At 69.1% G+C, this 225,227-nt stretch carries 217 protein-coding genes (2 of these 217 cut by a window edge); 117 read left to right on the plus strand and 100 right to left on the minus strand.

Annotation, left to right across the window (positions count from 1 at the left end; genetic code table 11):
- Positions 1 to 147, plus strand: the 3' end of a protein-coding gene (locus tag ACU6XJ_RS14925; protein ID WP_476311275.1) for a sensor histidine kinase. Its footprint begins 1,344 nt before the window's first position; 147 of the gene's 1,491 nt are visible here — the last part of the coding sequence; the start codon falls outside the window, past its left edge; its stop codon occupies positions 145 to 147.
- 330 nt (positions 148 to 477) lie between these two features.
- Here the strand turns inward: ACU6XJ_RS14925 and ACU6XJ_RS14930 are convergent, their stop codons facing one another.
- Both ACU6XJ_RS14930 and ACU6XJ_RS14935 read right to left on the minus strand, forming a co-directional pair.
- Positions 478 to 732 (minus strand): WhiB family transcriptional regulator, encoded by a 255-nt coding sequence (locus tag ACU6XJ_RS14930; RefSeq protein ID WP_476311278.1) that lies wholly within the window; start codon positions 730 to 732, stop codon positions 478 to 480.
- A gap of 228 nt (positions 733 to 960) precedes the next feature.
- Complete coding sequence (locus tag ACU6XJ_RS14935) at positions 961 to 1,881, minus strand: diacylglycerol/lipid kinase family protein (protein WP_476311281.1); 921 nt, start codon at positions 1,879 to 1,881, stop codon at positions 961 to 963.
- Positions 1,882 to 1,988: 107 nt separating this feature from the next.
- Here ACU6XJ_RS14935 and ACU6XJ_RS14940 point away from each other — a divergent pair, with 107 nt between their 5' ends.
- Complete coding sequence (locus tag ACU6XJ_RS14940) at positions 1,989 to 2,387, plus strand: hypothetical protein (RefSeq protein ID WP_476311284.1); 399 nt, start codon at positions 1,989 to 1,991, stop codon at positions 2,385 to 2,387.
- Between the two features lie 67 nt (positions 2,388 to 2,454).
- Here the strand turns inward: ACU6XJ_RS14940 and ACU6XJ_RS14945 are convergent, their stop codons facing one another.
- The 3 genes from ACU6XJ_RS14945 to sodN all read right to left on the minus strand — a co-directional run bounded on the left by ACU6XJ_RS14945 (position 2,455) and on the right by sodN (position 4,041).
- A complete protein-coding gene (locus ACU6XJ_RS14945; RefSeq protein WP_476311287.1) occupies positions 2,455 to 2,934 on the minus strand; it encodes an N-acetyltransferase family protein in 480 nt (159 codons plus the stop codon).
- Positions 2,935 to 2,954: 20 nt separating this feature from the next.
- Positions 2,955 to 3,557: a histidine phosphatase family protein gene (locus ACU6XJ_RS14950; RefSeq protein WP_476311290.1), complete on the minus strand. Its 603-nt coding sequence runs from the start codon at positions 3,555 to 3,557 to the stop codon at positions 2,955 to 2,957.
- A gap of 73 nt (positions 3,558 to 3,630) precedes the next feature.
- Positions 3,631 to 4,041 carry a superoxide dismutase, Ni gene (gene sodN, locus ACU6XJ_RS14955; RefSeq protein ID WP_476311292.1) on the minus strand — a complete coding sequence of 137 codons (411 nt, stop codon included), beginning with the start codon at positions 4,039 to 4,041 and terminating at the stop codon, positions 3,631 to 3,633.
- 146 nt (positions 4,042 to 4,187) lie between these two features.
- Between sodN and ACU6XJ_RS14960 the strand changes: the two genes are divergently transcribed.
- Positions 4,188 to 4,499 (plus strand): S24/S26 family peptidase, encoded by a 312-nt coding sequence (locus tag ACU6XJ_RS14960; protein WP_476311295.1) that lies wholly within the window; start codon positions 4,188 to 4,190, stop codon positions 4,497 to 4,499.
- On the opposite strand, the gene ACU6XJ_RS14965 is transcribed toward ACU6XJ_RS14960, so the two are convergent.
- Positions 4,496 to 5,104, minus strand: coding sequence for a dTDP-4-dehydrorhamnose 3,5-epimerase family protein (locus ACU6XJ_RS14965; RefSeq protein ID WP_476311298.1), 609 nt, complete (start codon positions 5,102 to 5,104; stop codon positions 4,496 to 4,498). The genes ACU6XJ_RS14960 and ACU6XJ_RS14965 overlap by 4 nt on opposite strands.
- A gap of 342 nt (positions 5,105 to 5,446) precedes the next feature.
- Between ACU6XJ_RS14965 and ACU6XJ_RS14970 the strand changes: the two genes are divergently transcribed.
- From ACU6XJ_RS14970 to ACU6XJ_RS15000, 7 genes are all read left to right on the plus strand, one after another.
- A complete protein-coding gene (locus tag ACU6XJ_RS14970) occupies positions 5,447 to 6,637 on the plus strand; it encodes an NAD(P)-dependent malic enzyme (protein ID WP_476311301.1) in 1,191 nt (396 codons plus the stop codon).
- A 720-nt stretch (positions 6,638 to 7,357) separates the two neighbouring features.
- On the plus strand, positions 7,358 to 10,519 hold the full coding sequence (locus tag ACU6XJ_RS14975; protein WP_476314023.1) for an EAL domain-containing protein: 3,162 nt from the start codon (positions 7,358 to 7,360) through the stop codon (positions 10,517 to 10,519).
- 90 nt (positions 10,520 to 10,609) lie between these two features.
- Complete coding sequence (locus tag ACU6XJ_RS14980) at positions 10,610 to 11,698, plus strand: ABC transporter ATP-binding protein (RefSeq protein ID WP_476314025.1); 1,089 nt, start codon at positions 10,610 to 10,612, stop codon at positions 11,696 to 11,698.
- On the plus strand, positions 11,695 to 12,354 hold the full coding sequence (locus ACU6XJ_RS14985) for an ABC transporter permease (RefSeq protein WP_476311304.1): 660 nt from the start codon (positions 11,695 to 11,697) through the stop codon (positions 12,352 to 12,354). The genes ACU6XJ_RS14980 and ACU6XJ_RS14985 overlap by 4 nt, the downstream gene beginning before the upstream one ends.
- A complete protein-coding gene (locus ACU6XJ_RS14990) occupies positions 12,351 to 13,070 on the plus strand; it encodes an ABC transporter permease (RefSeq protein WP_476311307.1) in 720 nt (239 codons plus the stop codon). Before ACU6XJ_RS14985 ends, ACU6XJ_RS14990 begins: the two co-directional genes overlap by 4 nt.
- Before the next feature lie 12 nt (positions 13,071 to 13,082).
- Complete coding sequence (locus ACU6XJ_RS14995; RefSeq protein ID WP_476311310.1) at positions 13,083 to 13,988, plus strand: ABC transporter substrate-binding protein; 906 nt, start codon at positions 13,083 to 13,085, stop codon at positions 13,986 to 13,988.
- Between the two features lie 36 nt (positions 13,989 to 14,024).
- Complete coding sequence (locus ACU6XJ_RS15000) at positions 14,025 to 14,849, plus strand: glycine betaine ABC transporter substrate-binding protein (protein ID WP_476311312.1); 825 nt, start codon at positions 14,025 to 14,027, stop codon at positions 14,847 to 14,849.
- A gap of 59 nt (positions 14,850 to 14,908) precedes the next feature.
- Here the strand turns inward: ACU6XJ_RS15000 and ACU6XJ_RS15005 are convergent, their stop codons facing one another.
- Positions 14,909 to 15,703, minus strand: coding sequence for an IclR family transcriptional regulator (locus tag ACU6XJ_RS15005; RefSeq protein ID WP_476311315.1), 795 nt, complete (start codon positions 15,701 to 15,703; stop codon positions 14,909 to 14,911).
- Between the two features lie 43 nt (positions 15,704 to 15,746).
- Positions 15,747 to 16,889, minus strand: a complete 1,143-nt coding sequence (locus ACU6XJ_RS15010) for an NHL repeat-containing protein (RefSeq protein ID WP_476311318.1) — start codon at positions 16,887 to 16,889, stop codon at positions 15,747 to 15,749.
- A gap of 216 nt (positions 16,890 to 17,105) precedes the next feature.
- Here ACU6XJ_RS15010 and hutH point away from each other — a divergent pair, with 216 nt between their 5' ends.
- Genes hutH through hutI form a run of 5 tightly spaced genes read left to right on the plus strand, consistent with a single transcriptional unit; the run spans position 17,106 to position 24,053 of the window.
- The gene (gene hutH / locus ACU6XJ_RS15015) at positions 17,106 to 18,653 is read left to right on the plus strand and encodes a histidine ammonia-lyase (RefSeq protein WP_476314027.1); all 1,548 of its coding nucleotides are present in this window, start codon (positions 17,106 to 17,108) and stop codon (positions 18,651 to 18,653) included.
- Complete coding sequence (hutU, locus tag ACU6XJ_RS15020; protein WP_476311321.1) at positions 18,650 to 20,332, plus strand: urocanate hydratase; 1,683 nt, start codon at positions 18,650 to 18,652, stop codon at positions 20,330 to 20,332. Before hutH ends, hutU begins: the two co-directional genes overlap by 4 nt.
- Positions 20,329 to 21,531, plus strand: coding sequence for an allantoate amidohydrolase (locus ACU6XJ_RS15025; protein WP_476311324.1), 1,203 nt, complete (start codon positions 20,329 to 20,331; stop codon positions 21,529 to 21,531). Before hutU ends, ACU6XJ_RS15025 begins: the two co-directional genes overlap by 4 nt.
- Before the next feature lies 1 nt (position 21,532).
- Positions 21,533 to 22,852 carry a formimidoylglutamate deiminase gene (locus tag ACU6XJ_RS15030; RefSeq protein WP_476314029.1) on the plus strand — a complete coding sequence of 440 codons (1,320 nt, stop codon included), beginning with the start codon at positions 21,533 to 21,535 and terminating at the stop codon, positions 22,850 to 22,852.
- A 43-nt stretch (positions 22,853 to 22,895) separates the two neighbouring features.
- On the plus strand, positions 22,896 to 24,053 hold the full coding sequence (gene hutI / locus ACU6XJ_RS15035; RefSeq protein WP_476311325.1) for an imidazolonepropionase: 1,158 nt from the start codon (positions 22,896 to 22,898) through the stop codon (positions 24,051 to 24,053).
- On the opposite strand, the gene ACU6XJ_RS15040 is transcribed toward hutI, so the two are convergent.
- Complete coding sequence (locus ACU6XJ_RS15040) at positions 24,038 to 24,799, minus strand: nucleotidyl transferase AbiEii/AbiGii toxin family protein (RefSeq protein WP_476311327.1); 762 nt, start codon at positions 24,797 to 24,799, stop codon at positions 24,038 to 24,040. The two genes, hutI and ACU6XJ_RS15040, sit on opposite strands and share 16 nt — an antisense overlap.
- Positions 24,799 to 25,410, minus strand: coding sequence for a hypothetical protein (locus ACU6XJ_RS15045; RefSeq protein ID WP_476311330.1), 612 nt, complete (start codon positions 25,408 to 25,410; stop codon positions 24,799 to 24,801). Before ACU6XJ_RS15045 ends, ACU6XJ_RS15040 begins: the two co-directional genes overlap by 1 nt.
- 113 nt (positions 25,411 to 25,523) lie before the next feature.
- On the opposite strand from ACU6XJ_RS15045, the gene ACU6XJ_RS15050 reads away from it, so the two are divergent.
- From ACU6XJ_RS15050 to ACU6XJ_RS15085, 8 genes are all read left to right on the plus strand, one after another.
- Entirely contained in the window at positions 25,524 to 26,336 is an 813-nt protein-coding gene (locus ACU6XJ_RS15050; protein ID WP_476311332.1) for a M24 family metallopeptidase, read from the plus strand.
- Entirely contained in the window at positions 26,333 to 28,081 is a 1,749-nt protein-coding gene (locus ACU6XJ_RS15055) for an SDR family oxidoreductase (RefSeq protein WP_476311334.1), read from the plus strand. Before ACU6XJ_RS15050 ends, ACU6XJ_RS15055 begins: the two co-directional genes overlap by 4 nt.
- Positions 28,082 to 28,094: 13 nt before the next feature.
- On the plus strand, positions 28,095 to 28,976 hold the full coding sequence (locus ACU6XJ_RS15060) for a metal-dependent hydrolase (RefSeq protein WP_476311337.1): 882 nt from the start codon (positions 28,095 to 28,097) through the stop codon (positions 28,974 to 28,976).
- A complete protein-coding gene (locus ACU6XJ_RS15065) occupies positions 28,973 to 29,992 on the plus strand; it encodes a PDR/VanB family oxidoreductase (RefSeq protein WP_476311340.1) in 1,020 nt (339 codons plus the stop codon). The genes ACU6XJ_RS15060 and ACU6XJ_RS15065 overlap by 4 nt, the downstream gene beginning before the upstream one ends.
- Positions 29,993 to 30,006: 14 nt before the next feature.
- Entirely contained in the window at positions 30,007 to 30,672 is a 666-nt protein-coding gene (locus tag ACU6XJ_RS15070; RefSeq protein WP_476311343.1) for a TetR/AcrR family transcriptional regulator, read from the plus strand.
- A 92-nt stretch (positions 30,673 to 30,764) separates the two neighbouring features.
- Positions 30,765 to 31,658: a hypothetical protein gene (locus ACU6XJ_RS15075; RefSeq protein WP_476311346.1), complete on the plus strand. Its 894-nt coding sequence runs from the start codon at positions 30,765 to 30,767 to the stop codon at positions 31,656 to 31,658.
- A gap of 131 nt (positions 31,659 to 31,789) precedes the next feature.
- Positions 31,790 to 32,641 carry a hypothetical protein gene (locus ACU6XJ_RS15080; protein ID WP_476311349.1) on the plus strand — a complete coding sequence of 284 codons (852 nt, stop codon included), beginning with the start codon at positions 31,790 to 31,792 and terminating at the stop codon, positions 32,639 to 32,641.
- A 98-nt stretch (positions 32,642 to 32,739) separates the two neighbouring features.
- A complete protein-coding gene (locus tag ACU6XJ_RS15085) occupies positions 32,740 to 33,462 on the plus strand; it encodes a hypothetical protein (RefSeq protein ID WP_476311351.1) in 723 nt (240 codons plus the stop codon).
- Positions 33,463 to 33,509: 47 nt separating this feature from the next.
- Here ACU6XJ_RS15085 and ACU6XJ_RS15090 read toward each other — a convergent pair whose 3' ends face one another.
- The 3 genes from ACU6XJ_RS15090 to ACU6XJ_RS15100 form a co-directional block, all read right to left on the minus strand.
- Complete coding sequence (locus ACU6XJ_RS15090) at positions 33,510 to 33,689, minus strand: DUF6104 family protein (protein ID WP_476311352.1); 180 nt, start codon at positions 33,687 to 33,689, stop codon at positions 33,510 to 33,512.
- A 125-nt stretch (positions 33,690 to 33,814) separates the two neighbouring features.
- Positions 33,815 to 37,516 (minus strand): multifunctional oxoglutarate decarboxylase/oxoglutarate dehydrogenase thiamine pyrophosphate-binding subunit/dihydrolipoyllysine-residue succinyltransferase subunit, encoded by a 3,702-nt coding sequence (locus ACU6XJ_RS15095; RefSeq protein WP_476311354.1) that lies wholly within the window; start codon positions 37,514 to 37,516, stop codon positions 33,815 to 33,817.
- Positions 37,517 to 37,639: 123 nt separating this feature from the next.
- Entirely contained in the window at positions 37,640 to 41,455 is a 3,816-nt protein-coding gene (locus ACU6XJ_RS15100; RefSeq protein WP_476314031.1) for an ABC transporter ATP-binding protein, read from the minus strand.
- 289 nt (positions 41,456 to 41,744) lie between these two features.
- On the opposite strand from ACU6XJ_RS15100, the gene ACU6XJ_RS15105 reads away from it, so the two are divergent.
- The gene (locus tag ACU6XJ_RS15105; RefSeq protein ID WP_476311357.1) at positions 41,745 to 42,350 is read left to right on the plus strand and encodes a hypothetical protein; all 606 of its coding nucleotides are present in this window, start codon (positions 41,745 to 41,747) and stop codon (positions 42,348 to 42,350) included.
- A 4-nt stretch (positions 42,351 to 42,354) separates the two neighbouring features.
- Here ACU6XJ_RS15105 and ACU6XJ_RS15110 read toward each other — a convergent pair whose 3' ends face one another.
- Positions 42,355 to 43,197, minus strand: a complete 843-nt coding sequence (locus tag ACU6XJ_RS15110) for an esterase/lipase family protein (protein WP_476311360.1) — start codon at positions 43,195 to 43,197, stop codon at positions 42,355 to 42,357.
- A gap of 133 nt (positions 43,198 to 43,330) precedes the next feature.
- Here ACU6XJ_RS15110 and ACU6XJ_RS15115 point away from each other — a divergent pair, with 133 nt between their 5' ends.
- A complete protein-coding gene (locus ACU6XJ_RS15115) occupies positions 43,331 to 43,999 on the plus strand; it encodes a TetR/AcrR family transcriptional regulator (protein WP_476311363.1) in 669 nt (222 codons plus the stop codon).
- 39 nt (positions 44,000 to 44,038) lie between these two features.
- On the opposite strand, the gene ACU6XJ_RS15120 is transcribed toward ACU6XJ_RS15115, so the two are convergent.
- The 6 genes from ACU6XJ_RS15120 to ACU6XJ_RS15145 form a co-directional block, all read right to left on the minus strand.
- Complete coding sequence (locus ACU6XJ_RS15120) at positions 44,039 to 44,806, minus strand: MgtC/SapB family protein (protein ID WP_476311366.1); 768 nt, start codon at positions 44,804 to 44,806, stop codon at positions 44,039 to 44,041.
- Positions 44,807 to 44,998: 192 nt separating this feature from the next.
- Positions 44,999 to 45,868, minus strand: coding sequence for an ABC transporter permease (locus ACU6XJ_RS15125; protein WP_476311369.1), 870 nt, complete (start codon positions 45,866 to 45,868; stop codon positions 44,999 to 45,001).
- Positions 45,868 to 46,881: an ABC transporter ATP-binding protein gene (locus tag ACU6XJ_RS15130; protein WP_476311372.1), complete on the minus strand. Its 1,014-nt coding sequence runs from the start codon at positions 46,879 to 46,881 to the stop codon at positions 45,868 to 45,870. The genes ACU6XJ_RS15125 and ACU6XJ_RS15130 overlap by 1 nt, the downstream gene beginning before the upstream one ends.
- A 79-nt stretch (positions 46,882 to 46,960) precedes the next feature.
- The gene (locus tag ACU6XJ_RS15135; RefSeq protein ID WP_476311375.1) at positions 46,961 to 47,500 is read right to left on the minus strand and encodes a hypothetical protein; all 540 of its coding nucleotides are present in this window, start codon (positions 47,498 to 47,500) and stop codon (positions 46,961 to 46,963) included.
- 22 nt (positions 47,501 to 47,522) lie between these two features.
- Positions 47,523 to 47,657 (minus strand): hypothetical protein, encoded by a 135-nt coding sequence (locus ACU6XJ_RS15140; RefSeq protein ID WP_476311377.1) that lies wholly within the window; start codon positions 47,655 to 47,657, stop codon positions 47,523 to 47,525.
- A 387-nt stretch (positions 47,658 to 48,044) separates the two neighbouring features.
- Positions 48,045 to 48,599, minus strand: coding sequence for a hypothetical protein (locus ACU6XJ_RS15145; protein ID WP_476311380.1), 555 nt, complete (start codon positions 48,597 to 48,599; stop codon positions 48,045 to 48,047).
- Positions 48,600 to 48,775: 176 nt separating this feature from the next.
- On the opposite strand from ACU6XJ_RS15145, the gene ACU6XJ_RS15150 reads away from it, so the two are divergent.
- Complete coding sequence (locus ACU6XJ_RS15150) at positions 48,776 to 49,894, plus strand: nucleotide disphospho-sugar-binding domain-containing protein (RefSeq protein WP_476311383.1); 1,119 nt, start codon at positions 48,776 to 48,778, stop codon at positions 49,892 to 49,894.
- A 59-nt stretch (positions 49,895 to 49,953) separates the two neighbouring features.
- On the opposite strand, the gene ald is transcribed toward ACU6XJ_RS15150, so the two are convergent.
- Together ald and ACU6XJ_RS15160 are read right to left on the minus strand one after the other, a co-directional pair.
- Positions 49,954 to 51,069: an alanine dehydrogenase gene (gene ald, locus ACU6XJ_RS15155; protein WP_476311386.1), complete on the minus strand. Its 1,116-nt coding sequence runs from the start codon at positions 51,067 to 51,069 to the stop codon at positions 49,954 to 49,956.
- Positions 51,070 to 51,235: 166 nt separating this feature from the next.
- Entirely contained in the window at positions 51,236 to 52,816 is a 1,581-nt protein-coding gene (locus ACU6XJ_RS15160) for a PucR family transcriptional regulator (RefSeq protein WP_476314032.1), read from the minus strand.
- A gap of 226 nt (positions 52,817 to 53,042) precedes the next feature.
- Between ACU6XJ_RS15160 and ACU6XJ_RS15165 the strand changes: the two genes are divergently transcribed.
- From ACU6XJ_RS15165 to ACU6XJ_RS15175, 3 genes are all read left to right on the plus strand, one after another.
- Complete coding sequence (locus tag ACU6XJ_RS15165; protein ID WP_476311389.1) at positions 53,043 to 54,206, plus strand: DUF418 domain-containing protein; 1,164 nt, start codon at positions 53,043 to 53,045, stop codon at positions 54,204 to 54,206.
- Positions 54,207 to 54,307: 101 nt separating this feature from the next.
- Positions 54,308 to 55,681 (plus strand): L-serine ammonia-lyase, encoded by a 1,374-nt coding sequence (locus ACU6XJ_RS15170; protein ID WP_476311391.1) that lies wholly within the window; start codon positions 54,308 to 54,310, stop codon positions 55,679 to 55,681.
- A 27-nt stretch (positions 55,682 to 55,708) separates the two neighbouring features.
- Positions 55,709 to 56,938, plus strand: a complete 1,230-nt coding sequence (locus ACU6XJ_RS15175; protein WP_476311393.1) for a glycosyltransferase — start codon at positions 55,709 to 55,711, stop codon at positions 56,936 to 56,938.
- 197 nt (positions 56,939 to 57,135) lie between these two features.
- Here the strand turns inward: ACU6XJ_RS15175 and ACU6XJ_RS15180 are convergent, their stop codons facing one another.
- Together ACU6XJ_RS15180 and ACU6XJ_RS15185 are read right to left on the minus strand one after the other, a co-directional pair.
- Complete coding sequence (locus tag ACU6XJ_RS15180) at positions 57,136 to 57,558, minus strand: SSI family serine proteinase inhibitor (RefSeq protein ID WP_476311395.1); 423 nt, start codon at positions 57,556 to 57,558, stop codon at positions 57,136 to 57,138.
- A 227-nt stretch (positions 57,559 to 57,785) separates the two neighbouring features.
- A complete protein-coding gene (locus ACU6XJ_RS15185; protein WP_476311398.1) occupies positions 57,786 to 58,691 on the minus strand; it encodes an SGNH/GDSL hydrolase family protein in 906 nt (301 codons plus the stop codon).
- A gap of 149 nt (positions 58,692 to 58,840) precedes the next feature.
- Between ACU6XJ_RS15185 and ACU6XJ_RS15190 the strand changes: the two genes are divergently transcribed.
- Positions 58,841 to 59,509, plus strand: a complete 669-nt coding sequence (locus ACU6XJ_RS15190) for a peroxiredoxin-like family protein (protein ID WP_476311400.1) — start codon at positions 58,841 to 58,843, stop codon at positions 59,507 to 59,509.
- Here ACU6XJ_RS15190 and ACU6XJ_RS15195 read toward each other — a convergent pair.
- On the minus strand, positions 59,499 to 60,230 hold the full coding sequence (locus tag ACU6XJ_RS15195; protein ID WP_476311402.1) for a MerR family transcriptional regulator: 732 nt from the start codon (positions 60,228 to 60,230) through the stop codon (positions 59,499 to 59,501). The two genes, ACU6XJ_RS15190 and ACU6XJ_RS15195, sit on opposite strands and share 11 nt — an antisense overlap.
- A gap of 52 nt (positions 60,231 to 60,282) precedes the next feature.
- Here ACU6XJ_RS15195 and ACU6XJ_RS15200 point away from each other — a divergent pair, with 52 nt between their 5' ends.
- Together ACU6XJ_RS15200 and ACU6XJ_RS15205 are read left to right on the plus strand one after the other, a co-directional pair.
- Positions 60,283 to 61,428, plus strand: coding sequence for an acyl-CoA dehydrogenase family protein (locus ACU6XJ_RS15200; RefSeq protein ID WP_476311404.1), 1,146 nt, complete (start codon positions 60,283 to 60,285; stop codon positions 61,426 to 61,428).
- A 179-nt stretch (positions 61,429 to 61,607) separates the two neighbouring features.
- On the plus strand, positions 61,608 to 62,519 hold the full coding sequence (locus ACU6XJ_RS15205) for an oxygenase MpaB family protein (RefSeq protein WP_476311406.1): 912 nt from the start codon (positions 61,608 to 61,610) through the stop codon (positions 62,517 to 62,519).
- A 70-nt stretch (positions 62,520 to 62,589) separates the two neighbouring features.
- On the opposite strand, the gene ACU6XJ_RS15210 is transcribed toward ACU6XJ_RS15205, so the two are convergent.
- The 7 genes from ACU6XJ_RS15210 to ACU6XJ_RS15240 are packed head-to-tail and all read right to left on the minus strand — an operon-like array spanning position 62,590 to position 68,666.
- On the minus strand, positions 62,590 to 63,339 hold the full coding sequence (locus ACU6XJ_RS15210; protein WP_476311409.1) for an SDR family oxidoreductase: 750 nt from the start codon (positions 63,337 to 63,339) through the stop codon (positions 62,590 to 62,592).
- Entirely contained in the window at positions 63,287 to 64,267 is a 981-nt protein-coding gene (locus ACU6XJ_RS15215; RefSeq protein WP_476311412.1) for a bifunctional heptose 7-phosphate kinase/heptose 1-phosphate adenyltransferase, read from the minus strand. Before ACU6XJ_RS15215 ends, ACU6XJ_RS15210 begins: the two co-directional genes overlap by 53 nt.
- Positions 64,264 to 64,908: a D-sedoheptulose-7-phosphate isomerase gene (locus ACU6XJ_RS15220; protein WP_476311415.1), complete on the minus strand. Its 645-nt coding sequence runs from the start codon at positions 64,906 to 64,908 to the stop codon at positions 64,264 to 64,266. The genes ACU6XJ_RS15215 and ACU6XJ_RS15220 overlap by 4 nt, the downstream gene beginning before the upstream one ends.
- Positions 64,908 to 66,131 carry a glycosyltransferase gene (locus ACU6XJ_RS15225; RefSeq protein ID WP_476311417.1) on the minus strand — a complete coding sequence of 408 codons (1,224 nt, stop codon included), beginning with the start codon at positions 66,129 to 66,131 and terminating at the stop codon, positions 64,908 to 64,910. The genes ACU6XJ_RS15220 and ACU6XJ_RS15225 overlap by 1 nt, the downstream gene beginning before the upstream one ends.
- Positions 66,128 to 67,141 (minus strand): glycosyltransferase, encoded by a 1,014-nt coding sequence (locus ACU6XJ_RS15230; protein ID WP_476314034.1) that lies wholly within the window; start codon positions 67,139 to 67,141, stop codon positions 66,128 to 66,130. The genes ACU6XJ_RS15225 and ACU6XJ_RS15230 overlap by 4 nt, the downstream gene beginning before the upstream one ends.
- Before the next feature lie 2 nt (positions 67,142 to 67,143).
- Entirely contained in the window at positions 67,144 to 68,160 is a 1,017-nt protein-coding gene (locus ACU6XJ_RS15235) for a glycosyltransferase family 9 protein (protein ID WP_476311420.1), read from the minus strand.
- Entirely contained in the window at positions 68,157 to 68,666 is a 510-nt protein-coding gene (locus tag ACU6XJ_RS15240; protein WP_476311423.1) for a D-glycero-alpha-D-manno-heptose-1,7-bisphosphate 7-phosphatase, read from the minus strand. The genes ACU6XJ_RS15235 and ACU6XJ_RS15240 overlap by 4 nt, the downstream gene beginning before the upstream one ends.
- 259 nt (positions 68,667 to 68,925) lie before the next feature.
- Here ACU6XJ_RS15240 and ACU6XJ_RS15245 point away from each other — a divergent pair, with 259 nt between their 5' ends.
- The 4 genes from ACU6XJ_RS15245 to ACU6XJ_RS15260 all read left to right on the plus strand — a co-directional run bounded on the left by ACU6XJ_RS15245 (position 68,926) and on the right by ACU6XJ_RS15260 (position 71,869).
- Positions 68,926 to 69,564 carry an SRPBCC family protein gene (locus tag ACU6XJ_RS15245; RefSeq protein WP_476311425.1) on the plus strand — a complete coding sequence of 213 codons (639 nt, stop codon included), beginning with the start codon at positions 68,926 to 68,928 and terminating at the stop codon, positions 69,562 to 69,564.
- Between the two features lie 169 nt (positions 69,565 to 69,733).
- On the plus strand, positions 69,734 to 70,159 hold the full coding sequence (locus ACU6XJ_RS15250) for an ATP-binding protein (RefSeq protein ID WP_476311427.1): 426 nt from the start codon (positions 69,734 to 69,736) through the stop codon (positions 70,157 to 70,159).
- Positions 70,156 to 70,947, plus strand: a complete 792-nt coding sequence (locus tag ACU6XJ_RS15255) for a SigB/SigF/SigG family RNA polymerase sigma factor (RefSeq protein WP_476311430.1) — start codon at positions 70,156 to 70,158, stop codon at positions 70,945 to 70,947. The genes ACU6XJ_RS15250 and ACU6XJ_RS15255 overlap by 4 nt, the downstream gene beginning before the upstream one ends.
- Positions 70,931 to 71,869, plus strand: coding sequence for a glycosyltransferase family 9 protein (locus tag ACU6XJ_RS15260; protein ID WP_476311432.1), 939 nt, complete (start codon positions 70,931 to 70,933; stop codon positions 71,867 to 71,869). Before ACU6XJ_RS15255 ends, ACU6XJ_RS15260 begins: the two co-directional genes overlap by 17 nt.
- Here ACU6XJ_RS15260 and ACU6XJ_RS15265 read toward each other — a convergent pair.
- Together ACU6XJ_RS15265 and ACU6XJ_RS15270 are read right to left on the minus strand one after the other, a co-directional pair.
- A complete protein-coding gene (locus ACU6XJ_RS15265) occupies positions 71,823 to 72,932 on the minus strand; it encodes an SDR family oxidoreductase (RefSeq protein WP_476311435.1) in 1,110 nt (369 codons plus the stop codon). The two genes, ACU6XJ_RS15260 and ACU6XJ_RS15265, sit on opposite strands and share 47 nt — an antisense overlap.
- A gap of 36 nt (positions 72,933 to 72,968) precedes the next feature.
- Entirely contained in the window at positions 72,969 to 73,652 is a 684-nt protein-coding gene (locus ACU6XJ_RS15270) for a ceramidase domain-containing protein (protein WP_476311437.1), read from the minus strand.
- Between the two features lie 232 nt (positions 73,653 to 73,884).
- Here ACU6XJ_RS15270 and ACU6XJ_RS15275 point away from each other — a divergent pair, with 232 nt between their 5' ends.
- The 3 genes from ACU6XJ_RS15275 (at position 73,885) to ACU6XJ_RS15285 (ending at position 78,379) form a co-directional block, all read left to right on the plus strand.
- Entirely contained in the window at positions 73,885 to 74,133 is a 249-nt protein-coding gene (locus tag ACU6XJ_RS15275; RefSeq protein WP_476311440.1) for a hypothetical protein, read from the plus strand.
- A 415-nt stretch (positions 74,134 to 74,548) separates the two neighbouring features.
- A complete protein-coding gene (locus ACU6XJ_RS15280) occupies positions 74,549 to 77,686 on the plus strand; it encodes a hypothetical protein (RefSeq protein ID WP_476311442.1) in 3,138 nt (1,045 codons plus the stop codon).
- Between the two features lie 405 nt (positions 77,687 to 78,091).
- Positions 78,092 to 78,379: a hypothetical protein gene (locus ACU6XJ_RS15285; protein ID WP_476311445.1), complete on the plus strand. Its 288-nt coding sequence runs from the start codon at positions 78,092 to 78,094 to the stop codon at positions 78,377 to 78,379.
- A gap of 68 nt (positions 78,380 to 78,447) precedes the next feature.
- Here the strand turns inward: ACU6XJ_RS15285 and ACU6XJ_RS15290 are convergent, their stop codons facing one another.
- Positions 78,448 to 79,362 carry a sulfite exporter TauE/SafE family protein gene (locus ACU6XJ_RS15290; protein ID WP_476311447.1) on the minus strand — a complete coding sequence of 305 codons (915 nt, stop codon included), beginning with the start codon at positions 79,360 to 79,362 and terminating at the stop codon, positions 78,448 to 78,450.
- A gap of 361 nt (positions 79,363 to 79,723) precedes the next feature.
- Between ACU6XJ_RS15290 and ACU6XJ_RS15295 the strand changes: the two genes are divergently transcribed.
- Genes ACU6XJ_RS15295 through ACU6XJ_RS15310 form a run of 4 tightly spaced genes read left to right on the plus strand, consistent with a single transcriptional unit; the run spans position 79,724 to position 81,799 of the window.
- Positions 79,724 to 80,635, plus strand: a complete 912-nt coding sequence (locus tag ACU6XJ_RS15295; protein ID WP_476311450.1) for a helix-turn-helix domain-containing protein — start codon at positions 79,724 to 79,726, stop codon at positions 80,633 to 80,635.
- Positions 80,580 to 80,774: a DUF397 domain-containing protein gene (locus tag ACU6XJ_RS15300; protein ID WP_476311453.1), complete on the plus strand. Its 195-nt coding sequence runs from the start codon at positions 80,580 to 80,582 to the stop codon at positions 80,772 to 80,774. Before ACU6XJ_RS15295 ends, ACU6XJ_RS15300 begins: the two co-directional genes overlap by 56 nt.
- A gap of 18 nt (positions 80,775 to 80,792) precedes the next feature.
- Positions 80,793 to 81,425 carry a hypothetical protein gene (locus tag ACU6XJ_RS15305; RefSeq protein ID WP_476311455.1) on the plus strand — a complete coding sequence of 211 codons (633 nt, stop codon included), beginning with the start codon at positions 80,793 to 80,795 and terminating at the stop codon, positions 81,423 to 81,425.
- Between the two features lie 2 nt (positions 81,426 to 81,427).
- Positions 81,428 to 81,799 (plus strand): hypothetical protein, encoded by a 372-nt coding sequence (locus ACU6XJ_RS15310; RefSeq protein ID WP_476311457.1) that lies wholly within the window; start codon positions 81,428 to 81,430, stop codon positions 81,797 to 81,799.
- 213 nt (positions 81,800 to 82,012) lie between these two features.
- Here ACU6XJ_RS15310 and ACU6XJ_RS15315 read toward each other — a convergent pair whose 3' ends face one another.
- From ACU6XJ_RS15315 to ACU6XJ_RS15330, 4 genes are all read right to left on the minus strand, one after another.
- Complete coding sequence (locus tag ACU6XJ_RS15315; protein ID WP_476311459.1) at positions 82,013 to 84,241, minus strand: 3-hydroxyacyl-CoA dehydrogenase NAD-binding domain-containing protein; 2,229 nt, start codon at positions 84,239 to 84,241, stop codon at positions 82,013 to 82,015.
- A 5-nt stretch (positions 84,242 to 84,246) separates the two neighbouring features.
- On the minus strand, positions 84,247 to 85,470 hold the full coding sequence (locus tag ACU6XJ_RS15320; RefSeq protein ID WP_476311461.1) for an acetyl-CoA C-acetyltransferase: 1,224 nt from the start codon (positions 85,468 to 85,470) through the stop codon (positions 84,247 to 84,249).
- 152 nt (positions 85,471 to 85,622) lie between these two features.
- Complete coding sequence (locus ACU6XJ_RS15325) at positions 85,623 to 86,024, minus strand: ChaB family protein (protein ID WP_476311464.1); 402 nt, start codon at positions 86,022 to 86,024, stop codon at positions 85,623 to 85,625.
- Positions 85,990 to 87,084, minus strand: coding sequence for a glycosyltransferase family 9 protein (locus tag ACU6XJ_RS15330; RefSeq protein ID WP_476311467.1), 1,095 nt, complete (start codon positions 87,082 to 87,084; stop codon positions 85,990 to 85,992). The genes ACU6XJ_RS15325 and ACU6XJ_RS15330 overlap by 35 nt, the downstream gene beginning before the upstream one ends.
- A gap of 114 nt (positions 87,085 to 87,198) precedes the next feature.
- Here ACU6XJ_RS15330 and ACU6XJ_RS15335 point away from each other — a divergent pair, with 114 nt between their 5' ends.
- On the plus strand, positions 87,199 to 88,611 hold the full coding sequence (locus ACU6XJ_RS15335; protein WP_476311469.1) for an aldehyde dehydrogenase family protein: 1,413 nt from the start codon (positions 87,199 to 87,201) through the stop codon (positions 88,609 to 88,611).
- Here the strand turns inward: ACU6XJ_RS15335 and ACU6XJ_RS15340 are convergent, their stop codons facing one another.
- Positions 88,612 to 89,028, minus strand: coding sequence for an STAS domain-containing protein (locus tag ACU6XJ_RS15340; protein WP_476314036.1), 417 nt, complete (start codon positions 89,026 to 89,028; stop codon positions 88,612 to 88,614).
- A 226-nt stretch (positions 89,029 to 89,254) separates the two neighbouring features.
- Here ACU6XJ_RS15340 and rfaE2 point away from each other — a divergent pair, with 226 nt between their 5' ends.
- The 7 genes from rfaE2 to ACU6XJ_RS15375 all read left to right on the plus strand — a co-directional run bounded on the left by rfaE2 (position 89,255) and on the right by ACU6XJ_RS15375 (position 98,817).
- Positions 89,255 to 90,763 carry a D-glycero-beta-D-manno-heptose 1-phosphate adenylyltransferase gene (gene rfaE2, locus ACU6XJ_RS15345; RefSeq protein ID WP_476311472.1) on the plus strand — a complete coding sequence of 503 codons (1,509 nt, stop codon included), beginning with the start codon at positions 89,255 to 89,257 and terminating at the stop codon, positions 90,761 to 90,763.
- A 28-nt stretch (positions 90,764 to 90,791) separates the two neighbouring features.
- Positions 90,792 to 91,349 carry a glycosyltransferase family 2 protein gene (locus tag ACU6XJ_RS15350; RefSeq protein WP_476311473.1) on the plus strand — a complete coding sequence of 186 codons (558 nt, stop codon included), beginning with the start codon at positions 90,792 to 90,794 and terminating at the stop codon, positions 91,347 to 91,349.
- A gap of 19 nt (positions 91,350 to 91,368) precedes the next feature.
- Positions 91,369 to 92,337, plus strand: coding sequence for a TIGR03557 family F420-dependent LLM class oxidoreductase (locus tag ACU6XJ_RS15355; protein ID WP_476311475.1), 969 nt, complete (start codon positions 91,369 to 91,371; stop codon positions 92,335 to 92,337).
- Positions 92,338 to 92,661: 324 nt separating this feature from the next.
- The gene (locus tag ACU6XJ_RS15360) at positions 92,662 to 95,421 is read left to right on the plus strand and encodes a helix-turn-helix transcriptional regulator (RefSeq protein WP_476311478.1); all 2,760 of its coding nucleotides are present in this window, start codon (positions 92,662 to 92,664) and stop codon (positions 95,419 to 95,421) included.
- 479 nt (positions 95,422 to 95,900) lie between these two features.
- Complete coding sequence (locus ACU6XJ_RS15365; protein ID WP_476311480.1) at positions 95,901 to 96,512, plus strand: precorrin-8X methylmutase; 612 nt, start codon at positions 95,901 to 95,903, stop codon at positions 96,510 to 96,512.
- Complete coding sequence (cbiE, locus tag ACU6XJ_RS15370) at positions 96,509 to 97,696, plus strand: precorrin-6y C5,15-methyltransferase (decarboxylating) subunit CbiE (protein WP_476311483.1); 1,188 nt, start codon at positions 96,509 to 96,511, stop codon at positions 97,694 to 97,696. The genes ACU6XJ_RS15365 and cbiE overlap by 4 nt, the downstream gene beginning before the upstream one ends.
- Positions 97,693 to 98,817 (plus strand): cobalt-precorrin-5B (C(1))-methyltransferase, encoded by a 1,125-nt coding sequence (locus tag ACU6XJ_RS15375; protein WP_476311485.1) that lies wholly within the window; start codon positions 97,693 to 97,695, stop codon positions 98,815 to 98,817. Before cbiE ends, ACU6XJ_RS15375 begins: the two co-directional genes overlap by 4 nt.
- Here ACU6XJ_RS15375 and ACU6XJ_RS15380 read toward each other — a convergent pair whose 3' ends face one another.
- From ACU6XJ_RS15380 to ACU6XJ_RS15410, 7 genes are read right to left on the minus strand one after another with little or no spacing between them, the layout of a single operon-like run.
- Positions 98,818 to 99,816 carry a hypothetical protein gene (locus ACU6XJ_RS15380; protein ID WP_476311487.1) on the minus strand — a complete coding sequence of 333 codons (999 nt, stop codon included), beginning with the start codon at positions 99,814 to 99,816 and terminating at the stop codon, positions 98,818 to 98,820.
- A gap of 11 nt (positions 99,817 to 99,827) precedes the next feature.
- Complete coding sequence (locus tag ACU6XJ_RS15385; RefSeq protein ID WP_476311490.1) at positions 99,828 to 101,543, minus strand: CbiX/SirB N-terminal domain-containing protein; 1,716 nt, start codon at positions 101,541 to 101,543, stop codon at positions 99,828 to 99,830.
- Complete coding sequence (gene cbiQ, locus ACU6XJ_RS15390) at positions 101,540 to 102,307, minus strand: cobalt ECF transporter T component CbiQ (RefSeq protein WP_476311492.1); 768 nt, start codon at positions 102,305 to 102,307, stop codon at positions 101,540 to 101,542. The genes ACU6XJ_RS15385 and cbiQ overlap by 4 nt, the downstream gene beginning before the upstream one ends.
- Before the next feature lie 12 nt (positions 102,308 to 102,319).
- Positions 102,320 to 103,054 (minus strand): energy-coupling factor ABC transporter permease, encoded by a 735-nt coding sequence (locus ACU6XJ_RS15395; protein ID WP_476311494.1) that lies wholly within the window; start codon positions 103,052 to 103,054, stop codon positions 102,320 to 102,322.
- On the minus strand, positions 103,041 to 103,775 hold the full coding sequence (gene cobA / locus ACU6XJ_RS15400) for a uroporphyrinogen-III C-methyltransferase (protein ID WP_476311497.1): 735 nt from the start codon (positions 103,773 to 103,775) through the stop codon (positions 103,041 to 103,043). The genes ACU6XJ_RS15395 and cobA overlap by 14 nt, the downstream gene beginning before the upstream one ends.
- A complete protein-coding gene (gene cobJ / locus ACU6XJ_RS15405; RefSeq protein ID WP_476311500.1) occupies positions 103,772 to 104,509 on the minus strand; it encodes a precorrin-3B C(17)-methyltransferase in 738 nt (245 codons plus the stop codon). The genes cobA and cobJ overlap by 4 nt, the downstream gene beginning before the upstream one ends.
- A complete protein-coding gene (locus ACU6XJ_RS15410) occupies positions 104,506 to 105,330 on the minus strand; it encodes a cobalt-precorrin-4/precorrin-4 C(11)-methyltransferase (protein ID WP_476311503.1) in 825 nt (274 codons plus the stop codon). The genes cobJ and ACU6XJ_RS15410 overlap by 4 nt, the downstream gene beginning before the upstream one ends.
- A 422-nt stretch (positions 105,331 to 105,752) precedes the next feature.
- Between ACU6XJ_RS15410 and ACU6XJ_RS15415 the strand changes: the two genes are divergently transcribed.
- The 9 genes from ACU6XJ_RS15415 (at position 105,753) to ACU6XJ_RS15455 (ending at position 112,413) form a co-directional block, all read left to right on the plus strand.
- Positions 105,753 to 106,754 carry a trypsin-like serine protease gene (locus ACU6XJ_RS15415; RefSeq protein ID WP_476311506.1) on the plus strand — a complete coding sequence of 334 codons (1,002 nt, stop codon included), beginning with the start codon at positions 105,753 to 105,755 and terminating at the stop codon, positions 106,752 to 106,754.
- 295 nt (positions 106,755 to 107,049) lie between these two features.
- Entirely contained in the window at positions 107,050 to 107,793 is a 744-nt protein-coding gene (locus ACU6XJ_RS15420) for a S1 family peptidase (protein ID WP_476311509.1), read from the plus strand.
- A 579-nt stretch (positions 107,794 to 108,372) separates the two neighbouring features.
- Positions 108,373 to 109,098 (plus strand): S1 family peptidase, encoded by a 726-nt coding sequence (locus ACU6XJ_RS15425; protein WP_476311510.1) that lies wholly within the window; start codon positions 108,373 to 108,375, stop codon positions 109,096 to 109,098.
- Positions 109,099 to 109,244: 146 nt separating this feature from the next.
- A complete protein-coding gene (locus ACU6XJ_RS15430; protein WP_476311513.1) occupies positions 109,245 to 110,024 on the plus strand; it encodes a S1 family peptidase in 780 nt (259 codons plus the stop codon).
- 26 nt (positions 110,025 to 110,050) lie between these two features.
- A complete protein-coding gene (locus tag ACU6XJ_RS15435; protein ID WP_476311516.1) occupies positions 110,051 to 110,305 on the plus strand; it encodes a hypothetical protein in 255 nt (84 codons plus the stop codon).
- Between the two features lie 78 nt (positions 110,306 to 110,383).
- The gene (locus ACU6XJ_RS15440) at positions 110,384 to 110,794 is read left to right on the plus strand and encodes a hypothetical protein (RefSeq protein ID WP_476311518.1); all 411 of its coding nucleotides are present in this window, start codon (positions 110,384 to 110,386) and stop codon (positions 110,792 to 110,794) included.
- 20 nt (positions 110,795 to 110,814) lie between these two features.
- Complete coding sequence (locus ACU6XJ_RS15445; protein ID WP_476311521.1) at positions 110,815 to 111,399, plus strand: nucleotidyltransferase family protein; 585 nt, start codon at positions 110,815 to 110,817, stop codon at positions 111,397 to 111,399.
- A gap of 1 nt (position 111,400) precedes the next feature.
- Entirely contained in the window at positions 111,401 to 111,652 is a 252-nt protein-coding gene (locus ACU6XJ_RS15450) for a BON domain-containing protein (protein WP_476311523.1), read from the plus strand.
- Complete coding sequence (locus tag ACU6XJ_RS15455) at positions 111,649 to 112,413, plus strand: metallophosphoesterase family protein (protein WP_476311526.1); 765 nt, start codon at positions 111,649 to 111,651, stop codon at positions 112,411 to 112,413. The genes ACU6XJ_RS15450 and ACU6XJ_RS15455 overlap by 4 nt, the downstream gene beginning before the upstream one ends.
- 165 nt (positions 112,414 to 112,578) lie before the next feature.
- On the opposite strand, the gene ACU6XJ_RS15460 is transcribed toward ACU6XJ_RS15455, so the two are convergent.
- The 4 genes from ACU6XJ_RS15460 to ACU6XJ_RS15475 are packed head-to-tail and all read right to left on the minus strand — an operon-like array spanning position 112,579 to position 116,707.
- The gene (locus ACU6XJ_RS15460; protein ID WP_476311528.1) at positions 112,579 to 113,247 is read right to left on the minus strand and encodes a TenA family protein; all 669 of its coding nucleotides are present in this window, start codon (positions 113,245 to 113,247) and stop codon (positions 112,579 to 112,581) included.
- Positions 113,248 to 113,267: 20 nt separating this feature from the next.
- A complete protein-coding gene (gene asnB, locus ACU6XJ_RS15465; protein WP_476311531.1) occupies positions 113,268 to 115,109 on the minus strand; it encodes an asparagine synthase (glutamine-hydrolyzing) in 1,842 nt (613 codons plus the stop codon).
- 9 nt (positions 115,110 to 115,118) lie between these two features.
- On the minus strand, positions 115,119 to 116,375 hold the full coding sequence (locus ACU6XJ_RS15470; RefSeq protein ID WP_476311534.1) for a beta-ketoacyl-[acyl-carrier-protein] synthase family protein: 1,257 nt from the start codon (positions 116,373 to 116,375) through the stop codon (positions 115,119 to 115,121).
- On the minus strand, positions 116,372 to 116,707 hold the full coding sequence (locus tag ACU6XJ_RS15475; protein ID WP_476311537.1) for a TcmI family type II polyketide cyclase: 336 nt from the start codon (positions 116,705 to 116,707) through the stop codon (positions 116,372 to 116,374). Before ACU6XJ_RS15475 ends, ACU6XJ_RS15470 begins: the two co-directional genes overlap by 4 nt.
- A 511-nt stretch (positions 116,708 to 117,218) precedes the next feature.
- On the opposite strand from ACU6XJ_RS15475, the gene ACU6XJ_RS15480 reads away from it, so the two are divergent.
- Both ACU6XJ_RS15480 and ACU6XJ_RS15485 read left to right on the plus strand, forming a co-directional pair.
- On the plus strand, positions 117,219 to 119,057 hold the full coding sequence (locus ACU6XJ_RS15480; protein WP_476311540.1) for an AfsR/SARP family transcriptional regulator: 1,839 nt from the start codon (positions 117,219 to 117,221) through the stop codon (positions 119,055 to 119,057).
- A gap of 76 nt (positions 119,058 to 119,133) precedes the next feature.
- Positions 119,134 to 119,556, plus strand: coding sequence for a hypothetical protein (locus ACU6XJ_RS15485; RefSeq protein WP_476311542.1), 423 nt, complete (start codon positions 119,134 to 119,136; stop codon positions 119,554 to 119,556).
- 47 nt (positions 119,557 to 119,603) lie between these two features.
- Here the strand turns inward: ACU6XJ_RS15485 and ACU6XJ_RS15490 are convergent, their stop codons facing one another.
- On the minus strand, positions 119,604 to 121,517 hold the full coding sequence (locus ACU6XJ_RS15490) for an AfsR/SARP family transcriptional regulator (protein ID WP_476311544.1): 1,914 nt from the start codon (positions 121,515 to 121,517) through the stop codon (positions 119,604 to 119,606).
- Positions 121,518 to 122,236: 719 nt separating this feature from the next.
- Here ACU6XJ_RS15490 and ACU6XJ_RS15495 point away from each other — a divergent pair.
- Positions 122,237 to 122,503 carry a hypothetical protein gene (locus tag ACU6XJ_RS15495; protein WP_476311546.1) on the plus strand — a complete coding sequence of 89 codons (267 nt, stop codon included), beginning with the start codon at positions 122,237 to 122,239 and terminating at the stop codon, positions 122,501 to 122,503.
- 62 nt (positions 122,504 to 122,565) lie between these two features.
- Here ACU6XJ_RS15495 and ACU6XJ_RS15500 read toward each other — a convergent pair whose 3' ends face one another.
- Complete coding sequence (locus tag ACU6XJ_RS15500) at positions 122,566 to 122,907, minus strand: PepSY domain-containing protein (RefSeq protein WP_476311549.1); 342 nt, start codon at positions 122,905 to 122,907, stop codon at positions 122,566 to 122,568.
- 93 nt (positions 122,908 to 123,000) lie between these two features.
- Between ACU6XJ_RS15500 and ACU6XJ_RS15505 the strand changes: the two genes are divergently transcribed.
- The 4 genes from ACU6XJ_RS15505 to ACU6XJ_RS15520 all read left to right on the plus strand — a co-directional run bounded on the left by ACU6XJ_RS15505 (position 123,001) and on the right by ACU6XJ_RS15520 (position 126,347).
- The gene (locus ACU6XJ_RS15505) at positions 123,001 to 123,564 is read left to right on the plus strand and encodes a hypothetical protein (protein ID WP_476311552.1); all 564 of its coding nucleotides are present in this window, start codon (positions 123,001 to 123,003) and stop codon (positions 123,562 to 123,564) included.
- Positions 123,503 to 123,739, plus strand: a complete 237-nt coding sequence (locus ACU6XJ_RS15510) for a hypothetical protein (protein WP_476311555.1) — start codon at positions 123,503 to 123,505, stop codon at positions 123,737 to 123,739. Before ACU6XJ_RS15505 ends, ACU6XJ_RS15510 begins: the two co-directional genes overlap by 62 nt.
- A 156-nt stretch (positions 123,740 to 123,895) precedes the next feature.
- Positions 123,896 to 125,089 carry an ATP-grasp domain-containing protein gene (locus ACU6XJ_RS15515; protein ID WP_476311557.1) on the plus strand — a complete coding sequence of 398 codons (1,194 nt, stop codon included), beginning with the start codon at positions 123,896 to 123,898 and terminating at the stop codon, positions 125,087 to 125,089.
- A 4-nt stretch (positions 125,090 to 125,093) separates the two neighbouring features.
- A complete protein-coding gene (locus ACU6XJ_RS15520; RefSeq protein WP_476311559.1) occupies positions 125,094 to 126,347 on the plus strand; it encodes a cytochrome P450 in 1,254 nt (417 codons plus the stop codon).
- 56 nt (positions 126,348 to 126,403) lie between these two features.
- Here ACU6XJ_RS15520 and ACU6XJ_RS15525 read toward each other — a convergent pair whose 3' ends face one another.
- Positions 126,404 to 126,646 carry a hypothetical protein gene (locus tag ACU6XJ_RS15525; protein WP_476311561.1) on the minus strand — a complete coding sequence of 81 codons (243 nt, stop codon included), beginning with the start codon at positions 126,644 to 126,646 and terminating at the stop codon, positions 126,404 to 126,406.
- 112 nt (positions 126,647 to 126,758) lie between these two features.
- Between ACU6XJ_RS15525 and ACU6XJ_RS15530 the strand changes: the two genes are divergently transcribed.
- The 4 genes from ACU6XJ_RS15530 to ACU6XJ_RS15545 all read left to right on the plus strand — a co-directional run bounded on the left by ACU6XJ_RS15530 (position 126,759) and on the right by ACU6XJ_RS15545 (position 129,431).
- Positions 126,759 to 127,304, plus strand: coding sequence for a YbaK/EbsC family protein (locus tag ACU6XJ_RS15530; RefSeq protein ID WP_476311564.1), 546 nt, complete (start codon positions 126,759 to 126,761; stop codon positions 127,302 to 127,304).
- A 378-nt stretch (positions 127,305 to 127,682) separates the two neighbouring features.
- Complete coding sequence (locus tag ACU6XJ_RS15535; RefSeq protein WP_476311567.1) at positions 127,683 to 128,321, plus strand: TetR/AcrR family transcriptional regulator; 639 nt, start codon at positions 127,683 to 127,685, stop codon at positions 128,319 to 128,321.
- 53 nt (positions 128,322 to 128,374) lie between these two features.
- Positions 128,375 to 129,019, plus strand: coding sequence for a biliverdin-producing heme oxygenase (locus tag ACU6XJ_RS15540; protein ID WP_476311570.1), 645 nt, complete (start codon positions 128,375 to 128,377; stop codon positions 129,017 to 129,019).
- A 25-nt stretch (positions 129,020 to 129,044) separates the two neighbouring features.
- Positions 129,045 to 129,431, plus strand: a complete 387-nt coding sequence (locus ACU6XJ_RS15545) for a ribonuclease E inhibitor RraB (RefSeq protein WP_476311572.1) — start codon at positions 129,045 to 129,047, stop codon at positions 129,429 to 129,431.
- 25 nt (positions 129,432 to 129,456) lie between these two features.
- On the opposite strand, the gene ACU6XJ_RS15550 is transcribed toward ACU6XJ_RS15545, so the two are convergent.
- Positions 129,457 to 129,717 carry a Prokaryotic metallothionein gene (locus ACU6XJ_RS15550; protein ID WP_476311575.1) on the minus strand — a complete coding sequence of 87 codons (261 nt, stop codon included), beginning with the start codon at positions 129,715 to 129,717 and terminating at the stop codon, positions 129,457 to 129,459.
- A gap of 131 nt (positions 129,718 to 129,848) precedes the next feature.
- On the opposite strand from ACU6XJ_RS15550, the gene ACU6XJ_RS15555 reads away from it, so the two are divergent.
- Entirely contained in the window at positions 129,849 to 130,907 is a 1,059-nt protein-coding gene (locus tag ACU6XJ_RS15555) for an AI-2E family transporter (RefSeq protein ID WP_476311577.1), read from the plus strand.
- Here ACU6XJ_RS15555 and ACU6XJ_RS15560 read toward each other — a convergent pair.
- Positions 130,877 to 132,364: a peptide MFS transporter gene (locus ACU6XJ_RS15560; RefSeq protein ID WP_476311580.1), complete on the minus strand. Its 1,488-nt coding sequence runs from the start codon at positions 132,362 to 132,364 to the stop codon at positions 130,877 to 130,879. The two genes, ACU6XJ_RS15555 and ACU6XJ_RS15560, sit on opposite strands and share 31 nt — an antisense overlap.
- Before the next feature lie 206 nt (positions 132,365 to 132,570).
- Here ACU6XJ_RS15560 and ACU6XJ_RS15565 point away from each other — a divergent pair, with 206 nt between their 5' ends.
- Complete coding sequence (locus tag ACU6XJ_RS15565; RefSeq protein ID WP_476311582.1) at positions 132,571 to 134,085, plus strand: PDR/VanB family oxidoreductase; 1,515 nt, start codon at positions 132,571 to 132,573, stop codon at positions 134,083 to 134,085.
- Between the two features lie 87 nt (positions 134,086 to 134,172).
- Here the strand turns inward: ACU6XJ_RS15565 and ACU6XJ_RS15570 are convergent, their stop codons facing one another.
- From ACU6XJ_RS15570 to ACU6XJ_RS15590, 5 genes are all read right to left on the minus strand, one after another.
- Positions 134,173 to 134,664, minus strand: coding sequence for a hypothetical protein (locus ACU6XJ_RS15570; protein ID WP_476311585.1), 492 nt, complete (start codon positions 134,662 to 134,664; stop codon positions 134,173 to 134,175).
- A gap of 120 nt (positions 134,665 to 134,784) precedes the next feature.
- Positions 134,785 to 135,231, minus strand: coding sequence for a hypothetical protein (locus ACU6XJ_RS15575; RefSeq protein WP_476311587.1), 447 nt, complete (start codon positions 135,229 to 135,231; stop codon positions 134,785 to 134,787).
- 22 nt (positions 135,232 to 135,253) lie between these two features.
- Positions 135,254 to 135,706 (minus strand): anthrone oxygenase family protein, encoded by a 453-nt coding sequence (locus ACU6XJ_RS15580; RefSeq protein WP_476311590.1) that lies wholly within the window; start codon positions 135,704 to 135,706, stop codon positions 135,254 to 135,256.
- A 3-nt stretch (positions 135,707 to 135,709) separates the two neighbouring features.
- The gene (locus tag ACU6XJ_RS15585; protein WP_476311593.1) at positions 135,710 to 136,408 is read right to left on the minus strand and encodes an SDR family NAD(P)-dependent oxidoreductase; all 699 of its coding nucleotides are present in this window, start codon (positions 136,406 to 136,408) and stop codon (positions 135,710 to 135,712) included.
- A complete protein-coding gene (locus ACU6XJ_RS15590; RefSeq protein WP_476311596.1) occupies positions 136,405 to 137,244 on the minus strand; it encodes an LLM class flavin-dependent oxidoreductase in 840 nt (279 codons plus the stop codon). The genes ACU6XJ_RS15585 and ACU6XJ_RS15590 overlap by 4 nt, the downstream gene beginning before the upstream one ends.
- A gap of 177 nt (positions 137,245 to 137,421) precedes the next feature.
- On the opposite strand from ACU6XJ_RS15590, the gene ACU6XJ_RS15595 reads away from it, so the two are divergent.
- The gene (locus ACU6XJ_RS15595; RefSeq protein ID WP_476311599.1) at positions 137,422 to 138,606 is read left to right on the plus strand and encodes a nucleotide disphospho-sugar-binding domain-containing protein; all 1,185 of its coding nucleotides are present in this window, start codon (positions 137,422 to 137,424) and stop codon (positions 138,604 to 138,606) included.
- A 181-nt stretch (positions 138,607 to 138,787) separates the two neighbouring features.
- A complete protein-coding gene (locus ACU6XJ_RS15600) occupies positions 138,788 to 139,822 on the plus strand; it encodes a methyltransferase (protein WP_476311601.1) in 1,035 nt (344 codons plus the stop codon).
- Between the two features lie 35 nt (positions 139,823 to 139,857).
- On the opposite strand, the gene pqqB is transcribed toward ACU6XJ_RS15600, so the two are convergent.
- The 5 genes from pqqB to pqqA all read right to left on the minus strand — a co-directional run bounded on the left by pqqB (position 139,858) and on the right by pqqA (position 143,063).
- On the minus strand, positions 139,858 to 140,754 hold the full coding sequence (pqqB, locus tag ACU6XJ_RS15605; protein ID WP_476311603.1) for a pyrroloquinoline quinone biosynthesis protein PqqB: 897 nt from the start codon (positions 140,752 to 140,754) through the stop codon (positions 139,858 to 139,860).
- Positions 140,751 to 141,845 (minus strand): pyrroloquinoline quinone biosynthesis protein PqqE, encoded by a 1,095-nt coding sequence (pqqE, locus tag ACU6XJ_RS15610; protein WP_476311606.1) that lies wholly within the window; start codon positions 141,843 to 141,845, stop codon positions 140,751 to 140,753. Before pqqE ends, pqqB begins: the two co-directional genes overlap by 4 nt.
- Positions 141,842 to 142,144 (minus strand): pyrroloquinoline quinone biosynthesis peptide chaperone PqqD, encoded by a 303-nt coding sequence (gene pqqD, locus ACU6XJ_RS15615; protein ID WP_476311609.1) that lies wholly within the window; start codon positions 142,142 to 142,144, stop codon positions 141,842 to 141,844. The genes pqqE and pqqD overlap by 4 nt, the downstream gene beginning before the upstream one ends.
- Positions 142,141 to 142,839 (minus strand): pyrroloquinoline-quinone synthase PqqC, encoded by a 699-nt coding sequence (gene pqqC, locus ACU6XJ_RS15620; RefSeq protein WP_476311611.1) that lies wholly within the window; start codon positions 142,837 to 142,839, stop codon positions 142,141 to 142,143. The genes pqqD and pqqC overlap by 4 nt, the downstream gene beginning before the upstream one ends.
- Before the next feature lie 89 nt (positions 142,840 to 142,928).
- On the minus strand, positions 142,929 to 143,063 hold the full coding sequence (gene pqqA / locus ACU6XJ_RS15625) for a pyrroloquinoline quinone precursor peptide PqqA (protein WP_476311614.1): 135 nt from the start codon (positions 143,061 to 143,063) through the stop codon (positions 142,929 to 142,931).
- Between the two features lie 234 nt (positions 143,064 to 143,297).
- On the opposite strand from pqqA, the gene ACU6XJ_RS15630 reads away from it, so the two are divergent.
- A complete protein-coding gene (locus tag ACU6XJ_RS15630; RefSeq protein WP_476311617.1) occupies positions 143,298 to 144,377 on the plus strand; it encodes a PQQ-dependent sugar dehydrogenase in 1,080 nt (359 codons plus the stop codon).
- A 309-nt stretch (positions 144,378 to 144,686) separates the two neighbouring features.
- The gene (locus ACU6XJ_RS15635; protein ID WP_476311620.1) at positions 144,687 to 144,947 is read left to right on the plus strand and encodes a hypothetical protein; all 261 of its coding nucleotides are present in this window, start codon (positions 144,687 to 144,689) and stop codon (positions 144,945 to 144,947) included.
- A gap of 37 nt (positions 144,948 to 144,984) precedes the next feature.
- Here ACU6XJ_RS15635 and ACU6XJ_RS15640 read toward each other — a convergent pair whose 3' ends face one another.
- The 3 genes from ACU6XJ_RS15640 to ACU6XJ_RS15650 are packed head-to-tail and all read right to left on the minus strand — an operon-like array spanning position 144,985 to position 147,025.
- Entirely contained in the window at positions 144,985 to 145,848 is an 864-nt protein-coding gene (locus tag ACU6XJ_RS15640; RefSeq protein WP_476311623.1) for an NAD(P)-dependent oxidoreductase, read from the minus strand.
- Between the two features lie 5 nt (positions 145,849 to 145,853).
- Positions 145,854 to 146,249 (minus strand): SchA/CurD-like domain-containing protein, encoded by a 396-nt coding sequence (locus tag ACU6XJ_RS15645; protein WP_476311626.1) that lies wholly within the window; start codon positions 146,247 to 146,249, stop codon positions 145,854 to 145,856.
- 35 nt (positions 146,250 to 146,284) lie between these two features.
- The gene (locus ACU6XJ_RS15650; protein ID WP_476311629.1) at positions 146,285 to 147,025 is read right to left on the minus strand and encodes an SDR family NAD(P)-dependent oxidoreductase; all 741 of its coding nucleotides are present in this window, start codon (positions 147,023 to 147,025) and stop codon (positions 146,285 to 146,287) included.
- Between the two features lie 165 nt (positions 147,026 to 147,190).
- Here ACU6XJ_RS15650 and ACU6XJ_RS15655 point away from each other — a divergent pair, with 165 nt between their 5' ends.
- The 15 genes from ACU6XJ_RS15655 (at position 147,191) to ACU6XJ_RS15725 (ending at position 159,593) form a co-directional block, all read left to right on the plus strand.
- The gene (locus ACU6XJ_RS15655) at positions 147,191 to 148,609 is read left to right on the plus strand and encodes an MFS transporter (RefSeq protein WP_476311632.1); all 1,419 of its coding nucleotides are present in this window, start codon (positions 147,191 to 147,193) and stop codon (positions 148,607 to 148,609) included.
- Positions 148,610 to 148,662: 53 nt separating this feature from the next.
- Positions 148,663 to 150,300, plus strand: coding sequence for an FAD-dependent monooxygenase (locus ACU6XJ_RS15660; RefSeq protein WP_476311634.1), 1,638 nt, complete (start codon positions 148,663 to 148,665; stop codon positions 150,298 to 150,300).
- A 108-nt stretch (positions 150,301 to 150,408) separates the two neighbouring features.
- Positions 150,409 to 151,203, plus strand: coding sequence for a hypothetical protein (locus ACU6XJ_RS15665; RefSeq protein WP_476311636.1), 795 nt, complete (start codon positions 150,409 to 150,411; stop codon positions 151,201 to 151,203).
- A 76-nt stretch (positions 151,204 to 151,279) separates the two neighbouring features.
- A complete protein-coding gene (locus ACU6XJ_RS15670) occupies positions 151,280 to 151,615 on the plus strand; it encodes a TcmI family type II polyketide cyclase (RefSeq protein WP_476311637.1) in 336 nt (111 codons plus the stop codon).
- Positions 151,612 to 152,076: a cupin domain-containing protein gene (locus ACU6XJ_RS15675; protein ID WP_476311639.1), complete on the plus strand. Its 465-nt coding sequence runs from the start codon at positions 151,612 to 151,614 to the stop codon at positions 152,074 to 152,076. Before ACU6XJ_RS15670 ends, ACU6XJ_RS15675 begins: the two co-directional genes overlap by 4 nt.
- On the plus strand, positions 152,073 to 153,296 hold the full coding sequence (locus ACU6XJ_RS15680) for a ketosynthase chain-length factor (RefSeq protein WP_476311641.1): 1,224 nt from the start codon (positions 152,073 to 152,075) through the stop codon (positions 153,294 to 153,296). The genes ACU6XJ_RS15675 and ACU6XJ_RS15680 overlap by 4 nt, the downstream gene beginning before the upstream one ends.
- Positions 153,297 to 153,305: 9 nt before the next feature.
- Positions 153,306 to 153,578, plus strand: a complete 273-nt coding sequence (locus tag ACU6XJ_RS15685) for an acyl carrier protein (protein ID WP_476311643.1) — start codon at positions 153,306 to 153,308, stop codon at positions 153,576 to 153,578.
- Between the two features lies 1 nt (position 153,579).
- A complete protein-coding gene (locus ACU6XJ_RS15690) occupies positions 153,580 to 154,038 on the plus strand; it encodes an SRPBCC family protein (protein ID WP_476311645.1) in 459 nt (152 codons plus the stop codon).
- A 20-nt stretch (positions 154,039 to 154,058) separates the two neighbouring features.
- The gene (locus tag ACU6XJ_RS15695) at positions 154,059 to 154,529 is read left to right on the plus strand and encodes an anthrone oxygenase family protein (protein ID WP_476311648.1); all 471 of its coding nucleotides are present in this window, start codon (positions 154,059 to 154,061) and stop codon (positions 154,527 to 154,529) included.
- A 10-nt stretch (positions 154,530 to 154,539) separates the two neighbouring features.
- Positions 154,540 to 155,292 (plus strand): SDR family NAD(P)-dependent oxidoreductase, encoded by a 753-nt coding sequence (locus ACU6XJ_RS15700; protein ID WP_476311651.1) that lies wholly within the window; start codon positions 154,540 to 154,542, stop codon positions 155,290 to 155,292.
- Positions 155,292 to 155,630 carry an antibiotic biosynthesis monooxygenase family protein gene (locus ACU6XJ_RS15705; RefSeq protein ID WP_476311653.1) on the plus strand — a complete coding sequence of 113 codons (339 nt, stop codon included), beginning with the start codon at positions 155,292 to 155,294 and terminating at the stop codon, positions 155,628 to 155,630. The genes ACU6XJ_RS15700 and ACU6XJ_RS15705 overlap by 1 nt, the downstream gene beginning before the upstream one ends.
- Positions 155,627 to 155,932 (plus strand): antibiotic biosynthesis monooxygenase family protein, encoded by a 306-nt coding sequence (locus tag ACU6XJ_RS15710; RefSeq protein WP_476311655.1) that lies wholly within the window; start codon positions 155,627 to 155,629, stop codon positions 155,930 to 155,932. The genes ACU6XJ_RS15705 and ACU6XJ_RS15710 overlap by 4 nt, the downstream gene beginning before the upstream one ends.
- Positions 155,933 to 156,004: 72 nt before the next feature.
- On the plus strand, positions 156,005 to 157,702 hold the full coding sequence (gene accA / locus ACU6XJ_RS15715; RefSeq protein ID WP_476311658.1) for an acetyl-CoA carboxylase carboxyl transferase subunit alpha: 1,698 nt from the start codon (positions 156,005 to 156,007) through the stop codon (positions 157,700 to 157,702).
- Positions 157,699 to 158,214, plus strand: a complete 516-nt coding sequence (gene accB / locus ACU6XJ_RS15720; protein ID WP_476311660.1) for an acetyl-CoA carboxylase biotin carboxyl carrier protein — start codon at positions 157,699 to 157,701, stop codon at positions 158,212 to 158,214. The genes accA and accB overlap by 4 nt, the downstream gene beginning before the upstream one ends.
- Positions 158,214 to 159,593 (plus strand): acetyl-CoA carboxylase biotin carboxylase subunit, encoded by a 1,380-nt coding sequence (locus tag ACU6XJ_RS15725; RefSeq protein ID WP_476314038.1) that lies wholly within the window; start codon positions 158,214 to 158,216, stop codon positions 159,591 to 159,593. Before accB ends, ACU6XJ_RS15725 begins: the two co-directional genes overlap by 1 nt.
- Here ACU6XJ_RS15725 and ACU6XJ_RS15730 read toward each other — a convergent pair.
- Positions 159,590 to 160,594: an o-succinylbenzoate synthase gene (locus ACU6XJ_RS15730; protein WP_476314040.1), complete on the minus strand. Its 1,005-nt coding sequence runs from the start codon at positions 160,592 to 160,594 to the stop codon at positions 159,590 to 159,592. The genes ACU6XJ_RS15725 and ACU6XJ_RS15730 overlap by 4 nt on opposite strands.
- 509 nt (positions 160,595 to 161,103) lie before the next feature.
- Between ACU6XJ_RS15730 and ACU6XJ_RS15735 the strand changes: the two genes are divergently transcribed.
- Positions 161,104 to 162,717, plus strand: a complete 1,614-nt coding sequence (locus ACU6XJ_RS15735; protein WP_476311662.1) for an HNH endonuclease — start codon at positions 161,104 to 161,106, stop codon at positions 162,715 to 162,717.
- A 1,197-nt stretch (positions 162,718 to 163,914) separates the two neighbouring features.
- Positions 163,915 to 164,676 carry an EI24 domain-containing protein gene (locus ACU6XJ_RS15740; protein WP_476311665.1) on the plus strand — a complete coding sequence of 254 codons (762 nt, stop codon included), beginning with the start codon at positions 163,915 to 163,917 and terminating at the stop codon, positions 164,674 to 164,676.
- 7 nt (positions 164,677 to 164,683) lie between these two features.
- Here the strand turns inward: ACU6XJ_RS15740 and ACU6XJ_RS15745 are convergent, their stop codons facing one another.
- Complete coding sequence (locus ACU6XJ_RS15745) at positions 164,684 to 165,850, minus strand: macrolide family glycosyltransferase (RefSeq protein ID WP_476311668.1); 1,167 nt, start codon at positions 165,848 to 165,850, stop codon at positions 164,684 to 164,686.
- 279 nt (positions 165,851 to 166,129) lie between these two features.
- On the opposite strand from ACU6XJ_RS15745, the gene ACU6XJ_RS15750 reads away from it, so the two are divergent.
- From ACU6XJ_RS15750 to ACU6XJ_RS15765, 4 genes are read left to right on the plus strand one after another with little or no spacing between them, the layout of a single operon-like run.
- Positions 166,130 to 167,158, plus strand: a complete 1,029-nt coding sequence (locus tag ACU6XJ_RS15750) for an urease accessory protein UreH domain-containing protein (RefSeq protein WP_476311671.1) — start codon at positions 166,130 to 166,132, stop codon at positions 167,156 to 167,158.
- 19 nt (positions 167,159 to 167,177) lie between these two features.
- A complete protein-coding gene (locus ACU6XJ_RS15755) occupies positions 167,178 to 167,972 on the plus strand; it encodes an ABC transporter ATP-binding protein (protein ID WP_476311673.1) in 795 nt (264 codons plus the stop codon).
- Between the two features lie 7 nt (positions 167,973 to 167,979).
- Positions 167,980 to 168,540, plus strand: coding sequence for a GNAT family N-acetyltransferase (locus ACU6XJ_RS15760; protein WP_476311676.1), 561 nt, complete (start codon positions 167,980 to 167,982; stop codon positions 168,538 to 168,540).
- Positions 168,541 to 168,599: 59 nt separating this feature from the next.
- Entirely contained in the window at positions 168,600 to 169,412 is an 813-nt protein-coding gene (locus ACU6XJ_RS15765; RefSeq protein ID WP_476311678.1) for a siderophore-interacting protein, read from the plus strand.
- A gap of 22 nt (positions 169,413 to 169,434) precedes the next feature.
- Here the strand turns inward: ACU6XJ_RS15765 and ACU6XJ_RS15770 are convergent, their stop codons facing one another.
- Positions 169,435 to 170,382 (minus strand): methionyl-tRNA formyltransferase, encoded by a 948-nt coding sequence (locus tag ACU6XJ_RS15770; protein ID WP_476314042.1) that lies wholly within the window; start codon positions 170,380 to 170,382, stop codon positions 169,435 to 169,437.
- A gap of 152 nt (positions 170,383 to 170,534) precedes the next feature.
- Between ACU6XJ_RS15770 and ACU6XJ_RS15775 the strand changes: the two genes are divergently transcribed.
- The 4 genes from ACU6XJ_RS15775 (at position 170,535) to ACU6XJ_RS15790 (ending at position 175,074) form a co-directional block, all read left to right on the plus strand.
- Complete coding sequence (locus tag ACU6XJ_RS15775; protein WP_476311681.1) at positions 170,535 to 171,857, plus strand: lysine N(6)-hydroxylase/L-ornithine N(5)-oxygenase family protein; 1,323 nt, start codon at positions 170,535 to 170,537, stop codon at positions 171,855 to 171,857.
- A gap of 57 nt (positions 171,858 to 171,914) precedes the next feature.
- Complete coding sequence (locus ACU6XJ_RS15780; protein WP_476311683.1) at positions 171,915 to 173,408, plus strand: amidohydrolase; 1,494 nt, start codon at positions 171,915 to 171,917, stop codon at positions 173,406 to 173,408.
- Positions 173,408 to 174,298 (plus strand): sigma-70 family RNA polymerase sigma factor, encoded by an 891-nt coding sequence (locus ACU6XJ_RS15785; RefSeq protein ID WP_476311686.1) that lies wholly within the window; start codon positions 173,408 to 173,410, stop codon positions 174,296 to 174,298. The genes ACU6XJ_RS15780 and ACU6XJ_RS15785 overlap by 1 nt, the downstream gene beginning before the upstream one ends.
- 80 nt (positions 174,299 to 174,378) lie before the next feature.
- Positions 174,379 to 175,074: an SDR family NAD(P)-dependent oxidoreductase gene (locus ACU6XJ_RS15790; protein ID WP_476311688.1), complete on the plus strand. Its 696-nt coding sequence runs from the start codon at positions 174,379 to 174,381 to the stop codon at positions 175,072 to 175,074.
- Here ACU6XJ_RS15790 and ACU6XJ_RS15795 read toward each other — a convergent pair.
- On the minus strand, positions 175,071 to 175,844 hold the full coding sequence (locus ACU6XJ_RS15795) for an ABC transporter ATP-binding protein (protein ID WP_476314044.1): 774 nt from the start codon (positions 175,842 to 175,844) through the stop codon (positions 175,071 to 175,073). The genes ACU6XJ_RS15790 and ACU6XJ_RS15795 overlap by 4 nt on opposite strands.
- Before the next feature lie 122 nt (positions 175,845 to 175,966).
- On the opposite strand from ACU6XJ_RS15795, the gene ACU6XJ_RS15800 reads away from it, so the two are divergent.
- On the plus strand, positions 175,967 to 176,806 hold the full coding sequence (locus ACU6XJ_RS15800) for an undecaprenyl-diphosphate phosphatase (protein WP_476311691.1): 840 nt from the start codon (positions 175,967 to 175,969) through the stop codon (positions 176,804 to 176,806).
- Between the two features lie 239 nt (positions 176,807 to 177,045).
- Here ACU6XJ_RS15800 and ACU6XJ_RS15805 read toward each other — a convergent pair whose 3' ends face one another.
- From ACU6XJ_RS15805 to ACU6XJ_RS15825, 5 genes are all read right to left on the minus strand, one after another.
- A complete protein-coding gene (locus ACU6XJ_RS15805; protein WP_476311694.1) occupies positions 177,046 to 177,369 on the minus strand; it encodes a glutaredoxin family protein in 324 nt (107 codons plus the stop codon).
- Between the two features lie 4 nt (positions 177,370 to 177,373).
- Positions 177,374 to 178,528 (minus strand): S8 family peptidase, encoded by a 1,155-nt coding sequence (locus tag ACU6XJ_RS15810; protein ID WP_476311697.1) that lies wholly within the window; start codon positions 178,526 to 178,528, stop codon positions 177,374 to 177,376.
- 172 nt (positions 178,529 to 178,700) lie between these two features.
- Positions 178,701 to 179,420, minus strand: a complete 720-nt coding sequence (locus tag ACU6XJ_RS15815; protein WP_476311698.1) for an STAS domain-containing protein — start codon at positions 179,418 to 179,420, stop codon at positions 178,701 to 178,703.
- Positions 179,421 to 179,548: 128 nt separating this feature from the next.
- Entirely contained in the window at positions 179,549 to 180,001 is a 453-nt protein-coding gene (locus ACU6XJ_RS15820) for an STAS domain-containing protein (protein WP_476311701.1), read from the minus strand.
- 158 nt (positions 180,002 to 180,159) lie between these two features.
- Entirely contained in the window at positions 180,160 to 181,566 is a 1,407-nt protein-coding gene (locus ACU6XJ_RS15825; protein ID WP_476311704.1) for an LVIVD repeat-containing protein, read from the minus strand.
- A 186-nt stretch (positions 181,567 to 181,752) separates the two neighbouring features.
- On the opposite strand from ACU6XJ_RS15825, the gene ACU6XJ_RS15830 reads away from it, so the two are divergent.
- From ACU6XJ_RS15830 to ACU6XJ_RS15855, 6 genes are all read left to right on the plus strand, one after another.
- The gene (locus ACU6XJ_RS15830; protein ID WP_476311707.1) at positions 181,753 to 182,334 is read left to right on the plus strand and encodes a DUF305 domain-containing protein; all 582 of its coding nucleotides are present in this window, start codon (positions 181,753 to 181,755) and stop codon (positions 182,332 to 182,334) included.
- Positions 182,335 to 182,409: 75 nt separating this feature from the next.
- On the plus strand, positions 182,410 to 183,477 hold the full coding sequence (locus ACU6XJ_RS15835) for a chemotaxis protein CheB (RefSeq protein ID WP_476311710.1): 1,068 nt from the start codon (positions 182,410 to 182,412) through the stop codon (positions 183,475 to 183,477).
- Positions 183,474 to 184,202 carry an STAS domain-containing protein gene (locus ACU6XJ_RS15840; protein WP_476311712.1) on the plus strand — a complete coding sequence of 243 codons (729 nt, stop codon included), beginning with the start codon at positions 183,474 to 183,476 and terminating at the stop codon, positions 184,200 to 184,202. Before ACU6XJ_RS15835 ends, ACU6XJ_RS15840 begins: the two co-directional genes overlap by 4 nt.
- 55 nt (positions 184,203 to 184,257) lie before the next feature.
- Complete coding sequence (locus tag ACU6XJ_RS15845; protein ID WP_476311715.1) at positions 184,258 to 186,096, plus strand: CheR family methyltransferase; 1,839 nt, start codon at positions 184,258 to 184,260, stop codon at positions 186,094 to 186,096.
- Positions 186,097 to 186,270: 174 nt separating this feature from the next.
- On the plus strand, positions 186,271 to 187,560 hold the full coding sequence (locus tag ACU6XJ_RS15850) for an acyl-CoA dehydrogenase family protein (RefSeq protein ID WP_476314046.1): 1,290 nt from the start codon (positions 186,271 to 186,273) through the stop codon (positions 187,558 to 187,560).
- A gap of 26 nt (positions 187,561 to 187,586) precedes the next feature.
- Positions 187,587 to 188,798 carry an acyl-CoA dehydrogenase family protein gene (locus ACU6XJ_RS15855; protein WP_476311718.1) on the plus strand — a complete coding sequence of 404 codons (1,212 nt, stop codon included), beginning with the start codon at positions 187,587 to 187,589 and terminating at the stop codon, positions 188,796 to 188,798.
- A gap of 48 nt (positions 188,799 to 188,846) precedes the next feature.
- Here the strand turns inward: ACU6XJ_RS15855 and ACU6XJ_RS15860 are convergent, their stop codons facing one another.
- Positions 188,847 to 189,038, minus strand: a complete 192-nt coding sequence (locus ACU6XJ_RS15860; RefSeq protein WP_476311720.1) for a hypothetical protein — start codon at positions 189,036 to 189,038, stop codon at positions 188,847 to 188,849.
- 123 nt (positions 189,039 to 189,161) lie between these two features.
- Between ACU6XJ_RS15860 and ACU6XJ_RS15865 the strand changes: the two genes are divergently transcribed.
- The gene (locus tag ACU6XJ_RS15865) at positions 189,162 to 189,920 is read left to right on the plus strand and encodes a hypothetical protein (RefSeq protein ID WP_476311722.1); all 759 of its coding nucleotides are present in this window, start codon (positions 189,162 to 189,164) and stop codon (positions 189,918 to 189,920) included.
- Between the two features lie 49 nt (positions 189,921 to 189,969).
- On the opposite strand, the gene ACU6XJ_RS15870 is transcribed toward ACU6XJ_RS15865, so the two are convergent.
- Positions 189,970 to 191,652, minus strand: coding sequence for a S8 family serine peptidase (locus ACU6XJ_RS15870; RefSeq protein WP_476314048.1), 1,683 nt, complete (start codon positions 191,650 to 191,652; stop codon positions 189,970 to 189,972).
- Between the two features lie 191 nt (positions 191,653 to 191,843).
- Between ACU6XJ_RS15870 and ACU6XJ_RS15875 the strand changes: the two genes are divergently transcribed.
- Both ACU6XJ_RS15875 and ACU6XJ_RS15880 read left to right on the plus strand, forming a co-directional pair.
- Positions 191,844 to 192,764 (plus strand): aminoglycoside phosphotransferase family protein, encoded by a 921-nt coding sequence (locus ACU6XJ_RS15875; protein WP_476311725.1) that lies wholly within the window; start codon positions 191,844 to 191,846, stop codon positions 192,762 to 192,764.
- A 94-nt stretch (positions 192,765 to 192,858) separates the two neighbouring features.
- On the plus strand, positions 192,859 to 193,167 hold the full coding sequence (locus ACU6XJ_RS15880) for a TFIIB-type zinc ribbon-containing protein (protein ID WP_476311728.1): 309 nt from the start codon (positions 192,859 to 192,861) through the stop codon (positions 193,165 to 193,167).
- A 354-nt stretch (positions 193,168 to 193,521) separates the two neighbouring features.
- On the opposite strand, the gene ACU6XJ_RS15885 is transcribed toward ACU6XJ_RS15880, so the two are convergent.
- The 8 genes from ACU6XJ_RS15885 to ACU6XJ_RS15920 all read right to left on the minus strand — a co-directional run bounded on the left by ACU6XJ_RS15885 (position 193,522) and on the right by ACU6XJ_RS15920 (position 204,410).
- Positions 193,522 to 194,142 (minus strand): hypothetical protein, encoded by a 621-nt coding sequence (locus ACU6XJ_RS15885; RefSeq protein ID WP_476311730.1) that lies wholly within the window; start codon positions 194,140 to 194,142, stop codon positions 193,522 to 193,524.
- 73 nt (positions 194,143 to 194,215) lie between these two features.
- Positions 194,216 to 195,670, minus strand: coding sequence for an acyl-CoA synthetase (locus ACU6XJ_RS15890; protein ID WP_476314050.1), 1,455 nt, complete (start codon positions 195,668 to 195,670; stop codon positions 194,216 to 194,218).
- A gap of 60 nt (positions 195,671 to 195,730) precedes the next feature.
- Positions 195,731 to 196,348 (minus strand): TetR/AcrR family transcriptional regulator, encoded by a 618-nt coding sequence (locus tag ACU6XJ_RS15895; RefSeq protein WP_476311733.1) that lies wholly within the window; start codon positions 196,346 to 196,348, stop codon positions 195,731 to 195,733.
- A complete protein-coding gene (locus ACU6XJ_RS15900; protein WP_476311736.1) occupies positions 196,345 to 197,958 on the minus strand; it encodes an AMP-binding protein in 1,614 nt (537 codons plus the stop codon). Before ACU6XJ_RS15900 ends, ACU6XJ_RS15895 begins: the two co-directional genes overlap by 4 nt.
- 74 nt (positions 197,959 to 198,032) lie before the next feature.
- Positions 198,033 to 199,109: an alpha/beta fold hydrolase gene (locus tag ACU6XJ_RS15905; RefSeq protein ID WP_476311738.1), complete on the minus strand. Its 1,077-nt coding sequence runs from the start codon at positions 199,107 to 199,109 to the stop codon at positions 198,033 to 198,035.
- 96 nt (positions 199,110 to 199,205) lie between these two features.
- Positions 199,206 to 200,111: a glutaminase gene (locus tag ACU6XJ_RS15910; RefSeq protein WP_476311741.1), complete on the minus strand. Its 906-nt coding sequence runs from the start codon at positions 200,109 to 200,111 to the stop codon at positions 199,206 to 199,208.
- Between the two features lie 151 nt (positions 200,112 to 200,262).
- On the minus strand, positions 200,263 to 201,678 hold the full coding sequence (locus tag ACU6XJ_RS15915; RefSeq protein WP_476311743.1) for a trypsin-like serine protease: 1,416 nt from the start codon (positions 201,676 to 201,678) through the stop codon (positions 200,263 to 200,265).
- Positions 201,679 to 201,773: 95 nt separating this feature from the next.
- Positions 201,774 to 204,410: a LuxR C-terminal-related transcriptional regulator gene (locus ACU6XJ_RS15920; RefSeq protein ID WP_476311746.1), complete on the minus strand. Its 2,637-nt coding sequence runs from the start codon at positions 204,408 to 204,410 to the stop codon at positions 201,774 to 201,776.
- A 131-nt stretch (positions 204,411 to 204,541) separates the two neighbouring features.
- Between ACU6XJ_RS15920 and ACU6XJ_RS15925 the strand changes: the two genes are divergently transcribed.
- Positions 204,542 to 205,681, plus strand: a complete 1,140-nt coding sequence (locus ACU6XJ_RS15925; protein ID WP_476311749.1) for a serine hydrolase domain-containing protein — start codon at positions 204,542 to 204,544, stop codon at positions 205,679 to 205,681.
- Between the two features lie 141 nt (positions 205,682 to 205,822).
- On the opposite strand, the gene ACU6XJ_RS15930 is transcribed toward ACU6XJ_RS15925, so the two are convergent.
- Positions 205,823 to 207,436 (minus strand): glycosyl hydrolase family 18 protein, encoded by a 1,614-nt coding sequence (locus ACU6XJ_RS15930; RefSeq protein WP_476311752.1) that lies wholly within the window; start codon positions 207,434 to 207,436, stop codon positions 205,823 to 205,825.
- A 252-nt stretch (positions 207,437 to 207,688) separates the two neighbouring features.
- On the minus strand, positions 207,689 to 209,314 hold the full coding sequence (locus ACU6XJ_RS15935; RefSeq protein WP_476311754.1) for an alpha/beta fold hydrolase: 1,626 nt from the start codon (positions 209,312 to 209,314) through the stop codon (positions 207,689 to 207,691).
- 159 nt (positions 209,315 to 209,473) lie between these two features.
- Between ACU6XJ_RS15935 and ACU6XJ_RS15940 the strand changes: the two genes are divergently transcribed.
- Positions 209,474 to 210,676 carry a cytochrome P450 gene (locus ACU6XJ_RS15940; protein ID WP_476311757.1) on the plus strand — a complete coding sequence of 401 codons (1,203 nt, stop codon included), beginning with the start codon at positions 209,474 to 209,476 and terminating at the stop codon, positions 210,674 to 210,676.
- On the opposite strand, the gene ACU6XJ_RS15945 is transcribed toward ACU6XJ_RS15940, so the two are convergent.
- Complete coding sequence (locus ACU6XJ_RS15945) at positions 210,666 to 211,826, minus strand: PucR-like N-terminal domain-containing protein (RefSeq protein WP_476311760.1); 1,161 nt, start codon at positions 211,824 to 211,826, stop codon at positions 210,666 to 210,668. The genes ACU6XJ_RS15940 and ACU6XJ_RS15945 overlap by 11 nt on opposite strands.
- Positions 211,827 to 212,239: 413 nt before the next feature.
- Between ACU6XJ_RS15945 and ACU6XJ_RS15950 the strand changes: the two genes are divergently transcribed.
- Positions 212,240 to 212,749 (plus strand): DinB family protein, encoded by a 510-nt coding sequence (locus ACU6XJ_RS15950; RefSeq protein ID WP_476311762.1) that lies wholly within the window; start codon positions 212,240 to 212,242, stop codon positions 212,747 to 212,749.
- Here the strand turns inward: ACU6XJ_RS15950 and ACU6XJ_RS15955 are convergent.
- From ACU6XJ_RS15955 to ACU6XJ_RS15965, 3 genes are all read right to left on the minus strand, one after another.
- Positions 212,746 to 214,287, minus strand: a complete 1,542-nt coding sequence (locus tag ACU6XJ_RS15955; protein ID WP_476311764.1) for a substrate-binding domain-containing protein — start codon at positions 214,285 to 214,287, stop codon at positions 212,746 to 212,748. The genes ACU6XJ_RS15950 and ACU6XJ_RS15955 overlap by 4 nt on opposite strands.
- Positions 214,288 to 214,450: 163 nt before the next feature.
- Positions 214,451 to 215,227 (minus strand): PP2C family protein-serine/threonine phosphatase, encoded by a 777-nt coding sequence (locus tag ACU6XJ_RS15960; protein ID WP_476311767.1) that lies wholly within the window; start codon positions 215,225 to 215,227, stop codon positions 214,451 to 214,453.
- Positions 215,228 to 215,504: 277 nt separating this feature from the next.
- Positions 215,505 to 215,684, minus strand: a complete 180-nt coding sequence (locus ACU6XJ_RS15965; protein ID WP_476311771.1) for a hypothetical protein — start codon at positions 215,682 to 215,684, stop codon at positions 215,505 to 215,507.
- A gap of 39 nt (positions 215,685 to 215,723) precedes the next feature.
- Between ACU6XJ_RS15965 and ACU6XJ_RS15970 the strand changes: the two genes are divergently transcribed.
- Positions 215,724 to 217,703 (plus strand): tetratricopeptide repeat protein, encoded by a 1,980-nt coding sequence (locus ACU6XJ_RS15970; RefSeq protein ID WP_476311774.1) that lies wholly within the window; start codon positions 215,724 to 215,726, stop codon positions 217,701 to 217,703.
- Here ACU6XJ_RS15970 and ACU6XJ_RS15975 read toward each other — a convergent pair whose 3' ends face one another.
- Both ACU6XJ_RS15975 and ACU6XJ_RS15980 read right to left on the minus strand, forming a co-directional pair.
- Positions 217,704 to 218,033, minus strand: a complete 330-nt coding sequence (locus ACU6XJ_RS15975) for a hypothetical protein (RefSeq protein ID WP_476311776.1) — start codon at positions 218,031 to 218,033, stop codon at positions 217,704 to 217,706.
- On the minus strand, positions 218,030 to 219,163 hold the full coding sequence (locus ACU6XJ_RS15980; RefSeq protein ID WP_476311778.1) for a hypothetical protein: 1,134 nt from the start codon (positions 219,161 to 219,163) through the stop codon (positions 218,030 to 218,032). Before ACU6XJ_RS15980 ends, ACU6XJ_RS15975 begins: the two co-directional genes overlap by 4 nt.
- A gap of 359 nt (positions 219,164 to 219,522) precedes the next feature.
- On the opposite strand from ACU6XJ_RS15980, the gene ACU6XJ_RS15985 reads away from it, so the two are divergent.
- On the plus strand, positions 219,523 to 222,567 hold the full coding sequence (locus tag ACU6XJ_RS15985) for an AfsR/SARP family transcriptional regulator (protein WP_476311780.1): 3,045 nt from the start codon (positions 219,523 to 219,525) through the stop codon (positions 222,565 to 222,567).
- A 291-nt stretch (positions 222,568 to 222,858) separates the two neighbouring features.
- Here ACU6XJ_RS15985 and ACU6XJ_RS15990 read toward each other — a convergent pair whose 3' ends face one another.
- The 4 genes from ACU6XJ_RS15990 to ACU6XJ_RS16005 form a co-directional block, all read right to left on the minus strand.
- On the minus strand, positions 222,859 to 223,848 hold the full coding sequence (locus ACU6XJ_RS15990; protein ID WP_476311783.1) for an SAM-dependent methyltransferase: 990 nt from the start codon (positions 223,846 to 223,848) through the stop codon (positions 222,859 to 222,861).
- 32 nt (positions 223,849 to 223,880) lie between these two features.
- On the minus strand, positions 223,881 to 224,651 hold the full coding sequence (locus ACU6XJ_RS15995) for a thioesterase II family protein (protein ID WP_476311786.1): 771 nt from the start codon (positions 224,649 to 224,651) through the stop codon (positions 223,881 to 223,883).
- An 82-nt stretch (positions 224,652 to 224,733) separates the two neighbouring features.
- Entirely contained in the window at positions 224,734 to 225,051 is a 318-nt protein-coding gene (locus ACU6XJ_RS16000; protein ID WP_476311789.1) for a hypothetical protein, read from the minus strand.
- Between the two features lie 49 nt (positions 225,052 to 225,100).
- Positions 225,101 to 225,227, minus strand: the end of a protein-coding gene (locus tag ACU6XJ_RS16005) for a DNA polymerase IV (protein WP_476311792.1). It continues 899 nt past the right edge of the window; only the last 127 of its 1,026 coding nucleotides appear in the window; its start codon lies beyond the right edge, outside the window — the gene reads right to left on this strand; its stop codon occupies positions 225,101 to 225,103.

The following is a 225,227-nucleotide window of genomic DNA, read 5'->3' on the forward strand; positions in this document are numbered from 1 at the left end:
TTCTCCCTGGAGCGCACCGACCGGCTGGGCCTGCAAATCGTGCGGACCCTGGTCGACTCGGAGCTTCGCGGCTCGCTGAGCCTGCGCCGCCGCGAGGACGGCGAGGGCACCGAGGCCGTCCTGCGCGTGCCCCTGCTCCGCCGCTGACCAACTCTCGTGAGTGCTTTGTTGGGTCTCGCGAAACAAAGCACTCACGAGCAGTTGTGTGTCCTTGCGGGGAATGTGGCGGGCTGCCTTTGATGAATGTGGCAGCCGCCGGAAATGCTGATCTTCGAACGGCGAACGGGGCTTCGGCGTAACTGATCGATAACGGCCGTTCGGCTACCCTCCGGTGTCACTCGGCTGGACACACCCGTTCGGCGGTATGCAAATCCCCGCCTGATCAGCAAGGGATAGCGGGCAGGGCTGGAAAAGTTGAAGGGGCCCGGCCACCGTTTTCGGTGCCGGGCCCCTTCGGGTCTCGCGGAAAGCGCCGTGTCAGGCGCCGCTCCGGGCCCGCGTGCGCGCGTTGCGACGCTTGAGCGCACGACGCTCGTCCTCGCTCATGCCACCCCATACGCCAGCATCCTGACCGGTATCAAGAGCCCAGGTCAGACAGTCGGAGATGACGGGGCAGCGACGGCAGACGGTCTTCGCCTCGGCGATCTGCAGGAGCGCCGGACCGCTGTTCCCTACGGGGAAGAACAGCTCGGGGTCCTCGTCTCGGCAGGCCGCGCGGTGGCGCCAGTCCATTTCTCTGCTCCTCGCTAGGCACGTGGTTTCGGGGCACGCGCCAAGTAGTAGTTCGGGCTGCTGGGTGCTTGTGAATGCTTTCACGAACGACGACAAAGTCAAGGGTTCATCGCCAACCCGGTGAGAGAACTCACCCGAATGATCGATAGAAATTTTGTAACAGATTCGCTGCGTTACTGCACGCTGAACGACGGGCAGCAGAGCCGCTGCCGGACGGTCACGGTCGGGTCACACCGCTACGCGAAGTGCTCGGGGAACCGACCGGAACTCCACCTCGGAGCGTTCTCCCAGGTAGTCGCCGTCCACCTGGACGCGCATCGGCCGCTCACTGCGAACCCGGATCCACTCGACGTCGTCCCGGCGCAGAACATTCCGCCCGCTGGGGTTGGCCTTGCGCCTGGTCCGCAGGATCTGAGCGAGCTGGGCCACCACGGTCGCCAGCGCGACGCTGCGGAACGCGGTCACCCCGAGCCCGTTGTCGAAGCTGCTGCCCGGGTTCATGTGCAGCGGACGGGGACCGAGGTAGGTCCAGGGGTCGGTGTTGGACACGCACGCCAGATGCAGGCCGGGCACGGGCGGCTCGCCGGGCAGCTCGACGGTCAGCCGTGGATGCGAGTGCTCCAGCCGGAAGTACGACCACAGCGCCATCCGCAGATACAGCGCGGGCGTCGCCTGCTTGCCGCGGCGACGGTCCACCCTGGCAACCACATCGGCGTCCCAGCCGATACCGGCGTTGAAGGTGAACCAGCGCCCGTCGGCGGTGCCCAGTCCCACGGTGCGGCTGCGCCCGTTCTCGATTGCCTGCAACAGTCGGTGAGTGGCCTCGACGGGGTCCAGCGGCAGCCCCAGCGCCCTGGCGAAGACGTTGGCCGAACCGCCGGGCACCACGCCCAGCATCGGCGTCGAGGTGCGCCCTTCGCAGTTGAGCATGCCGTTGACGACCTCGTTGGCGGTGCCGTCCCCGCCGTGTGCCACCACCAGGTCGACCCCGTCCAGCGCGGCTTGCGCCGCGGCGTCCGCGGCGTGCCCGCGGTACTCGGTCTCGACGACGTCGAGCTTGACGTTGCTGGCGAGCGCGTGAGCCAAGACGTCCCGACCCGCGACGGTGGTCGACGTCGCCTGCGGATTCACCACCAGGAGGGCGCGCACGCCTGGCAGCGTAAGCCGGCTATGCCTTTTCGACGCCATCCCGGCCATCGCCATAGGCGCTCCGCGTGGTGCACCTCACCTCCGCAGCGGTCGCTAAGCTCCCCGCCGTGTCCACGGTTGCCCCGCGCCCGGTCCGTTTCGCAGGTCTGCTCGTCGCCCTCCAGGGGCTGGCGGGCCTGATCTTCGTCGGCGCCCTGCTCTACCGCGCGCTCACCGGCGCCCAGCGCCCCTCCGACGTGCTCGGCGAGGCCGCGTACTACACGCTGATCGGCGCGGGCGTGCTGGCGGTCGGCATCGGCCTGCTCCGCGGCAGGCGGTGGGCCCGCACCCCCGCCGTCGTGGTGCAGCTACTGCTGCTCGGGGTCGCCTGGTACGCCTTCGGCCCGTCCTCCCGCCCCGAGTACGGCTTTCCGCTGGCGCTGCTCAGCGTGGGCGTGGTCGTGCTGCTGTTCGTGCCGCGGAGCCGGGAGTGGGCCTGGGACCCGGACAGCGCCGAGCCGTCCTGACTCAGGGCGAGTCAGCGACCTGTAGACCGTCCACTCCCGTCCGCAGGCTTGGTCGAGCCGTCCTGGCTCAGGCCCCGAGTTCGGCCAGTTCCTCATCCGCCAGGCGGTAGACCGTCCACTCGTCCATCGGCTTGGCGCCCAGCGACTTGTAGAAATTGATCGACGGCGTGTTCCAGTTCAGCACCCACCACTCGAACCGCCCGTAGTCCTTCTCGACCGCCTCCTGCGCCAACGCCTTCAGCAGCGCCTGGCCGAGGCCCGTGCCGCGGTGCTGCGGGCTGACGTAGAGGTCCTCCAGCCAGATGCCGTGCCTCCCACGCCAGGTGGAGAAGTTCAGGAACCACAACGCGAATCCGGCGATCCGGCCGTCCAGCTCCGCGACATGGCCGAACAACTTGGGGTTCTCCCCGAATAACGCGGCGCGGAGCTGTTCGGAGGTCAGCTCGCACTCGTCCGCCGCCCGCTCGTACTCGGCAAGTTCGTGCACCAGCCGCACCACGTCGTCCACATCGGACTCGACAATGCGCCGGACCGCGTTGTCCCGCACCTGGCCTCCCAGCTCCTTGGTCAGAGCACAGGGTAAGACGGCAGGTTCGCGTGCCTGATGCTCGGTGCCTCCCGCTCGAAGCCGAGGGCGCTCAGGCTGCCCGCGTTCAGTTCGAAATGGACACCCGAGGTCGCGGGGAGCCCGATCCAACGGGCCATCAGCACCCGGCTGAAGTGCCCGTGTCCGACCAGCACCACATCGCCTTCGGCAAGCAGTGCGGTGGCCTCGGCGAGCAGCGTGTCGGCCCTGGCCGTGACCTGTTCGGCGGTCTCGCCGCCGGGGGTGGGGTGCGTCCACACCGTCCAGCCGGGCACCGTCTCGCGGATCTGCGGGGTGGTGATGCCCTCGTAGCTGCCGTAGTCCCACTCGGACAGCTCGGGGCGGATGGCGGTGATGTCCAGACCGGCCAGTTCGGCGGTGCGCCACGCCCGTTCGCGCGGGCTGGTCCACACCGCGGCGAACGGCTCGTCGCCCCGCACCCTGGCCAGCAGCGTCCGCACGGCCTTGGCCTGCTGTTCGCCGTCCGGGGTGAGCGGGATGTCGCTGTGGCTGGTGTGCCTGCCGGTGGCCGACCACGCGGTCTCGCCGTGCCGCAGCAGGTACACGGCGCGCTGGGAGCTCACGCGCTCAGCCTACGTGCTGCGAGGCGGGCGGGCCCGACATCCGTCGGACCCGCCCGCCATCGACTCACAGCCCTCAGGCGGCCTGCTTGGTCTCCCAGAAGATCTTGTCGATCTGGGCGATCAGGTCGAGCAGCTCCTGACCCGACTTCGGGTCGCTGGAGCCCTTCACACCGGCCGCGCCCGCGGCCTTGGTGGCCTTGTTGAACAGCTCGTGCAGCTCGGGGTACTTCTCGAAGTGCGGCGGCTTGAAGTAGTCGGTCCACAGCACCCACAGGTGGTGCTTCACGAGGTCCGCGCGCTGCTCCTTGATCTCGATGGCGCGCTGGCGGAACTCGGGGTCCTCATTGGTCTGGTACTTCTCTTGAATGGCCTTGACCGACTCGGCCTCGATCCTGGCCTGTGCGGGGTCGTACACACCGCACGGGAGGTCGCAGTGCGCGGTGGCCTCCAGGCGGGTGCCGAGGATGCGCGACAACAGTCGCATCGTTCCTCCCAGTAGTTCCCTGACAGTGAATGCTCCGACGCACGCGACCCTACTCGTCGGGCTCCGGCCTGCCAGTTGGAGGTGATCCACTGCGCAGCGGGAATATTTTGGGCACGTACGGCAATCACGCCCGGGGAGGTGTGCGGGTGGACTGGCCACTACGCAGGGTTCGGGTCCGTGGTCCATCCATGTCCCCCACCCTGTCTGACGGCGACCTCGTCCTGGCGGTCTTCGGCCGCGAACCCCGCGCGGGTGAGGTCGTGCTCGTCCGCTGGCCCGCTCGGGACGCCCAACTCTCCATCAAGCGCGCGATCGCCGCCGCGGAAGGCGGCTGGCTGGTCCGCGGCGACAACCCCTTCGCCCCCGCCGACGCCTACCAGCACACCCCGGCCAGGGTGGTCGCGGTCGTCCCCCTGCGCCTCTGGCCCCGCCCGGGCCGTGTCCGGTCCCGGACTTAGGCCTGGAGTTTGTCGTACCAGGCGAGGCAGTCGTCGTAGTGCGGGAGCAGGCCTGCCCGCTCGGCCTCGGCGAGGGTGGGGGCGATGCGGTCCTTGTCGGAGATGATCGGCTCGACGCCCGCGAGGTGCTCCGCCCAGGGCAGGCCCAGCGCCTCGTCCAGCGGGCTGATGCCGTGCTCGCCGGTGGGGTTGTAGCCCTCGCTGCACAGGTAGGCCATGGCCGTGTCGTCCTCGAGCGCCAGGAAGGCGTGGCCGAGGCCCTCGGCCAGGAACGCCGCCCGGTACTCCACCGCGTCCAGCCGGACGGCGTCCCAGTGGCCGAAGGTGGGCGATCCCACCCGGATGTCCACGATCACGTCCAGCAGTGCGCCGCGGGGGCAGTACACGTACTTGGCCTGCCCCGGCGGGACGTCGGCGAAGTGCACACCGCGGATGGTGCCGCGGCGGGACACGCTGTGGTTGGCCTGCCCCAGCCGAAGGGGGCGGCCCACCGCCTCACGGAAGGCCGTCTCCTGGAACGGCGCGACAAACAGGCCGCGGTCGTCGGGGAAAACACGCGGCAGAAATTCGAGGGCACCGGGGATGGAGAGTTCGCGGACCTGCACGGCGTCAGGGTAATTCCCGGCCCTATCGCGCCCACCATGCGGGCCGGTTGGCCGAATGGGATTTCGCGGCTGTCGTGACAGGGGCTTTGAGCAGGTGTTGAGCGTGGGTAGATAGGTTCACGATCGACTTCTGCGATTGTGATCCCTGCCGCAGACAGACTGCGATCGGGCTGACACACTGGGCGGACCGCAGCGTCCGCTCGGTGCGACGCCCGACAACGAGGTGAACGCACCAGCGGGCCGCAGACGCCCTGCCGCTGTCGGCTGACCAGCCGGACGCGGGCGCCTCGCCCGGGCCGGTGCCTGAGCACCGGCAAGTACTCCGAGACGAGGAGGGACGCCGTGACGATCGTGAACGACAGCGCGGACGTTCGAAGTAGCGAACTCACCGATGATGAGATCTTCAGCGGGCACGAGGGTGGCAAGCTCGGCATCCACGTAACCGCCCCGCTGAACGACCAGCGCGCGCTGTCGATCGCGTACACGCCGGGTGTAGCGCGGGTCAGCCGCGCCATCGCGGGCGATGCGGCTCTTGCTGAGCGGTACACCTGGACCAGCAGGCTGGTGGCCGTGGTCAGCGACGGCACCGCCGTCCTCGGCCTCGGCGACATCGGCCCCCGCGCCTCGCTGCCCGTGATGGAGGGCAAGGCCGCGCTGTTCAAGACCTTCGCCGAGTTGGACTCGATCCCGCTGGTGCTGGACACCACCGATGTCGACGAGATCGTCGAGACGCTGGTCCGGCTGCGGCCCTCGTTCGGCGCGGTGAACCTGGAGGACATCTCCGCCCCGCGTTGCTTCGAGCTCGAGGCCAAGGTGATCGAGGCGCTGGACTGCCCGGTCATGCACGACGACCAGCACGGCACGGCCATCGTGGTGCTCGCCGCGCTGCGCGGTGCCTGCGAGGTGCTGCGCAGGGACACCGCCGAGCTCAAGGTCGTGATCAGCGGGGCCGGTGCGGCAGGTGTGGCCTGCGCCAAGATCCTGCTGGCGGCGGGCATCGAGGACATCACCGTTCTCGACTCGCGCGGCATCATCCACGCGGGCCGGGACAACCTGAACCCGATCAAGCAGGAGTTGGCCGCCGCGACCAACCCGCGCGGCCTCACCGGCGGACCGGCCGACGCGCTCAAGGGCGCCGACGTGTTCATCGGCGTCTCCGCGGGCACCGTGCCCGAGGAACTGGTGGCCTCGATGGCCGAGGGCGGCATCGTGTTCGCGCTGTCCAACCCGGACCCGGAGATCCACCCGGAGACCGCCGCCCGGCACGCGGCGATCGTGGCCACCGGCCGCAGCGACTTCCCGAATCAGATCAACAACGTGCTTGCGTTCCCCGGGGTGTTCCGCGGGGCGCTGGACGCGGGAGCCCGTCGGATCACCGAGAACATGAAGCTGGCCGCCGCCGAGGCGATCCTCGACGTGGCCCGTGACCAGCTCGCCGTCGACCGCATCGTGCCCAGCCCGCTGGACCCGAGGGTCGCCCCCGCGGTCAGCGCCGCGGTGGCCGCCGCGGCCCGCAGGGACGGCGTCGCCTGATTTTCTCCTGAAGAGACCGCTCCGCCGATCACCGGGTGGAGCGGTCTCTTTACGTGTCCACCCCGTGAGTAAGGTGCCACCCCTTCAGGTTCCCGCCGTGTGGGTTAACCCGTTCGGTGGAATCTGCCAGACTAATGCCACTGGGTGAAACGAAACATTTGGCTGCTCAACGGCGTTGTCATGTGAGGAAAGTATTTCTCCGTTTCGCGGGCACTTGGGTCATAGACCACAAAGCCGGTACCGTCACTCAATCGGTCGAGCAGCGGGTCGGGACGGCGTCCAGGCTGTTTCTGCCGCTGAGCTAGGGCAGAAAGCTCACGTCTCCCTGCTGCCCGAGCCGAGTCAGGCGGGGAGGATGGAACCGTGACCGAGCACTCCGATCGAGCCGGGCGCACGCCCGAGGTGCTCGACGATGTGCTGAGCGTGCTGCGGGCACGCGAGAAGGCGGCCGCGGTCCACTCGGCAGGAAAAGGCGATCGGGTGCGGGTGGCACGCAGGAAGACCGACGATCCGCTCACGGGATCGAGAACCGAGGACCCACTGGCGGGGTCGAGCATCGACACCGAAGACCCGCTCGCGGGGTCGAGCATCGACACCGAAGACCCGCTCGCGGGGTCGAGCATCGACACCGAAGACCCGCTCGCGGGGTCGAGCATCGGCACCGAAGACCCGCCCGCGAGGCCAAGCATCACTTCCGAAGACCCCATCGCGGGGTCGAGCATGAACACCGAGAACCCGCTCGCGGTGGCCGAGGTGAGTCCGCCGCCGTCCGCCGTGTCCCTGCCCGACGCGCCCGCCGTGCGCTGCACGGCCGATGACCTGATCGTCGAGGTCAACGACGAACTTCTCGCGCTGACGGGCGTGGCAGCAGCCGCCGACCTCATCGACCGCCCGCTCTCGGACCTGGTGACCGAATCAGACGGTCACACCCGGTTGCTGCGGGTGGGCGCCGACCCCACGCCGGTGCGGCTGGCGGGCTGGCCGGTGCCCGGTGGCGATCAGCGCATCGTGTTGTTCATCGACGTCTCGGACCTGGTCGCGGCCTCGGAGGCACTCCTGCACGAGCGCAGGCGCCGCGAAGAGGTCGAGGAGGTCGCGCTGCTCGGGCCGTTCGAGTGGGACGGCACCAACGGGGCCACCTACTGGACGCCCATGCACTTCCGGATCCTCGGCTACGAGCCAGGCAGCGTCGAGCCCGGCGTCGACGCGGCGCTCAAGGTCTTCCACCCGGAGGACCGCGAGGGCGTGGCCAGGCTGTGGCGGGATTCGATCAAGGACCCGGACGCCAACACGATCGAATTGCGCACCAGGGTCGTGCACCCCGACGGTCAGGTGCACTGGATCACCGGCAAGGCCAACGTGATCCGCGACGAGACCGGCTGGGTCACCAGGATCACCGGCTACGCCCGCGACATCACCGAGCAGCACCGGGTGGAGACCGCGCTGGCCGAGGAGAAGGCCAGGCTGGCCGAGGCCCAGCGGCTGGCCAAGATCGGCAGCTGGAGCTACGACGCGGTGGAGCACCGCATTCACCGCAGTGAAGCCATGGAGAGCCTCTACGCGGAGTACGGGATCGCCCCCGGCGACGACCTGCTCGCGGGCGTGCACCCCGACGACCGAGCCGAGCTCAAGGAACTCCAGCGGAAGATCGCGAAGGCCAAGGACGGCGAGACGTTCGAGTTCGAGGCCCGCGGTGAGCGCAGCGGCCGGATCTTCGTCTGCCGGGCGCAGGCGTCCCGCGATGCCAAGGGCAGGCTGGTGCGGGTCCAGGGCACGGTGCAGGACGTGACCGAGCAGCGCACGCTGGAGAACCAGCTTCGCGAGGAGCGGCGCAGGCTGGAGGACGCGCAGCGGGTCGCCAAGCTGGGCACCTGGGAGTGGGATCCGCACACCGGCCGTTCGGTCTGGTCGGAGATGCTGTGCGATATCTACGGCATGTCCTCGGAGATGCCCACCACCTACGGCACCTACCTGGAGCTGGTGCATCCCGACGACCGGGTGTGGGTGGACGAGGTCTGGCAGCAGTTCGCCATCGACAAGGTGCCGGTGGACTGCGAGCACCGGGTGATCCGCCCGGACGGCACCCAGCGCGTCGTGCGCTGCCACGGCGAGGTCATCTGCAACGAGCAGGGCCGCAAGATCCTGGTCGGCAGCGCCCAGGACGTCACCGAGCAGCGCGCCGCCGAACGCCGCATGGAGCGGTCGTCGCAGCGCTTCTCCGACCTGGTCAACGTCACGCCGGTGGGCATCGGCATCTTCGACCACGCCGAGCGGCTGGTCGAGGCCAACGACGCGCTGTGCGAGCTGCTGGGCTTTGACGTGGAGCAGCTTCGCGGCATGACGTCGGAGGAGCTGACGCACCCGGACAACGCCACCGAGAGCATGCGCGCCGCGGGCCACATCATGGCCGCGGGCGACAAGAGCTATAAGATCCCGCAGCGCATCCTGCGCCGGGCGGACGGCGAGCCGATCTACTGCGAGCTGCACATCGCGATCTCGGTGCAGGACGACGGCAGGCGCTTCTGGCTGGTGGTGTTCCAGGACATCACCGAGCGGCGCCGGGCCGCGGAGGCGCTGCGGCACCAGGTCACCCACGACGACCTGACGGGCCTGCCCAACCGCGCCGCGGTCAAGGAGATGCTGCTCGAGCTGCTCAACGGCCCGGACGCGCACAAGGTCGCGGTGCTGTTCTGCGATATCGACAACTTCAAACGCGTCAACGACTCCCTCGGCCACGACGCGGGCGACGAGCTGCTGGTCGCGCTGGCGCGGCGGTTGGAGGGCGGTCTGCCCTCGGGCTGCACCGCGGCGCGGCTGTCCGGCGACGAGTACGTGATCATCTGCGCCGATATCGAGGCGGCGGGCGGCGTGGACGCGTTGGCCACCAAGGTCTCCACCCTGCTGCGCACCGCGGTGCCCGTGCACGGCCAGCTGGTGCGGGTGTCCGCCTCGATCGGCGCCGCCGTACCCAACGGCAGCCAGGCCGCGGGCGAGGACCTGCTGCGCTTCGCCGACGCCGCGATGTTCGAGGCCAAGCGCCGCGGCGCGGGCCGGGTGGCGCTGGCCAGCGCCGCTCTGATGGCCTCCGCCGACCGGCAGGTGCACCTGGAGGGCCAGCTCCGGGACGCGCTGGCCCGCGACGGCCTCACCCTGCACTTCCAGCCCGTGGTGGCCTCCGACGGCACGGTGACCACCGCCGAGGCGCTGGTCCGCTGGCCGCATCCGGACCGCGGCCTGCTCGCGCCGGATGTGTTCCTGCCGGTGGCCGAACAGGGCGACCTGCTGCGTGAACTGGACCGCTGGGTGCTGCGCACCGCGCTGCGTGAGGCCGCGATGTGGCCGGTCCCGAACGGCCGACCGGTGGCCGTCGCGGTCAACCTCGCAGGCCTGGTGCCTGGCGACCCGGACTTCGTGGACGCGGTGACCGCCGCGGTGGCCGAGAGTGGCATCGCCTGGGACCGCGTGGTGCTGGAACTGGTGGAGACCAGCCTGGTCGACCTGCCATCGCGGACCCGCCACGCCATGGGTCAGCTGGTGGACCGCGGCGTGCGGTTCGCGGTGGACGACTTCGGCACCGGCTACTCCTCGCTGGCCCGGCTGAAGGACCTGCCAGCCCAGATCGTCAAGGTGGACCGCCGTTTCGTCTCCGGTGTCGGCAACGACCCGTCCGACTTCGCGGTGGCCCGCGCCGTGGTCGACATGGCCAGGGCCATGGGCCGCAGCTGCGTCGCCGAGGGCGTGGAGACCGCCACCCAGTTCCACGTCCTGCGCGGTGTCGGCGTTGACGCCTATCAGGGCTGGCTGTTCTCCCGCGCACTGCCGCTGCGCGACTTCCGGGCGCTGCTCGAACGCGGCCCGCTGGGCGTACCGCGGGCGGGTTGAGCGGCACCCCATCGGAACAACAGCAAAAACGGGCAATTGTCGGGTCGGTTGGCTAGGGTCTTGGTCAACGACGACTGGCAGGGGGCGCCGTTGATCGAGTTCCGGTCGGTGACCAAGCGCTTCGACGACGGCACGGTGGCCGTCGACGACCTGAGCCTCACGGTGGAGGCGGGCACCATCACGGTGTTCGTCGGCCCCTCCGGCTGCGGCAAGACGACCTCGCTGCGAATGATCAACCGCATGATCGACCCCTCCGAGGGTTCGATCCTGCTGGACGGCCGGGATGTCACCGCGCAGCCACCCGCCGCGCTGCGCCGCGGGATCGGGTACGTAATCCAGCAGGCGGGGCTCTTCCCGCACCGGACCGTGCTCGAGAACGTGGCCACCGTGCCGCTGCTGCTGGGCTGGGGCAAGCGCAAGGCCCACACCAGGGCCGGTGAGCTGCTCGAACTGGTGGGGCTGCCGCCGGGGCTCGGCGACCGGTACCCGGCGCAGCTGTCCGGCGGGCAGCAGCAGCGCGTCGGCGTCGCCCGCGCGCTGGCCGCCGACCCGCCGGTACTGCTGATGGATGAGCCGTTCAGCGCCGTGGACCCCGTTGTGCGGGACAGCCTTCAGGACGAGTTGCTCCGGCTTCAGTCCGAACTGGACAAGACGATCGTGTTCGTCACGCACGACATCGACGAGGCCGTGCGCATCGGCGAGAAGGTCGCGGTGTTCCGTACCGGCGGCCGACTCGCCCAGTACGCGGCTCCCGCCGAACTGCTGGCCAGTCCCGCGGACGACTTCGTGGCGGGCTTCGTCGGCAAGGACCGCGGCTACCGCGCACTGTCCTTCGTGGAGGCCGACGGCCTGCCGATCGGACAGGTGTCGACGGTGCGGCTGGACACCGGGGACGTGGACGGCCCGGACGATGGCTGGGTGCTGGTGCTTGACGAGGAGCGGCGGCCCGGCGGCTGGCTGCCACCGGGGTCCATTGCGGACGGTGAAGTGACGGTGGAGAGGCTGGTCGCGGGCGGCTCGCTCTACCAGCGGGGCACCGCGCTGCGGGGCGCCATGGACGCCGCGTTGTCCTCGCCGTCCGAGCAGGGCGTGGTGGTCGACGAGGACGGGCGCTACGCGGGCGTGGTCACCGCCGAGGACGTGCTCCGCCGCATCGGCGCGGTCAAGGCCGCCACATGAACTGGGTCGCCGACCACCTCGACCAGGTGCTCCGGCTGACCGGGATCCACCTGGTCCTGGCGCTGGTCCCGGTTGTGCTGGGACTGCTGATCTCGGTGCCGCTCGGCTGGCTGGCCAGCCGACTGCGCACACTCGGCATGCTCATCGTCACCCTGGCGGGGGTGCTGTACACGATTCCCTCGCTCGCGTTGTTCGTCGTGGTGCCGCTGGTGATCGGCACCAAGATCATCGACCCGCTGAACGTGATCGTGCCGCTGACGATCTACACCGTCGCGCTGCTGGTCCGCTCGGTCAACGACGCCCTGCGCGCCGTTCCGGAACAGCTTCTCGCGGTGGCCACCGCCATGGGCTACCGCCCGCTGCGCCGGTTCGCCGCGGTGGAACTGCCGCTGGCGGTGCCGGTGCTCATCGCCGGACTGCGGGTTGCCGCGGTATCCAACACCAGCCTCGCCAGCGTCGGCGCGCTGATCGGCATCGAGGGGCTGGGCAGCCTGCTCACCGAGGGCTTCCAGCGCTCCAACTTCGCCGAGATCGTCACCGGCGTGGTGTTGATCGTGCTGCTCGCGCTGGCCGTCGACGGGCTGCTGCTGCTCATCGGCAGGCTGCTCACCCCGTGGAGCCGCGCGGGTCGCCAACCGTCGGGAGCCGCCGCATGAGCGTCGTCGACCAGGTGATCGCGTGGTTCGCCGACCCGGTGCACTGGACGGGGCCCGCGGGCGTGCCGGTGCGGCTGGTCGAGCACCTCACCTACACCGGCCTCGCCGTCGGGCTGGCGGCGCTGATCGCGATCCCGCTGGGCGCCTTCATCGGCCACACCGGCCGCGGCGGCTTCCTCGCGGTGGGCCTGGCCAACGGGCTGCGGGCGCTGCCCGAACTCGGCCTGCTGATCATCCTGGTGCTGCTGATGGGCATCGGGCTGCTGCCCGTGACGCTGGCGCTGGTGGTGTTGGCCATCCCGCCGCTGCTGGCGGGCACCTACGCCGGTATCCGCAACGTGGACCGCACCGTGGTGGACGCCGCCCGCGGCATGGGCATGCCGGAGCGCAAGATCCTCGGCAGGGTGGAGTTCCCGATCGCGCTGCCGCTGATCCTCGGCGGGCTGCGCTCGGCCACGCTCCAGGTCATCGCCACCGCCACCATCGCGGCCTACGTCTCGCTCGGCGGGCTCGGCCGGTTCGTCATCGACGGACTCGCGGTCCGGGACTACCCGCAGACCGCGGCGGGCGCGCTGCTGATCGCCGGGTTGGCCGTCCTGGTCGAGTTGGTGCTGGTCGGCATCCAGTGGCTGCTCGTCTCACCCGGCCTGCGCCCGGGCGCACGCCGCAGGCGCGTCCGCGCCACCGCTGCCGAGCCGGAAGCTCACACCACCTGAGGGAGAAGTGACATGAAGCGCATCCTGGCCGCGCTCACCGGGGCCATGCTCCTGCTGTCCGGCTGCGGCGGGTCCTCCGATCCGCTCTCCGACGGCGACAAGGCGCCCGCGCCGGGCGACACCATCGTGGTCGGCTCGGACAACTTCTCGGAGAGCCAGCTACTCGCCGAGATCTACGCCCAGGCGCTGGCCGCCAAGGGCGTCAAGGTCGACAAGAAGATGAACCTGGGCAGCCGCGAGGCCCGGTTCCCCGGCCTGCGGGACGGCTCGATCGACCTGGTGCCCGAGTACACCGGCGTGCTGCTGCGCTATCTCAACAAGGACGCCACCGAGAAGGGCGAAGAAGAGGTCTACGAGGCGCTGGAGAAGGCGCTGCCCGAGGGCCTCACCGTGCTGGACAAGTCGCCTGCCCAGGACAAGGACGCCGTGGTGGTGACCAAGGAGACGGTGCAGAAGTACAACCTGAAGTCCATCGCCGACCTCGCCGAGCACTGCGGTGAGCTGACCTTCGGCGGCGCGCCGGAGTTCCAGCAGCGCCCGGACGGCATCCCCGGCCTGAAGAACGTCTACGGCTGCACCTTCAAGGACTACAAGGCGTTGCAGCCCGGCGCGATCACGGTGACCGCGCTCAAGGACGGCACGGTGCAGGCCGCGGACATCTTCACCACCGACGCCGCGATCGGCGCCAACGGCTTCGTCGTGCTCGAGGACCCGAAGGACAACTTCGCGGCGCAGAACGTGGTGCCGCTGGCCAACGCCAAGAAGGTCACCGACCAGGTCCGGACGGTGCTCAACGGCATCTCCGCCAAGCTCACCACGGACATTCTGCTCGAACTGAACGCCAAGCTGAACGCACCGTCCAAGCCGGACACCGCGGCGGTGGCCAAGGACTGGTTGGCGTCCCAGGGGTTGCTGTGATTCGGTAAAGGCTCACCGTCGCGGAAAGGGCCGCAGTTGAGCCGTCGCATCGCCGTGCTGGCAGCCGTCGTGCTGGTGCTCATCGGCGCCTGCGCCCGGCCCGGCGGGAAGCAGGGCGCTGAGCCCGGCGGCCCGGTGATCGTCGGCTCCGCGGACACCGTCCAGGACCACCTGCTGGCCGAGATCTACGCCGGGGCGCTGCGCAGCACCGGCGTGCTCGTCCACCTGCGACCCCGGCTCGGCGACGACGGGGCGGTGCTGCGCGCCTTGCAGGAGGGCTCGGCCACGGTGGCGCCCGCGCACGGCTCGGCCCTACCCCAGCCGCTGCCCGGCGGAGTGTCCACCAGGGACGCCGCCCCCGCCGAGGACGGCGAGGTGCTGGTGGTGACCGAGGAGACCGCCAAGCGCCTCAAGCTGGATTCGCTGAACGACCTGGGCACCGCCTGCAAGACGCTGATCCTCGGCGCCTCCGAGGACTGGCGCAAACGCTGGGCATCCGGCCTGGAGAAGACCTACAAGTGCGCGTTCAGGGAAAGCCGCGATATCGGCGACCTCGGCTTCGCCCAGGCGCTGACCTCCGGCCAGGCCCAGGTCGCGGTGGGCAGCGGCATCGCCGCCTCGGTCACCCCGGGCTTGACCGTCCTCTCCGACCCCCGAGACCTGCTGCCCACCTCGAAGATCCTGCCCCTGGTGAAGAACGACCTCCTCAGCCAGGAGGCCACCACCGCCCTGGACCGCGCCTCCAAAGGCCTGACCACCAAGGCCCTCGGCGACCTCCTCCGCCGCATTGAGGTCGACAAGGAGAACATCGGCGCCGTCGCCCGCGATTACCTCAAACAGCAGGGCCTCCTCCCGGCCTGACCCGCCATAATTAGTGTCCAAATTCGCGGATAACGCCGTCATGATTCGGATTCAGGACACTAATTCCGGGAATCGGGCTGGTGGCCGCCGAGGCGGGTGGTGAGTTCGCGGGCGGTGCGGTGGATGTCGGTCGCCAGGTCGGGCCAGGTCTGGGCGCATTCGGCTTCCGCGCAGAGGTGGCGGAACGTGACGCTGATGGAGGCCACCGGTCGGCCGCCGTGGTCGAACACCGGCACGGCCACGGAGGCGAAGTCCGCAGTGACGTGGCCGTCCTCCACCGCCCAGCCTCGGCGGCGCTCGCTTGCGACCAGCCTGCGCAGCGCGGGCAGATCGGCGGGGCCGCGGTCGGTGCGGCGCACGAAGCTGTTGCGGTCCGGGAACAGCGCCCGGACCTGCGCCGCGGGCAGGTGCGCGAGCATCGCCCGGCCGGAGGCGGTGAGTTGCGCGGGCAGCCGCACCCCGACGTCGGTGACCAGCGTCTGCGGCGCCTTGGGCTGCTCCTTGACGACGTAGAGCAACTCGGCGCCGTGCAGCACACCCAGGTGCGCGGTGTGGCCGACCCGGTCCACCAGCCTGCGCAGCAGCGGCCTGGCCAGCCGTTCCAGCGGGTCCTGCCGGAGGTAGGCGGTGCCAAGCTCGAAGGCGGCCACCGCCAGCCCGTACCGCCGCTCCTCGGGCAGGTGCGTGACGAAACCGGCGGCGGTGAGCTCCGCGAGCAGGTGGTAGGTGGTGGACCGCGGCAGCGCCAACTCGCGGGCGAGTGTCGCCGCGGACACCGGCCCCGCCTTGCTCGCCAGCAGCCGCAGCAGCGCCAACCCGCGGCGCAGCGCGGGCACGTCCGAGCTGCTTCCCACGTCAACCTCCCAGCTCAACGTACGGGCGGGGAGGTCGGATCGGCTACGGCTCGCCGGGCTCGCCGCCCACCGGCTGGTCCCAGGCACACCCCGGCGTGGTGATCAGCTGCGCGACGGACGAGCTGGTGAGCTCCGTGGCGAGCACACCAGCGGGCAGCGGCAGCAGCCGGTGCGCCTTGCACAGTTGGGTCGGCAGGGCGGCGACCTCCTCACTCCGAATTGTCGTGTACGAGCGGTCGAACGTGACATGGATGATCGAGTCCAGCACGTTCGGCGAGATGATCGACGAGCTGAGCAGCCAGACGTCGGTCAGCGAGGACTGGTCGAAGGCGATGTGCAGCACGCCGGCGTCGCGGCCTTGTGGGGTGGTGAGCGTGAACCACCTGACCTCGCCGTTCGCGTCGATGCGGCCGAAGGTGCCGGTGCCATTGTCCTTGGTGCCCAGCAACGCCACCCACAGCCCGGTCGGCCCCGCTACGAGCCCCACCGGCGTGCGTCCCGCGCTCGCCGCGACGTCGATCTGCTCGGTCTTGCGGGCCTGGTGGTCGATGCGCATGATCTTGCTCGACTGGTCCTGGCTGACATAGAACTCGCCAGTCGCCGGGTGCCGGGCCACAAAGATCGGGTTCGCCTCGGCGGGGTAGAGGTGGAACCGGCTTGGTGTGGTGTGGTCGATGGCGAGCACCTGGTCGCTGCCCTTCAGACTCACCCACAGCAGGTCGCCGTACTCGCCGACGTAGTGCGGCCCCTTGCCACCGCCGGGCACGTCGATCGTGCGCAGCACCTTCGGCGGGGTGTTCAGCTCCGCCCCGGGATCGACCAACGCCAGCTTGTTGGCGCCCTCGAAGGTCACCCAGATCCGACCGGGGTAGCGCTGAGAGTTGGCCAGCCCGTGCAGCATCGAACCGGGCGGGCCGATCCGGAACGCCCGGCTGTCGGTGATACCTGCGTTCAGCCGCAGTTTGACCAGCGTGCTGGTGTCCATTTGCGACACCACGGCGATCGGTTTGCCGGGGAGTCGGATGATCTCGTGGGTCTGTTGTGCTTGCGCCAGTTCGAATTCGGTGACGTTGCGGGTGCATCGCACCGCTTGAGCTCGCGGGGCCGCCGCTGCCACCGAAGCACTGGACAACGCGGCGACCGCCGGTGCCGTGGCCGCGCCGAGCAACAGAGTGCGCCTGTCCATGATTCCTCCCCGTAGTCCCTGCCCAACATTGCGTGACGATCTTGGTCTGGCCAGGGGTCGGGAGCGGTGCCCCCTGATGGGGTGAACGCCAAGGTCGGCGGCGGCTTCCGGGGACCACCAGACTGGCGGTAAGCGATTGCCCGCTTGTCTGGTATGGCAGACAACATCGGGGCGATCGGGCTACTACGGGATGCGTCCGAGGGCTGGGATGTGGACATGGCTCAACCGGTTTCGCTGAATCTCCAGCCGCTCACCCGCGAGCAGGTGGTCGCGGTCGCCCGCGGCGGCTCGGCCGTCGAGATCGGCCCCGCGGCGTTGGGCGCGGTGGCGAAGGCACGGGCGCATATCGAGACGCTGGCGGTGGGTGAGAAGCCCACCTACGGAGTGTCCACCGGCTTCGGTGCGCTGGCGGTCCGCCACATCCCGGTGGAGCAGCGCAAGGAACTGCAACGCTCGATCATCCGCTCGCACGCCGCGGGCACCGGCCCCGAGGTCGAGCCGGAGGTGGTGCGCGCGCTGATGCTGCTGCGGCTGCGCACGCTGGCGGGCGGCAACACCGGGGTCCGCGCCGAGACGGTCCGCACGCTTGCCGCGATGCTCAACGCCGGTCTGCTGCCGGTGGTGCACGAGTACGGCTCGCTGGGCTGTTCCGGCGACCTCGCCCCGCTGTCCGCGGTGGCGCTGGCGCTGATGGGCGAGGGCATGGTCCGCGACTCCCTCGGCGAACTGCGGCCCGCCGCCTACGCCATGGCCAAGGCGGGCATCGAGCCGGTCGTGCTGGCCGAGAAGGAGGGGCTGGCGCTGATCAACGGCACCGACGGCATGCTGGGCATGCTGGTGCTCGCCGCCGCCGACCTGCGTGACCTGGTCGACCTCGCCGACCTCACCGCCGCCATGAGCGTGGAGGGGCTGCTCGGCACCGACCGGGCCTTCGCCGCGGACCTCCAGGCGCTGCGCCCGCACCCCGGCCAGGCGGAGTCGGCCGCCAGGATGACCGCGCTGCTGGCGGACTCGGAGATCGTGGCCAGCCACCGCGGTCCTCAGTGCAGCCGCGTCCAGGACGCCTACTCGCTGCGCTGCTCCCCGCAGGTGCACGGCGCGGTCCGGGACACCCTGGCGCATGCCGAGACGGTCGCCGACCGCGAACTGGCCTCGATGATCGACAACCCCGTGGTACTCGCCGACGGCCGGGTGGAGTCCAACGGCAACTTCCACGGCGCACCGGTCGGCTACGTGCTGGACTTCCTGGCCATCGCCGCCGCCGACCTGGCGGGCATCGCGGAGCGGCGGACCGACCGGATGCTCGACACCGCCCGCTCGCACGGGCTGCCCGCGTTCCTCGCGGCCGACCCCGGCGTTGACTCCGGCCACATGATCGCCCAGTACACGCAGGCGGCGCTGGTCTCCGAGCTGAAGCGGCTGGCGGTGCCCGCATCGGTGGACTCGATCCCAAGCTCGGCGATGCAGGAGGACCACGTCTCCATGGGCTGGTCCGCGGCGCGCAAGCTGCGCCGCTCGGTGGACGCGCTGCGCAGCGTGCTGGCCATCGAGTTGCTGACCGCCGCCCGCGCGCTCGACTTCCGCGCCCCGCTGCGCCCCGCCCCCGCCACCGGGGCCGCCGTCGCCGCGCTCCGCGAACACGTGGCCGGTCCGGGTCCGGACCGCCACTTGGCGCCGGAGATCGCCGCGGCCGAAGACATGATCCGATCCGGCGCCTTGCTGCGCGCCGTGCGACCACATCTGAACCTGGGAGGGAATCTGTGAGCAGTGCGCAGGCGCGGCCGGTACGGGCGGCGCGGGGAACGACGCTGACGGCGCGCAGCTGGGCCACCGAGGCCCCGCTGCGGATGCTGCACAACAACCTCGACCCTGAGGTGGCCGAGCGGCCGGACGACCTGGTGGTCTACGGCGGCACCGGCAAGGCGGTGCGGGACTGGGGCAGCTTCGACGCGATCACCCGCGAGCTCACCGACCTGCGCGAGGACGAGACGCTGCTGGTCCAATCCGGCAAACCGGTTGGCGTTCTGCGCACACATGAGTGGGCGCCGCGGGTGCTCATCGCCAACTCCAACCTGGTCGGCGACTGGGCGAACTGGCCGGAGTTCCGGCGTCTGGAACAGCTCGGGCTGACCATGTACGGCCAGATGACCGCGGGCTCCTGGATCTACATCGGCACCCAGGGCATCCTCCAGGGCACCTACGAGACCTTCGCAGCGGTCGCCGCGAAGCGCTTCGGCGGCACCCTGGCGGGCACCCTCACCCTCACCGCGGGCCTCGGCGGGATGGGCGGCGCGCAGCCGCTGGCGGTCACCATGAACGGCGGCGTCGCGCTCGTCGTGGAATGCGACCCGGCCCGCGCCCAGCGCAGGCTGGAGACCCGTTACCTGGACGAACTGGCCGAGGGCATCGACGACGCGATCGCCAGGGTGACCGCGGCGAAGCGGGAGCGCAAGGCGCTGTCGGTGGGGCTGATCGGCAACGCCGCCGAGGTGCTGCCCGAACTGCTGCGCCGCGGCGTCGAGGTCGACATCGTCACCGACCAGACCTCCGCCCACGACCCGCTGGCCTACCTCCCCAAGGGCATCGAACTGGACGACTGGCACGACTACGCGGCCAAGAAGCCCGACGAGTTCACCGACCGCTCCCGGGATTCGATGGCCGAGCACGTTGACGCCATGATCGGCTTCCTGGACGCCGGTGCCGAGGTGTTCGACTACGGGAACTCGCTGCGTGGCGAGGCCAAGCTGGGCGGCTGCGAACGGGCCTTCGACTTCCCCGGCTTCGTGCCCGCCTACATCCGGCCGCTGTTCTGCGAGGGCAAGGGCCCGTTCCGGTGGGCCGCCCTTTCGGGTGATCCTGCCGACATCGCGGCCACCGACCGGGCGATTCTCGAGCTGTTCCCGGAGAACGACTCGCTGGCCCGGTGGATCCGGATGGCGGGCGACCGGATCGCCTACCAAGGCCTGCCGTCCCGGATCTGCTGGCTCGGCTATGGCGAACGGCACCTGGCGGGTTTGCGCTTCAACGAGATGGTCGCCTCCGGTGAGCTGTCCGCGCCGGTCGTGATCGGCCGGGACCACCTGGACTGCGGCTCGGTGGCCTCGCCCTACCGCGAGACCGAGGCGATGGCCGACGGCTCTGACGCCATCGCGGACTGGCCGCTGCTGAACGCGCTGGTGAACACGGCCTCCGGCGCGACGTGGGTGTCCATTCACCACGGTGGCGGGGTCGGCATCGGACGGTCCATCCACGCCGGACAGGTCACCGTGGCCGACGGCACGGAACTGGCCGCGGCGAAGGTCGAGCGGGTGTTGACCAATGATCCGGCGATGGGTGTGCTTCGTCACGTCGATGCGGGGTACGAACGCGCATCGGAAATCGCCGCCGAGCGCAACGTTCGCATTCCGACCAGCGAAAACAACCGCGCGGAGAGGGCGAGATGACGTCCGTTTCGACGCTGATTACCGACATCGCGGATATTGGCGTTGACAAAAAACGTGGCGGTTACTCTCGGCATGCATTCGACGAGGCCGAACTGAGTTTGCGCACGTGGTTCACCGAACAGGCGCAACGGCGAGGCCTTTCAGTGGACACGGATCGCAACGGAAACATCTGGGCCTGGTGGGGTGAACCCGGTCCAAACGCCGTGGTTACGGGCAGTCATTTGGATTCCGTACCTGGTGGGGGCCCTTTTGACGGTCCCCTGGGAGTGATAAGCGCACTCACCGCTTTGGATGAGTTGCGAGCCAAGGGGTTCCGGACTCGCCGGCCGCTCGCATTAGTGGTATTCGTAGAAGAGGAGGGTGGCCGGTTCGGCGTGCCCTGCCTGGGATCCCGGTTGATGACGGGGTCCATGGCACCAGACGCAGTACGGCGGCTGCAGGGACCAGACGGGGTCAGCTTCGCGCAAGCGATGCGGGTTCTCCGTTTGGAGCCGGCGTACTTGGGCCGGGACGAGGAGGCGCTGCGAAGGATCGGCTGCTTCGTCGAGTTGCACGTGGAGCAGGGCCACGTTCTCGACATGGTAGGCAGTTCGGTTGGCTTCGCCTCCTCGATCCTGGCGCACGGGCGCTGGCGCTTCTCCTTCACCGGACAGGGCAACCACGCGGGTAGCACCGAGATGTCGGAGCGCCGCGATCCGATGCTGCCCGCCTCTCAGCTTGTGCTCGCCGCCCGCACCGCCGCGCGTCGCATCGACGGCGCCAGGGCCACCGTCGGCCGCATCCAGCCCACCCCTGGCGGCACGAACGTCATCGCCTCCAGCGTGGATGTCTGGCTGGACGCCAGGGCCGCCACCGACGCGGTGACCCGCTCGGTGGTCGCCGAGATCACCGCCGCCGCGCGGGAGGCGGCCGAGGCCGAGGGCTGCGGCCTCACCGTCGGCGAGGAGTCCTACGGCGACACCGTCCACTTCGACTCCGCGCTGCGCGACGAACTGGCCGCCATCCTGCCGGGCGCGCCCGCCATCCCCACCGGGGCGGGCCACGACGCGGGCATCCTCGCCGCGCACGTGCCGACCGCGATGCTGTTCGTGCGCAACCCCACCGGCATCAGCCACGCTCCCGAGGAGTACGCCGAGCCCGCCGACTGCGAGGCGGGCTCCAGCGCGCTGGCCCGCGTCCTTGAGCACCTGGCGGGCTGAGATGGCCTTCTGGTGCGAACAGGCCTGGCTGGACGGCGCCGTGCGACCAGGGGTGCTGGTGACAGTGGACGCGGCGGGCCGCATAGCCTCGACAACCGCAGGGGCCACCCCGCCCGCGGGCGCGCGCACCCTCCCCGGTGTGGTGCTGCCGGGCTTCGCCAACGCCCATTCGCATGCCTTCCACCGCGCGCTGCGCGGTCGTACCCACAGCGACGGCGGGACGTTCTGGACCTGGCGGCAGGCCATGTACCGGCTGGCCGAACGGCTCGACCCGTATGGCTACCACCGCCTGGCGCGGGCGGTCTACGCCGAGATGGCGGTCGCGGGCATCTCCTGCGTCGGCGAGTTCCACTACCTGCACCACGGCCCCGGCGGCGTGCCCTATGCCGACCCCAACGCGATGGGCGAGGCCCTCATCCAGGCCGCCGCGGACGCGGGCATCCGGATCACCCTGCTGGACACCCTGTACCTGCACGGTGGCCTGGACGGCACCGGCTACCGCCCGCTGGAGGGCCCGCAATCCCGCTTCGGTGACGGCACCGCGCAGGCGTGGGCGCGGCGGGTGGAGTCACTGCGCGGCAGGCCGCACGCGGTGATCGGGGCCGCGGTGCATTCGGTGCGTGCCGTCGACCCCGCTGCCATCGCCGTCCTGGCCGAGGCGAACGCGGGCAGGCCCACGCACGTGCACCTGTCCGAGCAGCCCGCGGAGAACGAGGCCTGCCAGGCCTTCCACGGACTCACCCCAACCGGCCTGCTGGCACAGGCGGGCGTGGTCGGAGCGGATCTGACGGCCGTGCACGCCACCCACCTGACCGCGGCGGACATCGGCATCCTCGGGTCGGCGGGCAGCGGGATCTGCATGTGCCCCACCACCGAGGCCGACCTCGCCGACGGGATCGGTCCGGCCAGGGAACTGGCCGACGGGGGCTGCCGGATCTCGCTGGGCAGCGATCAGCACGCGGTGGTGGACCCACTGGCCGAGGCGCGAGCACTGGAGCACGGCGAGCGCCTGCGCACCGGCCTTCGTGGCCGCTTCTCGCCCGCCGAGCTGATCACAGCGTCTACAGCGGACGGCCACGCCTGCCTGGGCTGGACGGCGGGCCGCATCGCCGTCGGCATGCCGTGCGACCTGGTATCCGTCCGCTTGGACACCGTCCGCACCGCCGGTGTGCTGCCCGAACAGGTGGCCCTCGCCGCAACGGCGTCCGATGTGGACACCGTCGTGGTGGACGGCAGGGTGGTCGCCGAGGGCGGCGAGCACTCCACCCTCGGCAACGTCGCCGCTCTGCTGGCCGAGGCTATTCAGGAGCTGACCACATGAGCGGCGAGGAACTGCTGACCAACAGTCTTCGGGAGCTGAACGCATGAGCCTGCTGATCACCGGTATCGGCGAGCTGACCACCAACGACGACGAACTGGGCAGGCTTTCCGACGCCGCCATCGTGCTCGACGGCGAGCGCGTGGCCTGGGTTGGCCCGGCAGGCCGGGCGCCCGCCGCGGACGAGCGGGTTGACGTGGAGGGCCGCGCGGTGCTGCCGGGCTGGGTGGACAGCCACACCCACCTGGTGTTCGGCGGCGACCGCACCGCCGAGTTCGAGGCCCGCATGGCAGGCGCGCCGTATGCCGCAGGCGGTATCGCTGTCACCGTCGAGGCCACCCGGGCCGCGGCCGACGACCAGCTTCGGGACAACCTGGGCCGCCACCTCGGCGAGGCGCTCGCCCAGGGCACCACCTGCGTTGAGACCAAAACCGGCTACGGCCTGACCACCGCCGACGAACGGCGGGCGGCGGTGCTGGCGGCCGAGCAAGCCGACGAGGTGACCTTCCTCGGCGCCCACCTCGTCCCGCCGGGTGCCGACGCGGACGACTACGTCCGTCTGGTCACCGGCGAGATGCTCGACGCCGTCGCCCCCTACGTGCGCTGGGCCGACGTGTTCTGCGAGCGCGGCGCCTTCGACGAGGACCAGTCCCGCGCCGTCCTCCAGGCCGCCGCCGCCAAGGGCCTCGGCCTTCGCGTGCACGGCAACCAGCTTGGCCCCGGCCCCGGCGTGCGGCTGGCCGTGGAACTCGGCGCCGCCAGCGTCGACCACTGCACCCACCTGGAACCCTCCGATGTGGACGCACTGGCGAACTCCGACACCGTCGCCACGCTGCTGCCCGCCTGTGACCTGTCCACCCGCCAGCCGCTGCCGCCCGCCCGCGAACTCCTCGACGCGGGTGCGACCGTCGCGCTGGCCTCCAATTGCAATCCCGGCTCCTCCTACACCACCTCCATGGCGTTCTGCGTGGCCACGGCCGTGCTGCAGATGCGGCTGAGCGTCGAGGAGGCCGTTCGCGCCGCGACCTGGGGTGGCGCCCGAGCCCTACGCCGCGACACCGGCGACGGCGCGGTCGGTGTGCTCCGGCCCGGTGCGCGGGCCGACGTCCACGTGCTGAACGCCCCGTCGGTCACCCACCTCGCCTACCGGCCCGGCGTCCCCCTCACCCGCGCCGTCTGGCACCTGGGTCAACGTGCGTGCTGAGCTGCCGCCCACGCCTGGGACACGACGTTCAAGGCTTCCTGCGCCGTCACCGTCAGCCGCGTCTGTGCGGCCAACTCGCTGCGCCACCGCTGCTCCGAGGGAGCATCGCGGCACAGCAGCTGGGCTGTCGGCGGTTTGCTCGAAAACCCGTGTCGGATGAACAACTCCACGGCTTTGTGGTCTATCGCGTTGGAGTTCGCCATCGACCACAGATCGAAGAGGTCTCTTGGCGCTCGCCGTCCAAGCCAGGCATCTGTTTTCCAGGCGGCGAATGCCGGCAAGGTGGGCACCAGGAGTTGCGCCCGATCGACATCCGAGTAGCGCTGGACGAGATCGGTGGGTTCCGCCGGCCAGTCCGCATAACCTTGGGAGCTCAGCAGCTGTATCCGTACGGTCGTTCCGCTCTCGTCGGTGATGATGGCGGTCTCGTTGTCGCGAACCTGTGTTAATGCCGGTGCCCAGCGGAGACGGGGATACTCCCTTCGCACCCCACGGATCAGCTGCGTCTCCAACAATGAGGCAACGTGACTGCGTTTGCCGATGGCCATCAGGTCGATATCCTCCGACAACCGCCCGTCGGGAAGGTAGCTGCGCGACAACGCCGTCCCGCCGAAGAACATGACCTGCTTCGATGCGTGCTTGCTCAGTGCTGCCAATAGATGAGAGATGAGATGGTCTCGTCGCACCTGCGCGACACCCACGCCGAACTGGGCAGCCACCTCGGATTCTTCGTCAGGACTGAGCATCACCGCTCCTGAAGAACACGGTGCAGAGTGGCTTGTTTGCGTTGTGCCGAAGCCAGCTCATGCAAGAGCGCGTCATCCGCCCTGGGAAGAAGGGCATGGATGGCATGCTGTGCTTCCTCGGGCACGCCGCCTAGATCAGGTCGGGCCGCCAAATCCAGGATCGTCTGTTCGATCGTGGTGACATAGCCCTGCCCGAGTTCATGGTCATGCCGTTCCACATCGAGGCGGCCGATATCGCGTCGGACAAAGTGGACGACCGCTTCGCGGTCCACCAGCCGAATAGTGCGCCTGTGTCGGCGAGCGGCTACGGCGGCAACCGCCAGAGCGCGGGGAATCGCTCCATGGACGCGCGCGGCGCTGATGCCCATCAACGCGACTGATCGCGCTCCTTCATCGGCTGCCGCGATCGCGAGCGCTGCCCATTCCAGTTCGGGTTGCCAGTGCCTGCCCACATGCTGCTCGGGGATGGCGGTGTAGTACCCGGTGGCGAGCCGCCGGAGAGCCCCCCCGGCGACGAGCCGGGCGAATTCGGGGCGAGGATGGGGGTAGATGTCTTCGGCATCTTGGGGACGGAACACCCGCATCGGTCTCTTGAGCAGCGTCGGGGGCACTCTGGGGGGAATGTGGGGCATGAGTGGCACCTCCGTAGGTTCTAAGCCTACACCTGTGCCAGTCATGCACTAGTTGACAGAGTGTCTACTATGACATTGTGTCTCATAAGGTGGTGACCGACGCCACAGAGTTGGCGATGTTCCGGGAGTTGCAGCAGCTTGCCTACGAGGGGGCGCAGGCGGTGGCCGCGACGCTGGAAGCCGGTGTGACGGAGAAGGAAGCGGCGCGGCGGCTGCGGGAGTGGCTGACCGCTCGTGGAGTCCAGGACTGGTTCCACACGCCGTTCGCCTGGTTCGGGGACCGGACCGCGTTCCGCGGGTTCCGCACCCCGCTGCAGTTCTTCCCGAGCGACCGCGCGCTGACCGAGGGGATGCCCTACATCCTGGACTGCGCGCCGGTCCGCGAGGGCTACGTCGCCGATATCGGCTACGCGGGCTGCCTCGGCGAGAACCGCATCTTCGACAAGCTCATGACCGATCTCCGGGAGTACCGCGAGCTCATCCTGGAGCGGGTGCGCGCGGGCCGCACGCTGATGGAGATCTACCACGACGTTGACGCGTTGATCACCCGGCACGGCTACCACAACCGGCACCGGGTCTACCCGGGCCGGGTGATCGCACACCAGGTCGGCAAGGTGACCTCCCGGCTGCCCAAGTTCATCGTGGGGGGCTTCGGCATCCGCTCGCTACAGACCCTGTTCGGCGACCTGCTGGTCGAGCGCATGCACCACCGCTCCCCGCTGTGGGCCAACGGGAAGATCTCCAACCACCCCGCCACCCCGGGGATGTGGGCGGTGGAGCCGCATATCGGTTTCGAGGACGTCGGCGTGAAGTTCGAGGAGATCCTGGTGGTCACCGAGGACACCGCGTTCTGGCTTGACGACGATCTGCCGCATGTGCGGCGCTGGCAGAAGGGCCCGGCATGACGGCACAGGACGCACGCGGCCGCAGGCTGCGGATGGACGACGGAGTGGAACTCGCGGTCGTGGAATGGGGTGACCCGACCGCGCCGACGATCGTCTGCGTGCACGGCTACCCCGACAACAAGAGCATGTGGGACGGCGTCGTGGCGCGGCTGCGCGGGCGTTTCCACGTGGTGACCTACGACGTGCGCGGCGCGGGCGAGTCCAGCAGGCCCCAGCAGCGTTCGGCCTACCTGCTGGACCGGCTGGCCGCCGACCTCAAGGCCGTGATGGACGCGGTCAGCCCGGAACGGCCGGTGCACCTGCTGGCCCACGACTGGGGTTCCATCCAGACCTGGCACGCGGTCACCGAACCGGCCTACCGCGACCGGATCGCCTCCTACACCTCGATCTCCGGGCCGTCACTGGACTACGCGGGCGCCTGGCTGCGGGACAAGCTGCGCGCAGGCTCACTGGGCAAGTTCCTGGCACAGGCCACCTCCAGCCTCTACATCGGCTTCTTCCACCTGCCCTGGCTGCCCGAGACGGGCTGGCGCACCGGCGCCCTGCAACGGGTGTTCCGGCTGCTCGCGGCAGGCGCCGAGAGCGGGGAACTGGTCGATCCGCATCCGGTGGACGCGGTGCCCGGCCTTGAGCTGTACCGGGCGAACATGCTGCCCAGACTGCTGCGCCCGCAACCGCGCGCCACCGACGTCCCCGTCCAGGTGCTCGCCCCGACCAGGGATCGCTTCGTCGGTGTCGCCATGCAGACCGAAATCGGAAAATGGGCCTCCGACCTGCGGGTCCGCCGGATCGCGGCGGGCCACTGGCTGCCGCGCAGCCGCCCCGACATCGTGGCCGACGCGGTCACCGAGCACATCGACCTGTTGGCAGGAGCTCCGGAATCGCGGCGAATGCGCCGCGCCAGGGTCACCGCGACGCCGCAACCCCCGTTCGCGCACCAACTCGCGGTGATCACCGGCGGCGGCAGCGGGATCGGTCGCGCCACGGCGCTGGAGTTCGCCAGGCAGGGCGCCGACGTGGTGGTCGCCGATATCGACGAGGCCGCCGCGGGTCGGACCGCGGAACTGGCCGAACTGCTGGGCGTCCACGCGAGCGCGCACGTTGTGAACGTGGCCGACGAGAAGGCCATGGCCGAGTTCGCCGACACCGTGTGCGAGCGGTTCGGGGTGCCGGACGTGGTGGTCAACAACGCGGGCATCGGCATGGCGGGCCCGCTGCTGTCGACGTCCACCGCGGACTGGGAGCGGGTCATCGACGTCAACCTGTGGGGCGTGATCCACGGCTCGCGGTTCTTCGCCGAGCGGATGGTCGCCCAGGCCGACGGCGGGCACATCGTCAACATCGCCTCCGCCGCCGCCTACCTGTACTCCAAGACGCTGCCCGCCTACGCCACCACCAAGTCGGCGGTGCTCACGCTGACCCAGTGCCTGCGGGCCGAACTGGCCGAGCACGGCATCGGCGTGACCGCCATCTGCCCCGGCATCGTCAACACCAACATCACCAGGACGACCACCTTCGTCGGACTGGATGACGCCGAGGCCGCGCGCAGGCAGACCGCCACCGCGAAGCTCTACGGGCGGCGCAACTACACCCCGGAACGCACCGCCAAAGCCATCCTCAAGGCCGTGCGCGGCAACAAGCCCGTCGCCCCGGTCACCCCGGAGGCGCACGCCGGGCTGCTGCTGTCCCGGCTCACCCCCGGCCTGCTGCGCACCGCGGCCCGCTACGACCTCACCCCGTCCTGAAAGGCCAACCGCCGTGAGCGACAACCGGATCGAGGAGCCGGACAACCTGGTGCTCGAGGCACGCGATGTGTCCTTCGACTGGTCGAACCTGCCGCTGCACTGGATTCCCGGCGACCCGCAGACCACGCACACCCTCAACATGCTGCATCTGCTGCTGCCAGAGGGAGAGCGCTGGTTCGTCAAGGTGTTCCACGAGGCGCTGCCGCTGATCAAGGACGACAAGCTGCGCGCCGATGTGCTGGGCTTCGCGGGCCAGGAGGCCATGCACGCCGAGTCCCACCAAGGCGCCCAGGACCACCTGCGCGTCCAGGGTCTCGACCCGACGCCCTACGTCGAGCAGGTGGAGTGGCTGTTCCAGCGGGTGCTCGGAGACCGCGACCTGCCTGCCGAACAACGGCAGGAGTGGCTGATCGAGCGGCTGGCCGTGGTGGCGGCCGTCGAGCACATCACCGCCGTGTTGGGCCAGTGGGTGCTGGACGCCAAGGCACTGGACGCGGCCGGGGCCGACCCGACCATGCTGGACCTGATGCGCTGGCATGGCGCCGAGGAGGTCGAGCACCGCGCCGTGGCATTCGACGTGTACCAGCACGTCGACGGGCGGTACTGGCGGCGGGTGCGGGCGATGTTCGTCGTGGCGCCGATGTTGCTGCTGTGGTGGTCCCGCGGCGTGCGGTTCCTGATGGCCGCCGACCCGATCCTCGGCGGCATCGTCACATCGCGGTGGCGGAACGTGTTCCGGGCGGGCCGGATGGGACGGCTGCCCAAGCTCGTCCCGCTGCTGCGGGTGCTGCTGAAGTACTTCAAGCCTTCCTACCACCCCAGCCAGGACGGCTCCACCGAGCAGGCCGTCGCCTACCTGGCGGGCTCTCCCGCGGCCAGGACGGCGCAGCGGTGACCCAGGACGTTCCCCGCTCGCTGTTCGGCGGCGCCCGCGAGGACCGGTTCCTGCGGGTGCTGCGGGCCGTGTCGGGCGGCTACGAGTTCCTGGCCAAGCGCAGCGGCCGCACCCGGCCGCCGGTGAGCGCCGTGGATCGCGACATCCCGGTGCGGCTGGTGGCCGTCACCCCGGAGGCGGAGGACGTGGTGAGTCTGCGGCTGGCCTCCCGCGACGGCCGCCCGCTGCCGCGCTGGCAGCCCGGCCACCACCTCGACCTGCTGCTGCCCTCCGGCAGGGTGCGCCAGTACTCGCTGTGCGGCGACCCTGCGGAGTCCGGCTACCGGATCGCGGTGCGGCGCATCCCCGGCGGTGACGGCTCCGCCGAGGTGCACGCGCTGAACCGAGGGACCGATCTCGTCATCCGCGGTCCGCGCAACGCGTTCCCCTTCGTGCGGGCGCCGCGCTACCTGTTCCTGGCGGGCGGCATCGGCATCACGCCGATCCTGCCCATGGTCAAGGCCGCCGTCAGGGCGGGTCTGGACTGGCAGTTGGTCTACGCCGGACGCTCCCGGACGACGATGCCCTTCCTCGGCGAACTCGCGGCGCTGGACGCGAGCCGGGTGTTCATCCGCCCGGACGACGAGTTCGGCGGACCGCCCGACGCGGCGAAGCTGACCTTGGACGCCCGTCCCGGCACCTCGGTGTACTGCTGCGGTCCGGCGCCCATGATCGCCGGGGTGCGGCGGGAAGTGGACAGCCGCAGCCCGTTCTACTCCGAACGCTTCAGCCCGCCGCCTATTGTGGACGGCGAGCCCTTCGAGGTCGTGCTCGCCCGCAGCGGCACAACCCTGCGGGTGCCCGCCGACCGCTCCGCGCTGGAGGTCATCCGGGCGGAGTTGCCGGACATCGGTTACTCCTGCAGGCAGGGATTCTGCGGAACCTGCCGGGTGCGGACGGTTGGCGATCACGCCAACCCGGAGGGCATGCTGATCTGCGTGACCAGGCCCGAGGGCCGGGTCGTGCTGGACCTGTGACCGGGCGAGGGGACATGACGGAGATCTCCGACCTCGCCGTCCCCGAGGCTGCACGCAAGCCGCGGCGGATGGCGCCGGGGAAGCGGCGGGAGGACCTCATCGCCAACGCCCTGGAGCTGTTCAGCACCCGCCAGCCCGAGCTGGTGACCGTCGACGACGTGGTGGCGGCCGCCGATGTGTCCAGGGCGCTGTTCTACCGGCACTTCGGCAGCATCCGTGAGCTGCACGTCGCCGCGCTGCGCACCGCCGTGGACGAGCTGATCCCGCGGCTGCGCAGGCCCGTCGAGGGCAGTCTGCTCGAGCAGCTTCGGTACGCGGTGGGCGTGTTCCTGGACTTCGCGGAGGAACACGCCAAGGGCTACATCGCGCTGCTGCGCAACGGTTCGGTGGTGGCGACCTCGGAGACCGACTCGCTCATCGACGAGGTGCGCGAGGTCGCCATGGAGGAGATCCTCCGGCGGGCCGGTGTCACCGAGCTGACCCCGTACATCCGGCTCACCCTGCGCTGCTGGATCGCGGTGGTCGAGGGCACCCTGCTGATCTGGTTGCAGGAGCGCAACCTGCCGCGGGAGGAGCTGGTCGGCTGGCTGATCGACCAACTGCTCGGCATGGGCGCGGCGACCACCACGCGGGATCCCGCGGCCGCCGCGCTGTACGAGAAGATCACCGCTGAACTGTGATCAAGCCGATTCCGGGACTGCCCCATTCGGCTGACGGCGGCACTGGATAATCCCTCCCAGACGTCACATCATCGGCAGAACAGGTGGGGGAAATGACACAGCCGGGGCCGCCGGATCAACCATGGCCGAACCAGGGTCAAGGCCAGCCTTATCCGGGGCAGCCCGGCTACCCGCAGCAGGGCTACCCGCAGGGACAGCCCGGCTTCCCGCCGCCGCCCGGAACCGGCCCGCAACCGGGGTATCCCGGTCAGCAGCCCGGCTTTCCCGGCGCGCAGCCGGGCTACGGGCAACCGCCCGGATACCCAGGACAGCCCGGCTACCCGGGCTACCCCGGCGGACAGCCGCCCAAGAAGGGCAACAAGGCGGTGCTGTTCACCCTGCTGGGCTGCGGTGGCCTCGTGCTGCTGCTCATCATCGCCGGGGTGGTCTACGCCTTCAACAGCGCGGGCGAGAAGAAGGACTCCTCCACCGCGGCGCCCGTCACCAGCACCTCCGCGCCCAAGAAGTCCGGTGACTTCAAGGAGGGCGGCTGCGTGGCGCCCGACCCGAAGCGGCCGCCGGACGGCTACGAGCCCAAGGACTGCTCGGACAGCGCCGCCACCGTGAAGATCCTCAAGATGACCGACGCCCAGATCATGACCGAGCCGGAATGCCCGGCGGGCACCGACATCATCATCACCGTGACCCGCACCTTCGGCGGGTCCAGCTCCTCGGCGGGCCTGCCCGACGCCACCGTCTGCGGGCGCAACATCTCCGGCGACCACCCCGGCGACCTCGGCATGGGCGGTGGCCAGCTACTGGCGGGCGACTGCGTCACCACCGCGGGCGGCAAGATCAACGAGGCACCCTGCGCCACACCGGGGACGGTGAAGGTCACCGGCCTCACCAAGGACAAGGCGTCCTGCCCGCCGGGCACCACCGAGCCGATCGAGCTGATGCTCAGCATCGGCCGCCGCTACACGGTGATCTGCACGGCGCCGCAATAAATACGTGCATTGAATCGGCCCGTCGAAATTGTGATTGATTCGGCGGGCCGATTTCTTTCATTTCGCACCCTCGCCGAACCCGCAGGCCCAATAATTCCCTGGCCAGCCAACACGATCCGGTAGGTGCAGAGATGACGCAGTCGGGACCACCCAACCAGCCATGGCCGAATCAGGGTGGGCCGCAGGGGGTTCCGCCGCACCCGCAGCAGCCCGGCTTTCCGCCGCCTCCCGGGTTTCCGCCTCCCGGCCAACAGCAGCAGGTTCCGCCCGGCTTCCCGCCTCCCGCAGGTCCGCCCGGCTACCCGCCGGGTTTCCCGCCGCCACCGGGCGGATTCGGGCCGCCGCCCAAGAAGTCCAAGGGCGCGTTGATCGGCATCCTGGCAGGGGTCGTCGGGTTGGCCCTGGTCATCGGCCTGCTCGCGATCACGGGTTCGGGCGGGGACAAGAAGAGCGACCCCACGGCAGGCGGCCCCACCACAGGGGCGAGTTCGGCCGCGAACGTGACCGTGCGGGACTTCGAGGTCGGCGGATGCGTCGCCGCCGACCCTTCGAGCGGTCCGGACAGCTACCAGGCCGTGGAATGCTCCGAGTCGCGGGCCATCGCGAAGGTCACCAGGATCTCGGCGCTGCCGCCCACGATGGACAGCGACGACACGGACTGCCCGCAGGACTCCGACCTGATCCTGTTCTACGAGGAGGTCCGGACCCGCTTCGGCACCACTACCTCGAGCAAGCCCACCGCGACGATGTGCGCCCGCAACCTGTCCGGCGAGCACCCCGGCGATCTGGGCAAGGGCGGCGGCATGACCCTGGTCGGCGACTGCTTTGTCGAGGGTCAGGGCGAGGTGGCCTGCGGCACGCCGGGCGCTGGCAAGATCGTCGCGTTGCCGATGACAGGGGAGGAGTGCGGGCCGGAGACGACCACGTTCACCCTCCAGAAGCCCGCACGCCGATTCGGGGCCATCTGCGTCGCACCGGCCTGATCGAACGCGAACCGGCGGTGCGAGCCTCCTTTCGGAGCACCGCCGGTCTGCCGGATAATCCCCCGGACGCGTGAACGCCGCGACGAGGTAGGTGGGATTTGACGCAGCCTGGACCGCCGGATCAACACTGGTCGACCCCGGGCGGCCCGCCGGAAGCCCCACCGCCGCCCGTGTTGTCCGGGTTGGCCTACGCCCCGCAGGCCCCGCCGCCGAAGCGGCCCAACCAGACGCTGATCGGCATGATCGCGGGCGTGCTCGGGCTGCTGGTGATCATCGGCCTGCTCGGCTGGGCCATCCTCGGCGGCGACCGGAACCCCTCCACCGAGACCCGGGACTGGGCGGCGGGGGAATGCGCCCAGCGCGACACCAAGCGCACCGAGCCGGGCCAGTGGTACGAGCCGGTGCCGTGCAGCGACACCGACGCGCTGGCCAAGGTGGTCAAGCTGACCGATCCGCCGCCGTCGGGACAGGACGTCGGCCACGACATCGACTGCCCCGAGAACACCGACGTCGTGGTGGTGGTGAGCAAGACCTTCGGCCGCGACAGCACAGCGGCGGGACTGCCGTCGTCGGCCGCCTGCATGGTCAACCTCGGCGCCGACCACCCAGGCGACCCCGGGATGGGCGGCGGCCTGCTGCGTGCCGGTGACTGCCTGGCGCTGACCGCCACCAGCTACCGCGAGGAGAAGTGCGCCACCCCCGGCACCCGCAAGGTGCTGGCGCTGGCCAAGACCAAGTCCGATTGCGCGGCAGGCACCGAGCCGGTGCAGCTTTCCGCGCCCAACAAGCGCTATGGGGCGCTCTGCCTGGCCCCGACCTGACCCACTCGCCTGCCTGATCGGGTTCCGAACAACCCACTCGCGAGGGGCTATTCGTCCTCGTCGGAGTCGTCGCGGGCGAGGTAGGTGGCGAAGCGCTCGATGGCGACCTCGAAGTCGGGGTTGTCGTCGACGAAGGCACGCATCTTGTCGGCCAGCCAGGCCAGCTTCACGTCCTCGTCGCCGCGTCGCTCCTCAAGCTCCTCGATGCCCCGATCGGTGAAGTACATCCAGCGGACTCCTAGCAGCTCAACCTCAGTGGCCGGAGCAGCCTAACCACCCGCCGCCCGCCCGAGACGACGAAGGTGGCCTTCCCGACAGGGGAGGCCACCTTCGGTTCGCCATCGGGCGTCGGCTAGCCGATCGCCTTGGAGATGATCTCCTTCTGCTCCACGTCGTGCACGGCCTTCAGACCGGAGGACGGCGCGGCCATCGGGCGGCGGGAGATGCGGCGCAGGCCGCTGAGCCGGTCGGGGAGAAGCTCGGGCAGCGCGAGGCCGAAGAACGGCCAGGCGCCCTGGTTGGCGGGCTCCTCCTGCACCCAGAACACCTCATCGGCGTTCGGGTACTTCTCCAGCGCGGCCTTCAGCTTCTTGGTCGGCACCGGGTACAGCTGCTCGACGCGCACGATCGCCACGTCCTTGCGGCCCGCTTCCTCGCGAGCCGCGTGCAGTTCGTAGGAGATCTTGCCGCTGCACAGCAGCACCCGCTTGACCGCGGCGGCGTCCTTCACCGTCGGGTCGTCCAGCACCGACCAGAACTTGCTGCCCGCGGTGAAGTCCGACACGGGGCTGGTCGCCGCCCGCAGCCGCAGCAGCTGCTTGGGGGTGAACACCACCAGCGGCCGGTTCACGCCGTCCAGCGCGTGACGGCGCAGCAGGTGGAAGTAGTTCGCCGGGGTGGATGGCACCGCGACGGTCATCGAGCCCTCGGCGCACAGTTGCAGGAACCGCTCGATGCGGCCCGAGGTGTGGTCGGGGCCCTGACCCTCGTGGCCGTGCGGCAGCAGCATCACCACGTCGCTGCGCTGGCCCCACTTGGCCTCGCCGGAGGAGATGAACTCGTCGATCACCGGCTGCGCGCCGTTGACGAAGTCACCGAACTGCGCCTCCCACAGCACCAGCGAACCGGGGCTGGCCACCGAGTAGCCGTACTCGAAGCCGAGCGCGGCGAACTCCGACAGTGCCGAGTCGTAGACCATGAAGCGGCCCTGCTCCTCGGACAGGTTCTGCAGCGGCGTGTACTCCTGGCCGGTCTTGCGGTCGATCAGCACCGCGTGCCGCTGCACGAACGTGCCGCGGCGGGAGTCCTGTCCGGCCAGCCGGACCAGCCTGCCCTCCTTGCACAGCGAGCCGAAGGCCAGCAGCTCGGCGAAGGCCCAGTCGATACCGCCGTCGCGGGCCATCTTGGCGCGGCGCTCCAGCACCGGCTTGACCCTGGGGTGCGGCTGGAAGCCCTCGGGCAGGTTGACGTGCGCGTCGGCGATCAGCTCCAGCGTCTCGTTGCTGATCGCGGTGTCCAGTTGCAGCGGGATCTGCTGCTCGGACTCCACCGAAGGGCTGGGCGCCGCGGTGTGCTTCTCCAGCTCGCGCACCTCGTTGAAGACGTGCTCCAGCTGGCTGGCGTAGTCGCGCAGCGCGTTCTCGGCCTCTTCGACGGACATGTCGCCGCGGCCGATCAGCGATTCGGTGTAGGTCTTGCGGACCGAGCGCTTGGTGTCGATGACCTCGTACATCGCGGGCTGGGTCATCGAGGGGTCGTCGCCCTCGTTGTGACCGCGCCTGCGGTAGCAGATCATGTCGATCACGACGTCCTTGCCGAACTTGCGGCGGTAGTCCATCGCCAGCTTGGCCACCCAGAAGCAGGCCTCGGGGTCGTCGCCGTTGACGTGGAAGACCGGCGCGCCGATCATCTTCGCCACGTCGGTGCAGTACTCGCTGGAGCGGCTGTGCTGCGGCGCGGTGGTGAAGCCCACCTGGTTGTTGATCACCACGTGCACGGTGCCGCCGGTGCGGTAGCCGCGCAGCAGCGCCAGGTTCAGCGTCTCGGCGACCACACCCTGGCCCGCGAAGGCCGCGTCGCCGTGCAGCAGCACCGGGACGACGGTGAAGCCCTCCTGGCCCTTGTTCAGGATGTCCTGCTTGGCCCGCACGATGCCTTCCAGCACCGGGTCGACGGCCTCCAGGTGGGAGGGGTTCGCGGTCAGCGAGACCCGCACCTCGCCGTCGCCGAACATGCGGAAGTACTTGCCCTCCGCGCCGAGGTGGTACTTCACGTCGCCGGAGCCGTGCGCCTGGCCGGGGTCCAGGTTGCCCTCGAACTCGCGGAAGATCTGCGAGATCGGCTTGCCGACCACGTTGGCCAGCACGTTCAGCCTGCCGCGGTGCGGCATGCCGATGACGACCTCGTCCAACTCCTGCTCGGCGGCCTTGTCCAGCACCGCGTCCAGCAGCGGGATGACGGTCTCGCCGCCCTCCAGCGAGAACCGCTTCTGCCCGACGTACTTGGTCTGCAGGAACGTCTCGAAGGCCTCGGCGGCGTTGAGCTTGGACAGGATGTACTTCTGCTCGCTCGGGTCGGGGTTGGTGTGCGGCACCTCGACCCGCTCCTGCAGCCACGCGCGCTCGTCGGGCTCCAGGATGTGCATGTACTCCACGCCGACGGTGCGGCAGTAGGAGTCCCGCAGCACGCCGAGCACATCGCGCAGCTTCATCCGCTCCTTGCCCGCGAAGCCGCCGACGGCGAACTCGCGGTCCAGGTCCCACAGCGTCAGGCCGTGGCTGAGGACGTCAAGGTCGGGGTGCTTGCGCTGGCGGTAGTTCAGCGGGTCGGTGTCGGCCATCAGGTGGCCGCGGGTGCGGAAGGCGTCGATGAGCTCCAGCACGCGGGCGGTCTTGTCGACGGCGCCCTCTGGGATGTCCTGTACCCAGCGGATCGGCTCGTACGGGATCCGCAGCGAGGTGAAGATGTCGTCGTAGAAGCCGTCCTCGCCCAGCAGCAACTGGTGGATGCGCTTGAGGAACTCGCCAGACTCGGCGCCCTGGATGATGCGGTGGTCGTAGGTCGAGGTGAGCGTGATGATCTTCGAGACGCCCATCTCGACCAGCGCCTTCTCGCTGGTGCCCTGGAACGGCGCCGGATACTCCATGGCGCCGACGCCGACGATGCAGCCCTGACCCGCCTGCAGCCGCGGCACCGAGTGGTTGGTGCCGATCGTGCCGGGGTTGGTCAGCGAGATCGTGGTGCCCGCGAAGTCGTCCGCGGTCAGCGCGTTGTTGCGCGCCTTGCGGATGACCTCCTCGTAGGCCTGCCAGAACTGGGAGAACGACATGTTCTCGCAGCCCTTGATCGAGGCCACCACCAGCGAGCGCTGGCCGTCCTTGCCCTTCATGTCGATGGCGAGGCCGAAGTTCACGTGCTCCGGGGTCGCGACCCCGGGCTTGCCGTTGACCTCGGCGAAGTGCCGGTTCATGTTGGGGTAGGCGTGCAGCGCCTTGATCACGGCGTAGCCGATGATGTGCGTGAAGCTGATCTTGCCACCGCGGGTTCGCTTCAACCTGTTGTTGATCACGATCCGGTTGTCGGCGAGCAGCTTGGCGGGCACGGCCCGCACGCTCGTCGCGGTCGGCACGGTCAGTGACTGCTGCATGTTCTTGGCGATCGCCGCGGCGGCACCCCGCAGTGGCTTGCTCTCCGCGTCGGCCTGCGCCGGCTTCACCGGGGCGACGCTGGGAGAGGAAGCCGGGCTCGGCTTGCCCGTGGGTGCCGTCAGCGTCGGCTTCGCCGGGCTGCGCACATCGGCGGCGGCCGTCTTGGGCGCCGCGCCGTTGACCTCGGTGGTGGTGGTGCTGGTGTTCGCGGCGGTGCTGGTTCCGCCACCGGTGCCTGCTGCCGCGGTGCCGCCGTTGGGGGTAGCGCGGGTGCTCGGCTTGTAGTCGGCGAAGAAGTCATGCCACGCCGAATCCACGGACGAGGGGTCGTTGAGGAACTGCTCGTACATTTCCTCGACTAGCCACTCATTAGGGCCGAACTGTGACGCAGGACTACTGCTGGACACGGCTCGTGCTCGCCTCGATCCATCTGCTAGGAGTTCTCATACCGCTTACTAAGGCTAGCCCTCCAGGCAGCGCACTCGTTACACAGTGGGTGGACCGCAAGGAGTAATGCGTCACAGCAACCGTCAGGGTTCGCCTGCGGAGGGCGCCGTGCCCGCGACATATGCCGGTTGGACCGTCTGGGTCAGCCCGCTTTCGGCTTCCATCGACCCCGCCCGCCACAGCTTCGCATAGAACCCGTCGGAGGCAACCAACTCTCGGTGGGTGCCTTGTTCGACGATGCGCCCGCCGTCCAGCACGATGATCCGGTCGGCCCTGGCCGCGGTGCCGAGCCGGTGCGCAACGACGATCGTGGTCCTGGCCCTGGCCAGCCGATCACTGGCCGCCAGCACGTCGGCCTCGGTGGCCGGGTCGAGCGCCGCGGTGGCCTCGTCGAGCAGCAGCAGATCAGGGGAGACCAACTCCGCGCGGGCCAGCGCGACCAGTTGTCGCTGACCCGCGGACAGGCCCTGCCCGCGTTCGCCGACGGGCTGCCGGAAGCCCTTCGGCAGCTTGGCGATCATGCTCAGCGCGCCGACCGACCGAGCGGCCCGCTCGATGTCGGCGGGGCTGGCGTCCTGGTCGCCGTAGGCGATGTTGTAGGCCACGTCCCCGGTGAACAGGTGCGCCTCCTGCGGGACGACGCCGAGCCTGCGCCGGTAGGCCGACAACGTGTAGTCGCGGATGTCCACCCCGTCCACCAGCACGGCGCCGCCGGTCGCGTCGTAGAACCGCGCGAGCAGTTTGACCAGCGTGGACTTGCCCGCGCCGGTCGCGCCGACCAGTGCGACGGTCTCGCCCGGCGCGATCCTCAGCGTCACGCCGGTCAGCGCGGGACGCCTCGTGCCCGCGTAGCTGAACTCCACCTCGCGCAGTTCGATCTCGCCCCGCAGCCGTGACGGAACATCCACCGGAGTGTCCGCTGGGCGAACGGAGGACGGAGTGCGCAGCAGCGAGCCGATGCGGTGCAGGCCCACCTTGGCCTGCTGGTAGCCGTCGAACACCGAGGACAGCTGCTGGATCGGCGAGAAGAACAGCCCGAGGTAGAGCAGGAACGCCAGCAGCACACCGGGGGTGAGTTCACCGGCGACCAGTCGGTGCGCGCCGACGGTCAGCACCGCGGCCGAGGCCAGCCCGGACAGCAGCAGCGTGAACGGGAAGTAGGTGGCGACGTAGCGCTGCGCCCGCAGCCGCGAGTTGCGGTAGGCGCTGCTGCGCTCGGAGAAGGCCCGCGCGGAATGCTCCTCGCGGCCAAGCGACTGCGACACCCGCAGACCGCTGACGTTCTCCTGGAGATCGGCGTTGACCGCGCTGACCCGCTCCCGCGCCTCCGCGTAGGCCTGGCTGGACAGCTTGGAGAACTTCCAGGTGGCCAGCACCAGGATCGGCAGCACCGCCATCGCCACCAGCGACAGCGTGAGGTCGGTGAGCAGCAGCGCCACCGCGATGCCCACCACGGTCAGCACACTGACCACCGCGGTGACCATGCCGGTTTGCAGGAACGTCGACAGCGCGTCCACGTCGGTGGTCATCCGGGTCATGATCCGACCGGCCATCTCGCGCTCGTAGTAGTCCAGGCCCAGCCGTTGCAGGTGCGCGTAGCTGCGCATCCGCAGCAGGTACAGCACGGTCTCTCCGGCGCGGGAGGTGATCACGGTGTGTGTGGTCAGTGCGAGGAAGCAGACCGCCACCACGACCGCGCCGATCACCACGGCCGTGCCGAGCGAACCCGTGTCGCCGGTCAGCACGCCCTGGTCGACGCCGTGCCGGATCAGGGTGGGCACCAGCAGCGAACCCACCGCCTCCACTGCCACCAGCACCGCGGCCCCGCCGAGCAGCCACCGCACCGGCCGCAGCAGCCTGGCCAGCCGGAAGTCCGGATCGGGCGCGGTCGGGTCCAGTGCACCCACATCGGGCTTCTCGGTGGCGGGCGGCAGCTTCCGCACACCCTCCAGCAGCTCCTCCGTCGGCGGCATATCGCCGATCATGGAGCCGACCGGGCCGCCACCGCGCCCCCGTCCGGTGGGCCCCTGGGGCCTGGTCCGCTGGTATGCGCCGCCCTCGGCCATGGGCGAGGCGTCCTCTTCGGCGGGCCACAGCTCGGGTGTGGTGCCGGTGCGCGCGGTCTGCAAGGCGCGCGGTGCGGACTCCTCCGAGGGTTCCTCGATGGCCTCGCCCGGACCGGCCAGCAGCGCCCGGAACAGCGAACAGCGCTCGCGCAGTTCGGCCTCGGTGCCGACGTCGACCACCCCGCCGCCGTCCAGCACCGCGATCCGGTCGGCGAGGCTCAGCGTGGAGCGGCGGTGCGCGATGAGGATCGTGGTGCGCTCCGCGGTGACCTGCCGCAGGGTGGCGTGGATGGCCGCCTCGGTCGCGGTGTCCACCGCCGAGGTCGCGTCGTCCATCACCAGCACCCGCGGGTTGGACAGCAGCGCCCTGGCCAGCGCCACCCGCTGCCGCTGCCCGCCCGACAGCGTCAGACCCCGCTCGCCGACCACCGTGTCGTAGCCATCGGGCAGCGCGGCGATGAACTCGTGCGCCTCCGCGGCCCGCGCGGCGGCCTCGATCTCGGCTTCGTTCGCGTCCGGCCGCCCGTAGGCGATGTTGGATCTGATGCTGTCGGAGAATAGGAACGCCTCCTCGAACACCACGCCGACGGCCTTGCGCAGGGCCGCGATCCGGAGTTCGCGGATATCGGTGCCGCCGATGCGGATGGCGCCGGAGTGCACGTCGTAGAAACGCGGCAGCAATAGCGAGACGGTGGACTTGCCCGAGCCCGCGGTGCCGACCAGTGCGAGCGTCTCGCCCGGCGCCACCGACAGGCTCACCCCGTCCAGCACCGGCTCGCTGCGGGTGTAGCCGAAGCTCACCGAGTCCAGCTCCACCGCCAGCGGCGAATCGGGCAGGTCGACGGCTCGCGGGGTCTCCTTGACCTCGGGCTGGGAGTCGATCAGCTCGTACACCCGCTCCACGCCCGCCCGCGCCAGCTGACCGGTGATCATCAGGCTGCCCAGGATGCGCGAAGGGCCGACCAGCCCGGCGATGTAGGTGGCGAAGGCGAGGAAGGTGCCGAGGGTGAGTTCGCCCCGCAGCGCCAGCAGGCCGCCAACGGCCAGCACGGCGACTTGCCCGGCGGCGGGCAGCGACGTCATGGTGGCGGTGGGCCGGGCGGCCAGCCTTGCGGTGCGCATGCGTTCGGCGAACAGTCGCCGCGCCGCCTGGCTCAGCCTCCCGACCTCGCGCTCCTCTTGGCCGAAGCCCTTCACCACGCGCACTCCGGTGACGGTCTCCTCGACCTGCTGGGCGATGTCGGCGGCCCGCTGCTGGGCCGACCAGGTGGCCGGGAAGAGCCGCCGTTTGCCGATCACGGAGACCGTCCAGACCGCGGGCAGCACCACCAGCGCCACCAGGGTGAGCAGCGGGGAGAGCCAGAGCATCGCCGCGACGGCGGCGAGGGCGAACACCGCGGTGCCGATCGCGAAGGGCACCATCGACAGCAGGCTCTGCACCAACTGGAGGTCGGTGATGGCGCGGGAGACGATCTGCCCGGTGCGCATCGTGTCCTGCTTGCCGCCGTCCAGCCGCTGCACCGAGCCGAAGACGGCATTGCGCAGGTCGTGCTGGACGTCCAGGGACAGCCGCCCGCCGAGATAGCGGCGCAGGAACGCCGTGCCGAAGGCCAGCAGCTCCAGCGCGATCAACGCCCCGACCAGCCAGGGCAGCCGCTCGGTGCTGCCCGCGACCGCGTCATCGACCGTTCTGGCCACCAGCAGCGGGCCGACGGCCTGGACTCCGACACCCAGCACGGAGGCGGCCACCGAGGTGACGGTGACGCCGGGATGTTTCCAACAAGCCCCCGCGAGGCGCCTTATCCAGCCGATATCGGGTCTGTCAGCAGGGATGGCGGTACTTCTGTCATCTGTTCTGCTGTCCGGCACCTCTCCAGACTAGGACGAGGTGCCGACACTCGTCGGATGTCTGGCTAATCACTGCTTTGGAGACCGAACACCAATACACGGATATTTCCGGTGTATACGATCATGAGTGAAATCCGATTCGCGTTTAACGCGTTACGGAGTGCCTTGCCATGTCCGTCTGCCCGATAAGGCAGACTATCGGCGGCGGTGTTTTCACATCGTTAGGTGTTGATGTAGTCACGTTGCTTTGCGGGGAGAACGGGGAGGACCGAAAATGCCCTATCTGCCACGGCATTCCACCGGCAATCGGCATCTTCCGTCCTCCGCGCTGGCCGACGACGAGCTCACCAGAGCCGGTCGGTTAGCCATGCTCACCGCCCGCCTCACCGCCTTCGGCGCCGGTGCGCTGGCGCTGTACTTCGTGGTGACCGGCGGGAACCTGGCGGGCGTCCACCCCGTCGACCAGGCCGCGGGCGCCATGGACCGCCCCACGACCGACACCCCCGGGTCGGCGCTGCCGCCGCCGAACACCGTGATCCCGGTGCCGTCGACCACCACGCCGAAGCCGGACGCGGGAGCCACGCCCTCCCACGTCCAGACCGCGGACCAGACCGGCAGGCGCAGGCCCACCGGTCCGGACCCCAAGCGCACCGGGCTGCCCGTCCCCGATGTCTCGGTGCCGAGCGTCGGCGATGCCTTCTCAACCACGGAGACCTGGCTGTTCAGCAGCACCTGGCAGTCCAGCGAGTCCACCGAGACCACCTCTCGGCAGCAGCAGACGGTCACCTCCCAGCAGACCGTGACCCAGCGCGAGGAATCGCACCTCACGATCTACTGCGAGCCGGGCTGCCCGTGCCGGATCGTGCGCGAGCAGCCCTGACCGCCTAACGCGTCAGCGCCTTCGTGGTCAGCTGGAAGACGCTCAAGTCGTAGGCCATGCCGATGTGTCCCGGCATCGCCGCGGGGTAGACGTCCTGGAGCATGATGTTCTGCACGTTGTCACCGCGCAGCCAGCTTGTTTCGTGCGGTACCACGAGGGTGTCGTACTTGCTCACGATCACCGTGTAGCGAACATCGCCGGGCGTCTCGTCCGGACCCGAGTTCAGCTCCTTGATGAATTCCGAGCCGGTGATCAGCTGCGGACACACCTTGCAGACCAGCGGCAGCACGGTCTTGTTGATCCCGGTCAACTCGCCGAGCTTGACCAGGTTCGCGAAGTCCGTGCCGTGGTTGGGCGGCGCCCAGGCCACGAAGTTGGCGACCTTCTCGGTGCCGCCGAGGTTCTTCAGGTAGTAGCGGGGCATGATCCCGCCCTCGGAATGGCCGACCAGGTCGACCTTCTCCGCGCCGGTCTTGGCGAGCACCTTGTCCACGAACCGGCGTAGCTGGTCGGCGGACTCCGGCAGCACGCGGTGCCCGCCGGACAGGCTGCTGAACGTCGTGCCGTACGTGATCGCGTAGACGCAGTAGCCCTGGGCGACAAGGTACGGCGAGAAGGAACTCCAGTGCCCGGCTGCCGGGGCGAAGAACCCGTGCAGCAGCACGACCGGCCGAGGGTGCTGCTTGCTCGGCTTGCAGTTCCAGTTGTTGGAGCCCGTGGGGGCCGGTGATTCGACTGCGGGTGGGACTTCGCTCTCGGCGGCGGGGGACGCCGTCGCCATCGGTGTCAGGGCCGCGGCCAGAGCGAGCGCGGCGAGCGCGGAGAGGGCGCGGACAGGACTGCGCACCTTGGGGCCTCCAAGTTACTCGTGAGTAAAGGATCGAGGTGTGAGGCACGCTACTCCCAACCTGGAAGATTTTCCAAGAAACTCGTCCAGTTTTTACGCGGGGGCCATCCGGAGTGCGCCTACAGTGATCGGCATGTCGCCGTCCGACCCGCAGTCGCCGAACCCGCAGCCGCCGTCCGGGCGCCGCTCCCGTCCGAGGCGGGATGCCCTGCTCAAGGCGGCTGTGGAGGTGGTCGGCGAGCGGGGTGTCGCGGGTACGACGCACCGCGCGGTAACCGAGCGGGCGGGCGTTCCGCTGGCCACCGTCAGCTACTACTTCTCCTCCATCGACGAGCTTGTCTCGGAGGCGTTGACCGCGTTCGTGGACCGCCGGGTACAGGAGATGGCCATAGCGGGACGCGGTGCCGAGGGCTCGGTATCACCGGCCGATGTCGGTTCCTGGTTCGCCGACCGGGTGCTCGAACTGCCGCTGGAGCACCGCCTGGCCTTTTACGAGGTGCTGATCAACGGTGCCCGTACCGCTGAGCTGGCGGAACCGGCCAAACACGCTCTGCACGCCTACCAGAAGGCCGCCGAGGCGGGTGTCTCCGCCGCGGGCGCTGCCGTGCAGCCCCATCAGGCCCGCGCCTTCGTCGCGCTGGGCCTCGGCTACGGCCTGCTCAAGCTGGTCGATCCGCAGGAGGACGACCACGACCAGCTCTTCGCCGCCATCCGCGACACCTTCATCGGCCAGCTTTTCGCCTCAGCCAACCCCGACGAGGTGACCTGGATGATGAACGCCAAGCCGCCGCCCGAGGACTGACGGGTGGGTGCGGCTCGTGGGGTGCCGCACCCGCCCCGGTCAGCGGCGGCGGAAGGAGAAGCGGCGGCGCTCCGCCGGGTAGTCCTCGTCGTCTTCGTTGTCGCGCCTGCCGCAGACGTCCCAGCGGACGGTGGTCAGGCCCGGCTCCAGGCTCAGCCTGCTCACCACCGCCTCCAGTTGGCGGTCGTCGCGGTTGTCGGTGACCAGGTCCGCGATCACCTCGACCTGGCCGTCGGCGGTGCGGCGGCTGGCCAGGCCGAGCAGCCGGAAGCCGGTGGCGGTCAGCGACTGCACGAGCAGCGCGCGGATGTGCGATTCGGTGTCGTCGCTGGTGATCGCGCGGAAGGTGTACTCGGTGCGGGACTCCTCGCCCGCGGTGGGCGCCCGGTCGATGAACCTGCCCAGGCTGCGCAGCCCGATGTTGGCCAGCAGGATCACCGCGGTGCCCGCCAGCGCGGGCCGGAACAGACCCGCGCCCGCCAGCGCGCCGACGGCGGCGGAGCACCACAGGGTGGCCGCCGTGTTCAGCCCGCGCACATTGAGGCCGTCGCGCAGGATCACGCCCGCGCCGAGGAAGCCGATGCCCGAGACGATCTGGGCGGCGACCCTGGTCGGGTCGGCCGATCCCGCGTCGGGCACGGCGCTGAAGCCGTGCGCGGACAGCAGCACGAACAGCGTGCTGCCGATCGCGACCAGTGCGTTGGTGCGCAGGCCCGCCATCCGGGCGCGGTACTGGCGCTCGAGGCCGATCACCGCGCCGAAGCTCGCGCCCGCGGCCAGGCGCAGCAGCATGTCCAGAGTGTTCATCGCGGATTCCCTTTCGGCTTGCGGCCGTCCGGGAACGCGAAGATCAGCGAAAGCCGGAGGGCCGGGTGATGGATGGTCGACTGTGGCTGTCGGAACTCACGCCGGTTCACCTCCTGCGGGTCGTGGTTCGCCTGGCGAGGGTAAGCGCTCGCCAGGCGTCGTGGCCAGGGTGTGTGAGGGCCCTCGCTTGGATCAGAGCACGTCGCGACGCTTGTTCGCCCACCAGCCCAGCGCGGTGAACAGGGCCGTGTAACCCAGGAACACCAGCGCGGAGACCCACCAGGTGGACACCGTGGACAGCCGGTTGAACACCGAGGTCACGCCGCCCGCCAGGAAGACGATCAGGTCGCGGTCCACCCCGCTGACCGCGTTGCCCCCGGTCACCTCGTCGATGAACAGCTGGGTGGCCAGATCGCTGAGGATGCCGCCGCCCGCGGCGTTGGGCAGGTAGGCCTGGAGATCTTGGATGCCGGAGAAGGACAGGATCGGGTTGAGGAACAGCGTCTCCACCAGCAGCACGTACACCACCAGCGTCAGCACCGCGCCGATCTGGTTGCTGATCAACGCGCCGAAGCCGACGCCGAGCAGCGTCCACAGCACCATCGAGGCGATGCCCGCCAGGCACATCGCCAGCCAGCTGCCCGCCCCGGGGAAGCCGTCGACACCGGAGCCGAGCAGCCCGCCGAGGTTGGCGAACACCACCGTGACCACGCCGTACAGCGCGCCCATTCCCGCATAGGCCACCAGCTTCGCGATCAGCACGGCGGTGCGGGACTCGGCGGTCAGATAGCTGGTGGTGATCGTCTTGTGGCGGAACTCGCCGGACACGGCGAGCGCGCCGAACACCGCGGCGAACACCGTCGCCAGGTTCATGCTGCGGGCGAAGCCGAGCAGTACCGAGGGCACCGCGCCGCCGTAGTTCTCCTGCAACTCCTCGAAGGCGCCGACGAAGGAGAAGAACCAGGTGGACAGCAGCACCAGCACCACCGGTGCGATCAGCAGGCCCCACCACAGGTTGGTGGAGAAGATCTTGCGGTACTCGGCCCTGAGCAGCCTGCCCATCAGGCCCGCTCCTCTCCGGACTCGGCGGGCCGCGCCCACTCCGAAGGCACGGGCCTGCCCAGCGGATAGCCCAGGTTGCGAGGCAGCAGCGGGTCCGGCGCCTTGGGGGAGGTGGTGAGCTGGAAGAACAACTGCTCCAGGTCGACCTGCTCGGTCTGCATGCCGAAGATCAGCACCCCGGCGTGGTGCGCGATCTCGGCGATGCGCAGGCTCTCCGCGTCGGTGATCGCCAGCCTGCCGTCCCGGGTGGACTCGATGGCGGTGATGCCTGCCGCCCGCAACGCCTCCACGAGCCGGTGCTGTTCGGCGGTCTCCACCAGCACTCTGGCCTGCCTGCCCGCGCGCAACTCGTCCAGTTCCCCGCAGTAGACGCAGTGTCCTTCGCTGACCACGACCAACTGGTCGACGGTCTGCTCGATCTCGGCGAGCAGGTGGCTGGACATCAGCACGGTGCGCCCGGTCTTGGCGAAGGCCCGCAGGAAGCCGCGCAGCCAGGAGATGCCCTCCGGGTCGAGGCCGTTGGCGGGTTCGTCCAGCACCAGCACCCGGGGGTCGCCCAGCAGGGCGGTGGCCAGCGCCAGCCGCTGCCGCATGCCCATCGAGAACCCGCCCGCCGCCCGGCGCGCCACCGCCGACAAGCCGACCAGTTCCAGCACCTGGTCGACCCGCGAGTCGGGCACGCCCATCGCGGCGGCGTAGCAGCGCAGGTGGTCGCGGGCGGTGCGGCTGCTGTGGAAGCTCTGCGCCTCCAGCACCGCGCCCACCACGGTCGCCGGGTTCGCCAGCCGGTCGTAGGGTTGTCCGCTGATCGTCGCGGTGCCCAGCGTGGGGCGCACCAGTCCCAGGATCATCCGCAGGGTGGTGGTCTTGCCCGCGCCGTTGGGTCCGAGGAAGCCGGTCACCGAGCCGGGCTCGACCGTGAAGTTCAGTCCGCGCACCGCCGTGACCGGCCCGAACTGCTTGCTCAGATCCCGGACAACGATGCGGCCGGTGCCGTCGTCGCTGCGGAGCACGCATCCTCCTGCCCATGGGGCAAAGCCTTGCCGTGCCGCCATCCTGCCGTATGGCCCTGACCGGAGGTGCGAGTAGCTCTCAGAGTTCGAAGATTCGCCGCTCGACCACGGCGGCGCGGTGGATGCGGGCGCTGTCGGTCTCCAGCCCGCCCATCGGCGGCACCGGGGGCCGTTCCTCATCCTGCGTACCCGCAGCCAGCGCCCGGTGTTCCGGCGAGGCGGACAGTTGGTCCGGTTCGGCATCGCGCCGGGTGCGGCGCAGCCGGGCCAGTGGGCTGGGCGGCTTGGTCTGGTTCTCGCCCAACAGGTGCCGGTGGGCGAGCAGCCAGATCTGGCACGGCCACCGCTTGTGTTTCCACAGCCCGGGGCAGGCCCGGCAGCGGCCGTCGCCATCGGGCTGGTGCACGGTCAACAACAGCCGCCAACCCTGGGCCAGCCGCTGCATCTCGGTGCGGGCCAACGGCAGCAATTCGCCAGGGTCCTCGGCTTCGCAGAGTTCGTCGAGTTCGGCCAGCCTGGCCATCACCGCCTGGCGGAGGATCGAGTTCCCGGCCTCGGGGCCCGTCCAGGCCCCTGCTCCGGTGCCGGGTCTCTTCCTGTTGCGGCGTGGCCACGCCATCGTGTTCCTCCTCGCGTACAGGTCAGGTCGGCCGGGGTCTGTCGGCCACCTCGCCGACCGCCTGCGCGAGTGTGGTGCGCAGTCGGTCCAGCTGTCCGGGCGACAGCACGGCTGCCTGCCCGGGTGGTGAGACGACGATCACCTGGTCGTCTTCCACCAAAACAGTGACTGAGCGATCCCGCCCGAAGGGGTCCGCGCAGTCCACCCACCACCGCGGCTCAGGCATCGCACCGGCCAAGATCATTTGGCGTGGTCGGAAGCCATTGCCGGGCTGGGATGTCGGCCGTTGGCATGGTTAGCGGTTCCACCGTGGCTTCATCGGCTCAGTGCGCGAAAACACACAGGGGAAGGTCTGAAATTCACTCGTTTGTCTGCCGCTCCGGCCACCCGTTAGGCCGATTCTGGCCAGATGTGACCCAGAAGTTGCCCCCCGGTGCCGACAACCCGGGGACCTATGGCTTAGTATTCATCTCGGCGGCTCGCTCCCGGTGACCCCCAGGCCGGTTGAGCGGGCCGCCCCTTTTCTTCCTCAACTTCTTGCCCGTCAGGGCGCTCCCCGCAGTTCTCCGCGTGCGGTGCCCGACAGCGCGGTCACCCCCTGCTCGCTCAGGCAGTCCATCGGGTTGACCGCGGGCGCGCCGGTCAGATGCGGCACCACCAGCGAGGAGCCCGCGAAGCGTCCGCTCGTCACCGAACCCGCCGCCTTGAACGTCAGCGGCCGTACCGAGGCCTGCACGCTGCCCCGGACGACGCTGGTGTCGGTGCTGCCGTCCGCCAGTTGCCACCGAACATCCACCACGCCGCTTCCGGTCGCACCGCGGCACGACCCGAACGCACCGGCACCCTCCTGTAGCGCGAACGTGCCGCCCGTGACCTTCGGCCCGCCGCCAGGCGTGTTGTCGGTGCAGGCGCCGAAGGTGCCGTTCTCGATCGTCACCGTGAACGCCCGGTCGGTGACGGTCACCCCGGGTGAGAACCGGGCGGTGACGCTGCCCTCGCAGGTCAGCAGGACGGCGGGGTCCCCGGCGGCGGGCTGGATCGAAACGGCTGCGGCGAGCGTCGCGACCAGCACCGCGAGTCGGCGAAATCCGGTGTTCACATCGGCTCCTTCACTGAGGGAAAAGGCATTCCTCATCGGGTATAACCGACATTCCGCGCGGTGTCTTTCGCTCGACCGGGCCCGTACGAGGTGATAACCCTGCGCTTAATCAAGGTTGACTAGCAGGGGTAGCGTTGCCGGGGAATGCATCCATTTCTCCTGGGGGTACAACACAAATGCGTGTCCTGTTCACCACCTCACCCGGCATCGGCCACCTCTTCCCGGTGATCTCGCTCGCCTGGGCGATGCGCGCCGCAGGCCACGAGGTGCTCGTCGCCGCGGGCGGCGATGCGGTCGGCGCCGCGGCGAAGGCCGGGCTGCCGGTCGTCGACGCCTCGCCCGACACCGACTACAGCCAGGTCTTCGGCAGGCACGGCGACAAGCTGGACCCCGAGGTGCTCAAGTCCGGTTCGGTCGACGCGCTGGACATCGTGCTGAACATGTTCGCTGACGTCTCCGAGCAGACGGTGGACCGCACTGTGGAGCTTGCCGAGCGGTGGCGGCCCGACCTTGTCGTCTACACCTCGCTGCATGGCACCGGACCGCTGGTGGCCGCCAAGCTGGGCGTGCCCGCGGTGGACCACGGCTTCGGCATCGGCCGCACCGGCGATGCCACGCCCGGCCTGCGCAAGTACATGGACGCCGCCTACCGCAGGCACGGCGTCACCGACCTGCCCGCGCGGCGGCAGTACCTGAGCGTCTCCCCGCCCAGCATCACCGAGCCGAAGCCCGGTGACTGGTCGATGCGCTACGTGCCCTACAACAGCGGTGCCGAGCTTCCGGACTGGCTGTTCGAGCCGGTCACCCGCCCCCGGGTCTGCCTCACCCTCGGCACCGTCGTGCCGATGTTCGCGGGCCTTGACCCGCTGGCCAGGCTGCTGTCGGAGGTGTCGACGCTGGACGCGGAGTTCGTATTGGCCATCGGAAAGGACGAGCGGGACAAGCTCGGCGACCTGCCGGACAACGTGCGGGCATCGGTCTGGCTGCCGCTGAGCGCCGTGCTGCCCACCTGTTCCGCTCTCGTGCAGCACGGCGGCGCGGGCAGCACCTACGCCGGCCTGGTCGCCGGCGTTCCGCAGTTGCTCACGCCGCAGGGCGCCGACCACTTCAACAACGCCGAGGCGGTGCTGCGCCGCGGCCTCGGCCACGTGAGCGCCGAGGTCACCGCGGAGGCCGTCGCCGCGCTGCTCGCCGACGGCAGCACCGTCAAGGCCGCCGCCGAGGTCCGCGACGAGATCGCGGCGATGCCCGCCCCCACCGAGATGGTCGCGAAGCTGGAGGCGTTCGCCGCCTGAAACCGCGAGTGGCAGCCGAGGTTCGGGCCTCGGCTGCCACTCACGGCGTGTCTGATCGCTCAGCCGATGACATCGGCCAAGTCGGTGAAGGGCAGGTTGTGCGCCTGCGCGACGGGGGCGTTGGTGAGCATGCCCTCGTGCACGTTCAGGCCGGGCGCCAGCGCGGCGTCCTCGCGCAGCGCCTGCTGCCAGCCCTTGCCCGCCAGCGCCACCGCGTAGGGCAGCGTGACGTTGGTCAGCGCGTAGGTGGAGGTGTGCGGCACCGCGCCGGGCATGTTGGCCACGCAGTAGAACACCGAGTTGTGCACCGGGTAGGTCGGGTCCGCGTGCGTGGTGGGGCGGGAGTCCTCGAAGCAACCGCCCTGGTCGATGGAGATGTCCACCAGCACCGAGCCGGGCTTCATCTCGGCGACGAGTGCGTTGCTGACCAGCTTGGGAGCCTTGGCGCCCGCCACCAGCACGGCGCCGATCACCAGGTCGGCCTGCCGGACGGCCTGCTCCAGCGAGTAGCGGTTGGAGGTCAGGGTGCGGATGCGGCCGTCGTAGAGGCGGTCGATCTCCCGCAGCCGGTTGACGTTGGTGTCCAGGATCTGCACGTCGGCGCCGAGACCGAGCGCGATCACCGCGGCGTTGAGGCCCGCGACGCCGCCGCCGATGACCACCACGCGGGCGGGCAGCACACCGGGCACGCCGCCCGGCAGCACGCCCCGGCCACCGGAGGGCCGCATCAGGCTGAACGCGCCGACCTGCGGGGCCAGCCTGCCCGCGACCTCGGACATGGGCGCCAGCAGCGGCAGCGAGCGGTCGGGCAACTGCACCGTCTCGTAGGCGATGGCGGTGGTGCCGGAGTCGAGCAGCGCCTTGGTCAGCGGCTCGTCGGCGGCCAAGTGCAGGTAGGTGAACAGCGTCTGGCCCTTGCGCAGCCGCGGGTACTCCTCGGCGATGGGCTCCTTGACCTTGAGCACCAGATCGCCCTCGGCCCACACGTCATCCGCGCCCGCCAGCACCTTCGCGCCCGCGGCGAGGTAGTCCTCGTCGGGGATGGAAGACCCGATTCCCGCACCAGCCTCCACGAACACGTCGTGACCCCGGCTGGCCAATTCGTGAACCCCGGCAGGGGTGAGTGCGACCCGGTACTCGTGGTTCTTGATCTCGCGAGGGACTGCGATCTTCACCGTGGTCTTCCTTCCTGTGCCGACCCCGTTGTCGGTGTCCGCCACAATCCGGCGGACGAGTGATTGCCTACAACTGTGTGGCAGCCAACCCCCACTGTCATCATCCCCCCGGCACAACCCAACCGCCCTATGCTTGTTCCCATAGCACCAACACCGGGCTGGGAGTTCAGCGCCAGCGGAGGCCGATGAGCTGGGCTAACAGCGCCAAGCGCGTGTCGGGGTCGTCCATGTTGGCCTCGGTGAGCTCGCCAAGGCGCCTCACGCGGTAGCGGAACGTGTTGGGGTGGATGCCCAGGGCCCTGCTGGCGGCCCTGGGGTCGCCGGGGTGGCGGAGCCACTCGTAGAGGGTGTCGACGTAGGCGGTGCCCTCGGCTTGGTCGTGGGCGGCGAGCAGGCCGATGGGGCCGAGTTCGGTGATGCCTGCGCGGGCGGTGGCCGCGGCGGCGCGGTGCAGTGCCAGCGCGGGCCAGACCGATTCGTAGCTGACCACGCGGTCGGTGATCAGCCCGGAGCGGAGCAGGCCGATGGTCTCGTCGGCCTGATCGCGGGAGCCCGCCAAGTCAGTGAGCGCGACGGCGGAGCCCGCGGCCACCAGCGGTCCTGGGAAGCCCTGTTCGGCCGAGGTCATGGCGAGGGCGTCGCGCAGCGCGGGCCAGCTTGCCGCGCCGCCGCGGTCGGGGACCACCGCGTAGAGCACCCCGTCGAGGTCGGCGACGGCGGGCCTGCGGCCGATGCCCTTGGTGAGCTGCTCCCACAGCGCCAGCCGGGCGCCCTCGGCGCCGACCGAGTCCTCGATGGCGGTGTCGATGGCCACCACCCGGTAGCTGCCCTGTTCCAGGCCAAGCTCGGCCGCGGCGGCGCGGGAGCCCTCCTGCCCGGTGAGCAGCACCGTGAGCAGTTCGGCCGAGCGGCGACGCTCGGCGTCGGCCCGTGCCCGCCAGCGCAGCAGGTGCAGCGCCACCACCGGGCCGGTGTCGGCGAAGGCGGCCGCGCGTTCCGGCGGGACCGGCCCCGCCACCACCGCCCACATCGAGCCGAGCAGTTCGCCGCCCATCCGGATCGGCACGATCAGCCGCGGCAGCGTGCCGTCGGCCTGGGCGGGCACGAAGATCGTCGACCCGCCGCGGGACAGCTCGCGGAACACCCCTCGGGAGCGGAAGCGCGCCAGCACGTCGCCTGGCACCCGGCGTCCCATGATCGTGGAGATGCGGGCGGGGTCGGTGCGGTCCTGCCGGGACGAGTAGGCGATCACCCTGGAATGCGCGTCCTCGATGGTCACCGGCGCGTCCACCACCGCCGCGATCGCGTCGGCCAGCCGGAACAGGTCGCTCATCCCCGCGGCGGGCACCGATTCGCCCGCGGGAACGGTGTTGGGCTCGTCGGCGGCCGCGGCGTCGAGCACCGCCCGCAGCAGCCACACCAACTGCGCCCACGCCGTGCCGGACTGCACCTCGACCAGCGCCACCCCCGCTCGCCGGGCGGACTCCAGGACCGGGGTCTCCGCGGCCTGCGGCGGTTTCAGCAGCACCGCGGCGGCCCCGCAGGCGCCGCAGTGCCGGACGAGTTCGGTGGCGGCCTCCACCGAGTCGACGGCGACGCCGAGGACGAGGTCACCGGCCGCGGCGGGGGTCCGCCGTCCCGGTTCCGCGATCACCACGTCCGTCACCTGGGTGGCCGGGCCCGATACCAGGACGGCACGCAGCAGCGCTGGACCCACCCTGTCCACCACCGCGTGCACGCTGACCACAGCCACCCTCCACCCTGTTTCGCCCCCGCCCTGCCGGAAAGCCCCGCCACTCCTTGTCGTCGCCGGGTCACTGCCCGAGTTCACAGTCCACGGTAAGCGGTATCGTCCGCAGGCCGTCGCACGTTGCGCCCGTGCGTGATAAAGTACGGCTGTGCTAAATAAACGGGGGAGCACGGTGGCTGCGCCGGTCACACCAACACCGGCTGCGCCTTCCGGGCGTATCGCATTGCTGGACGTTCTGCGCGGGGTCGCGATCCTGGGCACCTTGGGCACCAACATCTGGATCTTCGCCAACCCGGCGGGGATCATCGGCCTGCTCAACGGGGACTTCGACGGCGGCAGGGGCGACGGCCAGCTGACCAAGGTGCTGTTGTTCTTCGCCAACGGCAAATCGCTGTCGATGCTGACGATCCTGTTCGGCGTCGGCGTGGAGATCCAGCGCCGCTCGGCCCTACGTCGGGGGCGGGCCTGGCCGGGCTGGTACCTCTGGCGGGCCGCGCTGCTGCTGCTCGACGGCTTCCTGCACTACATGCTGGTCGTCGAGTTCGACGTGCTGATGGGGTACGCGGTCACCTCGATGGTGGTGGCCTACCTGGTGCTCACCAGCGAGAAGGCCCAGCGTCGCTGGATGATCTGGCTCGGCTCGGCGCATCTGGCGTTCGTCTCGCTGATCAGCCTGGCCGCGCTGGTGGCCCCTGGCGGCGAGACCGGGCTGTCCTTCAATGACGAGGGCCTCTACACCAGCGGAAGCTGGCTGGACCAGGTCCAGTCCCGCTGGGACAACATGCTGCTGTTCCGCGCCGAGTCGATCTTCATCATTCCGCTGGGCATCGCGATGTTCCTGTTGGGCGCCAAGCTGTTTCGCGCGGGCGTCTTTGGCACCGACGCCGAGGCCCGCCGCAAGCGCACCAAGCTGGCCTGGTGGGGACTGGGCATCGGGCTACCGCTGAACGTGCTCACCACGGCGGTGGGCGGCTCCCTCGCCCTGGCCGACCGCTATATCGCGCCGCCGATCGTGGCCATCGGGCTGATCGGGCTGATCGGCAACCTGGTCGGCCGCCGCAGCGAGGGCAGGCCGGGCTGGCTGGGCACCCAGCTTTCCTACGTCGGCCGGATGGCGTTGACCTGCTACATCCTGCAGAACATCGTCGGCAGCGTGCTGGGCTACGGCTGGGGCTTCGGGCTCAACACCAGGCTCGACCCCTACGGCGTGTGGGGCACGGTCGGCATGTACCTGTTCATCGCCGCCCTGATGGTCGTGGTTTCCCGGCTGTGGCTCTCGCGCTTCACGCAGGGCCCGGTGGAGGCCGTCTGGAAGTGGGCCTACGAGGCCCCGCAGGGCCTGTTCCGCAGGCCTGATCAACCTGCCGTTACTACGAAAAGCGACTAACTGACTGCTCCGAGTGGTGCACAGCGTGAGTTACCGTAATCGGTAGCGAGCCCCGGCGTATTTTCCGTCGGGGCACACCACCACAAGGACGTGGAGCACCAGTGGCCATCAGCGTCTTCGACCTGCTCGGGGTCGGAATCGGACCGTCCAGTTCACACACCGTCGGCCCGATGCGGGCGGCGGCCACCTTCGTGAACGGCCTCAAGGCGGACGGGGTGCTCACGCATACCGCCAAGGTGAAGGCGGAGCTGTTCGGTTCGCTCGGCGCCACCGGGCACGGCCACGGCAGCGACCGCGCGGTGCTGCTCGGCCTGGAGGGCGAGGACCCGGAGACCGTCGACACCCAGTCGGTGGACGCGCGGGTGGCGGCGATCAAGGCCGCCAAGCGGCTCTCGCTGATCGGCTCGCACCCCATCGCCTTCGACCCGGACACCCACCTCGTGTTGCACCGCCGCAAGTCGCTTCCGTTCCACCCCAACGGGATGACCTTCGCCGCCTTCGACGCGAGCGGCGCCGTGCTGAGGTCCAGGACCTACTACTCGGTCGGCGGCGGCTTCGTGGTGGACGAGACCGCTGCGGGCGCCGACCGGATCAAGCCCGACGACACCAAGCTGCGCTACCCGTTCCGCAGCGGCGACGAACTGCTCGCGTTGACCCGCGAGACCGGGCTGTCCATCAGCGACATCATGCTCGCCAACGAGCAGTCCTGGCGCAGCGAGCAGGAGATCCGGGACGGGCTGCTGCACGTCTGGCAGGTCATGCAGGACTGCGTCCGCCGCGGCTGCGAGCGGGAGGGCGTGCTGCCGGGGGGCCTGAAGGTGCAGCGCCGCGCCGCCGAACTGCACCGCTCACTGATGAGCGAGCACTACGCCACCGACCCGCTGCGGGTGATGGACTGGGTGAGCCTGTTCGCGCTGGCCGTCAACGAGGAGAACGCCGCGGGCGGGCGGGTCGTCACCGCCCCCACCAACGGCGCGGCGGGCATCGTGCCCGCCGTCCTGCACTACTACGCGCGTTTCGTGCCCGGCTCAGGCGACGATGGCGTGGTGCGGTTCCTGCTGGCCGCGGGCGCGGTCGGGGTGCTGTTCAAGGAGAACGCCTCGATCTCCGGCGCCGAGGTCGGCTGCCAGGGCGAGGTCGGCTCGGCCTGTTCGATGGCAGCCGCGGGATTGGCCGAGGTGCTCGGCGGCAACCCCGCACAGGTGGAGAACGCCGCCGAGATCGCCATGGAGCACAACCTCGGCCTGACCTGCGACCCCATCGGCGGCCTGGTGCAGATCCCGTGCATCGAGCGCAACGCGGTGGCCTCGATCAAGGCGATCACCGCCGCCAGGATGGCGATGCGGGGCGACGGCAGTCACTTCGTGTCGTTGGACAAGGTCATCAAGACCATGCGCGAGACCGGGCGCGATATGAAGATCAAGTACAAGGAGACGGCACGCGGCGGTCTCGCCGTCAACGTCATCGAGTGCTGACCGCCATGCGGTGACTGGGGGACTGGGGTGCGGATACTGATCACCGCGGCGGGATCGCGGGGCGATGTCGCGCCATACACCGGGCTGGGTGCGCGGCTGGCGGGCGCGGGTCATGAGGTGACCATCGCCGCACACCCGCCGTTCGCTGACCTGGTGCACGCGGCGGGCCTGGGGTTCCGGCCGGTGGCGGGCGACCCGAAGGTGCTGATCCCGCCGGTGCGCGGCGGCCGCACCCCCAAGGCGCTGTCCGCCAGGGCCGCGCGGGTGGGCGACTACCTGTGCACGGCGGCCCGCGGTCTGCTGGACGCCGCCGAGTCCGGCACGGACCTGGTGCTGCAGAACGGAACCGTGCCCTTCGGCCACCACATCGCGGAGGGCCTCGGCGTGCCCAGCATCGGCGTCAACCTCCAACCGCTGGACGGCACCGGCGAGTTCCCGCCGATCATGCTGAACTCGCCCGGTTCGCTCGGCCGCTGGGGCAACCGGGCCCTCTACCGGGTCGCGGCGCACGCCATGACCCCGCTGAACCGGGCTGTCGACGAGTTGCGCAGCGAACTCGGCCTGCCCGGCATCGACCCCGGCGCGTTGATCCGCAGGCAGGAGGAGCGGCGCTGGCCGGTCTACCACGGCTTCAGCCCGGCCGTCCTGCCAAGGCCCGCCGACTGGCGCCCCGGCCTTGAGGTGAGCGGCTACTGGTGGCCGCGCTCCGACGAGACCTGGCAGCCGCCCGCCGACCTGGTGGACTTCCTGGCCGCGGGCCCGCCGCCGGTGTTCGTCGGCTTCGGCAGCATGGTGCTCGACGACACCGCCGCGCTGGCCGAACTGGTCGTGACCGCGTTGCGGACCGCCGGGCTGCGGGGCGTCCTGCAAAGCGGCTGGACCGACCTGAACGCGACCGGTGAGGACATGCTGACCATCGGCGACGCGCCCCACGAGTGGCTGTTCCCGCGGATGGCCGCGGTGGTCCACCACTGCGGCGCGGGCACCACCGCCGCGTCCGTCCGTGCCGGTGTGCCGGTAGTGGGAGTCCCGCTGTTCGCCGACCAGCCTCTGTGGGCCCGACGCCTGCACGCCGTGGGCATGGCCGCGGTCCCGATCCCGTTCCGCAAGCTCACCGCAGCCCGCCTGGCGACCGCTATCGAGCACGTAACCAACGACGAGTCCGTCAAGCTGCGGGCGAAGACCCTCGCCGACCAAGTAGCCGCCGAAGACGGCGCCGCCGTAGTAGTGCGCGCAGTATCCGCGCTGACGCCCTGAACCGGGCAATCTCGGATTTAGTGTCCTAATACCGATCTGTGACGCTGTTTTCCCGGATTGAGGACACTAAATCGGGGGGTTGAGGTCCGCCTGCGCAGCGGCGCGAACGCTGGGGTCAGGGCGGTCGCAGTCGGGGAACCTGCGGAAACCGGCCGTGCGCAGGCGGGGTGGCCCTCACATGGTGCTACCGGGTGGGATCAGAACTTGTAGACGTTCGCCGTATCAGCGCGCATGGCGCAGGCGTTGGAGTAGGTGGCGCTGTGGTTGATGTTGCGGCCGTGCCACACGCCGCTGGCGGTGACGGTGACCGGGCGGAGTTCGAGGGTGCAGAAGGTGGTGCCCTTGTCCTCGGCCAGCTTGTTGAAGTCGCCGCCCGCCCTGGCGATGTCCGCGCAGGCATCATCGGTCTGCGGGTGCGTGCTGCCGAGGTCCTGACAGGTCAGCGTGGCGATGCGGGCCGTCTCGTCGATGGGCTGAATCGTCAGGGTCAACAGCGAGTTGACCGGCTCCAGAGGCTGGGGCGTCGGGATTGCCGCCGCCGCTGCCGTCGCCGGAACCACGGCCGCACCGATAAGCGCGGCGCCCGCGGTTAAGCGGGACGCGAGTGATCGAGTTCGCATGGGAGCTTCCTATATCCGTTCTATTACAGAAGGGCCACGCTCGGTTTATCGGCTCGAGACACTCCTGCGGGAGGGCGGCAAACAAAGACCACTCGTAAGTGGATCACCCATGTGGGTGTTGATCACGCTCCGCTGTTGACAATGTTGATCTTAACTGTCAAAGGCGGCGAACCCGGCGATCAAGGGGCAATCGCCGGGCCCGCCGCCCCACCGCCCGAGCGGTGGTTCTACAGCTTGGCGAGCACGAAGCGTTTCATCGCCTCCATGCCGTTGATGTTGGGGTGGATCGGGAACGCGGCGCGGGTGGGGATCACGCCTTCCATCCACTTGTCCGCCTGGGAGGCGCAGGCGTCATGGCCCAGGCTCGGACCGTAGGTGTCCACGTGGACCGCGCCCGCGTCCGCCGCCACCTTCTTGACCATGCCGTTGAGCGCCTGGTGCACCTTGTTCAGGTACACCACGTCACCCGCGGCGATCGGCACGATCGGGTAGCAGCCCTGGGTCGGCGGCAGGATGCGCAGGTAGTCCAGGAAGACGATCTTCGCCTTGGGTGAGCGCTTCTTGATGCCGTCCACCACCGCGCGCACCTTGGGCTCGGTCAGCGCGACGTTCTCCAGGTTCTTGTCCCTGCCGCTCGCGGTGAACTGCTTCTCGCACGGGTTGCCCATCGGGTTGGTGCTGCTGAGCAGCGCGCAGGTCACCGCGATCTGCGCGAAGCCGATGTCATTGCCGCCGATGGTCAGTGTGACCAGATCGGTGTCGGCCTTCAGCGCGTTGAACTGCGGCGGGTTGCGCTGGATCGGGATGCCCGGGATGGGCACGCTCTGCGGCTGCGTCATGTGCTCGGTCTGCGCGGCCCCGCAGCTCACGTCGGTGAACTTCGCGGGCTTGAGCGCCTGGTTGAGCAGGTGCGGGTAGTTGCGCAGCGACCGCGCACAGCCCAGCAGCGAGAAGTCCGGCGGCGGGATGAACGGGCCGGAGGTGAACGAGTCGCCCAGCGCGACGTAGTGCTTGAAGGCAGGCGCCGCGGCCGCGGGTGCGGCGGTGAAGCCGAGCCCGAGGACGGCGCACAGGGCGAGCAGGGTCGCGGGCAGCGGCGGGCGGCGACGCGCCCGTTGGGCGGTGAACGGCATGAACACCTCATCCGTCGAAAGCAGGCATTCGCGCAACGAGCGCTCTAGTGTTATACAGCTCACACGCGCGCCCCTGATAGCTCCGCACGCGTGTCGGCTTTGCGACTCACCCACTTGACACTTGCCGGTGATCTCAACACGATCGCGGCGTGAACGAGCCGGGGGAGTTCTTGTCACTGTCGGAGCAGTACGCCGAGGTGGCGCGGCAGTACGCGGGCACCCGCCCGGCCGCGGCGGTGGCCGCCATGAACGAGGCCTTCGCCGCGATCGCGGCCAGGGGAGAAGTGCCCGGCCTCACACTGGGCGAGCAGGCGCCGGACTTCGCACTGCCCGATGCGGCTGGTCACCTGGTCCGGCTCGCCGACCGGCTGACCGGTCCGGTGGTGCTGATCTTCTACCGGGGCTCCTGGTGCCCCTACTGCAACCTCCAACTGCGCGCTTACCAGGCGCTGCTGCCCGCCTTCACCGAGGCGGGCGCCCGGCTGATCGCGATCTCGCCCCAGCTACCCGACGACACCGCCGAGACCGCCGACCGGCACGGCCTCGGCTTCGACGTGCTCAGCGACGCCGAGCAGCGGGTGATCGCGGCCTACCGCGTCCGCTACCGGGTGCCCGCGGCGGTCGTGCCGCTGCTGTTCGACGCCACCCAGGCCGCCCTGGCCCGTCAGCAGCCCGACGGCGACTGGAGCCTGCCGGTGTCGGCCACCTTCGTGTTGTCCCAGGACGGCGTGGTCGTCGCACGTCACGTCGAGATGAACCACCGCACGCGGATGGAGCCCGCCGAGGCCCTGCGCATCGTGCGCGTGTTCAGCGACTGACCTCACGGTCGACGCGGCTGCGGATCACCTCGTTGACCGCCTGCTGGAAGCCGGTGACCAGTACCTGGATGGTGAGCGGGCGAAGCTGGGCGAGCAGGTCGCGGACGCGGTCCCGCTCGTCGGGCTGGTGGCCGTGCCGGTGGTAGGGGCGCAGCACGTGCTCCAGGAACAGCTCCTGCAGATCCGCGGCGATATCGCGGGTGTGCCGGGTGACGATGTCGCGGGCCTTGGCCATCATGTCCAGCGGCAGGTCCAGGTCCAGCAGCTGGAGATACATCGACAGCGTGGTCGGGGCGTGCAGCAGGATGCGGTCGCCGTCCTGTCGGCTGAACGCGCCCAGGGCGGCAAGCTGCTCCAGCTTCTCCGGGGTCAGCTTCCGACCGGCCCGCCGCTCCAGCTCCGCCAGGTCGATCTCCTCGCTGGAATCGCTGGTCCACGGCGTGAGCAGCGCCCCGCGCAGCAGCAGGTCCTCCGAGGTGGTGCCCGCCGGGATGTCGGCCATGTGCTTCTCGATGGCGGCCAGCGTGAAACCCAGCGCCTGAAGCTGGCGGATCAGCTCCAGCCTGGAGATGTGTTCGGCCCCGTAGAGGCCGACCCGGCCGCGCAGGCGCGGGGAGGGCAGCAGGCCCCGTCCGGTGTAGAAGCGCACCGTGCGCACCGTGACCCCGGCGCGAGCCGCCAGTTCGTCGACGGTGAGCTCCTCTTCCGCGGCGTCGAGCATGGGAGAACATTACTCCTTGACCGATGTAACACCAAAAGTGTCAAATAAATTCATGGAGCGCGACATCTACGGCCCGGACCACGAGGCGTACCGGGAACTGGCCAGGACCTTCATCGCGAAGGAGATCACCCCGCACCACAAGCAGTGGGAGCAGGACGGGATCGTCAGCCGCGAGGTCTGGCTCGCCGCGGGCCGGGCGGGGCTGCTGGGCACCGCCGTGGACGAGGCCTACGGCGGCGGCGGTCAGCCCGACTTCCGGTTCAACGCCGTGTTCGGCGAGGAGATCTCCGCCGCGGCCGCCTCCGGGCCCGGCTTCTCGGTGCACAGCGACATCGTCATCCCCTACATCGCGGGGCTGGCCACCGAGGAGCAGAAGCAGCGCTGGCTGCCGGGCATGTGCTCCGGCGAGACCATCGGCGCCATCGCCATGACCGAGCCCGGCGCTGGCAGCGACCTCCAGGGCATCACCACCACCGCGGTCCGTGACGGCGACGACTACATCCTCAACGGACAGAAGACCTTCATCAGCAACGGCATCCTCTCCGACCTGGTCATCGTGGTGGCCAAGACGAACCCCGCCGTGCCCGGCCACGAGGGCATCAGCCTGTTGGTGGTGGAGCGCGGCATGCCCGGCTTCGAGCGCGGCCGAAACCTGGACAAGGTCGGTCTCAAGGCGCAGGACACCGCGGAGTTGTACTTCAGCGATGTGCGGGTGCCCGCGGCGAACCTGCTCGGTGAGGAGGGCAAGGGCTTCATCTACCTGGTGCAGAACCTGCCCCAGGAGCGGCTGATCATCGCGGTGATCGCCGTGGCTGCCGCCGAGGCGGTGCTGAAGGCCACCACCGACTACTGCCGCGAGCGCACCGCGTTCAACCGGCCGATCGGCAAGTTCCAGCATGTCCGGTTCACCCTCGCCGAACTGGCAACCGAGGTGCAGGTGGCACGGGTCTTCGTGGACAAGTGCATCGAGCAGCACTCCGCGGGCAAGCTCACCGTCCCCGAGGCGGCCATGGCCAAGTGGTGGACCACCGAGCTTCAGTGGAAGGTCGTCGACCGCTGCGTGCAGTTGCACGGGGGCTACGGCTACATGAGCGAATACCCCGTCGCACAGGCCTTCATCGACTCCCGCGTGCAGACGATCTACGGCGGTACAACGGAGATCATGAAAGAGATCATCGGCCGTTCCATGGGATTTTGACAGGTCAACTTTTCGACCATCAACCCTGTTGGGCGAGGGTGTTCGGCCTCGCGGGCACAAGGAGGACGTTGCCACTTCCTGCCATCTATGACCACACTGAGTAGCGGAACGCCTATGTGGCGTTAACGCACGTGCTTCCCGCACGGATGGAGACTCAGCGGCGCATCAGGGGGTTGGGAATGGTCGACGTGGGTGCGCGTCCAGATGTTGAGAAAACAACGACCGAAAGTAGATCATGTCCGGAAACAAATTCTGATCTTGGATTATTCGGCCCGTCGTCGGTGACTTGGCAGCTGCATGCGGACCCCGGTATGTGGATTGCGGGAATATGCAGCCTGTACATGCAGGCATTGCACCCGCTCGCGGTGGCGGGAGTAGTGCAGAACTCTACATTCCGCGAGGACCCGATGGGCAGGCTTCTGCGAACGGCGAACTTTGTCGGGCTTGCCACCTATGGCTCGATCACCGAGGTCGAGTTCATGGCCCGACAGGTTCGCGCCGTGCACCGGGCGCTGCGCGGCCGCGACCCCGGCACCGGCAGGAGTTTCCGCATCGACGACCCGGAACTGCTGTTGTACGTGCACTGTGCGGAGGTCTATTCCTTCGCAACCGTGGTCCGCAGGGCCGGGTACCCGATCAACGAACGGCAGATGGACCTGTACTTCCATGAGCAGCGCAGATCCGCCGCGCTCGTCGGGCTCGACCCCGACGAGGTGCCCGGCTCGCTGCGGGAGATGGAGCAATATTTCGCCGATATCCGCCCCCGCCTCCGAAAGACTCCCGAGTCGGAGATCGTGTACAAATTCCTCCGACTCCCCCCGGTGCCATTCCTGCTGGCACGGTTCAGCTATCTCCCGATAGGACAGTTGGCCTACTCGGTGCTGCCGAATTGGGCAATCAAAATGCACGGACACTGTGCCATGCCCAGACCGGCGGCTGATCTCGCACTGCGCATGCTCCGGTCCGCGGGATTGCTCGTCCCGTTGCGTGCGATCGACGCATTGATTGGCGAGTCCTCGCACCCTATGCGTGCAATTGCCCGACTCGGCAGATGGGCCACCCCGTCGGTCAGAAGGCTGCCGCGCGTTTAGGGAATGGGTGAATGGGATGCCGCCGCCCCTGCACGACGGCATCCCATTCACCCGTGGCTTTCACGTGCATTCACGGCCACGACGGTTCCTCCGCGGGACACATCACAAGCTCCCGAACCTCGCAGCCGGGGGGTTGACGGAGAGCGAACACCGCCGCCTCCGCCACGTTCTCCGGCGGGTTCAGCGCGGACATGTCCGGCGGCCGGTACTGCTCGGTGCGGCCGTCGAAGAAGGAGGTCTGCATCCCGCCCGGCACCAGCATCGTCACCCCGACCTCGCCCGCGCACTCGGTGGCCAGTGCCCGGGAGAAGCCCACCACCCCGAACTTGGACGCGCAGTAGGCGGTCGCGTCGCCGACGGCCCGCAGACCGAGTGTGGACGCGATCGTCACCACCCGACCGCGGCTGCGCCGCAGGTACGGCAGCGCCGCCCGGATCACCGCCGCGGTCCCCAGCAGGTTGACCGCGATGACCCGCTCCCAGTCCTCCGCGGGCACGTCCTCCAGCCGTCCGCAGGAGTCGATGCCCGCGGCGCACACCACCGCGTCGAGTCCACCGAGCCGCTGTGCCGCGTCTCGCACGGCCCGCTCGGTGGCGCGGCCGTCGGTCAGATCGGCGGCGATCACCTCGGCGGCGGACTCCCGCAGGTTCGGAGCGGGCTCGGCGACATCCAGCAGCACCGGCCGCCCGCCGTGCGAGACGACCGCCCTCGCCACCGCCGCACCCAGACCCGAGGCGGCCCCGGTGACCAGCACGGTGCCCAGCGAGTCAGCCTGCCGGGCTGTGTGCGGGCTCGTACCAGGCTGCGCATACGTGGTCATACCCCGTTCCCTTTCCGTTGCTCTCGGCTTGATCGTCCGTCGGGTCGGCGGACACCGTGCCCACGCCGCCCGCGGCCAGGAACTCGGCGGCCTCCCGCACGGCGATGTCCACCGACTGCTCGATGTTCTTGCCCGCGCACAGCCCCAGCGCCACCGACGAGGCGAACCGGTCGCCCGCCCCGCACGGGTCGGTCAGCCGGATGACCGGTGCGGGCATCCGGGTGCTCACGCCGTCGGAGAACACCACCGCGCCGTCGGCGCCCAGCGTCACCGCGGCGGCCCTGGCCTCCCACGCAACGGTGACCCGCCGTGCGACCTCCGCCGCGGACTCCGCCCCGTCGATGGTCATGCCGGTGGCCTGCTCCGCCTCGGCGGCGTTCGGGGTGACCACCGTGGTGCCCGGCACCGGCCGCGGCCCGCGGGGATGCGGGTCCCACACCACCGGCACCCTGGTCGCCGCCTCGGTGAGCATCGCGCGCAGCCGGGGGTCGGCGACGACGCCGCGGCCGTAGTCGGACACCAGCACGGTGCCCGCGGCGCCGACCGCGGCCAAGGCCTGCGGCGGCAACTCGACAGGTCCGGCACCGCCGCCGCTGTCGATCCGCGCCAGCGATTGGCCGCGGCAGCGCAGCCGCGTCTTCACCGAGGTGGCCGGTCCTTCGCCGATGATCAGGCGCAGCCCGGGGATGGCGGTGAGCAGGGCCTGCAACTGCCTGCCCGCGGGGTCGTCGGAGATCGCGCTGACCAACACGACCGGTCCCCCGGCGCGTGCGGCGAGGCAGGCGGCCAGGCCTGCGCCGCCGGGGCGCAGCGTGGACCGCTCCAGATCCAGCACCGGCACCGGCGCGTCCGGGCACACTCGGCTGACCGTGCCGATCAGGTCCACGTCCAGCAGCACGTCGCCGACGACCACCAGCGGTGCGGTCATGACGCTTCCCGCTGCGGCGGCGCCACCCCGGCGCCCGACTCGGTGCCCAGCGCGCATTCGAAGGCACCGCACAGCATGTGCACCGCGACCAGGTGGGTTTCCTGCACGGTGGCGGTGGACCCCGGCACGCAGATCGCCTCGTCCACCACGCGGCTCAACGGGTTCGGCCGGTCCCCGGTCAGCGCCCACGAGGTGGCCCCGGCGCGGCGGGCGGCCTCCGCGGCCAGGATCAGGTTGCGGCTGCGCCCGCTGGTCGACAGCAGCACCACGATGTCCTGCGGCCGGGCATGGGCCATCACCTGGCGGGCGAACACCTCGTCGAAGCCGTAGTCGTTGCCGATGGCCGTCAGGCTGGAGGTGTCGGCGTGCAGCGCGATCGCGGCGAACGGCGGCCGGTCGTGCACATAGCGGCCGACCAGTTCGGCGGTCAGGTGCTGCGCCTCGGCCGCGCTGCCGCCGTTGCCCGCGGCCAGCATCCGGCCGCCGCTCAGCAGTCGTCGCGCCAACTCCTGCCCCCACCGGTTCAGCGTGAGGGCGTCCCGGCGCAGGCTGGCCAGCGCGACGGTCAGCGCGTCGACGTGGGCACGGCCCGCGTAGCCGACGGCGACCCCATCGGTGATGTGCTCGGACTGCTGTGTCATCACTGACCCCCCACCGCGAACTCGTGTTGGCGTGCGGGCATCGGGGCACCCGCGCGTTCGTAGACGCGGAGCGTGTCTTCGGCGACGCGCTCCCAGCTGTACCTGGCGAGTACCCGGTCTCGCCCCGCCGCACCGTAGGCCTGGCGCCGGGCCTGGTCGGAGCGCAGCAGTTGCAGCGCGCGGCCGAGGGCCTCCGGATCGCGCGGCGGGACCAGCAGCCCGGTCACGCCGTCCACGACGGTGTCGGTCAGTCCGCCCACGGCCGAGGCCACCACGGGCACCCCGCTGGCCATCGCCTCCAGCGGCACGATGCCGAACGGCTCGTACCATGGCGTGCAGACCAGGACGTCGGTGTCGCGCAGCAGGTTCGGCATCTGCCGCCGCTCCATCTGCCCGAGCAGCCGCACCCGGTCCGCGACGCCCTCGCGGTGCGCGTGGTCGAACAGCCGCATGGCCTCCTTGTCGGTGGTGAGCGCGTGCGGCGGCGGTCCGCCGACGATGATCAGCTCGGCCTCCTGCACCATGCGCAGCGCGCTGATCACCGTGTCGAAGCCCTTGCGGGGCACCAGCCTGCCGACCGAGGCCAGTCGGAACCGGGTGCTCGGCGTGATCCTGTCCTCGGCGGGGGTGAACTGGTCGGGACGGACCCCACAGGGCACCACGGAGATCCGCGACCGCGGCACGCCCATCCGCACGAGCTCGAAAACCTCGTCGGAGCAGGTCGCCACGATGCGGTCCGCGCTGCGGCCGATCATCCGCTCCAGCCTGATCCGCTCCGCCGGGCTGGTGTCGTCGTCCCGCTGGTGGCGGCGCTTGACCGTGCCGAGCGCGTGGAACGTCTGCACCATCGGCACCTTCCGCCCGCGCACGGCCAACGCCGCGGCCAGGCCGGACATCCAGAAGTGCGCGTGCACAACGTCGGGCTGCTCGCGGGAGAACTCACCGGCGAGGAACTCGGCGAAGCGACCCATGTAGGGCAGCAGTTCGTCCTTGGGCAGCCTGCCCGGTGGCCCCGCGGGCACGTGCACCACGGTTCGTCTTGGGCCGATCGCGACCCTGTCTTGCACTGTCCTGCTGTCCCTCCTGGTGTAGATCAGCACCTCGTGGCCCTGCGCGGCCAGCGCCGCGGACAGCTCGTCGACGTGCAGGTTCTGACCGCCCGCGTCCACAGTGCCCAATGAGGCGAGTGGGCTGGCGTGCTCGGAAACCATGGCGATCTTCATATGAGCCTCCCGTTGGGGTCGTCGGCACCCGCGCCCCTGCTCGCGGGCGCCAGTGCCGCTCCGGTCTCACCGGAGAGCACCTTGTCCAGCAACAGGTCCCAGTCGTTCAGGAATGGCGTGAGGCCGTAACGGGCCAGCGCAGCCTCGCGAGCGCGCTTCCCCATGGCGACGGCCAGTTCGGGTTGTGCGATGAGCTCGGCCGCGCCCGCGCGCAGTCGGGCGATGTCGGTCGAGAGCACGCCCGCGCCATCGGGCACCGCCTCGACCGCCTCGGTGCAGGCCAGCACCACCACCGGCATGCCGAGGTGCATGGCTTCGATGAGCGACAGGCCAAGCGAGGTCCACCGGCACGGGTGCAGGTACACCCGCCGCCGCGCCAGTTCCTCGTGCAGCCTGGCCTGCGGGACGTCGCCGACGGGGGTGATCCCCTCGCCCGACAGCCCGGCCAGCTTCATGCCGAACACGTCCACCGGCGCCACCTCGGCGAAGGCGGGCAGCAGATCGGTGCCGGTCACCCGCCCGCGGCGCACCGGCTCGTTGATCGCCACCGCCAAGCGGGGCAACTCGCCGCCGTAGCGGTAGCCGGGGTCGACGATGCCGTGCTCGACGACCACGCTCGGCGTGTCCCCGCAGTCCCACATGAGCTGGTTGAAGTGCGTGACGTGCACGATCACCGCGACGCCGTCGTCGTCGGCGACGGGATGCCGGGAGTTCGGCACGTTCCCCTGCTTGGGGGTGTTGTGCTCCAGGAAGATCGTCGGCAGCCTGCGCCCGGTCCACGACCTGGCCAGCGCGAGTTCCTCCGGCCGCTGCGCGATCACCAGGTCGATGTCGGTCTCGCCCAACTCCGCCTGCGACATCTCCACCGCGTTCGGCGGCCACACCCAGGTGTCCGCGCGACCCCGACCCCACTCGCCGCGGTCGGGCTGCGTCGGCAGCAGATAGGTGTGCTCGCCCTGCACGAACGCGGTCGTCCACGATCCGTGCAGGTGCCACAGCAGGATGCGCAAGCTCATGCCGCCACCCCCGCCATCTGCTCGACCGCCTGCGCGACGTCTTCGGCGGTGACCGACGTCAGGCAGGGGTGGCCCGCCACCGGGCACCGCCTGGCGCGGGTTCCGCGGCAGGCCGCCCCTTGGTCGCCGAGCAGCACGTGCCGCCCGTACGGCGCCCATCGGCGAGCGGGCACCACGGGGGCGAACAGCGACACCACCGGGGTGCCGACCGCGGCCGCCAAATGCGCGGGTCCGGTGTTGCCGACGATGGCCGCCTCGGCCCCGGCCAGCACCCCGGACAGTTCGCGCAGCGTGGTCGCGCCGCCGAGATCCAGCCCCCGGCCGCCCGCGACCTGCCTGGTCAGCTCCTTCTCCCCGGGCGACCCGGTGACCACGACGGTGTGCCCGCGGTCGGCCAGCACCTCCACCGCCTCGGCGCAGCGGTGCGGCGGCCACGCCCTGGCGGGCACCGAGGCACCCGGGTGCAGCACCACATAGCGGTCGGTCCCGACCAGCCCGATCACCGCAGGCGGCGGCAGGACCCGCAGCCGCCCGTCGTCGCCCGCGGGCAGCCGGTGGCCCGCGGCGGCGGCGACAACCAGCGCCCGCTCGGGCTCGGGCAGGTCGTCGTCGAAGTCGGTGCCGGGGCGCAGCCTCACGTCCAGCAGCGAACCCGGATAGTCGGTGGAGATCGCGGTGATCCGCGGGATGCCTGCCAGCCTGCACAGCAGCGCCAGCGGCAGCGACGACTGGTGGAAGGAGGTCAGCAGCACCGCGTCGTCGGCGCCGACCGCCCGCAGCCGCCGCACCAGCCCGTCGACCTCGTCCACGCGCACCGGTGCGGGCTCGGCGTCGATCCACGGGCAGTGCCAGGTGATCAGCTCGGTCACGCCAGGCAGCAGTTCGGCCGCCTGCCTGCCTCGCGGCCCGCACAACAGCACGACCCGGCCGCTCGCGGCGACCGCGCGCACGGCGGGCCCGGAGACCAGCACGTCTCCGTCGCTGTCCAGCCTCGCCACCAGCGTCGTGCTCATGGCGGGCCCAGCCCGAGGGTCAGTTCCACCGCCGCGAGCAGGTCCACCGCGACCACCGGGGCGCGGTCCACCTCGTCGGGCAGGGTGGTCGGGGTGGGCACGAGTACCGCGGTGGCCCCCGCGGCACTCGCGGCGTCGATGTCGGCGCCGATGTCGCCGATCACCACGACCCGGTCCAGCGGCACCCCGAGGCGCCGGGCGGCGGAGCGCACCATGCCGGGAGCGGGCTTGCGGCAGGCGCAGCCGTCCTCCGGTCCGTGCGGGCAGATCTCCCAGACGTCGAATGGCCCGAGCAGCTCCTCCACGCGGTGGTTGACCAGCCGCAACTGCCGGTCGTCGAAGTAGCCGCGGGCCAGCCCGGACTGGTTGCTGATCACGCCCACCGGGATGCGGCGGCGGCGCAGGGCGTGCAGCGCCCTGGCGGCGGTGCGCACCGGGCGCACCCGGGCCGGGTCGGCGTTGTAGGGCACGTCGTGGATCAATGTGCCGTCCCGATCGAACAGCACGGCCGCAGGCAAAGTCGTTCCAGCAGATCCGAAACCCGACTTGGCGGCCATTGGTGGACATGCGGCTCGCATGTCCCCGAGATAGCCGAGCGCCTTGTTGCTAAACGCAAGCGGAATAAGAACTACTCAATGTAGTTCATGGCTACGGACGGTGAAAGTCGTTGTCAGGTGTGGCGGTTTCACCCAGTGGGTAGCCCGTCGGCGAGAGACGGCGACGAGTTGCAGGTCCAGTCATGGCCTGGCTAAGGAGGAAGTTCTCGTGACCACGATTGAACAGTCGGTCGACGTGAGAGTTCCGGTCAGCACGGCCTACAACCAGTGGACCCAGTTCGAGTCCTTTCCGCACTTCATGGAGGGTGTGGAGCAGATCACCCAGCTGTCGGACACGCTGACCCACTGGCGCACCCGGATCGCCGGGGCCACAAGGGAATTCGACGCCGAGATCACCGAGCAGCACCCCGACGAGCGGGTCGCGTGGCGGACCGTCGACGGACCGCACCACGCGGGTGTGGTGACCTTCCACCGCATCGACGACGAGACCTCCAGGGTGAGCCTCCAAATGGAGTACCAGCCCGACACGCTCACCGAGAAGGCGGGCGCCGCCCTCGGCGTGGTGGAGCGCCGCATCGCGGGCGATCTCGAGCGGTTCAAGGAGTTCATCGAGGCCCGCGGCACCGAGACCGGCGGCTGGCGAGGCGACGTGCCCCGGCAGCCACAGGCGGGTGAAACCGACCAGCCGACGCGCGCGGGCACCTCGCCCCACGAGCGCGCCGCCGGTGCACCCCCGGGAGTCACCCCGAACGTCCCCCCGAACGTGCCGCCCAGCGGCACCACGCCCGTCCCGCCGGGACCGACGGCGGGGCAGCCGGGCCATCCCATCCAGGATCCGCGGCGGTGAAAACCCGGTTACCTGCCCGCCGGTAACCGCTGCGGCAGGTGGGTGTGTCGACTCGGGGTCTTCGTCAATCGTCGACACACCCACCGCACCTTCGGCACACACCGGCGGTAGCGTCAGCAGCGCTTTACCGTCAGCATCCGGCCCAGGCATGACCAGCGAGGTAGTTCAGGTGACTCAGTCCTCAGATTCGACACCGGACCGGCTTAACACCGTGGAGGTGCGGGTGGCGGCCAGCCCGCTGTACCTGTCCACGGTGCGGGCCGTGGCCGCGGACCTCGCCATGCGGCAGGACTTCGATCTCGACGCCATCTCCGACCTGAGAATGGCGGTGGACGAAGCCTGCGCGACGCTGGTGCGCATCGCGGCCCCCAACACCGTCCTGAGCTGCCGGTTTCACGTGCAGCCCAAGCTGATCAAGGTGATCGCCGAGGCCGAGATCTCCGGTGGGCAGGTGCCCAACCAGGACAGCTTCGGCTGGCGGGTGCTGCGCACCCTGACCGATGAACTCACCCTCAACCTGACCACGGCGAACTCCAGCGGTGAACGCGTGAACATCGAGCTTGTCAAGCGGAATGCCTCGGTGGTGGACGGGTGAACCAGCCCGAACAGCGAACGTCGTCGAACAGCGAATACGCGGAACTGGCCCCGCTCTTCGACAAGCTCGCCGAACTCGACCCCGGCGACCCGCACCGTTCCCAGGTGCGGGACAGACTGGTCACCGGCCACCTGCCGGTGGCCATCCATATCGCGCGCCGGTTCTCCAACCGCGGTGAGCCGCAGGAGGATCTGACCCAGGTCGCCACCCTCGGCCTGATCAACGCGATCGACCGGTTCGACCCCACCCGCGGCGTCGACTTCCTGTCCTTCGCGGTGCCCACGATCATGGGCGAGGTCCGCAGGCACTTCCGCGACACCAGCTGGTCGGTGCGGGTGCCGCGGCGGCTCAAGGAACTGCACCTGTCGATCAACGCCGCCTCGGCGGAGCTGTCCCAGCGGCTGGGCAGGGCGCCGACGCCCAAGGAGCTGGCCCGCCACCTTGACCTTCCGGTGGAGGAGATCTTCGAGGGGCTGGAGGCCACCAACGCCTACCGCAGCGACTCCCTGGACGACCTGCTGTTGGACGAGGACGGCATCGCGCTCGGCGATTCGCTCGGCTCGGAGGACGCCGAGATGGAGCAGGTCGAGCACCGGGAGGCGCTGGCCCCGCTGCTGAACCAACTCCCGGAACGGGAGAGAACGATCGTCATGTTGCGGTTCTTCGGCAACATGACGCAGACGCAGATCGGTGAGCGGATCGGCGTGTCTCAGATGCACGTGTCGAGGCTGCTGGCCCGGACCCTGGCCCATCTCCGAGAGGCCCTCCAGGATGAACCGCCAGGCTGATCGGGACGGTGCGCGCCGCATCGTGGTGCTGCGCGCACTGAAGTTGGGTGACCTGTTGGTGGCCGTGCCCGCCCTGCGCGCTCTGCGCAGGGCGTTTCCGCGCCACAACATCATGCTGGCCACCTCCGGTTGGCTCGCCCCGATCGTGGCTCGCATCGGTGCCGTGGACCAGCTGGTGCCCACCAAGGGTTTCGCCCCGCTCCCGCAGGCCGCGGCCCGTCCCGAGCTCGCGGTGAACCTGCACGGCAAGGGCCCCGGCAGCACGGGTGTGCTGGACGCGCTGGAACCGCACCGGCGCATCGGCCACCAAGGGTGGGGCTGGGAAGGCCCGGAGTGGCAAGAGGAGAAGCCGGAGCGGGAGCGGTGGTGCGAGCTGCTGCGCTGGCACGGCATTCCGGCCGACCCCGCCGATCTGCACCTGAGCGGCGCCGACGCCGAGGTGCCGAAGGCGGTGCTGGTCCATCCCGGTGCCGCCACCGGCAGCCGTCGCTGGCCGGTGGAGCGGTTCGCCGCGGTGGCAAGGGAACTCGCGCTGGCGGGCCGGAAGGTGTTGGTCACCGGCACCGCGGTCGAGGAGCCGCTGGCCGAGAAACTCATCGAGTTGGCGGGCCTGCCCTCCTCGGCGATGACCGCGGGTAGGACAAGCCTCCCGGAACTGGCCGACCTGGTGCACGCCGCGGACTTGGTGATCTCCGGCGACACCGGCATCGCGCATCTCGCCTACGCCTACGGCACGCCGACCGTGACCCTGTTCGGGCCGGTGTCGGCGAACCGGTGGGGGCCGCCGCCCGGGGGTCCGCACCTCACGCTCTCTCAGGACACTGCCCGCCGAGGCGATGCCTTCGCCGACGATCCCGATCCCGCGCTGCTCGGCATCAACGTGTCCGAGGTGCTCGCGGGGGCGCGGAACCTGCTGGCGTGATCACCGTCGTCGGCGGCACGTGTGCCCGGGGGTTCGGCATCTGCCGCCCCGACCACCTGCGCCGGTAGCGGTCCAGCCTGCGGCGCACGTCCGCCTTGTCCCGCAGCAGGTCGCCGACGGCCGCCGCCGCGCGTTGTGCCTCCAGCAGCAGGCTGCGGTCCTTCGCGGCGGCGCCGAACTCCCCGTCGGAGCCGTGATCCACAGCGTTGTCCACAGGTGCGCACAGGTTGTCCTGCCGGGCGTCTGCGTCGATTTCCTGCTCGGTCTGTTGTCCGGCAACGGCATTGCGAGCCAGGTAGCGGTCCATCCAGCCGGGCAGCAGCAGGTCGCCGATCCGCGTCAGCACCGTCATATGCCCCACGTACACATCGCGCGGCGCCCGTTCGGCGGCGAACGCGACGGCTCTGGCCGCGACCTCCGGCCGGTAGATCGGCGGCACCGGCTGCGGATGCCGCGGCAGTCGGGTGCGCACCCAGTCGAACTGCGGGGTGTTCACCGCGGGCAGGTGCACCATCGAGACCCGCAGGTCGCTGTCGGTGTGGACCAACTCGGCGCGGAGCGAGTCGGTGAAGCCCTTCATCGCGTGCTTGCCTGCGCAGTAGGAGGCCTGCAGCGGAATGCCGCGATACGCCAGCGCCGAACTGACCTGCACGATCGTGCCCGTGTTCCGCGGGCGCATGCTGCGCAGTGCGGCCAGCGTGCCGTATACCGCGCCGAGGTAGGTGACCTCCGTGACGCGTTTGAACTCCGCGGGCTCGATGTCCCAGGTGAACGCGAAGACCGCCTCCATCGCGTTGTTCACCCACACATCGATCTCACCGAGGTCGGCCCGGACGCGGTCGGCCGCCCGCTCCATGGCCAGCGGGTCGGCCACATCGGCCTCGATCGGAATCGCGGCTGCCGCTCCGAGGTTCAGCGCTTCCGCCGCCGCGGCCGCCAGACCCGCGGAGCCTCTGGCGATCAGCCCGATGGCGTCACCGCGCCTGGCGAACTCACGCACCGCGGCCCGCCCTACTCCGGCCGAGGCCCCGGTGATCACGACGACGCGGCTGGTCTTCTCCATACCCGCGGCGTACCCGCTCCCGGCCTGCCGGACACCTCAGCCCGAATCGCGCGAATCCGACCATCGGCGAAGAACGGCATAACCGAGGGTGAACAGAACGCACGCATTCAGCAGATGCCACAGGAAGTGGGTGCCGATGCTGAACTGGCCGCACACACCATCGTCGATTCCGCGCAGAAACAGTGAAACCGCGAAAATCGCGGCGGCGAGGAACAGCAGCCGCTGGTACCGGCGGGCCGTGTGATCGCGGGCGAAGCCAAGCGCCAGCGCCAGCAGCACCAGCGCGATCAGGTTCACCAGGTATCCGCCCTGCCCGCCGCTCCCGCCGACCAGCAGACCGCCGAGCACGCTGAACACCAGCAGCCCCGGGATGCCCAGCCAGGCCAGCCGCCACCGCAGGTTCCAGAACCAGCGCAGGTAGCAGGCGGTGTAGAAATGCGTGAACACGGCGATGAACGCCACGTCCAGCGCCGCGGTGACGCCGGTGGCGAAGGTGTGGAACGACAGGCTGGCCAGGCCGACCAGGAACAGGATCACGCTCAGCGCCCGCAGGCTGCCGGGCGCGCGCTCTCCTCGCCGGGCGGCGTGCCGGTCCAACAGCCGCCACAGCACGACGGCCGCGATCAGGAAGCCGACGTTGCTGACGGCGTTGAGCGGCTCCGCCAGCAGCCCTGGGCCGGTCCGCTCGCAGTAGATATCCACGTATTCCTGCGCTCCCACGGTGCAAGCAAACCACGGCAGGCCAGGACGCGTCCGTCTGACCAGGGCTTTGCCGGTCAATGTGTGTCGGAACGCATAAGAAAACAGGCGAAGATGACACCGGGTGAATACGTTGCGGCACAAAGGTTGTAGTCATTTCACCCGTATCGCCATAGCGAAAAGGCGTGCTGGAAGGGCAATCTGGCTGAGGCTGTTCCATAGTGCACGGTCATGTCGTTGGGGGAGGTAGGCCTTGACCGATCAGCGTCTATGCGCGGATAGCACGGAACCCGCCGCGAGCGGTGTCGGCAATCACGGCTGGTGGGTGGGCGCCCGCAACCCGTTGCTGCATTTCGTTGACACGTCGGGACATCCGGTCGCCAACCGCGGCCAGGTCTTCTTCACCGCGAGCTGTGGCGCGTTGGTGCTGGCCACCAGGCCGAGCGCGGGCGAACTGCCCGGCTTACGGCCCTGTGGTTCCTGCCTTTCCGTTGCCGGTTGACCTCACGAGTCGATCTTCGGTGAACTCCCACCAGAGCCGCCGAGAAAATTGCTTCAGGCAGCAAATACTTTGGGCAATGTATGAAGATCCTTCTAGCCAGATGTCAACCTGAACGGATTAGTAGGCTGGGCGCAGAGTGATCACGCAGGGCGGTTGGCGACCTGTCGAGAATCACTATTAAGGGTGTTTTGTTCCCCCGACAGGACTGTTATGCGCTTTTGAGGTCAACCGGCACTCCTACCCTTACCGATGCCCACGAAGTAGGGAGAGCGAGACGGCCGCGCCGTCGGCGCCCACACACGTGAGTACACGGTTCGACCCATCGTTCGAGCCAAGTGCCGGGTTCATCCCCCGGGACTCGGCACAAACCCACGGCCGGGCTTGGACGACCACGATCAGATCTGAGGAGATTCAATTGCGAACCCGGACCAAGCGCACGCTGCACGCAGCTGTGCTTGCCGCTGGCGTCGCTGCGCTAGGTACGTCGGCAGCCGCGGCCCAGTCCCCTCACGATACGGCGGACGCTCCCGCTCCGGAGGCTCCCAGCGACCTCGGTGCGGAGACGCCGATTGAGCTGTGTGACCTGACGAAGGGTTCGAGTGTCCCGTGCGCCGCGGGCGCCATCACGCTGGCCGCGCCCAACCCCGGCGGCGCGTCGGTGGCCGAAGCCCCGAACCGGATCATCGAGCCCCTGTCGGAGCCCGGCAAGGTCATCAATGGACCCGGCGCGCAGCAGATCGCGGCCAACGCGGCGAAGGAAGCGGCCGTTCTCGGGCACGTCAAGAACGCCCGACCCACCATCGGCAGCGACCTGTCCGATCCCGAGTCGAACGGCGAGCTGCTCAAGTTCGGCGCCAAGCCGCACAAGCCCGGTGACAACGGCGTCAGCGGTGCCGACACCGGCCTCGAGCTCACCGCGGTCGAGGGCTACAACGCCGAGCCCCTGCGCAGCCCGGTCGCCTCCGCGACCAAGCTGATCGAGAACGCGACCGGCACCCCCGCGTCGAAGTTCACCGAGGTCGTCGCCGCCCCCCTGCGTGAACTGCCGACCGTCCGCAAGGGCATCAACGAGCTGCTCGCCGAAGGCCACGGCGCGACCCACCAGCTCGCCTACGGCGTCTCCGGCTACACGGAGGAGAACCCGCCTGCCGCGCCGCAGTGGGAGGACATCCAGCGCGAGGTCGCAGCCCTGGTCCCCGCGCTGCCCACCAGCAAGCAGGTCAACGTCGGCGGCATGCCCGGAGTGGGCGAGATGGTGCCCTCCGAGGTCCAGCCGCGCGGCGAGGCCGTGCCCGGCGTCAGCTCCGGCCCGCTGGACGGCGTGCTCGGCAAGGTCGGCCTCGGCAGCGCCGCCGCGGGCGGTCTCGCCGGTGCCACCAACGGCCAGACCGTGAGCGACGGTACCGGCGGCGCGCGTTCGAAGAAGGACGTCGACCGCTACTCCGAGATGACGCGTGGTCCGATCGAATCGAAGATCAACCGCCAGCCGGGTGCGCAGGGCAAGCCCAGCCCGGAGAGCTCGGCCACCTTCCTGCCCGGCGAGAGCATGCTGCCGGTCGGCACCGGACTCCCCACCGGCGCCGAGCTGTCCAAGCAGGACGGTGTGAAGTTCGACGGCCACCTGCACCGGCTGGTCGGTTCGGATGTCTCCACCGGCGCCGCGATGAAGGCCGTGTCCCAGGACGGTGCCCCCGACCTCGGACCGGCGGGCACGCTGCTGCCCGCCGACCCGGCCCGTGGCGGTCCGGTTGACGGCCTGCCGATTCCGGGTGGCCTCCCCCTCCCCGTGCCCGGCCTCGGCGGCGGTGGCGCGGGCCCGGTCGGCAGGGGCGGCCCGGACATGCCCGCGGCGTTCGAGAACGCGGGCTACGAGCCGGAACTGGTGGGGGCCAACGCGCCCACCCAGCAGATCCCGGGCCTGGAGGCGGTGGGTGTGGGTGCCCTGAGCACCGACACGCTCCCGTTCGGGGGCGCGCAGCCGCGAACGGACGCGCCGCTGGTGCCCGCGATGGGGGGCCTGCCGCCGGTGCGCAGCGACGTGCTGCCCAACGGCACCATCGGCTCCGGTGTGGTGCCCAAGGTCGACCCGGCCCACGCGATGGACAAACTCAGCAGCGGCAAGGCGCTCGATGCCCTGACCGCCGAGCGGTTGGCGAGTGAGCTCAGCGGCGAGAAGGCGGTCGAAAAGCTCGGTCCCGGCAACGACATCGGCCCGCTGACCACGGTGAACTCGGTGCGCAAGCTGTCATCCGCCCAGGAGGGCGCGCCGCGCGCCAAGGCCCCCGAGATCCCGGCGACCGACCTCAACGTGGTGCCCGCGCACCAGACCCAGCACCTGCCGGGCGCGGACAAGCTGAGTTCGGTCTCCGCCCCGGACCCGAACGGCATTGCCCGCGGCGAGATCCCGGTGGAGACCGGCGCCGAGGTCGACCTGGCCGACGAGATTCCGGTGCCGGAGGTGGACCCGAAGTCGCTGAGCAAGGGCGATGTGCCGTTGTCGCTCGGTGCCGACGTCGACCTCGCCGACAACCTGGTCCCGGGTGGTCACAAGGCGCCGCAGGTGCCGCACGTGGTCGTCGACCCGGACCTGTCGGACCCCTCGCAGGTGTCCGAGGTGCTCTCGGTGACCGAGGCGCCGGACCTGGCCGAGGTTCCGCAGCCCGCAGGGCTGCCCGTGGACACCGAGGTCCCGGAAATGGCAGGCGCCCTGGGGCTTCCCGAGGCGCCGCAGCTTGACCAGGCTCCTGAACTGGGTGAGGCTCCTCAGCTGCCCGAGATGCCTGCGGTAGAGCTGCCGGAGCCGGACCTGCCTGCGTCGAACACCGACGAGGCCATGCAGTTGACCAACGTCTCGCCGAACTCGACCCCGTCGGCGAGTGACACCACCCATGTCGACGAGGTCAACAAGGACCTGCTGCAGAAGGTCGCCGACCTGGGCACGGTGGAACTGGACGACTCGGTCGCGGGACCGGCAGGTGACGTCGCCGTGGACGTCTCCCGTCAGGTCGGCATGGAGTCCGAGGTCAAGGGTGCGCAGGGTCAGGTCTCCTCGGTGGCGCACACCGTGATCGTCTCCCCGCTGGACCAGATCGGCCGGGCCGTCGGCCAGGAGGCCGTGGGTACGACGGTGACCAAGGGCTATGTCGCGCATCCGGTCGTGGGTGTGGTGCGCGTCCTGGCTCACGACAGTGTGCAGAAGGCGATCGTCCACACCGCGAACCAGGTGGCCAGGGGGCCGGTGCAGAAGCTGGCGGGCGCGAGCCCGACCGGTCAGCCCGGTGTGCCGCTGCTGCAGGACGGTTTGGCCATTCCGGTGGTCGGCGGCGAGAACTCGGTGACCGATTCGGTCAGCGGTGGCTCGCAGGCGGAGCCGCCGCTGGGTCTGCCCAGGGTCGACAAGGCGCTGCCCAACGACGACCGGGTGCCGGTGGTGACCACCGCCAAGATGATGACTTGGGGTGCGGGCATGGCTCTCGACGCCATGACCGCGGGCGTCCACCGGGTCAGCGACGAGGGAACCGGCGCTGTGAAGCAGACGCAGGATTCCGCCTAGCCGAAAATCGCATTACCCATCGGCGCACCGCGCGGCTGCCGATGTGATTCTGAATACGCTTTCAGCCCGAGGTCGGGAAGTAAGTAGACCTCGGGCTGAAAGCTATTCGCGCGACATTTCCGCGCCTACTTGTTTACGCACACAAAAGGGTGAGAACAATATGTGACGTTGGTGTCGCTACTCGTCCGTGCGAGTGGTCATTCTGGCTACTGCCAGCAAGAATCAGGGCAAAATCGAACCTGTTGTGATGATCGTTCGTCACCTTATGGTGTGCTCTTGCGGCTGTGGCCCCCGAATTGGCAAATTGCGTGCGCGGGATACGGAAGACTGCTGGCTGCCCAAGGAGTTTCACGCCCTGCGGGCAAGAGGGATTTCCCGAGATTAGATTCCAAGGAAGGTGCAACTGTGCGCAAGGCACGTATCGCCGGTGCGGTTCTGGCCGCTGCTGCCGGTGTTGTGGCTCTGGGCGGTTCCGCTCTCGCCGACTCTCACGGCAACGACGGCATCAACATCGCGAACGACAACAACCTGAACGTTGCCAACATTCAGCTGTGTGGTAACGACATTGCTGTCATCGGCGGCATCCTCAACCTCGACAGCCCCGAGGTCAACAACTGCGTCAACGCCCCGCTGCTCGACCACACCGGTGGCGACAACGGCGGTGGCGGCGACCACCACGGCCACAACGGCTGAGCTGCCACTCAAACACCCCGGGGCGCCGAGCCAATTGGTTCGGCGCCCCGGCGTTGTTTCAAGGACGTTCAGCTTGTTGCGACAGCGGGCTTTTCCAGTTCCGGCACAACGGCTTCCGCAGCGGCGGCCAGTTCCCTGGCTTCCCGCCGGTAGGCGGACACGATGGCGGTGACGGCGCCGATGACGATCGCCGCGTACACGATCACCCGCAGCGTGGTGCCAACGTCGGCGGCATTGAACAGTGTCCGCGCGTTGGTCAGCACCAGCAACGATCCGACCGCCGCGCCGAGGATGTTGGACCGCAGTTTGCGCACCAGCCAGGCCGCGACCGGCGCCGCGATGGCCCCGCCGATCAGCAGCGGCAGCACGACCTCCAGCGGAATTCCCGCCGACCCGATGCTGTTCAGGAATCCGGCGCTGGCCGCGATGGCGACCAGGAACTCGGTGGCCGCGACCGACCCGACCACCTGGTGCGGCTTGAGCCCGCCCCGCAGCATCAGCGTCGAGGTGGTCAGCGGACCCCAGCCTCCGCCGCCACTGGCGTCGATGAACCCGGCGACCAGCCCGAGCGGCGTGGCCTCCCTGCGGCGCAACCGAAACGCCCGCATCTTCAGCCCGCCCGGCCGCGTGAAGCGGATGACGAGGTATCCGCCGATCACCACCAGAATGGTGGCGGTGACAGGCGCCGCGGCCTCCGTCGAGAGCGACCCCAGCACACTCGCTCCGAGGAAGGCGCCCGCGGCGCCCGGCAGCGCCAGCCGCCGCACGACGGGCCAGTGGATGTTCCCGAACCGCCAGTGCGACAGCCCGGAGAAGAGGGTGGTCCCCACCTCGGACAGATGGACCGAGGCGGACGCGACCGCAGGCGTCAGCCCGCCCAACACCAGCAACGTGGTGCAGGTGACCCCATAGGCCATCCCAAGGGAGCCATCGACAAGCTGGGCGGCGAACCCGAATAAGAGCAGCAGAACAAGACCCGGCACGGTGGGCACTCCGTAAGTCGAAATCGGCGCGATTGGTGAGGCGGCACCACAGGCCGTGACGGAGCGCGAGGGCTCGGCCGCGGCTAGCGAACGAAGTCGACCGGACAGAACTCGTCAAACGCGTGGAAACGCCGGGTAGGCCAGAACTCATCGAGCATCGGCAACCAGCGAACCACGGACATACTCTCCATGAGGCCCCACCGGGGGGTGATCTGTCAACCGGATGTCCCCAAGCTGCAATACCCATCCACAAACTTCCCACGGGATGGACCCTTTACCGGGTGGCAAAGCCCGCCGCGATAGGTGGATGATCCCCCCAAACCCCCTGAACCGCCCTCGGCTGCCTCTAGGTTCATGGGTCATGGCGGATAGACCCACGGTGCGCGGACGCAGGCTAGGCGCGGCCCTGCGCGACGCGCTGAAGAACGCCAACGTCTCCAACTCGGCGGTGGCCCGCAAGATGAAGTGGTCGGAGACCAAGGTCAGCCACCTGCTGTCGGGCAAGCGCCCTGCCATATACGAGGACGTGGCCTCGGTCCTGGTGATGTGCGACATCACCGGCGATGAAAGGGCGGCCCTTCTCAAGCTCTGCAAGGAGGCCCGCCAGCCCGGCTGGTGGCAGCGCTACGACTCGTACTTTTCGGAAGACTTCCAGGCCTTCATCGACTACGAGGACAGCGCCGCTGTCATCTATGACTTCGAGCCGAACCTGGTGCCGGGTTTGCTGCAAACACACTCCTACGTGAAGGCGCTGATCGAGTCATGTCCGCTCATGGCGCTTTCGGAGCGTGCCCGTCGGATTGACGTCCGCGTGAAGAGGCAGGAGATCTTCGAGCGATCGCACCCGCCACAGTGCTACTTCTTCGTGCACGAGCAGGCACTTCGACTGCCGATCGGTGGCGCGACGGTGCGTTCGGAACAGCTACACCACCTGCTTCAACTGGCAGTTCGCCGCTACATCGAGCTTCGGGTCGTACCGACCGACATCGACGAATACCCGGCTCAGGGCGGTAGCTTCCAGCTGTTCGAGTACGTCGACTTGCCCTCGATCGCGTACACCGAGAACGGCATCTCGAGTCTCTTCATGGAGGACGACAACGAGATAGAGGCCTTCCACAAGATCATCTCTGCTCTGGACCAGGTAGCGCTTAGTGTGGAAGAGTCGAGAGACTTCGTCACCTGGCTCGCTTCAGAGGCTGGAGCAGGAGAGAGTCGCGATGATCGACGCCGAAAATGCTGCGGTTGCTTGGAGAAAGAGCACCCGTTGCCATGATCACACGGACTGCGTCGAGGTAGCCCGCACCAGTGAGTGCGTCTTGGTCCGCGACTCCAAGAACCCGGCAGGCCCGGTCCTGGCGTTCACGACGACAGGCTTCACTCATCTGCTGAAGCACGTGAAGGCAGAGCCGTAGGCGTGCCAAGCTGACGGTGTGTCGGTTGGGGAGGTCGCTGTCAGCGTCAGAGCGGCGCTCGAGCTACTGCCCATCGATGCCCTGAGCAATGCGGCCGAGGCCCTTGGCCAAGCGGTCGACGCCCTGACCGAATCGGCACGTGGAGCCGACGATCTCATGATCGTGGCCGCGCATTGGGCGAAGCTCCGTGAAGAAATCATCGAGCTTGGCGAGCGCCTCCGCGCTGGTCGTGAGCGTGTCGATACTTATCTGCACGAGAAGGTGGGCGCCCCCACGAGGGACCAGCGGCAAGCGGCCGTCGCTCCTGATAGCCCGAAGCAACCGACCACCGGCCGGTGGCGAGGAAAGTCGGCCGCAGAACATGCCCGAGACCGAGGGCACAGCATCGGCCTTGAGTCAGGCCGTCCGAGCGGCTCTCCGATCCGCATTGTGGCCTCCGTCGGAGAACTGGACTCGCTGTTCAACGCCCTGGTCGTGGGCGCCAAGGAACTGGACAACCCGCGCTACCACGGACGCTTATTCCTGTTGCCTGATGGGACTACGGTTGGCTATCGAATGAAGTCCAGAACGTCGCCGTATCCGACCGTCGACGTCAGGGCTCGACCGCGCTTCAAGCTGAAGATCCATGTCGATCCAGAGAGATGTGACTGAACATGTTGGATGAGCTGCGGATCCGCGTTATCGAGGCCGTCTCGGACGACTGGATCTACTTCGCGGAACTCGCAGACATGATCCACGAAGTGACCGGTGACCCCGAGAACCTCATTCAACGAGCCGTCGAGGCCGCTGACGATTTCGTTCGTCAGGGAGTCTTGATCCCCGGCTGGGTCGGCGACGACGGCTTCGAGCCGTGGGAATCCAGTCCGGAGGAGTCCGTCGCCAAGATCAGGGACGAGGTTGCCGCAATGCTGCGGAACAACGTCGAACCTTCGCTCGGCGACATCTGTTGGTTCGATGTCCCCGAGGAGCTCATCGCGGAGGTCACTGATCACGACAACGAGCTGAGCAACTTGCGGCGGGACTGAACCGCGGGGCGCGGCCTGTCGGGGGAAGGCCACGCCCCGCGGGGCTTCAGATGAATCTGAAGTGCGCGAACCTGGCCCACCCACCGTCCGGTGGGCTGCCGGGGTCACTTCGCAGAGCTGGTGCCCTGCGCATTTCGACGCTAGCGGTTTACACCCTTGTAAAGCCTGGTCCGCGGGCGTGGCCTTTCGGGGGAGGCCACGCCCGCGGGGATATCAGGAGTTCGCCGCCAAGCGCACGATCTTCTCGTCGGGCTCGCCGAAGGTGAAGAGCTCGCCGCGTTCAGCGGTTTCCACCAGCAGCTTCGGAGGAGCGAAGCGGTCGCCGTAGCGGTCCGCCAGCTCCTTGGCGCGGGCTACGAAGCCGGTGAGTCCGCCCGCATAGCCGTGCATGTACTGGATCACGCCGCCGGTCCAGGCCGGGAAGCCGATGCCGAAGATGGAGCCGATGTTGGCATCCGCCACCGACGTGAGCACGCCTTCTTCGACGCAGCGGATCGTTTCGAGGGACTCGATGAAGAGCATGCGCTCCTCGAGTTCGATCAGCTCCGCGTCACCCGGCACGTGCTCTACCTGCTTGGTGAAGTGCTCGCGCAGGCCCGGCCACAGACCGGTGCGCTTGCCGTCCTCATACTCGTAGAAGCCCGCGCCCGAAGACCTGCCCTTGCGGCCGAACTCGTCGATCATGCGGTCGATCACCGGCTCGGCCGGGTGGGCGGGCCACACGCCGCCCGCGGCCTCGATCGCGCGCTTGGTCTCCTCGCGGATCTTGCGGGGCAGCGTCAGGGTGAGCTCGTCCAGCAGCTGCAAGACCGGCGCCGGGTAGCCCGCCTGGAGGCTGGCCTGCTCGATGGTGGACGGGTCGATGCCCTCCGCCAGCATGGCCACGCCTTCGCTGATAAAGGTGCCGATCACGCGGCTGGTGAAGAAGCCGCGGCTGTCGTTGACCACGATCGGCGTCTTCTTGATCTTGAGCACCACGTCGAACGCCTTGGCCAGGGCCTCGTCGCTGGTCTGCTCGCCGCGGATGATCTCCACCAGCGGCATCTTGTCCACGGGGGAGAAGAAGTGCAGGCCGACGAAGTCACGCGGGCGGCCTACGCCCTCGGCGAGGAGGGTGATCGGCAGCGTGGACGTGTTGCTGCACAGGAGGGCGTCGGGGTTGACGACCGCCTCGGCCTCGTTGAAGACCTTCTTCTTCAGCGCGGGGTCCTCGAAGACCGCTTCGATGATCAGGTCCGCCCCGGCCAGGTCCGCGGGGTCGCCGGTGGGGGTGATCCGCGCCAGCACCTCGTCGCGCTTCTCCTGGCTGATGCGGCCCTTGGCCAGCTGCTTGTCCAGGATCTTGACCGAGTAGTTCTTGCCCTTCTCGGCCGCCTCCGCCGAGACGTCCTTCAGCACGACCTCAATGCCGTTGCGGGCGCACACGTAGGCAATGCCCGCGCCCATCATGCCCGCGCCGAGCACGGCGACCTTCTTGGCCGTGTACTTCTCCACACCGTCGGGACGGCTGCCGCCGCCGTTGATGTACTGGAGGTCGAAGAAGAACGCCTTGGTCATGTTCTTCGAGGTCTGACCGGTCGCGAGGTCGGTCAGGTAGCGGCTTTCGATGAGCAGCGCGGTGTCGAAGTCGACCTGGGTGCCCTCGACCGCGGCGCACAGGATGTGGTGCGGGGCCGGGTAGGGGGCGCCCTTGAGCTGCTTGCGCAGGTTCGACGGGAACGCGGGCAGCATCATCGCCAGCTTCGGGCTGGACGGGGTGCCGCCGGGGATCTTGTAGCCCTTGACGTCCCACGGCTGCACCGGCTCCGGATTGGCCTTGATCCACGCCTTGGCCTTGGCCAGCAGCTCGTCGGTCGAGGACGCGAGCTCTTCGATCAGGCCGAGTTCGACTACCTGCTCGACCTTCATCCGCGGACCCTGGGCCAGCACCTTCATCACCGCGTCGGCGATGCCCAGACGGCGAACGGTGCGGGTCACGCCGCCTGCGCCGGGCAGCAGGCCGAGGGTGACCTCGGGCAGGCCGAAGCGGGCGTCGGGGGCGGCTGCGGAGTCCAGCGCCACCCGGTGGTGACAGGACAGCGCGATCTCGAAGCCGCCGCCCAGCGCGGTGCCGTTCAGGGCCGCGACCACGGGCTTGCCGAGCTTCTCCAGGCGGCGAAGCTGCGCCTTGATCTCGGTGATGCCCGCGAGGAACTCGGCGGCCTGCTCGCGGCGGGCGGACAGCAGCGTGGTGAGGTTGCCGCCCGCGAAGAAGGTCTTCTTGGCGCTGGTGACCACTACACCCGTGACGGAGTCCTTCTCGGACTCCAGGCGGTCGATGGTCTCGCCCATCGCCCTGGTGTAGGTCTCGTTCATGGTGTTCGCGCTGCTGCCAGGGTCGTCCATGGTCAGGACGACGATGCCGTCGGCGTCGCGCTCCCAGCGGATCATGTTCTCGCTCATCCCTCTCACAGCCTCTCGACGACCGTCGCGATGCCCATGCCGCCGCCGACGCACAGCGCGATGAGGCCGTAGCGCTCACCGCGGCGCTCCAGCTCATCCAGCACGGTGCCGACGAGCATGGCGCCGGTCGCACCCAGCGGGTGGCCCATGGCGATCGCGCCGCCGTTGACGTTGACCTTCTCGTGCGGCAGGTTCAGCTCCCGCATGAAGCGCAGCACGACCGCGGCGAACGCCTCGTTGATCTCCACCAGGTCGATCTGGTCGATGGTCAGGCCCGCCTTGGCCAGCGCCTTCTCCGCGGCGGGCGCGGGGCCGGTGAGCATGATCGTCGGCTCGGAGCCGGTCACCGCGGTGCCCAGAATGCGGCCGCGCGGGGTCAGCCCGCCCTGGCGGCCGGCCTCCTCGCTGCCGATCAGCACCAGCGCGGCGCCGTCCACGATGCCGGAGGAGTTGCCCGCGGTGTGCACGTGCTCGATGCGCTCCACCCAGTGGTACTTCTGCAACGCAACCGCGTCGAAGCCGCCCGCGTCGCCGATGGCGGCGAACGAGGCGGGCAGCGCGCCGAGGCCATCCAGGGTGGAACCGGGGCGGATGTGCTCGTCACGGTCCAGCACGACCAGCCCGTTGCGGTCCTTCACCGGCACCACGGAGCGGGTGAAGCGGCCGTCGGCCCAGGCCTTCGCGGCGCGGGTCTGCGACTCCAGCGCGAAGGAGTCGACGTCCTCGCGGGAGTAACCCTCGATGGTGGCGATCAGGTCCGCGCCGATGCCCTGCGGCACGAACGAGGTGCCGAAGCTGGTCTCGGGGTCCATCGCCCACGCGCCGCCGTCGGAACCCATCGGCACGCGCGACATCGACTCGACGCCGCCCGCGATGATCAGGTCCTCCCAGCCGGAGCGGATCTTCTGCGCCGCGGTGTTCACGGCCTCCAAGCCGGAGGCGCAGAAGCGGTCCAACTGCACACCCGCCACCGTGTGGGGCAGGCCCGCGGCCAGCGCGGCCGTCTTGGGCAGCACCGAGCCCTGATCGCCGATGGGCGAGACGATGCCCATCACGACATCGTCGATCAGAGCGGGGTCCAGCTCATCGTTGCGCCTGCGCAGCTCGTCGATCAGGCCGGTGACCAGCGAGATCGGCTTGACGCTGTGCAGGGATCCGGTCGCTTTCCCGCGACCTCGGGGGGTACGTATCGCCTCGTATACAAAGGCCTCGGCAGCTGCGCCAGCCATGATCGTGTGCCACCTCCATCAAAGGACGTGACACAAATACTGTCACAGTTACCGATGGGTAGCTACCCCGCCCCTTTCGCGGACTTAGTGTCCTAAGTCAAAGATCTCACCCGATTTTTATCGGACTCCGGACACCAGTCCGGGTTTGGCGGTCAGCGTTCGCGGGCTTGGCGGGTTTGGCGGGCGTTGGCGCGCTCGATGGCGCGGACCAGTTCGTCCTTGGTCATCGTGGAGCGGCCGGGGATGTCGAGCTTGCCCGCGATCTCATACAGGTGCTTCTTGGTGGCGTTGGCGTCGACACCGCCCGCGGTGTTCGACTCGCCTTGGCGGTAGCTGCGCGCGGCCTGCTTGTCCGAGGGGCCTTTCTCTTTCTTGGCCTCCCAGTGGTCGCCGACCTTCTCGAACGAGTGCTTCAACGCCGAGAACGCGGTGCGGTGGGCGCGCTCGCCCTCGCCGTAGGTCTCGACGGCGGAATCGTGGGCCTTGATCCAGGTCCGCTGGGCCTTCGCCGAGGAGCGCTCAACGGTGGAAGGGAGTTCCTGCCTGCCGGGCATGGTCTGCCTCCTTGAGTAGTTCACGCACGTCCGCGGCCACCGGTTCCACCGGAACGTCGGCCACCACGGACACCTCGTGTACGCAGTCGTGTTGGGCGACCGGGTCGGTGAAGTGCACGCCGCAGTGCGGGCACTGCACCGTCCAGCCGATATGCACCCGGTTGGTGAGCCTGCCGATCGGCCCGCAGTTGATCACGTTGCCGCACCAGAACACGCTGACCGTCGGGGTGCCGACGGCCTCGGCGAGGTGACGCGGCCCGCTGTCGTTGCCCACCAGCACGTCGGCGGCGGCGAGCAAACCGACCAACCCGCGCAGGGACAGGTCACCCACCGGACGCACCGCGTCGGAATCGGCCAAAGACACCACCCGGGAGACCAAGTCGTCCTCGTCGCCGAGCACCAACACGGTGGCACCGGCCTCGGCGGCGTCCGCCGCGACCGCGGCGAAGTTCTCCGCGGGCCAACGGCGCCGGGCGTCCCGCGCGCCGGGGTGCAGCACCACCAGCGGGCCGGTCACCGCGTGCAGCACCGACGAGGCCGCGGTGTGATCGGCGGGGATCGTGGCCAGCCGGGGCGTCACCGCGGCGGGCGGGCAGCCGACCAAGCCGACGATCTCCAGCATCCGCAGCGTCTCGTGCTGGAAGTACTGGAACGGCAGCCAGCGGTCCAACTCCACCGCGTCCGGAGTGCGGGCGCCCACGGTGCACCACGCGCCAAGCGAGAGCACGAACGGATTGGCGTAGCGGCCACCGCCGTGCAACTGCACCGCCAGGTCCAGTCTCGCGGCGGACCGCCAGGACTCGAATGCCTCTGGCGAGGCCCCCGAGGACTCGCTGATGCCCTCCAGCGGCGGCAACTCCACCACAGAGTCGACCGGCATTGGCCGACCCGCGAGCAGGTCGCAGTGCGCGCTGCTGGTCAACAGGGTGATCTCCGCGGCGGGATAGGTCGCGCGCAGCGACTCCAGCGCGGGCAGGGCGAACAGCAGGTCGCCGATACCGCCTGCCCGCAACACAGCCATCCGGGACAGGTTGTCCAGCCTGCGCTGCCGTGTGATCACGTGATCGACCTCCTCAGCTTGCGGAGTTCCCTCGGCCGCCTGCCGAGAAACCGTGTGATGCGGCCGGTGCCGGGGTAATCGCCGGGTACGAAGACGCGACGGGGAGGCTTTTCGGTGAGCATCGGCGAGGCAGTGCGCAGCGAGTTGGCGGACGACCTGCGACTGCGGAAGGACAACCCGCTGGACGGCAGCGTGGTCGGCTGGACGCACATCGCCGACGCCGACGAGGCCGCGGCCGCCGTCGCCTTGGCCCGCTCCGCGGCGCACGCCTGGGCCAGGACGCCATCCGCCGAGCGTGCGGGCATGCTGCGCAGGGCAGCGGCAGACGTCCGCGCCGACCTGTCCCGGCTGGCCGCGCTGAACCACGAGGAGACCGGCAGGCCGCTTGGCGAATGCGAGGGCGGCATCGAGGCGGGCGCGGGCACCCTGGAGCAGTACGCCGAGCTTGGCCCGGTCCGCGGCGGGCGCACGCTGATGGGCAATTGGGGCGCCGCCGACTTCATGGTCCCCGAGCCGCGCGGGGTGGCGGCCGTGCTGACGCCGTGGAACGACCCCATCGCCGTCTCGGCGGGCCTGCTCGGCGCGGCGCTGATCACCGGCAACACCGTGGTCTACAAGCCGAGCGAACGCTCCCCGTTCTCCTGCGCCCGCTTCGCCGAACTGCTCGCCGCCCGACTGCCCGCCGGGGTGCTCGTGCACCTGCCCGGCGACGGCAAGACCGGCGCCGCGCTCACCGCGCAGCCGGGACTGGACGTGATCGCCCACGTCGGCAGTACCCGCACCGGCCGGTCCATCGCCCACGCCGCCGCACGCACCGGCGCGAAGGTGCTGCTGGAGAACGGCGGCAACGACCCCTTGGTGGTCGACGCCGACGTCAACCCGGACTGGGCCGCCGAGCAGGCCGCCATCGGCGCGTTCACCAACGCCGGGCAGATCTGTGTCTCCGTCGAGCGGATCTACGTGCACCAAGCCGTCGCCGAACAGTTCCTCACCGAACTCGTCCGGCAGGCCCGCTGCCGGGTCAGCCTCCCCGAGCGGGAGGACCAGATCGAGTTGGGGCCGCTGGTGGACCGCACGCTGCGACACCAGGTGCACGCCAAGGTCGAGCAGGCGGTCGCCGCGGGCGCGACGCTGCTCACCGGCGGCTGCGTCCCGCACGGTGCGGGCGCGTGCTACCCCGCCACCGTGTTGACCGACTGCACGCAGCGGATGGCCGTGATGGCGGAGGAGGTCTTCGGGCCGGTCGCCCCCGTGCGGGTGGTCGCCGACTTCGACCAGGGCCTCGCCGAGGCCGCGGAGGGCAGCTACGGGCTGGCCGCGACCGTGCTCACGGCCTCACTCGACCACGCCCAACGTGCCTGGCGGGAACTGCCCGTGGGCACGGTGAAGATCAACCACGTGTTCGGCGGGGCTCCCGGCGGAGCGGCCCACCCTCGGCGCGGCAGCGGCGCGGGTTACGGGTACGGCCCGGAGCTACTGGACGAGTTCACCCAGACCAAGGCCGTTCACCTCGGTCAACCGGGCTGATCAGGTGCCGGTGCCCACCGCCGCGGTCGCTTCCTCCAGGGTGGCGTGCGTGCTGAACACATCGGAGAGGCCGGTCGCGGTCAGCGGGCGGATCACCGAGCGGTTGCTGCACACCAGGTGGAAGGTCGCGTCCTTCTGCTGAGCCAGCCGCGCGCCCTCGACCAGCACCGAAAGGCCGCTCGAGCCGAGGAACCCGACCTTGCTCAGATCCAGCACCAGGCCTGCGCACTCGGCGCCATCCAACTCGTCGGCGAGATGCTGCCGGAGGACCGGCGCGGTCAGCATGTCGACCTCGCCCTCGACCTCGAGCACCACGATGTCACCGTCAAGCCGCCGAGCACGCACCTCGATCTCCTGCTCGGCCTGCGCCGCGGTGTCGTTCTGCTTCGCCGGCACTGCGATCCCGGGGTCAGGCATCGTCACAGGTCCTCCTGAGCATCCACTCCGGTGTCGTCGGAACGACACCCTGTGGTCGATCATGATATGGCGTCCAGGTCGCCGTTTGGAGCTCGCCGCCTGCGTGACCCACCGTACGGACCACACCGAGCGTCGACAACCGCAGCCCCGCGTCGCCGGGTTTGCCACGCCCCGCACAGGGCACCTCAGCAGTGGCGGCTCGCCTGCCGTCAACTGGAGGTGGATCGTGCGAACCCGGGAACTCTCCGCCGACGAACTGCACGCGCAACTGCCATCGGACCTGGCCGCGGCGGGTCTGCGGGTGCTGGTGATCGGCGATGCGATTCTGGACGGCTGGCTTTCCGGCCGCTGCCATCGGCTGGCCAGGGAGGCGCCCGCCCCTGTGATCGAAGTGACGCACAGCTGGGCCACACCCGGTGGGTCGGCGAACACCGCGGCGAACCTGGCCGCGCTGGGCGCCCAGACCTGCATGGTGTCGGTGGTCGGCGACGACCCCGACGGCGCCGAACTGCTGCGTGATCTCGCCCAAGCCGGCGTCGGCACCGAGGGCGTCGTGATGGAAACGGGCAAGCGCACCGTGGCCAAGCGCCGCCTCGTCGCCGACGACGTGCTGTTGGCCCGCTTCGACGAGGGCGACGGCTGCGGACTGCGGCCCTCCACCACTCGCAGGCTGGTGGACATGGTGCGGGAACAGGCCGAACGGGCGGACGCCGTGCTGGTCTGTGACTACGGCCTCGGCGTGTTGTCGGAGGAGCTGGTCGACGCGCTCACCGAACTCCGCGACCGGCTGCCGCTGCTGGTGGTGGACGCTCACGACCTGCGTCCGTGGCAGGGCATCCGGCCCGATGTGGTCACCCCCAACACCGCGGAGGCCGCGGCGTTGATCGGCTCCTCGCTCCCGGAGGACGGGAGCAGCCGGGTCGCCGCGCTGCGAGAGGCCCGGGAGACCCTGCTGGCGGCCACCGGCGCGGAGGCGGTGGTGGTCACCATGGACACCGAGGGCGCGTTGCTGCTGGGCCAGCAGCCCACCGGCGACCACCGGAGCTGGGCGCGGCCCGCCCCGGAAGCCCACGCCTCCGGCGCGGGCGACACCTTCGTCGCCGCGTTCACGCTGGGCGCGGCGTTCGGGCTGAGCCCTGCGGGCTGCCTCGAACTGGCCCAGGCCGCCGCGGACGTGGTGGTGCACCGCCCCGGCACCTCGGTGTGCACCACCTCCCAGCTGGCCGAACGGTTGTCCGCCTTCCGCGGCGCCGCCCTCGACCACGACCAGTTGGCCCGCATCGTGACCGAGCACCGCGCGGCGGGTCGCCGCATCGTGTTCACCAACGGCTGCTTCGACGTCCTGCACCGCGGCCACGTCGGCTACCTCAACCAGGCCAAGGCGCTGGGCGATGTGCTGGTGGTGGCGATCAACTCCGACGACAGCGTGCGCAAGCTCAAAGGCGAGGACCGGCCGGTCAACACCATGGGCGACCGCGCCGCCGTGCTCGCCGCGCTGAGCTGCGTCGACCATGTGACGGTCTTCGAGGAGCCGACCCCGGTGAAGCTCATCGAGCGGCTGCGGCCCGACTGCTACGCCAAGGGCGGCGACTACACCCCGGAGATGCTGCCGGAGACACCCGTGGTGGAGGCCGCGGGCGGCGAGGTGCGCATCCTGGACTACCTGCCGGACGTCTCCACGACGGCACTGATCGAACGTATCCGCGGCTCGGCGGGCACGGGGGAGCGGCGGTGACAGAGCAGCCCGAATTTCCCGAGTAGAGGTGCTGATCCCCACCTGCGACCGCCCGGTCGAACTGGCCACCACGCCGGCCGGGCTCGCCGCCCAGCGGTTCCCCCGCTTCCAGGTGCTGATCAGCGATCAGAGCGACACGGCGGCCGGGTTCGACACGGCCGCGGCCAAGGCCATGATCCGCACCCTGGAGGTGCGGGGCGTACCGGTGCGGCACCTGCAGCACCTGCCGCGCCGCGGCTTGGCCGAGCACCGCGCGTTCCTGCCGGCGCAGAGCGCGGCCCGCGGAACTCGCCCCGTTCGAGGAGTGGGACGGCCGAAGCTGCGGTCCGGCGAATGGCGGGCGTACAAGGTCGCCTGGGTCGGCGGCTGCGTGCTCTACGACCGACTGGCACTGATCGACTGCGGCGGCTTCGACTTCTGGTCCGAACTGCCGCCGGAGCACGCGGGCGAGGACGTGGCCGCGCAGTGGGAGGTGATGGCCCGTCACGGCGGCGCGGGCATCCTGCCCAGCGGCGCGGTGCACCTGGAGGCACCGACGACGGTGCCGGACCGCACGGTCGAGGTCACCGACGTTCTCGACAGGTGAAAGCGGGTACCCCCAGCGCATGGCTGAGATCGGTTACTTCCTGTCATGCGAGGAGTTCGGGCCGAAGGAACTGGTCCGGCAGGCCAAGGCCGCCAAGGAGGCGGGCTTCACCAGGCTGTGGATCTCCGACCATTTCCACCCGTGGAACGACCAGCAGGGCAACAGCCCGTTCGTGTGGTCGGTGATCGGCGCGTTGTCCGAGGCCGTCGACCTGCCCATCACCACCGCGGTGACCTGTCCGACCGTGCGCATCCACCCGGCGATCATCGCGCAGGCCGCGGCGACCGCGGCCGTCCAGTGCGACAACCGCTTCGTGCTGGGCGTCGGCAGCGGCGAGGCGCTCAACGAGCACATCCTCGGCGATGCCTGGCCCACCGCCGACGTGCGGCTGGAGATGCTGGAGGAGGCCATCGAGCTGATCAGGCTGCTGCACGAGGGACGGCAGACCAGCTTCGACGGCGAGTACTACACGGTGGACACCGCGCGGATCTACACGCTGCCGGACCGGCCGGTGCCGATCTACGTCTCCGCCTTCGGCCCGAAGGCGATGAAGCTGGCCGCGCGGGTCGCCGACGGCTACATCACCACCACGCCCGACGCCGACCTGCTCAAGTCCTACCGCGCGCAGGGCGGCCGCGGCCCGGCGCAGGCGGGTATGAAGGTCTGCTGGGCGCCCACCCGCGAACAGGGTGTGGACACACTGCACCGGCTGTGGCCGAACTCGGGGCTGCCCGGTGAACTGTCCCAGGTATTGCCGGTTCCGCGGCATTTCGAGCAGGCGTCCGAATTGGTCACCAAGGAGATGCTCGCCAAGTCCATGCCCTGCGGCCCGGACATGGAAGATCATCTCAAGGCACTGCGCGAATATCTGGACGCGGGCTACGACGAAGTGTATGTCGCCCAGATCGCACCAGATCAGGACCAGTTCTTCGAAGCCTGGTCCCGTGACATCCTCCCCAAGGTGACGGAACCCGCCGCCGTGGGATGAGCTGTGATCATTCAGCGCCCCCTGTGCCGGTTCCGGCAGAGCGGTGCGGGATGCTGTGTTTCGGGGGAGATTCGTCATCGGCCCATTCAGTGGGATGACTTATCGGCTTTCGGCCTAATTGCGCTGGTTTGCGTGCCTTGTCGCCGTGCAGAGTGCCCATACGACGGACCGGGTGATGGGCTATTGGCCTAGTGCTCATTTGTATCGCGATGCATATAACAAGCACCGGCGCGCTTGACGGCTTGTCGCCACGGTAATTAGCTTCGCTCCGCGATCAGCGCGAAAAGATCAACGGCGGTCTTTGGCACGGGGGAGGTGTTCGACATGGGCGCTCCCCGCCCGATCGGCCGCCCCGAACTCGTCTCCCAGGTGCGCACCGCGCTGGAAGCGGGCAGCGTCCTGCTGCACGGCCCGGCGGGAATCGGCCGCACCACCCTCCTCAAGGCCGTGGTGCACGGCCTCGACGAGCCCCGCGTCTTGTCCTCCGCACCCGCCGAGGCCGACGCCGCCGTGCCGTACCTGACGCTGGCCGACCTGCTCGCCGACCTCGACCGAGCGGCTCTGGAGGTGCTGCCCGCCCCGCAGCGGGAGGCACTGGAGCGGGCGGTCGCCAGGACCGCCGACGCCGCGCCGGACCCGCTGGCCGTCCGCCTCGGACTGCTCAGCCTGCTGCGGCTGCTGGCCGAACAGGGGCCGGTGCTGATCGTGCTCGACGATGCGCAGTGGGTGGACCGCGCCAGCCACGACGTGTTGGCGTTCGTCATGCGCCGCAGCGGAACCGAGCGCAGGCTGCGGGTGCTGGCCGCCGAACGCGTCGAGGAGGCCCAGCCGGTTCGGGCGGGAGGGCTGTGCGGACCGGACACCGAGTTGGTCAAGGTGCCGCCGATGCCCACCGCCGAGCTCACCGACCTGCTGCGGGAACTGGTGGGCTACGACGTGGTCTCCCGGCAGACCGCCACCAGCATCTACGAGCTTTCCGCCGGGAACCCGCTGTTCGCCATGGAGATCGCGCAGGCGCTGGCCCGCGACTGCCAGCCGGTGCCCGGCAGCCTGCTGCCCGTCCCGAAGAAACTGCGCGCCATGGTCAACGCCCGGCTGGCGGCCCTGTCGGAGCGGGCGCGGGAGACGCTGCTCTACGCCGCCGCCGCTGCGCGGCCGACCACCACGCTGTTGCACAAGGCGGGCCGGGAGAAGGTGGACGCCGACCTCGCCGAGGCCTCCTGGCTGGGTTTCGTGCGGTTGCTGCACGACGGCAGGCTGCACTTCACCCATCCCATTCTGCCCGCGACGCTGTACGCCGACGCCGATCCCGAGCAGCGCTTCGCGGTGCACGCCCGGTGGGCCGAACTGCTCACCGACCCGGTGGAGCGGGCCCGCCAGCAGGCGTGCGCCAACCCCGGCGAGGACGAGTCGCTGGCCAAAACCCTGCTCAAGGCGGCCGCCACCGCCGCGCAACGCGGGGCGCCGGGCGAGTCGGCCGAGTTGACGCTGCTGGCCGTGCAGCGGACCCCGGTGGACTCGCCTGCCGCGATCGTCAACCGCAGGCTGCGCGCGGCCGAGTACGCGTTGCTCGCGGGCCGCAGCGAGTTGGTGCACAGCCTCGCCGAGGCGGTGCTCGCCGATCCGGCGGCGAACCGGCAGCGGCGTATTCAGGCGTACAGCCTCCTGATCGACGCGGGCGGCCACTCGCTGCCCTCCGCGCGGGACATCGGCCGCACCGCGTTGGTGGAGGCCAAGGGCGTGCCCGCCCTGGAGGCGCCGGTGCGGCTGCGGCTGGCGATCCACGCCTCCTTCCGCGGCCGCTTCTCCCAGGCCGTGTCCGAGCTCAGCCAGGCCGCGTCGCTGGCCGAGCAGGCGGGCGACGACCGGACTCAGTGCTACGCGTTGCTGGCAAAGGCGCTGTACCAGGTGGGCATCGGTGATCTGGACGCCCGGCGCACCCTGGACCAGGCCCTGGCCATGGAGGTGGGTCGGGAACTGCCCATCGAGGTCTCGCCCGCCTGGGCCGTCAGCCGGTTCGCGTTCTTCGAGGACAACCTGGACCTCGCCGTCGACGAGGTGATGCGCCTGATCGACCTTGCCGAGCAGCGCGGCGAGATCGGCGGCATCGGTTACCTCGGGTGGGGCCTGGTGGAACCGCTCGTCTACGCGGGGCGCTGCCGGTTCGCGCTGGAGCGCGCCAACCACGGGCTGCTGATGGCGCAGGACACCGACGACAACCTCTCGCCCGCGCTCTACGCGGCGGGGCTCGCGGAGGTGACCGGCGGCAGTGTGGAGCAGGCGCTGCACCATGCGGCGCGGGGCCTGCGGGTCGGGCGGGAGGAGGGGAATCTGCCCTTCGTGGCCCGTCATCTGTGGGTGAGTGGGCTCGCGCACCTGGCCACCGGCAACCCGGAGGAGGCGGTGCGGCCGCTGCTCGGCGTGCGTGAGTTGGAGCACCAGATGGGCATGGTGGACCCCACCCTGATCCGCTACCACGCCGACCTCGCCGAGGCGCTGCTGGCCATCGGCGACTTGGATCGCGCGCAGACGGTGATCTGCCAGGCGCGGGAGGCGGCCACCGCGCTCGGCCGCCGGAGCGTGGTCGGCACCGTAGCCCGTGCCCAGGGTCTGCTCTACCTCGCTCTGGGGGATACCAGCGAAGCATTGGTCGCTCTGCGTGATTCCGTGGACGAACTCGGGAAATTGGGACAGCCGCTCCAACAAGCGCGAGGGATATTCGCTTTGGGCATTGCGGAACGGCGGTCCCGGCGACGCAGCGCGGCCCGCGAGGCGCTGGCACATGCGCACCGGATATTCACCGAGCACGGCGCCCAGCCGTGGGCGGCGCGGGTGCAGACCGAACTGGACAGAGGCGGCGATCAGGTCACCGCCGCCGATGGTGATCTTCCCGACCTCACTGCCCTGGAGCTGCGAATATGTCAACTGGTTAGCACCGGAGCCACGAACAGGGAAGTGTCCGGGAAGCTCAACGTTAGCGTGAAGACCATTGAAGGGGCGCTGACGCGGATTTATCGGAAGTTCGGCGTCCGTTCGCGAACCGAGTTGGCGTCGAAGCTGCGGCTGAGTGTTGCGTTCGGATGACGGAAGTTGTCGTTTGTTGCGAGCTTGTGACCAAGACGATGCAAGGGATTTCCCCGTTTCGCGGTCACCGACACCGACGTAACTTCATAGGCGTTGTAACTCGAACGAGTGATGCGACGGGGATGCCACCCCCAAGTCGATCACACGGAGTCACTGGAAGGGGGATGCTGTGAGGACCAGGTGCTACGGCGCACCCGACGCGGTCGACGCAGTCCCGGCATTTCCCCCACATTCCTCTCAGCAGCTGGTCGGGCTCCCCTCTGTCCGGTCCCGGATCCGCCCCTTGGGCATGTGATCCCGGAGGCATCCGGCCTGCTGCTGACTCGAAGAGCTCCTCTGCGCCTGGGGAGCTCGAACGGAGATCGCCTCGGCTCCCCCTGCAAGCCGAGGCGATCTCCCACTAAACGATCCTCACCTCACCCCCGGCCGCACCGTTAGGCTCGCTGAGCAGCGCCCAGCCGAGCCCGAGGAGCAGTCGTTTGACGCCCGCCCAGCGGAAAGTGCACGCCATCGAGCAGGAGTCCTACCGCATTCTGCGGTCCAGGGTGGACACCTCCGACCTCCCACCGCTGACCAGGGCGGTGGTCGAGCGGGTCGTGCACACCACGGCGGACACCAGTTGGGCAGGCGAGATCGTCGCCGACGAGGAGTCGCTGATGGTGGGCCGGGCCGCGATGCTGGCGGGCGCCCCGCTGATCACCGACGTCCGGATGCTCGCCGCGGGCGTCACCTCCCGCAAGGCCCTGCCCGCCCTGGACGCCGAGGGCGTCGCCGAGCTTGCCGCCGCGGAGGGCCTGACCCGATCCGCAGCGGGTATTCGGCTGCGCGCCGCGGCCCACCCCGACGGCGCGGTGTTCGCGGTCGGCAACGCCCCGACCGCCTTGGCCGAACTGGCTCGGCTGTGCGCGGCGGGCGAACTGCGCCCGGCGCTGATCGTGGGCCTGCCGGTGGGTTTCGTCGGCTCCGTCGAGTCGAAGCAGGCCATCAGGCGAACCGGTGCGCCGTCCCTGACCAACCGCACCGAACGCGGCGGAAGCTCGATCACCGCCGCCGCCGTCAACGCCCTGCTCTACGCCGGGGGCGCCGGATGAGCGTGCCGCCGATCGCCGTCATCGGCGTGGACAACCCCCGCGCCCTGCCCCCGGCCGCCCAGGAACTGCTGGCCGAGGCCACGCTCATCCTCGGCGCCGACCGGCTGCTGGCACAGCTGTCGCTGCCCGACGGCGCCCCGACCCGGCAGATGGGCGCGGTCGGGAACCTGGTCCCCGAGCTCAACGGCCACGACGGGCCGGTGGCCCTGCTGGCCAGCGGCGACCCCGGTTTCTTCGGCGTGGTGCGGGCCCTGCGCGAACAGGGCGTGGAACCGACTGTGCTGCCCGGCCTGTCCTGTGTGCAGCGCGCGTTCGCCAGGATCGGCCGCCCCTGGGACGACGTGCAGGTGGTCACCGCCCACGGCCGGACCTTGCGCAACGCACTCAACGTCTGCCGCGCCCACCCCGCGGTGGCCGTGCTGACCGCACCTGGCGCGGGACCGTCGGAGCTCGCGGTGGGCCTACAGGGCTGGCCGCGGTACCTGGTGGTCGCCGAGGACCTCGACGGTCCCGGCGAGCAGCTCACCACGCTGGGTTTGACGGATGTGGCGGGCCGGACGTGGCGCGAGCCCAACCTGGTGTTGTCGCTGCGTGAGCCCGACACCGACCGCCCCGCCCCGTGGCTGCTGGGCGGGCAGCCCGCCGAGGGTGGCTGGGCGCTGCCGGAAAGCAGCTTCGACCACCGTGACGGCATGATCACCAAGTTCGAGGTGCGAGCCCACATCCTGGCCAAACTGGCGCCGCGCCCCGGCACCTTGATCTGGGACGTCGGCGCGGGTTCCGGCTCGGTGGCGGTGGAATGCGCGCGGCTGGGCGCGGCGGCTCTCGCGGTGGAGTCGGACCCCGCGCAGTGCACGCGGATCGTCGGCAACGCCCTGCGTCACCATGTGGATGTGCGGCTCGTGGAAGACCGGGCCCCGGTCGCCCTACAGGGTCTTCCGGAGCCGGACGCGATCTTCGTAGGAGGCGGCGGCACCGAGGTCATCAAGGCCTGCGCGGAGATCCGCGCCAAGCGCGTGGTGGTGGCCATCGCGGCGCTGGACCGGCTCCCCGCGGCAAGGGACGTGTTGCGGGCGGCGGGTTACACGGTGGAGGCGACCCAGCTCATCGCGGCCCGGCTGACCCCGGAGGGCGGCTTCACCGGCACCAACCCCATCACGGTGCTCTCCGCCGCGAACCCATGACCGAGCCGCCGCTGTCCGACCCCGACCTCCCCAGGACGGCCAAGGTCAGGACCAAGGCGCTGCGGACCGGCTTCACCACCGGCGCCTGCTCGGCTGCGGCGGCGAAAGCGGCGACCCTGGCCTTGCGCACCGCGACTCCGGTGTCCACTGTGGACATCCCATTCCCCGGCGAGGCGCGGCACTCGTTCGCCGTGGAGCACTGCGAGGTCGGCGCGGGCGAGGCGACCGCGGTGGTGGTGAAGGACGCGGGGGACGACCCCGACGTGACCCACGGAGCCCACCTGACCGTCACGGTCTCCTGGCGGCAGGACACCGAGGTCGTCCTGCACGGCGGGGAAGGCGTCGGCACCGTGACCAAACCGGGCCTCGGCTTGGAGGTGGGTGCCCCCGCGATCAACCCGGTGCCCCGGCAGATGATCACCGCGGCGATCCGGGAGGCGGAGCCGCACCGCGGCGTGGACGCCACGATCCGGGTGCCGGGCGGGGAGAAGATGGCGTACAAGACGACCAACCGCAGGCTGGGCATCATGGGCGGCATCTCCATCCTCGGCACCACCGGCATCGTGCGGCCGTTCTCCACCGCCTCCTGGCGGGCCTCGGTGGAACAGGCGGTGTCGGTGATGGCGGCTCAGGGTGTGCGGACGGTCGTGTTGTGCACCGGCGGCCGGACCGTCCGCGGCGCGAGCGCCCTGTTCCCCGACCTGCCGGACGTCGCGTTCGTCGAGGTCGGCGACTTCATCAGCGCCGCGATCCGCCGCGCCGTCGAGCACGGCTTGGCGGAGGTGGTCTTCGTCGGCATGATCGGCAAGCTCAGCAAGCTCGCCGCCGGCGTGCTGATGGTCCACCACACCCGGTCCCAGGTGGACACCGCGATGCTCGCCGAGATCTCCGCCGCCCACGGCATCGACGGCGCCCGACTGGATGAGATCCGCTCGGCACCGGCCCGGCGGGCATACGAGATCTGGCAGGAGTGCGGGGTACTCACCGAATGCGCCTCCGAGGTCTGCCACCGCGCGGCTTCGGTCTTGCGCCGGTTCAGCATCGAGTGCGGCAAGGAATTGCGCGCCAGGGTGCTCATGGTCGACTTCGCCGGCACGGACGTCGTCGGCGATTCCGACTGATCAGTTCCGCGCAGGCAGTGCGGAATGGGCTCCACGCCGGACTGCGATCAGCAGTCCGACTCCCGCCCCGGCGGCCAGCGCCGCGGCGGAACCGACCAGCACCCGTTCCCAGAATGCGGGCAGCACGCTGACCACAGTGGACGACCACAGCACCGCCGACTCCACCGGCACCGTCAACACCAGCAGCCCGCACGCGCCCAACACGCCGAGCCACAGGCCGTCCCGCCGTCCGGCGAGCCCCAACCCGACCGCGCCGAACACCACCAGCCAGCAGACCACGGCGGGCAACTGCTCCTCCCGCAGCACCGACAGCCAGTCCGGTCGCGCCATCGCGCCCGCCACCGTGTGCACCGCGTGGGCCACACCGGCGACCCCCAACGCGGCAAGCGAAACCCATCGGGGTGCCACCGCCACCCCGATGGCGAGCACCAACAACGCGAGCACCCACGGCCACGGCGACGGACCAGGCACCCACCGCACCTCGCCGCGCAGGTGATGACGCTCCTGCCCGGCGAGCAGGTCCACCTGCCAGGAGCGGATCAGGTGCTCCGCGTCGGGTGCGGCGACCGCCTGAGCGGGTGGCGCGGTGTCGCCCCAGTGCGCGAAGTGGTCGTGGAAGCGCAGCTCATCACCGGTCCGCTCCCACACCGGGGCCGCCTTGGTGGTCAGGACCGTGTGCCCGGCGTGCGCGGACACGTCACCGTCCGGTGTGGACATTTCCGGCAGCGCCGTGTTGCGGAAACCGCCCTCGGGGGAGACCCGGTAGCGGGTGTTGCCGTCGTGGTCCAGCACCACCACGTCGGGGCCGGTGGAGCGCAACCACACGGTCTTGCCGTTCTCCAGAATTCCGCCCTCGACGCCCGCAGGCAGCCGGGCGTCGGTGATGGTGCTGCGCAGGTTGGAGATCCGGTCCGGCGGGGCGTGCCTGCCCTCATGGGCGACCGCGTTCCCGGCCAAACCGAGAAGCAGGCCGAAGACAAGCAGCACAACGCGAAGCACAGTGAATCCCCTCATCCCACAAGCGGGTTGAACCCGGCAGGCAGTTCCAGTCGGTGCGCGCTCATAAAGCCGGTGTCGGCGAGGATCTCGCGCGTCGCCCCGTCCGCCACGATCTGTCCGTTGTCGATCACCACACAGCGCGGGCACAGCTCCAGCGCGTACGGCAGGTCGTGGGTGACCAGCAGCGTCGTCATGCCCAGCCGCTTGACCAGGTCCGCGAACTGCCGCCGAGCCGCGGGGTCCAGGTTGGACGACGGCTCGTCCAGCACCAGGATCTCCGGGTGCATCGCCAACACGGTGGCCAGCGCCGCCCGCCTGCGCTCGCCGCCGGACAGGTGGTGCGGCGGGCGGTCCACCGCATCGCCCAACTCCACATAGGACAGTGCCTCGGCCACGCGGTCGGCGAGGTCCTGCCCGGTCAGGCCCAGGTTGGCCGGGCCGAAGGCGACATCCCGGCCGACGGTGGGCATGAACAGCTGGTCGTCGGGGTCCTGGAACACCACGCCGACCTTGCGGCGCACCTCCGCGAGGGTGCTTGGCTCGACCCGCGTGCCGCCGATCACCACCTCGCCTGCCGAGGGCCGCAGCACGCCGTTGAGCTGGAGGATCAAACTGGTTTTACCCGCGCCGTTGGGGCCGAGCAGCGCCACCCGCTCACCGCGGCGCACCTCCAAGTCCACACCGGACAGTGCCTCCCGGCCATCGGGATAGGCGAAGCTCACGCCGCGCACCGACACCGCGGGCACCGCGCCGTCCACCGGCGCCGAACCCAAGAACTTGCCGCGCCGCACCGGCGGCTCCACCGGAACGACCTCGATGGCGGGTGCCTTGCGCGGCAGGCGGATCGCGCGCCGTGCGCGGCGCCCGCCTGCGGCGGGCTCCGCACCGTGCGGGGTCAGCGAGATCGGCAGCCCAACCTTGTCCTCATACCCCGGCAGCTGCACCCGGTAGCAGCACAGGTCGCAGTTCATCCGCGCCTCGCCCTCGATGGCCTCCCGGTAGCGCTGCAACACCACCCGCAGCAGCCGCGGATCAGGCCCAAGATGCGGGCCCGCCCGCACCGACAGCTCGGGGTGATCGGCCGCCCACTCGGCGGCCTGCTGCTGGATGCGATCCACCAGCACCCCGCTGAACAGGAAGAACGGGCTCACCACCAGCGTCGAGGCACCCAAGCGCCGTAATCGCTCCAGCGCCTCCGGGACGCTGGGTTTGGCCACCGACACGAAGCCCGGCTCGATCAGGCCAAGCCCGCGTCGGTCGGCCAGCAGCCTGCCGACCTTCCACAGGTCGGCGCAGGCGTCCGGGTCGGAGGAGCCGCGGCCGATCAACGCCACCCCAACCGACGACTCGTCCGCCTCGCCCGCCGCAGCGCGGATGCGGTCCTGCGCGATCTCCAGCACCGACGGCTCGATGCCGAGGTCGCGGGCCAGCCGGAACCGGACCCCGGGATGCCGGACCCTGGCCCGCGCCATGGTCGCGGGGCCGTCGTTCTTCAGGTGGCCCGCGCCCAGCAGCACCAGCGGCACCACCACGATATCGGTCGCACCGTCCGCCACCAGCTTGTCGATCGCCAGGTCGACCGGCGGTTCGGCCAGCTCGACGAAACCGAAGCCGACCTGGATCTCGCGGGCGGCGTCGCGGAGCGTGGCGCCCAGCTCCCAGAACTCCTCCACCCCGTCGGCGTCTCGGCTGCCGTGTCCCAGCAGCAACAACGCGGGCCTGCTCACAGCGCGAACCCCGCAGCCGTGGTGACGCCCGCGATCACCGGCACGGTGAGCGCGCCCAGCCACGCGCCGCGACCCGCGGGGGCGCCGTCGACACCGGCGGGCAGCGAACCCGAGTAGCCGCGAGAGGTCATCGCCAGGTACACGCGTTCGCCGCGTTCGAAGGTCCGCACGAACAACGCGCCCACGCAGGACGCGACATCGCGAAGCTGCGCGAACCGGCCGGGATCGCCCGCGCGGCAGGCCCGCGCCACCCGCATCCGGCCCAACTCGGCGACCAGCACCTCGATGTAGCGCACCATGAACGAGGCCACCGCCGTGAACAGCCGCGGCACCCGCAGCCGCTCCAGGCCGGTGATCACCTCCGGCAGCGGCGTGGTCGCGGCCAGCAGGCCCGCCGCGAGCAGCCCGATGCTCGCCTTGCAGGTGATCGCCACCGCCGCGTCGATCCCGGCGCGGGACAACGCGATCCCGGCGAACTCCACCGTGGGCGGCTCGCCGATGAACGGCAGCAGCAGCACGAACAGCAGGAACGGCACCTCGACCACCAGGCGCCGCAGCAGCGTCAACACCGGCACCTGCGCGAGGACGGCCACCACGCCGAGCGTCGCCGCGTGCACCAGGTACGGCCACAGCAGCGGGCGCGGGGTCAGCGCCACCGCCAGCACGAACAGACCGGTCGCCGCGACCTTGCACTGCGGGGGCAGCCGGTGCACGACGGTGTCGACCTCGACGACAAGCTCGGTGCCGTGGGCGGCGCCACTCATACCGCCTCCCCGTCAGCCCGCGCCATCGCCCGCCCGCTCCGAAGCGGGCTCACCCGCGGTGGCCTCGCCCTTGGCGCGCGGCCGCGGCACCACCGGCGCGGGCAGCAGGTCGGCGACGAACACCAGGTCGGGGCGCAGACCGAGCAGGCCGCGCACGATCAACGCCGTGACGACGCCCTCGAACAGACCGACCAGCAGGTAGGTGCCGATGGTCGTCTTGGCCACCAGTTCCGGCGCGACCCCGGCCGCGCCGCCCAAGGCGTACTCGGCGGAGAAGAACACCGCGGCGATCACCACCGACACGAACGCCACCACGCCGGTCGCCGCCGCCAGCACCGTGCGGTTGCGGGGCAGCCAGCGGCGGCACGCGGCGAGCAGCGGATAGCCCAGCATCGCGGGCACCAGCGCCAGGTTCACCACGTTCACGCCCAGCGCGCTGATCCCGCCGTCACCCGCGAACAGCGTCTGCACGACCGTGACCACCGTGATCACGATGGCGCCCAACCACGGCCCGAGCAGCGCCACCGCGAGTGTCCCGCCGAGCAGGTGGCCGCTGGTGCCCACCGCCACCGGGAAGATCGGGGCCTCCAGCACCAGGAAGAACGCCGCGGCCAGGCCCGCCAGCGGGATATCGCGGTCGCGCAGCGTGCCGCGGGCCTGCCGGACGCACACCGCCAGGCCTGCCGCGGCGACCACCGCGCCGCCCGCTATCACCGGAGCGGATACGAATCCGTCAGGGATGTGCATGATCGTCTCCTCCCGCTCGGAAATCCAGACCCGCCGTGGCGCCGATGATGAACGTGACCGGCGGCCGCAGCCGCGGATCGGGCAGTTCGCCGAGCGTGCCGCGTTCCACCCGCTGCCCCTCCCGGCTCGCCGCGCTCACCGCGGTGACCGGCGTGTCCGCCGCGAGGCCGCCGGAGATCAGCTCGCCCGCGATGCGCCGCAGCGCCGACCGGCCGGTGAGCACCACGATGGTCCCGCCCAACCGTGCCGCGGCCGACCAGTCCACCCGCTGGCGGTACTCCGGGTCGTCGTTGCCCGCCACCACCAGCAGCGTGGTGTTGTGCTGCCGCACCATCGCCGGGATACCCGCGTACGCGGGTGCGGCCACCGCCGCGGACACCCCCGGCACCACCTCGAAGTCCACCCCGGCCGCCGCCAGCGCGAGCGCCTCCTCGCCGCCGCGGGACACCACGAACGGATCGCCCGCCTTGAGCCGCACCACGGTCCGCCCGCCGCGACCCAACCGGATCAGCAGGTCGTTCACCTCGTCCTGGGGCAGCGCGGGTCGGGAGCCCTGCCTGCCGACGCAGTGCCGCTCGGCGGTCGGCGGCGTCAGCGCCACGATGTCGCGCATCGACGGGCGGTCGTAGACCACGACATCGGCGCGGGCCAGCAGGTCCCCGCCGCGCCGGGTCAGCAACTCCGGGTCACCCGGCCCGGCGCCGACCAGATGCACCGTCATCGCCGTCCCTCGCGGGGCGTCACGAGCCAGTCGTCCAGCTGCTCGCTCAGCGAGGACGCCACGATCACCACCGTCCGCATGCCGACCTTTTCGGGCTCCACAGTGGACAGCGTGACGAGTTCGACGCGCTGGCCGTCCCTGGCGGCGTCGGTGACCACCGCGACCGGGGTGTCGCCGCCGCGGTACTCGATCAACACCTGCAACGCGTGCTCGAACTGCCAGGTCCGCTTGGATGACCGCGGGTTGTACAGCGCCAGCGCCACATCCGACACCGCGAGCGCGGTCAGCCTGCGCAGCACGGTCTCCCACGGCACCAGCAGGTCCGACAGCGTCAGACACGCGAAGTCCCGCGCGAACGGCGCCCCCACCAGCGCGCCCGCGGCCAATGCCGCGGTGACCCCGGGCAGCACCTCCAACTCGGGTCGCTGCTCGGCGGGCAGTTCCGCCACCGCGCGCACCGCGAGTCCCGCCATGCCGAACACGCCTGCGTCACCGGAGGACACCAGCGCCACCCGATGGCCCGCGCAGGCCGCCTCGACGGCCTGCGCCGCGCGCTCGGCCTCGCCGCCCATCCGGCCGACGATGACGGTCTGCTCCTGACGCAGCAGGTCGGCGCACTGGTCCAGATAGGACTGGTAGCCGATCACAACATCGGCATCGCGCACCGCATCGGTCGCCGCGGGCGTGCGGTGCCGCGCATCACCCGGCCCGAGGCTCACCACCGTCAGCTTCACGGCACCAGCCGCCTTTTCTCCACCGGAATCGGCCTTCCCTCGGTGCTTCCGGGCAGCGATCTGCGGCGACAGCCGTGCGAGTAGGCCGGGTCGTACAGCCTGCTCCGCGCCGCCCGCGGGTCCTCCGCCAGCGCCGGCCCGACCAGCACCAGCGCCGCGGTGCGGATGCCCGACGCCGCCAGGTCCTCCGCCAGCCTGTCCACGGTGGTGCTGATGACCTGCTCGTCCGCCCAGGTCGCCCTGGCCACCACGATCGCGGGGGTCTCCGGCGGATAGCCGCGGCCCTCGTCGAGCAGTTCGGCCCGCAACTGCTCCGGCCGCGCGGCCGACAGGTACACCGCCATCGTCGCGCCGTGCGCGGCGAAGGCTGCCACGGTCTCGCCCTCGGGCATCGACGTGCCTGCCCGCCCGCCGCCGAGCCTGGTCTGCACGATGCTCTGCGCGACCCCGGGTGCGGTCAACTCGCGGCCGACCAGCGCCGCTGCCGCCGACAGCGACCCGACGCCGGGCACGATCTCGAACTCGCGGCCGTTGGCCCGGCACCAGGCGATCTGCTCGCCGATCGCGCTGTAGACCGAGGGGTCACCGGAGTGCAGCCGCACGATGCGGGCGTCGGGATGCGCCGCGTACACGGCGAGCACGTCCTCCAGCGTCATGCCCGCGGAGTCGAAGCGCCGCGCCGAAGGGTTCGCGTGGCTCAGCAGGTCGGCGGGGATGAGCGAGGACGCCCAGATGAGGATGTCGGCGCGCGCCAAGCGTTCCGCGCCGCGCAGCGTCAACAGGTCGGCGGCGCCCGGTCCCGCCCCCACGAACGAGATCACACCCATCACTCCCGGCTCGCCGTCGTGCCAGGCGGCGGCCTGACCGGATCTGACCCTAACCGAGCGTCGGAGCCGGTCGCAGCCGCAAGCGGCCTCCGTCATAGAGCCGGGATCTGCGCCACAGCAGCGCGAATGCGCATTTCTCTACGGTCAAGACTGTGGAAACGCGTGTGGAAATCACAACGCGCACGCCCGCCCGCGCTGCGACTGGACCCCTCGACGGGGCTCTGACCAGGTCATTTGCTTTTCCGATGGGCTGTTATGGCCGAAAGAGATAGCCCAATTGTGATGTCGGTGTCCATATATTTCTCGGTGTCCGAAGCGGGAGGGTCCGGCTGAGCCGGTCGCTATCGGACCGGGCGGCGCGATCACCTCGACCTGCGGGGATCGGGCTTCCTACCCTGTATGAGAGGAGAAACCCCATGCGGCTGCGCAAGCTCGCAGTGGGTGCGCTGGCGCTCGCGACCCTGGTCGGAGCCTCGGCGGTGGCCACGGCCGCGTTCGCGGCGCCCAAGCCGGACGCGGTGACCCCCTACATCATCGGCGGCAAGCCCGCCTCGGAGAACTACTCCTTCTACACCAAGCTCTTCGCCAACGGCCGCTTCATGTGCGGCGCCTCGCTGATCGCCCCGCAGTGGCTGGCCACCGCCGACCACTGCATCGGCAGCATCACCGAGGTCCGCGTCGGCGGCACCACCCTGAACAGCGGCGAAACGATCAAGGTCGAGAAGCAGATCGGCTCGCCCGACGGCAAGGATTTCGCCCTGATCAAGCTGGCGACGGCGTCGAAGTCGGCACCGCTCCCGATCACCGGGAACGCGCTGGCGGCGGGTACCGCGGTGCGGATCATCGGCCACGGCCAGACCTGTCCGACCCGCGGCTGCGGCAGCGCACCCGAGCAGCTTCAGGAACTGGACACCACGCTGCTGAGCAGCGGCTGCACCAACCAGTTCGACGCGCGGAAGGAACTGTGCGTCGGCGATGCCAAGGGCGCAGGTGCCTGCTATGGCGACTCCGGTGGTCCGCTGGTGCTCAAGGTCAACGGCCGCTGGGAGCTTGGCGGCGCGACCAGCCGGGCGGGCCAGGGCCAGCCGACCTGTGCCGAGGCGCCGTCGATCTACATGAAGGTGCCCGCGTTCAAGGCCTGGATCGAGCAGAACACCGGTCCGCTGGGCCCCGGCCCGACCACGACGCCGCCGACCAGCACCACCAGTCCCGGCACCACCACGCCCGCCCCGACCACCACGACCCCGCCGCCGACCGGCTGCGCAGGCGTCGCGGCCTGGAGCGCGCAGCAGTGGTACTGGTCCGGTGTCAAGGTCGCGCACAAGGGCAGGCTGTGGCAGGCCGTGCGCGGCAGCTACGGCGACGAGCCGGGCGCCTCGTCCTGGTGGCCCGCATGGCGTGACGCCGGGGCCTGCTGAGGGGTAGCACCCGAAAAAACCGAATACGCAGGAGGCTGTCGGGTTTCTCGACGGCCTCCTGCGCATGTCCGAAAGCCGCCGGGCGATGGTGTATGTGATACCTCGCCGTTATAGGTGCGAATGCAGTGTTTGTAGCGGTCTCACCTGCGTTGATATTGATTAGGTAGGCCTTTTCAACGATAGATATTGCGCGGCGAAGGGCTGCTGAGTCATATTCTCTGCAACCCGAAACACGAGGGTCCGGGAGTCACGAACCGGACGTTTCGGGGAAATCCCTGCATTGAAAGGAGATCCCATGCGTCTGCGTAAGCTCGCGGTGGGTGTGTTGGCGGTTGCCGCTGCTCTGGCGACCTCGATGGCGACGACCGCGGCTGCCGCCCCTGCGCAGCCCGATGCCGAGCCCTACATCATCGGTGGCAAGCCGGCTTCGGAGAACTACTCCTTCTACACCAAGCTGCTCGCCAACGGCCGCTTCATGTGCGGTGCCTCGCTGATCGCCCCGCAGTGGCTGGCCACCGCGGATCACTGCATCGGCAGCATCACCAGCGTCCGGGTCGGCGGCACCACGCTGAACAGCGGTGAGACCATCCAGGTCGAGAAGCAGATCGGCTCGCCGGACGGCAAGGACTTCGCCCTGATCAAGCTGGCCAAGCCCGCCAAGGGCGCGCCCATCGCGATCACCTCCAACGCGCTCGGCCGCGGTCAGGCCGTGCGGATCATGGGTCACGGCCAGACCTGCCCGACCCGCGGTTGCGGTTCGGCTCCGCAGCAGCTTCAGGAGCTGGACACCACCCTGGTCACCGGCTGCACCGCGGGCTTCGACGCGGCCAAGGAGCTGTGCGTCGGCGACCCGAGGGGCAAGGGTGCCTGCTACGGCGACTCCGGCGGTCCGCTGGTGGTCAAGGTCAACGGCCGCTGGGAGCTTGGTGGCGCCACCAGCCGCGCGGGCCGCAACCAGCCGACCTGTGCCGAGGCTCCGTCCATTTACATGAAGGTTCCCGCCTTCAAGTCCTGGATTCAGCAGAACATCGGCGGCTGAACGGATCAGCGCTAAGGAAAAGGGCTGCCCACCTGCGGGCAGCCCTTTTCTGCTTTCGCCGGGCGATTTCAACATTCGTGGCTCGGTGCTTTCCCTGTTGGTGCGCGGAACGATTGATCCTCGCGACCACGGCACGTCGCCCCGCGTTGGCATGTGATGCGGAATCGCGGTGTCGGCCGCGACTGCCATTTGCTTCCAGGTGGTTAATGTCAGCAGCTCGCTCATGGCACCGGCCGGGCGGTTCCCGGCGGCGCGTGCTGAGCGCTTCGTGATCTGCGGTTGATCACGCCGAGCGTCCTCCGTCCACGGCGTGATTCTTTATTTCTGTGAGCCCACGCATGCGCCGTTTGCGACGCTTTGGACCGGTTCTTCCTGGTGAAGTGCCCTTTTTGGGGTGATTCCGCGGCATACGCCAGGCACGGCTATGGCCAGCTGGTATGGCCAAATCGGACTTGCCGGCTCTACGGTTCGACCTCAAGCGGACCACACATTTATCGAGATGTGATCCGCGGCTACAGAACGCCGGAGCGAATTCCTGCCCGCCCCGGTGCCCTTGCGTCTGTAGAGAGGAGAGGCCCGATGTGGCTTCGTAAAGTCGGGATGCTCGCGGCGGCCGTGTTCGCCGGGGCGCTGTTCGTCGCTCCGTCCGCTGTTGCCGATGACACCCCTGAGTACAACCCCTACATCGTCGGTGGCCGCGACGCCACCGAGGACTACCCGTTCTACGTCAAACTGCTCTCCAACGGCCGCTTCGTCTGCGGCGGCTCGCTGTACAAGGCCAACCGCGTCGTGACCGCGCAGCACTGCGTGAGCGGCGTGACCTCGGTCCGCGTCGGCGGCCGCACCCTGAACAGCGGTGAGTCCATCCAGGTCTCCAGCTCGGCGACCACCCGGCCCGACTTCGCCATCCTGAAGCTGGCGAGCAACTCGACGTCCACGCCGATCGCCATCACCAGCGACCCGCTCGCCCAGGGCACCGCGGTCCGCATCATCGGCCACGGCCAGACCTGCCCGACCCGTGGTTGTGGCTCCGCGCCGCAGACGCTGCAGGAACTGGACACCACCCTGGTCAGCGGCTGCACCGCCCAGTTCGACGCCCAGCGCGAACTGTGCGTCGGCGACCCGAGCGGCCGCGGCGCCTGCTACGGCGACTCCGGTGGCCCGCTCGTGGTCAAGGTCAACGGCGTTTGGGAACTCGGCGGCGCCACCAGCCGCGCGGGCCGTGGCCAGCCGACCTGCGCCACGGCACCGTCCATCTACGAGAAGGTGCCCGCCTTCAAGGCGTGGATCGACCAGCAGGGCTGACCTGCTAGCAAGCCACGTCGCTACCAATCGGCCGCCGGGAATCCCTGCCCCGGCGGCCGATTCTCTTTGTGCCGCAATGCTGAACACCTCTCACGTCCAGTGCGTAGACAGGGGAAATCCCTGTGTGCTCCAGAGAGGAGAAGCCCGTGCGGCTTCGCAGATTCGGCACCGCGGTGCTCGCCACCGCCACCCTCGGCGGACTCCTGTTCGGCGGCACCGCCGTCGCCGCCGACAAGCCGGACTTCACCCCGTTCATCGTCGGCGGCCAGCCGTCGTCCCAGGCGTTCCCGTTCTTCGCCTCGCTCCAACAGAGCGGTGGCAGGCACTTCTGCGGCGGCTCGCTGATCGCCCCCGACCTGGTGGTCACCGCGGCACACTGCGTCGAAGGCGCCCCGCAGGGCGGTTTCTCCGTCCGCGTCGGCTCCACCCGCACCACCTCCGGCGGAGAACTCGTCGGCACCCGCGGCCACCGCACCGGCAACGGCGACATCGCCGTGGTCCGCCTCGCGCAGGCCGTCAAGGCCACGCCCATCCTGATCGCGGACACCGCAGGCACCCCCGGCACCCAGACCCTGATCATCGGCCACGGCCAGACCTGCCCGACGCGCAGCTGCGCCGGTGCCTCGCCCACGCTGAACCAGATCCAAACCCGCGTCGCCGCAGGCGGCTGCGCCAACGGCTTCGACGCCCGCACCGAGATCTGCCTCGACGCGGGCCGCAACCGCGGCGCCTGCTTCGGCGACTCCGGCGGACCGTCCATCGTCAACGGCAAGCTCACCGGCGCCACCAGCCGGGCGGGCGGATCCGCCACCTGCGGCACCGCACCCGCGATCTACACCAGCGTCCCCGCCCACCGCCAGTGGATCAACCAGGTGACCGGTGGATCACTGGCCCGATTCGAGCGGACAGTAAGGTCTAACGGTTGAAACGTCGTCCTGATGGGGGTTGCGAAATGGACGCCACATCGCCGCGCATCGGGCGGCACGTCGCCTGGTCCGGGGAGGACCGCCCGAACCTCGGGCTGACCCCCGGCTACCCGGGCATCGTGTGGGACTCCTCCTCGCCACAGATCACCGTGCACTGGTACGGCATGGGCCAGCGCGCGCTCGCCAACCGCTCCGCACACGAGGTCTCCAAGCTCGTGGAGATCAGCGAATCCCGCTACCACGAGCTTTGCCGCGAAGTGGACGCGTTGGTCGAGGCCTGAGATCAAACTGCGGTTTGGCCTGCTCCAGGCCCGGGTACCACCTTCGCAGTGACCCCAGACGAGGGCAGGAGGTGCACCATGACCGAGCGCTGGGAGCCGAGCACACCATCGGCCGACGAAGCGCCGCCCCCGCCGGGAGAGACCGAGGACCCGGCCAACCTGCAAAGCGCCGAGGACCTGGACGAGGACCGCCTCGGGGTCGACCCCATGGAGGACGGGGTCGACCCGCCGGAGCGCTGGACCGCCGCCGACCAGTACGGAACAACCCCCTTCGAATCCCACGAAGGCGAACCGATGGCGGCCCGTCTGGCCGAGGAACGCCCCGACGTCGCCCAGAGCGCCCCGGGCAGGCCGCTGGCCGACACCCCCGACGACGAGCTGGACGGCAGCATCGACCGCCAACCCGCCGCCGACGACGAAACACAGGGCTGGCAGGAGATCCCCGGTCAGGAGGACGACCGCGAATACCTGCGCCACCGCCCCCACTGACCAGCGAAGGAGCCCGCTCGATGTCGGATCCGGACGCCTTGGTCCGCACCCTGGTCCGGGTGGTCTCGGCGCTACAGGCCGAGGACATCCCGTTCGCCCTCACCGGTGGCTCCGCCGTCTACGCACGCGGTGGCCCCGCCTCCACCCACGACGTTGACGTCCTCGTCCAGGAGTCCGACGTCGCCCGAGCCTTGGCCGCGTTGGTGAAGGTCGGCATGAGCGCCGTCCAGCCCCCCGAGGAGTGGCTGGCCAAGGCCTACGACGGTGACTGCCTGGTGGACCTGATCCACCACCCCACCAGCCGCGCGGTGACCCACGAACTGCTGGCCGACGCCGAGGTCATGCGGGTCGCGTCGGTGACCGCCCCCGTGATGTCCGCGACCTACGTGATGACCGACAAACTCCGGGTCCTCGACGCGCACCGCTGCGACTTGGCGGAGATCCTGCCCATCGCCCGGCTGCTCCGCGAGCAGGTCGACTGGGCGGCGGTCCGCGCCGCCACCGCCGACTCCCCATACGCCGAGGCATTCCTACTGCTGGCCGAACGCCTGGACGTCATCACGCCCCGATCCGTCGGCAGGCCCGCCCTGGCCCAAGGAGGATGAGATGTCCCACGCCCCCCAATACCAGGCAGCCAGGCTGAGCGAGGCCCTGGCTCAAGACGAACGCACCGCCGAACAGGGCGTGCGCGTCATGGTGCGCGGCGACCACGTCTACCTGACCGGCGACGTCCCCAGCCAGCAGCGCCGCGATCTGCTCTCTCAGGTCGTAGCCGAACTGGCTCCCGAACTCACCGTCCACAACGAGGTACACGTAGTGGGCTGCCGCGAACCCGAAGGCGAGGAGGAGCTCCGGTGATCCGAGTCGCAGCCGTCGGCGACGTCCACCTCGGACTCGACGCCCGCGGCCACCTGCGTCCCGCGTTGGAGAACTTGCACGCACACGCCGATCTGCTGCTGTTGGCTGGGGATCTGACCAAGCACGGCACGTTGGAGGAGGCGAAGGTTGTCGCGGACGAGTTCCGCGACCTTGGCGTTCCGGTGGTGGCGGTGCTGGGCAACCACGACCACCACGGCGAGGTACCTTCCGAGTTCGCGGCGCTGTTGGAGGACAACGGGATTCGTGTTCTCGAAGGTGCCTCTACGGTGTTGGCTGTTGATGGTTGCCGGGTTGGCATCGCGGGGGTCAAAGGGTTTGGCGGGGGCTTTGCGGGTAAGTGCGCCACTGCTTTTGGTGAGCGGGAGATGAAGGATTTCATCGGGCACACCATGCATATCGCGTCCACGCTGCGGTCTGCTTTGGACGAGATCGCCGAGGCGGACATGCGCATCGCTTTGACGCATTACTCGCCGGTGACCGACACCTTGCGCGGGGAGCCGCCGGAGATCTTTCCGTTTCTCGGGTCTTATCTGTTGGCGGAGGTCATCGACGCTGCTGATGTGCACTTGGCTGTGCATGGGCATGCGCATTACGGGCGGGAGCAGGGCATGACCCCGGGTGGTGTGCGGGTTCGCAACGTCGCGCAGCCTGTTATTCGGGCGGCTTATGCTGTTTATGCATTGCCTTCGCCTGTTGGGGAGGGGCGGGAGCGGTTGGGGGAGCGGGTTTCTGCTTCTTGAGAGTAATCTTGGTGGGTGATTGGTTTTGGGTTTTGGGGTTAAGGGGTTGGGGTGGTTGGGTTTGTGCGCGGCGGTTTGGCGGGATTGACAAATCCCGCCAAAACACCCGCCACAAACCAAAAAAACCGGCGCGACAAAAAGCCGCGCCGGTTCCCCAAAAAACAATCAAAACGTCTGACGACCCCAAGCCGCCTCAGCGAAAGCCAACTCGTACTGGCAACCCAAACGGAAGGCAGACACGAGGTGCTCCCGCTCCACAGCGGAAGCCTCCTCACCCACCTCGTCGACAACGTTGAGATAGCTATCGAGGATGTCCCGAAAGTCATCCCCAGGGTGGTAAGCCTTGATCCACGACCCATACCGAGTAGACGGATCATGGTTCTCGAAGGTGTGATCCGCGATCTGGATGTGGAACCACGCGCACGGCGTCAGCGACCCAAGGCCCGCCGCAAGAGACTGAGCAGCCGAGGCCTTGAAGAAGTCGGCGTACAGCTGGCTGGTCGGCGAAGCAGGCGGAACGGCACCGTCGGCGTCGAGCTTGAGCCCAAGCATCCCGCCCATAGCGTTGAAGCCCATCATCATCCCGGCACAGGCCTCGAAGGTGCCCGCCGCGAACTTGGAGAGCACCAACGCATGCGGCTCGCGGTAGGCGACCGCCGCACACCGAGCCGAAGCCCGGCCGTAGGCGGGCAGCAGGTGACCGCCGTCCTGCTGGACGAAGTAGCCCAGCTTCTCCGGGTCGAGCGACCCATCCCGCAGACCCGACCAGTACGGGTGGTCCTTGATCTTCTTGAGCCAAGGCTCCGCGATCTCGGCGAGTTCGTCACGCAGCATCAGAAATCCCTCTCTACGATTCAGAGTTCCAGGCGAACCCGGTAGTCCCGGAGCCAGTCATTGAGTTGCAGCAGCAGGTCGACGTCGTTGCGCACACCCCAGCCGTCCATCGAGATCGGCTTCCCGGTGCCCAACAGCTCGTCCGTGGCGGAGCGGTTCACGAGTTCGCGCACGGGCGACTGCCGGTCGGACATCACCTCGACCAGCTGGTCGCGCAGCGAGGCCCCGTAGGTCGGGTCCTGGGTGGTCGGGAACGGGCTCTTCTTGCGCTCGAGCACCGACTCCGGCAGCAGGTCGCCCGCGGCCTGGCGGAGCAGGCTCTTCTCCCGCCCGTCGTGCACCTTGAAGTCCCACGGCGCGTTGAACACGTACTCCACCAGCCGCGAGTCGCAGTACGGCACCCGCAGCTCGAGGCCGACCGCCATGCTCAGCCGGTCGTCGCGGGACAGCAGCAGCTGCATCCAGCGGGTCAGGTGCATGTGGGAGACGGCCCGCATGGTGGCGTCCTTCTCGGACTCGCCGTCCAGCGTCGGCACCGCCGCCGCAGCCTCCCGATAGCGAGCCGCCACATAGCCGGGCACGTCCAACTGCTTGAGCAGCACGCCGTCCAGCAGGCCCGTGCCGAGCCCGTTCGGGGCGGCATAGCGTTGCGCCACCGCCACCCACGGGAAGGTGCCCGCGTTGATCAGGCTGGGGTCGTGGATCCAGTTGTAGCCGCCGAACACCTCGTCGGCGACCTCCCCGCACAGCGCCACCGTCGAGCGCTCCCGCACCGCCCGCAGCAGCAGGTACAGCGACCGGTCCATCTCCCCAAGCGGTCGGGGCAGGTCCTGGCAGCGCAGCGCGGTCGCCCGCACCACCGGGTCCATCAGGTCGGCGGTGTCCAGCACCACGGCCTCATGGTCGGCGCCGACATGCGCGGCGACCTCGGCGGCGAACGGCGCGTCCGCGGCCTTGTGCCACTCATCGGCCTGGAACCGCTCGGAGTGCCCCTTGAAGTCCACCGCGAACGTCTTCGGCCGCACATCCCGGGCCGCCATCGCCACCAGCGTGCTGGAGTCCACCCCGCCCGAGAGCAGCGTGCACAGCGGGACATCGGACACCAGGTGCTCGCGGACCGACTGTTCCAGCAGCTCGCGGACGGTGTCGATGGTGGTCGGCAGGTCGTCGGTGTGCTCCCGTGCGGTCAGCCGCCAGTAGCAGCGCTGCGAGGCCACACCGTCCCGAAACCGCAGAACATGACCGGCCCGGACCTCCCGCATGCCCTTGTACACCGCGTGACCGGGCGTGGCGCAGTAGCCGAGCAGCTCGGCCAGGCCCTCCGCGTCCACCACGGCCTCCGCCAGCGGATGCGCCAGGATTCCCTTGGGCTCCGAGGCGAACAGCAGGCCATGCTCGACCTCCATGTAGAACAGTGGCTTGATGCCGAGGCGGTCACGGGCCAGCAGGAGCTCCTGGGTGCGCGGGTCCCACAGCGCGAAGGCGAACATGCCTTCCAGGTGGTCGACGCAGTGCTCGCCCCACTCCACATAGGACCGCAGCAGCACCTCGGTGTCGCTGGCGGTGCGGAACCGGTGGCCGAGCGCCACCAGCCGCTCGCGCACCTGACGGAAGTTGTAGATCTCGCCGTTGTAGACCAGCACGGCCAGCTCGTGGCCGTTCTCCTCGGCGATCATCGGCTGGGTGCCGCCATCCACATCGATGACGGCCAGCCTGCGGTGACCCAGCACCGCGTGCGGGGATGCCCACACGGTCTCCTCGTCCGGGCCCCGGTTGGCGATGCGGCTGATCATGGAGCGCACCACGCTCCGCTGATGGCTCAGATCACGCCGGAAGTCGACCCAGCCCGCGATTCCACACATGTGTCCCCCTCAGACCTTGCTCAGCAGCATTGCGCTCTGGAACCCGCCGAAGCCGCTGCCCACCGAGAGCACGGTGTCCAGTTCGTGCTCGCGGGCGGTGAGCGGCACGTAGTCCAGATCGCACTCCGGGTCGGCGGTGTGCAGGTTCGCCGTCGGCGGCACCACCTGCCGGTCCAGCGCGAGCGCGCAGGCCGCGACCTCGATGGACCCGATGGCGCCCAGCGAGTGGCCGACCATCGACTTGATGGAGCTGACCGGCACCTCATACGCCCGCTGACCGAGGCTGCGCTTGAACGCCGCCGTCTCGTGCCGGTCGTTCTGCTTGGTGCCGGAGCCGTGCGCGTTGATGTAGTCCACATCGGACGGGTTCAACTTGCCGCGCTCGAGCGCGACCCGGATCGCCTCGGCCATCTCGCGGCCGTCGGGCTTGAGCCCCGTCATATGGAAGCCGTTGGAGCGGCTGGCGAAGCCGGACACCTCGCCGTAGATCCGGGCGCCGCGCCGCTTCGCGGCCTCCTTCTCCTCCACCACGAACACCGCGGCGCCCTCACCGAGCACGAAACCGTCCCGCTCGGCGTCGAAGGGCCGGGACGCCGTCTCCGGCGAGTCGTTGCGCGACGAGGTCGCCTTGATCGCGTCGAAGCAGGCCGAGGTGATCGGCGACAACGGCGCGTCGGTCGCACCCGCCAGCACCACATCGGCGGTGCCCTCCTCGATGAGCTGCACCCCGTGGCCGACCGCGTCCAGCCCGGAGGTGCAGCCGGTGGAGATCAACGCCACCGGTCCCTCGGCACCGACCTCCCAGGCCACCTCAACGGCCAGCGTGCTGGGCACCATGTACCCGTAGAGGTGCGGCACGCCGTAGGTGTGGTCGACCAGCCAGTTCTTCCCGCCGTCGGAGAGCACCACGTACTCCTCCTCGAGGCCGGTCGTGCAGCCGACGGCGCTGCCGATGCTGACCGCCACCCGCTCCGGGGGGAACCCGTCGAAGGCCAACCCGCTGTCGGCGATGGCCTCCCGCGCGCACACCACCGCGAACTGTCCCGCGCGGTCCATGCGGCGGATCTCCTGCGGGGACAGCCCGCTCCCCGCCGCGTCGAAGTCGGCCTCGGCCGCGATGCGGGAGCGGAAGCCGGTCGGGTCGAAGAGGCTGATGGTGCGGGTGGCGGTGCGGCCCTGCGTCAGCAGGTCCCAGAAGGCCTCCCGGCCGACCCCGCCCGGGGCAACCACGCCGATGCCGGTGATCACCGCGGTCCGCGCGCTCACAGCTCGCGGCCCTTCTCCGGGGTCCAGACGTAGAACGGCTGGGCCATGGCGTCCTTGGGCTCCTTCCAGTTCGGGTCGTACGGCGAGATGTGCTTGCCGAGCTTGGTGTTGATGTCGTCGTAGAGCGGGTGGCTGCGTGCCTTGTACAGGTTGCTCGAAATGTCCTCATCGGCCTCGACGAGGTGGAAATACAATTCGTGGAATCGGAGAAGAGTGCGCCGCGAGACACCAATCATTCGCGGCAGATCAGTGGCGTCCGACTCGGCGAAGATATCCGCGACCGAATCGGCGTCACGAGCATTCATTCTCGCGACGATCAGAGTGCGGTGCACTGCTGGACCTCCTGGCATGTGGGTACCGGCAGGCGAACTCTGGCAACGGGGGCTCGAAGCGACCTCGAAGCTCTCTCCAGACGGCCGCGGACGGTCGTTATGTCCCGTTGTGACCAAGTTGGGCGCCGACCCGAGTCCAATGCGTGACCTGGAAGATATTTCGTGATCCGAAGGACGCAGCAGAACACCTCCGAACAGCGCCGTTGCTGTAAGGCTTTTCCCGCAGCCGAGTTGCGATCTTATTGCTCCGGATGGGTGTAGCAGGCTTTTCCGGAACGGTCTCGGCTGCGCAAATCGCAGATGAAGTCTCAGGTCACAGGGGGTGCACTGTGGTAACTTCTGCGCCAACCGCGAGAGAGCGGGGAGGGTTCTCTCGCGGAATGCCCGATCGGGGGCGCTTTCATAACAGAAAATGTCGATTCAGTGCGATGCCTGCCGCTCCGGATTGTGATCCGGGCTGGGGAAGCGGGGAACAGTGGTCGTGCACTTTCGGGTCCTCGGACCTTTAGAGGTGTCAACGCGAGGTGGCGATCTGACACCCACCGCGGCGAAGCCGCGCGCCGTTCTGGCGTTGCTACTGGCCCGGTACAACCGCGTCGTCCAGACCACCGAGCTGATCGACGAATTGTGGGGTGAGCGCCCGCCCGCGAGTGCGTCGGCGACCCTGCAGACCTACATCTACAAGCTGCGCAAGGTGCTCAACCAGCGTTCGCTTGGCATGCAGGGCGACTTCCTGCACACCAAGTCCGACGGCTACCTGGTCACCGTCGCCCCGGACACCCTCGACCTGCACCAGTTCGAGCGGCTGCACGGCGCGGGCCGCTCCGCCCTGCAGGAGGGCCAGCCGGAAGCGGCGATCATGGCGTTGAACAAGGCGCTCACCCTGTGGCGAGGACCGGCGATGTCCGGGGTCACCGCGGGTTCGATGCTCTCGGCGTACGTCACCCGGCTCGACGAGAACCGGCTGGACGCCATGGACCTCCGGCTGGAGGCGGGCCTGCGGCTGGGCAGACACCGCGAGCTGGTCAGTGAGCTCAAGGAACTGGTGCTGACCCATCCGCTGCACGAGGGCTTCCACGCCAAGCTGATGGTCTGCCTGCACCGGACCGGCCGCCGCAACGAGGCGCTCGCGGTCTTCCACAAGCTGCGCCGCGAACTCAGCACCGAACTCGGGCTGGAACCGGCGGCGCATCTGCAGCAGCTTCAACAGGAACTGCTCTCCGCCGAACCCGACTTCGACCGGGGCGGTTCTACTCCGTCCATCGCGATCGTGCCGCAGCGCGGCTACGCCCCGCCCGCCCAGCTTCCCGCCGACATCGTGGACTTCACGGGGCGGATGGAGGAGCTGCGGATCGCGGAGAACTGGCTGCGCGAACGCCGCGGCCACGCCGCCATCCCGGTCGTGTCGATCAGCGGCATGCCCGGTGTCGGCAAGACCGCGTTCGCGGTCCGCCTCGCGCACCGCGTGCGGTCCTGGTTTCCCGGCGGCCAGATCTTCGCCGACCTGCGCGGGGACGACCACAGCCCGGCCGACCCGAGCAGCACACTCGCGCGTTTCCTGCGCGCCACCGGCCTGCCCGCCGCCGAGGTGCCCGCCGAATCCGACGAGTGCGCCGCGTTGTTCCGCAGCCGCACCCGCGCCAACCCGGTGCTGGTGCTGCTGGACAACGTGGCCGCCGCCGACCAGGTCTCGCAGCTGCTGCCCAACTGCGACGGCTGCGCGGTGATCATCACCAGCCGCTCTCGGGCACTGAGCATTCCCGGCACCCTGCGCGTGCAGCTTGGTCCGCTGTCCCAGCAGGACAGCATCGAGCTGTTCGGCCGCATCGTCGGCCAGCGGGCGGTGTCCGGGCAGTACCGGGACGCCCAGCGCATCGTGGAACTGTGCGACCGGCTGCCGCTGACGATCCGCAGCGCGGCGGTGCGACTGGCCATTCGCGACAACTGGACGATCGGCAAACTCGTCGACCAGCTGTCCATCCCGCACACTCGGCTGGACGAACTGCGCTCCGGGGACCTGGACCTGCGGGCCAGGCTGACGGGCAGCTACCTCCGCCTCGACGGTGGGGAACGGGCCGCGCTGCGGACCATCTCGGCGCTGCCGCCGCAGTTCACCTCCACCGCGCTGGCGGCCGAGCTCGGCTGCGACCAGCGGGTGGCCGAGGCGCGGTTGGGCAGGCTGATCGAGCACAACCTGGTGGACATGCTGCCCGGCGAACTGGGTGCACCGGATCGTTACACGATCACCAGTCTCGTCGCGCTGTACGCCGCCGAGCGGCAGGCGCAAGAGTTGGAGCACGCTATCGACGCGCTGGCGGGGGTCAGAGCCGACGTCGGGCAAATGGGGTAATCCAGCCCGATTCCAGGTTTCTCCAAGGTCGAGGCTCGAGACTCACCCAAAAGCCAAACGACAAGGGGGCTAGACAATGGTCGCGAATGAAGCGGACACGATCGGGGTCGACGAGCAGGACATCGTGGACGGCCTATTGCCCGGCCGCCGCAAGCCGGTGGGCAACTGGGATGTCCGCGTTCGCTTCCTGGACGCCCCGATGACCGAGCGGGCGCTGTGCGCGTTCACCCAGGACGGTCTGGTCCTGCAGAGCGCGACCGGCGCCAGGGGGGTCACCGCGATCGGCAGTTGGCGCAGCACCAGGGACGGCTTCACGTTCAACGTCCGGCAGTACGGCTTCGACGACGAGGGCGAGTTCGCCTTCGAGATCCGCATCGAGCAGACCGGCAAGCTGACCTCGAAGGACCAGTTCACGACCGTGGGCACCGGAACCGTGGTCCTGCCCGATGGCACCGTCGAGCGTGTCGCCAGGACCGAGCTCACCGCCAAGCGCTACTGAGAAAGCAGTGGGGGGCGATCGGCTGATCGCCCCCCACCCGCGTCGGTTCAGGCCCGCGCGCCCACCGGCACCTTTGCCTCGGACCAGCCCTGCCGCCACCGCATCGCGTTCACCGCGGGTTCCTCCGCGTCGGCCAGGTCGGCGGCCACCATCCGGAACAGCGGGCGGAACCGGTAGCCAAGCGCGGCATCATCGTCGGCGCCGTTGACCTCGGCGAGGCCGAACTCCACCAACTCCTCCAGCAGCGTCTCGGCGACGTGCTCCGGCACCCCGAGCACCTCGGCGGCGATATCCGCCGTGATCGGGTGCTCGAAGTTCGCCGCCAGCACCCGGAAAGCGATCCGCGCACCCGAGGGCAGCAGCCGGTAACTTGCCAGCACGCTATCCGCGATACCCAGCTCGGACAGCAGTTCCGTGCGGTTTCCGCTGGTCAGCCTGCGCACCAGTCGTGAAACAGTCCAGTGTGGACGCAGCTGGAGCCGCTTGGCCGCGGTGCGCAGCGTGAGCGGCAAGCCGTCGCAGAGCTCGATGAGCTTCTCCACCGCGGCGGTGTCCCGGACCATCCGGTCCCCGCCCAGCGTCGCGCCGAGCATCCGCCGCGCCCGCAGCGCCGACCACGGCCCCAGCTCCACCGTCCGGCTGACGTGGCCGCCGGAGAGCAGCCTGCGGCTGGTCACCAGCGTCGCGCAGTGCACACCACCCGCCAGCAGCGGCGCCAACTGCTCGTCCTCGAAGGCGTCGTCCAGCACGACGAGCACCTTGCGCTTGGCCGTCCAGCTGCGGAACAACGCACTGCGCTCCTCGACCCCCGCGGGAAGCTGCTCCTCCGCGACACCGGTGGCCCGCAGGAAGTCCGCGAGCACGTCGGCGGGCTCCACCGGAATCCCCTCGGTGCTCATCAGGTCCGCGTAGAACTGCCCGTCGGGGTAGTTCGCCCGGATCTGGTGCGCCGCCTGCAGGCTCAGGGCGGTCTTGCCAGAACCAGGGGCTCCCGCGATGACCACCACCGCGGGCGTCCGGCCCGCCGCGGCGGCCAGCGTCTGCTTGACCTCCCCCAACTCCGCCGTCTCGGCGAGTTCGGCGGGTGGCTGCGGCGGAAGCTGGGCGGGCGGGTCGGCGGTCTTGGCGGCCCGCACGGTGAGCGCCCCGCCGTTGGCGCCGAGGCTCTTGTCCGAGCTGAGGATGGAGTGGTGCAGCCGCTGCAGCTCCGGCGACGGCTCGAGCCCCAACTCCGCGGCCAGCATGCCGCGGGCCTTGCGATAGGCCTGTAGCGCCTCGGACCGGCGGCCGCACAGGTACAGCGAGAGCATCAGCTTGGCCTGGAAGCCCTCGTGCGTCGGCTGCTTGGCGACCAGCCCGGTCAGCTCTCCGACCAGTTCGTGGTGCTTGCCCAACTGGATGTCGGCCTCCACGCGCTGCTCGAGCACGCTCTTGCGCAGCTCCTCGAGGCAGACGATCTCCGCTTGCAGGCTCGGGCCCGCGTCCACATCGCTGAGCGCGGAACCGTGCCAGAGCTCCAACGCGCCACGGAGTGTGCGGGCCGCCGCCTCCACCCGGCCGCCCGCCAACTCGGCCCGACCCCGGTCGGCGAGTTGCTCGAAGTGCACCGAGTCCAGCGAGTCGGGCGGCAGGCCGAGCACATAGCCGCCGGGACAGGTGTAGAGCGCCGCCGGGGCGTCCTCGGGAACCCGCCGCGAACCAGTCGCGGCCGTGGTGGGCATGCCGTTGCGTCCGGGCAGCGACAGCAGTTTGCGCAGCTGGTAGACGTAGGTTTGCAGGGTGGTGGTCGCGCTCAGCGGCGGCCGGTCCTCCCACAGCTCCTCGATGATCTGGTCACTGCGAAGCACGCCGTTGGCGTGCACCGCGAGCAGGGCGAGCACCCTGCGCAGCTTCGGGGCCGACGGCGTGACATTCCGGCCGTCACGGACCACCTGTAATGGGCCCAGCACGCTGACTCTCATGCGCATCCGCTCCCCGTGACCTGGAAGCTATCTGGCACTCCGTCGTCGGGACTCACATCAATCGCACGCACTCGTCATCAACCTTCCCCCAGTTGATCTGACTTACCGGCCGAGCATCGAACCATGGTTTCCCTTGTATTCGGCTCGTTCCGGTCAACGCGGGCAAGATTCTCCGAACCTGCTCGATAGTCGCTGGAACGCGAATAGTAAACCGCTAGAGCCGGGCTCCAGCGTCATTGGATATGTAACAGAAAGGAAACCTCGAGCGTGTCAAGCAACACATCATTAACAGCATAGACGCAGGTCAAGTCCACTTTGGCAGTGTAAACAGCATCCCAACACGCGATGAATTGAACGGTGTTCATCAATACGTACGTAGATTTACTCACCCTGTTCGGCATGAGTGTTCGTCGAAGAACAGATGAAGGCCAGCAGGTTGCTCAACAGTACTGACGAGTGTCGTTTATAGTGCAATGGGTGACGTGGCGCACAACCGGGACGGCTAGAGCTCCACTCATCCTCCAGGAGCTGTCGTGAATTGTTTTCACTCGTTCGACATGGTGAACGCTGAAAGTGATTGAAATTTGTGCGAGATCGGCAGGTGCCACCTGTGCGGGTGATCTTCCTCCGAGGGTGGGTGACTCGCGTTGCCGGTCCGGTGCGGTGGTGCTTTCGTGATCAACCGAAAACGGACGTCACCACGGAAGGACCGCATCCCCATGCGCAGGACTCTCCAGGCCATGATTGCCACCGCCGCCGTCGCCACGACCCTGTTCGCGGTCACCGGGATCGCGAGCGCCGCCCACGATGACATGATGGACGGCTGGCTCCGTCCGTTCGGGTTGGAATCGACCCAGATCTACATCTACGACGGTTACGGCAACCAGTGCGAGACCTCGGACTCCGAAGCTCTCGCCGAGCTCATCCTCGAGACGGGTGAGGCCGCCTGCGAGATCGTGGGCGAGGCCACCGTCGGCGAATCCTGAGCCCATCACGGGAGGCCGCTTGCCACCTGGTCGGTGGCGAGCGGCCTTTTCGTTCGAGCCGGTCAGTCCTCGTTGCCCGCCTCGTTCTTCAGGATTTTGCCGTTGTCCGCGTCCACGTCGATGTCCCTCGGGCCGCCCTGCGCGTCGACCGCGTCGATGTCCCAGTGCTTGCGCCCGGTGGCCTGATCGGTGTCCAGGTCGATGTCGGTGACCTGGCCGCCGGGCAGCACGCCGAGCGCGATCTGGCGGGCCTGGTCGCTGCTCACCGGCGGCTGCGCGGACGGCGGGGGATTGCTCACCACGGTGGTCACCGTGGCATCGGTGCTCCGCGGCGATTCCGTGGGGCTGCTACACGCGGCAAGGGACAGCACAGCGCCTAGCGCGGCGAGCATCATGTTGTTCATCCCCTCCGGATACCCGGCGCGCCAGCGTGGAAAGCACTTGCCGCACGGATGGGTTAACCGCCCTGACCAGGGCGAAGTCGCCACGAGTGGCTGATGTGCGAGCGCGCCGATGTCCGCCACAATGCCGTGGTGAGTTGGCGCATGGAATACCTCGACAGGCCGCCGCTGAAGTTTCCGTTCACCTATGGCCTCAGCGATCTCGCTGACGCGTATGCGGATCTTCCTGAAACCCCGCCCGGAATCGACGGTGAACCGCCCCTACGCACGATCAGCGGGATCTTGGAGCTGCTGCCACGTTCGCTGCACCCCATCTTCTGGGAGGCCGTGACCTCCACGGTGGAACGGGATCTCGAAATCGTGGTCAGCTTCTGGGGACTTTTCGCGCGCGGTCTCCATGTCCAGGAGACGCAGCGCATCAACCGGCTGATCGCCGAGGAGCGGTGGGACGAAATCGGTACCGGGTCCCCCGAGCCTCCCGAGACCCCGGCCGAGCGGGAGCGGCGGGAGGCTCGACCGAGGTGCGACCGTTGTAATCGGGAGTTCGATTCGGACGGCCGCGAGTACGTGTGGGTCCACGTCGATGAGGAGGACGAGGATGGCCTACCAAGTGATATGGGAGTCGCAGCCGAAGAAGGTCCTTCACGACGCGCCGGCTGACATCCGCGAGGAGATCCAGGGCAATGTCGACCGCCAAGCGGTCTTTGCGGAGAACCGCCCCTCGGGGAATCACTCCCGCCACCGCTTTAAGGGCGACGACTACCGCGGCAGCTACCTGCTTCGCCACGAGCAGCAGCGGCTGATCGTGGTCGAGCTCGAACTGACCTTTCTGTAGAGGCTGCTCGTTCCGGAGGCTTCTGTCCTGGGAGGCTGGGGTTGCGCCGTTCGCTGCCGACCGTTCGGCCGTCATAGCATCGCCGGACAGGGCATTTTCCATCGCGGTGACACAAAAGGTTCTCGGCTCTCGGCAAAAGGACAGTAGCCTCCGGCTGTGACTGATCTCTTGCTGCTCGGCGTGGGCAGGATGGGGCGACCGTACATCGATGCGGCCGTGCGCCTCGGCCTGTCCGTCCGGGTGGTGGAGATCGAGAGCCGCCTCTCGCTCCTGCCGGACGGTCTGGACGCCGTCTACTCCGTGCCCGGTATGGAGGACGAGTACTGGGCGGACGCGGCCAACCGCGCGGTCGCCGAGCGTCGCCCGGACGGCATCGTGGCCTTCACCGAGCAGCAGGTGCTGCCCGCCGCCCTGCTCCAGGAACGGCTGGGCCTGCCGACCGCCTCGCTGCACGCCTCCGTGCTGTCCAGGAACAAGGCGATGCAGCGCGCGACGTTCGCCGCCGCCGGGCTGCCGCAGCCGGAGTACCTGATCAGCACCGAACTGCGGTCCTCCCTGGACTGGGCCCGCAGCCGGTTCCCGGTCATCATCAAGCCCATTTCGGGCTTCGCCAGCATGGGTGTGGAACTGGTGGTCGACGCCGAGGAGTACGACCTGGCGGTCGCCCGCCGTCAGGACGTCGGGCCGGTGCTGGTGGAGACCGCCATCGAGGGCCCGGAGTACAGCTGGGAAGGGCTGATCCGGGACGGCGAGATCGTGTTCGGCAACGTCACCACCAAGGTCAACACCGGCCCGCCGAACTTCGTGGAGCTCTGCCACTTCCTGGTGACCGAGCTGCCCGCGGAGAGCCGTGCCGCGGTGGATCGCCTGTGCGCCGGGGTGATCGCGGCGCTGGGCATGCGCACCGGCATCGTGCACCTGGAGTTCCGGCTCACCCCGGCCGGTCCGGTGATCATGGAGATCGCGGTGCGGGCGGCGGGCGACTTCCTGCTGCGCGCGATGACGCTGACCTACGGCGTGGACTTCCACGAGCAGGTGGTGCGGCTGGCGGTGGGCATGGACACCCCCGAGCTGCCCGCGACCGTCAGAGAGCATGTGGCCAGCTACTTCGCCACCGCCGAACCCGGCGTGGTGGCCGAACTCCCGGATCTCGCCACGGTGCACGCACATCCCGCGGTGCGGGAGACCATGGTCATGGTGCAGAGTGGTTCCGTGGTGGGGCCGCTGCGTTCCAGTCTGGACCGGGTGGCCAGCGCGTTGATCGCGGCGCCCAGCCGGGCCGAACTGGACGATGCGGTGGAGTTCGTGCGGACGAACCTTGTGGTCCGCACGGAAGCGTCCCTAACGTAGGGGAATGAGGCTCGCCGCAGCTTTCGACGATGTGAAGACGGGCAGCCTGATCCAGTTCTACAAGAGCGTCGGCTGGGTCTTGGCCCGCACCGGCGATCTGGGCTGTCAACTCAACGACCGCGCGTACCGGCTCGACCCGTATCCACTCTACGAGCGGGTGCGTGCGGAGGGCCCGCTGTACCGCAGCCGCACCGGCTACTACGTGTCGTCCTCGCATGAGGTGTGCGGCAAGGTGCTGCGCGATCGGCGCTTCGGGGTGCGACTCACCGACGGCAGGGGTGTTCCGTTCATCCCGCGGCTGGCCGCGACCGATCCGTTCCTGATGTTGGACCCGCCGGACCACACCAGGCTGCGCAGGCTGGCCACCTCCTCCTTCACCGCGCGCAAGATCCGCGGCTACCGCATCCAGGTGGAGAAGACGACCCGCCAGCTGGTGGACGAACTGGCGCAGCGCGCGGAGTTCGACCTGATCCACGACTTCGCGGTGCCGCTGCCGGTGATGGTGATCAGCGACCTGCTCGGCATCTCCGAGGTCGACTTCGACCGATTCGCCTCCTGGGGGCGGGCGCTGGGCGCCGGGTTGGACGGGTACAGCTCGATGCGGCACAAGCACCACATCGAGGAGGCCATCGCAGGCCTGAACGAGCTGTTCACCGACCTGGTGGCCCGCCGCCGTGCGCAACCGGCCGACGACGTGGTCAGCACCCTGGTCGGGCCGCTGGACAGCGGGGAGCTGTCCATGCTGGACCTGCTGGCGACCTGCCAGCTGCTGCTGATCGCCGGTTTCGAGACCACCGTCAACCTGGTGGGCAACGCCGTCGCGGCGCTGCTGGACAGCGGGCAGTGGGCGCTGCTTCGGGACGACCCGGGGTTGGCGGCGAAGGCCACCGAGGAGACGCTGCGGTTCGACTCACCGGTGCAGGTGAGCCACCGCATCGCGCATGAGCCGGTCGAGGTGGCGGGGCGGACGCTGCGGCCCGACACCCCGCTGGTGTTGCTGCTGGGCGGGGCGAACCGCGACCCGGAGGTGTTCGCCGATCCACAGCGGTTCGACCTGAACCGGGAGCACGCCGCGGAGCACTTGGCGTTCTCCAGCGGAATCCACTACTGCCTCGGTGCCCCGCTGGCCCGGTTGGAGGGCGAGATCGCGTTGGCCGCCCTCGCCGAGCGGATGCCCGGCCTGCGGCGCGGCGGTCCCGCGGTGCGCAGGACGACGATGGCGATCCGCGGCTACCGCAGCCTGCCGGTGCGGACCTGAGACCTGCCCGGTGGTGGTGCCGGTGGGGGGCTCCGGCACCACCACGATGGAGCAGGTCAGCCCACGTTGGTGGGCAGGCCGCCCGGCAGACCACCGGGAACGCCGCCGGGAAGGCCGCCGCCGAGCAGGCCGCCCACGACGGGCAGACCCGCCAGCGGGCTGGCCGGAGCCTCAGAGGTGGTGGCGTCCGGGCCTGCCGGAGCCGGCTTGGGGGCCTCGTCGGCCATGGCGGGGGCCGCTCCGGCGAGGGTGAAGGCGGCGCCGAGTGCGGCGGCCGTGAAGATCTTGCGCTTGCTCACGAGTGGGAATCTCCAAACACTGTCAGATTGACAAGTCGGAGCCTGACCGTAGGGACTCGTGAAGCGGCGTTTCAAATTCTTCCGGGTTGTTCGCTCGATAGGGTAGATGTCGATGAACCTCAAGGACGCGGTACTCGACGGAGCCCGAGAACTGGACGAATCGGAGTCGAAAATCCGGCTCCTACCTGCTGTTCACGCGGCACTGGGCGACGTACCACATCGGGTGTTCGAAATCGATCGAACGGTCTCGGACACGGCTGCCTTCACTCACACGTACGGGTGGCCACCGGAGGGCTCGGCCAACGGGATCGTGGTCGAGGGGCGTCGCGGCGGCGAATCCACCTTCGTGCTGTGCCTGCTGCTCGCCACCACCCGCCTCGATGTCAACGGCACGGTGCGCAAGACGCTCGGCGCCCGCAAGGCGAGCTTCGCCGGTCAGGACGTCGCGGTGTCGCTGACCGGCATGGAGTACGGCGGGATCACCCCGTTCGGCGTGCCGGCGGACTGGCGCGTCCTCGTCGACGCCGAGGTGACCACGGCGGGTCCGGTGATCGTCGGCGGGGGTACCCGCGGCTTCAAGATCCTCGTCGACGGCGCCGACCTGTCGAAGCTCCCCGGTGTGGAGATCGTCCCCAACCTGGCTCAGCCCATCCGGTGACCGACGGCTACTGTCGCCCCGAAACTCGCTCTTGACGCGCTGACCAGCTCGAATGCCTCGCCTTTCGGCGTGTTATCCACACCCGCCGCGGTTATCCCCAGACCGATCTTTTCCGCTGTCCGCCATCGAATTCCGGCGATAGGCTGACCCAGGGGTCGCCCCCCGGGCGGGCGGGGGTGTGTTCTGGGTCGGTCTCGACAGTGCCTGAGTGCGGGTTTGGCGCTGGAGACGGATTTCGGGATCGGGATGTGTTGCGGGTTGCGCCTCTTCGGCCGAGTGGTCGGACGATTTTCAGTTGCGGGATCGTTTCGGGCCCCGGAGGGTGGGCGCGACCGGTATAACGCAAGGTGAGACCGGACGCCTGCAGGAGACCACCACGTGCCGAAAATCATCGGCGGCTCGCTGGAAGAGCACCGAAGACAGACCAGGGACCGGATTTTCTCTGCCCTGTCCACGCTGATGTACGAGCGCGGCTTCGACGCGATCACGCTGGCGGACATCTCCGCGGCCGCGGGGCTTGGCCGCACCGCGATGTACAACCACTTCCCGGACAAGGAATCGCTGCTCATCGCCTACGCCGCGCATGAGACCGAGGAGTACCTGGCCGATCTCCGCGTCGCGCTGACCGAAGTGGACAATCCCATCGAGGCGCTGTCCTGCTACGTGCGCCTGCAGCTTCGGGTGCTGGCCACCCACCACCTGCCGCCGGGTCCTGCGCTGCGCTCGCTGCTGTCCGAGCAGGCCTACCGGCGCATGCACGATCACGTCGCCGAACTGGAGGCGACGCTGCGGGCAATCCTCACCGAGGCCGCCGAGCAGCGGTACCTGCCGGAGGCCGATATCGAAGCGGTGCTGCCGCTGGTCAACGCCTGCATCTCCGGGCGCAGCCTGGGCGGGCTGACCGGGCCGGAACTGGCCGAGACCATCGAGCACACCGTGGCGTTCGTGCTGCGCGCGGTGGGGGTGCGGTGGTCCGCCGACGGCAGGCCACGCAGGCTGCCGCGACCAAGTAAGTGACAACTTGTCGTCAAAGCATTGACCGAGGAGGCCCCGCCCCGCAGACTTGACGCGTGGCACTCTCCGCGAGGCTCATGGACGCGACCTGGGGCGAACACCAGCGGGCCAGGAAGGTCAGCTACTTCGCCGAGCTGTTCGACGGGCAGCTCAACCTGCGCGGCTACGCCGCGATGATCGCCCAGCAGTACTTCGTCTACGAGGTGTTGGAGCAGGCCGCCGAACCGATGCGCGGTGACGCGGTCGCGGGCCGGTTCGTCTTCGACGAGCTGACCAGGCTGCCCGCGCTGGCCGCGGACCTGCACTACCTGCTCGGTCCCGACTGGCGGGCCGAACTGGTGCCCAACGATGCCACCCGGCGCTACGTGGCCCGGCTGCGCGAGGTCTGCTTCGACTCCGGCCCGGCCTTCGTCGCCCACCACTACACGCGCTACCTCGGCGACCTGTCCGGCGGCAAGATCATCCGCAGGATGGCCGAACGGGTGTACAGCCTGCCCGCCGAAGGGGTGCGCTCCTACGAGTTCGAGGCGATCCCCGACAAGAAGGCGTTCAAAGCCGACTACCACGCCCGGCTGGACGAGGCGGCGTGGTCGCCCGCGGAGCAGGACGCCCTGATCGCCGAGGCGCTGGCGGCCTACCGGCACAACATCGACGTGCTGGTCGAGCTGGGCACCGTGACCCATCGCTATCAGGCCGCCTAGTTCGATCCGCCCTACCATGTTGGCCATGAGCCAGCTGGGCTATCTCGCGCGATCCTTGTTCCTGTGGCCGCGACTGCCCGCGGCCTACCGCAATGTCGGCCTCGACGACCGAGAACTGCTGATCACGCTGCGCAAGTTCGGTCTGCGGCTTGACCAGCCGACGGTGGTGGACCACCTGCTGCACCTGCCGTCGGAGAAGGTGGCCAGGCTGACCGCGCTGGAGCTGTCGCAGACCGGCTGGGAGACCGAGGTGCTGCCCGCCGAGGAGGACGGGAGCCTGCCCTGGGCGGTCTCCGCGAGTATGCGGCGCGTGCTCGACCCGGCGACGGTGACCGACGACCGGCGCGCCTTCGAGCAACTCGCCGCCGACAAGGGCGGCGACTACGACGGCTGGGGAGCGGAGATCCGGTGAGCGGCGCCCGATCCCCGGGGTTGCGCTAGCTGGGCCGAGCGCCGACAGAGTCGCGGATCTCGCTGGCCGCACCGTCGCCGGACTGCCGGGCGCAGTGTCCACAGCAGAAGAACCGACCGTCCACTTCGACTCCGTGGCCGATGATGCGGGTCTTGCAGTGCTCACATACCGGGGCGAGCTTCTGGATGGCGCATTCGAAGCAGTCGAACGTGTGCTTGTCACCGCTGACCGTCTGCACGTCGAAGCTCATCCAGTACTCGTTGCCACAGACCTCACAGGCCGCCATCGATGCTCAACTCCTTATGAATCAACGTCGAGCCCGAGCCTTCCCCCGCGCGCACCCGCCCGCAACTTCGACGCCGGAACTTCACCAGGCCCGGGCGTTTGCCTTAGGGCCGGTTGGAGCACTCTGGAGGAGTGAGTGAGGACGAACGCAGGGTGCCCCGTCAGCTGCGCATCGCAGGTGAGGTCTGCTGGCGCCTGCTGCTGATCGGAGCGGTCCTCTACTTCGCCAGCCGCATCCTCGCTGTGATCTCCCCGGTGATCGTCCCGGTCGGCATCGCGATCCTGCTGGCGGCGCTGCTCGCCCCCGCGGTGTCCGTGCTGGACCGCCGCGGCATGCCCCGCGCGCTGGCGGCGGTGATCGTGCTGGTGTCCGGGTTGGCCGTGGTCGGCGGGCTGCTGACGTTCGTGGTCACCGCGTTCACCTCCGGGCTCCCCGACCTGCAGAGCAAGATCGGCGAGTCGATCCGCGAGATCCGGGACTGGCTGGCGCAGGGCCCGCTGCACATGACCTCGCAGCAGGTGAGCCAGGTCGCCGACCAGGCGGTGGACTGGCTCCAGGACGTGTCGATGACCTCGAACGCGATGACGTTGTTCTCCGGGGTGGGGGAGATCGTCACCGGGATGCTGCTGTCGCTGTTCGTGTTGTTCTTCTTCCTCTACGACGGCCGCCGCATCTGGACGTTCGCGCTGCGCCCCATCTCCCCGGACTACCGGACCCGCATCGACATCGCCGCCTCCAACGCCTTCCAGGCCCTGGTCGCCTACGTGCGCGCCACCGTGGCCGTCGCCCTGATCGACGGGATCGCGATCGGCATCGGCCTCGCGATCATGGGCATCCCGCTGGTGTTCCCGCTGGCGGCACTGGTGTTCCTCGGCGGCTTCGTGCCCTACATCGGGGCGTTCGTCTCCGGCCTGGCCGCCGTGCTGGTCGCCTTCGTATCCGGCGGTCCGATCACGGCGCTGATCGTGTTGGCGATCGTGGTCGGCGTGCAGGTCATGGAGGGAAACCTGCTGCAGCCGTTCCTGCTCGGCACCGCGGTGCGGCTGCACCCGCTGGCGGTGGTGCTTTCGGTCAGCCTCGGGGTGCTGCTGGCGGGCATCGTCGGGGCGCTGATCGCGGTCCCCGTGCTGACCACCGTGCGGGCCTTGCTGTTCACCTACTACAGCCGCGGCGCGCTGGACTCCGGCTGATCCTCCAGCGCGCGCCGCAACGACCGGGCGGCCAATGCCATCGCGACCGCGCAGCAGCCGGTGAAGGCACCGAGCACCAGGAAGTACAGCGGCAGCCCCAGCGCTTGGCCCGCCTGGCCGAGCATGCCACCGACGGCCGCACCGACCGCGGCGAAGAGCCAGAACACCCCGAGGTAGCGGTTGGTGAAGTCCTTGGGCGCCACGGCGGCGGCCAGCGCCAGCCCGACCGGCGCCAGCGCGAGTTCACCGCACACCTGGATGAAGTAGGCGACGAGCAGCCAGCCGGGCGAGACCGCCTCGCCCGCGACGGCGATCGAGGCGGCCACCGACAGCAGCAGGAAGCTCGCGCCCGCGCAGGCGAGCGCGCCCGCGAACTTGGCGGGCGCGGCGACCCGCTTGCCCAGCCGCACGAACAGCCAGGCGAACACCGGCGCCAGCGCGAGGATGTAGAGCGGATGCGCAGACTGGAACCAGCTGGCGGGCACCGTGAACCCGAGCACCGACCGGTCGGTGTACTCCTTGGCGAACAGGCTCAGCACCGAGCCGCTCTGCGCGTAGAGCATCCAGAACACCGATGAGCCAAGCAGCAGCCAGGTGAAGGCGCCGAGCCTGCGCCGGTCACCCTCGGTCAGCGCGGGTTCGCGGCGCAGTTTGCGCAGGTAGACCACGGGCACCGTGAGCGTCAGCAGTCCCAGCGGCGCCAGTAGGTGCACGGGTTGGAACGTGCCTGCGGCGATGTCGACGGCGTACACCGCGATCACGGCGGCGAAAACCAGCCCGGTCCGCCTGGCCAGCCCGCGCACCACTGCGGGGTCGACCGGGTTGACCGGCCGGTCGCCGATGGGCCCAAGCTGCTTCATACCCGCCGCGTACTGGATCAGGCCGACGGTCATGCCGATCGCCGCGAGACCGAAGCCGAGGTGCCAGTTGATCTTCTCGCCGAGATAGCCGACGGCGACCGGCGCGACCAGCGCGCTGATCTGGATGCTCATGTAGAACAGCGAGAAGGCGGCCTCCCGCTTCTCGTTCTGCCCCTCGTGGACGCTGCCCACCAGCGCGGCGAACGCGGGCTTGACCAGACCGGTGCCGATGATGATGAAGCCGAGGCCGACGAACAGCGAACCGGTCACCGGGATGCTCAGCGAGTAGTGGCCGCAGGCGATCAGACCGCCGCCCCAGAGCACCGCCCGGCGGGCGCCGAGGATGCGGTCCGCGACCCAGCCGCCCGGCAGCGCGGCCATGAACACCAGGCCCATGTACATGCCGAACAGGGCGGTGGCCGTGCCCGGGTCCATGCCGAGGCCGCCCTCGGCCGGGCCCGCGACCAGGTACAGGTAGAGGATCGCGGTCATCCCGTAGAAGCTGAAACGCTCCCACATGTCGACCACGAACAGCATGCCGAAGTACCGGGGCTGACCGAGAAACGTGCGTTCTTCGGCGATGTCCTGCGTGACCATGACGCACCTCCGCCCGCGAGCTTCATCGCGACGGCTAGAGCCGCCGTCCAGCGATCCTGGAGTCCCTAGGGGCACCCTGAGATCTCCCGGAAATCGCCCATACCGACTGGCCCGGTAGCTCGTATGCTGAAACACTCAGCATCTAAGAGAACTGATCACTAAACGGCTTACCTGGTTAATGAGATGCGCAGGGGGATCTGAGTGTCATGTCAACGTCAGTAGCGGAGCGTCCGACGGCTGTTCCGGCGGCAGGGCCGCCGAAGAAGAAGAAAAAGAAGTTCGAGCTCAGCCCGCGGGCGCGGAAGCTGACGCTGGCCATCCACGTGACCGCGTCGGTCTCCTGGGCCGGGGTGTCGCTGGCGATGGTCACCCTGGCGATCATGGCGTACTACACGACCGACCCCGGGATCGCCGAGGGCGGCTACATGGCGATGTATGTCTTCGACGAAACGATCATCACCATCACCAGTGTGTTTTCCGCCGTAACCGGCATTCTGCTCGCCACCGGCACGCCCTGGGGTCTGATCACCCACTGGTGGATCATCGTCAAGTGGGCGATGACGCTGCTCATCTTCATCAGCGCCTTCACCTTCACCCACCCCAACGTGCAGGACGCGTTGGAGCGGACCGCCAAGGCGGGCGGCGGCGACCCGGGCAGCCCCGGCTTCCAACTGGTCCTGGGCGCGCCGCTGATGTTCATCATGCTGGCCGCGGCCGCCGTCATCTCCGTCTACAAGCCGTGGGGCCGCACCAGCTGGGCGAAGAAGGCCAAGAGCAACGACCGCCCCGCGGTGGCGAGCGAGATCAACACGGTCGCCCGCGACGTGGTGAGCGTGCGGATCGCCGATCCCAAGGGCAAGCCGGTCCACCCCTGGGAGCCGGGTGCGCACATCGACCTGGTGCTGCCTTCGGGCAAGGTGCGGCAGTACTCGCTGCACGGCGACCCGGCCGACCGGTCCTGCTACCGGGTCGCGGTGCTCCGCGAACCCGAGGGCCGCGGCGGCTCGATCGAGATCCACAACCTGAAGCAGGGCCAGAAGCTGGCCATCCGCGGGCCGCGCAACAAGTTCCCGCTGCTGGAGGCCCCCGGATACCTGTTCATCGCGGGCGGCATCGGCATCACCCCGTTCGTGCCCATGATCCGCGAGCTTGCCGCCCGCGGCGCATGGTGGCGGCTGGTCTACATCGGACGGTCCAGGCAGACGATGGCCTTCATCGACGAGCTGATGTCCTACGGCGCGGCGAACATCGCCCTGTTCCCGCGCGATGAGCGCTCGCGTCCGGACCTGACGAGCTACCTGGGCAACACCCCGCCCGGCGTCGCGGTGTACTGCTGTGGCCCGGACGCGTTGATGGACGGCGTCGAGGAGCTCATGCCCGCCGCCTGCCCGCAGGGCAAGCTGCACCTGGAGCGCTTCAGCGCGAGCAGCAAGGAGTACGACCCCGCCGACAACACGGCGTTCGACGTGGAGTTCGCCCGGAGCGGCGATGTCGTGCGGGTGCCCGCCGACAAGAGCGCGTTGGAGGCGATGCGCAGCATCGTGCCGAACCTCTCGGCCTCCTGCGAGGACGGCGTCTGCGGAAGCTGCGAGGTCAGGCTCCTCGGCGGCGTTCCGGAGCACCGCGACGACGTGCTCGATCCTGACGAGCGCGAGCGCACCGACATCTGGTACCCGTGCGTCTCCCGCGCCACCAGCGACCGCGTCGTGGTGGACCTGTAGTTCGCAAAGAAGAATCCAGCGGGCTTGAGTACGTCTCCGCGTACTTGAGCTCGCTGGATTCTTTGGCGGCAGGGATGACATCGCCGGTCAGAAGCGGTTGCCCTCCAGGCGGGTCTTGGCGGTGAGCAGCAGCCTGCCGGAGAGGTCGTAGCCGGAACCCTGGCCGTATCCGGTCAGGGAGTTGCTGGAGACGGTGATGTTCTGCTGGATGCGGATGTCGCCGAAGATGACGTCCTGGTCGTTGAACAGCTGCGCCCGGAAGGTGAGCGCGGCGGTGTTCGCGCCGGTCGAGCGCCAGGTGCCGATGCCGGGGTGGCCGTCCACGTTGGAGCAGAGGAAAGTGCCGTCGCCCCGGAAGTTGAACAGCATGCCGGGCTCGACGACACCGTCCTCGCGGGTCGCCTTGGTGACCCAGTTGCCGACGACGGGGTGCGCGCCCTTGCCGATCCCGTCGGGGCTGGGGGCGGGGTCCTCGACGGCGGCGGCGGGGGAGGCCAGCGCGGCGCCCGCCACGGCCGCAGTGCCCACGGCGGCACCGACCTTGAACAGTCCGCGGCGGTTGACGTCGGGAGAAGACATTCGTTTCGGTCCTTTCAAAAAGTGTCACATTGTTTATTGAATTGAGTTGTTGTGTTCCCACATGAATCACCGCGCTTTTATGGTCACGAAACCATAAAAGCGCGGTGAAGTATTTGTTTGTCAGACGCGCGTGCCGGTGACCTTGCTGTTCACCGTGCGCAGGAGGTTGCCTTTGAGGTCGTAGGCCCGGCCGACGGCGCTGCCTTTGAGAGCAGTTGAGGTCACGGCGAGGTCTTGTTCGACGCGGATCTCGCCGATGATTTTCCCGCTGTCATCGACCAGGTCGGAGCGAAAGCTCGTGGCGACCGCGGAGCCGTCGATCGGCTCCCATTTTCCGGTGCCCGCCCTGCCTTCGACGGTCGTGCACCGCAGGCTGTAATCGGTGCCGAATTTGAACGGCATGTCCTTCTCGGTGACCCCGTCCTCGCGGTACGCCGTGACCCGCCAGTTCCCGACCACCGGATGCGCGACGATGCCCGCCCGCGCGCCGCTGCCGAGGACCAATGCCCCCAGCACACCGAGCGCACCACCTTTCAGCAGCCGCCTCCGCCCCAACTCGGAATTCATCTTGCTCGCCCCATTCTGATTCCTACAGCAGCGTCACTGCTATTCCGTTGAGTCCGAGTCCGAGTACCGCAAGGGAGGTGCGGAGCAGGTTCCACCTGCGCCACAGCGGCCTCGGGTCGTACCAGTCATCCGGAATGTCGCCGTCGTCCATGCCTTTCACGGCCTTGTTCAGCGGAACGTTGGCCAGGTGGGAGACGGCGGACACCCCCAGCATCAGCACAGCTGCGACGCCGAACAGCACCCGGCTGGTTCCATTCGGCGCGAAGAACGCCAGCACGACATCGGCCAGGAACGAACTCAACACGATGACGGGCATCGTGGGGTCCCAGTTGCGGCCGAGCAGCTTGTGCGCGCGCACGTACATCGGCCGCTCCATCGCGGCCATCGCGGGCACCACGCTCAACGCGACCGCGAACAGCACGCCCGCGGTCACCCCGCTGCCCAGCAGCACGATCACGCCCAACACATCGGACACCGCTCACCACCCCATGACGTCGAGACCGGCGCGGAAGAAGCTGCCGCTGGGACCGTCGTCGGGCAGCGTCGCGGCCCGCGCGATGTCCTCGGCGGCCTCGGCGGGCAGCCGCTGCGCGTCGGGCTGCATCCGGGTGCGCACCCGGCCGGGGTTGATCGCGTTCACCAGCACCCCGGTGTCCTGTGTGGACTTGGCGAGCAGCACGGTGAGCGCGTTGAGCGCGGTCTTGGACACCGCGTAGCCCGGCGCGCCGCCGAACAGCCCGTAGGCAAAGGAGGCGGTGCCGCTGGAGATGTTCACGATGCGGCCCCACCTGCGCTCGAGCATGCCCGGCAGGAACGCCTGCGCCACCCGCCAGGCGCCGAGGGTGTTCACCGCCAGCGTCCGCTCCACCAGGTCCATGGCCACGGTCGCCGCGTCGTGCCCAGCGTCCAGCAGCACCCCGGCGTTGTTGACCAGGATGTCCACCGCGCCGACCGAGTCGCGTGCGGCGTCCACCGAACTCGCGTCGGTGACCTCGAGTGCGACCCAGTCGGTCGGCGCCCCGGTCCGCTCGGCGAGATCCTTGGCGATGGCGGCCACCGCTTCGGTGTCCCTGGCCGCCAGCACGATCCGGTGCCCCATCTCGGCGAGCCGGGTCGCGATCGCGGTGCCCAGCTCACCGGTGGCGCCGGTGACCAGGGCGGTGCGTTGTCCGCTCATCCCGCATCCCGCACCTTGGCCAGCAGGTCGACCTGCTCCGGATCGGGGCTGCATGGCAGCAGGATCAGCTCGTCGCAGCCCGCGGCCGCGTAGCGCTCGATGGCGCCCGCGACCTTCGCCTCGGTGTTCAGCGCGCCCGCCGCGACCTTCCCGGCGAACTGCGGCCCGAGGAAGGCGTAGTAGTCCTGTAGGAACCGGCCGGTGTGCGCCTCGGCGTTGTCGCCCAAGGCGTAGTAGCCGACCGCGAGCTTGCGCGGCTCGGTGGTCACGCCCTGCGCCGACCAGGTCTCGCGGGCCTGCTCCAGCACGGTCTCGAATCCACGCGGCGACGAGCCGCCCGCGACCCAGCCCCAACCCCAGCGGCCCGCGCGACGCACCGCGTTCTCCGAGTGCCCCCCGAAGACCAGCCGCGGGCCGCTCAGCGGCACCGGACCGATCGGGTGGTCCAGCCCGTCGTGCTCGCCCGCCCAGATGGCGCGCATGCGCTCCACCATCGCGTCCAGCGCCCGGCCGCGGCGACTGTGCGCGGTGCCGTTGGCCTCGAAGTCGTCGGCGCGGAAGCCCGCGGCCATGCCGAGCACCAGCCGTCCGCCGGAAAGCCTGTCGATCGAGGCGGCCTGCTTGGCCAGCACCGGCACATCGGCTCGGTACGGCGCGATGAGGATCGTGGTGGCCAACCGGATCCGTGCCGTCACCGCGGCCGCCGCCGCCAGCGCGACCAGCGGCTCATAGTTGTCGTACACAAGCCGGTCCAGCACGCCAAGGGTGGAGAAGTCGAGCTCATCGGCCCGGCTGGCCCATTCCACGACCTGGTTCCCGGTCGCCCCCGGAATCATCGACGGAAGTCCAACACCTACGTCCATATCCGTTCAGGCCCCTCCCTGCGGCTCGCCTACTCGTCCGGCGCGAATGCAACACAGCGGGGCTAGAGCGCGGCTCGAAGACCCGTGGACCGCCGGGACTGGACGCCACTTCGAGCCGGTCACCACCGCGGGTGCCTAGCGTCGCCTGGCATGCGAGTGCTCATCACAAGCTGGGCGTGGCCCACGCACTACTACCCGATGGTTCCGCTCGCCTGGGCCCTGCGGTCGGCCGGGCACGAGGTGCGGGTGGCGAGTCAGCCGGGGCTGGCCGAGGTGGTCACCGACTCCGGAATGCACTTCGTCCCGGTCGGTCACGACCTGGACATGGAGGAGGCCTTCCGCAAGCTCATCATCAACCCGCCCGCGGGCCCCGGCGCCGCGGGCAAACCCGGTCCCGACGGCGTCCGCAAGATCCCGCGCGCCATCCGGATGTTCGCCGAGCTTGCCGACGTCATGGCCGAGGACACCATCGCGCTGGCCAGGGACTGGCGGCCGGACCTGGTGATCACCGAGCCCACCGCCTTCGTCGGCGCGTTGGCGGCCAAGGCCGTCGACGCCAGGCTGGTGCGGTTCCCGTGGGGCGCGGACATCCTGTCCAACGTCGCCGCGATGGAGGGTATGTCCGATGTGGACGTCGAGGTGCTGTCGCCCATCGCCGAGCGGTTCGGGCTGCGTGACGTCCGGCCGCGGGAGGGCCTGACGCTGGACGCCTGCCCGGCGGGCATGCAGGTCGCCAAGCCGGTCGCGAACCGCCAGGACATCCGCTACCTGCCGCACAACGCCTACCGCGTGCTGCCGCCCGCGTTGCCCGCGCCCGCCAAGCCGCGGGTGTGCATCAGCTGGGGCACCACCATCGGCCGCCTCGACCCCGCGCGCTCGTTGATGGGCGAGGTGATCCGCGGAATCGCCGACTCGGGCGTCGAGGTGCTGGCCGTGGTGGCCGGGCACCAGCGCCGCGACCTGCTGGCGGACCTGCCCGACGGGGTGTACGTGGCCGAGTCGGCTCCGCTGGAGCACCTGCTGCCGACCTGTTCGGCGGTGATCTCCCACGGTGGTGCGGGCACCATTCTCAACGGCCTGCTGCACGGACTGCCGCAACTCGCGGTGGCGCCGGTGCTGCCGGATCACCGCTTCAACTCCCGTCAGCTGGCCGCCTCGGGCGCGGGCCGGGTGCTCACCGCCGAGGAGATCGCCGACGGCACCGTGGTCTCGGCGCTGCACGACGTGCTGGCGACTCCCGGCTTCCGGTCCGCGGCGGAGAAGCTGCGCGGGCAGCTGGAGGACAAGCCCCTGCCCGCGGCGGTGGTTCCCGTCCTGGAGCGGTACGCGGGCTGAAAACGAAAACCCACAAATACCGTAAGGTCTTGACGGACCTTACGGTATTTCGTATTTACGTCCAATCCACATATGTTCCTTATCGTATTTGTGTCCCCATTCGATACAAATCAATGAATTTCGAGTTCCCTTGCGCCACGGTGGGAAGTAAGGATCAACCATTCCCGCAAGGAGAAATTCGATGGCTGATGTCAAACATTTCGTCGGCGCCGGGGTTTCGAGCCCGTCGGCGATTCACCGGCTGGGCACCGCGTTCTGCGAGGCCAAGATCGTGCTGACCGCGTTGGAGCTCAACGTGTTCACCACCCTCGCGGAGGCGCCCGCCACCGAGGACGAACTGCGGGAGCGGCTTGCGCTGCACCCCCGCGGGACCCGCGACTTCCTCACCGCGCTGACCACCATGGGTCTGCTGACCAGGGAGGCGAACCGTTACCGCAACAGCGAGTCGGCGGGCCGCTACCTCGACCGGAACAAGTCGAACTACGCAGGTGGCTTCCTGGACCGGGCGAACCGCCTGCTCTACCCGGCCTGGGGCAGGCTCACCGAGGCGCTGCGCACCGGTGAACCGCAGGTCGACGCCGCGCAGGGCGACGCTTTCGCGAAGATGATGCGCGACCCGCGTCAGCTCCGCCGGTTCCTGGCCATGATGGACTCGGTCAACGCTCCGCTCGGGCCGCAGATCGCCACCAGGTTCGACTTCCGCGACGTCCGCACCGTGGTGGACGTCGGCGGGGCGCGCGGGAACCTGCTAGCGCAGATCATCAAGGCGCACAGCCATCTCAAGGGCTGCGTCTTCGACCTGCCGCCGATCGAACCGGCCTTCGACGACCACATGGCCGACCTCGGCACCACCGACCGCATGTGCTACCACGGCGGGGATTTCTTCACCGATCCGCTGCCCGAGGGCGAGGTGCTGATCATGGGGCACGTGTTGCACAACTGGGCGCCGGAGCAGCGGCAGGAGCTGATCACCAAAGCGTTCCACGCGATCCGCCCCGGCGGCGCCCTGCTGATCTACGACCAGCTTCTCGAGGAGGAGCCGACCGACCTGTGGAGCACCGTGATCAGCATGGACATGCTGCTGGTCACCCCGGGCGGGTCCGAGTACACCGCGGCGGAATGCAAGGGCTGGCTAAGCACGGCGGGCTTCGGCGAGGTCGCCATGACGCCGATCGGTGACCATGACGTGTTAGTCGTCGCCAGGAAGGACCGTTGACCATCGCGGGAGCGGGCGATCGGCGGGTGAGGAATTCACAGCGTCAGCAGGGTGCCGTCGTCCAGCACCTCGGCCCCCGCTGATTCGATGGCCACGCGTTGCGCGGAGCCCGCGACCACGGCCGGATTGGTGTTGTTGAGGTGGGTGTAGACGCGACGCAGGTGCGGGTGCCGGGCGAAGGCCGCCAGGCTGCCGTCCGGCCCCGCGATGGGCACATGCCCCATCGAGGCCTGCGTCTTGTTCACCACCCCGGCCGTAGCGTCGCCGAACTCGGTCGAGCCGTGGAAGGTGCCGTCGACGATCGCGCAGGAGGCGTCCGCCAGCAGCGCGTCGAAGCCCGCGGGCCAGGTCGCCAGGCATGGGGCGTAGACGAGGACGCCGCCGGTGTCCGGGTCGGCGATGCGGTAGGCCACCACCCAGGTGCCTTCGGGCTGGTCGGCGGCATAGCGCGGGCGCTTGCCGCTGACCTCGAAGGCGGTCACCTCCAGACGACCGTCCACAGTGAACGGTGCGCCGGGTTCGACGGGCTGCCAGTCCCAGTCGCCGTAGCGGGCCAGCACGCCCGCGACCGGGAACGCCTCGTGCAGGGCGCCGATCACCCGCCGGGGCGCGTGCACCCGCAGGCCGTTGCTCTCCCGCAGCAGGAGCAGGCCCAGCGCGTGGTCGAGTTCCGCGTCGGTGAGCAGCGCGCCCTTCACCGGCGTCTGCCGCGGACCGGGGCCCGCGGCCAGCGCCTCGGTCCCGATGAGCTGCTGCCGGATGTCCGGCGAGGCGTTCACCAGGTACCAGTCGGTGCCGTCCGCGCTGATCGCCAAGCCGTCCTGGGTACGCATCGGGATCTCGCCTGCCCTGGCCAGCGCGCACGGCTCGCAGGCGCAGTTCCACTGCGGCAGGCCGCCGCCCGCCGCGGTGCCCAGCAGCAGGACCTTCATCGACTCCCCCGATCGCTGGTGATCCGGCGCATCACCAACTCCGCGCCTCCGCCCGCGCCCGCGAGCGCGCGGTCGATCCTGTCGCGGTGCGGGGACAGCGAGCACACCGGGTCGGTGGCGCCGGCGTCGCCGGTGATCAGGAACGCCTGGCAGCGGCAGCCGCCGAAGTCGGTGTCCCGCCGGGCGCAGCTGATGCACGGCTCCGGCATCCAGTCGGTGCCGCGGTAGGCGTTGAACGACGAGGAGCGGTACCAGATCTCCCGCAGCGGGGTGCGGGTCACGTTGTCGATCTTCAGGGTGTCGATGACGTTGGCCGCCGGGCAGGGCAGTACGTCACCGTTGGGCGAGATCGTGAGCTGGTGCGCGCCCCAGCCGTTCATGCACGGCTTGGGGTAGTCGCTGTAATAGTCGGCGAGCACGTACACGATCTGCATGCTCCCGCCCAGCCGCTCCTGGGCCGCCTTCACCACCGGTTCGGCCGCCGCGAGCTGCTCCTTGGTCGGCATCAGCGCGCTGCGGTTGCGCAGCGCCCAGCCGTAGTACTGGGTGTTGGCCAGCTCCAGCCGGTCCGCGCCAAGCTGCTCGGCGAGGTCGATGATGCCCGCGATGCGGTCCAGGTTCCCGCGGTGCAGCACCACGTTCATGCTCAGCGGCAGCCCCAGCCGCTTGACCACCTTGGCGGCCAGCAGTTTGGGATGGTGCGCGCGGGCACCGGCATAGCGGTCCGCGGTGTCCGGGTCACTGTCCTGAAAGGACAACTGCACGTGGGCGATGCCGCGTTCGGCGAGATCCTCGGCGACCGCGTCGGTCAGCCCCAGTCCGCTGGTGACCAGGTTGCAGTAGCAGTCCAGCGCCGCGGCGTGCGCGACAAGCTCCGGCAGATCCCGGCGAAGCAGCGGTTCGCCTCCCGAGAAGTGCACCTGGAGCACCCCGAGCTCGCGGGCCTGCGTCAGCACCGAACGCCAGGTCTCGGTGTCCAACTCGGCGTCCCGGCGGGCCAGCTCCAGCGGGTTCGAGCAGTAGGGGCAGTGCAGCGGGCAGCGGTGGGTGAGCTCGGCCAGCAGCCCGAACGGCGGGGCGACGTCGTTCACGGTTCCCTCTCTCGGTCCTCGATGCGAACCAGTCGGCGCTCGCGCAGCGCCGACAGCAGCTCGGCGGTCTGCGTCAGCAGTGCGCCGGGTTCGGCTTCCCGGTAGTCCTCGCGCAGGTCGGCGGCGATGGCGTCGACGGTGCGGCCGTCACCCAACCTGCGTAGCACCGCGGCCGCGGTGGGGTTGAGCAGCAGCACGCCCTCGGGGAACAGCAGCACATCGCTGCCCCGCACCGGGTCGTGCCGCAGCCGGGCGCCGGGCGCCAGTGCGGGCACCGCCGATGCGTCGATCGCCGTCATGGCTTGCCGTGCCCGCTTTCGTAGTCCAGGGCGTCCAGGATGCACCGCAGCACATCGCATTTGAAGGACAGCGCCGCGATCGCGGCATCCTGCTGCTCGCGGGTCCGGCAGTGCCGCAGCACCAGTTCCAGCGTGTTGCCGCCTTCCCTGCCGAGCACCTCCAGCCGTGCGGTGAAGTACTCGAATCCTTCCTCGGCGATCCACGGGTAGCTGGCCCGCATATCGGCGAGCCTGCGTCGCATCAGCCCGGGGGAGAACAGTTCGGTGAGCCCGGAGGCCACCGCCTCGGTCCACGGTCGGGTGCGGGCCAGGTTGACGTAGGCGTCCACCGCGAAGCGGACGCCCGGCAGCACATAGCGCTCGTCGGCGACCTCCTCGCGGGACAGCCCGACGGCCTCGGCCAGCCGCATCCACTTCTCGGCGCCGCCGCCCGTCGAGTCGGTGCCGTCGTGGTAGGTGATGCGGGACAGCCACATCCTGCGCACTTCCGGCAGCGGGCAGTTGGCCAGGATGGCGGCGTCCTTTTGCGGCAGGCAGCGCTGGTAGTACCAGCGGTTGGCCGCCCACAGCCGCAGCTCGTCCTTGCTGAGCTCGCCAAGGTGCAGCCTGCGGTGGAACGGGTGGTCATGCCAGTAGCGGTGGTCCAGCGCGCGCAGCGCCGACTCGAACTCGGTGGCCGTCCTCGGCTCGGTCATCTCCTGCTCCCATCTTCCGCCCGGCGGTGACACGCCCCCTCCGGTTTACAGGTCGGAGGCGTGTCACCGTTCACCGGAGCAACCGACTACTACGCGCGGGCAGCGTAAGCGGTGATCTCCATGGCGCACTCGATTTCAGTGAATTCAGGGCGGACCCACGCCTCTGGAGCGGCCTGCTCCGCGGCGGCGTCCCGGACAACGTCGCTGTTCACGGCCATATGCATGGTCTCCTTATCTGCCGGTGCGATCGCGGATGTCGAATTGCCAGGTCGATCGCACGCTATCGACGATAGCTGCCGATCAAATTCATGGGGCGGGCAAAGGCTTACAGAATAATTACCTCCACCGGCTTTCGATCATAATTCGAGGTCGCTCTAACAAGGTGCAACCTGGAATTATCCGTTCGGCCGGAAACCCAAAGATAATTCAACTGGGGAACCCGACTTCAAGGAGTATTCATGGCACTTCGTCGGAGCGTGACCGCGGTCCTCGCGGCAGTCGCCACGGCGATCGCGACCGCACTGGTGACCGCACCGGTCTCGGCGCAGTCCGAAGCGTCCGCGCCGGTCATGGTGACCGGAAAGCTGGACATCATCTGGGGTGTCGCGCACCTGCCCGATGGCAGTTCGCTGATCACCGAGCGGGACAGCGGCCGCATCCTGTCGCTGCGCAACGGCAAGACCACCGAGGTCCAGCGCATCGCGCTGCCCCCGAAGATCGACACCACCCCCAACCTGCCCGACGAGGGCGGTCTGCTCGGTATCGCCGTTTCCCCGCATTACCGCTGGGACCGGACGGTGTTCATCTACCACGCCACCAAGGAGGACAACCGCATCTCCAAGCTCCGCCTCGGCGGCGAGCCGCAGCCGCTCGTGACCGGCATCCCGCGCGGTCAGTTCCACAACGGCGGCAGGCTGGCCATCGGCCCCGACGGAAACCTGTGGGCCACCACCGGCGACGGCACGGTGGCGTCGTCGCCGCAGGACCAGAAGTCGCTGGGCGGCAAGATCCTGCGGATGACCCTGGACGGCAAGCCCGCCCGCGGCAACCCGTTCCCGGGCTCGCTGGTGTACAGCATGGGTCACCGCAACGTCCAGGGCATCGCCTGGGACCGCGAGGGCAGGGTGTACGCCTCCGAGATCGGCGATGACATCGACGAGATGAACCGCATCAAGCCCGGCGCCAACTACGGCTGGCCGATCTGCGAGGGCTTCTGCGCTCCAGAGAACCAGAACAAGGGCTTCACCGAGCCGCTGCGCACCTGGGACCACCTGGAGGCCTCGCCCAGCGGCATCGCGATCTACAAGGGCCACATCTACATGGCCGCCCTGCGCGGCGAGCGCCTGTGGAAGATCAAGCTGAACGGCGACGGCACCATCGGCGACCAGCAGGCCCTCTTCCAGGAGACCTACGGCCGCCTCCGCACCGTGCTGCCCGCTCCCGACGGCTGCAGCCTCTGGGTGAGCACGTCCAACAAGGACAACCAGTGGGGCCAGCCCGCCCCGGAGGATGACCGCATCCTCTCGATCACGGGCTGACATCACACACGGAAGGCGGGCGAGCGACCCCTCGCCCGCCTTTCCGCGCGTCTTCTGGTTGGTGCAGATTCCGGTGCACCAGATTCTGCACGAGCATTCGCATACGCCGGTCGGCCAATGGGGGATGTTTAACGGTGAGCGGTCGACCAGATGGTGAGTAGAGCCGATCACCCGCATTTACCTGTTTCCGGAACGTGCACTTCATCGATGTCGTCGACCACTCGACGCAGCGGCGGGCGGAGACGGACCGATGTGCTGTCGCAGCCAGGATGATGAATAGGCGAGGACAGTTCGGCGGAACCGAGGGAAATGCACACCATCCGGCGGCACGCCCATCGGGCGAATGCCTTTCTCCGCAGGCAGGCCGACTGCTGGCTCGGGTGGCCCGCTCACGAGAGCGGTCCGCCCGCCCTGCGGATCGCCGCGTTGCTGACGGTCGTCGGCACGATCGGGGTGGGCTCGCTGACGGTCGCGATGCTCACCGGGATCGGCTCGGCGGCCGTCTTGTTGGCGGGCGGTTGCGGCCTGCTCGCTTGGGGCGCACGCGAACGCGAGCCCGCGGGTCGATGATGGCGCCATCATCGACCCGCGGGCTCCTTCTGCGATCTCAGTTGTGCAGCTCCATGATCACCGCGGCGTCCTTGTCGCCGTGGCCTGCCGCGACCGCCGCGTTGAAGCGTTCTGCGGTGCGGGCGATGACGGGCATTTCGGCGCCTAGGGCGGCCGCGTCTTCCAGGGCCAGGCGCATGTCCTTGGCCATCAACACCGTGCGGAACGCGGCGGGCTCGTACTGGCCGGAGCGGATGAAGTTCGCGCGGAACCGCATCACCTCCGAGGCGAAGCCGGTGGTGGAGGTGATCGCCTCCAGCAGTGTTGTCCGGTCCAGGCCTGCCTTCTCGCCGTAGGAGAGGGCCTCGACGAAGGAGGCGACCTGGGCGCCGAGCAGCAGGTTCAGCACCAGTTTCAGGGTGGCGGCGTTGCCTACCGGGCCCAGGTACACCAGTTCGCGGCCTGCTGCGGTGAGCACGGGGCGGACGGCGTCCACATCGGACTCCGCGCCCGCGGCGAGTACCCGCAGCTGGCCCTGGCGGGCCTGCATGGGGTTGCCGATCAGGCAGGCCTCGATGCGGCGGTGGCCCGCCAGCGCCGCCAGCTTGGACAGCTTGCGGGAGAAGCGGGGCGACACCGTGGAGCAGTCGACCACGGTGGCGCCGGGCTTCAGCGCGGGCAGCGCGGCGCGGAGCACCTGCTCCACGGCGTTCTCGTCGGCCAGGCTGAGCAGCACCACATCGGCCTGCGCCACCGCCTCCGGGACGCTGGGCGCGAGTACGGCGCCCGCCGCGACCACCGGGGCGGCCCGCTCCGCGGTGCGGTTGTAGACCGTCACCTCGAAGCCGGACTCCACCAGGTGGTGCGCGACGCCGCCGCCCATGTTGCCCAGGCCCAGGATCGCGAGCCGGGCGGTGGCCACCGCCGTCACTTGGCCGCGCCCGCGTAGCCGGGCAGCGTGTCCAGCGACAGCTGCGAGATGCAGCGCATCACGCTGTTGCGGAAGTGGTTGCGGAAGCCTTCCTCGGTGGCGGTGTTGCGCTCTTCGGCCAGGTAGGGCTTGAGCCGCTCCTCCACCTCGTGCACGCCGGGCTGCTTGGCCATGTGGCGGCCGATGTCCTCCAGGTCGCCGCCGGAGTAGTGGATGAAGCGGACCATGGTGCCGCCGCTGATGAAGACACCGGTGCCCAGCAGCTTGCCGACCTCCTCGCCCGCCTCGTTGAGCAGCACCGGCGAGCTGGCGCGCTTGAACTCGCCGAAGATCTTGGCGATCTCCTCCTCGTAACCGGGCTTGACCTTGTAGGTGATCGCTGCGTACGGCATGTCAGAACAACTCCCTTAGCAACTGTGACTGGACTTCAGATGCCGCCGTCGACGGTCAGCGTCGCGCCGGTGATGTAGCGGGCGAGGTCGCCCGCGAGGAATGCCACGGCACCCGCCACATCGGCGGGGGTGGCCAGCCTGCCCAGCGCGGTGAGCTTCACCAGCTGCTGGTGGACCTGCGGCGGCAGGCCCGCGCCCGGCTCGTCCTCGACGATGCCGGGGGCGACCGTGTTGACCCGGATGCCGTGGCCGCCGAGCTCCTTGGCCAGTGAGCGGCTCAGCCCGAGCACGCCTGCCTTGGCCGCGGTGTGGTGCACCTTGAACTGGCGTCCGCGGGAGGCCACCGCGGCGCCGATGTTGACCACCGAGGCGCCCTCGGCCAGCAGCGGCAGCACGGTCTGGGTGACCACGTGCATCGCGGTGAGGTTGGTGCCGATCAGCCGGTTCCACTCCTCGATGGGCAGCTCATCGTACGGCCCGTGGCCGTCCACTCCGGCGTTGTTGACCAGCACGTCCAGGCCGCCGAAAACCTCGCCGACCTCCCGCGCCAGCCGGTCGACGTCCTCGGTCGCGGTGATGTCGGCCTGCACCACGAGGTGCTTGGCGCCGAGTGCGTCGAGGTCGGCGGCCAACTGCTTGGCCGCCTCCTTGTCACGCCGGTAGCAGGCGGCGACCTGGGCACCGGCACCGGCCAGCGCGAGGCAAACCGCCCGGCCGACCCCACGCGTGCCGCCGGTGACCAGCGCACGCTTTCCTTCGAGTCCGAGCGTCTTCACATCTCTCCCCATGTGTACGGCGGTTTTCGGCGTCTAGAGGCTCACAACGCCCGCTGGGGATCGGCTCGAACGCCACTGGAAGCCGGCCGACAAGCGCTTCCACCCCAACCTGCCAGCTGCTAAGTTTCTTAGTAACCAAGATTCTTGGCGAAAGTGAGGAATGGGATGAGCACGGCCATCGCCGAACCCGCGGTCCGCAGCCGGGTCACCGTGTTGGTGACGGTGCTGCTCGCCGGGTTCATGGACTTTCTCGACGCGGGGATCATCATCCTGGCGACCCCGGTGATCCAGGCTGACCTGCACGCCTCGGCGGCCGCTGTGGAATGGATGGTGGCCGGCTATGTGCTGGCCTTCGCGCTGGGGCTGGTCACCGGCGGCAGGCTCGGCGATATCTACGGCCGCAAGCGGCTGTTCCTGCTCGGCGTCGCCGGATTCGTGGCCGCCTCCCTGCTCTGCGGGCTCGCCGACAGCGCGGCCATGCTGATCGCGGCGCGGGTGTTGCAGGGCGCGATGGCCGCGTTGATGGTGCCGCAGGTGCTGTCTGTGATCCAGGTGAGCTTCCCGCCGGACCGCAGGGGCGCCCCGCTGGCCGCCTACGGCGCGATGGCGGGCGTGGCCAACGTCAGCGGCCCGCTGATCGCCGGTCTGCTCATCGACGGTGACGTGGCCGGACTGGGCTGGCGCTGGATCTTCCTGGTCAACATCCCGGTCGGCCTGCTCATCCTCGTCGTCGGCGCGCTGGTCATCCCCGAGTCGCGCTCCGAGCGGCCGCTGCGGCTGGACCTCGGCGGCGTCGGCCTCATCACCGCCGCCCTGCTGCTGCTGATGTTCCCGCTGATCGAGGGCCCGACGCTGCGCTGGCCGTGGTGGCTGCTGGTGCTGCTGCCGCTGTCGGTCCCGGTGTTCGCCCGGTTCGCGAACTACGAGCGCAAACGTTCCTCACCATTGGTCCCGATGGAGCTGTTCCGCAACAAGGCGTTCAGCGCGGGCTTGGCCCTGCATATCACGCTGTTCGCCGGGATCTCCTCGTTCTTCCTGATCTACACCATCGTGCTGCAAACCGGCCTCGGCTTCTCCACGCTGGACACCGGCCTCACCTCGCTGCCCTGGCCCATCGCGATCATGGTGACCTCCGGGATCGGCATCGCGCTCGCCCCGAAACTGGGCCGAAAGCTGCTTCTCATCGGCGTGGCCACCATGGCAGTGGGCATCGCGCTGCTCATGGTGGAGCTGTCCATCCACAGTGGAGCGATCACCAGCTGGCAGCTCGCCCCGGGCTTGGCCGTGACGGGGGCAGGGATGGGCCTGGTGGCGCCATCGCTGATGGACCTGGTGCTGGCAGGCGTCCCCACCGAGGACGCGGGCTCGGCCTCCGGCCTGCTGTCCACGGCGTTGCAGATCGGCACCGCGCTCGGTATCGCACTGATCAGCGTGGTGTTCTTCGTGCTGCTGCCTGAGAACGCCGATCCGGCCGCCTACACGTCGACGCTGGTCAAAACGTTGTTCTACGAACTCGGCGTGCTGCTGCTCAGCCTTCTGCTGATTTTCAAGCTGCCCGTGAGATTCAAACAACCGCAGACATGAGTTCCGCCAGATCGGCTGTCTGTTGTGATCAAACAATTCTGAGGGAGACAGTGATGCCCGAGCCGGATGAGAATGTGCCGGTATTGATCGTCGGAGGCAGCCTGGTCGGGCTGACCACCGCAATGTTCCTGGCGTGGCACGGCGTCAAGGCGACCGTGGTGGAACGCCGCAAGGAAATGGGCGAGCACCCCAGGGCGTGGGGCTACAACCCGCGCACCATGGAGATGCTCGGCGAGGTCGGCCTGCTGGAGCAGGTCGACGCCGCGGGCCCGGACACCGCCGCCTACCGCGACGTGCTCAAGACGGAGAGCCTCGCGGGCGCCGAGAAGGGCCGCTACGACCCCGAGCACCTCGCGGTGTCGCACGTGGCATTCGCCGACCTGAGCCCCGCCCCCTACAGCCTCTGCGCGCAGCACCGGCTGGAGCCGATCCTGCGGGCCCGCGCGGTGGAACTGGGCGCCGACATCCGCTTCGGCGTCGAGCTCACCGAGTACACCGACGACGGCGACGGGATCACCGCCGCCCTGCGCACCGTCGACGGGGAGACCTCCACCGTGCGGGCCCGCTACCTGGTCGCCGCCGACGGCGGCCGCAGCGTGATCCGCGAGAACCTGGGCATCCCCACCTACGGCGTGCGCGGCATGGCGCACATCATGAACGTGTTGTTCGAGGCCGACCTCTCCGAGCCGCTGCGTGGCCGCACGTTCTTCCTCTGCCACGTCGACGAGCCCGCGGGCGCGGTGCTCAACCCGGTGGACGAGATCTCCTACGGCCCCGGCGACCGCTGGCAGCTGCACATCCCGTTCGACCCGGCCAAGGGCCAGTCCGCCAAGGACTACACCGAGCAGCGCTGCATCCGCGCCATCCGCAAGGCCGTCGGCGTGCCGGACCTCCAGCCGCGGATCATCCAGGCACTGCCCTGGGAGGTCGCGGGCTACACCGCGGACCGCTTCCGCGAGGGCCGGGTGTTCCTGGCGGGCGACGCGGGCCACGTGATGCCGCCCGCGGGTGCTTTCGGTGCCAACACCGGCATGCACGACGCGCACAACCTGGCGTGGAAGCTCGCCGCGGTGATCAACGGCCACGCCGGGGAAGGCCTGCTGGACAGCTATGACACCGAGCGCAGGCCGGTCGCGGCGATGACCGTCGACCAGGCGCTGCTGCGCGCGGGCCACCAGTTCCTCGGCGACGAGGGGCTGGCGGAGAAGATCTTCGACGACCGGATCCTCATCTTCGGTTACCGCTACCGTTCGGCCGCCGTGCCCGGCGCCGAGCCCGCATCCGAGGACGCCCCGCCGTACGAGGGCACCCGGCCGGTCGGCACGCCCGGTACCCGCCTGCCGCACCTGGAGCTGGAGCGCAAGGGCGAGTCGCTGTCCAGCCTCGACCTGATCGGGCGGCACTTCCTGGTGCTGGCCGGGCCGCAGGGCGAGGGCTGGGCCAAGGCCGCGACGGACGCGGCGAAGTCCCTCGGTATCAGCCTGGAGGCCTACCACCTGGGCAGCCAGGACGAACTCGCGCTGGTCGACGTCAAGGGCCGCTTCGCCGAGGCCACCGGCGCCGGACCGGCCGGGGCGCTGCTGGTTCGGCCCGACGGGGTGGTGGCCTGGCGCGTCGACTCCGCGGCATCCGCCGAGGCGACCGAGCGCGTCACGGCCGTTCTCTCCGGTCTGCTGGCACGTACCAGCTGACCGCTGCGTAGGCGCGGTCACCCGGCTCCTTCCCCCAGCGCCGGGTGGCCGCGCCTGACACCTCCGCACGGGCAACGCGGCCCGCCGGAGCCGGGGAACAGGGGCGACATGACTTCCCAGGGGTACCAGGCGGCCGTTCGCATGCTGCCACTGCACGATCCGCTGTGCGCGTCGGCGAGCCAGGTGGGCATCGGGCTCTCCACGCTGGCCGCGACCGCCGAACTGCTCACCGTGCCGCAGACGTTCGTGCTGATCGGCACCGTCGGCATGCTCACCCGATTCGCGGGTGCCGACCGCTCCGCGGGCTGGCTGGCGGCGGTGGCCGCCCGGCTGCTGGGCACCGCCACGCTGAGCTGCTGGCTGGTGCGGCCCGGCGGAGACCGCCGGATCGGCCCTCCGCTGCTCAACCTCAACTGGCAGTCCTGTGTGGACGCCATCACCGAGCTCGCCGCGACCGCCGCGCGGACCGCGGACGCGGGCGACCGCATGGTGATTCGGCTGCAACGCTTCCTCCCGTTCGACACCTCCGCCGTGGTGACCGTGCGCAGGGACAGCGCCGAGGTCACCGTGCAGTCCTGTCTCGGGCTGCCGGAGGATCTCGGGCGCGGCCTTTTCTGGGACCGGTTCACGGTGGACTCCGCCGATTTCCGGATAGCGGAGCGGGATCTCGCGGACAAGCGCATCGAAACCATCCCCGCGGCGGGTGGAACCCGGTCCCACCGCATCGGCCCCGGCCGCCGCTTCGCGCCCAGCCTGGACTGCGACACCATCGTCGGGCTCGCCCAGCAGGCCACCTGCACCGCCCACCACCTGGGCCAAGACCTCCGCCTGGTGTTCGGCCGGAGTTCGGGCGCGAACCATCTCATCTGCGTGTATCCGCTTTCCCGAAAAAGCAATCCATGACACTTCGAGTGCTCTTCTAGGCCGAGTTGGCAGTGTTGCCAACAACAGCCAACTCCGGCTGCCTGCGGAGGTCGAAGTGCATCGAACTTTGATTGTGGCGCATATGAAGGCGCACGATGCCGACTCGGTTGCTGGGATTTTCGCCGAGTCGGACTCCACCGATCTGCCGCATATGATCGGTGTTTCGCGGCGCACGCTGCTGCGTTTCCATGACTTGTATTTCCATCTTGTCGAAGCGGAAGAGGACATCGGCGACCGGCTGTACAAGGCCCGGAGCCATCCTCTCTATTCCGACATCAACACAAAGCTCGGCGAATTCATCTCGCCGTATGACCCGAACTGGAAAGAACCAAAAGACGCCATGGCCACGCCGTTTTACGTGTGGACACCTGAGCAGGGGAGAGTGTTGTGACCGCAGTGGAGCAGGTTCCCGGTCCGGTGTCGGTGGACACCACCGAGCGGCAGCTCAAGTTCAACGTCGACAACATCTTCGCCAACACCCGACGCGGCGGTGACATCCGAGTCACCCTGAGCCCCCGCACCGCGGGCTCCTGCTCCGGTTTCGGCGGCGTGCTCAAGCTCGGCCCCGGCGAGTACGTCAGCGAGCACTACCACCCGTACTCCGAAGAGTTCATGCACGTCGTCGCGGGCGAGTTCGAGATGACGGTGGACGGCCAGCCGATCCGGCTGAGCCCCGGCGACTCGCTGCTGGTGCCCATCGGCGTCAAGCACCGCATGGTCAACGTCGGCGACGTCGAGGGCCACTGCGTGTTCCACCTCTCGCCGCTGGCGCCGGACCCGAAGCTGGGCCACGTCGACACCGAGGAACTGGTCGCCCCCGACGCGCCGCACCCCGAGGTGGGCGGACGATGACCACCTCCGTGATCACCGGGATGGGCGTGATCGCCCCGACCGGGATCGGCAAGGACGCGCACTGGGAGGCGGTGCTGGCAGGCAAGACCGGTATCGGCCGCGTCTCCCGGTTCGACCCGGCGCGGTACCCGGTGCGGCTGGCCGGGGAGATCCCGGAGTTCGTCGCCAAGGACGAGGTGCCGCGCAGGCTCATCCCGCAGACCGACCGCTGGACGCACTTCGCGCTCCAGGCTGCGCAGGTCGCACTCGACGACGCGGGCGTGGACCCCAAGGACCTGCCCGAATACGACATGGCCGTGGTGACCGCGAGCTCGTCCGGCGGCACCGAGTTCGGCCAGAAGGAAATCGAGCAGCTCTGGAGCAACGGCCCGTCCTATGTCGGCGCCTACCAGTCGATCGCCTGGTTCTACGCGGCCACCACCGGCCAGGTGTCCATCCGGCACGAGATGCGCGGGCCCTGCGGGGTGATCTCCTGCGAGCAGGCGGGCGGGCTGGACGCCCTCGGCCAGGCGCGGCGGCTGCTGCGCACCGGCTCCCGGCTGGTCGTCAGCGGCGGCACCGACTCGGCGTCCTGCCCCTACGGGCTGGTCGCGCAGCTGTCCACCCGTGCACTGTCCACTTCGGAGGACCCCGAGCGGGCGTTCATCCCCTTCGACGCGCAGGCGAGCGGCTACGTACCCGGTGAGGGCGGCGCGATCCTGGTCGTCGAGGAGGCCGACGCGGTCCGCGAAAGGGGCGGCCGGTCCTACGGATCGGTGCTGGGCTACGCAGCGGGCTTCAACCCGCCGCCCGGCTCCGAGCGGCCCCCTGCACTGCGCAGGGTCATCGAACTGGCCCTGACCGACGCGGGAATCGCGGCCTCCGATGTGGATGTCGTGTTCGCCGACGCCATGGGCGTGCCCGCCGAGGACCTCGCGGAGGCGCAGGCCATCACCTCGGTGTTCGGCGCGCGCGGGGTGCCGGTGACGGCACCCAAGTCGCTCACCGGGCGGCTCTACGGCGGCGGCGCCGCGCTGGACGTGGCCACCGCGCTGCTCGCCTTGGGCGACAACGTCATCCCGCACACCCCTGGTGTGCGCGAGCTGGCCGCCGGGGTGGACATCGACCTGGTCACCGACGCGCCGCGGGAGCGGCCGCTGCGCACCGCGCTGGTGCTGGCCCGCGGCTACGGCGGGTTCACCGCCGCGCTCGTGCTCGGCAAGGGCAACCAACACAACTGAGGGGAAGCAATGCAGGAGTTCACCTTCGAGGATCTGAAGCGGATTCTCAGCGCCTGTGCGGGCGTCGACGAGGCGGTCGACCTGGACGGGCCGGTGGAGCAGACCGAGTTCATCGACCTCGGCTACGACTCGCTGGCGCTGCTGGAGCTCGCCAGCCGGGTGCAGCGCGAGTACAAGGTGCCGATGCCGGACGACGCTCCGCAGCACATGACCACGCCTGCCGAGGCCATCGCGTTCATCAACGTCCAGCTACAGGCCGCCAAGGCCGGATCGGCGGCCTGACATGTCCGGACACACCGACAACTCGATCGTCATCAACGCGCCGATGGACCTGGTCTGGGACATGACCAATGACATCGAGTCCTGGACGACGCTGTTCAGCGAGTACTCCGTCGCCGAGATCGTCGAGCGGCGTGGCGAGAGCATCCGCTTCCGCCTCGCGCTGCACCCCGACGAGAACGGCAAGGTCTGGAGCTGGGTCTCCGAGCGCACGCCCGACCCGGCGTCCCGCACGGTCCGCTCGGCCCGCGTGGAGACCGGAGTCTTCAAGTACATGTTCCTGTTCTGGGAGTACACCCAGGAGGCCGACGGCGTCCGCATGCGCTGGGTGCAGGACTTCGAGATGAAGCCGCAGGCCCCGCTGGACGACGCGGGCATGACCCAGCGGCTCAACACCAACACCGCGGTGCAGATGCAGCTGATCAAGGACAAGGTCGAGGCCGCGGCCCTGGCCAAGGTCTGAGCGGAGCGGGTGGCAAACCGATGCTGGAGATGATCGTCGTCCCGGTGGTGCTGCTGGCCAACGGCCTGGCCGCCGGGGTGCTGATGGGGACGCAGCTGGGGGGCTGGCCGCTGCTGGTCGCACTGCCGGACGACCGGTACGTGCACGCCCACGCGTTCTTCGCCACCCGCTACGACCCGTTCATGCCCGCCTGCCTGGTGGGCACCGTGCTCGGTGACGCGGTGCTGGCCTTCGCCGCGGACAGCACCGCGGAGCAGGGGCTCTACGGCACCGCGGTGGTACTGGGGTTGATCACCGTGGCGATCTCGATCGTGAAGAACGTGCCGGTGAACAAGTGGGTGCAGACGCTGGACCCGGACAACCTGCCCGCCGATTTCCCCGATCAGGACCCACGCCCTTCGTGGGGCCTATGGAACCGAATTCGCACCGCGCTCACGGTGTCGGCGCTGCTGCTCAACTGCGCGGCGTTGGCGCTCGTGCTGAACGTCTAAGGAGAAACCAATGGAGCTGCAACTGAAGGGTGCCAAGGTCCTCGTGACCGGCGGCACCAGGGGCGTCGGTCGGGGCGTCGTGTTGTCGCTGGCGAAGGCCGGCGTCAACGTGATCACCTGCTACCGCAACGAGTCCGAGGCCGTCGCCTCGCTGGAGCGGGAGCTCAAGGAGATCGGCGGACAGCACCACCTGGTGCGCGCCGACATCGCCGACCCCGCGCAGATCACCACGCTGATCGGCGAGGTCAAGGACAAGTTCGGCAGCCTCGACGGCATCGTCAACAACGCGGGCGTCATCAGCCACATCCCCTACGCGGAGCTTCCGCTCGAGGAGTGGCAGCGGATCATCAACGTCAACCTCACCGCCACCCACCTGGTGATCCAGCAGGCGCTGCCGCTGCTGGGCGAGGGCGCCTCCATCGTCAACATCGGCTCCAAGGTGGCCGAGGTCGGCATCCCGCTGCGAGCGCACTACACCGCGACCAAGGCCGCGGTCGTCGGCCTGTCCAAGTCGCTGGCCAAGGAGCTTGGACCGCGCGGCATCCGCGTCAACGTGCTGGCCCCCGGGGTCATCGAGACCGAGGCCATGGACGCCATGCCCGCCGAGCAGCGCGACGCGATGCGCGCCCGCTACGGCCAGAAGACCGCGCTGGGCCGCCTCGGGCAGCCCGACGAGATCGGCGGCGCGGTGCTGTTCCTGATCAGCCCCCTCTCGGCGTACGTGACCGGTGCGCTGCTGCACGTCGACGGAGGTATCTCCTGATGAGCGTCTTCCGCGTGACCCTGCGCATGGAGATCAAGCCCGGTATGGAGTCCGAGTTCGAGAAGGCGTGGCTGGCGATCGGTGACTCGGTCACCTCGCACCCCGCCAACCTCGGCCAGTGGCTCTCCCGAGGGGTGGACGGCCCAGAGGGTGAGGGCGAGAGCATCTACTACATCGTCAGCGACTGGGTGGACGAGCCGCGGTTCCGCGAGTTCGAGCACTCCGACGGGCACCTGGAGCACCGCAAGAAGCTGCACCCGTACCGCTCCGGCGGGTCCATGACGACCATGACCGTGGTTGCCCACCTCGAAGGTGCGGCGCGGGCTGCCGTGTCATGAGCGTGGGTGAAGTCCGCGTGATCATCTATCACGCCACGGACAACGCCGAGGGCGTGCGGGCGGCATACGAGCTGATCAGCAAGCGGCTCGCGCAGGTGCCCGGACAGCTCGGCAACGAACTGCTGCGGCACATCCACGACCCGCTGGGGTGGGTGGTGGTCAGCCGGTGGGCCGACCTCGCGGCGTTCCAGCGCTGGGAGGAAGGGGCCGACCACCGCCAGGACACCGCGCCGCTGCGGCCCTACCGCGACGAGCGCATGCAGCGCCCGTTCGGGATCTACGAGGTCGACGCCGCCTACTGATGGCGGTTCGGGGTGAGTGCGGCGGAGGGCGCCGCACTCGCCCCACCAATACATCACTGTGGGGAGTCCTTGATGACGAGCACACTGGATCGCGCCACGAGCGCGGTGACCGAGCCCGACTGGCTGGCCTGTCCGTCCTGCCGCACCGTCGTCTACCAGCGGCGGTTCGAACGTGGCGGCCGGATCTGCCCGGACTGCGGGTGGCACGCCGCGCTGACCGCGCCGCAGCGCCTGCTCGCGCTGCTGGACGCCGACTCCGCCGTGCCGGTGGAGATCGCGCCGACCCTGCACGACCCGCTGGGCTTCGTCGACCAGCGGCCCTACCCGCAGCGCCTGGCCAAGGCACGCGCGGCGACAGGGCTGGCCGACGCGGTGCTGGTGGTGCGGGCCCGCATCAAGGACAACCCGGTCGTGGTGGCGGCCATGGACTTCCGCTTCCTCGGCGGCAGCCTCGGCGTCGCCGCCGGTGAGGCCATCACCACGGCGGCCGAGGCCGCGCTGGCCGACGGCCTCCCGCTGCTGATTGTGACCGCCTCCGGCGGGGCCCGCATGCAGGAGGGCGCCCTGTCGCTCATGCAGATGGCCAAGACGTCCAACGCCATGGCCGCGCTGGACGAGGCGGGGCTGCTGACCATCACCCTGGTCACCGACCCCACCTACGGCGGTGTGGCCGCGTCCTACGCCACGCTCTCGGACGTGATCATCGCCGAGCCCGGCGCGCGGATGGGCTTCGCCGGGCCGCGGGTGATCGAGCAGACCGTACGCGAGCGGCTGCCCGAGGGCTTCCAGACCGCGGAGTTCCTGCTGGAGCACGGCTTGATCGACGATGTGCGGGCCCGCGCCGAACTGCCGCACACCATCGGCGCGCTGCTCGCGGGCACCGCGCAGGGCAAGCCCGACTGGGGGATGACCGAGACGGACCCGGTGCTGACCGACTCGGCGGAGGTGCCCGCCAAGCCGGTCACCGACGTGATCCGGCTGGCCCGCCACCTGGACCGGCCGACCACCTCCGACCACCTGATGAACTGGCTGGACAGCTTCGTGGAACTACGCGGCGACCGGCTCGGCGCCGAGGACCCGGCGCTGATCGGCGGCATCGGCAACCTGGACGGCCTGCCGGTGATGGTGATCGGCCACCAGAAGGGCCACGACACGGCGTCGCTGATCAAGCGCCGGTTCGGCATGCCCACACCCGCCGGGTACCGCAAGGCGGAGCGCCTGATGCGGCTGGCCGCCAAGCTCCGGCTGCCCATCGTGACGCTGATCGACACCCCCGGCGCCTACCCCGGCCTGGAGGCCGAGCGCACCGGGCAGGCGATCGCCATCGCGGAGTGCATCCGCACCATGGGCACCTTGCCGGTGCCGGTGGTCAGCGTGATCACCGGTGAGGGCGGCAGCGGCGGCGCGCTCGCGCTGGGCGTGGCCAACCGGGTGCTGCTGTGCGCCAACGCGATGTACTCGGTGATCAGCCCCGAGGGCTGCGCGGCGATCCTCTGGAAGGAGCCGGCGGCGGCGGCACAGGCCGCGAGCGCGCTGCGCATCGACGCCAAGTCGCTGCTGGAACTGGGCATCGTCGACGGTGTGGTGCCCGAGCCTCCGGGCGGGGCGCACACCGACCCGTACCCCGCGAGCGTGACCGTGCGCAACGCGGTGATCTGCGCGCTGCGCGACCTGCGACGGCACAGCGCAGAAGACTTGATCAACGACCGCCGCCTGCGTTTCCGGCGGTTCGGTCTGCTGGACGGCACGAGTAATGGAGAGGGCTCATGAGCGCGGCCAAAGTCGGCCTGTTCGAGGTCGGGCACTTCAGCAACGGACACCACGAGGAGAGCGCGGAGGACAAGCTGACCGCGCTGTGCCGCGGCCTGGCCGAGGTCCTCCGCACGGCGCGGCAGGCACCCAGCAAGGTCAGCCTCCGCTGCGGCGAGGCGGGCCTGGACATCGAGTGGCCTACCGCGGAACACCAGGTCGTGTCGGTCACGACCGTCCCCACCGTGGAGTCCCCTGTGGACACCACGGCCCCTGGGCATCAGGTGATCGCCCCCCTGGTGGGGACGTTCTACCGCGCCCCGGAACCCGGCGCCCGTCCGTTCGTCGAGGTCGGCGACCTGGTCGCGGCGGGGCAGCAGATCGGCATCGTCGAGGCCATGAAGTTGATGAACCCGGTGGAGGCCGACGTCGCGGGCCGGGTGGTCGCGGTGCTGGTCGGCGACGCCGAGCCGGTGGAGTACGGCCAGCCGCTGATCGTCATCGAGACGCTCGGCGCGGAAGACGGTTCGTGATGAAGCCCCTGTTCGACAAGATCCTCATCGCCAACCGCGGGGAGATCGCGCTGCGCGTCATCCGCACCTGCCGGGAGATGGGCATCCGCACGGTCGTGGTCCACTCCACATCGGACCGCGACTCGGCGGCGGTCCGCGCCGCGGACGAGGCGGTCCAGATCGGCCCCGGCGCGTCCAAGCAGAGCTACCTCTACGCGCCCGCCGTCATCGAGGCCGCGCTGCGCACCGGCGCCCAAGCCGTCCACCCCGGTTACGGCTTCCTGTCGGAAGACCCCGACTTCGCCGAAATCTGCGCCCAGAACGGCCTGGTGTTCATCGGCCCCGCCCCGGAGGTGATGGTCAACCTCGGCGACAAGGTGTCGGCGCGCAAGATCATGCTGGAGGCAGGCCTGCCGGTGCTCCCCGGCACCCTCGACCCCGTGCAGGGCGTAGGCGAGGTGGTCGAGCAGGCCAACCGCATCGGCTTCCCGCTGATCATCAAGGCCGCGGCGGGCGGCGGCGGCCGCGGCATGTCGGTGGTGCACGACCCGCGCGACCTGGTGCCCAAATTCCGCACCACCCGCGCCACCGCCCAGGCCACCTTCGGCGACGGCCGCGTCTACCTGGAGCGCTTCGCCCAGAACGCGCGGCACGTGGAGATCCAGATCCTGGCGGACACCCACGGCAACGTGATCCACCTCGGCGAACGCGACTGCTCGATCCAACGCAGGCACCAGAAGCTGATCGAGGAGAGCCCCGCCTTCGGCCTACCCCGCTCCCTGCTGGACCGCATGGCCCAGGTGTCGGTGGACGGCGCACGGGCGGTCGGTTACCTGGGGGCGGGCACCTTCGAGTTCCTGGTGTACGGCGAGGAATTCGCGTTCATGGAGGTGAACTGCCGCATCCAGGTGGAGCACCCGGTGACGGAGATGATGACCGGCGTGGACCTCGTCCGCGAACAGATCCGGGTGGCCGCGGGTTTGCCGCTGTCGGTGCGCCAGCAGGACATCGTGCCCCGTGGTGCGGCCGTCGAGGTGCGCGTCAACGCGGAGGACCCGGACCGCAACTTCGCTCCCGCGCCTGGTGAGCTGGCGGAGTTCGTGCCGCCGGGCGGGCCGTTCGTGCGGGTGGACACCCACGCCTACCCCGGCTGGCGGGTGCCCACCGAGTACGACTCGCTGCTGGCGAAGGTGATCACCTGGGCGCCGACCCGCGACCAGGCTTTGGACCGGATGGACCGGGCGCTGGGGGAGATGCGGGTGTCGGGACGTGGGGTGCGCACGACGAACGACCTGGTGCGTGAGGTCATGGCGGATGAGAGGTTCCGGCGCTGTGAGCACACCACGTCGTGGCTGGACGGGTTCATGGTGGAACGTGCGGAGGCGCCTCGGAGCGCTTAGAGCGCCATCACCCTGGCCAGCCGCTCGCGCCACCACGTCGCTCGTGGTTCTGGCATCGCGAACTCCGCCAGCAGCGCCTCGTCCGGTGCGGGCGGAGTTCGCGGTACGTCCAGGAAGCCGTTGATCGGGTGGTACGGGGATCGCACCACGTCGCCTTCGAAGAGTGCGATTGTGCCCAGGCCGCAGGCGAAGTCCAGTTCGGGGAGGGCGCCTGCCAGGGCTAGTTGAGCGGCCAGGCCTACGCTGGTTTCGAGTGCGGAGGAGACTACGCAGGGGAGGCCGCACGCTTCGGCGACCTGGAGTGCTCGGCGTACGCCGCCTAGCGGGGTGCACTTGATCACGGCGATGTCGGCGGCGCCTGCTACGGCGACTTTCAGGGGGTCTTCGGCGCGGCGGATCGATTCGTCTGCGGCGATCCTGACGTTGACTCGTTTGCGGACTGCGGCCAGTTCTTCGATCGTGGGGCAAGGTTGTTCTACGTACTCGAGGCCGCCTGCGGCTCGGTCCAGTTGGCGGATGTGGTCTACTGCGGTGTCGACTGTCCAGCGGGCGTTGGCGTCTATTCGGATTTTGCCTTGGGGGCCTAGGGCGTCTCGGACTGCGGCTACTCGTTCCAGGTCTTCTGGTAGTGAGTGCTCGTGGTCGGCTATCTTGATCTTTGCTGTTTGACAGTTGGACGCTTTGGTTATTTGTTGTGCCTTTTCAGGGGATACGGCGGGGATTGTGCAGTTTATCTCGATCCGGGTTCGTATTGGTTGCGGCCAGCCTGTTTCTGATGCTTCTCTTGCTGTGTTCAGCCAGTGTTTGGATTCGGGGTCGTTATAGTTGTCGAAGGGGCAGAAGTCGCCCCAGCCTTTTGGGCCTTGTATTAGGATTCCTTCTCTTTGGGTTATGCCTCGGAATTTGGTTTTCATGGGGATCTGATAGAGGTGCATGGGTTCTTTCTTGGTGGGGGTGGTGGGTGAGTTATGTGTGTTTGAGGGCTTGGGTGGGGAGTTTATGTGTTGAGTGTGTGATGAAGGCTGGTGGCTTGGCTTATATGTTTTCTTTTGGGTTTGGTGGAATTCGTTGTTTGACATGGGGCCCCTACGGCACCGCGGAAGGGCTTTACCGGGCAGGCTTCGCATGCCCTTCCTCGCGGCGAGCTTAGCGGTGCCGCCACCCCATGTAAAACAACGAATTCCAGCCCGCCTGTTCTGCTGCGTCGGTTGGCGGTGTGCGTTATTTGTGGTCGGTTGGGTGTGCGTTACTGGTAGGGGCTGGGTGTGCCTTCGTGTGGCGGGCTGGGTCTGCGTTGTTTGTGGCTGGTTGGCGTTGGCTGGTGGGTGGGGTGGGCGTGCGCTGATTGTGGCAGCTTAACGCTTGTTGTTCCTGGCTGTTGGGGTGCGATTGTGTGTGCGGCGGATTGTGTTGCCGATCGGGCTTTTGGTAGCGTTGGGTAACTTTGCGTCCTATCCATCCACCCGTTTGATTGATTCTTTTAGAACTTCTGTTCGATACCATGGGATGTATGAGCACTGCACAGTCTCCCTCCTTCTCTCCCGCTGCGGTGGGCGAGGCGTTTGAGGCTGCGCTTGGTGCGGATATTTCTGCGGCTGATGCTGACGAGGCTTTGACCTTGTTGGTGCAGGCTCGGCGATTGCAGGCTTTTGCTCGGGCTGTCGAGTGGGAAGCCGCCATGCGGTTGTGGAAGATCCGCGAGCATGAGCCCGAGACCTCTTGGGGCTCGTTCTGCGACAGCGAGATTGCGGCTGCTGCCAAGTTGTCTCCCCGCGCTGCTGATCGCGTGTTGAGCGATGCGTTGACGATGTGCGGCGATCTGCCCGCAACGCACGCGGCGTTGAAAGAAGGCGTGATCGACACCGGCCACGCCTACGCCATCGCCAACGCGACCTCGGTGCTGTCGCCGGAGGTTCGGGCCAAGGTCGAGCAGGAAGCGCTCGTCAAGGCGCCGGGACGTACCGCGCAGCAACTCGCCAGCATCCTGCGCCGCACCGTGGCGCGGGTCGACCCTGCGGGCTGCGAGGAGCGTGCCGAGCGACGCCGTCGCGACACCTACGCATCCAAGAAACCCGGCGAAGACGGCTTCGCCAACTACATCATCGGAGGCGCAACGGAGAAGATATCGGCAGCCGACGACCGAGTAGACAAGATCGCCCGAGCCGTAAAACGCGACGGCGACACCCGAACCCTCGACCAACTCCGCTCTGCGGTAGCCCTAGGCCTGCTAACCGGAAACCTGGACGAACGCACCCAAGAACTAGCCGCATCCACCACAGCGGTACTCCACATCATCACACCCTTCACCACACTGATCGGAGCAGACAACGTCCCGGTAGAGCTGGCCGACGGCAGCATGCTCCCCGCCTCTGTGATGCGCCAGATCATCGAAACCCACCGCGACACCGTGGTCTACAAGCGCATATTGGTAGACGACGCCGGAATAGCCCTCCCCCTCCAACAAAAGACCTACCGCCCCGGCCGAGAACTAACCCGCTTCGTCAAAACCCGCAACCCCCGCTGCGTTTTCCCCGGCTGCCCCCGCAAAGCCCGCAGCAAGGGAATGGAGCTGGACCACACCCACGAATACAGCCAAGGCGGCGAAACCAGCCACGCCAACCTGGCCCCCATGTGCGCCCGCCACCACCACACCAAACACCGAGGCGGTTGGAAGGCAACCCAACCCGAACCCGGCACCCTGAAGTGGACAAGCCCCGCAGGCCGCACCTACACAATCCACCCCCAACCACTCCTAGACCACACCCCCACTCACAACCACCCACCCACAAGCCCTCACCCACCCACGGGCTCCTACCCACCCGCAGATGTCCATCCATCGGTAGACGCCAATCCTCCGACAGACGCCAATCCTCCGGCAGACCGTAAATCCCCCCTCATCCCGAACCGACCTCCAGAAAAGACCCGACACCTCACACCCAAAACAACCTCCCGCCCCCCGACGCCGAAAGCAGTCTCCCGCCCGCCAACTCCCAGCAACGCCGTCACCGCGCGACGCACACGACAACCAGCCCACCCCATAACCGGCGGCTGGCAACCCACTCGTACCCCAACGCACCCCAACCACATCACCCCAGGCGAGAGCGATGGCCCGCCTCCCTTCTAACCCGCCCGCGTCTAATCCACCGTCTCCCTTCCACCGCCGCGCGTCTAACCACGGCGGCCCAAGGTCCTCAATGTGCAACTCAAATCCCCGAAGTCGCAGAAGGACTGCCCACCCTTTCTGCGCCCGGCCGGCTGAGCCCGCGTCGCGGAAGGCGGAGAGCGGACGTGGCCACCCCGACACCACCTTGCCGTAGGTTGGGCCGAGAGGTACCCACTCGATAAGACGCCACCTCAAGAAACGGCCACTCCTGACAACGCACCACATCAAGACGATGGCCGACAAGTCGAGGCCACAAGGGAGCCCTCACAACGCAACATCTCAAGGCGATCTCTGAGAACCCAACTTCTCAAGGCGATCTCTGACAACGCTATGCCGCAGGCAGCTCCTCACAACGGACGCTTCGAGGCGACTCCTGACAGCGCGACGTTTCACAGGGAATCCCTGGCAACACGACGCCCCAGGCGCCCGCTGACGACGCAACTTCTCCAGGCGATCCCTCACAACGCAACATCTCAAGGCGATCTGACAACGCGACGCCTCAGGCAGCTCCTCACAACGGACCCTTCAAGGCGAGTCCCGACAGCGCGACGTCTCCAGGGAACCCTGGCAGCGCGACGCCTCAGGCGTCCGCTGACAATGCGACTTCTCCAGGCGATCCCTCACGACGCGACGCCTCAAGGCGACTCCTGACAACGCGACCTCTCAAGGAACTCCTGACAGCCCCGACGCCCCAAAGCGGCCGCTGACAACCCAACGCCCCTTCGAGGCCTCATCGGCAAATCAACACCGCGCAAGCCAATCCCCATGAACGCCATCTCACAGGCCGGAGGCCACACCACGAATCAGCGCCCAAAAGGAGCCCCCAATCACTCCCATACAAGTAATCGCCAGTGTGGAGCCACGACATTTCTTGCGAGGTTTTTTGATGATTTTCTGTGGGGGGAGCGGTGGTGCTAAGCTCGCCCGCGAGAGGGGCATGCGAAGCCTGCCCCGGAAAAGCCCCTCCGCACCACCGCTAGGGGCCCCACATAAAATCATCAAAAAACCTCGCAGGCACCCCCCAACCTGGCGACAAAACCCACCCACCCCCACCCAAAAAAGAAAACAAAAAACCCCCAAACCCCAAACACCAGAAGAACCAAAAGAAAACCAGACCGCCCCAAACCCCCAGCAGAAGCAGCAGCTAGGGTACCCCCCGTGCCCAACCCCCTGGGAGAGTTCGCCGCCGGAACCCGAACACTGGGCCGCGGCTTCGGAATCGTGTTCCGCACCCCAAAGCTGCTGCTGATTGGCGCCATCCCAGCAGTCATCACCACAGCCCTGCTCATCACCGCCATCGTGAGCCTAGGCATCTACGCAGGCGACATAGCCGCCTGGGCAACCCCCTTCGCCGACAACTGGTCCGAGGGACTGCGACAGGCCACCCGCGTCCTGGGCGGGGTACTGGTGTTCCTGGGCGGCTTGGCCGTCGGGCTCATCGCCTACACCGCCGTCACGCTGCTGATCGGCGGCCCGTTCTACGAGTACATCGCCGAGAAGGTGGAGGACTCCATCGGTGGCGGACCGGACACGTCGCCGTCCTGGACGAGGATGTTCCTCATCGGCCTCCGCGACTCGATTCTCCTCGTCAGCACCTCCATTGTACTGGCCATCCCGCTCTTCGCGGCGGGCTTCATCCCCGTCGTCGGCCAGACGGCCATCCCGGTGATCGCGGTGTGCGTGAACGCCTGGATTCTCGCCTTGGAGGTCGTCGGCGTCCCGTTTGTGCGCCGCGGCCTGAAGCTGCGGGACCGGCACCGCGTCCTGAAGGGCTGCCGGATGCGGACGCTGGGGTTCGCCGTGCCGGTCTACCTACTGTTCCTCATCCCGCTGGCCGCCATTGTCGTCATGCCTGCTGCCGTCGCGGGCGGCACGCTGCTGGCGAACGAGCGGCTGCGCGTGCAGCCGCCCGTCGCCTGAATCGGCATCAGCCGAGTACCGATTCGATTTTGTCCGCTGCCAGCTTCGGGCCGTCCATCGCGCGGACCTCCGCCGCGAACTTCGCCACCCTGGCCTTGAGCTCGGTGTCGGCATGGATGCTCAGCACCGCTTCGCGCAGGACTTCCGCCGTGACGTCTTCCGGCGCGATGTGCTTGCCGAAGCCCAGTTCCTCCAGCCGCCCCGCGGTCATGGCCTGTTCCACCATCTGCGGCACCGCGATCAGCGGGACACCGGCCCGCAGGCCTTCCATCGTGCTGCCCATCCCCGCATGCGTGATGAACACATCGGTGTGTTCGAGCACCGCCAGCTGCGGAACGTACTGCTGGACCTCGACGTTCGCGGGCAGCTCACCAAGCTCGGCAGCGTCCACCGAAGTGCCGATGGAGATCAGCACATTCCAGTCGAGGCCGGTGAACGCCTCGATGCACGCGCGGTAGAAGTCCGGCCGCACGTTGAAGGCGGTGCCCAGGGAGACGTACAGCGTGGGGTTGTCGGTCTTCGGCTGCCACGTCTCCGTGGGCTTCTCCTCCCGCAGACACGGGCCGACGAAGGTGTAGCGGTCGTCGTAGATCTCCTGCTTGAGGTGGAAGCTCCTCGGCACCATGATCACGTTGTGCTCGGAGGGGCTCACCGGCTCCGGTTCACGGTCCGGCAGGCCGTGCTCGGCCAGGAACCGGCTGAACGACGCCGCGTACTCGTCATACCCTTGGTCACCAGGGCCCCAGGGCTTCTCCTCGCCGTACTCGAAGTCTTCGTGCGCGGCGAAGCTCGGCCACAGCTGCACCGCGGGGATGCCCCACTTCTCGGCAAGCAGCCTGCCCGGCCAGCTGAAGAAGTCGAAGCAGATCAGGTCCGGGCGGTCGTCCGCGTAGGCCTTCTCCACCTGCGGGAACGTCTCCTGTAGGGCCTCCAGCAGCATCCTCGGCAGCATCGACCTGATGTCTTCCTGCGTGAGGTCGCTCGGCGGCTTCCGCGGCGCCTGCGTGGTGTAGATGACCGGCTCCGCGCCCGCCGCCGTCACCACCTCCGTGAACTCCTCGGAGATGGCGTAGGTGACGCGGTGGCCACGCCGGACCAGCTCCTTGACCGTGCCCAGCGTCGGGTTGACGTGCCCGTGACCCGGGATGTTGAACACGGCGATGTGTTTGCCCATGGCTCCCCCTGTAAGCGATTTCCGTTCTAGCCCGATCTTGCTCCCTCAAGCTTGCTTGAGGTCAAGGCGCCCTTGGTCACACCGCCCCGAAAGGCATCGCTTCACGACTTTGGCGGTTCCGGATGTCCACCGAACAGGTTTCCATTCGATAAGCGTCGTTGACCACGGTGATCAACTTCTGGAGCCTGGAAAGACGGGTGCGTCAACGTTGTCAGCACCTCTGGTTTTGCTGCCGGGGGACGGACGGCAATCCGCATCCAATGACGAAGGAGGCCCGTAGTGGACCTCGTCGCCGTACTGCTCACCGGACTTATGGCGGGCGGGATCTCCTGCGCCGCCGTGCAGGGAGGCCTGCTGGCGGGCGTGATCACCCGCCAGGTGCCCGACCCCGAACCCGGCTGCTGTGACAGCCCAGCTGCCACCGCGACCGCCGTGCGGGTCACCGACGACCTCAAACCCGTCGCGGGCTTCCTGCTGGGAAAGCTCGTCTCCCACACCGCACTGGGCGCCCTGCTCGGCGGCCTCGGCAGCGTCGTCTCGCTGTCCACCCAGGCCAGGGTAGGCCTGCAACTCGCGGCCGGTGCGTTGATCGTGGCACTGGGCTTGGCCCAACTCGGCGTCCGCGGGTTCCGCCGCATCACCATCGCGCCGCCTGCCTCCTGGCTCCGAGCGGCCCGAGACCGCAGCGGATCGTCCACAGTGGTCGCCCCGACCGTGCTCGGGGTGGCCACCGTGCTGCTGCCCTGCGGCGTGACGCTGTCGGTCGAAGCCCTCGCGCTGGCCTCCGGATCGGTATGGCAGGGCGCCTTGGCCATGGCGGTCTTCGTGCTCGGCACCGCACCGGTGTTCGGCCTGCTCGGCTACACCGCCCGCCGCGCCGCGCTGGTCCTGCGCGGCAGGCTCGCCGCCATCACCGGCGTCGTGCTCGTCCTGGTCGGCCTCTACACCGTGAACTCCGGCCTGGAGGTCGCGGGCTCCCCGCTCGCCGCCAGCAAGCTGACCCGCGGCGTCACCGGCACCACCGCCATGGCCTCCGTCGTGGACGGACGCCAGACGGTGGAGATCGTCGCCCGCTCCGGCTACCGCCCAGACCGCATCCAGGCCACCGCGGGCGTACCCACCACGCTGGTGATCCGCTCCGAGAAGGCCACCGGCTGCGAACGGGCCTTCGAGATCCCGTCCCGCAACATCGACGAGGTGCTCCCTGTGGCAGGCGAGACCCGCATCGACCTCGGCCTGCTCGAACCCGGCGAAATCGGGTTCACCTGCGCGATGGGCATGTACACCGGCACCATCACGGTCCGCTGAGGCGGGTTACCGTGACGCCATGAACCCACGGCTGCGGGCCACCGACCTCCGCCTCGCCTATGGCGACCGGGTCGTGGTCGAGGGGCTGGACCTGGACGTGCTGGACAACACCGTGACCGCCGTGATCGGCCCCAACGGCTGCGGCAAGTCCACCCTGCTGCGTGCCCTGGGCAGGCTGCTCGCGCCCGTCGCCGGGACGGTGTTGTTGGACGGCAAGGCCATCGACCGGCTGCCCACCCGCGAGGTCGCCCAGGTGCTCGGACTGCTGCCGCAGGCTCCGCAGGCACCGGAGGGACTGCTGGTCGCCGACCTGGTCGCCCGCGGCAGGCACCCGCACCAGCGCTGGTTCCGCCAGTTTTCGCCGGAGGACGAGGCGGCCGTGGCCCAGGCGCTGGCCATGACCGATATGACCGACCTGTCCGACCGGCCGGTGGAGGAGCTTTCCGGCGGGCAGCGCCAACGCGCCTGGATCTCCATGGCGCTGGCCCAGGGCACCGACCTGCTCCTGCTGGACGAGCCGACCACGTACCTCGACCTCGCTCACCAGGTCGACGTGCTGGAACTGGTCGGCAGGTTGAACCGCGACCTGGGTCGCACCGTGGTGATGGTGCTGCACGACCTGAACCTCGCCGCCCGCTACGCCGACCGCCTGGTCGCCATGCGCGAAGGCCGCATCGTCACCGAGGGCCCACCGGCCGAGGTGCTCACCGAGGAGTTGATCGCCGAGGTCTTCGGCCTGCGCGCCAAGGTGATCCCCGACCCCGTGGTTGGCACGCCGCTGGTCGTTCCGATCGGCGCCCTGACCGCGGCTTGAGGAAGCCGTGGCGCCCCCACCGTTACCCCTTCTGCCCGCACCGTGGCGAATCCGCTTCGCGATGCCCGCAGACGACGACCTCGACCTGATCCACCGATGGATGAACGCCCCGCACATCGCCGAGCAGTGGCATCAGGCCTGGGACCGGGACGCGTGGCACCGGGAACTGCACAGCCAACTCGCCGGTGTGCATTCCCACCCCTACCTGGTCGAGCGGGACGGCAGACCGGTCGCATACCTGGAGATCTACCGGGTAATCCACGACGTGTTGGCACCGTGCTACGACCACGATCAGAACGATCTCGGCGTCCACATCGCCGTCGGGGACCCGAGTTCCACCGGCCGTGGGTGGGGTAGCGAACTGCTGCGGGTACTCGCCCAAGGCCTGCTCGACGCGGACCCGCTGTGCAGGCGCGTGGTCGCCGAGCCCAGTTTGGCCAACCCGGCCTCGGTGCGGGCGTTCGCCAAAGCCGGATTCCGTCACGCTGCCGACATCGACCTGCCGGGAAAGCGCGCCGCGCTGATGGTCCGGCCCAGACGTGACGAAGACGTTCCCGAATGCGTGTAGACGATTAGACCCGCTCACATTAGGGTAGGCTAACTTTCTAACCGGTTGGAGGAGGTGTGGTGTCGCCGACGAACGTTCTGCCACCCAGGGCCCGCCAGTTGGAGGCGCCGATCCGGCACTTCCGGGCGCGGGTGAAGCAGGTCCAGCGCCTCACGCCGCACCTCGCGCGGGTCACCTTCGCGGGCGAAGGCCTGCTCGACTGGATCGGCGCCGGACCCGACCAGCGGATCAAACTGTTCTTCCCGCTCCAAGGCCAGGACGAGCCGATCTACCCGACCGGTGAGAAGTGGTGGCTCCAGTGGCGGGACATGCCTGCCGACGTCCGCGCCGTCTACCGCACCTACACCGTCCGCAGGCAGCGCCCCGAACTCGGCGAGCTTGACGTCGACTTCGTGCTGCACGGCGACAACGGCCCCGCCTCCGCCTGGGCCGCCCGCGCCAAACCCGGCGACCACGTCGGCATCTGGGGTCCGGCCTCCGCCTACGACCCGGTGGCCGCGGACTGGCAGCTGATCGCGGGCGACGAGACCGCGCTGCCCGCCATCGGCGCGATCGTGGAGTCGCTGGCGCCGGGCATCCACGCCAAGGTGTTCATCGAGGTGGGCGGCCCTGCCGATGAGCAGCGCCTGGACACCTTCGGCGAGGTCGAGCTCAACTGGGTGCACCGCCGCGGCACCGAGCCCGGCGAAAGCTGCGCGCTGCTGGACGCTATCCGCGAGGCCGAGTTCCCGCCCGGCCTGCCGTACTGCTGGGTGGCGGGCGAGTCGTCCATGGTGCAGGGCGTGCGCAGGCACCTCGTCGCCGACCGCGGCATCGATAAGAAGTCGATCTACTTCTCCGGCTACTGGCGGTTCGGCGAGAGCCAGGTGTGACCCTGGCCCTCGCCTTGATGCCTCAAGGATGCGAGGTCAGGTACCCGCCCATCGAGCGGAAGTACTCGGTGCCGTCGTACTCCGTGCCGTCCTCGGTGCGCACCCGCTCGATGAGCAGCCCGTGGTTGCGGCCGAACCGCGCGTCGGCGCCCGCCACGATCGCCACCCCGGTGCCCTCGCGGTAGAAGATGCGTCCCGGCGTGCCGCCGTACCGACCCGCCGATACGGACGCCTTGGTGATCTGAATGCGCTGTCCTTTGTGGAACGTAAAGGCGTTCGGATACGGATCGCACTGCGCCCGGACCAGCCGCGCCAGGTCCTCGGCCGGCCACGTCCAGTCGATCCGGCAGTCCTCATCGGACCGCTTGTGGAAGAAGCTGGCCTGCGACCGGTCCTGCGGCACCCAGTCCGTGCGGCCACTGGCGATCAGCGCCAGACCGTCCACAGTGATCGGTCCGAACAGCTCGAGCGTCTTGTGGAACAGATCCTTCGTGGTGTCGATGTCGGACACCGGAACCGCCCGCTGCAACACGATGTCGCCCGCGTCGAGCGTGTCATCCATCATGTGCGCGGTCACCCCGACCTCCTTCTCGCCGTTGATGAGCGCCCAGATCAGCGGCGAGAAGCCCGCGTACTTCGGCAGCAGCGAGTCGTGCACGTTCAGCGTGCCGTGCTTGGGCAGGTTGAAGATCTGCGGCGGGATCCAGGTCCGCCAGTTGGTCGCCACGATCACATCCGGCTCCGCGTCCTTCAGCCGGACCATCAGCTCCTCGTCGTCCGGCCGGTTGCGGATGAGCACCGGAACCCCGTGTGCCGCCGCCAGATCCGCGACCGAGTCGCTCCAGATCCGCTCGTACGCGTGGTCGCTCTTGGGGTGGGTGACCACCAGCACGACCTCGTGTTCCGAGTCCAGCAACGCCTGCAACGTGCGGTGACCCCAGGTCTGGTAGCCGAACATCACGACCCGCATCTGTTGTGCCCTCTCTTTCATGTTCTCTGCGACGGTGCTCACGCCAGAGATCAGGCTAGTGGAAGTTAGGTTAGTGTTACCTACATTAGATGCAATTTAGGTTAGGGTTGCCTACGTCGAGCAAGCGGCCGCGCCGCGATGATGGGGACGGTATGTCACAGGAACTCTTGGACGACGACGTTCCGGTCTATGACCTGGTGGGTATCGGTTTTGGGCCGTCGAATCTGGCATTGGCGATCGCGATTGCCGAGCAGAACCGCAAATCCGACGTGGAGAATGTCACAACGGCAGTTTTCCTGGAGCGCCAGAATCAGTTCGGCTGGCATCGGGGAATGCTCATCGATGACGCGACGATGCAGGTCTCCTTCCTGAAAGACCTTGTCACCCTGCGCAATCCGACGAGCGAGTTCAGCTTCCTGTCCTACCTGCACAGCAAGAACCGGTTGATCGACTTCATCAACCACAAGAACCTTTTCCCGCTCCGCATCGAATTCCACGATTACCTGGAGTGGGCCGCCGCGCAGGTTGACGACCTGGTCGCCTACGACCGGGAGGTCGTCGAGGTCCGCCCCGTCCACCGCGGCAATGCGATCGAGTTCTTCGACGTGGTGACCGCCGACAACACCTACCGGGCCCGCAACGTGGTCTTCGGCACCGGTCTGGTGCCCAACCTGCCCGCGGGCGTCGAACCGGGACGGCGCATCTGGCACAACAAAGACCTGCTGCACAGGGTGCCCGAGGTCACCGGCGAGCCCACCAGGTTCGTGGTGGTCGGCGCCGGGCAGAGCGCCGCCGAGGTGACCGCCTACCTGCACCGCGAGTACCCCTCCGCGCAGGTGTGCGCGGTGTTCGCGCGCTACGGCTACAGCCCCGCCGACGACTCTTCGTTCGCCAACCGGATCTTCGACCCGGCGGCCGTCGACGACTTCTTCCAGGCCCCGGCGGAGACCAAGCAGCGCCTGGTCGACTACCACGGCAACACCAACTACTCCGTGGTCGACCAGGACCTGATCGCCGACCTCTACCGCCGCGTCTACCAGGAGAAGGTCCTGGGCGTCGAGCGGCTGCGCATGCTCAACGTCTCCAGGATCGCCGAACTGGCCGAGCGCCCCGGCGGCATCGACGTCACTGTCGAGTCCCTTGTGGACGGTTCCACCGAGGTGCTGTCCGCGGACGTGGTGGTGTACGCGACCGGCTACCGATCCGGCGACCCGCTCGCGCTGCTCGGGGAGTTGGCAGGCCTCTGCCCGCGCGATGAGCGCGGCAGGCCGCTGATCGACCGGGACTACCGGGTGCGGACATCGCCGACGCTGCGCTGCGGGGTGTACCTGCAGGGTCCGACCGAGCACAGCCACGGCATCACGTCCTCGCTGCTGTCCAACACCGCGGTGCGGGTCGGCGAGATCCTGGAGTCCGTCACCGCCCGGCGCCGCACCTCGGTGCCCGCTCAGCCCCGCTACGTCACCACCGGCTGACGACATACTGACGGCGTGATCCTCGACTCCCGCCTGGAAGGGGGCCGGATCCGAACCATGGAGCCGGCCCGGCCCACCGCCTCCTCCATCGGCATCTGGCGCGGCCAGATCATCGGCCTCGACGACGAGATCGACCACCTGCCTGCCCGTGCCGTGCGCGACCTCGGCGGCGCGACCGTGCTGCCCGGCTTCATCGACCCGCACACCCACCTCGCCTGGGAAGGCCTTGCCGCGCAGGCGGTGGATCTCTCGCACTGCGAGAGCGTGCGCCAGGTCCTTGACACCCTCGCCGACGCGCCGGGGGAGCAGTGGGTGGAGGCGGCGGGCTACGACCACCGACGGCTGGAGCGTCCGCTCACCGCCGCCGATCTGGACACCATCGCCCGCGGGCGATGGGTGTACGTGCAGGACCTATCCGGCCACGCCTGCGTGGTGAACAGCCGAGTGCTGGCTGAGTTGGGCTACGACGGGGACGGCAATCTCGCGGAGGGCGCGCAGACCGCGGCCCGCGCACTGCGGCTGCCCTACTCGCTGGACGAACTGGACCGCGCGATCACCCACAGCACCACCCGCTGCCGCGCCCAGGGCATCACGATGTGCGCGGAGGCGGGCATCGGCGGCGGCCTGCTGGGGCAGACCCCCATCGAGGCCGCGGTGTACCAGCGAATGCACGACGAGGGCAGACTCGCCGTCCGCATGCAGCTGATGGCGGCCGCCGCCCTGCTGCGTCCCACCGCCGCTCATGCCGCCGACGGCGTGCCACGCGCCATCGACCTTGGCCTGCGCACCGGCCTCGGCAGCCCCGCTCTGTCCCTGGGCGCCATGAAGATCTACCTCGACGGCGGCATGATGGCCCGCACCGCGGCGCTGACCTCCCCGTACCGCAACGCCGAAGGCTCCGGCCAACTCCAAGCCGACCCGGCTGAGCTGACCGCCGCGATCGTGGACGGCCACCGCGCGGGCTGGCAGCTGGCCATCCACGCCATCGGCGACCTGGCACTGGACCTGGCGCTGGACGCCGTCGCCAAGGCCCAGCGCGACCGGCCCCGCCCGCCCGCCCGCCACCGCATCGAGCACTGTGGACTGTCCAGGCCCGACCAGCTGACCGCGATGGCGGAGCTGGACCTGATCCCGGTGGTGCAGCCCAGCTTCCTGTACTTCTACGGTGACGACTACGCCAACATCATGGGCCCGGACCGCGCCCCGTGGATGTACCGAGGCAAGTCCTTCCTGGACAACGGCATCACCTTGGTCGGCAGCTCGGACCGCCCGGTCGCCGACGGCGCCCCGCTGCGCGCCATCCAGTTCATGGTCGACCGCACCTCCCGCTCCGGCAGCGTCATCGGACCGGCCGAGGGCATCACCGTCGAACAGGCCGTCGCCGCCTACACCGTCAACGCCGCCTACGCCTGCCACGCCGAGCAGCACGTCGGCAGCATCAGCCCCGGCAAGCGCGCCGACCTGGTACTGCTCGCCGACGACCCGTTCACGGTCGACCCGGCGACCATCGCCGAGATCGAGGTGCTGTCCACCGTCCTCGACGGTGTCTAGTGGACGAGGACGCGTCGTTCGGCGCCGAGATGGAGCGGTACCGGCGTGAGCTGCGGGTGCACTGCTATCGGATGGTGGGCTCGTTCGAGGACGCCGAGGACCTGGTGCAGGAGACGTTCCTGCGGGCCTGGCGCAACCGCGATGCCTTCGAAGGCCGATCCACCGTCCGGGCGTGGCTGTACCGGATCGCGACCAACGCCTGCCTGGACTTCCTCGACCGCGACCGCCGCCGCTTGGTGTCTTACGATCCGTTCCCCGATCAGCTGCTGCCGGTGACCGAGATCGTGGCCAGGGAGACGATCGAGCTGGTGTTCCTGGTCGCGGTCCAACACCTGCCGCCGCGTCAGCGCGCGGTGCTGATCCTCCGGGATCTGCTGGGTTGGCCCGCAGCGGAGACCGCTTCGGCGCTGGACACCAGCGTGGCCGCCGTGAAAAGCGCTGTGCAGCGGGCCCGCGCACTGATGCGGGAGCACCTGCCTCCCGACCGGGACCGGTGGGCATCATCGAGGGAGCCCACCGACGAGGAGCGGGCGGTCCTTCAGCGCTACCTGCTCGCCTACGAACAGGCCGACCCGGCCGCGCTCGCCAGGCTGCTCAGCGAGGACGCACGGCTGACGATGCCGCCGGAGCCGATCTGGTACCTCGGTCGCGACGCGATCGTGAGCGCGGTCGCGCGGGACGCCTTCGGGCCGAGCACCGGGAGTTGGCGGGTGGTACCCGCCGCGGCCAACCGGCAGCCCGCGGCGGCCTTCTACCTTCGCAGGCCCGGCGAGACCGCCTTCCTGCCCTTCGCGCTGGACGTGGTGCGGATCGAGCACGGTCTGATCGCCGAGATCACCGGCTTCGGCGAGCAAGTGTTTCCGCCCTTCGGCTTGCCCACCAGGCTCTGATCCACGGACAGCGATTCCTTTCCGCCCACCGCGCCGTCTCAATGGCCTGTCGGGTACGCAGAAGCGGAAAGGAAGCCGACATGCTGTTGGAAGGCAAGATCGCCGTGGTGTACGGGGCGGGCGGAACAGTCGGCGGGGCGGTGGCCCTCGCCTTCGCCCGCGAAGGCGCCAAGGTGTTCCTCGCGGGCCGCACCCCCGCGACTCTCGCCACCGTCGCCGACGACATCGCCGGTGCGGGCGGCTGGGCCGAGTCGGCGCAGGTCGACGCCACCGACGAGCAGGCCGTCGACCGGCACGCCGACGCCGTGGCGAGCCGGGTCGGCGGAATCGACATCTGCTTCAACGCCGTCATGTACGGCGACGTCCAGGGAGCACCGCTGGCCGCCATGCCGTTCGAGCAATTCAGCCTGCCGATCATCAACGCGGTGAAGGCACAGTTCGCGACCTCCCGAGCGGCGGCGCGACACATGGCCAAGCAGGGCTCCGGGGTGATCATGACCGTCACCGGCTACGGACCACCGCACCCCGAACTGGGCGGCACCATGGTCACCTGGCACACCGTCGAGAGCATGTGCAGGCAATGGGCCTGTGAGCTTGGGCCGCAGGACATCCGCGTCGTCTGGCTGCGCACGGCGGGCTTCGAGAGCGAGACCATGCTGAACCGACTGCCGACGCTGGCCGAGGCGGGACACTTCGCGGCCTTCCTGGCATCCGACCACGCCAGGTCCATCACCGCGACCGCCGTCAACATCACCGCGGGCGCCGCGGCCGACTAGGACACCAGCGCGGCTGCCTTGCGGGCGGCGGGAACGACCAGGGGAGTGCCGGTCTCGGGGTCGGGGATCACTCGGCAGGCCAGGCCGAAGACGTGCTCCACCAGGGTCGCGGTGACGATCTCGCGGGGGTCGCCCTCAGCCACGATCTCGCCGCCGCGCAGGGCGATCAGGTGGGTGGCGTAGCGGCAGGCGTGGTTCAGGTCGTGCAGCACGGCGACCAGCGTGCGGCCCTGCTCGTGCAGATCGGCGCACAGGTCGAGCATCTCCACCTGGTGCGCGATGTCCAGGAAGGTGGTCGGCTCGTCCAGCAGCAGGATCGGCGTCTGCTGGGCCAGCGCCATCGCCAGCCACACCCGCTGACGCTGGCCGCCGGACAGCTCGTCGACCAGGCGCTCGGCCAGGTCCGTGACGTCGGTGTCGGACATCGCCCTGGCCACCACGCGCTCGTCCTCGCGGGACCACTGGCGCAGCAGGCGCTGGTGCGGATAGCGGCCGCGGGCCACCAGGTCGGCCACTGTGATGCCGTCGGGGGCGATGGAGGACTGCGGCAGCAGGCCCAGCCTTCTGGCGACCTCTTTGGCCTTATACGACCGGATCGCCTGACCGTCCAGGTAGACCGCGCCCTGCTTGGGCGTCAGCAGACGGGACAGGGCCCGCAGCAGCGTCGACTTGCCGCAGGCGTTGGGGCCCACGATCACGGTGAACGACCCGTCCGGGATCGTCACGCTGAGATTCTCGGCAACGACGCGCTCGTCGTAGCCGAGCCGCATCCCGTCGGCCCGCAGTCTGCTCGCATTCACCAGGTCAGGCTAGCCTAAGTTAAGGCCGGAGTGGGGCGGCGCTGATCATATGGTGAACGACCTGTAACAACCCACACTCCGGGGGAACGACGGTGACCTGGTTCGAGGCGATCGTGCTCGGCATCATCCAAGGGCTCACCGAGTTCCTGCCGATCTCCTCCAGCGCCCACCTGCGGGTGACCGCCGCCCTGGCGGGCTGGGACGATCCCGGCGCGGCGTTCACGGCGGTGACGCAGATCGGCACCGAGACCGCGGTGTTGATCTACTTCCGCCGCGATATCGGCCGCATCATCGCCAACTGGTTCCGCTCGCTGTACCGCCCTTCCTCGCGGAGCGACCCGCACGCCAGGATGGGCTGGCTGGTGATCATCGGCTCGCTGCCGATCGCGGTGCTTGGCCTGCTGTTCGAGGACAGCATCGACACCGCGTTCCGCGACCTGCGGGTCACCGCCACCACGCTGATCGTCTTCGGCGTCCTGCTCGCGCTGGCCGACCGCTTCGGCCGCCAGGAACGCGAACTCACCCAGCTCACCGTCAAACACGGGATCCTCTACGGCTTCGCCCAGGCCCTGGCACTGATCCCCGGCGTCTCCCGCTCCGGCGGCACCATCACCGCGGGTATGGCGATGGGCTACAACCGGAAAGCGGCCGCGGAGTACGCGTTCCTGCTCGCGGTGCCCGCCGTGCTGGCGTCGGGCTTCTACAAGCTCGGCGACGTCGGCTCCGCGGGCGCCCCGCCCCTGGCGCCGACCGTCGTCGCCACCGTGATCGCCTTCGCCGTCGGCTACGCGGTGATCGCCTGGCTGATGCGCTACATCAGCACCCGCAGCTACCTGCCGTTCGTGATCTACCGCATCGCCCTCGGCGTATTGCTGGTCGGTCTGATCGCCTTCGGCATCCTCGACCCTGCTGCCGGCCCGGTTTCGCACTAGAAAACAGCGACCCCGCAGCGGACCGTCGTAACGGCCTGAATCGAGCCGGACTGTCGCTCGACGCTGCGGGGCTGGTAGCTGTCTGGTATTCGCTCGAACCGCTGTCGGGCGGTCAAGCCTGTAGGCGGTCCTTAGCGGACAGCCACCTCACGAGTCCTGTACGAAATCAACGTAGGACCACCTCCTCTCTCGTGTACCGCGAACCCTAGGCAACGCCGGAGAGGCCTCGCAACGGGTTTTCAGCGGCCGAACATCCGGCTGACCCAGCCCTTGGAGTTCTCCGTCGCCCGCTCGTACAACTCCGGGTCGAAGTCGCGCAGCGCGGCCATCACCGTCTCCGGGCTGGGACCGACCAGGGCGTGCGGGCCGATGAACACCGTCGGCACCACCTCGTTGCCGTCGGCCACCGAGCGGACCCTGGCCGCGGCCTCCGGGTCCTCCCAGATGTTGACCTCGCGGATCGGCAGTTGGTACCGCTCCAGCCCGCGGTAGAGCCGGGTGCAAAAGGGGCAACCCGGGCGCCAGTAGATCTCCACGACCGTCTCGGTCTGCTCTGCTTCCACCTGTTCAGTGTGCCAACGTGTAGAGCAGGACGTTGGGCGTGCCCGCGCCGAGGCCCTTGAGCGCGTCCTTCGTCCCGTTGCGCACCATTTCCGCCGCGATCTGAGCAGGCGTCGCCTGGGGTTGGCGTGCGAGGTACAGCGCGGCGCCGCCCGTGACGTGCGCGGTCGCCATCGACGTTCCCGACAGCGGCTGGGCCGCCTTGTCGTCGGTGTGCCAGGCGGAGCGGATATCGCGTCCCGGGGCGAAGAGGTCGACGCAGCGGCCCTGGTTGGACGAACTCGCCCTGGTGTCGGTGTGGTCCATCGAGCCGACCGTGATCACCTCCGGAATCCGCGCGGGACTGAACTGGCAGGCGTCGCTGTTGGAGTTGCCCGCGGCGGCCGAGTACACGATGCCGGCCGCGACCGAGGCCTTGATCGCGTTCTCCAGCGCCTGCACTCCGTTCGTGCCGCCGCCCAGGCTCAGGTTCGCCACCGCGGGCTTCACGGCGTTCTGGGTGACCCAGTCCACGCCGGAGATGATGTTGGCGAAGGTGGCGGAACCCTGACAGTTCAGCACTCGGACGGCCACCAGGTTGACCTTCTTCGCCACGCCGTAGGTCTTGCCGCCGATGACTCCCGCGAGGTGGGTGCCGTGGCCGTTGCAGTCCGAGGCGTCGGCGTCGTTGTCCACCGTGTCGCGCCCGGACCGCGCGCGGCCCTCGAACTCGCTGTGCGAGGTGCGGATTCCGGTGTCCAGAACGTAGGCCGTCACGGTCGACGCGGTGGTGTCCCAGGTGTACTTGCCGTCCAACGGCAGCGCCCGCTGGTCGACCCGGTCGAGGTTCCACGGCGGGTCGGGCTGCTCGCCCCAGGCCGACACCATGCGATCCTGTTCCACGTACGCGACTGTGGGATCGGCGGCATAACGCCTGGCCGTGGCTTCGCTCATGGTGGCGGCGAAACCGTGCAGCGCCGCCGACCAGCGGTGCTCCACCCGAGTTCTCCCGTGGCGTCCGGCGTCCACAGTGGAGCCTGGCTTGAACACGACGAGATAGGAGTTCGGCACCGCACCCGGAGCGGACGCGCCGATGATGTGACCGTCGGCCGACGCGGTGGCGGGTAAGCCCAGCAAGGTGATGGCGGCCGCGCAGAGGGCAGCCTGAATTCTGGTGATCATGAACAAGCTCCTCGTTGCAGGGTGACGAGAACGCCTCTCATGGTCGCAAAATCCAGGCACCCTACCTAGCGTTGCCCGGATTGATACCGGACGATCACTGCCGCACCGTGGACCGGCGGGCACGTCCCGCGTCTGTCGTGGGGCCGTGCGTGCAGGGCACGGCCCCACGGCCTCAGTCCGGAACCGGGGTCTCCCCGGCCTGTCCTCTGGTCAAACGAAGCTCGACGGCCGCGGGAATCGGCACCGTGGCCCACACTGTCTTACCCCCGAGCCGGTGCGGGATGACACCCCAGGTCTGCACGACCAACCCGAGCAGGTCGAGCCCTCCACCGGGGTGGGGCTCGGGCAGTTCGTTGTCGGCATCCCACACCCCGATCGTGAGGTAGTGGCGCCAGTGGTCGAGCCGGACCTCGCAGGGCGCGTTGGTGTGCGAGAGCACGTTGCGGACGAGTTCGGTCACGACGAACAGCGACTGGTCGATCGCCCGGCCGATCTCCCAGCGGGCGCAGGTGTCCTCGACGAAGGTCTGCGCCACGGACAGCGTCGACGCCGCGGAGGGAAAGTGCTGGGCGGTGCGGCGGCGGTACCGGCGGCTGATGTTGTGCAGTGCGGTCTCGACCGAGGGGTAGGTGGGGACGGCCCGTTGGATCGCCATGCTCTCCAGGTCCCGTCGAAGCACCGGAGAGGGTCCCGCGAGCAGCAGCGGCACCTCTGGGGCCTGACTGGCGATGCGGTGCAGGGCCAAGAGAATGAACAGCTGTAGCCGTTCGACGACGCGAAGCTCGCGAAGGTCGATCACGATGGCCAGCGGGGCCTTCTCGACCTGGCCCTCTACAGCGGTGTGCAGTGCCTTTGCCAGGTGGCGGTCCAGATGTCCGCTGGGGCGGATCACGACCGCGCTTGCATAATCAACGAATGCGATCCCATTTGCCGTAAGCATTGGTCCCTCTGGGGGGTGGGCGGTGGCCGGCTTCGTGACTACCCGGGAATGCCCGATCCACTCTTCTCTCACGACAGGCATCAGAGTGAATTCCAGGACATATCGGCTTCTGTTTTGTCGATGTCCCGCAGGGCGTCGCTTACGTTCTGGAATATCCGAAAACGGCTGCGGAGGATACCGCCGAGCGCCTGGTCCACCTGGGGCGGCGTCCGCACGATGCGCACCGAACCGCCCTCTCGGGCAGCCCTGGTGGCCAGCACGAGCAGCAGCGCAACCCCGGCTCGGGCCAGAAAGGTCAGCGGGGTCAGATCAAGCACCAATGGCCTGCGGTAGTCGACCCAATGCTGCTGTAGAAAGCTCCGCAGGATCGGGGCGGTGGAGAGATCCAGTTCTCCCTCGGCGCTGACCAGCAGGGCCTCGCCCAGCCGATCCGCACAAAGTCGAAGAGGGGCGCCGTCCAGTCGCTCCAGATCCCCCAGCTCATTGACGTGCTCGCTATCCCACCAGTCTCGGGTTGGGGTCTGGCGTTCCATATTTCCGGTCCCCTTTAACGGTCCGAAGGCTGAATCCGTTGAAGAGCGCAGGAACCAGAGTATGAGATGAGTCGTGAAGCGAGTGTGGTTTGCCTGTTTGACACTCAATAGGACCAGAAGCCGTACGGGGCCACCAAAGGCGGCCCCGTACAGCATCCTCAGAACGAGTACTGCGTCTGGGCGTTGAGTTCCGGCACCCGGACCGCCTTGCCCGGCAGGGTGCTCGGGTCGAGGACGTCCAGGACGTCAAGGCCCTTCTGGATGTCGCTGGAGTAGATGCGGCCGTTGTAGTAGTAGGCAGACCAGGAGCCGCCGGTCATGAGCTTGGCGGGGTCGACGGGGCCGCGCTCGAAGAAGCCGATCTCCTTCGGGTTGGCCGAGTCGGTGAAGTCCCATACCGAGATCCCGCCCTGGTACCAAGCCTGCACCATGATGTCCCGCCCGCGCACCGGGATCAGCGACCCGTTGTGCGCGACGCAGTTCTCCTGCTCGGTCTGCAGCCGCGGGATCTTGTAGTAGCTGCGGAAGGTCAGCTTGCCACCGCGCAGGTCGTAGATCCCGTTCGCGCCGCGCTTGGCGCCGAGGGCGGCGTTGCAGGTCGGCGAGCTTCCGCCGCCAAGCTCGTCGGTGAAGACGACCTTCGTGCCGTCGTTGTTGAACGTGGCCGAGTGCCAGAACGCGAAGTTGACCGTATCGCGGACCCGCTCGGTCACCCTGGGCTTCTCGCGGTCCTTGATGTCGATCAGGATGCCGTCACCCATGCACGCGCCCGCCGCGAGGTCCTTCTCCGGGTAGGCGGTGATGTCGTGGCAGCCGCTGGTGGCCGAGGCGTAGTCCGGGAACTGGCCCGGCCTGCCGGGGAAGCCGCCGTCCGGGAACAGCACCGGGGTGGCCACGATCTTGGCCGCCGTCGGATCGGTCCGCGGCACCTTGATGATGGTGATCTTGTCGTGCGGCTCGCCGCAGCGGGCGGCACCCGAGCGCACGTCGTAGGAGGAAACGTAGAGGTACAGGTTGGCCGGGTTCTTGTTGTCCGGCACCACGGTGTGGGTGTGCGAACCGCAGTCGGTCTCCACGGCGGCGACATAACGCGGATTCGCCTTGTCCGTGATGTCGAAGATCTTCATGCCCTCCCAGGCGCCCTCATCGGTCACCTTTCGAGGCTCGCTGGTGCACGTATTGTTGCTGCGTGGATAGTCGGTGGACAGGAAGAGCAGGTTCCCGCTCACCGAAACATCGTTCTGACCGCCGGGGCAGAACACCTGGCTGACGATCGAGGGTTTCCGTGGATTGCGGATGTCGTAGATGACGAAACCGTCATAGTTTCCGGCAATCGCATAGTGCCCCTGGAAGGCGATGTCCGTGCCGAGCGAGCCCGGCTTGTCGAACGGCGCCTGTTTCGGCAGGTTGGCGAGGTGCCGCATGTTCTTGCTCATGGACACCTCATCGGCCGCGAGTACCGCCTGTTCGGCGGACACCGGGACCGCGGGCAGGCCGAGTACCGCGACCGCGGCGGCCGTGAGCAGTAAACGGGCACGTTTCAATGGACCATTGGCGGGAGACATCTCCCACCTCCCCTCACCCCGAAGGTTGCAGAGACCACCTCGTTGGGCAGCTGCCCGAAACGGACAAAAACATGGCTTTGCCGTTCGGTAAATTGACCGTACGGTCGTCCCAGTTGGTAATCAAGAGAAGGAAGCGGGCCAAATGCCATGGCGCGAGTTATGCGCATAGCGTTATGCCTCTGGGTGATGGCCTTGGCCGCTGCTTGCGGAGGTGGTGGGGGCGCCGAGCCCACCAGCACCGCCTCGGTGATCGTCCCCGGCGGCCCCGGTGAGCCCGCGAGCACCGTCCCCGGCGCCTCGGTCTCCCGCAGTGACGCTCCGGTGACGGAGGCCGATGTCCGCTATGTGCAGCGCATGATCATCCACCACCGCCAGGCGCTGGAGATGAGCGCGCTCGCGCGCGAGCGCACGCGCAGTGAAGGAGTGCTCGGCGTGGCCGGGCGCATCGAGGGCAGCCAGAACCCGGAGATCAAGCAGATGGTCGGCTGGCTGCAACAACACGGCAAGCCGCTGCCCGCTCGGGACCACGGCCACGAGGCGATGCCCGGCATGGCCACTCCCGACCAACTGACCAGGCTGCGCGAGGCCAGGGAGGCCGCCTTCGACCGCGCCTTCCTTGAGCTGATGATCGCCCACCATGAGGGCGCGGTCGCCATGGCCACCGAACAGTTGGGCGCAGGACAGGAGCTGTTCGCCCAGGCGATGGCGCAGGACGTCATTGCCGTTCAGCGGGCGGAAATAGGCCGAATGCGTGCCTTGATCTCCTGAAAAGGCAGTACATAACGATCAGAGTTACAGTGCGTGCGGGGGAATTGACAGCGCCCGGCCGGGTAGCCAAGGGGGGTGGCCGATGACACCTCCGGAACCGGCAGCCAGGCTCGCAGCCTCGGCGAGCGGATGACGCGGCGGGACCTCGTCGTCATCGGAGCCTCGGCTGGCGGCGTGGAAGCACTCCGCAGCGTCATCTCCCAGTTGCCCAGCGCATTCACCGCGGCCGTCTTGGTCGTGCTGCACATCCCACGCACCGCCCCGAGCGCACTGCCCGGCATCCTGAGCAGGGCGGGCGCACTGCCCGCCACGCACGTCTACGGACCGGAGGCCATCCGGCCAGGGCGAATCTACGTAGCCTCCCCGGACCACCACCTGCTGGTGACCGGCAACGGCCAACTCGGGGTGTCGCACGGGCCCATCGAGAACGGGCACCGCCCGGCGGTGGACCCGCTGTTCCGCTCCGCGGCACGGCACTACGGCGGGCGTGCGATCGGCGTCATCCTCTCCGGCACCCGGGACGACGGCGCGGCAGGACTGGCCACGCTGGTGGAGCGCGGCGGAACCGCGGTCGTGCAAGACCCGGAGGAGGCGATGTACCCCTCCATGCCGCGCAATGCGGTGGAGCACGTTCGGGTCGATCATGTGGCGCCTGCGGGCGACATCGGGGCACTTGTCACCAAACTGGTCGCCGAGTCGGCGACCAAACCCTCCGTGGCCATATCGGAGCTAACGCGCGCGGAGACCGAAATGGCCCGGATGGAGATCACCAGCACCGAGGACGATATCCCCTCACGGCCCGCGGGCTTGGGTTGCCCGGCGTGCAACGGCGCATTGTTCGAACTGGACGGCAGCCCCTCCCCGAGGTACCGCTGCCGAATCGGTCACGCCTGGTCGCCGGACTCGTTGCTGAGCGAGCAGCGGGATGCCTGGGAGAGCGCTTTGTGGATCGCGGTGCGCAGCCTTCAGGAGCGGGCCGCGTTGTCCCGGCGGATGGCGGCCAGCGCCGAGGAGAGGACGAACCTGCGGTGGGCGGATCACTACCAGCGGCAGGCGCGGGAGAACGACCACGCGGCCATGCAGGTCCGCACGCTCATCGACGGGCTGTACCGCGGCCAGGACATCAAGGGTGAGCAGCCGTGAGCACCGGTATGGACTGTGTTCTCACCGTTGACCACCCGGACATGTGGATCACCGTCTCCGGCGCACTCGGCCTGCACAACGAACACGTGCTGCGGCGGAACGTACTGAAGGCGGTGGCGGACCAGCCACGGGCGCTGGTGCTCGACCTGTCGGGGCTGCGGCTGACCGATCGGACCGCCGCAACCGTGTTCCGTGCGCTGTACCAGCGGGCACTGCCTGGCGTCGAGCTCATCCTCTGTGCGATCTCTCCGGAGTTGAGGCTGGCGCTGCACCGCCTGGCAATTCCCAACACCATCCGGTTGTGTCCGACAAGACAGGACGCGGAAATGCTTATTGCGCGAACCCCGCCGCCCAAGCGAGCGTGGCGCTGGCTGCCCTGCACCCGGCAGGCACCGACCCAGGCGCGGCGCTTCCTGGAGCACACCCTCCAGGAATGGGGTCATGAGGAACTGCTCGACGCGGCGCGAATCGTGGTCAGCGAACTGGCCGAGAACGCCGTCCGGCACGCCGAGACCGACTTCGTGGTGACATTGACCGAGCGGTCACGCTATGTGCACATCTCGGTCCGGGACTACAGCACCACGCTGCCCACCCCGAAGGCACCCGCGCCCGCCGATCTCGGTGGCCGCGGGATGGTGATCGTCTCGGCGTCCACCGCCTCCTGGGGCGCAATGCCGACACAGGACGGCAAGGTGGTCTGGGCTACGCTGCGTACAGCGCAATGAGGATTCAGTGGGGGGCGCTGACGGTACGGACCGCGGGCCTGGTTGGAGGCGGGACATGGACGCCCCAGATCCTCAGTTCGAGGCCCTTCTGGTCTATTTGAAGGAGACCCGCGGCTTCGACTTCACCGGCTACAAGCGCTCCAGCCTGATGCGCCGGATGAACCGGCGGATGGCGCAGGTGAACGTCGCCGACTACGTGGAGTACCTCGACTACCTCCAGGTTCACCAGGAGGAGTTCACCGCCCTCTTCAACACCATCCTGATCAACGTCACCGCCTTCTTCCGCGACCCCGAAGCCTGGGATTACCTGCGTGCCGACGTGCTGCCCGGCATGCTGGCCGAGAAGGAGCCGGACTCGCCGATCCGGATCTGGACCGCGGGCTGCGCCTCGGGTGAGGAGGCGTACACGATGGCCATGGTGCTGGCCGAGGAATTGGGGGCGGAGAACTTCCGCAAGCGCGTCAAGATCTACGCCACGGATGTGGACGAGGAAGGCCTCACCTACGCCCGGCACGCCACCTACGTGGAACGCGAGTTGCGCAACGTTCCCCAGGACATGATCGAGAAGTACCTGGAGCCGGTGGGCAACAGGTTCGTCTTCCGCAAGGACCTGCGGCGCTCGGTCATCTTCGGTCGCAATGACCTGGTGCAGGACGCCCCCATCTCCCGCATCGACATGCTGACCTGCCGCAACGCGCTGATGTACTTCAACGCCGAGACACAGGCGCGCATCCTGTCCCGGTTCCACTTCGCGCTCGCGCCCGGCGGTCTGCTGTTCCTCGGCAAGGCCGAGATGCTGCTGGGGCACAGCAGCCTGTTCCAGCCCATCGACCTCAAGCGCAGGGTATTCCGGCGGATGGCCCGGCTGGCCAGCTCGACCGGTCCGCTCTACCTGGACCTGCCGCAACCCCCGCCCCGAATAGAGCTCCACGGCCTCGACCTGCTGCGTGACGAGGCGTTCGTGGCCAGCCCGGTGGCACAGATCGGCGTCACCGCCGACGGCTTGGTGGCGCTGATCAACCGGCAGGCGGAGAAGCTGTTCGGCCTGTCGGCGCGGGATGTCGGCAGGCCCTTCCGCGACCTGGACGTCTCCTACCGCCCCGTGGAGCTGCGCCGCTACATCGAGCAGGTGCAGCGGGAGCGGCGGATGGCCGTGGTCTCCGATGTCGAGTTCGCCCAAGGCCCCGGCGACGTCCTGTCGCTGGAAATCCAGGTGAACCCGGTTTTCGACGGGGAAAGCCGCCTGCTCGGGGTGGCACTGGTGTTCCACGACATCACCGCGTCGAAGCGGCTCCAGGCCGAACTCGAACACGCCAACCGGCAGCTGGAGACGGCGTACGAGGAGCTCCAGTCGACCAATGAGGAACTGGAGACCACCAACGAGGAGTTGCAGTCGACCGTGGAGGAACTGGAGACCACCAACGAAGAGCTCCAGTCCACCAACGAGGAGCTGGAGACGATGAACGAGGAGCTCCAGTCGACCAACGACGAGCTCCAGACGATCAACGACGAGCTTCGGGACCGCACCACCGAGCTGGACGAGGCCAACGCCTTCCTCGCCGCCATCCTGACCAGCCTGCACGCGGGCGTCGCCGTGCTGAACCCGGAGATGCGGGTGCAGGTGTGGAATCGCCAGGCCGAGGACCTGTGGGGTCTGCGGCAGGAGGAGGCCATCGGGGAGCACTTCCTCAACCTCGATATCGGCCTGCCGACCGATCAGCTCCGCCCGCTGATCAAGGCGTGCCTGAGCGAGGGCAACGGCTCGGAGGAGATCCAGCTCCAGGCCATCAACCGCCGCGGCTGCAGCATCCTGGTACGGGTCGGCTGCTCGGTCCTGCACGACTCCAAGGACAACCCCACCGGCGCGATCCTCATCATGGAGCAGGAGGACTAGCGCCGCTTTTTGTGCCCGCGCGCTTATGGCGTACCCCACTGCCCGGATTCCTCGGTTATTTTACTCGGGAGTAGGTATACTCACGAGTAGGTAAGCGACGAACGTCCGTGCAACGGAGGCGGGGTAGAGGCTGTGGCGAAACATGGCAGCAACGGCGCGGGGCGCCGGGACCTCATGGGGTACGGGCTCGCCGTGCTCAACAAACTGGGTGGCGCCCAGGTCATCGACAGGCTGGGGCTGCGCAAGCCGACCGAGCGCGTGGTGTTCGAGGCCACCAAGGCGGGCTTCCGCACCCTCGGTGCGGCCGGCCGCACCTTCAAAAAGGTTCAGGGCGGCGGTGACCCGACCCGGCCCGCCAAGCCCGCCAACCGGGGCCTGTTCGACCTGACGCTGGACGACGAGCAGCAGATGATCCGCGACACCGTCGCGGAGTTCGCTGAGGAGCAGCTTCGGCCCGCCGCCGCGGGTGCCGACGCCGCCTGCGCCGCCCCCGACAAGCTGCTGGCCACCGCCAGCGAGCTGGGCGTGACGCTGATCGGCATCCCCGAGGAGCTCGGTGGTGCGGGCAGCGAGCGCTCCGCCGTCACCAACGTGCTGATCGCCGAGGCGCTCGCGCACGGCGATATGGGCCTCGCGCTGGCCTGTCTCGCGCCGTCCGCGGTGAGCACCTCGCTGGTGCTGTGGGGCGACGACTCCCAGCAGAAGACCTACCTGCCCTCCTTCACCGGTGAGGACGTGCCCGCCGCCGCGCTGGCCGTGCAGGAGCCGCAGCCCCTGTTCGACCCGTTCACGCTGCGCACCAAGGCCCGCCGCAACGGCGGCGGTTACACCCTCAACGGCGTGAAGTCGCTGGTGCCGCTGGCCGCCAAGGCCGAGCTGTTCGTGATCGCCGCCGAGCTCGAAGGTTCCGGCCCCGCGCTGTTCCTGGTGGAGTCCGACACCCAGGGCCTGGAGATCGAGGCCGAGCCCGCCATGGGCTTGCGCGCCGCGAGCATGGGCAAGGTGCTGCTGGAGAACGTCAACCTGCCCGCGAACGCCCTGCTGGCCAAGAATGACGCCTACACCGAGGCCATCCGGCTGTCCCGCCTTGGCTGGTGCGCGCTGTCGGTCGGCACCGCCAAGGCCGTGCTCGACTACGTGACCCCGTATGTCAACGAGCGCACCGCCTTCGGCGAGCCGATCAGCCACCGCCAGGGCGTGGCCTTCAAGGTCGCCGACATCGCCATCGAGCAGGAGGGCATGCGGCTGGTGACCTACCGCGCCGCGAGCCGCGCCGAGCAGGGCAAGTCCTACGCCCGCGAGGCGGGCCTTGCCCGCAAGCTGTGCGCCGAGCGCGGCATGCAGATCGGCAGCGACGGCGTGCAGCTGCTGGGCGGGCACGGCTTCGTCAAGGAACACCCGGTTGAGCGCTGGTACCGAGACCTGCGCGCGGTCGGCCTGATGGAAGGCGCCGTCCTCATCTGAGGGCGCTACGGACGAGGACGACGACGATGATCAACCTTGAGGTTCCCAACAAGTTCAAGGGTCTGCTCAACCAGACCAAGCAGGTGGCCGCGGAGTTCCTGCGCGCCAACTCCCGCAAGTACGACGTCGCCGAGCACACCTACCCCAAGGAACTCGACGCGCTCGCGGCCCTGATCGACGGCATGAACGCCGGTGGCGAGGGCGGCCACGGCGCGGCGGGCGTGCGTCGCGACAGCAAGGCCAAGGACGACAAGTCCGTCAAGAACGGCACCAACCTCTCCACGGTGCTCGGCATCATCGAGATGTGCTGGGGCGACGTCGGCCTGCTGCTGTCCATGCCCCGCCAGGGCCTTGGCAACTCGGCCATCGCCTCGGTGGCCACCGACGAGCAGCTCAAGCGCTTCGGCGGCAAGTGGGCCGCGATGGCCATCACCGAGCCCGGCTGCGGCTCGGACTCGGCGGCGATCCTCACCACCGCCCGCCAGGACGGCGACTACTACGTGCTCAACGGAGAGAAGATCTTCGTGACCTCCGGCGAGCGCGCCGACGCCGTGGTCGTGTGGGCCACCCTGGACAAGTCCAAGGGCCGCGCCGCGATCAAGTCCTTCGTCGTGGAGAAGGGCACGCCCGGCTTCAAGCTGGTCCGCCTGGAGCACAAGCTGGGCATCCGCGCCTCGGACACCGCGCACTTCGTCCTGGACAACGTGCGGGTGCACAAGGACAACCTGCTCGGCAGCCCCGAGATCGACACCGAAAAGGGCTTCGCCGGTGTCATGCAGACCTTCGACAACACCCGCCCCCTGGTGGCGGGCATGGCCGTCGGCTGCGCACGGGCCGCCCTGGACCGCACCCGCGAGGTGCTGGAGGAGGCGGGCATCAAGATCGACTATGACCGCCCGGCCAACCTCCAGACCGCCGCGGCCGCCGCGTTCCTCCAGATGGAAGCCGACTGGGAAGCCGGCTACCTGCTGACCCTGGAAGCGGCGTGGATGGCCGATAACTCCAAGCCCAACTCGCTGCAGGCCTCGATGGCCAAGGCGAAGGCGGGCCGCATCGGCACCGAGGTGACCCTGCGCTGCGTCGAGCTGTGCGGCTCCCTCGGCTACACCGAGGGCGAACTCCTGGAGAAGTGGAGCCGCGACTCGAAGATCCTCGACATCTTCGAGGGCACCCAGCAGATTCAGCAGCTCATCGTGGCCCGTCGCCTCCTCGGCAAGTCCTCCGCCGAACTGAAGTGACACCCTGACCGCCGGCCCCTCTGTCCTTTGTGGATAGAGGGCCGGTTTTCATTCGTCGTCGACGGTGAAGATCGTGACCAGGTCGGCGAGGAACGAGGTCCCCTGCCGAGTCTCCTGCCAGGCTTGCGACGGCTTTTTTCGGCTCTTGGCCGCCTCCGGTGCGCTCCAGTCGGAGAGTGCGACAGCGAGCGCGACCGCTCCCGCGATCGCCCCGCCGATCAACAGCGGTTTGCGCTTCACAACACCACGGTAGACGCCCAAAAGGAACTTTTCGGGCAGTGTCCGAACCGTGATCCGACTGCCACGCCACGAGACCGGGTGAACTTCCCGCTGCGCCAGACAGATTGCCGGTAGCGTCACCGCGTGATCAGGCCGACACGGAACGCAATCGCCGTCCTGCTGATGACCACCCTGGCAGTCCCTTCCGGCGCGGCCGAGCCCGCCGACGACTGGGGGTCGGTCGTGCAGTCGGCCTGCCCTGGGGCGCAGGCACACGCGTGGGCGCTGCGGATCAAGGACTTCGAGACCGAGTCGGACACCCCCATGTTCGCCAGCCACCACCCCGGCGTGGCGGGTGCGGCCGCGTCGGCGGACAGCGGCCCTGGCGACACGAAGCTCAAGCCCGGCAACATCCCCTTCGGCCACGGCTTCAGCCTGCGCACCACCGTGAACGACGGAGACGGCATCACAGCGACCTCGTCAGGCGCCGTGATGGACCACGGCCTGCCCTACATGCAGCGCCCCCACGACCCCAACAACCCACAGCCGCCGAACCCGATGTCGATGTCCCCGTTCGGCGTCTATCTCAAGGACTACCGCGTCACCGCCACCACCGTCCCCGGCAGCCCGGTCCGCTTCACCTTCTCCTCGGCTGGCGGCTACGTCTCGCTGATGGGCAATAAACACGCCGACATCCCCGCCCAACCCGCACCCGGCACCGTGATCGAGGGCCCCGGCTTCACGCTGATCCTCAATGAGCAGGTCCCCACCGACGCCACCGGCCAACCCGCCCAGTCAGGTGAGAGCGGCTACATCAACGCCGCCCGCCTGATCGTCAAACGCAAGAACGGCACCACCAGCAGCACCCTCGGCCACGCCGCCACCCTCAACTGCGCCACATAGAGCCGGGGGCGGCAGGAAAGCCCCGCCACCCCCGGTCCGCGAAGCGGTATTACCTGATGGAGCCGCCGCGGGTCACCGCGCCGTAGGCGTCGACGATGCCGTGGCCGTAGAAGCCGTTGAACTTGGTGTCACCTTCGCAGGTGGCGTCGAACTCGGCGGGACGGCCCTCGTTGGCGTAGCTGACCGTGCGCGGGGTGGGGCAGGGGCGCTTGGTCGCGGTGCCGTAGAGGATCTTCTCGACGCGGTCGGGGTTGAGGCCGAAGCCTGCCCGGCCGCCCTTGCCGTACTGGCTGACGATCAGCGCCGCGACACCCGCCGCGTGCGGGGATGCCATCGACGTGCCCTGCAGGTACTCATAGAACGCGCAGGTGTCGCCGTTGCAGTACTTGACGATGCCCGCCGTCTTGCCCGCCTCGGTGAGGTTGCCGTCGGCGTCGATGTGACCGGCTTCCAGCGCGATGTTGCGGGCGTAGGTGGACAGGATCATGTTCTCGTTGGTGCGGTGCTTCGTCTTGTCCTCGAAGTAGTCGCGGAAGTAACCGCCGGGGGCGGCCACCGAGATCTGCTCAAGGCCGTAGTTGGAGAAGTCCGACTTCTTGCTCGACGGGCCGAGCGCGGCAACCCCGATCACGTGCGGGCCCTCGGTCGGCAGGTCCCAGCAGGTGGCGTTGTCGATGGGGCGGGGGTGCGTCGACTCCGAGGGGAAGTTCGGGCTGGTCGTGTCGGTGCGCGGCTTGCCGAGGTCCTCGTGGTTGTTGCCCAGCGCGCCGACCAGGGTGACGCCCTTGCGGTGCGCGTAGTTCAGCGCCCGCTTCATCGCCTCGATGGTGGTGCGCTGCTCCTCCTGCTGCTCCGGGGTGTCGGCCGGGTTGGCCAAGCAGTTGTACAGCCACGGGTCGACGTAGAAGGACATGTTGATGACGTCGAGGCCCGCGTCGGCGCCGTAGGTGAGGGCGTCGAGCACCGGCTGCAGGAAGAAGTAGCCGGAGTCCTGGCCGCCGCGGATGTTCACCAGCGACACGTTCGGTGCGACACCGGAGACGCCGAAGCCGTTCGCGGCGGCGGCGATGGTGCCCGCCACGTGGGTGCCGTGGCCGCCGCCGTCGGTGTCGGCGGGGTCGACGCAGCCGCGGTACTCGCAGGGACCGTCCACGACGGCGCCCTTCTCGTCCTGCGGGATGTCGATGGTGAAGTTGCGGGAAAGCTCGCGGTTGAAGTTGGGCGCGAGGTCGGGGTGGCTGCCGTCGACGCCGGTGTCCAGCACGCCGACCAGCACCCGCTTGTCACCGGGCTGCTTCTGGCGGGCCATGTCGGACCGGACCATGTTCAGGCCCCACAGCTTGCCGTCCAGCGGGTCGAGGCCAGCGGGTGCGGCTGCCTCGCCCTGGGAGCGGCTCTGGCCGACGTTCTCCTTCTCGACCTTGTCCTGGAGCTTCGGTCCCTGCACCTTGCCGGACTTGGGCGCCTGGCCGATGGCGCGGAACTTGGTCGCGCCGAGCACGGCGTCCGACTTGCCGACGCTGTCGATGAAGTCGTCCGCCGGTCCCTGGACGACCAGCGCGTTCACGGCCGCGTTCTCGCGCAGCACCTGGCCGCCCGCGGCCTGCACCGCCTTGACCGCCGCGTCCTTGCTGGCGCCGTCCTCGACGAGAACGGTGTACTCGGCCTTCGCGGTGTCGTTGTCTTGCACCGCACCGGCTGGGGCTCCTGCCACCAGCAGTGCGAGCACCATCGGCGTAATCGCCAACGGTGCGAGGGTACGTGTGATCCCCACGGTCAATGGCTCCTGTTCGATCTCCCTCGGTGTGGCCCGGGACACGGGTCACCGGGGTGAACAAACCTCGCGAATACCGGGAAGTCAATACATCTCAATCGAGCTGAGACCTTTCCCGAGCTTCGAGGAATTGATGCTTGACTATGGTGGTGACTTCCGTATTCCCCGAGGCGAGCTTTCTGACTGAGCTGATTGAACTCGCCCGCTGCGCCGACCAGCGGCAGCCGGAGCCGGAAATCCTGTCGAATCGGCGGGACGCCGTGGTGGTGCGCGCCGGGGACGTTGTGGTCAAGGGACACGCACCGGACACCGACGAGGCCGCGGTCCGCGCCCGGCTGGCCATCGCCGCCCATCCCAGCGTGGCGGGCATCCTGCTGCCGCCGCTGCCCGCCCGGCTGGAGTACGTGCAGGGGCGGCTGGTCACCCGCTGGCCATCGGGCCGCCCGATCGGCTACGACGATCTGGAGCATGCCCCCTGGGAGCCCGCCGCCCGGCTGCTCGCCCGGCTGCACCGCACCCCGTCCCCGCTGCCGAGGACGCCGCCCGCGGGCGGGCCGCAGCGGGTCGCGCGTGCCCTGCGGCGGCTCACCGCCGTGTCCGGCATCGCCGCGGCCCGGCAGATCCTCGCCGCCGCCGACCGGCTGCCCGCTTGGGCGCTGGACAAGGCGCCGCCGCCTCCGCCCAAGTCTCCGGGGCTGGTGCACGGGGACTGGCACCTCGGCCAGCTTGTGCAGCGCGGCGGCAACTGGTTGCTCATCGACGTCGACGACCTCGGCGTCGGCAACCCGGCCTGGGACCTGGGCAGACCCGCGGGCTGGTACGCGGCGGGTCTGCTGGACCCGACCAGTTGGGACCGCTTCCTGTCCGCCTATCGCGGCGCGGGCGGACCCGCCATTCCGCCCTCGGGTGACCCATGGGCGGAACTCGACCTACCCGCCAAAGCGTTGGTAGTTCAGTCAGCAGCGCGCGGCGTCGTCGAGGCCGCGCGTGAGGACCGTCGGCTGGATGACGTGGAAGAGGCGCTTGTCGCGGCTTGCGGCAGGATCGCCAAAGCCACCGTTGCGGGTTGACGTATGGTGATCAGCGCATATTGCTACCTGTTTGCGGCAGATTGCGCGGATAGTCGGTGGCCATCAGGGCCCCATGGCGAGGAGTTGAGCACAGATGCAGTGTCCGAAGTGCCAAGGCGCGATGCAGACGTACAACCGCAGCGGAGTCCAGATCGAGCAGTGCAACGGCTGCCGAGGAATCTTCCTGGACTACGGCGAGCTTGAGTCGCTGTCCCGCCTCGAGGTGCAGCCCCCGCCGCCTCCCGCCGCCCCGCCCGCGGCCTACCCCGCCGCGCCGATGGCCTATCCGGCACCCGCCGCCTACCCGGCCCAGCCCGGTTGGGGCGCCCCGCAGCCGCACTACTACCACGGCCACGGCCACCACAAGCAGCGCGGCCTCGGCAAGCTCCTCTTCTCCTCCTGACGGGTTCAGGACGCCAAACCCCGAGCGCCGGCCGTTGTTCCACCGGCTGAGCGCCGGGTGAGGGGTGTGATGGAATGTCGGGCGACCGGGAGCTCCGGTCGTTCGACATCCCCAACAGGGTCGACCGGCAAGACCGACGGCGGGATCTTGTTCGCGGTCGGACCACCGGGATCGCCGATCAGGCTGACTGACTGATTACGAAAATCGACGCCGAACTGCAAAATCACCGCATTTCCCGGGCTGAGGGAAATAAGGAATGGATTCGACCTCAAGTCGGCGTGAAGCGGTTGGGTGGGCGCAACCCTTCTTCTAGGGACTTCCCGTGCGAGGTCGTGCGCTTCGGCTGAGGACCGGTCAGTCGGCGTTGCGGCTCACCAGGGTCAGCAGGCCGTTGGCGAGGTCGCCCAGCGCCTCGCAGGACTCGCCGGTCTCGCTGACGATGTTGGCCTCGGCCGCGGCGGACAGGGTCGAGCCAGGCTGCCCGCGAAGGTGGCGGTGGGCGTCGGCGAGGGACTCGATGACGCTTTCCTTGACGTCGTCGAGGTAGTCGGCGTCGCGGCGGTCGTGGCCGAGGGCCTCCACCACCTTGACCACGTCGAATTCCTGAAGCTCGCGGACCAGCGCCGGGATGTCGGCGTCCTCCTCCGCGGTGCCAAGCACCTGGCTGCGCTGCGGTTCCTCGTCGGCCACCATGGCGGTGGCGACCTGCATCGCGCCGCGGGCGACGCCGACGGAGATGCGCGCCCAGACGGCCAGCAACTCCATCTCGGCCTCGTCCAGCGCGTCGACCGCCTCGTCCAGATCGCGCGAGAACGCCCGCATGTCCCGCCAACGCGGGTCAAGCCGGTGCCGATCCTGCTTGGAGTTCAGCCGGTCCCACAACTGGGCGGTCGCCCGGTAGTGGTGTCCGACGTCCCCGTGCAGGTCGAGTAGTTGCTGTAGTGCGTCCGTCGCTGATCTGGCTTCTTGACCCACGCCCCCAAGATTACCGGCACTGTCGAGCGGTAATGATCAACCGGCGAGAACCCGCACCGCGGCAGGCCACTGCCTACCGGTGGTCGCCACTCGAGCCCGACAGCCTGCCCTTCATCACTTTGCCCAAATCGTTGCGGGGCAGCGCGTCCACGAACGCCACCCGGCGCGGCCGTTTGTGCGGCGCAAGCTGCGTGCTGACATAGTCGGCCAGCTCCGCCGCCTCGGGCGCGGTGCCCGCGGGAACGACCCACGCCACCACCCGTTCGCCGAGTTCGGGGTCGGGCTCTCCGGTCACCGCCACCTCCGCGACGCCGGGATGCTCCAGCAGCACGTTCTCGATCTCGCCCGCGCCGATCTTGTACCCGCCGCTCTTGATCAGGTCGGTCGCCTTGCGCCCCACGATCCGCAGGTAGCCGTCGGCGGCGCGGGTGGCGACATCGCCGGTGCGGAACCACCCGTCCCGCAGCACCGCGGCGGTGGCATCCGGCCGGTTCAGGTACTCCAGGAACAGGTTGGGGCCTCGCACCTCGATCTCGCCGACCGACTCGTCGTCGCTGGTGTCGAGCACGTCGCCGGACTCGTCGACCAGCCGGACCTCCACGCCGGGCAGCGGGGTGCCGACGTAGCCGGGCCGCCGTTCGCCGTCAGCGCGGATCGCGCAGTTCATCAGCGTCTCGGTGAGGCCGTAGCGCTCCACCACCCGCTGCCCGGTGACCGCGGTCAGCCGCTGGTGGTCCGACACCGGCAGCGCCGCCGATCCCGACACCAACAGCCGCGCGCTCGCCACCGCCTCGGCCAGCGCGGGGTCACGCTCCGCCTCGTTGGCGAGCCGGTGGTACATGGTCGGCACGCCGAACATCATGGTGGCCGCGCCCTCCAGCGCCGCGCCCGCCGCGTCGGGGGAGAAGCGCTCGAGGTGGTGCACGGTGCCGCCCAGCCGCAGCGGTCCCAGCACGCCGATGACCAGCCCATGCACGTGGAACAGCGGGAGCCCGTGCACCAGCACGTCCTCATCGGTCCAGGCCCAGGCCTCGGCCAGCGCGTCCAGGTTCGAGGTGATCGCACGCCGCGGCAGCACCACGCCCTTCGGCGCCCCCGTGGTGCCTGAGGTGTAGACGATCAGGGCGGGCGCCTCCGCCGCGGGCTCCGCGGGCAGCGGCCCGCCCGGTCCCGGCACGGCGTCCAGCCTGGGCAGTGCCGCCAATCCGGGCGGAAGCTCCACGCCCGGCTCCGCGAACACCGCCGCGGGGGAGCTGTCAGTCAGGATGTGCCGCAACTCCCGCTCGCCCGACTTCGGGTTGATCGGCACCGCGGGCACGCCCGCGGCGAGTGCCGCCAACACGCCGAGGCAGGTGCCGAGGCTCGGCGTCGCCCACACCGCCACCCGGTCGACCCCGCGCAGTGCCCCGGCCAGGCCGCCCACGGTGGTGGCGAGTTCGCGGTAGCTCAGCGCCCGTGCCCCGAACCGGATGGCTTCCTTCGCCCCGGCGTCGGCATCGTCGGCGGCGGTGACCAGCAGCGGAAACATCAGCACACTTCAACCCTAGGGGGATTGCGGCGGGAAATGGGGAGGAGCAGTCCGATTGCGCTAACGCAACAGCCCGGCTGCCGGATGCGATTCGATCAGGCTTACCAATTGCGGGCGGGTGGTCTCCCACAGCTTCTCCACGTCCGGGCTGCCGAAGAACCGCAGCAGCGCCAGCCCGCGGATGGTGGCCAGCACGGTGCCCACCACGGCCGGGAACTCCGGGCTCGCCGCCAGCCCCGGCGCCACCTCCGCCGCGGCGGCCCGGATCGAGGCGTTCAGGTCCTGGTCGAACCGCGCGATCATCTTCCGCAGCACCGGATCGGTGCGGCCCGCCACCCACAGCTCCACGCTCGCCAGGAACGCCCGGCCTGCGTGCACCTGCCACAGCTTGTCCAGCAGCGCCGCCGGGAGCTCAGCCAGGGTGATCGTCCGGCCCGCCCCGAACTCGACGCGGACCTCCGTGATGATCACGTCGATCGCGTAGCGCAACGCCTCGACGAACAACTCCTCGCGGGTGGCGAAGTAATGCGCCTGCGCGCCCCGGGTGACACCGGCGCTGGCCACGATCTGGCTGGTGGTGACCTGCGCGTAGCCGTGCTCGGCCAGGCAGTCCAGCGTCGCCTCCAGCAGCGCGGCGCGGGTGGCCGCCCTGCGCTCGGCCTGGGTCCGTCGGGTCACGCGTACTCCAGCAGCGCCTTGCGGCGCACCTTGCCGGTCTGCGTCCTGGGCAACTCGTCGAGGAACACCACCTCGCGCGGCACCTTGTAGCGCGCCAGGTTCGACCGCACGAACTCCTTGACCCGCTCCTCGGCCAGCTCCGCGGCGGGCTCGCGCACCACGAACGCCCGCAGCCGCTGGCCGAAGTCGGGGTCGGGCACGCCGATCACCGCGGCCTCGGTGACCTCGGGAAGGGTCATCAGCAGTTCCTCCACCTCCTGCGGGAACACGTTCTCCCCGCCGGAGACGATCATGTCATCGTCGCGCCCGTCCACGAACAACCTGCCGTCGGCGTCGAAGTGTCCGACGTCGCCGCTGGACATCAGGCCGGACATCACCTGCTTGCCGCCCCCGCCGGTGTACCCGACGAACTGGCTGGGGTTGCCCACGAAGATCCGCCCGGTCCGACCTGCGGGCAACTCGACACCCTCGTCGTCGAGGATCTTCACCACCGAGCCCAGCGGCGGCCTGCCCGCGCAGCCCGGCGCCGCCACCAGGTCCTCGGGGGTGGCGATGGTGGCGAAGGAGACCTCGGTGGAGCCGTACAGGTTGTACAGCACGTCCTCGCCGAGTGCGGCGAACGTGCTGCGGCACAGCTCAGCGGACAGTTGCGAGCCCGCGCAGGCCACGATGCGCAGCCGCGACAGGTCGGTGGCGGCGAGCGAGTCCAGCGCCAGCAGCCGCTGGAGCATCACCGGCACCACCACCAGCCCCGTGCACCGGTGCTCCGAAAGCTGCGCGAGCACGGCTTCGGGCTGGAACCTGCGGGTCAGCACGATCTGCGAGCCAAGCGCCAGGTTGAGCGTCGAGGTGAGCAGCCCCCAGGCGTGGAACAGCGGCGCGCCGACCAGCGTTACCTGGTCGGGCCGGAACGGGATCTTGCCCAGCAGCCCCGCGGGGATCGCGAGCGAGCCGCCCACCTTGCGCTGCGCGCCCTTCGGCGTGCCGGTGGTTCCGCTGGTCAGCACCACCAGCACGGCCTCCCCCGCCGGGGCGGGCGGCATCCGGCGGTCGCTCTCGTCGATCAGCGCCTCCAGCGTGTCGCTGCCGCGCGTGGACGTCCACGCCGTCAACCGGCCATGGGCGAGGTCCGCCTGCGCGGCGATGGGCGCGAACTCCTCGTCGTGGATCAGCAGCGAGATGCCCTCGCGGGCGCACACCTCACGAAGCTGCGGGCCCGCGAAGTCGGTGTTGAGCAGCACGGTCCTGGCGCCGAGCTTGGCGCAGCCGAACAACGCGTCGAAGAAGCCGCGGTGGTTGCGGCACAGGATGCCCACCACGTCGGAGTCGCCGAGGCCGAGGGTGCGCAGCCCGTTGGCGACGGCGTTGGAGCGCTCGTCCAGGTCGGCGAAGCTCATCGAGCCGGTCTCGTCGACCACCGCCGACTTGGCGCCGTGCCGCAGCGCGGACAGCCGGACCAGCCCGCCCAGCATCCCGTAGCGCGTCAGGCTCAGCCCGGCGCCCAGCAGCGTGCCGGGGGAGTCGAGGCGGACCAGGCCCGCCGCCGCGATCGTCCCGAGGGCACGCGCCTCCGTGCCCGCCTTGCGCAGCAACCCGTTCAACCAGCTCAACGGCTCCATGCCAGGCAGTCAAACATACCTGCGGCCGTGCAGATAAGTGTCGAACCCATAGCTTTTACGGGGTTCTACAGCTGTGCGTGTTCGTCCAGGAACTTGTCCAGGTGCAGCCAGGTGGTGTCCCGTGCCTGACGCCCGGTGAGCACGCCGAGGTGGCCGCCGGGGGCGGTCTCGAACCGCACCTCGGGGGCCTTGGTGAGCAGGTCCACCGCGTGCCGCACGGCCCGCACCGGCGCGATGACGTCGTGCCTGCCCGCCACGATCAGCGTCGGCGTCTTCACCTTCGCCACGCACACCTCGCGCTGGCCGATGGTGAAGCAGCCGCTGTAGAGCTGCTCGGTGCGCATGAACGCGTGGTAGAGCTGGCCGAACGTGCGGCCGGGGTAGGCGTGCATGTTGCGCATCAGGTGGTCGACGGCCTCCACCTGCTCCAGGAAGTCCCGATCGTCCAGTTTGGACAGCAGTACCAGCGGTTTGGTGACGTACTTGTCCACCCGCGACATCTGGAACGCCCAGGACACCACGGGCGCGGGGAAGCTGCCGATCGCCCGGTACAGACCGTCGACCACGGTGTGCGACACCGCCCCCAGCGGCCGAAGCGGCGCCAGGAACGGGATCGCCTTGCCGTCGAAGGGGCTGGCGATAGCAGTGGTGGACCTGATTGGCAGTCGGGGGTGCGCCGCAGCGGTGAACAGCGTGAACAGTCCGCCGAGGCACCAGCCGACGACCTGCACCTTGCGCCGGTCCGCGTGCTTGTGCACCGTGCGGATCGCCCGGGGGATCACGTTGTCCACCCAGAAATCCATGCCGAGGTCGCGTTCGGCGAAGGCGATCGGCCCGTAGTCGACGATGTAGACCTCGCGGCCCTGCCGCAGCAGGTGCTCCACCAGGCTGCACCCGCGGCGCAGGTCGAAGGCGAAGTCGGGCGCGCCCAGCGGCGGAACGAGCAGCACCGGCGCCTCGCCCGCCCGCGGCGGAACCTCGGGCAGCGGCAGGTACCGGTAGACGGTGCGCCTGCGTGCGGTGTCGATGGCCTCTCGCGGCATCCTGCGCAGATCGGCGAGGCCGCCGCGCACAATGCGGTCGCCCACATTGGTGGCCGCCCGCAGCAGGGTGTCGGCATCGGGAATCGGCAACAACCGCATCCTGGCTCCACCGGTCGGGGTTTGGATATAGCCCATGCTAGCTGGGTGTTTGCTCACTTACCTACACGCGTGCATGTAAGTTGACTCACGCCGGTTCTAAAAGATGGACCAGTCCGTGGTGGTGGTCAGCCGGTCCAAGGCGATCACCCCCGCCGCGGAGTTGCCCTGCGCGTCCAGGCCGGGGCTCCACACGCAGACCGTGCCGCGGCCAGGGCTGACCGCCAGGATGCCGCCGCCCACCCCGCTCTTGGCGGGCAGCCCGACCCGGTAGGCGAAATCCCCGGCCGCGTCGTAGGTGCCGCAGGTCAGCAGGGTGGCGTTGAGCCGCTTGGTGGCGCTCTGCGACAGCAGCCTGCTGCCGTCGGCCCGCACCCCGCCTTTGGCCAGGAACAGCCCGGCCACCGCGAGATCCCGGCAGCTCATCGCGATCGAGCACTGCCACACGTAGTGCGTGAGCACCTGCTCGACGGCGTGGTTGAGGTTGCCGTTGTCGGCGATCAGGTGCGCGATGGCGGCGTTGCGGTGGTTGTTGGCCAACTCCGACATGGCCACCGTGGTGTCGAAGTCCACAGTGGACGACTCCGATTCGGCGCGCAGCAGTTCGGCGACGGCGTCGTGCGCGCTGGGCACCAGGTCCAGCAGCCGGTCCACGATGACCAGCGCCCCGCCGTTGACGAACGGGTTGCGGGGGATGCCCGCGTCGTGGTCAAGCTGGGACAAGGCGTTGAACGGGTGGTTGGACGGCTCCCGCCGCACCCTGCTCCAGATCCGCTCCCCGTCCGCGGCCAGCACCAGCGCCAGCGAGAACAGCTTGGAGATGCTCTGGATGGAGAACGGCTGCAACCAGTCCCCGAAACCCCCGATCTCGCCGTCCACGGTCGCGTAGGCCAGCCCGAAGCTGTCCGACCGCACCGAGGCCAGCGCCGGGATGTGGGACGTCGGCACCCCCGCGCCGAGATGCGGCGCCACGGTGCGCCGCACATCCTCCAAAACCTCTCGCACCGCGTCTCCTCCCAGTTCTCCGGACTTTGTGTCCTAAGTCCGGCCCTGACCCCACCCTTTCCCGGACTTGGGACACTAAGTCCGAGAGCGGACGGGGGCATCGGGCGCCCCTGTACGCCCGATGCCCCCGTCTGCCGCTCCCCGTGCTAGGTCAGCAGGCTCCCTGGTCGTGCCAGGTCCAGCCGTTGCTGCCGGGTGGTGTGTTGTACGAGCCCCATTCGGCCCAGTACTTGCGGCCCTGGTAGGCCACCACATCGCCGCGCCAGTACCAGGTGGTGGCGCTCCACGCGGTGGCCGAGCAGCCCGGGGGCTGCGTTGTCGTCGTCGGCACCGTGGTGGTCGGCTTCGTGGTGCTGGTCGGCGGGGTGGTCGTGGTGCCGGAGCCGGTGACCAGCGTCAGGCCCCACTTGCGCAGCGCCTCGTTGACGGGCTGGAAGTTGGTGTTCGGGTTCTGCTGCCCGCACACGGCGCCGCCGCCGGAGTGGATGCCGACCGCGACCGTGCCGGTGACGTAGGCGCCGCCGGAGTCACCGGCGTTGGAGCAGGCGTCGGTGACGGCCTGCCCGCCCACCGTCACGTTCGGGTAGACGATCGACTGGTTGACCTTGGTGACCTTCCCGCAGCGCCACTGGGTCTTCCACCCGGTGCGGCAGATGGACATGCCGACCACCGGCTCGTCCGTGCCCGTCACCCGCACCTCGCCGTTGCCGTAGGTGTTGACCTGCGGGGACATGGTCCAGCCCGCCGCGGTCACGTCGACCTTGCCGAAGTCGCCCTCGATGCTGTTGACGCTGCCGTTGGACTTGCCGATCAGCGTCTTATCCACCCCGTAGGCGCTCTGGCCGGTGTCGTTGGTGCAGTGGCCCGCGGTCACGAAGTGCTTGCTTCCACCGCTTCCGGTGGCGGAGAAGCCGACCGAGCAGGGGCTTTCACTGCCCGGCGTCCACGCGTCGCCGCCGCGGACGTCGCCGCCCTGCTGCCGCTGGCCCGCGCTCTCGACCACGCGGAACGAGTAGCCGTATCCGGCGGCGCCGCTGAGGAACCGCTCGGTGGCCGCGGTCCGTGCCGAGGGGTCCACGGCCAATTCGAACTCGCCGGATTCGGGATCGGCACCCCACGAGACGATCCCCGGCACCCGCTGCTCGCCGACCAGCACCCCAAGCCTGCGGGACTGCTCATCCAACTGCGTCTTCGACCGGCCGACGACCTTCGCCGTGGCGCCCGCCGCCTCGGCCTGCCTGGCGGCCGTCGCCGAGGCCACCGCGGCGACGATCCTGCCGGTGCTCGGGTCGTAGCGCAGGCCCGCCAGGCTGTCGCCGAGCGAGTTCCGCAGCGTGCCCGCGACCTCGCGGGCCGCCGCCTCGTCGGCGAGCCGGGTCCGCACCTGCTCGGCGCTCAGACCCAGGTCGCGCTGCATGGCATGGAGCATGGCCACCGGCGGGGTGACGGTGTCGTCGTGCGGGGCGGCCGACGCGGGCGGGATGGCGGTCGCGGCGGACGAGGCAGCCGCCAGCGCGATCGCCCCCACCAGCCACGCCGCAGGGTGGCGTTGCTTTCGTTGAGTCACGAGCCCTCTCCTTCGACAGGGAGGCCACCCGACGGCAGGGACCGCCGCGGCCTCTCGGTGCTGGTGAGGTTCGCTCGAACGGCGACGTCACTGCATCAGGGGAAACCCTTGTCTGCCGACGCGGCCCGGTGGATCAGCTGGGCCCGCGAGGTCACGCCCGCCTTGCGGTACACCCGCGTCAGCATCGCCTCCACGGTTTTGATGCTGACGTTCAGCGCGGTGGCCGCCTCCTGGTTGCTGCGGCCCTGGCTGACCAGTTCCACCAGTGCGGTCTCGGCGTCGGTCAGGGCTGTAGGTCCCGCGGTAGAGCGGCTCACGTCCAGACGGTCCAGCGCGTTCTTGGCGAGCGCCGACCATGGCACCGCCGCGTGTTCTGCGAAGACCTCGGCGGCGGCGTGCAGGACCTCCCGCGCCGCGGCCCGTCTGCGGCGCCGCCGTTCCAGCTGGCCCAGCGCGAGCAGGGTCCTGCCCTGTTCGATGGGCAGGCCCGCCGCGGCGTACTCGGCGGCCAGTTCGCCCAGTGCCTCGACCGCGGACTCGTGTGGTCCGGCCGCGAGCGCCTCGGCTCGGCGCAGCGCCCGGCATACGGCGGTGCGGCCGAGCCGTCGCGCGGTGGGCAGCACGGTTTCGATGAGTTCGGTCGCCTCCTGCGGCGAACCGGCCGCGACCTGCGCCTCGGCCAGGTCGCCGTGCCAGCGCAGGATCGACGGGTCGGCCACCTGCTGCTCGCTCTCCAGCCGCCGCACTTCAGAGAGCGTCCGCACCGCGTCCATCGCGGCGCCGCCGATCAGCCGCACCAGCCCGAGCGCGTGGCCGTTGCGGGAGGAGAAGACCTTGTCGTGCTCCTCCTCGGACGCGGCCAGCCCGCTCGCGGCGAGTTCCGCCGCCCGATCCAAGCTGCCGCCCGCCGATTCGGCCAGCGCCGCCGAGTACCAGACCGGTCCGGGCGACAGACCGGCCTTGGTGTTGATCTCCACCGCCCGCGCCGCGTGGGCCAGCGCCGCCGCGCACCGGCCCGCCCGGGCCTCCACCTCGGCGAGGCTGCGCAGCACCTCGATCAGGTCCTCGGCCACACCCGCCCGCTCGGCGGCGGGCAGCAGCGCCAGCAGGTGGCCGCGGGCCTCCGCGGGCCGGTCGTCGAACACCGCGTGCCGCACCGCCAGGTACCGCGGCGAGTTGCGCAGTCCGATCGGGACGGTCACCGGCAGGGCCAACGCCCGAGCAAGGGTGTCCTCCGCTGCGGGCTCGCCGAGGATGCGCTCCATCCGCGCCTGCTGGGTCAACGCCATCGCGAGCAGGTTGTCCGCGCCCGCCTCGGCGGCCAGTTCCGCCGCCCGCGCGGCCGCCCGCAACGCCGCCCGCGGATCGCCGTCGGAGAGGTTGGCCTTCCACGACTGCCGCAACCGCACCGCCGCCAACAACGCGGAATCGCCTGCGGCATCGGCCTCTGCGGCGAAAAGCACCTCCTCCGCGTCGGCCAGCGCCTGACCGGCCGCATCCAGCAGCGCCAGCCTGGCGGGCACCCGCTGCCTCGGCTGCTCCGACCTGGCCAGCACCGGCTCGGCAGCCCGCCGCGCCAGTTCGCCGTGCCCGGCATGCCCGGCGTCCTCGGCCGCCAACACCAGCCGCTCCAGCGCCGCCGTCTGCTCCCGCACGGGTGTGCGGGCCGCGGCGAGCAACCCCAACTCGGCCGCCAACACCCGATTCCCGCGGCCGCGGCAGGTCGCGGCGGCCCCGCCCAACTCCGCCGCCAGCGCGGAGTCCGGCAGCGGATGGGCCAGCGCCCGATGATGCACCGCGGCCACCTCGTCTTCCACCGCATCGACCAGCGCCGTGTGCGCCGCGGTCCGCGCCTCCCCGCCCGCGTCGGCGATCAGCACCGACGCCACAGCGCCCGCCGTGAACTCGATCACCGTTCCACTGTGGACGATCGCCGCCTCGGCGGCTGCCGCCAGGTGCTCGGGCGCTTCAGGCAGCCCGGCGCGGTACAGCATGTCCAGGGTGGGACGGTCGGCCAGCGTCACCAGCAGCAGCGTCCGCAACACCGGGGCGGGCAGCACGGACAGCCAGTCACGCACCAGCCGCTGGGCAGCGGGCGGCATCGGCAGCGGCTCCACCGGCGCCGGGCGATGCGGCAGCGCCGCAACGGCCCGCCCGATCTCCTGCGCCAGCGCCGGATTGCCGCCGCTGAGCGCGTGAATCCGACCGGTGAACCGGTGCGGCAACCCGAAGCGGTGCAGCAGCACACCCAACTCGTCGGCGGTCAGCGCCGGCACCGTGAGGTCGGTGCCGGGCAGTACCGAGGTCGCGCCGCTGCGCTGCACCACCAGCGCGGCGGTCGGTTCGTCCCGCAGGTGGTGCAGCGCGGAGGTCAGCAGGTCGGCGCTGGCCCCGTCCAGCCACTGCGCGTCGTCCACCACCAGCAGCGTCCCACGAAGCTCGCCGATCAACCGCTGCCGGATGTGGAGCCGATCGGCGCGGCGGTCCAAGATGCCGCCCAGCAGTTCCGTCAGCCCGCTGAACGGCAGGTCTACATCACCCGGCGCGGGCGCGACGCGCCTGACGGTCCGGGTCTCGCCCGCCAGGAGTTCGTCCACCAGCACCGTCTTGCCGATCCCCGGCGGCCCGACCAGCCGAACGCGGGCGCCCGCGCCCAGCCGCTCGCGCAGCGACGCCAGCAGCCCGGCCCGTCCGATCAGCTCCGACCGCACGATCACCCCTCGATCCGGCAACGCTGAGACGGTAAGCCGTCCGATTGCCTCCGCACAGCCCGAAATCGCTGATCGGGTGGTGCTACCGCCACCCAGAACTCGGTAACCAGTCGTAGTGATCTCGGCGCGCCCGCTCGGCAGGCTCAGTAACCATGGCTGGACAGACGATGTGGCGGCGCACGACAGCCGCCGGTGTGATCACGTTGCTGCTGGCGGGCACCACCGCGCCCGCCTTCGCCGAAAGCGACCCGCTGCAACAGCAGCTGGACCGCCTCACCACGACCGACGGCATGACCGGCGCGCTGGCCCAGGTCACCGAACGCAACGGCACGAGCCGAACCCGAACCGCGGGCATCGCCGAGCGTGGCAGCGGCCGTCCCATGATCGGCCCCGAGGGCAGGCTCCGGATCGGCAGCATCACCAAAACCGTCACCTCGGTGGCGGTGCTGCAACTGGTCGCCGAGGGCAGGGTGCACCTCGACGCGCCGGTCGAGCGGTACCTGCCCGGCCTCATCCGAGGCACCGGGGAGGGCGCCGAGATCGACGGCCGCACGATCACCGTGCGGCAGCTCCTCCAGCAGATCAGCGGCCTGCCGGACTACGCCTACCTCATCAAGCCCGAGATGATCGAGAAGTACGGCCCGCGCGACTACCTGAAGCTGGCGCTGGCCGCGAAACCGGCGTTCCGCCCCGGCGAGCGCTGGGCATACTCCAACACGAACTTCCTGGTGGCAGGCCTGCTGGTGGAGGCGGTCTCCGGCCAGGACATCGCCACCCGCACCCAGCAGCGCATCTTCGACCCCCTGGGCATGCGCGACACCTACTGGCCCCGACACGGCGAAACCGGCATCCGCGGCCCGCACGCCCGCTTTTACGGCGTCAACCCGGTCAACCCCGGGGCGGGCGAGGTCGACCTGACCGAGTTCCCCGGCTTCATCGCCTTCACCGCGGGCGCCCTGATCTCCACCCCGGTCGACCTGAACAAGTTCTGGGCGGGCCTGTTCACCGGAAAGCTGCTGCCCCCGCGATTGGTGCACGAGATGATCAGTCGCGGCGTGCCCACCACCAGCGACTCCTGGCCGCGGGGCACCAAGTACGGCCTCGGCATCCTGGCGATCCCGCTGGCCTGCGGCGAAACCGCCTGGATGCACACCGGCGACATGTCCTCGGTGACCACGATCAGCGGCCGCGACCGATACGGCCGCGTCGTCACGGCCTACGTCACGGGTCTGCTGAACGGTCCGAAGAAGCTCCGCCTCAAGGAAACCGCCGACGCTGCCCTCTGCCGCTGACCCGTCCGTCACGTGCGCCCAGCGGTCGGTTCGGCTTTGGGTCGACTGAAGCGACATCGACCGCTCGTCGCACACAGCGGTCGATGTCGCGTATCCGGAGCGGATGCCGGGCGCAGGGAATCCGGCACCCGCTCCTGTTTCTCAGTTGAGGCCGCGGTTGATCGCGGTGATCAGCTCACCGTTCGTGGTGTCGCCGGACAGCTCCCAGAAGAACGCGCCGCCGAGCCCGTTCTGCTTGACCCAGCCCATCTTGGAGCCGATGGTCGCGGGCGTGTCGTAGCTCCACCACTCGTTGCCGCAGTGCGCATACGCCGTGCCGCCCACGGAGCCGTTGGCCGGGCACCGGTTCTTGAGCACCTTGTAGTCCTCGATGCCCTTCTCATACGTGCCCGGCGCCGCGTCAGTGGCGCTCGCGCCCGGCGCGCTGGTGCTCACGCCGGTCCAGCCGCGGCCGTAGAAGCCGATGCCCAGCAGCAGCTTGCTCGACGGGATGCCCTTGCCCTTGAGCTTGGCGATCGCCGCGGCGGAGTTGAAGCCCTCCTTCGGGATGCCCGCGTAGGCGTTCAGCGGCGAGTGCGGAGCCGTCGGACCCTTGGCGTCCCAGCCGCCGAAGTAGTCGTAGGTCATGACGTTGTACCAGTTCAGGTACTGCGCCGCGCCGCCGTAGTCGGCCGCGTCGATCTTGCCGCCGTTGCTGCCGTCCGCGGTGATCGCCGCGGTCACGAGGTAGTTCGACCCGAACCGGTCGCGCAGCGCCTTGGACAGCGTCCGGAACGAGGCGAAACCGGTGGTGTCGCAGGTCAGACCGCAGGCGTTGGGGTACTCCCAGTCGATGTCGATGCCGTCGAACACATCGGCCCAGCGCGGGTCCTCAAGGAGCTTGTAACAGGAGTCCGCGAACGCCGCTGCGTTCTGCGAGGCCTGGCCGAAGCCGCCGGACCAGGTCCAGCCGCCCACCGAGAACAGCACCTTCAGCTGCGGGTACATCTTCTTCAGCTTGCGCAACTGCCCGAAGTTGCCGCGCAGCGCACCGGCGTCCCAGGTGTCCGAGACACCGTCCACACTGGAGGAGGCGTCGTAGTGCTTGTCGTAGTCGGCGTAGCTGTCACCCAGCACGCACTGTCCGTTCTGGACGTTGGCGAACGCGTAGTTGATGTGCGTGAGCTTGGCCGCCGAACCGCTGGTGTGGATGTTCTTCACGTGGTAGTTGCGCCCGTACACCCCCCACTGGGTGAAGTAGCCCAGGTTCGTCCGGCCCCGCGGCGCGGGCTCGGCGGTGGTGGTGGGCGGAGCCGTGGTGGTGCTCGGCTCGCTCGTCGGCACGGTCGTGGAGGTCGGCGCCGGGCCGCCCGCCTCGCAGGACGCGCCGTTGAGCACACAGCCGGTGGGCGCGGCGAACGCACCCGAGTAGTTGACGTTGAACCCGAAGCTGACCGTGGCACCCGGCGCGATGCTGCCGTTCCAGGTGTTCTTCACGATCACGTGCTGGCCGGACCGGCTGGGGCTGCCATCCCAGACCGAGCCAAGCTGCTGCCCGGCGGGCAGGTTGAACTCCACCGTCCACCCGGACAGTGCCGTGCTGCCGCCGTTGCTAATCGTGTACTTGCCCTCGTAGCCCGTCCCCCAGTCGGAGGACTTGCTGAACGTCGCCGACACACCGCCCGCGCCGCGGGCGGCGGGTGCCAGGTCGATCACCAGCACCAAGGCGGCGAACGCCGCCACTAACGACAGAAGATGCCATCTGATCTTGGGCATCGTTGCTCCTTGTCACTGCAGGGGTAGCGACATTTCAGTGAACAGACGATGTGGTCCAGACCAATCCAGCGTCAAGAACTGAAGATTCGTCACACTCGAATGGCCTACAACGATAGCGTTTTCCCGCGTGAAGGCTTCGCATTCGGCGCATCACGGACACCCGAAAGCGCCACAAATTGCCTTAGCTACACAAAATCAAGCGGACCCGAGTACAACCGCGTACTCGGGCCCGCTCGGACTTCAGTTAAGAGTTCAGTCGGCCGCGGGCGTGCGGGCGATCAGCTGCTCGACCCGCGTCACCGCCTCGGTCAGCGAACCGATCGGCGGCGCGCCGCGGGCGGCGCCCTCGTCATCGGCCGGGATGTCCGCCGGACCCTGGATCGGCCCGCACACGCTGTGCGAACTGGGCAGGATTCCGTCCACCAGATACCGGTTGACCTTCTCGTTGACGCACGGGTTCTCCCCGAACTGCCCGTGCACACCGTCGTCGCGAACGCTGATCAGGTTGTGCCGCAGCGTCTGCGCCATGGCCACCCCGTTCGGGTAAGCCGTCTGGATGTCACCCTCGGCCTGGATCACCAGGCCGGTCGGGTAGTTCAGCCGCTGCGCCGCGACCGGCTTCTCGATCCGGGTGAACGCGCGGAACGCGCAGTGGCTGGGCGCCAGGTAGAACGGCACCGAGCCGCCGTAGGGCATCGACTCCCGGTACTGCCGCATATCGCGGTAGTAGGTGGTCACATCGCTTGGCCAGTCCCACTCGCAGAGCACGGTGTTGCCAGCGTTCTCGAAGGTGTCCTCGATCGCCCGCCGCTTGATGATCGACACCGCCTTCGCGGTGTCCTTGGCGACCTCCGGGTTCGGCGCGGTGCCGCGGATCTCGTCCCGCGCCGCCTTGACCGACTTGGCGAACGCCGCCCACTCCTGGCGGAAGCGGGTCATCGTGCCCACCGAAAGGTCGAGGTCGGTGACGCTGCCGAAGCCGCTGAGCTCCTTGGTCTTCAGCACCACCGCGATCTCCTCGATCACGGCCTTGACGGCCTTGGGATCGGTGCCGAGGTCGAAGGTCTTGTTGCGGGCCGCCACCCACTTCGCCCACGCGTCGTGGTTCTCCCGGATCGCCTCGACCGTGTCGTAGTCCTGCTCGTGCCAGGTCTTGTTGGGGTCCATCGAGGAGTCCAGCACGTTGCGGTCCAGCCGCTTCGGGAACAGCGTCCCGTAGGTGGCGCCAAGCTGCGTGCCGTAGGAGTAGCCGAGGTAGTTCAGCTTCTGCTCGCCGAGCACCTCGCGGATCACGTCCATGTCCCGCGCGGTGTTGTTGGTGTTGACGTACGGCCGGAACCCGCCGCCCGCCCGCTGGCAGCCCTCCTCGGTCGCCCTGGCGAACGCGGTGAACTTCGCGAAGTCGGCGTCCTTGGGCCGGGTGACCTCCTTGCCGAGGTCGGGGAACTGCGCGCCCTCGCAGTGCAGCTGCGTCGAGCTGCCGATCCCGCGCGGGTCCATGCCGACGATGTCGTAGACCTTGGCGATCTCCTGCGGGTCGAACATCCCGGCCAGCGGCAGCCCCGAACCACCGGGGCCGCCCGGGTTGGTCATCAGGATGCCGCGGCGCTTGGCGGCGTCGGCGGCCTTCTTGCGGCTGATCGCCACCTGGACCCGCTCACCCCCGGGGTTGCGGTAGTCCATCGGCACCGTGACCAGTGCGCACTCGATGCCCTTGAGGTCGCCGACCTGCTCCTCGGTACACGGCGACCAGGTGAGCTGCTGACTGTAGAACTCCTTCAGCGACGTCGGCGCGGCACCGGCAGGCACCGCCGCGACCGTGCTGACCCCGATGAGCGACGCGACGACCGCGCCCACCGGCCTTCCCCACTTGCGCACAAACCCCTCCTGGAAAAGTCGTATGACTCACTCGCCAAGTTAGGGAAGCCTTCTCCCAGCGGAATCGAACTGAAGCATGTTCTTCGGTAATCCCTCGGTATCTTGTGTCTTCCTTTCGCCTCTGCTATGGATCACCGCCGGTCGGTACAGTTGATCACCATGGTGGGGGAGACGCGATCGCAGGCCTATCCGATGACGCGGTGCCCCGGCTTCGACCCGCCGCCGGAGTTCGCCGATCTGCGCGACCGCTGCCCGGTCAGCGCGGTGTCGCTGCGCCACGACCAGCAGGCGCTCCTGCTCACCCGCTACGACGACGTCCGCGCCGTGTTGCGCGACCACGACCGGTTCTCCTCCGACCCGAGCAAACCCGGCTATCCCCAACTGCGCCCCGTGGTGGACCGCAAGGCCGCGCCGGGCAGCTTCCTGGTCACCGATCCGCCGCTGCACACCCGCTACCGGCGCGCGCTGACCGGCGAGTTCACCGTGCGCCGCATGCGGGCGCTGCAACCCGAGATCGAACGCATCGTGCACGCCAGGCTGGACGCGATGCTGGCGGGCCCGCGCCCCGCCGACCTGGTCACCGCGTTCGCGCTCCCGGTGCCCTCCGACGTGATCTGCCTGGTTCTCGGCGTGCCCGCCGAGGACCAGGAGTTCTTCTCCACCCGCAGCAGAGCCCACCTCAACCGGGCACTCACCGCCGACCAGGTCCAGACCGCCCTGGATGAGCTGAACGCCTACCTGGCCGACCTGATCGACCTCCGACGAACCCGCCCCGGCGACGACGTGCTCAGCAGACTGGTGCAGGACTTCGTCGTACCCGGTGAACTCACCGCGGAGGAAGCCGTCGGCATGACCGTGCTGCTGCTCGTCGGCGGCCACGAGACGACCGCCAACTCCATCGCACTGTCCGTGCTCGCCCTACAGCGCCACCGGGACCAGTGGGACGCACTGCTCGCCGATCCGTCCCTTGTGGACAACGCGGTCGAGGAACTCCTCCGCTACCTCAGCCCCGTCCACCAAGGCGTGGTCCGCGCGGTCACCGCCGAAGCCACCCTCTCCGGCACCCGGCTGACCGCGGGCGACGGCGTGATCGCCTCCCTGTTCGCCGCCAACCGCGACCCCGCCGCCTACCCCGACCCGGCGACGCTGGACATCCACCGCGATGCCCGCACTCACCTGGCCTTCGGCAGCGGCGTCCACCAGTGCATCGGACACCTGTTGGCCAGAATCGAAATGCAGATCGCCCTCCGCGCTCTGCTCGACCGCGTCCCCACCCTGCGTCTGGCGGTGCCCTTCGAGGACGTCGAATTCCGCTTCCACGCCCCGATCTACGGCCTCACAGCGCTCCCCGTCACCTGGTGAGGAGTTGCTGGGCGCGCAGGGCGATGGTGACGGTGAAGAGCCAGTCGGCGTCCTGGAGGCGGTCGCCGAACAGGTCGCGGAGTTGGCGCAGGCGGTAGCGGACGGTCTGCGGGTGCAGGTGCAGGCGGGCGGCCACCATCGGGGCGCTGCCGCGGGTCTCGGCCCAGGCGAACAGCGTTTCCCGCATCCGGTTGCGCTGCTTCGCGGACAGACCTGCCAGCGGTTGCAGGGTGCGTTCGGCCAGTGCGTCGACCAGTGCCTCGTCGCTCAACAGCAGCAGCGTCGTCAGGTGGTGGTTGCAGTGGACGACCGGACCGCCTGGCAGCAGGCCGCGCTGAGACAGCGTGACCGCCCGCCGCGCCCACCGCAGCGAATGCGGCGCGTCCGCCAGCTCAACCGTCGGCCCCACGGCCGCCCGCCAACCCGGCAACTCCTGCCGCAGCTTTGGTAGCTGGGTCGCCGGATCGGTGAGCAGCAGACAGGGCTCCGGCCCCTCCAGATCCATCAGCACCTCGTCGTCCAACGCGGGCGCCGGCAGCCGGTGCTGGTCGCGGCGACGTTCCAGCGCGACCGCGGTGACCAGATCGGGCAACCGCCACTGGGTGACGGCGGCGAGTTCGGCGATGACCGCCGTCGAACGCGGATCGGTGAGGATCAGCTCCAGCAGCCGCTTCCGCTTGCGCTGCAATGCACCCGCCGCCCGGGTCTGCGCCTCGGCGAAGCCCTCCACCGAGAGCACCGACAGCTCGTCGATGTAGGCGAAGATCGTCTCGGCCAGCAGGCACATCACCGGCAGCGGCAGGCCCTGCGCCAGCCCGTACTCGGCGATCTTGCGCCAGGCCACCCGCCCGCCGATCCGGTACGCGGTCTGCAGGGTGTCCACGCTGCGCCCGGCGTCGACCTCCAGCCCGCCCAACAGCCGGAAAACCTCAAGCTGCTCCCGGCCGCGTGAATCCGGCGTCACCATGCGGTCGATGAACCGGTGAATGGCCTGCTCAACGCCGTCCTTGATGGCCTTGCCGAACATGCCCTTCAACGGGCGTTGGAATTCGGGAATCCCGCGCTGGATTTCATGCACCATCTCGGCGGCGGCCTCCGCCGCCCGGTGCCGGAACTGGGGCGCCAATGCCCGCGGCAACCGCTCCCACAACTCCTCGACCGACCTCGGCTGATACGCCGAAACCGGTCGCAGGTAAGGATTTCCCCTGGTGGGTTGGCGTCGAGCTTGACTTGTGATGTTCACGATCAGCACTCGCCCATTCGCTGGCCCGGAAAGGTGCAGAAGCAATTAGGTGAATTGCGATTTCTCGTGGTTCGCGCGAACAGGGTTCTCGGTCGGAGTCGCCCCGCGGCACTATATTTTTGCCGTGACCAAGGAGTCAATATCGCCAAGCTTTAGGCATCAAGATGACCCCAACGGCCGAATCCCCGTCACCGCTTTTTGTCTCGCAACTGCCAAAGTTCGTCCCGCGACCGCTGGGCCGCCCGCCCGGCGCCGCGGGAACGAAAACTGTCAGACCCGGGTGAGAGGCTGGGAACCACCACGAACTGAGGGGAAGCACGATGAACTTCGCTCCGCCCATTGCCGATGAGCGCGCGGGATATCTGGGTTTCCTGGCCTGCCAGCGCCAGGCGCTGCGCAATTCCGTCCGCGGCCTGACCGAGGAGCAGGCCAAGTCCACCCCGACGAAGAGCGCGCTCAACCTCGCCGGGCTGATCAAGCACTCCGCCCGCGTCGAAGCCGGGTGGATTCAGCAGACCGTGCTCGGCCGCACGGTGCCGGAATTGCAGGACAGGGACTGGGAAACCGAGTTCGTGCTGCAGGAGGGCGAGACGCTGCAGGGCTGGCTGGACTACTACGAGAAGGTTGCCGCCGAGACCGACGCGTACCTTGCCGACGCCGATCTGGACCTGCCGATTCCGGTGCCCAAGGTGCCGTGGTTCCCCTCCGACGTCGAATTCTGGTCGCTGCGCTGGGTGATGTTCCACCTGATCGAGGAGGTGGCCCGGCACGCGGGCCACGCTGACATCATCCGCGAGTCGATCGACGGCGCGAGCAACTACGGGGGCTAGTCCGAGGGTCGGCAGAGCAGCGGGTTGCGCAGTTCCGCGCAGGGACGGTTGCCGTGCGAGCGGACGATGTCCTTGCCGACCTCGTTGGTGAGATAACGCAGGAAGCTGGCGGCGATCGAATCGGCCTTCGGCTCCCCGAAGGTGTAGGCGTACTCCGTCTCCCAGAACGGGTACACGCCGTGATCGGCGCCCTCCAGGCTGACCCGGTGCCCGCCGACCCGCACCAGCATCACATCGCCGCGGCGCGACGCGGAGCCGACCTCGCTGTAGCCGATGGCGCCCGGCGTGGCCGCGACCGTGTCCAGCACCTCGGTGGTGGAGCGCTTCTCGCACCGCACCACGCCCGCCGGGGCGCCCGGCGCGGTGGTGCGGCAGTCCTTGGAGGTCTCGCCGGGTTCCCACCGCCCCTCCAGGAACCGCTTCTCGAACGCCCGCCGCGTGCCGGAGTCGGAGTGCCGCCCCACCAACCGCACCGGCAGATCGCGTCCCCCGACGTCCCGCCAGTTCAATATGCCGCCGTTGTAGAGCCGCCTGACCTGCTCCAGCGACAGGTCCTGCACCCCGGCCTCGGGGTTGATCACCAGCGTGAACAGCGAGAACGCGATCGGCCGCGGCAGCAACTGCGGGAAGCCGTCCTCCTTGACCCCGTCGGAGAACGCCAGCATCGCCGGGCTGCCCTCGCTCTTGGCCCCGGCCTCGCTCAGCCGCGCCAGCCCGGACGCGCTGCCCTGGGTGTCGATCACGAACCTCGCCCCAGGACAGGTCGCCCGGTACGAGTCGGCGGCCTCCTTCAGCACAGGCGCGAAAGCGGTGGAGCCGGTCAGCGTGAGCTCGCCGGTGGCGCAGTCCAGCGGCGCCGAATCGTCGCTGAGCACCGACACGGTGAACTGCGCGAGGATCACCGCCACCAGGAAGCCGATCAACGCCATGCCCCAGCGCGACACCCCCGACTGGCTCTCGGTCTCCTGGATCGCCCCGGTGCCGACCCCGCCGCGGATACCCGCGATGACCTCCGGTTTGGCGAAGGTCTCCGGAACCGGCTCCGATGCGGGCGTGTGGTCCAGCGCCACCAGCACCTTGTAGTGGTCGTCGGGGTTGAGTGGCACCTTGGGCATTTCGATGACGTTGTCCCGAACCCGCAGCCCCATCCCCTCGCGGAAGCAGGGCCGCAGGTACTCCTCGCTGAGCTCGGTCACCACCATGCCCGCGACCCGGCGCCCGGGGAACTTGATCCTGATCCCGACCTGGTCGTCATCCAGCACCGCGTAGTCGTTGGGCGCGATGTGCTGGGCGCCGCTGTTCTCGATGCGCAGCAGCACGAAGGACGGCGCGGTCAACGGCTCCCCGTCGCCGCCGTGCCGAAGCTGCTGAAGTGCGCCCGCGTACTCCGAGGGCACCACGTGGGTGGCGGTGGTGTCCATCTGGACCCGGTAGCCGATCCGCTTGCGCCCGACGAAGACGAATTCCCACAGCGCCGCCACCAGTGGGACGACCACACCGAGGACGGCGAAGAAGATCTCCCAGGGAAAGTTGGCCACGGCCGCCCCCAGCTCGTGAGAAGAACAAAGATCGCGACGCCAACATAGGAGCCGTGCGTCTACCCGCGTTCTACCCACGGTGAGCGGTTCAACAAGTGTTCACCGGCCGTTGGCGCCGCATACCCCGACGCTGCGCCGTTCACCGCAACGCCTCGGCAGGCTGTCAGTCCTGTTCGGCCGCGCCGACGAACCGCGGCTCCGCAGGCTCCACCGCGTCCGCCTCCACCACATCGGCCAGCACCACGGTGATGTTGTCCGGCCCGCCGCCCTCGTTCGCCAGGGCGATCAACCGCTCGGCGATGTCGTCCAGGGACTGCTCCGCCGACAGCACCTCGCGCAGCAGGTCCGGCCCCAGCACGGTGGTGAGCCCGTCCGAGCAGAGCAGGTAGCGATCGCCAAGCTCCGCCTCCCGCAGGTCGGTGTCCGGTTCGGCCTCGCCGCTGCCGTCCAGCGTGCGCATCAGCAGCGACCGGTACGGATGCGAGGCGGCCTCCTCCAGCGTGATCCGCCCCTCGTCCACCAGCGACTGCACGAAGGTGTGATCGTGGGTGATCTGGTAGAGATCGCCGCCGCGCATCAGGTAGGCGCGGGAGTCCCCGACATGCACCAGCGCCAGCCGCGGCGCCTCCCACAGCATCGCGGTGAGCGTGGTGCCCATGCCCTTGAGGTCGGGGTTGTCCTCGACCATTTCCTGAAGCTGCCGGTTGGCCTCGTGCACCGCGCCCTCGATGGCCTCCAGCAGGTCCGACTCGCCCGCCCCGTTGCCGTCCAGCGCGGCGATGCTGGTGATGACCGCCGAACTGGCGACCTCACCGTGCTCGTAACCGCCCATTCCGTCGGCGACGGCCAGCAGCCGAGGACTGGCATAAGCCGCGTCCTCGTTCCCCTTGCGCCGGAGACCGACGTCCGAACGGGCCGTGTAGCGAAGTGCGAATGCCATCAGCGAGCCACTCGAAGCGTCGGCCGGTTACCCAGTTCTGCCACGTTCCACTGCCATCCTCGCCCTGTGAGCCGAGCGTGCACGCCTTTCAGCCTAGTCGTCCCCCACCGACCAGGGTTGCACGGTCGCCTCGATCGATGATGTTCGACGCACCGGCTCGCCCTGATCGGAATCTTTCGGTCGCTCGAATGGCTGGCAGGTTTGCAGCGGTGGCAACCGCTCGCTCAGGAGCCACCGAATGCGGTCTTGGCTGCGTCGCCGAGTCATGGTCGGATGGTCAGTTGGCGAAATCGAAATCGAACTCGAACCGTTGTCGGGGGGTGACGGCATGCCTGCGCGTGGGCGTGACCACGGTGCCGGTGAGGGAACTGTCCGTCCACTGAAAGTCGGCAACGAGATCTCCGGCACGGTTCACGGGCCGACGGTCCAGGCGGGTGTTGTGCATGGTGACGTGCATTTTCACAACGCCACGGACAATCTTGTCACGCCGCGACAATTGCCGTCTCCGCGGCAGGCGTTCGTCAGCCGCGACCACGAATTGGACGAACTGGACGCGCTGTGGGAGCGGCGCACTGGTCGGTTCGTCGCCCTGCTGACCGGCGTCGGAGGTATCGGGAAGACCGAGTTGGGGCTGCGCTGGCTATACCGCAGGCGGCAGGAGTTCCCGGAAGGCCAGCTCTACGCGGACCTGGGCGCGTTCAGCCCGAGCGGTCCCGAAGCGCCCGCCGAGGTGCTCGGACAGTTCCTGTTGGCACTCGGTGTGCCCGCCGACCAGGTGCCCGACGGCTTCCCCGAGCGCACCAAGCTCTACCGCTCGGTGACCGCCGACATCCGGCTGGCGATCTTCCTCGACGACGCGGCGTCGGCCGCTCAGGTGCGCCCGCTGTTGCCTGCCTCGCCCCATGCCGCCGTCGTGGTGACAAGTCGGTGGCGGTTGACGGGGCTCGCCATGGACGGCGCCGCCTTCGTCGAGTTGGCGCCGTTGCCCACGAGCGCCTCGGTCGCGCTGCTCGGCACCGTGCTCGGTGAGCAGCGCGTCGAACCGGAGTCTCCCGCCGCGCGGCGGCTGGCCGAGCTGTGCGGCGGCCTGCCCATCGCGCTGTCCGTGGTGGCCGCCCAGCTGGCGACGCATCCGCAGTGGTCGCTGTCCAGGTTGGCGGGCCGCCTCCAGGACGAACGCCACCGGCTGGCGGCGCTGTCCATCGACGGCGATGTCTCCGTGCTCGCCGCCATGGACCTCTCCTACGAACGCCTCCCCGACGAGGCCGCGCGCCTGTACCGACTGCTGACCTGGCATCCGGGTAGCGAGTTCGGCTCCGCCGTCGCAGGCGCCGCCGCTGAGGCGACCGACACCGAGATCGAGGAGGGCCTGGAGCGGCTGGTCCAGGCGAGCATGCTGACCGAGGTGGCCGAACAGCGCTTCCGCTTCCACGACCTGCTGCGCTTGCACGGCAGACAGCTAGTGGGCCGAGGCCGCGAAGCCGAAACTGAACCCGCGGTGTCCCGCATGGTCCGCTGGTACCTGGAGTCCGCGATCGCCGCCGACACCGTCGTCATCCCCAAACGCTGGCAGCTTGGCCCCGGCTACCGGGAGCTCCGCAGACCGAAGGGCGCGGTGGAGGCGTCGGCATCCACCGCGGCCGCGCTGGACTGGCTGGAGGGCGAGCGGGGCAACCTGCTCGCCGCGCTGCGGATAGCGGCCGAACGACGTTGGCACGAGCTGGTTTGGCAGTTCTGCGAGGCGCTGTGGAGCCTGTTCCTGTACCGCAGGCACTACACGGACTGGATCAGCTCCCATGAGATCGGCGTGGACGCGGCCAGAAGGGCCGGTGACCAACTGGCCGAATGCCGAATCCGCTGCCAGCTCGGTTTCGCCTACCTCAACCTGGAGGACTTCGAGCAGGCCCGTCGGGAATCGGAGATCGCCCTGGCTCTGGCCAGGTTGACCGACGATGAGCGGGCCAAGTCCTCGGCGATGCAGCAGATGGGCATGGTGCTGCGGAGCCTCGGCGATCACACAGCCGCGCTGGAGCACTTCCAGCAGGCCGCCGAACTCGACGAGCGAAGCGGGAACCGCCGTGCGCTGGCCCTTCGGCTCCGGCGCATAGGGGAGCTGTTCAGCGAACTGTCGCGTTACGACGAGGCCATCGAGGTGCTGCGGAGATCGCACCGCCTGATGGTCGAGGTCGGTGACGCGGCCAACGCCGCCCGCGTGTTGATGTTCCTGGGCGGCTCGCTGACCAATGCGGGTCGTTTTGAGGAGGCCACGAGCGTCTTGGCCGACGCCCACCAACAGTCGCGCACCGCGGGCTCGGCCCACCACCGCGCCGATGTGTTGATGGCGCTCGCCGAACTCGCCCGGCGGACCGGCGACCCCGGGCGCGCACGCGCATACCTCGAAGAGGCACGCGCTCTGTACGCGCCGGTGGGGCCCCAGCAGGAGCGGGTCACCGCGTTGCTGGCCGAACTCGGGTGATCAGGCGCGTCCCCGCACAGCCGCCAGAAACGCCTGCCGCGCGAGCGTCTCGACGTCCCCAGCCCCCGGGATGACCCTGGGGCTGTAGTCACGGCAGTGGATGACGCACCCGCCGCTCCACTCTGCCGCGGCGACCGCGCACCCGGGGAACTGGGCCAACGCGCGCGACGTCGCCTCGGCGGCTTCCTCGGCGGTCGCCCGCGATGGAGCCACCAGGATGTCGGCGAGCTGCTGCTGTCCGTAGCCGCTCCGCGCCATCCATTCCAGGACGCAGGGACCGCCGGACCCGCGCGATGGCTGTCGTCGCTTGGGCAGACCGAAGGCGCTCACCACGTCACCGCCACCGGAAGCGGCACGGGACGCACAGCCGCGGGTGCGGCAGGCTCGGACAGCTCCAGTTGGTCGTAGATGGCCCGGCGGAGGAGCCCGCCCGCAAGGCCGGGCCGCGAGGTGATTGCCTCTAACACCGGGCGGTGGTTTCCAAGTTCGTGGTGTGCCATGGCGTCCTCCAACTGAGGTGCAAGCGCCCGTTCGAGGTCCAGGATGGGCGCGCGGCGCGCGACGAGGTCGGCGACGCTACCCCGTCGAACGAGTTCGGTGGGAAAGGTGGCAAGCCGGACCGGTGTTCCCAGCGCGGCCGCGTACTGGGTGACCGAGCCGTGGTCGCCGACCACGCAGTCCGCGCTGATCAGCGCGGCTCGCCAGCCCTCCTCGGGCGGCAGCAGGATTAGTCCCTCGTCCAGACAATCTGACAGCCAGCCCCGGACCTGTCGGGGCCCATGGTTGGCCCAGATGTTCGGGTGCATGATCGCGGCGATGCGGTAGGAGGGACCGAGTTCGGCGACCAGTCGCCGGAGCAGCTGCGGATGACGCCCCCAGGTCGAATGCGGGGTCCAAGTCGAGCTGACCACCACCAGCCGCTGATCGGCCCCGAGGCCCAGCGCTGCCCGGTAGGCGCGCCGTCGGTCGCGGCTGGCCAGCAGCCGGTCCATGCATGGGTCGCCGCAGACGACCGCGGCGGACAGCGCCTCCGGGCAGGAGTGGCGCAGCAGCTCCAACTCAGCGTCGGTGCTGAGGATCAGCGCGGATGGCACCACCCTCCCGTTCCGGGCCAGCATCTCGCGGTCCAGCCCGCTGACCGGCCGCGCGCCCGGCCCCGCGTCCCGAACAGCTAGCCGCGACTTCACCAGGGTTGCGCCGTGCCCCATGGTGATCACGCGACCCGTCACCTGGTGGGTGGCGAGATAACTGGCGGCGAGTACAGCGTCGAAGCGAGTGTTCGCGGCCTGGAGCCAGGGCAGCGGCTGAATGCCCTGAGCCCGCAGATACTCCTCGGCCCCACAGGCCACATCCGTATCGGCTGGCACCGTGTAGACGGTCTGGATGCGGTGATCGCTCTCGATGAGTGGCAGCACGTCGGCCAGCAGCCGCGTGCCCGCCACCACGTGCGGCACGAGCACCAGCACCTCCTTGCACCCCGTACGCGTCAACCTCGGCTGGGCCCCCAGACCCACCGGTCCCCGAACCCACTGCTGTCCGTACATCTCCCCGGCACCTCACCTTCGCGACGTCAACCCGACGACCGAAGAGTGCGACCCCCCGCCGGCCGCCCGGCCGGCCACCGAGGTGGCCATAAATCCGAAAGCCGCTCCGTCGAGAAGTAGTTGCCCAACGCATTAGTTGCCGATGAACTTGTCATCTTTCTTTCACTGTCACGAGGATCGAAGTCACTTAACGCTACTGGAGGCTAGGAATACGCCCGAGTAGCCCCGATACTCGACCGTGCCGAACGTGTTCGTGCCAGCGAAGGGGGCCGCTGGTGGATTTGACGTTCAGAATTCTTGGACGCACCCAGCTGCGGATCAAAGATCATTTCCAGGGTTCGTGGGGCACAGCAAAGCTTCGGGGCCTGCTAGCGGTGCTCTTGTTGCAACCCAACCGCGAAGTCCCTGTTGACACGCTCTTTGATTGGCTCTGGTCGGAGAGATCCGAACACCCGGTCAACCCACGCCAGACACTGCACACCTATGTGAGCAGACTGCGAACCGAGCTGCGCCGGCACGGCGTGGCGTTGCCCATCATCGCCGAGAACGGCGCCTACAAGGTGAAGATCGACCCCACTCAGGTCGACTATCACCATTTCCGCCGACTGGTTTCGCAGGGCCGCCACCTGCAATCTACAGGCGAGCACGAGTCTGCGACCCGGCACCTGGCGCGGGCTGTCGATCTTTGGCAGGGGCGTCCTCTGAGTGATATCACGACCGACCGCGCCGACTCGGTGCGCACTCGGATGATCGTCAATGAGCTGATGCCTGCGCATTATTCGCTGTTGGAAAGCCTGTGCCGATTGGGAGAGGACGCGGAAGTCGCCCGCAGGCTGGATGATCTCCAGCAAGGCCGAGAGTTGGATGTCGATCTTGCGGGCTTCCGATTGCGTGTGTTGCATGCTTTCAACCGTACGGAAGAGATTTCACAGTATTTCCGTGAGTTTCGTGCGCGGACAATCGCCGCGGTAGGCGACGAGCCCCCGCCCTTTCTGTTCGATCTGCACCAACAACTGCTGACGACACCGAGCCCTCGGAACAGTCGAGTTTCCGTGGTGCTCCAATCGAGCATTACCTCTCAGTCTGAGTGGGATCCACCCGACCAGTTGCCACCGGCGCTTCGGACCTTTGCTGGCCGCGCGGATCTTTTGGCGCTGTTGGACAAGGTGATGTTGGATGCCCGATCTCCCGGCCTCGTCGTGATGGATGGGCCTGGCGGCGTCGGGAAGACCAGCCTCGCGATCAACTGGGCACACAGATCAAGAAGTTGTTTTCCGGACGGAATCCTCTATGCCAACCTCGACGGGTTCGGCCGAGGTGTTCCGGTGCCCGCAGCCGACGTGATCACAGACTTCCTCGTCACCTGCGGCGTCGATGTGGCAAGTATCCCGCACAAGCTCGCCCGACAGATTCGTCTGCGCAAGATCCTCACGGATCGGCGGATGCTGGCGATTCTGGACAACGCACACGCTTCGGAGCAGGTCAAGCCGGTGCTGGACGCTCTGGTGGGTTGTTCGGTTCTCGTCACGAGCCGTCGGCGGCTCCAGAGCCTGATCATCCATTACGGGGCGGAGCCGGTCACCGTCACGCCGATGAACCCGCGCGAAGCGCATGCGTGGATCAGCGGCCAACTCAGGCGCCGGGGCATAACGGAAACCTGGCTCGCCGCCGAACTCGTCGCGACGGGTGATGGCCTGCCCATGGCTCTGCAGTTGATACTCGAACATATTGCTGTCAACGGGCCTCGCAGACCTGCCGAGCTGCTCGCGGAGATTCGAGCAAATCTGCTGGACATCGGCGAGGACAGCGATGGGGAGCTACAGACACTCCGATCGATCTTTGACGCTTCTTTCCGTAAACTTTCACCGGCGGTGAAGGATCTTCTGTGTTCACTCGGCATTTCGCCCATGGCCGAGGCCTCGGTGGAGACTGCGGCGGTGTTGAGCGGCCATGATCGTATTTCGGTCGAGCGTGAGCTGGGTATATTGCGTAATTTGCACCTACTTCATGCCACAGGCGACGGCCGCTACCGTCTCCATGATCACACCAAGCTCTATGCCGCTCAGCGTGCGGCGGCCGACTGTCCGCCCGAGGTGATTCGAGAGATCTCCACCCGCATTGTCGAATGGTATCTCGCCACAGCGCACAACGCGGATCGGATCGTCTACGGAAGCAGGGAAGGTGTGCCCATGCCGGAATGGAAGACCGAATTCCGGCTCCGGATTTTCAGTGATGCTTCCGATGCGGCAAAGTGGTGCGTTGACGAGCGTTCGGCAATTCTTGCGGTGACCAGGTTCGCCGCTTCGATCGAACTCCACGAAATCGCTTGGAAGATTCCGATGACGGCTGGCGAGATTCTCGCGAAGCGCGGCTACTATGACGAGCTTCTGCCGGGTTTGCAAGTAGGGCTGGAATCAGCGAGAGCGTCGCAAGACGAGGTCGGGATAGCGGCCTGTTGCGCTAGCATCGGGTTCCTCCACTACATGTGGGATGAGTTCGAGGACGCCGAACGGCATTTGAAGGAAAGTATCGAGTTCGCTGAACGTGTCGGCCATGACACTCTTTGGGTGAGAGCCTATTCGAATCTTGGCGGCGTCGAACTACGAAGGAACAACCTTACCCAGGCCGCGCGCCTGTTCCAGGGGGCGCTTGAACGGGCGGTCCAAGCGGACCTGCTCGACTGCCAGGGCAGCTTGTCGACGAGGATGGGCGATATCAGCAAACGCAGCGGAGATTATCACTCCGCCGAGACCCGGTATCGGGACGCGTTGTGGATCTGGCGCAGAATAGGGGATGTATCCGGGGAGGCTGAAGCCCTCGTGGGCCTGGCCGCGCTACATCGCGAAATGGGCAGACCCTCTGCGGCGCTCGGTTACTGCGACCAGGCCCTGACGGTGCAACGTGGGGTGAAAGACCCAGGGCAGGCAGCGGCTGCGTTCGTGGTAATGGCGCAGGCCTATGGCGACTTGGACCAGTGGTCGGACGCCCGTGAGGCAGGGCGGCAGGCCGTTCGGTACTACACCAGGGCCAGAAACCAGACCGACCTCGCGCGAGCCTTGGATGTGCTCGCGGATTCGGCTCTGCACTTGGGTCATTACGATGCCGCCGCTGAAGGTTGGCGGGAAGCGAAGCGCCTTTATGGCGAAATGGACCAGAGCGCCGACATGGCACGCATAGCGGATCGACTCCGCGAACTCGACCGGATTACCACGGACAGTCGTGTTGTACTACCGCGCGTGCCCGCGCCAGCACCTGAGCCGTGCGCTGAGCCGGATTCTGCCCCAGCGGAGTGGTCTGGCGACGGCAACTCCCCACTATAGCGGGTATAGCACGGCACCCTGTGCGACCACCCGAGTGGGCGAAAGACTTTGCGATATGCCAAAATCTCACCTCGAAAGACCGCACGATCCGTAGCGATCTGCCCAGCGATCGCTCGGCGAAAGCAAGGAACAGTTGAATGCTTGCTCCTTCCTCGGGGCGTCGAAGCCTCGCCCGGCGCGGCACGTTTGCCGCCATGCTGATTCTCTCCGCCGCGTCGATTGGGTGGGGGTATCAGCTTCAGCCGGAAACCGTGGGTTCCCAAGTCAAGCCTGCTGCGAATGACGAGCCGCTCAGTTTAACTTTCCCACCACAGTGACCTCGTGGCGGTTGTGATGCAATTGTCGGGCGTGTCCGATCTCGTATCGGCGAGCCAGCAATCGCAGACATTTGTCCACTGATTCCACCGCACCTCGCTGGGCGAGTTTCAGCGTTACGATGATGAGGCCGCCGCGGCGGAGCCGAGCTGCCGCGGTGAGCATGACCTCGCTGGTGAGGGTGGGGTCCATCTTCATGTCGTTGACGATCACGTCGAAGCGCGGGCCGCTCGCGGCGAAGAAGTTGCCCGCGGTGGTCCTGGCGTGCACGACGTCCGGGTCGGCGAGCAGGCGGGCGTCGAGGTCGCCGGGGTCGACCGCCCATACCTTGAGGCCGTGCGTGCGGAGCACCCTGGTCCACCCGCCGGGGCTGGCGCCGAGGTCGGCGGCGTTACCGGAGCGGGGTAGGTCCAGACCGAGCACCCCGATGGCCTCTTCCAGCTTGAACTCGGCGCGGGAGATCGTCGCGGGGCTGCGGGCCAGGCGGACCCGGCCGCCTGGCCAGTCGCACAGGCTGTCTCGCGGGGTGCCGAGGCCCAGCAGGACACCCTGGCGGGTGATGCAGGCCGACAGCGTCCGCGGGGCACCGGAGCGCACCACCTCGTGGGAGCCGCTCAGCGTGGTGGACAGCGCGCGGTAAAGCTCGGCCGAGCCGTAGTCGAGCGGGCTCTGGCCGCTCACCCAGGCCTGCACGGCGAGTGGGCCGCCGCCGAAGCCGTCCGCCACGGTCGCGCAGACCTCGTCAAGGGACTTCGCCTGCGCCAGCGGGATTCTCGTCAGTTCGTCGGTCAGGTGCTTGACGAACGGGAAAGGCCGGGTGCGGCAGGCCTCCGCCACCTCGGCGAGGGAGGCGTCGGGAATGGCGCCGATGTCGGGGCCGAGGCGCTCAACGCGACCGTAGGTCTCGGCGAGTTGGGTGCGGGCCGCGGGGAAGTACTCCTCCGAGGTCGAGAACAAGATCGGCACTTCACTCCAGGGTCGGCTGCTGACCCGGCATGCTATCCGGCGGCGGTCTGGGCCACCCGGCGGCTGATCGCGGCGATCAGTTCCGCCTGGTGGGGCACGTGGTAGAAGTGGTCGCCGGAGTAGGTGATCAACTCGAAGTCGGCGAAGGTGTGCTCGGCCCACGCCGAGATGCCCGCCAGCCCGACGTCGGTGTCCTCATCGCCCCAGGACGCGGTGATCGGGCAGGTCAGGCGGGCCGATGAGCGCGGCACGTAGGTCTCGATGGCCTGGTAGTCGCTGCGCACGATGGGCAGCACGAACGCCATGAGCTCACGCTCGGCGAACACCTCGGCGTCGGTGCCGCCCATGTCGCGCAGGGTCGCCATGAGCTCGTCGTCGCCTGACAGGTGTACGGTGCCGGGTTGGTGGCGGACGGGCGCGACCTTGGCGGAGACGAACAGGTGCAGCGGTGCGCGGCCCACCCGCTGGAGCCGCAGCGCCACCTCGAAGGCGAGCGTCGAACCCATGCTGTGCCCGAAGAACACCAGCGGGCGGTCCGCGGTCCGCAGCAGGTCCTCGGCCAGGCTGTCGGCAAGTTCGTGCAGGTCGGAGACGAGCGGGTCGCCCAGGCGGTCCTCGCGGCCGGGGTATTGCGCGGTCAGCAGTTCGAACCGCTCAGGCACCTTGCGGGCCCAGTCGCGGTAGAAGTTGGCGGAGCCGCCCGCATGCGGGAAGCAGATCAGCTGGAGTTCCGCCGTCGGCCGAGCGGCGTGGCAGCGGAACCAGGTGGAGCGGCGCACACCGCCCGAGAACGCAGTGCTCATGGCTACGACAACCCCCAGTGTGTGGCCAGTACCCCGCGACCCTACCGGGCGGGCCGCCGGATTTTCGATGCTTGCCAGTGGGTCAGTGGTCACTCGCGGGGGCGTGGATCACCCAGCCTTCCTGGAAGGCGGGAAAGCGTTCCCGGATGATCTGGGTCGGCACCTCGACCCGTTCGCCTGCGTGCGCCAGCATTTCGGCGTATCGGTGATCGGCGGTCATGAGCGTCCACTTGCGGCGGTTGCCCTTGCCGTCCTGGTCGTAGATGAAGATCGCGGCCCAGGTGTTCAGTTCGGATTCGCCGACTTTTTCTTGGAACTCGGCCACGATCGAAGGTTCCATCAGGCTGCCGAACAGCCAGGCGTAGCCCGCGATGACGATCTTCGGCTCCTCGTCCTCCACAGTATTGATCGTAGAGATCAATCGGCCCCGGGCCGTCGGCCCGGGGGAGTCATTCGGTTTCGAATTCGGCTCGGACGCCGAGCAGCCGGACCGGGCGGTCCAGGTCGAACATGGTCAGGACTTCCACCGCGGCGCGCTCCAGTTCGTCGGGGTCGCTGGTGGGGCCGGCCAGGGTC

The organism is Actinorectispora metalli, assembly GCF_056323685.1.

Bases quoted from the DNA above. Each gene is read 5' to 3' on its own strand.
- ACU6XJ_RS15010 (WP_476311318.1), bottom strand. From the start codon at position 16,889: ATGGACAGGCGCACTCTGTTGCTCGGCGCGGCCACGGCACCGGCGGTC.
- ACU6XJ_RS15505 (WP_476311552.1), top strand. From the start codon at position 123,001: ATGTGCGAGCGCGCCGATGTCCGCCACAATGCCGTGGTGAGTTGGCGC.
- ACU6XJ_RS15710 (WP_476311655.1), top strand. From the start codon at position 155,627: ATGAGCGTGGGTGAAGTCCGCGTGATCATCTATCACGCCACGGACAAC.
- ACU6XJ_RS15080 (WP_476311349.1), top strand. From the start codon at position 31,790: ATGACGCAGTCGGGACCACCCAACCAGCCATGGCCGAATCAGGGTGGG.
- ACU6XJ_RS15420 (WP_476311509.1), top strand. From the start codon at position 107,050: ATGCGTCTGCGTAAGCTCGCGGTGGGTGTGTTGGCGGTTGCCGCTGCT.
- ACU6XJ_RS15395 (WP_476311494.1), bottom strand. From the start codon at position 103,054: ATGCACATCCCTGACGGATTCGTATCCGCTCCGGTGATAGCGGGCGGC.
- ACU6XJ_RS15450 (WP_476311523.1), top strand. From the start codon at position 111,401: ATGTCCCACGCCCCCCAATACCAGGCAGCCAGGCTGAGCGAGGCCCTG.
- ACU6XJ_RS15205 (WP_476311406.1), top strand. From the start codon at position 61,608: ATGGTCGACGTGGGTGCGCGTCCAGATGTTGAGAAAACAACGACCGAA.
- ACU6XJ_RS15660 (WP_476311634.1), top strand. From the start codon at position 148,663: ATGCCCGAGCCGGATGAGAATGTGCCGGTATTGATCGTCGGAGGCAGC.
- ACU6XJ_RS15070 (WP_476311343.1), top strand. From the start codon at position 30,007: ATGACGGAGATCTCCGACCTCGCCGTCCCCGAGGCTGCACGCAAGCCG.
- ACU6XJ_RS15550 (WP_476311575.1), bottom strand. From the start codon at position 129,717: ATGGCGGCCTGTGAGGTCTGTGGCAACGAGTACTGGATGAGCTTCGAC.
- ACU6XJ_RS15810 (WP_476311697.1), bottom strand. From the start codon at position 178,528: ATGATCACCAGAATTCAGGCTGCCCTCTGCGCGGCCGCCATCACCTTG.
- ACU6XJ_RS15850 (WP_476314046.1), top strand. From the start codon at position 186,271: ATGGGGTACGGGCTCGCCGTGCTCAACAAACTGGGTGGCGCCCAGGTC.
- ACU6XJ_RS15635 (WP_476311620.1), top strand. From the start codon at position 144,687: ATGCACACCATCCGGCGGCACGCCCATCGGGCGAATGCCTTTCTCCGC.
- ACU6XJ_RS15340 (WP_476314036.1), bottom strand. From the start codon at position 89,028: ATGCCTGACCCCGGGATCGCAGTGCCGGCGAAGCAGAACGACACCGCG.
- ACU6XJ_RS15120 (WP_476311366.1), bottom strand. From the start codon at position 44,806: ATGAACACTCTGGACATGCTGCTGCGCCTGGCCGCGGGCGCGAGCTTC.
- ACU6XJ_RS15300 (WP_476311453.1), top strand. From the start codon at position 80,580: ATGATCGACGCCGAAAATGCTGCGGTTGCTTGGAGAAAGAGCACCCGT.
- ACU6XJ_RS15565 (WP_476311582.1), top strand. From the start codon at position 132,571: ATGTCAACGTCAGTAGCGGAGCGTCCGACGGCTGTTCCGGCGGCAGGG.
- cbiQ (WP_476311492.1), bottom strand. From the start codon at position 102,307: ATGAGTGGCGCCGCCCACGGCACCGAGCTTGTCGTCGAGGTCGACACC.
- ACU6XJ_RS15775 (WP_476311681.1), top strand. From the start codon at position 170,535: ATGTCACAGGAACTCTTGGACGACGACGTTCCGGTCTATGACCTGGTG.
- ACU6XJ_RS15440 (WP_476311518.1), top strand. From the start codon at position 110,384: ATGACCGAGCGCTGGGAGCCGAGCACACCATCGGCCGACGAAGCGCCG.
- ACU6XJ_RS15830 (WP_476311707.1), top strand. From the start codon at position 181,753: ATGGCCTTGGCCGCTGCTTGCGGAGGTGGTGGGGGCGCCGAGCCCACC.
- ACU6XJ_RS15435 (WP_476311516.1), top strand. From the start codon at position 110,051: ATGGACGCCACATCGCCGCGCATCGGGCGGCACGTCGCCTGGTCCGGG.
- ACU6XJ_RS15310 (WP_476311457.1), top strand. From the start codon at position 81,428: ATGTTGGATGAGCTGCGGATCCGCGTTATCGAGGCCGTCTCGGACGAC.
- ACU6XJ_RS15055 (WP_476311334.1), top strand. From the start codon at position 26,333: ATGACGGCACAGGACGCACGCGGCCGCAGGCTGCGGATGGACGACGGA.
- ACU6XJ_RS15195 (WP_476311402.1), bottom strand. From the start codon at position 60,230: ATGCTCGACGCCGCGGAAGAGGAGCTCACCGTCGACGAACTGGCGGCT.
- ACU6XJ_RS15790 (WP_476311688.1), top strand. From the start codon at position 174,379: ATGCTGTTGGAAGGCAAGATCGCCGTGGTGTACGGGGCGGGCGGAACA.
- ACU6XJ_RS15705 (WP_476311653.1), top strand. From the start codon at position 155,292: ATGAGCGTCTTCCGCGTGACCCTGCGCATGGAGATCAAGCCCGGTATG.
- ACU6XJ_RS15560 (WP_476311580.1), bottom strand. From the start codon at position 132,364: ATGGTCACGCAGGACATCGCCGAAGAACGCACGTTTCTCGGTCAGCCC.
- ACU6XJ_RS15600 (WP_476311601.1), top strand. From the start codon at position 138,788: ATGGCTGATGTCAAACATTTCGTCGGCGCCGGGGTTTCGAGCCCGTCG.
- ACU6XJ_RS15735 (WP_476311662.1), top strand. From the start codon at position 161,104: ATGAGCACTGCACAGTCTCCCTCCTTCTCTCCCGCTGCGGTGGGCGAG.
- ACU6XJ_RS15825 (WP_476311704.1), bottom strand. From the start codon at position 181,566: ATGTCTCCCGCCAATGGTCCATTGAAACGTGCCCGTTTACTGCTCACG.
- ACU6XJ_RS15030 (WP_476314029.1), top strand. From the start codon at position 21,533: ATGGCCTTCTGGTGCGAACAGGCCTGGCTGGACGGCGCCGTGCGACCA.
- ACU6XJ_RS15630 (WP_476311617.1), top strand. From the start codon at position 143,298: ATGGCACTTCGTCGGAGCGTGACCGCGGTCCTCGCGGCAGTCGCCACG.
- ACU6XJ_RS15655 (WP_476311632.1), top strand. From the start codon at position 147,191: ATGAGCACGGCCATCGCCGAACCCGCGGTCCGCAGCCGGGTCACCGTG.
- ACU6XJ_RS15210 (WP_476311409.1), bottom strand. From the start codon at position 63,339: ATGACCACGTATGCGCAGCCTGGTACGAGCCCGCACACAGCCCGGCAG.
- ACU6XJ_RS15745 (WP_476311668.1), bottom strand. From the start codon at position 165,850: ATGGGCAAACACATCGCCGTGTTCAACATCCCGGGTCACGGGCACGTC.
- ACU6XJ_RS15425 (WP_476311510.1), top strand. From the start codon at position 108,373: ATGTGGCTTCGTAAAGTCGGGATGCTCGCGGCGGCCGTGTTCGCCGGG.
- ACU6XJ_RS15375 (WP_476311485.1), top strand. From the start codon at position 97,693: ATGACCGAGCCGCCGCTGTCCGACCCCGACCTCCCCAGGACGGCCAAG.
- pqqB (WP_476311603.1), bottom strand. From the start codon at position 140,754: ATGAAGGTCCTGCTGCTGGGCACCGCGGCGGGCGGCGGCCTGCCGCAG.
- ACU6XJ_RS14995 (WP_476311310.1), top strand. From the start codon at position 13,083: ATGAAGCGCATCCTGGCCGCGCTCACCGGGGCCATGCTCCTGCTGTCC.
- ACU6XJ_RS15265 (WP_476311435.1), bottom strand. From the start codon at position 72,932: ATGGAGAAGACCAGCCGCGTCGTCGTGATCACCGGGGCCTCGGCCGGA.
- ACU6XJ_RS15595 (WP_476311599.1), top strand. From the start codon at position 137,422: ATGCGAGTGCTCATCACAAGCTGGGCGTGGCCCACGCACTACTACCCG.
- ACU6XJ_RS15490 (WP_476311544.1), bottom strand. From the start codon at position 121,517: ATGAGAGTCAGCGTGCTGGGCCCATTACAGGTGGTCCGTGACGGCCGG.
- ACU6XJ_RS15445 (WP_476311521.1), top strand. From the start codon at position 110,815: ATGTCGGATCCGGACGCCTTGGTCCGCACCCTGGTCCGGGTGGTCTCG.
- ACU6XJ_RS14985 (WP_476311304.1), top strand. From the start codon at position 11,695: ATGAACTGGGTCGCCGACCACCTCGACCAGGTGCTCCGGCTGACCGGG.
- ACU6XJ_RS15725 (WP_476314038.1), top strand. From the start codon at position 158,214: ATGAAGCCCCTGTTCGACAAGATCCTCATCGCCAACCGCGGGGAGATC.
- ACU6XJ_RS15260 (WP_476311432.1), top strand. From the start codon at position 70,931: ATGAACCGCCAGGCTGATCGGGACGGTGCGCGCCGCATCGTGGTGCTG.
- ACU6XJ_RS15025 (WP_476311324.1), top strand. From the start codon at position 20,329: ATGACGTCCGTTTCGACGCTGATTACCGACATCGCGGATATTGGCGTT.
- ACU6XJ_RS15960 (WP_476311767.1), bottom strand. From the start codon at position 215,227: ATGGCATTCGCACTTCGCTACACGGCCCGTTCGGACGTCGGTCTCCGG.
- ACU6XJ_RS15215 (WP_476311412.1), bottom strand. From the start codon at position 64,267: ATGACCGCACCGCTGGTGGTCGTCGGCGACGTGCTGCTGGACGTGGAC.
- pqqD (WP_476311609.1), bottom strand. From the start codon at position 142,144: ATGACGGCGATCGACGCATCGGCGGTGCCCGCACTGGCGCCCGGCGCC.
- ACU6XJ_RS15940 (WP_476311757.1), top strand. From the start codon at position 209,474: ATGGTGGGGGAGACGCGATCGCAGGCCTATCCGATGACGCGGTGCCCC.
- ACU6XJ_RS15500 (WP_476311549.1), bottom strand. From the start codon at position 122,907: ATGAACAACATGATGCTCGCCGCGCTAGGCGCTGTGCTGTCCCTTGCC.
- ACU6XJ_RS15295 (WP_476311450.1), top strand. From the start codon at position 79,724: ATGGCGGATAGACCCACGGTGCGCGGACGCAGGCTAGGCGCGGCCCTG.
- ACU6XJ_RS15695 (WP_476311648.1), top strand. From the start codon at position 154,059: ATGCTGGAGATGATCGTCGTCCCGGTGGTGCTGCTGGCCAACGGCCTG.
- ACU6XJ_RS14930 (WP_476311278.1), bottom strand. From the start codon at position 732: ATGGACTGGCGCCACCGCGCGGCCTGCCGAGACGAGGACCCCGAGCTG.
- ACU6XJ_RS15890 (WP_476314050.1), bottom strand. From the start codon at position 195,670: ATGTTTCCGCTGCTGGTCACCGCCGCCGACGATGCCGACGCCGGGGCG.
- ACU6XJ_RS15220 (WP_476311415.1), bottom strand. From the start codon at position 64,908: ATGACACAGCAGTCCGAGCACATCACCGATGGGGTCGCCGTCGGCTAC.
- ACU6XJ_RS15780 (WP_476311683.1), top strand. From the start codon at position 171,915: ATGGAGCCGGCCCGGCCCACCGCCTCCTCCATCGGCATCTGGCGCGGC.
- ACU6XJ_RS15855 (WP_476311718.1), top strand. From the start codon at position 187,587: ATGATCAACCTTGAGGTTCCCAACAAGTTCAAGGGTCTGCTCAACCAG.
- ACU6XJ_RS15185 (WP_476311398.1), bottom strand. From the start codon at position 58,691: ATGCCGTTCACCGCCCAACGGGCGCGTCGCCGCCCGCCGCTGCCCGCG.
- ACU6XJ_RS15680 (WP_476311641.1), top strand. From the start codon at position 152,073: ATGACCACCTCCGTGATCACCGGGATGGGCGTGATCGCCCCGACCGGG.
- ACU6XJ_RS15590 (WP_476311596.1), bottom strand. From the start codon at position 137,244: ATGATTCCGGGGGCGACCGGGAACCAGGTCGTGGAATGGGCCAGCCGG.
- ACU6XJ_RS15665 (WP_476311636.1), top strand. From the start codon at position 150,409: ATGACTTCCCAGGGGTACCAGGCGGCCGTTCGCATGCTGCCACTGCAC.
- ACU6XJ_RS15360 (WP_476311478.1), top strand. From the start codon at position 92,662: ATGGGCGCTCCCCGCCCGATCGGCCGCCCCGAACTCGTCTCCCAGGTG.
- ACU6XJ_RS15530 (WP_476311564.1), top strand. From the start codon at position 126,759: ATGAACCTCAAGGACGCGGTACTCGACGGAGCCCGAGAACTGGACGAA.
- ACU6XJ_RS15950 (WP_476311762.1), top strand. From the start codon at position 212,240: ATGAACTTCGCTCCGCCCATTGCCGATGAGCGCGCGGGATATCTGGGT.
- ACU6XJ_RS15180 (WP_476311395.1), bottom strand. From the start codon at position 57,558: ATGCGAACTCGATCACTCGCGTCCCGCTTAACCGCGGGCGCCGCGCTT.
- ACU6XJ_RS14975 (WP_476314023.1), top strand. From the start codon at position 7,358: ATGAACACCGAGAACCCGCTCGCGGTGGCCGAGGTGAGTCCGCCGCCG.
- ACU6XJ_RS15685 (WP_476311643.1), top strand. From the start codon at position 153,306: ATGCAGGAGTTCACCTTCGAGGATCTGAAGCGGATTCTCAGCGCCTGT.
- accA (WP_476311658.1), top strand. From the start codon at position 156,005: ATGACGAGCACACTGGATCGCGCCACGAGCGCGGTGACCGAGCCCGAC.
- ACU6XJ_RS15700 (WP_476311651.1), top strand. From the start codon at position 154,540: ATGGAGCTGCAACTGAAGGGTGCCAAGGTCCTCGTGACCGGCGGCACC.
- ACU6XJ_RS15495 (WP_476311546.1), top strand. From the start codon at position 122,237: ATGCGCAGGACTCTCCAGGCCATGATTGCCACCGCCGCCGTCGCCACG.
- ACU6XJ_RS15965 (WP_476311771.1), bottom strand. From the start codon at position 215,684: ATGCACGTCACCATGCACAACACCCGCCTGGACCGTCGGCCCGTGAAC.
- ACU6XJ_RS15690 (WP_476311645.1), top strand. From the start codon at position 153,580: ATGTCCGGACACACCGACAACTCGATCGTCATCAACGCGCCGATGGAC.
- pqqC (WP_476311611.1), bottom strand. From the start codon at position 142,839: ATGACCGAGCCGAGGACGGCCACCGAGTTCGAGTCGGCGCTGCGCGCG.
- ACU6XJ_RS15575 (WP_476311587.1), bottom strand. From the start codon at position 135,231: ATGAATTCCGAGTTGGGGCGGAGGCGGCTGCTGAAAGGTGGTGCGCTC.
- ACU6XJ_RS15225 (WP_476311417.1), bottom strand. From the start codon at position 66,131: ATGAAGATCGCCATGGTTTCCGAGCACGCCAGCCCACTCGCCTCATTG.
- ACU6XJ_RS15075 (WP_476311346.1), top strand. From the start codon at position 30,765: ATGACACAGCCGGGGCCGCCGGATCAACCATGGCCGAACCAGGGTCAA.
- ACU6XJ_RS15125 (WP_476311369.1), bottom strand. From the start codon at position 45,868: ATGGGCAGGCTGCTCAGGGCCGAGTACCGCAAGATCTTCTCCACCAAC.
- ACU6XJ_RS15040 (WP_476311327.1), bottom strand. From the start codon at position 24,799: ATGCTCAGTCCTGACGAAGAATCCGAGGTGGCTGCCCAGTTCGGCGTG.
- ACU6XJ_RS15645 (WP_476311626.1), bottom strand. From the start codon at position 146,249: ATGCCGTACGCAGCGATCACCTACAAGGTCAAGCCCGGTTACGAGGAG.
- ACU6XJ_RS15090 (WP_476311352.1), bottom strand. From the start codon at position 33,689: ATGTACTTCACCGATCGGGGCATCGAGGAGCTTGAGGAGCGACGCGGC.
- ACU6XJ_RS15200 (WP_476311404.1), top strand. From the start codon at position 60,283: ATGGAGCGCGACATCTACGGCCCGGACCACGAGGCGTACCGGGAACTG.
- ACU6XJ_RS15485 (WP_476311542.1), top strand. From the start codon at position 119,134: ATGGTCGCGAATGAAGCGGACACGATCGGGGTCGACGAGCAGGACATC.
- ACU6XJ_RS15320 (WP_476311461.1), bottom strand. From the start codon at position 85,470: ATGGCTGGCGCAGCTGCCGAGGCCTTTGTATACGAGGCGATACGTACC.
- hutI (WP_476311325.1), top strand. From the start codon at position 22,896: ATGAGCCTGCTGATCACCGGTATCGGCGAGCTGACCACCAACGACGAC.
- ACU6XJ_RS15925 (WP_476311749.1), top strand. From the start codon at position 204,542: ATGGCTGGACAGACGATGTGGCGGCGCACGACAGCCGCCGGTGTGATC.
- ACU6XJ_RS15585 (WP_476311593.1), bottom strand. From the start codon at position 136,408: ATGAGCGGACAACGCACCGCCCTGGTCACCGGCGCCACCGGTGAGCTG.
- ACU6XJ_RS15510 (WP_476311555.1), top strand. From the start codon at position 123,503: ATGGCCTACCAAGTGATATGGGAGTCGCAGCCGAAGAAGGTCCTTCAC.
- ACU6XJ_RS15570 (WP_476311585.1), bottom strand. From the start codon at position 134,664: ATGTCTTCTCCCGACGTCAACCGCCGCGGACTGTTCAAGGTCGGTGCC.
- ACU6XJ_RS15870 (WP_476314048.1), bottom strand. From the start codon at position 191,652: ATGGTGCTCGCACTGCTGGTGGCAGGAGCCCCAGCCGGTGCGGTGCAA.
- ACU6XJ_RS15845 (WP_476311715.1), top strand. From the start codon at position 184,258: ATGGACGCCCCAGATCCTCAGTTCGAGGCCCTTCTGGTCTATTTGAAG.
- ACU6XJ_RS15930 (WP_476311752.1), bottom strand. From the start codon at position 207,436: ATGCCCAAGATCAGATGGCATCTTCTGTCGTTAGTGGCGGCGTTCGCC.
- ACU6XJ_RS15905 (WP_476311738.1), bottom strand. From the start codon at position 199,109: ATGCGGTTGTTGCCGATTCCCGATGCCGACACCCTGCTGCGGGCGGCC.
- ACU6XJ_RS15460 (WP_476311528.1), bottom strand. From the start codon at position 113,247: ATGCTGCGTGACGAACTCGCCGAGATCGCGGAGCCTTGGCTCAAGAAG.
- accB (WP_476311660.1), top strand. From the start codon at position 157,699: ATGAGCGCGGCCAAAGTCGGCCTGTTCGAGGTCGGGCACTTCAGCAAC.
- ACU6XJ_RS15235 (WP_476311420.1), bottom strand. From the start codon at position 68,160: ATGAGCACGACGCTGGTGGCGAGGCTGGACAGCGACGGAGACGTGCTG.
- hutH (WP_476314027.1), top strand. From the start codon at position 17,106: ATGGCTCAACCGGTTTCGCTGAATCTCCAGCCGCTCACCCGCGAGCAG.
- ACU6XJ_RS15150 (WP_476311383.1), top strand. From the start codon at position 48,776: ATGCGTGTCCTGTTCACCACCTCACCCGGCATCGGCCACCTCTTCCCG.
- ACU6XJ_RS15995 (WP_476311786.1), bottom strand. From the start codon at position 224,651: ATGAGCACTGCGTTCTCGGGCGGTGTGCGCCGCTCCACCTGGTTCCGC.
- cbiE (WP_476311483.1), top strand. From the start codon at position 96,509: ATGAGCGTGCCGCCGATCGCCGTCATCGGCGTGGACAACCCCCGCGCC.
- ACU6XJ_RS15755 (WP_476311673.1), top strand. From the start codon at position 167,178: ATGAACCCACGGCTGCGGGCCACCGACCTCCGCCTCGCCTATGGCGAC.
- ACU6XJ_RS15355 (WP_476311475.1), top strand. From the start codon at position 91,369: ATGGCTGAGATCGGTTACTTCCTGTCATGCGAGGAGTTCGGGCCGAAG.
- sodN (WP_476311292.1), bottom strand. From the start codon at position 4,041: ATGCGACTGTTGTCGCGCATCCTCGGCACCCGCCTGGAGGCCACCGCG.
- ACU6XJ_RS15135 (WP_476311375.1), bottom strand. From the start codon at position 47,500: ATGGCGTGGCCACGCCGCAACAGGAAGAGACCCGGCACCGGAGCAGGG.
- ACU6XJ_RS15520 (WP_476311559.1), top strand. From the start codon at position 125,094: ATGAGGCTCGCCGCAGCTTTCGACGATGTGAAGACGGGCAGCCTGATC.
- ACU6XJ_RS15820 (WP_476311701.1), bottom strand. From the start codon at position 180,001: ATGGAACGCCAGACCCCAACCCGAGACTGGTGGGATAGCGAGCACGTC.
- cobA (WP_476311497.1), bottom strand. From the start codon at position 103,775: ATGACGGTGCATCTGGTCGGCGCCGGGCCGGGTGACCCGGAGTTGCTG.
- pqqA (WP_476311614.1), bottom strand. From the start codon at position 143,063: ATGCATATGGCCGTGAACAGCGACGTTGTCCGGGACGCCGCCGCGGAG.
- ACU6XJ_RS15415 (WP_476311506.1), top strand. From the start codon at position 105,753: ATGCGGCTGCGCAAGCTCGCAGTGGGTGCGCTGGCGCTCGCGACCCTG.
- ACU6XJ_RS15795 (WP_476314044.1), bottom strand. From the start codon at position 175,844: ATGCGGCTCGGCTACGACGAGCGCGTCGTTGCCGAGAATCTCAGCGTG.
- ACU6XJ_RS15115 (WP_476311363.1), top strand. From the start codon at position 43,331: ATGTCGCCGTCCGACCCGCAGTCGCCGAACCCGCAGCCGCCGTCCGGG.
- asnB (WP_476311531.1), bottom strand. From the start codon at position 115,109: ATGTGTGGAATCGCGGGCTGGGTCGACTTCCGGCGTGATCTGAGCCAT.
- ACU6XJ_RS15325 (WP_476311464.1), bottom strand. From the start codon at position 86,024: ATGCCCGGCAGGCAGGAACTCCCTTCCACCGTTGAGCGCTCCTCGGCG.
- ACU6XJ_RS15105 (WP_476311357.1), top strand. From the start codon at position 41,745: ATGCCCTATCTGCCACGGCATTCCACCGGCAATCGGCATCTTCCGTCC.
- ACU6XJ_RS15545 (WP_476311572.1), top strand. From the start codon at position 129,045: ATGAGCCAGCTGGGCTATCTCGCGCGATCCTTGTTCCTGTGGCCGCGA.
- ACU6XJ_RS14990 (WP_476311307.1), top strand. From the start codon at position 12,351: ATGAGCGTCGTCGACCAGGTGATCGCGTGGTTCGCCGACCCGGTGCAC.
- ACU6XJ_RS15770 (WP_476314042.1), bottom strand. From the start codon at position 170,382: ATGCGGGTCGTGATGTTCGGCTACCAGACCTGGGGTCACCGCACGTTG.
- ACU6XJ_RS15315 (WP_476311459.1), bottom strand. From the start codon at position 84,241: ATGAGCGAGAACATGATCCGCTGGGAGCGCGACGCCGACGGCATCGTC.
- ACU6XJ_RS15880 (WP_476311728.1), top strand. From the start codon at position 192,859: ATGCAGTGTCCGAAGTGCCAAGGCGCGATGCAGACGTACAACCGCAGC.